This window comes from Streptomyces sp. NPDC102490, from assembly GCF_044765285.1.
Classification (GTDB): Bacteria; Actinomycetota; Actinomycetes; order Streptomycetales; family Streptomycetaceae; genus Streptomyces.
On record NZ_JBIWJU010000014.1, the window covers coordinates 1 to 230,686 of the forward strand.

At 71.8% G+C, this 230,686-nt stretch carries 190 protein-coding genes, 5 tRNA genes, 2 pseudogenes and 1 riboswitch (1 of these 198 cut by a window edge); of the genes and pseudogenes, 59 read left to right on the top strand and 138 right to left on the bottom strand.

Features of this window, described 5'->3' with window-relative positions; all coding sequences use genetic code 11:
- Nucleotides 1-260: 260 nt before the first annotated feature.
- The 3 genes from ACIRGB_RS29300 to thyX form a co-directional block, all read right to left on the bottom strand.
- Complete coding sequence (locus tag ACIRGB_RS29300; protein ID WP_403871411.1) at nt 261-1,946, bottom strand: ribonuclease J; 1,686 nt, start codon at nt 1,944-1,946, stop codon at nt 261-263.
- Nucleotides 1,947-2,099: 153 nt separating this feature from the next.
- Nucleotides 2,100-2,999: a 4-hydroxy-tetrahydrodipicolinate synthase gene (gene dapA / locus ACIRGB_RS29305; RefSeq protein WP_403871414.1), complete on the bottom strand. Its 900-nt coding sequence runs from the start codon at nt 2,997-2,999 to the stop codon at nt 2,100-2,102.
- 219 nt (nt 3,000-3,218) lie between these two features.
- Nucleotides 3,219-3,959: an FAD-dependent thymidylate synthase gene (gene thyX, locus ACIRGB_RS29310; protein WP_403871417.1), complete on the bottom strand. Its 741-nt coding sequence runs from the start codon at nt 3,957-3,959 to the stop codon at nt 3,219-3,221.
- 190 nt (nt 3,960-4,149) lie between these two features.
- Here thyX and ACIRGB_RS29315 point away from each other — a divergent pair, with 190 nt between their 5' ends.
- Together ACIRGB_RS29315 and ACIRGB_RS29320 are read left to right on the top strand one after the other, a co-directional pair.
- The gene (locus ACIRGB_RS29315) at nt 4,150-4,389 is read left to right on the top strand and encodes a hypothetical protein (RefSeq protein WP_159330385.1); all 240 of its coding nucleotides are present in this window, start codon (nt 4,150-4,152) and stop codon (nt 4,387-4,389) included.
- A 116-nt stretch (nt 4,390-4,505) separates the two neighbouring features.
- The gene (locus ACIRGB_RS29320) at nt 4,506-5,057 is read left to right on the top strand and encodes a hypothetical protein (protein ID WP_403871420.1); all 552 of its coding nucleotides are present in this window, start codon (nt 4,506-4,508) and stop codon (nt 5,055-5,057) included.
- A gap of 74 nt (nt 5,058-5,131) precedes the next feature.
- On the opposite strand, the gene ACIRGB_RS29325 is transcribed toward ACIRGB_RS29320, so the two are convergent.
- The 5 genes from ACIRGB_RS29325 to rpsO form a co-directional block, all read right to left on the bottom strand.
- A complete protein-coding gene (locus tag ACIRGB_RS29325) occupies nt 5,132-5,587 on the bottom strand; it encodes a hypothetical protein (RefSeq protein ID WP_403871422.1) in 456 nt (151 codons plus the stop codon).
- Nucleotides 5,588-5,600: 13 nt separating this feature from the next.
- Nucleotides 5,601-6,353 (bottom strand): 4-hydroxy-tetrahydrodipicolinate reductase, encoded by a 753-nt coding sequence (gene dapB / locus ACIRGB_RS29330; protein ID WP_403871425.1) that lies wholly within the window; start codon nt 6,351-6,353, stop codon nt 5,601-5,603.
- 35 nt (nt 6,354-6,388) lie between these two features.
- The gene (locus tag ACIRGB_RS29335) at nt 6,389-7,768 is read right to left on the bottom strand and encodes a M16 family metallopeptidase (RefSeq protein WP_403871428.1); all 1,380 of its coding nucleotides are present in this window, start codon (nt 7,766-7,768) and stop codon (nt 6,389-6,391) included.
- A complete protein-coding gene (locus tag ACIRGB_RS29340) occupies nt 7,765-9,984 on the bottom strand; it encodes a polyribonucleotide nucleotidyltransferase (protein ID WP_403871431.1) in 2,220 nt (739 codons plus the stop codon). Before ACIRGB_RS29340 ends, ACIRGB_RS29335 begins: the two co-directional genes overlap by 4 nt.
- 282 nt (nt 9,985-10,266) lie before the next feature.
- Entirely contained in the window at nt 10,267-10,554 is a 288-nt protein-coding gene (gene rpsO / locus ACIRGB_RS29345) for a 30S ribosomal protein S15 (RefSeq protein WP_003973291.1), read from the bottom strand.
- A 284-nt stretch (nt 10,555-10,838) separates the two neighbouring features.
- On the opposite strand from rpsO, the gene ACIRGB_RS29350 reads away from it, so the two are divergent.
- A complete protein-coding gene (locus ACIRGB_RS29350; RefSeq protein ID WP_403871434.1) occupies nt 10,839-11,135 on the top strand; it encodes a DUF397 domain-containing protein in 297 nt (98 codons plus the stop codon).
- 14 nt (nt 11,136-11,149) lie between these two features.
- On the opposite strand, the gene ACIRGB_RS29355 is transcribed toward ACIRGB_RS29350, so the two are convergent.
- Entirely contained in the window at nt 11,150-12,727 is a 1,578-nt protein-coding gene (locus ACIRGB_RS29355; protein WP_403871437.1) for a PQQ-binding-like beta-propeller repeat protein, read from the bottom strand.
- A 342-nt stretch (nt 12,728-13,069) separates the two neighbouring features.
- Here ACIRGB_RS29355 and ACIRGB_RS29360 point away from each other — a divergent pair, with 342 nt between their 5' ends.
- From ACIRGB_RS29360 to ACIRGB_RS29385, 6 genes are all read left to right on the top strand, one after another.
- Complete coding sequence (locus tag ACIRGB_RS29360) at nt 13,070-16,138, top strand: SCO5717 family growth-regulating ATPase (protein WP_403871440.1); 3,069 nt, start codon at nt 13,070-13,072, stop codon at nt 16,136-16,138.
- A 303-nt stretch (nt 16,139-16,441) separates the two neighbouring features.
- On the top strand, nt 16,442-18,307 hold the full coding sequence (locus ACIRGB_RS29365; protein ID WP_403871443.1) for an ABC transporter substrate-binding protein: 1,866 nt from the start codon (nt 16,442-16,444) through the stop codon (nt 18,305-18,307).
- On the top strand, nt 18,300-19,352 hold the full coding sequence (locus tag ACIRGB_RS29370; protein ID WP_403871446.1) for an ABC transporter permease: 1,053 nt from the start codon (nt 18,300-18,302) through the stop codon (nt 19,350-19,352). Before ACIRGB_RS29365 ends, ACIRGB_RS29370 begins: the two co-directional genes overlap by 8 nt.
- The gene (locus tag ACIRGB_RS29375) at nt 19,349-20,281 is read left to right on the top strand and encodes an ABC transporter permease (protein ID WP_403871449.1); all 933 of its coding nucleotides are present in this window, start codon (nt 19,349-19,351) and stop codon (nt 20,279-20,281) included. The genes ACIRGB_RS29370 and ACIRGB_RS29375 overlap by 4 nt, the downstream gene beginning before the upstream one ends.
- Nucleotides 20,278-21,294: an ABC transporter ATP-binding protein gene (locus ACIRGB_RS29380; protein WP_403871452.1), complete on the top strand. Its 1,017-nt coding sequence runs from the start codon at nt 20,278-20,280 to the stop codon at nt 21,292-21,294. Before ACIRGB_RS29375 ends, ACIRGB_RS29380 begins: the two co-directional genes overlap by 4 nt.
- Nucleotides 21,291-22,346 carry an ABC transporter ATP-binding protein gene (locus ACIRGB_RS29385; RefSeq protein WP_403871455.1) on the top strand — a complete coding sequence of 352 codons (1,056 nt, stop codon included), beginning with the start codon at nt 21,291-21,293 and terminating at the stop codon, nt 22,344-22,346. Before ACIRGB_RS29380 ends, ACIRGB_RS29385 begins: the two co-directional genes overlap by 4 nt.
- 445 nt (nt 22,347-22,791) lie before the next feature.
- On the opposite strand, the gene ACIRGB_RS29390 is transcribed toward ACIRGB_RS29385, so the two are convergent.
- The 9 genes from ACIRGB_RS29390 to rimP form a co-directional block, all read right to left on the bottom strand.
- The gene (locus tag ACIRGB_RS29390; protein ID WP_403871458.1) at nt 22,792-23,748 is read right to left on the bottom strand and encodes a bifunctional riboflavin kinase/FAD synthetase; all 957 of its coding nucleotides are present in this window, start codon (nt 23,746-23,748) and stop codon (nt 22,792-22,794) included.
- A 142-nt stretch (nt 23,749-23,890) separates the two neighbouring features.
- The gene (locus tag ACIRGB_RS29395; RefSeq protein WP_403871461.1) at nt 23,891-28,090 is read right to left on the bottom strand and encodes a trypsin-like peptidase domain-containing protein; all 4,200 of its coding nucleotides are present in this window, start codon (nt 28,088-28,090) and stop codon (nt 23,891-23,893) included.
- A gap of 255 nt (nt 28,091-28,345) precedes the next feature.
- A complete protein-coding gene (gene truB, locus ACIRGB_RS29400) occupies nt 28,346-29,251 on the bottom strand; it encodes a tRNA pseudouridine(55) synthase TruB (protein ID WP_403871464.1) in 906 nt (301 codons plus the stop codon).
- Nucleotides 29,248-29,712 carry a 30S ribosome-binding factor RbfA gene (rbfA, locus tag ACIRGB_RS29405; RefSeq protein ID WP_403871467.1) on the bottom strand — a complete coding sequence of 155 codons (465 nt, stop codon included), beginning with the start codon at nt 29,710-29,712 and terminating at the stop codon, nt 29,248-29,250. The genes truB and rbfA overlap by 4 nt, the downstream gene beginning before the upstream one ends.
- A gap of 56 nt (nt 29,713-29,768) precedes the next feature.
- Nucleotides 29,769-30,062 carry a DUF503 domain-containing protein gene (locus tag ACIRGB_RS29410; RefSeq protein ID WP_104636674.1) on the bottom strand — a complete coding sequence of 98 codons (294 nt, stop codon included), beginning with the start codon at nt 30,060-30,062 and terminating at the stop codon, nt 29,769-29,771.
- 152 nt (nt 30,063-30,214) lie between these two features.
- Nucleotides 30,215-33,319 carry a translation initiation factor IF-2 gene (gene infB, locus ACIRGB_RS29415; RefSeq protein ID WP_403871470.1) on the bottom strand — a complete coding sequence of 1,035 codons (3,105 nt, stop codon included), beginning with the start codon at nt 33,317-33,319 and terminating at the stop codon, nt 30,215-30,217.
- 161 nt (nt 33,320-33,480) lie between these two features.
- The gene (locus ACIRGB_RS29420; RefSeq protein ID WP_403871473.1) at nt 33,481-33,786 is read right to left on the bottom strand and encodes a YlxR family protein; all 306 of its coding nucleotides are present in this window, start codon (nt 33,784-33,786) and stop codon (nt 33,481-33,483) included.
- Nucleotides 33,787-33,888: 102 nt separating this feature from the next.
- Nucleotides 33,889-34,911 carry a transcription termination factor NusA gene (nusA, locus tag ACIRGB_RS29425; RefSeq protein WP_403871476.1) on the bottom strand — a complete coding sequence of 341 codons (1,023 nt, stop codon included), beginning with the start codon at nt 34,909-34,911 and terminating at the stop codon, nt 33,889-33,891.
- A gap of 2 nt (nt 34,912-34,913) precedes the next feature.
- On the bottom strand, nt 34,914-35,456 hold the full coding sequence (gene rimP / locus ACIRGB_RS29430; RefSeq protein ID WP_403871479.1) for a ribosome maturation factor RimP: 543 nt from the start codon (nt 35,454-35,456) through the stop codon (nt 34,914-34,916).
- A 284-nt stretch (nt 35,457-35,740) separates the two neighbouring features.
- Here rimP and ACIRGB_RS29435 point away from each other — a divergent pair, with 284 nt between their 5' ends.
- Genes ACIRGB_RS29435 through ACIRGB_RS29445 form a run of 3 tightly spaced genes read left to right on the top strand, consistent with a single transcriptional unit; the run spans nt 35,741 to nt 37,696 of the window.
- Nucleotides 35,741-36,301, top strand: a complete 561-nt coding sequence (locus tag ACIRGB_RS29435; RefSeq protein ID WP_403871482.1) for a hypothetical protein — start codon at nt 35,741-35,743, stop codon at nt 36,299-36,301.
- A 3-nt stretch (nt 36,302-36,304) separates the two neighbouring features.
- Complete coding sequence (locus ACIRGB_RS29440; RefSeq protein ID WP_403871485.1) at nt 36,305-36,757, top strand: ferritin-like domain-containing protein; 453 nt, start codon at nt 36,305-36,307, stop codon at nt 36,755-36,757.
- A gap of 39 nt (nt 36,758-36,796) precedes the next feature.
- Nucleotides 36,797-37,696: an aminoglycoside phosphotransferase family protein gene (locus ACIRGB_RS29445; protein WP_403871488.1), complete on the top strand. Its 900-nt coding sequence runs from the start codon at nt 36,797-36,799 to the stop codon at nt 37,694-37,696.
- A gap of 315 nt (nt 37,697-38,011) precedes the next feature.
- Here the strand turns inward: ACIRGB_RS29445 and ACIRGB_RS29450 are convergent, their stop codons facing one another.
- The 7 genes from ACIRGB_RS29450 to ACIRGB_RS29480 form a co-directional block, all read right to left on the bottom strand.
- Entirely contained in the window at nt 38,012-39,715 is a 1,704-nt protein-coding gene (locus ACIRGB_RS29450) for a proline--tRNA ligase (RefSeq protein WP_403871491.1), read from the bottom strand.
- 73 nt (nt 39,716-39,788) lie between these two features.
- Nucleotides 39,789-40,331 carry a GNAT family N-acetyltransferase gene (locus ACIRGB_RS29455; protein ID WP_403871494.1) on the bottom strand — a complete coding sequence of 181 codons (543 nt, stop codon included), beginning with the start codon at nt 40,329-40,331 and terminating at the stop codon, nt 39,789-39,791.
- Between the two features lie 52 nt (nt 40,332-40,383).
- Nucleotides 40,384-41,232, bottom strand: a complete 849-nt coding sequence (locus ACIRGB_RS29460) for a GNAT family N-acetyltransferase (protein ID WP_403871497.1) — start codon at nt 41,230-41,232, stop codon at nt 40,384-40,386.
- Nucleotides 41,233-41,332: 100 nt separating this feature from the next.
- On the bottom strand, nt 41,333-42,490 hold the full coding sequence (ispG, locus tag ACIRGB_RS29465) for a flavodoxin-dependent (E)-4-hydroxy-3-methylbut-2-enyl-diphosphate synthase (protein WP_226027564.1): 1,158 nt from the start codon (nt 42,488-42,490) through the stop codon (nt 41,333-41,335).
- Nucleotides 42,491-42,756: 266 nt separating this feature from the next.
- A complete protein-coding gene (locus tag ACIRGB_RS29470; protein WP_403871843.1) occupies nt 42,757-44,049 on the bottom strand; it encodes a M50 family metallopeptidase in 1,293 nt (430 codons plus the stop codon).
- Nucleotides 44,050-44,057: 8 nt separating this feature from the next.
- The gene (gene dxr, locus ACIRGB_RS29475) at nt 44,058-45,314 is read right to left on the bottom strand and encodes a 1-deoxy-D-xylulose-5-phosphate reductoisomerase (protein ID WP_403871500.1); all 1,257 of its coding nucleotides are present in this window, start codon (nt 45,312-45,314) and stop codon (nt 44,058-44,060) included.
- 98 nt (nt 45,315-45,412) lie between these two features.
- On the bottom strand, nt 45,413-47,404 hold the full coding sequence (locus ACIRGB_RS29480) for an acyl-CoA dehydrogenase family protein (RefSeq protein ID WP_403871503.1): 1,992 nt from the start codon (nt 47,402-47,404) through the stop codon (nt 45,413-45,415).
- Nucleotides 47,405-47,705: 301 nt separating this feature from the next.
- On the opposite strand from ACIRGB_RS29480, the gene ACIRGB_RS29485 reads away from it, so the two are divergent.
- Together ACIRGB_RS29485 and ACIRGB_RS29490 are read left to right on the top strand one after the other, a co-directional pair.
- Nucleotides 47,706-48,719, top strand: a complete 1,014-nt coding sequence (locus ACIRGB_RS29485) for a LacI family DNA-binding transcriptional regulator (protein ID WP_403871506.1) — start codon at nt 47,706-47,708, stop codon at nt 48,717-48,719.
- Nucleotides 48,720-48,776: 57 nt separating this feature from the next.
- Nucleotides 48,777-50,828, top strand: coding sequence for a TIM-barrel domain-containing protein (locus ACIRGB_RS29490; RefSeq protein WP_403871509.1), 2,052 nt, complete (start codon nt 48,777-48,779; stop codon nt 50,826-50,828).
- Nucleotides 50,829-50,883: 55 nt separating this feature from the next.
- Here ACIRGB_RS29490 and ACIRGB_RS29495 read toward each other — a convergent pair whose 3' ends face one another.
- From ACIRGB_RS29495 to ACIRGB_RS29520, 6 genes are read right to left on the bottom strand one after another with little or no spacing between them, the layout of a single operon-like run.
- Nucleotides 50,884-51,624, bottom strand: coding sequence for a hypothetical protein (locus ACIRGB_RS29495; RefSeq protein ID WP_403871512.1), 741 nt, complete (start codon nt 51,622-51,624; stop codon nt 50,884-50,886).
- A gap of 38 nt (nt 51,625-51,662) precedes the next feature.
- On the bottom strand, nt 51,663-53,930 hold the full coding sequence (locus tag ACIRGB_RS29500; protein WP_403871515.1) for a glycosyl hydrolase family 95 catalytic domain-containing protein: 2,268 nt from the start codon (nt 53,928-53,930) through the stop codon (nt 51,663-51,665).
- Nucleotides 53,927-55,909 (bottom strand): beta-galactosidase, encoded by a 1,983-nt coding sequence (locus tag ACIRGB_RS29505; RefSeq protein WP_403871518.1) that lies wholly within the window; start codon nt 55,907-55,909, stop codon nt 53,927-53,929. The genes ACIRGB_RS29500 and ACIRGB_RS29505 overlap by 4 nt, the downstream gene beginning before the upstream one ends.
- Nucleotides 55,909-56,880 (bottom strand): carbohydrate ABC transporter permease, encoded by a 972-nt coding sequence (locus ACIRGB_RS29510; protein WP_403871520.1) that lies wholly within the window; start codon nt 56,878-56,880, stop codon nt 55,909-55,911. Before ACIRGB_RS29510 ends, ACIRGB_RS29505 begins: the two co-directional genes overlap by 1 nt.
- On the bottom strand, nt 56,877-57,914 hold the full coding sequence (locus tag ACIRGB_RS29515) for an ABC transporter permease (protein WP_403871522.1): 1,038 nt from the start codon (nt 57,912-57,914) through the stop codon (nt 56,877-56,879). The genes ACIRGB_RS29510 and ACIRGB_RS29515 overlap by 4 nt, the downstream gene beginning before the upstream one ends.
- A 27-nt stretch (nt 57,915-57,941) precedes the next feature.
- Nucleotides 57,942-59,627, bottom strand: coding sequence for an extracellular solute-binding protein (locus ACIRGB_RS29520; RefSeq protein WP_403871524.1), 1,686 nt, complete (start codon nt 59,625-59,627; stop codon nt 57,942-57,944).
- 331 nt (nt 59,628-59,958) lie between these two features.
- Here ACIRGB_RS29520 and ACIRGB_RS29525 point away from each other — a divergent pair, with 331 nt between their 5' ends.
- Nucleotides 59,959-62,799, top strand: a complete 2,841-nt coding sequence (locus ACIRGB_RS29525; protein ID WP_403871526.1) for a glycoside hydrolase family 3 C-terminal domain-containing protein — start codon at nt 59,959-59,961, stop codon at nt 62,797-62,799.
- Nucleotides 62,800-62,869: 70 nt separating this feature from the next.
- Nucleotides 62,870-63,283 (top strand): cytidine deaminase family protein, encoded by a 414-nt coding sequence (locus ACIRGB_RS29530; protein WP_403871528.1) that lies wholly within the window; start codon nt 62,870-62,872, stop codon nt 63,281-63,283.
- Between the two features lie 9 nt (nt 63,284-63,292).
- On the opposite strand, the gene ACIRGB_RS29535 is transcribed toward ACIRGB_RS29530, so the two are convergent.
- The 3 genes from ACIRGB_RS29535 to ACIRGB_RS29545 all read right to left on the bottom strand — a co-directional run bounded on the left by ACIRGB_RS29535 (nt 63,293) and on the right by ACIRGB_RS29545 (nt 69,118).
- Nucleotides 63,293-64,738 carry an aldehyde dehydrogenase family protein gene (locus tag ACIRGB_RS29535; protein WP_403871530.1) on the bottom strand — a complete coding sequence of 482 codons (1,446 nt, stop codon included), beginning with the start codon at nt 64,736-64,738 and terminating at the stop codon, nt 63,293-63,295.
- Between the two features lie 146 nt (nt 64,739-64,884).
- Complete coding sequence (locus tag ACIRGB_RS29540) at nt 64,885-66,543, bottom strand: PucR family transcriptional regulator (protein ID WP_403871532.1); 1,659 nt, start codon at nt 66,541-66,543, stop codon at nt 64,885-64,887.
- A 151-nt stretch (nt 66,544-66,694) separates the two neighbouring features.
- Entirely contained in the window at nt 66,695-69,118 is a 2,424-nt protein-coding gene (locus ACIRGB_RS29545; protein WP_403871534.1) for an ATP/GTP-binding protein, read from the bottom strand.
- A 267-nt stretch (nt 69,119-69,385) separates the two neighbouring features.
- On the opposite strand from ACIRGB_RS29545, the gene gabT reads away from it, so the two are divergent.
- Nucleotides 69,386-70,720 (top strand): 4-aminobutyrate--2-oxoglutarate transaminase, encoded by a 1,335-nt coding sequence (gene gabT / locus ACIRGB_RS29550; RefSeq protein WP_403871536.1) that lies wholly within the window; start codon nt 69,386-69,388, stop codon nt 70,718-70,720.
- Nucleotides 70,721-70,865: 145 nt separating this feature from the next.
- A pseudogene (locus tag ACIRGB_RS29555) lies at nt 70,866-71,037 on the top strand (phosphoesterase); the annotation flags it as partial.
- An 81-nt stretch (nt 71,038-71,118) separates the two neighbouring features.
- Here the strand turns inward: ACIRGB_RS29555 and ACIRGB_RS29560 are convergent.
- Complete coding sequence (locus ACIRGB_RS29560; protein WP_403871538.1) at nt 71,119-71,937, bottom strand: hypothetical protein; 819 nt, start codon at nt 71,935-71,937, stop codon at nt 71,119-71,121.
- A 44-nt stretch (nt 71,938-71,981) separates the two neighbouring features.
- Here ACIRGB_RS29560 and ACIRGB_RS29565 point away from each other — a divergent pair, with 44 nt between their 5' ends.
- Nucleotides 71,982-72,671 (top strand): phosphatase PAP2 family protein, encoded by a 690-nt coding sequence (locus ACIRGB_RS29565; protein ID WP_403871540.1) that lies wholly within the window; start codon nt 71,982-71,984, stop codon nt 72,669-72,671.
- On the opposite strand, the gene ACIRGB_RS29570 is transcribed toward ACIRGB_RS29565, so the two are convergent.
- From ACIRGB_RS29570 to ACIRGB_RS29605, 8 genes are all read right to left on the bottom strand, one after another.
- Nucleotides 72,610-74,427, bottom strand: a complete 1,818-nt coding sequence (locus ACIRGB_RS29570) for a chitinase (RefSeq protein ID WP_403871542.1) — start codon at nt 74,425-74,427, stop codon at nt 72,610-72,612. The two genes, ACIRGB_RS29565 and ACIRGB_RS29570, sit on opposite strands and share 62 nt — an antisense overlap.
- Nucleotides 74,428-74,554: 127 nt before the next feature.
- Nucleotides 74,555-75,013, bottom strand: coding sequence for a hypothetical protein (locus ACIRGB_RS29575; protein ID WP_403871544.1), 459 nt, complete (start codon nt 75,011-75,013; stop codon nt 74,555-74,557).
- 120 nt (nt 75,014-75,133) lie between these two features.
- A complete protein-coding gene (locus ACIRGB_RS29580) occupies nt 75,134-76,561 on the bottom strand; it encodes an NAD(P)/FAD-dependent oxidoreductase (RefSeq protein WP_403871545.1) in 1,428 nt (475 codons plus the stop codon).
- A 34-nt stretch (nt 76,562-76,595) separates the two neighbouring features.
- Nucleotides 76,596-77,408 (bottom strand): ABC transporter permease, encoded by an 813-nt coding sequence (locus ACIRGB_RS29585; RefSeq protein WP_403871547.1) that lies wholly within the window; start codon nt 77,406-77,408, stop codon nt 76,596-76,598.
- On the bottom strand, nt 77,409-78,338 hold the full coding sequence (locus tag ACIRGB_RS29590) for an ABC transporter permease (RefSeq protein WP_403871549.1): 930 nt from the start codon (nt 78,336-78,338) through the stop codon (nt 77,409-77,411). It lies immediately after the preceding gene.
- The gene (locus ACIRGB_RS29595; protein WP_403871551.1) at nt 78,338-79,513 is read right to left on the bottom strand and encodes an ABC transporter ATP-binding protein; all 1,176 of its coding nucleotides are present in this window, start codon (nt 79,511-79,513) and stop codon (nt 78,338-78,340) included. Before ACIRGB_RS29595 ends, ACIRGB_RS29590 begins: the two co-directional genes overlap by 1 nt.
- Nucleotides 79,514-79,518: 5 nt before the next feature.
- The gene (locus ACIRGB_RS29600; protein WP_403871553.1) at nt 79,519-80,766 is read right to left on the bottom strand and encodes a spermidine/putrescine ABC transporter substrate-binding protein; all 1,248 of its coding nucleotides are present in this window, start codon (nt 80,764-80,766) and stop codon (nt 79,519-79,521) included.
- Nucleotides 80,767-80,830: 64 nt separating this feature from the next.
- Nucleotides 80,831-82,366 (bottom strand): gamma-aminobutyraldehyde dehydrogenase, encoded by a 1,536-nt coding sequence (locus ACIRGB_RS29605; protein WP_403871555.1) that lies wholly within the window; start codon nt 82,364-82,366, stop codon nt 80,831-80,833.
- A 202-nt stretch (nt 82,367-82,568) separates the two neighbouring features.
- Here ACIRGB_RS29605 and ACIRGB_RS29610 point away from each other — a divergent pair, with 202 nt between their 5' ends.
- Nucleotides 82,569-83,162, top strand: a complete 594-nt coding sequence (locus tag ACIRGB_RS29610) for an NADAR family protein (protein ID WP_403871557.1) — start codon at nt 82,569-82,571, stop codon at nt 83,160-83,162.
- Between the two features lie 89 nt (nt 83,163-83,251).
- Here ACIRGB_RS29610 and ACIRGB_RS29615 read toward each other — a convergent pair whose 3' ends face one another.
- Nucleotides 83,252-83,701, bottom strand: coding sequence for a DUF4190 domain-containing protein (locus tag ACIRGB_RS29615; protein WP_403871559.1), 450 nt, complete (start codon nt 83,699-83,701; stop codon nt 83,252-83,254).
- Between the two features lie 58 nt (nt 83,702-83,759).
- The gene (locus ACIRGB_RS29620; protein WP_403871561.1) at nt 83,760-84,416 is read right to left on the bottom strand and encodes a DUF4190 domain-containing protein; all 657 of its coding nucleotides are present in this window, start codon (nt 84,414-84,416) and stop codon (nt 83,760-83,762) included.
- 157 nt (nt 84,417-84,573) lie between these two features.
- Here ACIRGB_RS29620 and ACIRGB_RS29625 point away from each other — a divergent pair, with 157 nt between their 5' ends.
- The 3 genes from ACIRGB_RS29625 to ACIRGB_RS29635 all read left to right on the top strand — a co-directional run bounded on the left by ACIRGB_RS29625 (nt 84,574) and on the right by ACIRGB_RS29635 (nt 87,679).
- A complete protein-coding gene (locus tag ACIRGB_RS29625; protein ID WP_403871563.1) occupies nt 84,574-85,635 on the top strand; it encodes an adenosine deaminase in 1,062 nt (353 codons plus the stop codon).
- A 13-nt stretch (nt 85,636-85,648) separates the two neighbouring features.
- On the top strand, nt 85,649-86,365 hold the full coding sequence (locus tag ACIRGB_RS29630; protein ID WP_403871565.1) for a glycerophosphodiester phosphodiesterase: 717 nt from the start codon (nt 85,649-85,651) through the stop codon (nt 86,363-86,365).
- A 153-nt stretch (nt 86,366-86,518) separates the two neighbouring features.
- Nucleotides 86,519-87,679 (top strand): serine hydrolase domain-containing protein, encoded by a 1,161-nt coding sequence (locus ACIRGB_RS29635; protein ID WP_403871567.1) that lies wholly within the window; start codon nt 86,519-86,521, stop codon nt 87,677-87,679.
- Here the strand turns inward: ACIRGB_RS29635 and ACIRGB_RS29640 are convergent.
- The 3 genes from ACIRGB_RS29640 to ACIRGB_RS29650 form a co-directional block, all read right to left on the bottom strand.
- Entirely contained in the window at nt 87,657-88,232 is a 576-nt protein-coding gene (locus ACIRGB_RS29640; RefSeq protein WP_403871568.1) for an HXXEE domain-containing protein, read from the bottom strand. The genes ACIRGB_RS29635 and ACIRGB_RS29640 overlap by 23 nt on opposite strands.
- Before the next feature lie 12 nt (nt 88,233-88,244).
- Nucleotides 88,245-89,444 (bottom strand): extracellular solute-binding protein, encoded by a 1,200-nt coding sequence (locus ACIRGB_RS29645; protein WP_403871570.1) that lies wholly within the window; start codon nt 89,442-89,444, stop codon nt 88,245-88,247.
- 158 nt (nt 89,445-89,602) lie between these two features.
- Nucleotides 89,603-91,042 (bottom strand): gamma-aminobutyraldehyde dehydrogenase, encoded by a 1,440-nt coding sequence (locus tag ACIRGB_RS29650; RefSeq protein WP_403871572.1) that lies wholly within the window; start codon nt 91,040-91,042, stop codon nt 89,603-89,605.
- Between the two features lie 164 nt (nt 91,043-91,206).
- On the opposite strand from ACIRGB_RS29650, the gene ACIRGB_RS29655 reads away from it, so the two are divergent.
- The 7 genes from ACIRGB_RS29655 to ACIRGB_RS29685 all read left to right on the top strand — a co-directional run bounded on the left by ACIRGB_RS29655 (nt 91,207) and on the right by ACIRGB_RS29685 (nt 98,128).
- Entirely contained in the window at nt 91,207-91,722 is a 516-nt protein-coding gene (locus ACIRGB_RS29655) for an Lrp/AsnC family transcriptional regulator (RefSeq protein ID WP_403871574.1), read from the top strand.
- A gap of 2 nt (nt 91,723-91,724) precedes the next feature.
- Nucleotides 91,725-93,098: an aspartate aminotransferase family protein gene (locus ACIRGB_RS29660; RefSeq protein WP_403871576.1), complete on the top strand. Its 1,374-nt coding sequence runs from the start codon at nt 91,725-91,727 to the stop codon at nt 93,096-93,098.
- Between the two features lie 202 nt (nt 93,099-93,300).
- Nucleotides 93,301-94,077: an ABC transporter ATP-binding protein gene (locus ACIRGB_RS29665; RefSeq protein ID WP_403871578.1), complete on the top strand. Its 777-nt coding sequence runs from the start codon at nt 93,301-93,303 to the stop codon at nt 94,075-94,077.
- A complete protein-coding gene (locus ACIRGB_RS29670) occupies nt 94,059-95,531 on the top strand; it encodes a hypothetical protein (protein ID WP_403871580.1) in 1,473 nt (490 codons plus the stop codon). Before ACIRGB_RS29665 ends, ACIRGB_RS29670 begins: the two co-directional genes overlap by 19 nt.
- A gap of 130 nt (nt 95,532-95,661) precedes the next feature.
- Complete coding sequence (locus ACIRGB_RS29675) at nt 95,662-96,069, top strand: VOC family protein (RefSeq protein ID WP_403871582.1); 408 nt, start codon at nt 95,662-95,664, stop codon at nt 96,067-96,069.
- Nucleotides 96,070-96,148: 79 nt separating this feature from the next.
- Entirely contained in the window at nt 96,149-97,267 is a 1,119-nt protein-coding gene (locus tag ACIRGB_RS29680) for an LOG family protein (RefSeq protein ID WP_403871845.1), read from the top strand.
- A 153-nt stretch (nt 97,268-97,420) separates the two neighbouring features.
- A complete protein-coding gene (locus ACIRGB_RS29685) occupies nt 97,421-98,128 on the top strand; it encodes an LAETG motif-containing sortase-dependent surface protein (RefSeq protein WP_403871583.1) in 708 nt (235 codons plus the stop codon).
- 120 nt (nt 98,129-98,248) lie between these two features.
- On the opposite strand, the gene ACIRGB_RS29690 is transcribed toward ACIRGB_RS29685, so the two are convergent.
- The 5 genes from ACIRGB_RS29690 to ACIRGB_RS29710 all read right to left on the bottom strand — a co-directional run bounded on the left by ACIRGB_RS29690 (nt 98,249) and on the right by ACIRGB_RS29710 (nt 104,103).
- Entirely contained in the window at nt 98,249-99,277 is a 1,029-nt protein-coding gene (locus ACIRGB_RS29690; RefSeq protein WP_403871585.1) for an ABC transporter ATP-binding protein, read from the bottom strand.
- Between the two features lie 2 nt (nt 99,278-99,279).
- On the bottom strand, nt 99,280-100,974 hold the full coding sequence (locus ACIRGB_RS29695; protein WP_403871587.1) for an ABC transporter permease: 1,695 nt from the start codon (nt 100,972-100,974) through the stop codon (nt 99,280-99,282).
- The gene (locus ACIRGB_RS29700; protein WP_403871589.1) at nt 100,950-102,038 is read right to left on the bottom strand and encodes a thiamine ABC transporter substrate binding subunit; all 1,089 of its coding nucleotides are present in this window, start codon (nt 102,036-102,038) and stop codon (nt 100,950-100,952) included. Before ACIRGB_RS29700 ends, ACIRGB_RS29695 begins: the two co-directional genes overlap by 25 nt.
- 78 nt (nt 102,039-102,116) lie before the next feature.
- Nucleotides 102,117-102,222: riboswitch (TPP riboswitch) on the bottom strand.
- Nucleotides 102,223-102,260: 38 nt separating this feature from the next.
- Complete coding sequence (gene rlmN, locus ACIRGB_RS29705; protein ID WP_403871591.1) at nt 102,261-103,367, bottom strand: 23S rRNA (adenine(2503)-C(2))-methyltransferase RlmN; 1,107 nt, start codon at nt 103,365-103,367, stop codon at nt 102,261-102,263.
- 79 nt (nt 103,368-103,446) lie between these two features.
- Nucleotides 103,447-104,103 (bottom strand): hypothetical protein, encoded by a 657-nt coding sequence (locus ACIRGB_RS29710; protein WP_403871593.1) that lies wholly within the window; start codon nt 104,101-104,103, stop codon nt 103,447-103,449.
- A 261-nt stretch (nt 104,104-104,364) separates the two neighbouring features.
- Between ACIRGB_RS29710 and ACIRGB_RS29715 the strand changes: the two genes are divergently transcribed.
- Together ACIRGB_RS29715 and ACIRGB_RS29720 are read left to right on the top strand one after the other, a co-directional pair.
- Nucleotides 104,365-105,243: a nucleotidyltransferase domain-containing protein gene (locus ACIRGB_RS29715; protein WP_403871595.1), complete on the top strand. Its 879-nt coding sequence runs from the start codon at nt 104,365-104,367 to the stop codon at nt 105,241-105,243.
- Nucleotides 105,244-105,252: 9 nt separating this feature from the next.
- Nucleotides 105,253-106,146 (top strand): S-4TM family putative pore-forming effector, encoded by an 894-nt coding sequence (locus tag ACIRGB_RS29720; RefSeq protein WP_403871597.1) that lies wholly within the window; start codon nt 105,253-105,255, stop codon nt 106,144-106,146.
- A 1,280-nt stretch (nt 106,147-107,426) separates the two neighbouring features.
- On the opposite strand, the gene ACIRGB_RS29725 is transcribed toward ACIRGB_RS29720, so the two are convergent.
- The 6 genes from ACIRGB_RS29725 to rpsB all read right to left on the bottom strand — a co-directional run bounded on the left by ACIRGB_RS29725 (nt 107,427) and on the right by rpsB (nt 113,137).
- Nucleotides 107,427-108,017: a hypothetical protein gene (locus ACIRGB_RS29725; RefSeq protein ID WP_403871599.1), complete on the bottom strand. Its 591-nt coding sequence runs from the start codon at nt 108,015-108,017 to the stop codon at nt 107,427-107,429.
- A gap of 389 nt (nt 108,018-108,406) precedes the next feature.
- Nucleotides 108,407-109,582 (bottom strand): phosphatidate cytidylyltransferase, encoded by a 1,176-nt coding sequence (locus ACIRGB_RS29730; protein ID WP_403871601.1) that lies wholly within the window; start codon nt 109,580-109,582, stop codon nt 108,407-108,409.
- A complete protein-coding gene (frr, locus tag ACIRGB_RS29735; RefSeq protein WP_403871603.1) occupies nt 109,582-110,139 on the bottom strand; it encodes a ribosome recycling factor in 558 nt (185 codons plus the stop codon). The genes ACIRGB_RS29730 and frr overlap by 1 nt, the downstream gene beginning before the upstream one ends.
- A gap of 178 nt (nt 110,140-110,317) precedes the next feature.
- A complete protein-coding gene (gene pyrH / locus ACIRGB_RS29740) occupies nt 110,318-111,076 on the bottom strand; it encodes a UMP kinase (RefSeq protein ID WP_007444937.1) in 759 nt (252 codons plus the stop codon).
- Between the two features lie 206 nt (nt 111,077-111,282).
- Nucleotides 111,283-112,119: a translation elongation factor Ts gene (gene tsf, locus ACIRGB_RS29745; RefSeq protein ID WP_403871605.1), complete on the bottom strand. Its 837-nt coding sequence runs from the start codon at nt 112,117-112,119 to the stop codon at nt 111,283-111,285.
- A 94-nt stretch (nt 112,120-112,213) separates the two neighbouring features.
- On the bottom strand, nt 112,214-113,137 hold the full coding sequence (gene rpsB / locus ACIRGB_RS29750) for a 30S ribosomal protein S2 (RefSeq protein WP_403871607.1): 924 nt from the start codon (nt 113,135-113,137) through the stop codon (nt 112,214-112,216).
- 307 nt (nt 113,138-113,444) lie between these two features.
- On the opposite strand from rpsB, the gene ACIRGB_RS29755 reads away from it, so the two are divergent.
- Nucleotides 113,445-114,095, top strand: a complete 651-nt coding sequence (locus ACIRGB_RS29755; RefSeq protein WP_403871608.1) for a murein hydrolase activator EnvC family protein — start codon at nt 113,445-113,447, stop codon at nt 114,093-114,095.
- Here ACIRGB_RS29755 and ACIRGB_RS29760 read toward each other — a convergent pair.
- The 17 genes and pseudogenes from ACIRGB_RS29760 to ACIRGB_RS29840 all read right to left on the bottom strand — a co-directional run bounded on the left by ACIRGB_RS29760 (nt 114,049) and on the right by ACIRGB_RS29840 (nt 127,508).
- Nucleotides 114,049-114,606 carry a TetR/AcrR family transcriptional regulator gene (locus ACIRGB_RS29760; RefSeq protein ID WP_403871847.1) on the bottom strand — a complete coding sequence of 186 codons (558 nt, stop codon included), beginning with the start codon at nt 114,604-114,606 and terminating at the stop codon, nt 114,049-114,051. The two genes, ACIRGB_RS29755 and ACIRGB_RS29760, sit on opposite strands and share 47 nt — an antisense overlap.
- 128 nt (nt 114,607-114,734) lie before the next feature.
- Nucleotides 114,735-115,577, bottom strand: coding sequence for an RNA polymerase sigma factor WhiG (gene whiG / locus ACIRGB_RS29765; RefSeq protein ID WP_403871610.1), 843 nt, complete (start codon nt 115,575-115,577; stop codon nt 114,735-114,737).
- 283 nt (nt 115,578-115,860) lie between these two features.
- Entirely contained in the window at nt 115,861-117,048 is a 1,188-nt protein-coding gene (dprA, locus tag ACIRGB_RS29770) for a DNA-processing protein DprA (RefSeq protein WP_403871849.1), read from the bottom strand.
- Nucleotides 117,049-117,329: 281 nt separating this feature from the next.
- The gene (locus ACIRGB_RS29775; RefSeq protein WP_403871612.1) at nt 117,330-118,958 is read right to left on the bottom strand and encodes a YifB family Mg chelatase-like AAA ATPase; all 1,629 of its coding nucleotides are present in this window, start codon (nt 118,956-118,958) and stop codon (nt 117,330-117,332) included.
- Nucleotides 118,958-119,320, bottom strand: a complete 363-nt coding sequence (locus tag ACIRGB_RS29780) for a YraN family protein (RefSeq protein WP_403871614.1) — start codon at nt 119,318-119,320, stop codon at nt 118,958-118,960. The genes ACIRGB_RS29775 and ACIRGB_RS29780 overlap by 1 nt, the downstream gene beginning before the upstream one ends.
- Before the next feature lie 88 nt (nt 119,321-119,408).
- Nucleotides 119,409-119,717: a DUF2469 domain-containing protein gene (locus ACIRGB_RS29785; protein WP_003965949.1), complete on the bottom strand. Its 309-nt coding sequence runs from the start codon at nt 119,715-119,717 to the stop codon at nt 119,409-119,411.
- 56 nt (nt 119,718-119,773) lie between these two features.
- Nucleotides 119,774-120,304, bottom strand: coding sequence for an NUDIX hydrolase (locus ACIRGB_RS29790; RefSeq protein ID WP_403871616.1), 531 nt, complete (start codon nt 120,302-120,304; stop codon nt 119,774-119,776).
- A complete protein-coding gene (gene lepB, locus ACIRGB_RS29795; protein ID WP_403871617.1) occupies nt 120,294-121,070 on the bottom strand; it encodes a signal peptidase I in 777 nt (258 codons plus the stop codon). The genes ACIRGB_RS29790 and lepB (ACIRGB_RS29795) overlap by 11 nt, the downstream gene beginning before the upstream one ends.
- A gap of 132 nt (nt 121,071-121,202) precedes the next feature.
- Nucleotides 121,203-122,213, bottom strand: a complete 1,011-nt coding sequence (gene lepB, locus ACIRGB_RS29800; protein ID WP_403871619.1) for a signal peptidase I — start codon at nt 122,211-122,213, stop codon at nt 121,203-121,205.
- Nucleotides 122,104-123,186: pseudogene (gene lepB, locus ACIRGB_RS29805) on the bottom strand (signal peptidase I); the annotation flags it as partial. The pseudogene lepB (ACIRGB_RS29805) and the gene lepB (ACIRGB_RS29800), both read right to left, overlap by 110 nt.
- Nucleotides 123,179-123,940, bottom strand: coding sequence for a signal peptidase I (gene lepB, locus ACIRGB_RS29810; RefSeq protein WP_403871620.1), 762 nt, complete (start codon nt 123,938-123,940; stop codon nt 123,179-123,181). The pseudogene lepB (ACIRGB_RS29805) and the gene lepB (ACIRGB_RS29810), both read right to left, overlap by 8 nt.
- A gap of 45 nt (nt 123,941-123,985) precedes the next feature.
- Nucleotides 123,986-124,336, bottom strand: coding sequence for a 50S ribosomal protein L19 (gene rplS / locus ACIRGB_RS29815; RefSeq protein WP_003973398.1), 351 nt, complete (start codon nt 124,334-124,336; stop codon nt 123,986-123,988).
- A gap of 136 nt (nt 124,337-124,472) precedes the next feature.
- A complete protein-coding gene (gene trmD, locus ACIRGB_RS29820) occupies nt 124,473-125,306 on the bottom strand; it encodes a tRNA (guanosine(37)-N1)-methyltransferase TrmD (RefSeq protein ID WP_104632547.1) in 834 nt (277 codons plus the stop codon).
- Nucleotides 125,306-125,887 (bottom strand): ribosome maturation factor RimM, encoded by a 582-nt coding sequence (gene rimM / locus ACIRGB_RS29825; RefSeq protein WP_403871622.1) that lies wholly within the window; start codon nt 125,885-125,887, stop codon nt 125,306-125,308. The genes trmD and rimM overlap by 1 nt, the downstream gene beginning before the upstream one ends.
- A 109-nt stretch (nt 125,888-125,996) precedes the next feature.
- Nucleotides 125,997-126,236 (bottom strand): RNA-binding protein, encoded by a 240-nt coding sequence (locus ACIRGB_RS29830; RefSeq protein WP_003973401.1) that lies wholly within the window; start codon nt 126,234-126,236, stop codon nt 125,997-125,999.
- Nucleotides 126,237-126,238: 2 nt separating this feature from the next.
- Nucleotides 126,239-126,658 carry a 30S ribosomal protein S16 gene (rpsP, locus tag ACIRGB_RS29835; protein WP_007444852.1) on the bottom strand — a complete coding sequence of 140 codons (420 nt, stop codon included), beginning with the start codon at nt 126,656-126,658 and terminating at the stop codon, nt 126,239-126,241.
- 253 nt (nt 126,659-126,911) lie between these two features.
- Nucleotides 126,912-127,508: a hypothetical protein gene (locus ACIRGB_RS29840; protein ID WP_030188620.1), complete on the bottom strand. Its 597-nt coding sequence runs from the start codon at nt 127,506-127,508 to the stop codon at nt 126,912-126,914.
- A gap of 669 nt (nt 127,509-128,177) precedes the next feature.
- Here ACIRGB_RS29840 and ACIRGB_RS29845 point away from each other — a divergent pair.
- Nucleotides 128,178-129,083 (top strand): SAM-dependent methyltransferase, encoded by a 906-nt coding sequence (locus ACIRGB_RS29845; protein WP_403871624.1) that lies wholly within the window; start codon nt 128,178-128,180, stop codon nt 129,081-129,083.
- A 276-nt stretch (nt 129,084-129,359) separates the two neighbouring features.
- On the opposite strand, the gene ftsH is transcribed toward ACIRGB_RS29845, so the two are convergent.
- The 6 genes from ftsH to ACIRGB_RS29875 form a co-directional block, all read right to left on the bottom strand.
- The gene (gene ftsH, locus ACIRGB_RS29850; protein WP_403871626.1) at nt 129,360-131,306 is read right to left on the bottom strand and encodes an ATP-dependent zinc metalloprotease FtsH; all 1,947 of its coding nucleotides are present in this window, start codon (nt 131,304-131,306) and stop codon (nt 129,360-129,362) included.
- A 107-nt stretch (nt 131,307-131,413) separates the two neighbouring features.
- Nucleotides 131,414-132,964 (bottom strand): signal recognition particle protein, encoded by a 1,551-nt coding sequence (gene ffh, locus ACIRGB_RS29855; protein WP_403871628.1) that lies wholly within the window; start codon nt 132,962-132,964, stop codon nt 131,414-131,416.
- Between the two features lie 125 nt (nt 132,965-133,089).
- Nucleotides 133,090-135,555, bottom strand: coding sequence for a [protein-PII] uridylyltransferase (locus ACIRGB_RS29860; protein ID WP_403871630.1), 2,466 nt, complete (start codon nt 135,553-135,555; stop codon nt 133,090-133,092).
- A 26-nt stretch (nt 135,556-135,581) separates the two neighbouring features.
- Nucleotides 135,582-135,920, bottom strand: a complete 339-nt coding sequence (locus ACIRGB_RS29865) for a P-II family nitrogen regulator (RefSeq protein ID WP_003973409.1) — start codon at nt 135,918-135,920, stop codon at nt 135,582-135,584.
- Nucleotides 135,917-137,263, bottom strand: a complete 1,347-nt coding sequence (locus ACIRGB_RS29870) for an ammonium transporter (protein WP_403871631.1) — start codon at nt 137,261-137,263, stop codon at nt 135,917-135,919. Before ACIRGB_RS29870 ends, ACIRGB_RS29865 begins: the two co-directional genes overlap by 4 nt.
- 317 nt (nt 137,264-137,580) lie before the next feature.
- Entirely contained in the window at nt 137,581-139,080 is a 1,500-nt protein-coding gene (locus ACIRGB_RS29875) for a hypothetical protein (RefSeq protein WP_403871633.1), read from the bottom strand.
- A 445-nt stretch (nt 139,081-139,525) separates the two neighbouring features.
- Between ACIRGB_RS29875 and ACIRGB_RS29880 the strand changes: the two genes are divergently transcribed.
- Nucleotides 139,526-140,197 carry a bifunctional DNA primase/polymerase gene (locus ACIRGB_RS29880; protein ID WP_403871635.1) on the top strand — a complete coding sequence of 224 codons (672 nt, stop codon included), beginning with the start codon at nt 139,526-139,528 and terminating at the stop codon, nt 140,195-140,197.
- 449 nt (nt 140,198-140,646) lie between these two features.
- Here ACIRGB_RS29880 and ftsY read toward each other — a convergent pair whose 3' ends face one another.
- Nucleotides 140,647-141,855 carry a signal recognition particle-docking protein FtsY gene (gene ftsY, locus ACIRGB_RS29885; RefSeq protein WP_403871637.1) on the bottom strand — a complete coding sequence of 403 codons (1,209 nt, stop codon included), beginning with the start codon at nt 141,853-141,855 and terminating at the stop codon, nt 140,647-140,649.
- 185 nt (nt 141,856-142,040) lie between these two features.
- Here ftsY and ACIRGB_RS29890 point away from each other — a divergent pair, with 185 nt between their 5' ends.
- Complete coding sequence (locus ACIRGB_RS29890; RefSeq protein ID WP_403871639.1) at nt 142,041-143,492, top strand: cytosine permease; 1,452 nt, start codon at nt 142,041-142,043, stop codon at nt 143,490-143,492.
- 145 nt (nt 143,493-143,637) lie between these two features.
- On the opposite strand, the gene ACIRGB_RS29895 is transcribed toward ACIRGB_RS29890, so the two are convergent.
- The 4 genes from ACIRGB_RS29895 to ACIRGB_RS29910 all read right to left on the bottom strand — a co-directional run bounded on the left by ACIRGB_RS29895 (nt 143,638) and on the right by ACIRGB_RS29910 (nt 149,959).
- Entirely contained in the window at nt 143,638-145,056 is a 1,419-nt protein-coding gene (locus ACIRGB_RS29895; protein ID WP_403871640.1) for a sugar porter family MFS transporter, read from the bottom strand.
- A gap of 213 nt (nt 145,057-145,269) precedes the next feature.
- On the bottom strand, nt 145,270-148,824 hold the full coding sequence (gene smc, locus ACIRGB_RS29900; protein ID WP_403871642.1) for a chromosome segregation protein SMC: 3,555 nt from the start codon (nt 148,822-148,824) through the stop codon (nt 145,270-145,272).
- 261 nt (nt 148,825-149,085) lie between these two features.
- On the bottom strand, nt 149,086-149,298 hold the full coding sequence (locus ACIRGB_RS29905) for a hypothetical protein (protein ID WP_003973418.1): 213 nt from the start codon (nt 149,296-149,298) through the stop codon (nt 149,086-149,088).
- 379 nt (nt 149,299-149,677) lie between these two features.
- Nucleotides 149,678-149,959: an acylphosphatase gene (locus tag ACIRGB_RS29910; protein ID WP_403871644.1), complete on the bottom strand. Its 282-nt coding sequence runs from the start codon at nt 149,957-149,959 to the stop codon at nt 149,678-149,680.
- A 183-nt stretch (nt 149,960-150,142) separates the two neighbouring features.
- Here ACIRGB_RS29910 and ACIRGB_RS29915 point away from each other — a divergent pair, with 183 nt between their 5' ends.
- Both ACIRGB_RS29915 and ACIRGB_RS29920 read left to right on the top strand, forming a co-directional pair.
- Nucleotides 150,143-151,342, top strand: a complete 1,200-nt coding sequence (locus ACIRGB_RS29915) for a CAP domain-containing protein (RefSeq protein ID WP_403871646.1) — start codon at nt 150,143-150,145, stop codon at nt 151,340-151,342.
- Between the two features lie 92 nt (nt 151,343-151,434).
- On the top strand, nt 151,435-151,839 hold the full coding sequence (locus ACIRGB_RS29920) for a winged helix-turn-helix transcriptional regulator (RefSeq protein ID WP_403871648.1): 405 nt from the start codon (nt 151,435-151,437) through the stop codon (nt 151,837-151,839).
- On the opposite strand, the gene mutM is transcribed toward ACIRGB_RS29920, so the two are convergent.
- From mutM to ACIRGB_RS29965, 9 genes are all read right to left on the bottom strand, one after another.
- Nucleotides 151,829-152,689, bottom strand: coding sequence for a bifunctional DNA-formamidopyrimidine glycosylase/DNA-(apurinic or apyrimidinic site) lyase (gene mutM, locus ACIRGB_RS29925; RefSeq protein ID WP_403871650.1), 861 nt, complete (start codon nt 152,687-152,689; stop codon nt 151,829-151,831). The two genes, ACIRGB_RS29920 and mutM, sit on opposite strands and share 11 nt — an antisense overlap.
- A 90-nt stretch (nt 152,690-152,779) precedes the next feature.
- A complete protein-coding gene (rnc, locus tag ACIRGB_RS29930; protein WP_403871652.1) occupies nt 152,780-153,610 on the bottom strand; it encodes a ribonuclease III in 831 nt (276 codons plus the stop codon).
- 7 nt (nt 153,611-153,617) lie between these two features.
- Nucleotides 153,618-153,791, bottom strand: coding sequence for a 50S ribosomal protein L32 (rpmF, locus tag ACIRGB_RS29935; RefSeq protein WP_003951102.1), 174 nt, complete (start codon nt 153,789-153,791; stop codon nt 153,618-153,620).
- Between the two features lie 2 nt (nt 153,792-153,793).
- The gene (locus ACIRGB_RS29940) at nt 153,794-154,447 is read right to left on the bottom strand and encodes a DUF177 domain-containing protein (protein WP_059300789.1); all 654 of its coding nucleotides are present in this window, start codon (nt 154,445-154,447) and stop codon (nt 153,794-153,796) included.
- A gap of 142 nt (nt 154,448-154,589) precedes the next feature.
- A complete protein-coding gene (locus ACIRGB_RS29945; RefSeq protein ID WP_403871654.1) occupies nt 154,590-155,711 on the bottom strand; it encodes a cell division initiation protein in 1,122 nt (373 codons plus the stop codon).
- A gap of 133 nt (nt 155,712-155,844) precedes the next feature.
- On the bottom strand, nt 155,845-156,324 hold the full coding sequence (gene coaD / locus ACIRGB_RS29950; RefSeq protein WP_403871656.1) for a pantetheine-phosphate adenylyltransferase: 480 nt from the start codon (nt 156,322-156,324) through the stop codon (nt 155,845-155,847).
- A 26-nt stretch (nt 156,325-156,350) separates the two neighbouring features.
- Nucleotides 156,351-156,938 carry a 16S rRNA (guanine(966)-N(2))-methyltransferase RsmD gene (gene rsmD / locus ACIRGB_RS29955; RefSeq protein WP_403871658.1) on the bottom strand — a complete coding sequence of 196 codons (588 nt, stop codon included), beginning with the start codon at nt 156,936-156,938 and terminating at the stop codon, nt 156,351-156,353.
- Between the two features lie 55 nt (nt 156,939-156,993).
- Entirely contained in the window at nt 156,994-159,210 is a 2,217-nt protein-coding gene (gene recG, locus ACIRGB_RS29960) for an ATP-dependent DNA helicase RecG (protein ID WP_403871660.1), read from the bottom strand.
- A gap of 61 nt (nt 159,211-159,271) precedes the next feature.
- A complete protein-coding gene (locus ACIRGB_RS29965; protein ID WP_403871661.1) occupies nt 159,272-161,011 on the bottom strand; it encodes a DAK2 domain-containing protein in 1,740 nt (579 codons plus the stop codon).
- A gap of 266 nt (nt 161,012-161,277) precedes the next feature.
- On the opposite strand from ACIRGB_RS29965, the gene rpmB reads away from it, so the two are divergent.
- The 3 genes from rpmB to ACIRGB_RS29980 all read left to right on the top strand — a co-directional run bounded on the left by rpmB (nt 161,278) and on the right by ACIRGB_RS29980 (nt 166,398).
- A complete protein-coding gene (gene rpmB / locus ACIRGB_RS29970; RefSeq protein WP_003973430.1) occupies nt 161,278-161,463 on the top strand; it encodes a 50S ribosomal protein L28 in 186 nt (61 codons plus the stop codon).
- Nucleotides 161,464-161,557: 94 nt separating this feature from the next.
- Nucleotides 161,558-164,608, top strand: a complete 3,051-nt coding sequence (locus tag ACIRGB_RS29975; protein ID WP_403871663.1) for an ATP-binding protein — start codon at nt 161,558-161,560, stop codon at nt 164,606-164,608.
- 587 nt (nt 164,609-165,195) lie between these two features.
- The gene (locus tag ACIRGB_RS29980) at nt 165,196-166,398 is read left to right on the top strand and encodes an FAD-dependent monooxygenase (RefSeq protein ID WP_403871665.1); all 1,203 of its coding nucleotides are present in this window, start codon (nt 165,196-165,198) and stop codon (nt 166,396-166,398) included.
- On the opposite strand, the gene thiD is transcribed toward ACIRGB_RS29980, so the two are convergent.
- Both thiD and ACIRGB_RS29990 read right to left on the bottom strand, forming a co-directional pair.
- On the bottom strand, nt 166,379-167,179 hold the full coding sequence (thiD, locus tag ACIRGB_RS29985) for a bifunctional hydroxymethylpyrimidine kinase/phosphomethylpyrimidine kinase (protein WP_403871667.1): 801 nt from the start codon (nt 167,177-167,179) through the stop codon (nt 166,379-166,381). The genes ACIRGB_RS29980 and thiD overlap by 20 nt on opposite strands.
- Nucleotides 167,176-168,144, bottom strand: coding sequence for a thiamine-phosphate kinase (locus tag ACIRGB_RS29990; RefSeq protein ID WP_403871669.1), 969 nt, complete (start codon nt 168,142-168,144; stop codon nt 167,176-167,178). Before ACIRGB_RS29990 ends, thiD begins: the two co-directional genes overlap by 4 nt.
- Before the next feature lie 233 nt (nt 168,145-168,377).
- On the opposite strand from ACIRGB_RS29990, the gene ACIRGB_RS29995 reads away from it, so the two are divergent.
- The gene (locus ACIRGB_RS29995) at nt 168,378-168,611 is read left to right on the top strand and encodes an Lrp/AsnC family transcriptional regulator (RefSeq protein WP_003973433.1); all 234 of its coding nucleotides are present in this window, start codon (nt 168,378-168,380) and stop codon (nt 168,609-168,611) included.
- Between the two features lie 210 nt (nt 168,612-168,821).
- Here the strand turns inward: ACIRGB_RS29995 and ACIRGB_RS30000 are convergent, their stop codons facing one another.
- From ACIRGB_RS30000 to ACIRGB_RS30010, 3 genes are all read right to left on the bottom strand, one after another.
- Nucleotides 168,822-169,991: a D-alanine--D-alanine ligase family protein gene (locus ACIRGB_RS30000; protein ID WP_403871671.1), complete on the bottom strand. Its 1,170-nt coding sequence runs from the start codon at nt 169,989-169,991 to the stop codon at nt 168,822-168,824.
- Nucleotides 169,992-170,094: 103 nt separating this feature from the next.
- Entirely contained in the window at nt 170,095-171,105 is a 1,011-nt protein-coding gene (locus tag ACIRGB_RS30005; RefSeq protein WP_403871672.1) for an NAD(P)H-dependent glycerol-3-phosphate dehydrogenase, read from the bottom strand.
- Nucleotides 171,102-171,932 carry a lysophospholipid acyltransferase family protein gene (locus tag ACIRGB_RS30010; protein WP_403871673.1) on the bottom strand — a complete coding sequence of 277 codons (831 nt, stop codon included), beginning with the start codon at nt 171,930-171,932 and terminating at the stop codon, nt 171,102-171,104. Before ACIRGB_RS30010 ends, ACIRGB_RS30005 begins: the two co-directional genes overlap by 4 nt.
- Before the next feature lie 143 nt (nt 171,933-172,075).
- Between ACIRGB_RS30010 and cofC the strand changes: the two genes are divergently transcribed.
- Nucleotides 172,076-172,714 carry a 2-phospho-L-lactate guanylyltransferase gene (gene cofC / locus ACIRGB_RS30015; RefSeq protein ID WP_403871674.1) on the top strand — a complete coding sequence of 213 codons (639 nt, stop codon included), beginning with the start codon at nt 172,076-172,078 and terminating at the stop codon, nt 172,712-172,714.
- A 9-nt stretch (nt 172,715-172,723) separates the two neighbouring features.
- Nucleotides 172,724-172,954, top strand: coding sequence for a hypothetical protein (locus tag ACIRGB_RS30020; RefSeq protein ID WP_403871676.1), 231 nt, complete (start codon nt 172,724-172,726; stop codon nt 172,952-172,954).
- A gap of 117 nt (nt 172,955-173,071) precedes the next feature.
- Here ACIRGB_RS30020 and ACIRGB_RS30025 read toward each other — a convergent pair whose 3' ends face one another.
- The 4 genes from ACIRGB_RS30025 to leuC all read right to left on the bottom strand — a co-directional run bounded on the left by ACIRGB_RS30025 (nt 173,072) and on the right by leuC (nt 176,412).
- Nucleotides 173,072-173,728: an HU family DNA-binding protein gene (locus ACIRGB_RS30025; RefSeq protein ID WP_403871678.1), complete on the bottom strand. Its 657-nt coding sequence runs from the start codon at nt 173,726-173,728 to the stop codon at nt 173,072-173,074.
- Between the two features lie 137 nt (nt 173,729-173,865).
- On the bottom strand, nt 173,866-174,096 hold the full coding sequence (locus ACIRGB_RS30030) for a hypothetical protein (protein WP_052838413.1): 231 nt from the start codon (nt 174,094-174,096) through the stop codon (nt 173,866-173,868).
- 286 nt (nt 174,097-174,382) lie between these two features.
- Complete coding sequence (leuD, locus tag ACIRGB_RS30035) at nt 174,383-174,976, bottom strand: 3-isopropylmalate dehydratase small subunit (protein ID WP_403871680.1); 594 nt, start codon at nt 174,974-174,976, stop codon at nt 174,383-174,385.
- Nucleotides 174,977-174,981: 5 nt separating this feature from the next.
- The gene (leuC, locus tag ACIRGB_RS30040) at nt 174,982-176,412 is read right to left on the bottom strand and encodes a 3-isopropylmalate dehydratase large subunit (RefSeq protein WP_403871681.1); all 1,431 of its coding nucleotides are present in this window, start codon (nt 176,410-176,412) and stop codon (nt 174,982-174,984) included.
- 195 nt (nt 176,413-176,607) lie between these two features.
- Here leuC and ndgR point away from each other — a divergent pair, with 195 nt between their 5' ends.
- Entirely contained in the window at nt 176,608-177,324 is a 717-nt protein-coding gene (gene ndgR, locus ACIRGB_RS30045) for an IclR family transcriptional regulator NdgR (protein WP_403871683.1), read from the top strand.
- A gap of 176 nt (nt 177,325-177,500) precedes the next feature.
- Here the strand turns inward: ndgR and ACIRGB_RS30050 are convergent.
- The 9 genes from ACIRGB_RS30050 to ACIRGB_RS30090 all read right to left on the bottom strand — a co-directional run bounded on the left by ACIRGB_RS30050 (nt 177,501) and on the right by ACIRGB_RS30090 (nt 181,694).
- Nucleotides 177,501-177,573, bottom strand: a tRNA-Glu gene (locus ACIRGB_RS30050).
- Between the two features lie 44 nt (nt 177,574-177,617).
- Nucleotides 177,618-177,689 (bottom strand) — tRNA-Gln (locus ACIRGB_RS30055).
- A 20-nt stretch (nt 177,690-177,709) separates the two neighbouring features.
- Nucleotides 177,710-177,782 (bottom strand) — tRNA-Glu (locus ACIRGB_RS30060).
- A gap of 62 nt (nt 177,783-177,844) precedes the next feature.
- A tRNA-Glu gene (locus tag ACIRGB_RS30065) sits at nt 177,845-177,917 on the bottom strand.
- 39 nt (nt 177,918-177,956) lie between these two features.
- Nucleotides 177,957-178,028, bottom strand: a tRNA-Gln gene (locus ACIRGB_RS30070).
- A gap of 92 nt (nt 178,029-178,120) precedes the next feature.
- Entirely contained in the window at nt 178,121-178,855 is a 735-nt protein-coding gene (locus tag ACIRGB_RS30075) for an HAD family hydrolase (RefSeq protein ID WP_403871685.1), read from the bottom strand.
- A gap of 98 nt (nt 178,856-178,953) precedes the next feature.
- Nucleotides 178,954-180,438, bottom strand: a complete 1,485-nt coding sequence (gltX, locus tag ACIRGB_RS30080; protein ID WP_403871686.1) for a glutamate--tRNA ligase — start codon at nt 180,436-180,438, stop codon at nt 178,954-178,956.
- Nucleotides 180,431-181,216 (bottom strand): fumarylacetoacetate hydrolase family protein, encoded by a 786-nt coding sequence (locus ACIRGB_RS30085; RefSeq protein ID WP_403871688.1) that lies wholly within the window; start codon nt 181,214-181,216, stop codon nt 180,431-180,433. The genes gltX and ACIRGB_RS30085 overlap by 8 nt, the downstream gene beginning before the upstream one ends.
- A 289-nt stretch (nt 181,217-181,505) precedes the next feature.
- Entirely contained in the window at nt 181,506-181,694 is a 189-nt protein-coding gene (locus tag ACIRGB_RS30090; RefSeq protein ID WP_403871690.1) for a hypothetical protein, read from the bottom strand.
- Nucleotides 181,695-182,297: 603 nt separating this feature from the next.
- On the opposite strand from ACIRGB_RS30090, the gene ACIRGB_RS30095 reads away from it, so the two are divergent.
- From ACIRGB_RS30095 to ACIRGB_RS30130, 8 genes are all read left to right on the top strand, one after another.
- Nucleotides 182,298-186,305, top strand: coding sequence for a nitrate- and nitrite sensing domain-containing protein (locus tag ACIRGB_RS30095; RefSeq protein WP_403871692.1), 4,008 nt, complete (start codon nt 182,298-182,300; stop codon nt 186,303-186,305).
- Between the two features lie 9 nt (nt 186,306-186,314).
- A complete protein-coding gene (locus ACIRGB_RS30100; RefSeq protein ID WP_003973453.1) occupies nt 186,315-186,728 on the top strand; it encodes a roadblock/LC7 domain-containing protein in 414 nt (137 codons plus the stop codon).
- A 111-nt stretch (nt 186,729-186,839) separates the two neighbouring features.
- Complete coding sequence (locus ACIRGB_RS30105) at nt 186,840-187,238, top strand: DUF742 domain-containing protein (RefSeq protein ID WP_003973454.1); 399 nt, start codon at nt 186,840-186,842, stop codon at nt 187,236-187,238.
- Nucleotides 187,219-187,794: an ATP/GTP-binding protein gene (locus ACIRGB_RS30110; RefSeq protein ID WP_003973455.1), complete on the top strand. Its 576-nt coding sequence runs from the start codon at nt 187,219-187,221 to the stop codon at nt 187,792-187,794. Before ACIRGB_RS30105 ends, ACIRGB_RS30110 begins: the two co-directional genes overlap by 20 nt.
- A 406-nt stretch (nt 187,795-188,200) precedes the next feature.
- The gene (locus ACIRGB_RS30115; protein ID WP_403871694.1) at nt 188,201-191,446 is read left to right on the top strand and encodes a nitrate- and nitrite sensing domain-containing protein; all 3,246 of its coding nucleotides are present in this window, start codon (nt 188,201-188,203) and stop codon (nt 191,444-191,446) included.
- A 10-nt stretch (nt 191,447-191,456) separates the two neighbouring features.
- Nucleotides 191,457-191,870 (top strand): roadblock/LC7 domain-containing protein, encoded by a 414-nt coding sequence (locus ACIRGB_RS30120; RefSeq protein ID WP_004983065.1) that lies wholly within the window; start codon nt 191,457-191,459, stop codon nt 191,868-191,870.
- A 94-nt stretch (nt 191,871-191,964) separates the two neighbouring features.
- Nucleotides 191,965-192,537: a DUF742 domain-containing protein gene (locus ACIRGB_RS30125; protein WP_030188513.1), complete on the top strand. Its 573-nt coding sequence runs from the start codon at nt 191,965-191,967 to the stop codon at nt 192,535-192,537.
- Nucleotides 192,518-193,099, top strand: coding sequence for an ATP/GTP-binding protein (locus tag ACIRGB_RS30130; RefSeq protein WP_009314218.1), 582 nt, complete (start codon nt 192,518-192,520; stop codon nt 193,097-193,099). Before ACIRGB_RS30125 ends, ACIRGB_RS30130 begins: the two co-directional genes overlap by 20 nt.
- A 166-nt stretch (nt 193,100-193,265) precedes the next feature.
- Here the strand turns inward: ACIRGB_RS30130 and ACIRGB_RS30135 are convergent, their stop codons facing one another.
- The 3 genes from ACIRGB_RS30135 to ACIRGB_RS30145 all read right to left on the bottom strand — a co-directional run bounded on the left by ACIRGB_RS30135 (nt 193,266) and on the right by ACIRGB_RS30145 (nt 197,549).
- Entirely contained in the window at nt 193,266-193,463 is a 198-nt protein-coding gene (locus ACIRGB_RS30135; protein WP_403871696.1) for an acyl-CoA carboxylase subunit epsilon, read from the bottom strand.
- A 17-nt stretch (nt 193,464-193,480) separates the two neighbouring features.
- Nucleotides 193,481-195,064, bottom strand: coding sequence for an acyl-CoA carboxylase subunit beta (locus ACIRGB_RS30140; protein ID WP_403871698.1), 1,584 nt, complete (start codon nt 195,062-195,064; stop codon nt 193,481-193,483).
- A 154-nt stretch (nt 195,065-195,218) separates the two neighbouring features.
- A complete protein-coding gene (locus ACIRGB_RS30145) occupies nt 195,219-197,549 on the bottom strand; it encodes a polysaccharide lyase 8 family protein (RefSeq protein ID WP_403871851.1) in 2,331 nt (776 codons plus the stop codon).
- A 151-nt stretch (nt 197,550-197,700) separates the two neighbouring features.
- Between ACIRGB_RS30145 and ACIRGB_RS30150 the strand changes: the two genes are divergently transcribed.
- Nucleotides 197,701-198,258: a YceI family protein gene (locus ACIRGB_RS30150; protein WP_403871699.1), complete on the top strand. Its 558-nt coding sequence runs from the start codon at nt 197,701-197,703 to the stop codon at nt 198,256-198,258.
- Here ACIRGB_RS30150 and ACIRGB_RS30155 read toward each other — a convergent pair.
- On the bottom strand, nt 198,245-198,820 hold the full coding sequence (locus ACIRGB_RS30155) for a cysteine hydrolase family protein (RefSeq protein ID WP_403871701.1): 576 nt from the start codon (nt 198,818-198,820) through the stop codon (nt 198,245-198,247). The genes ACIRGB_RS30150 and ACIRGB_RS30155 overlap by 14 nt on opposite strands.
- A gap of 42 nt (nt 198,821-198,862) precedes the next feature.
- The gene (locus ACIRGB_RS30160) at nt 198,863-199,462 is read right to left on the bottom strand and encodes a TetR/AcrR family transcriptional regulator (protein WP_403871703.1); all 600 of its coding nucleotides are present in this window, start codon (nt 199,460-199,462) and stop codon (nt 198,863-198,865) included.
- Between the two features lie 76 nt (nt 199,463-199,538).
- Between ACIRGB_RS30160 and ACIRGB_RS30165 the strand changes: the two genes are divergently transcribed.
- The gene (locus tag ACIRGB_RS30165) at nt 199,539-200,480 is read left to right on the top strand and encodes a DMT family transporter (RefSeq protein ID WP_403871705.1); all 942 of its coding nucleotides are present in this window, start codon (nt 199,539-199,541) and stop codon (nt 200,478-200,480) included.
- Nucleotides 200,481-200,495: 15 nt separating this feature from the next.
- On the opposite strand, the gene ACIRGB_RS30170 is transcribed toward ACIRGB_RS30165, so the two are convergent.
- From ACIRGB_RS30170 to ureA, 6 genes are all read right to left on the bottom strand, one after another.
- Entirely contained in the window at nt 200,496-201,854 is a 1,359-nt protein-coding gene (locus tag ACIRGB_RS30170; protein WP_403871707.1) for a hypothetical protein, read from the bottom strand.
- A gap of 49 nt (nt 201,855-201,903) precedes the next feature.
- Nucleotides 201,904-203,508 (bottom strand): citramalate synthase, encoded by a 1,605-nt coding sequence (gene cimA, locus ACIRGB_RS30175; protein ID WP_403871709.1) that lies wholly within the window; start codon nt 203,506-203,508, stop codon nt 201,904-201,906.
- Nucleotides 203,509-203,818: 310 nt separating this feature from the next.
- Nucleotides 203,819-204,421, bottom strand: coding sequence for a TetR/AcrR family transcriptional regulator (locus ACIRGB_RS30180; RefSeq protein ID WP_403871711.1), 603 nt, complete (start codon nt 204,419-204,421; stop codon nt 203,819-203,821).
- A gap of 9 nt (nt 204,422-204,430) precedes the next feature.
- Entirely contained in the window at nt 204,431-205,450 is a 1,020-nt protein-coding gene (locus ACIRGB_RS30185; RefSeq protein ID WP_403871713.1) for an agmatine/peptidylarginine deiminase, read from the bottom strand.
- A gap of 28 nt (nt 205,451-205,478) precedes the next feature.
- Entirely contained in the window at nt 205,479-207,155 is a 1,677-nt protein-coding gene (locus tag ACIRGB_RS30190) for an urease subunit alpha (RefSeq protein WP_403871714.1), read from the bottom strand.
- Nucleotides 207,152-207,835: an urease subunit gamma gene (gene ureA / locus ACIRGB_RS30195; protein WP_403871716.1), complete on the bottom strand. Its 684-nt coding sequence runs from the start codon at nt 207,833-207,835 to the stop codon at nt 207,152-207,154. The genes ACIRGB_RS30190 and ureA overlap by 4 nt, the downstream gene beginning before the upstream one ends.
- 162 nt (nt 207,836-207,997) lie before the next feature.
- On the opposite strand from ureA, the gene ACIRGB_RS30200 reads away from it, so the two are divergent.
- Entirely contained in the window at nt 207,998-209,446 is a 1,449-nt protein-coding gene (locus tag ACIRGB_RS30200) for a cytosine permease (protein ID WP_403871718.1), read from the top strand.
- A 75-nt stretch (nt 209,447-209,521) separates the two neighbouring features.
- On the opposite strand, the gene ACIRGB_RS30205 is transcribed toward ACIRGB_RS30200, so the two are convergent.
- The 5 genes from ACIRGB_RS30205 to ACIRGB_RS30225 all read right to left on the bottom strand — a co-directional run bounded on the left by ACIRGB_RS30205 (nt 209,522) and on the right by ACIRGB_RS30225 (nt 215,051).
- On the bottom strand, nt 209,522-210,610 hold the full coding sequence (locus ACIRGB_RS30205; RefSeq protein WP_403871720.1) for a branched-chain amino acid aminotransferase: 1,089 nt from the start codon (nt 210,608-210,610) through the stop codon (nt 209,522-209,524).
- Nucleotides 210,611-210,871: 261 nt separating this feature from the next.
- The gene (locus ACIRGB_RS30210; RefSeq protein ID WP_403871722.1) at nt 210,872-211,915 is read right to left on the bottom strand and encodes a 3-isopropylmalate dehydrogenase; all 1,044 of its coding nucleotides are present in this window, start codon (nt 211,913-211,915) and stop codon (nt 210,872-210,874) included.
- A gap of 75 nt (nt 211,916-211,990) precedes the next feature.
- Nucleotides 211,991-212,122, bottom strand: coding sequence for a hypothetical protein (locus ACIRGB_RS30215; RefSeq protein WP_011030289.1), 132 nt, complete (start codon nt 212,120-212,122; stop codon nt 211,991-211,993).
- Nucleotides 212,123-212,434: 312 nt separating this feature from the next.
- Entirely contained in the window at nt 212,435-214,075 is a 1,641-nt protein-coding gene (gene pruA / locus ACIRGB_RS30220; protein WP_403871723.1) for an L-glutamate gamma-semialdehyde dehydrogenase, read from the bottom strand.
- Nucleotides 214,076-214,124: 49 nt separating this feature from the next.
- Nucleotides 214,125-215,051: a proline dehydrogenase family protein gene (locus tag ACIRGB_RS30225; protein WP_403871725.1), complete on the bottom strand. Its 927-nt coding sequence runs from the start codon at nt 215,049-215,051 to the stop codon at nt 214,125-214,127.
- Between the two features lie 144 nt (nt 215,052-215,195).
- Here ACIRGB_RS30225 and ACIRGB_RS30230 point away from each other — a divergent pair, with 144 nt between their 5' ends.
- Entirely contained in the window at nt 215,196-216,455 is a 1,260-nt protein-coding gene (locus ACIRGB_RS30230) for a PucR family transcriptional regulator (protein ID WP_403871727.1), read from the top strand.
- A gap of 129 nt (nt 216,456-216,584) precedes the next feature.
- Here ACIRGB_RS30230 and serA read toward each other — a convergent pair whose 3' ends face one another.
- From serA to ACIRGB_RS30260, 6 genes are all read right to left on the bottom strand, one after another.
- Nucleotides 216,585-218,174 carry a phosphoglycerate dehydrogenase gene (serA, locus tag ACIRGB_RS30235; protein ID WP_375908741.1) on the bottom strand — a complete coding sequence of 530 codons (1,590 nt, stop codon included), beginning with the start codon at nt 218,172-218,174 and terminating at the stop codon, nt 216,585-216,587.
- A gap of 267 nt (nt 218,175-218,441) precedes the next feature.
- Nucleotides 218,442-219,440 (bottom strand): ketol-acid reductoisomerase, encoded by a 999-nt coding sequence (ilvC, locus tag ACIRGB_RS30240; RefSeq protein ID WP_007444763.1) that lies wholly within the window; start codon nt 219,438-219,440, stop codon nt 218,442-218,444.
- A gap of 118 nt (nt 219,441-219,558) precedes the next feature.
- Nucleotides 219,559-220,083, bottom strand: coding sequence for an acetolactate synthase small subunit (gene ilvN, locus ACIRGB_RS30245; RefSeq protein WP_403871729.1), 525 nt, complete (start codon nt 220,081-220,083; stop codon nt 219,559-219,561).
- Between the two features lie 21 nt (nt 220,084-220,104).
- Complete coding sequence (locus tag ACIRGB_RS30250; protein WP_403871731.1) at nt 220,105-221,946, bottom strand: acetolactate synthase large subunit; 1,842 nt, start codon at nt 221,944-221,946, stop codon at nt 220,105-220,107.
- 242 nt (nt 221,947-222,188) lie between these two features.
- Nucleotides 222,189-225,320: a putative bifunctional diguanylate cyclase/phosphodiesterase gene (locus ACIRGB_RS30255; protein WP_403871733.1), complete on the bottom strand. Its 3,132-nt coding sequence runs from the start codon at nt 225,318-225,320 to the stop codon at nt 222,189-222,191.
- A gap of 401 nt (nt 225,321-225,721) precedes the next feature.
- Nucleotides 225,722-226,663: a 2-hydroxyacid dehydrogenase gene (locus tag ACIRGB_RS30260; protein ID WP_403871735.1), complete on the bottom strand. Its 942-nt coding sequence runs from the start codon at nt 226,661-226,663 to the stop codon at nt 225,722-225,724.
- A 74-nt stretch (nt 226,664-226,737) separates the two neighbouring features.
- Here ACIRGB_RS30260 and ACIRGB_RS30265 point away from each other — a divergent pair, with 74 nt between their 5' ends.
- Together ACIRGB_RS30265 and ACIRGB_RS30270 are read left to right on the top strand one after the other, a co-directional pair.
- Complete coding sequence (locus ACIRGB_RS30265; protein ID WP_403871737.1) at nt 226,738-227,736, top strand: aldo/keto reductase; 999 nt, start codon at nt 226,738-226,740, stop codon at nt 227,734-227,736.
- 128 nt (nt 227,737-227,864) lie between these two features.
- Nucleotides 227,865-229,034 carry a PQQ-dependent sugar dehydrogenase gene (locus ACIRGB_RS30270; RefSeq protein WP_403871738.1) on the top strand — a complete coding sequence of 390 codons (1,170 nt, stop codon included), beginning with the start codon at nt 227,865-227,867 and terminating at the stop codon, nt 229,032-229,034.
- Nucleotides 229,035-229,042: 8 nt separating this feature from the next.
- Here the strand turns inward: ACIRGB_RS30270 and ACIRGB_RS30275 are convergent, their stop codons facing one another.
- Together ACIRGB_RS30275 and ACIRGB_RS30280 are read right to left on the bottom strand one after the other, a co-directional pair.
- Entirely contained in the window at nt 229,043-229,249 is a 207-nt protein-coding gene (locus tag ACIRGB_RS30275; protein WP_403871739.1) for a DUF6191 domain-containing protein, read from the bottom strand.
- Between the two features lie 37 nt (nt 229,250-229,286).
- Nucleotides 229,287-230,686, bottom strand: partial view of an AAA family ATPase gene (locus ACIRGB_RS30280; RefSeq protein ID WP_403871740.1) — the 3' end only. Its footprint extends 1,708 nt past the window's final position; 1,400 of the gene's 3,108 nt are visible here — the last part of the coding sequence; the start codon falls outside the window, past its right edge; its stop codon occupies nt 229,287-229,289.

The following is a 230,686-nucleotide window of genomic DNA, read 5'->3' on the forward strand; positions in this document are numbered from 1 at the left end:
CTTGCGTTTCCGACTCTATCAGATCTTTCCGATCCGATTTCCTCGGTGCTTTCCAGGTTCCCGCTTTCGCGTTTCCCTTTCCGGCGGTTCCGACTTTATCAGAGATTCTGAGCCGGATTTCCGCCCTCCGGGGCGGCTCCGAACCACGAAGTGATCGGGTGCCCGTCCGAGCGGAGATGTAAACGTACTGGAGCGGGGCGCCCCGATGCAAATCGGGGCGCCCCGCTCCTGGTTGGCGCTGTCGGTGGTCCGACGGTCCGTCAGACCTCCACGACGACAGGCAGGATCATCGGCCGGCGCCGGTAGGTGTCCGAGACCCACTTGCCGAGGGTCCTGCGGATCAGTTGCTGCATCTGGTGCGGTTCGACGACACCGTCCTGGGCCGAGCGCTCCAGTGTTTCGGTGATCTTGGGGAGCACCGCGGCGAAGGCCGAGTCCTCGATGCCCGAGCCGCGGGCCTGGACGTGCGGCCCACCGGTGATCTTGCCGGTGGAGGAGTCCATCACCACGAAGACCGAGATGATGCCCTCGTCGCCGAGGATCTTGCGGTCCTTGAGGGCCGGCTCGCGGACGTCCCCGACCGAGAGCCCGTCGACGTAGACGTACCCCGCCTGGACCTTGCCGGAGATCTTCGCCTTGCCCTCGACGAGGTCGACGACCACGCCGTCCTCGGCGATGACGATGCGGTCGTGCGGGACGCCGGTGAGGGCGCCCAGTTCGGCGTTGGCCCGGAGGTGGCGCCATTCGCCGTGCACCGGCATCAGGTTCTTCGGGCGGCAGATGTTGTAGAAGTACAGCAGCTCACCGGCCGAGGCGTGGCCCGAGACGTGGACCTTGGCGTTGCCCTTGTGGACGACGTTGGCGCCCCAGCGGGTGAGGCCGTTGATCACCCGGTACACCGCGTTCTCGTTGCCCGGGATGAGGGACGAGGCCAGGATCACCGTGTCGCCGTTGACGATGCGGATCTGGTGGTCGCGGTTGGCCATGCGGGACAGGGCGGCCATCGGTTCGCCCTGGGAGCCCGTGCAGACCAGGACCACCTCGCTGTCGGGCAGGTCGTCGAGCGTCTTGACGTCGACCACCAGGCCCGGCGGGACCTTGAGGTAGCCGAGGTCTCTCGCGATGCCCATGTTGCGGACCATGGAGCGGCCGACGAAGGCGACCCGGCGCCCGTACTCGTGCGCGGCGTCCAGGATCTGCTGGATGCGGTGGACGTGGCTGGCGAAGCTCGCCACGATGATGCGCTTGCGGGCGCCGGCGAAGACCTGGCGCAGGACGTTGGAGATGTCCCGCTCGGGCGGGACGAAGCCCGGCACCTCGGCGTTGGTCGAGTCGGCGAGGAGCAGGTCGATGCCCTCCTCGCTGAGACGCGCGAAGGCGTGCAGGTCGGTGAGGCGCCCGTCCAGCGGAAGCTGGTCCATCTTGAAGTCGCCGGTGTGGACGACCATGCCCGCGGGGGTGCGGATGGCGACGGCCAGCGCGTCCGGGATGGAGTGGTTGACCGCGACGAACTCGCAGTCGAAGGGGCCGACGCGTTCGCGGTGCCCCTCCGCCACCTCGAGGGTGTACGGACGGATGCGGTGCTCCTGGAGCTTGGCCTCGATGAGCGCGAGGGTCAGCTTGGAGCCGATCAGCGGGATGTCCGGCTTCTCGCGGAGGAGGAAGGGTACGCCGCCGATGTGGTCCTCGTGGCCGTGGGTCAGGACGATGCCCTCGATGTCGTCGAGGCGGTCCCGGATGGACGAGAAGTCCGGCAGGATCAGGTCGATGCCGGGCTGCTCCTCCTCGGGGAAGAGCACGCCGCAGTCGACGATCAACAGACGGCCGCCGTATTCGAAGACCGTCATGTTGCGGCCGATTTCGCCGAGGCCGCCCAGGGGCGTGACCCGGAGGCCACCCTTGGGGAGCGCCGGGGGACGGCCCAGTTCAGGATGCGGATGACTCAAAAGACTCTCCTCACCACGCGCGCCACGTACCGGGGGGCACGTGGCGCGCGTGACGTTCGTGCAGAAGCAGTTGTCGTATGGGGTGCGGGCACCGGTGGCCCGCCTATTCAGTTGTGAAGTCCGTCCGGTCGTGCGGTGGTGCGAAGTCTGGTGTCAGAGCTGTACCCCGCCGGCGGCAAGATCGATCTTGAGCTGCTCGGTTTCCTCGGGCGTGAGGCCGACCATGGGGGCGCGCAGCGGTCCGGCGGGCAGCCCCTGGAGGGCGAGCGCGGCCTTGGTGGTCATGACGCCCTGGGTGCGGAACATGCCGGTGAAGACGGGGAGCAGCTTCTGGTGGATCTCCAGTGCCTTCTGTACGTCACCGGCGACGTGCGCGTCCACCATGGCGCGCAGTTCGGGGGTGACGACGTGGCCGACGACGGAGACGAAACCGACCGCGCCCACGGAGAGCAGCGGCAGGTTCAGCATGTCGTCGCCGGAGTACCAGGCGAGGCCGGAGCGCGCGATGGCCCAGCTGGCCCGGCCGAGGTCGCCCTTGGCGTCCTTGTTGGCGACGATCCGCGGGTGCTCCGCGAGGCGGACCAGGGTCTCGGTGTTGATCGGGACGCCGCTGCGGCCGGGGATGTCGTAGAGCATGACCGGGAGCCGGCTGGCGTCGGCGATGGCCGTGAAGTGCTGGTACAGGCCCTCTTGCGGGGGCTTGTTGTAGTACGGCGTGACGAGCAGCAGGCCGTGGGCGCCGACGCGCTCGGCGGCGCGGGCCAGCTCGATGCTGTGCTGGGTGTTGTTGGTGCCGACTCCGGCGACGACGTGCGCCCGGTCGCCGACGGCCTCCAGGACGGCTCGTACGAGGTCCGCCTTCTCCGCGTCGCTGGTGGTGGGGGACTCGCCGGTGGTGCCATTGATGATCAGGCCGTCGTTGCCTGCGTCCACCAGGTGGGCGGCGAGCCGCTGGGCGCCGTCGAGGTCGAGTGCGCCGTCCGCCGCGAAGGGCGTGACCATGGCGGTGAGGACCCGCCCGAAGGGGGTCTGCGGAGTGGAGGTCGGAGCCATGGGTTACACGCTACTCGTTGCTCAGGGCGGGGTCTGCCCTCGGGGGAGGTGGCAGGTCGGAACGGAAGTGGAGCCCGGCACTGCCTGCTCGGGGGTTCAAGCAGTGCCGGGTCCCTTTGATCAGGCTAGATGAACTTCTCCAAACGCCGCAATCCGGACACTTCGCATGGTTGATGCGTACATCAGTGCCCAGCCCGGCCGGCCCGGAGGTCGCGCTCGTTACGGCGCCACGCGGCCGTTGGCGTTGAAGGCCGCGTGGGTGAGCGGCATGAGGCGGGCCCACTCCTCCTCCATCTTCTCGCCGACCATCTCGATCTCCCGCTGCGGGAAGGAGGGCACCTTCGCCAGCTCGTGCTGGGTGCGCAGGCCCAGGAAGTGCATCAGCGAGCGGGCGTTGCAGGTCGCGTACATCGACGAGTAGAGGCCGACCGGGAGCACCGCGCGGGCCACCTCGCGGGCGACGCCGGCGGCGAGCATCTTCTGGTACGTGGCGTAGGCCTGGCGGTAGGAGTCCTCCATGGCGCCGCCGACCAGCTCGTGCTGCTCCGGGGTGCCCTCGACGAAGACGTACTTGCCGGGGCGGCCCTGCTGCACCAGCTTGCGGTCGGCGTCCGGCACGTAGAAGACCGGCTGGAGCTCCCGGTAGCGGCCCGATTCCTCGTTGTAGGACCAGCCGACGCGGTGCCGCATGAACTCCCGGAAGACGAAGATCGGGGCGCTGATGAAGAAGGTCATCGAGTTGTGCTCGAACGGGCTGCCGTGCCGGTCCCGCATCAGGTAGTTGATCAGGCCCTTGGAGCGCTCGGGGTCCTTCTTCAGCTCGTCCAGGGACTGTTCCCCGGCGGTCGAGACGCGGGCCGCGAACAGCACGTCGGAGTCGGTCGCGGCGCTCTTGACCAGCTCGACGGTGATGTCACCGCGGAGTTCGATCTTGACATCGTCGGCGGGTGTGTCGGTCACGGTGTGGTGGGCCTTCCCATCTCGTCACTTGGCGGGGCCACTCTACGGCCGCCGGGTCGCGGCCCGCCGAATCGGGCGATCGCTGCCGTGCCGCAATGAAGTCGGTGAAACAGGGCACCTGGAGGGCCGTTCGTTCGTCTGTATGAGTAACAGCACTTCATTCCAGTCCCTGAAGGGAGACGCAGTCCCTATGATCCGCCGGCGTGAACCCGTGCCGTTCGCCTTCGTCGCCGAGGCCGACAGGTTCCGCAGCAATGTCACACCCCCGCCGCGTGAGCGGGCGTCCTTCGGCCAGCTGGCCGGACGCTGGCTCCTCGGCGTGACCGTCGTCGCCGGTCTCGTGGGCTCCCTGGTGATAGGGATGCCCGCGCTCTCGGCCGACCAGCCCTCCTCGCACAAGCAGCCGTCGCAGGCGTCCGAGGGGCGCTAGGGACGCCGGGCGCGGTCGGCCCGACTCCGTCCGGCCCCCCGAGGGTGGTGACCGGAGACACAGGTCGGTAGCCTCACCGGGCACAACACTTGCCTTGGAACGAGTGAGGACCAGCCGTGCCCCTGCCCTTCCTGACGGCCGACCGCGCCTTTGACACGGCCGACGACGTCGCGCTGCCGTACGACGACCGCGACCTCTGGCGCCGGCCCTACCGGCCGGGGCCGTGGCGGGTGGGGGTGGCGGCGCTGATGCTGCTGCTCGCCTCGTTCGTCCTGTTCGCGGCGGTCATCATCGCGGCGACGGGCGGGCCGTCCTCCGCCGCGGTGGTCTTCGGCCTCGCGGTCGTCGTCATCCTGTGCGCCCTGCGGATGCTGCGCATGGGCGCGTGGGTGAGCGCGCACGGAGTGCGTCAGGTGGGTTTCTTCACCACGCGCACGGTGGCCTGGCAGCAGGTCGCCAGCCTGCGCACGGTGCAGCAGCCGGTGCGCTGGCTCGGACTGCCGCGCACGGTGCAGGGTCAGGCGCTGCTGCTCGTGCGGCAGGGCCGGTCGACGGAGCCCACCCCGCTGCTGACCACGCACAACTGCGACTTCCTCGCCCGCGACGGCGCCTTCAACCGGGCGGCCGACGCCGTGGAGGCGTGGGCCGACGAGTACCGGCGGGGCTGACCCGCCCGGCCGTCGAAACGCCGGGGCCCGGACCGCACAGCTGCGGTCCGGGCCCCGGCGTTTCGGTCGTCCGCTCAGGCGGCCTCGACGTGCTTGCCGTCGTGCAGGGCGATCGCCCGTTGCATCGCCTTGCGGGCGCGCGGGGTGTCGCGGGCGTCGTGGTAGGCGACCGCCAGGCGGAACCAGGTGCGCCAGTCGCCGGGGCTGTCCTCCGTCTCGGCCTTGCGCCGGGCGAAGACCGCGTCGGCCGACTCCCGGTCGACGCGGCCGCTCGGGGTGCGTGTCAGCTCGTCGACGGGCAGTCCGCCCTCGGCGTCGAGTTCGGCGGCGAGCCGGTTGGCCCGGCGGACGAACTGGGTGTTCTTCCAGAGGAACCACAGGCCGATCACCGGCAGGATCAGCACCGCGACGCCGAAGGTGACGGTGAGGAGGGTGCCGGTCTTGATGAGCAGCACGCCGCGGCTGCCGACCAGGAGGAAGTAGAAGACCAGGACGGCGGCCGTGACGAGGTAGGTGATCTTCGCGCGCATCAGGGTGAGGGTCTCAGTTCAGGTCCAGGAAGTGTTCCAGGCCGAAGGTGAGGCCCGGGGTGCCGACCACCCGGCGGGCGCCCAGCAGGATGCCCGGCATGAAGCTGCTGTGGTGCAGGGAGTCGTGCCGGACGGTGAGGGTCTCGCCCTCGCCGCCGAGCAGGACTTCCTGGTGGGCGAGGAGGCCGCGCAGCCGGATCGCGTGCACCGGGACCCCGTCCACGTTCGCGCCGCGGGCGCCGTCCAGGGCGGTGGCAGTGGCGTCGGGCGCCGGTGCGGAGCCTGCCTTCTGCCGGGCCTGGGCGATCAGCTGTGCGGTACGGGTGGCGGTGCCGCTGGGGGCGTCCACCTTGTTCGGGTGGTGCAGCTCGACGACCTCGACGGACTCGAAGTACGGGGCGGCGAGCTGCGCGAACTTCATGGTGAGCACGGCGCCGATGGAGAAGTTCGGCGCGATGAGCACGCCGGTCTGCGGGGAGGCGTCGAGCCACGTGTTCAGCTGCGCGAGACGCTCGTCGGTCCAGCCGGTGGTGCCGACGACGGCGTGGATGCCGTGGCGTACGCAGTAGTCGAGGTTGTCCATCACCGAGGCGGGGGTGGTCAGCTCGACGGCGACCTGGGCGCCGGACTCGGCCAGCGCCTCCAGGCTGTCGCCCCGGCCGAGGGCGGCGACCAGCTCCATGTCCTCGGCGGCCTCGACCGCCCGTACCGCCTCGGAGCCGATCCGGCCCTTGGCACCGAGGACGGCCACGCGCAGCTTGCTCATCTTGTGTTCGCTTCCTTACCGAGAGACCGGGAGTGTCAGGCGACGGCGTCGTGCAGCCGGGATGCCTGCTTGTCCTTGAGCGGGCCGATGACCGACAGGGACGGCCGACGGCCCAGGACGTCACGGGCGACGGCGCGGACGTCGTCCGGCGTGACCGAGGCTATCCGGGCCAGCATGTCGTCGACCGACATCTGCTCGCCCCAGCACAGCTCGCTCTTGCCGATGCGGTTCATCAGCGCGCCCGTGTCCTCCAGGCCCAGGACCGTGGAGCCCTGGAGCTGGCCGACGGCACGGCCGATCTCGTCGTCCGTGAGGCCGTGCTCGGCGACGTGGTCCAGCTCGTCGCGGCAGATCCTGAGCACGTCGTGCACCTGGGAGGGCCGGCAGCCCGCGTACACGCCGAAGAGGCCGCAGTCGGCGAAGCCCGAGGTGTACGAGTACACGCTGTAGGCCAGTCCGCGCTTCTCCCGGACCTCCTGGAAGAGGCGGGAGGACATGCCGCCGCCGAGGGCGGTGTTGAGGACGCCCATGGCCCACCGGCGCTCGTCGGTGCGGGCCAGGCCCGGCATGCCGAGGATGACGTGGGCCTGCTCGGTCTTGCGGCCGATCAGCTCGACGCGGCCGGCGGTGCGGATGGTGCGCCGGCCGTCGCGCGGGGCGAGCGGCTGGGCCACCGGGTCCTTGAGGGCGCCGGCCTTCTCGAAGGCGGCACGGACCTGGCGTACGACCTTGTTGTGGTCGACGTTGCCGGCCGCGGCGACCACCAGGTGGGTGGGGTCGTAGTGCTTCCGGTAGAAGCGGCGGATGCGGTCGGCGGTGAGGGCGTTGACCGTGTCGACGGTGCCGAGGACGGGGCGGCCCAGGGCGTTGTCACCGAACATGGTGTGCGCGAACAGGTCGTGCACGCAGTCGCCCGGGTCGTCCTCGGTCATCGCGATCTCTTCGAGGATGGCGCCGCGCTCGACGTCGACGTCCTCCTCCTGGATCAGCGAGCCGGTCAGCATGTCGCAGACCACGTCGATGGCGAGCGGCAGGTCGGTGTCGAGCACGCGCGCGTAGTAGCACGTGTACTCCTTCGCCGTGAACGCGTTCATCTCGCCGCCGACCGCGTCGATGGCGGAGGAGATGTCCAGGGCGCTGCGCTTGCGGGTGCCCTTGAAGAGCAGGTGCTCCAGGTAGTGGGTGGCGCCGTTCAGCGCGGGGGTCTCGTCGCGGGAGCCGACGTGGGCCCAGATGCCGAAGGTCGCCGAGCGGACCGAGGGGAGGGTCTCGGTGACGATGCGCAGGCCGCCGGGGAGGGTCGTCCTGCGGACCGTGCCGATGCCGTGCTCGCCCTTGATGAGGGTTTGGGTACGGGCGACGGCCCGCGCCTCCGAGGAGGTGCGGGCCGTCGCCTCGGCGTTGCGGGACGTCACTGGTCGGCGTCGTCCTTCTTGTCGTCGTCGCCCTCTTCGCCCTCGATCACGGGGATCAGGGAGAGCTTGCCGCGGGAGTCGATCTCGGCGATCTCGACCTGGACCTTGGCGCCCACGCCGAGCACGTCCTCGACGTTCTCCACCCGCTTGCCGCCGGCGAGCTTGCGGATCTGCGAGATGTGCAGCAGACCGTCCTTGCCGGGAAGCAGGGAGACGAACGCGCCGAAGGTGGTCGTCTTGACGACCGTGCCCAGGTAGCGCTCGCCGACCTCGGGCATGGTCGGGTTGGCGATGCCGTTGATCGTGGCGCGCGCGGCCTCGGCCTGCGAGCCCTGGGCGGCACCGATGTAGATGGTGCCGTCGTCCTCGATCGTGATGTCGGCGCCCGTGTCCTCCTGGATCTGGTTGATCATCTTGCCCTTGGGGCCGATGACCTCACCGATCTTGTCGACCGGGATCTTCACCGTGATGATCCGCGGCGCGTTCGGGGACATCTCGTCCGGCGTGTCGATCGCTTCCATCATCACGTCGAGGATGTGGAGGCGGGCGTCACGGGCCTGCTTGAGGGCGGCGGCCAGGACGGAGGCGGGGATGCCGTCCAGCTTGGTGTCGAGCTGGAGGGCGGTCACGAACTCCTTGGTGCCGGCGACCTTGAAGTCCATGTCGCCGAAGGCGTCCTCCGCACCGAGGATGTCGGTGAGGGCGACGTAGTGCGTCTCGCCGTTGATCTCCTGGGAGATCAGGCCCATGGCGATACCGGCGACGGGGGCCTTCAGCGGCACACCGGCGTTCAGCAGCGACATGGTGGAGGCGCAGACCGAGCCCATGGACGTCGAGCCGTTGGAGCCGAGGGCCTCGGACACCTGGCGGATCGCGTAGGGGAACTCCTCGCGCGTCGGCAGCACCGGCACGATCGCGCGCTCGGCGAGGGCGCCGTGGCCGATCTCGCGGCGCTTCGGGGAGCCGACGCGGCCGGTCTCGCCGACGGAGTACGGCGGGAAGTTGTAGTTGTGCATGTAGCGCTTGCGGGTCACCGGGGAGAGGGTGTCCAGCTGCTGCTCCATGCGGAGCATGTTCAGGGTGGTGACGCCCAGGATCTGGGTCTCGCCACGCTCGAACAGGGCGGAGCCGTGCACGCGCGGGATGGCCTCGACCTCGGCGGCCAGGGTGCGGATGTCGGTGACACCGCGGCCGTCGATGCGCTTCTTCTCCTTGATGACGCGCTCACGGACCAGGGACTTGGTCAGCGAGCGGTACGCGGCGGAGATCTCCTTCTCGCGGCCCTCGAACTCCGGCAGGAGCTTCTCGGCGGCGAGCCCCTTGACGCGGTCCAGCTCGGCTTCGCGCTCCTGCTTGCCGGCGATGGTGAGCGCCTGCGTCAGCTCGGGCTTGACGGCGGCGGTCAGCGCCTCGAGGACGTCGTCCTGGTAGTCCAGGAAGATCGGGAACTCGCCGGTCGGCTTGGCGGCCTTGGCGGCGAGGTCGGCCTGGGCGCGGCAGAGCACCTTGATGAAGGGCTTCGCGGCGTCGAGGCCGGCGGCGACGACCTCCTCGGTGGGCGCCTCGGCGCCGCCCTCGACCAGCTTGATGGTCTTCTCGGTGGCCTCGGCCTCGACCATCATGATCGCGACGTCGCCGTCCTCCAGGACGCGGCCCGCGACGACCATGTCGAAGACGGCGTCCTCGAGCTCGGTGTGCGTCGGGAAGGCCACCCACTGGCCGCGGATCAGCGCGACGCGGACGCCGCCGATCGGGCCGGAGAAGGGCAGGCCGGCCAGCTGCGTCGACGCGGAGGCGGCGTTGATCGCCACGACGTCGTACAGGTGGTCGGGGTTGAGGGCCATGACCGTGGCCACGACCTGGATCTCGTTGCGCAGGCCCTTCTTGAAGGACGGACGCAGCGGGCGGTCGATCAGGCGGCAGGTGAGGACGGCGTCCTCGGAGGGCCGGCCCTCACGACGGAAGAAGCTGCCGGGGATCTTGCCGGCGGCGTACATCCGCTCCTCGACGTCCACCGTGAGCGGGAAGAAGTCGAGCTGGTCCTTCGGGTTCTTGGAGGCGCTGGTGGCCGACAGCACCATGGTGTCGTCGTCCAGGTACGCCACGGCGGAACCGGCGGCCTGACGGGCCAGGCGGCCCGTCTCGAAGCGGATGGTGCGGGTGCCGAAGGTGCCGTTGTCGATCACGGCTTCGGCGTAGTGGGTCTCGTTCTCCACTAGTGATTTCTCCGATGCTTGTCGTCTTTTGTCCGCTCCACCCGTGTGGCGGAGGGGACGGTGCCGGAGAAGCGTTCCGTGCAATGCGGGCCGGTCTTCGATCGAAGCTCCCGGGGATCTGCCCCCGGGGGCCACTACCGAGGACCGGCGGCGGCGGCGAGGTCCGCTTCTCCTCGTGCGTCTTGTTGTTCTGTTACCACACTACAAAGGGGCGGCGACAGCGCGCACGTACAGCAAAGGGAGCGGCCCCCTTACGATGGGAACCGCTCCCTTCACGGCGTGCTAGCGGGCGCCCGCCGCACCGCGGCGGATGCCGAGGCGCTCGACCAGCGCACGGAAGCGCTGGATGTCCTTCTTGGCGAGGTACTGGAGCAGCCGGCGGCGCTGGCCGACCAGGATGAGCAGACCACGACGGGAGTGGTGGTCGTGCTTGTGGGTCTTGAGGTGCTCGGTCAGGTCGGAGATCCGACGGGACAGCAGAGCGACCTGGACCTCGGGGGAGCCGGTGTCGCCCTCCTTGGTACCGAACTCGGTGATGATCTGCTTCTTCACTGCGGCGTCGAGCGACACGCGTACTCCTCTTGGTCCGTGACTTGCCACCGAGTGCCCCCGGTCTACATCTCGGGGGATCTTCCGTGACTCGGAAGGCGGGGATCCGCTGGGCGCGACCTCCAGGGCTCACAGCTCCGGGGGCGCGTACACAAACGGCCGTCACACAGCTTACCAGCCCGTAGGGACGCCTCCGCCCGTCCCCCGTACCGGTGCCTCCATCGGTGAACCGCTGACCTCGGGGAACGGGGGCAAGTATGGTGACCGGACCGTTCGTTGACACAGCAGGAAGGACCCACGCCGCGATGGCCGAGGCCGAGGACAGGGAACTCCGAGCACGCAAGGACCGGGAGCGGGACGAGCTCTACGCCCTCGACATCTCCGGCGTCGAATGGCACAGCGCGCCCGGCACCGAGTCCCACGAGGAACGGGTCGAGATCGCCTACCTGCCGGGAGGCGCCGTCGCCATGCGGTCGTCGCTCGACCACGACACCGTGCTGCGGTACACGGAGGCGGAGTGGCGGGCCTTCGTGCTCGGCGCGCGGGACGGGGAATTCGACCTGGAGCCGGCCGCGGAGCGCTCCGGGGGCGACGTCGAGTAGCGGAGGCGGGGCGGTCAGGACTTCGGCGGGGTGCCGCCGCCGATGCCGAGCACGAGGTAGCTCCACTGCTTGGTCTTGGCCTCGGCGGGACCGTCCGCGGCCTTGACGCCGAAGAAGAGGCGCCCGTTCTGGACGACGATGTCGTTCTCGTCCGGCAGTGTCATCATCTGCGCCTCGCTGGGCAGCCCGAAGTAGAGGTACGGCACCTCCTCGTCCGTCCGCGGGTCCAGGGCGACCAGCGCGTTCGGTGTGATGTGGTCGTTGCTCAGGCGCAGGGCGAGCAGCCGGTCGCCGCTCATGCGCACCGGGGAGAGCAGTGCGCCCGGGCCGGAGTCGAATTTCTTGGTGGTGTTCCCGGTGGCGAGGTCGAAGCCGATGATCCAGTTGGACGTCTGCTTCTCGAGCTGGTCCTTGCTGCGGATGAAGACCTGGTCCTTCCCCACGGCGATGGTCGGGCAGTCGTCGATCAGCAGATAGTCGGAGAGGGCGCAGTCGGCGACGTAGGCGCCGTTGCGGAGACTGATGGTGGCGCGGTTGCGGCCCCGGTCGTCGAGCGAGATCAGCTCGGTGATCTCGGAGTCCCCGGCGGAGACGGCGATGACGGCCGGTTCGGTGGAGGGCACGTCGAGGCTCCGGATGCCCTCGGCCGCGGTGTAGGTCCACACGGGTTCGCCGGTGGCGGGGTCCAGCTTGCGCAGTTTGTAGGTGACGTTCTTCCAGGATTCGGCCGGGAGGTCGTCGCCGCCGCTCCAGCACTTCTCCCGGACGATCAGTCCGCGGCCGCCGGCGGCGCCCATGTCCTGGCAGGGGGCGGCGGTCGCCGTGGTCCAGCGGGTGGTGCCCTTCTCCATGTCGTACCCGACGGTGCCGCCGCCCCAGGTGACGGCGACGGTGCCGTGCGCGAGGGTCACACTGGGCCGGTCCTTGGCGGGGTCCGCGCCCTCGCCGGACTCGGGGCCGGACTCGGAGACGGGGAACCGTCCCTCCCAGACCAGCTTGCCGTCGTCGAGGTCGACGAAGGCCACTTGGTTGCAGTACGCCTCCTCCGCCCAGTCGTTCGCCCGGAAGAGGACGGCGGTGCGGTGGTCGCCGGTGACGTGGCGGGTGTAGCCGCAGATCGGGCCGTCGAGCCCCAGCCGCCACTTCTCGTCGCCGGGCGCGGCGTCGGTGCCGATGCTCAGGCCGACGAGCGTCTTGTTGATGCCCTTGGCGAGGATGCGGTCCGTGGCCCACATTCCGGGCATCTCCACGTGCTCCCCGGGCTTCATGTCGTCCACGGAGAAGCGGAAGGCCATCTCGCCGTTGGTACTGGCGGGCCGCTTCTCGACCGTCTCGCGGACGTCGAGCGGACCTTGTCCGACCGCGGTTGCCGACGTGCCGGACGCCTTCGGGTCCGCGCCGTCGCGCCCCCACAGCAACCAGCCGCCGGTGCCCAACGCCCCGGCGAGGACCACCGCGAGGAGCCCGAGGAGCAGCTTCCGGGGACCCTTGCGCCCCGGGCCTCCGCCGCCTTCGGGACCGTGCCGGACCTCGGGCGGTCCCACGGGGGCCGCGGGGCCCGGGGGCATGGACGGGGGCGGGCCGAAACTCACTCGGGGCCTCTTCCTGTTCCTCGGAATCCCTGTGGCGCTCAAGGAATTCCTGCGACGGACGACGGAGATCGCCGCCAACTATGCCGGGCACGCGATCACTCGACGGAAGTGGGTGGTGGGAGCGCCCTCGTCCTCCGTGCGAGGACGGGGGCTGACGGTACGGGGCTCGTGATGATTAGGCTGGTGTGGGGCGTGGCACCAGAACCCGTGGAGGGGGCGTCGGCGTCTCAGGGGGAAAGCCGGTGGATCGGACGACCTCGAACGGCCTCGGACCATTTAGACATGACAAGCAAGGGTCGCCCCAGCACGGCTTGTGGGTGCTCGACCACACCAGGAGGAACTGTGAGCAGCGACCGGGACGGCATCCGCGGGGGCTGGGCTACACCCGGCGATGACCAACCCGACGCGGAGTCCTCCGTCGAGACGACCGGCGAGTTCACCATCGACTACGCGCCGCCCGCCTGGTACACGCAGAACGCGTCCGACGACAGCGGCCAGGGGGAGGATGAGAGCGAGGGAGCCGGGTCGTCGTCCTCCGGTTCGTCCACTCCGCCGGCCGCCTCCGGTTCGCCCGCTTCTTCCGCCCCTTCCGGTCCGGCCGCTCCGCCTGCTCCTCGGGGGCCCGTGCCGCCGCTGCCGGGGTTGACTCCGCCGCCGCACGCCACACCCCACGGGGCTTCCTCCGTTCCCGCGCCCGCTCCGGGGGCTCCCTTCACGCCTCCGCCTCCGGCGCCCGCCCCGGGTGCCGCGTTCACGCCGCCCCCGCCGCCGGGACCGGGTGCGCCGTTCACTCCGCCCGCGCCGCCGAGCGGGGGGCCGGCCGGGGTGCCCAAGTTGCCGGTGGGAAGCGGGTTTGAGCCGTCGCCGCCGCTGTCTCCGTCTCCGTCGCAGCAGTCGGCGCCGCCGGAGCCCGAACCCGAGCCGGAACCGCGGGTGCAGACACCGGAGCCCGAGCCGGAGCCCGAGGCCGACCCGGCACCCGCCGCGGACCTCGCCTCGCCCACGGCTCTGCCGACGTTCCCTGTCGGTGGGTTCCACCTCCAGGCTCCCGCTCCGTCGGCCGCCGAGGAACCCGAGGCAGACCCCGAGCCCGACAGCAAGCCCGAACCCGACAGCAAGCCCGACATCGCCGATTTCGACAACGGCGACCTGGAGAGCGGCGCGACCATGCGCTTCTCCGCCGTCGCCCTCAAGCGGGAGATCGCCGAGCGCGCCGCCGCGGAGGACACCGCCGAGGAGTCCCCGGCGGCCGGTGAGACGCCGGAAGAGGACCACCCGAGCGCGGACGTCACCGAGGACGAGGCCGACGTCGACTCCGACGCTGACTCCGACTCTGAGGAAGTCTCTGAGGAAGTCTCTGGGGACGTCTCCGACGCGGGGCCGGTTCGGGACGCCGAGTCGGCGCCGGCCGCCCTGACCGCCGTACCCGACCCCGACCCCGAGGACGAGGACGAGCCCCAGGACAGCGTCCCGGCCGAGGACGAGCCCGAGGACGCCGTGCCCGCCGACGCCGCGCCGCCGGCCGACAGCGTGCCGCAGGACGCGCCGCCGCCTCCGGCGCCGGACGGAATGCCGCCGCTGCCCCCGTCGTACCCGCCGGCCGCGCCCGCGCCCGCCCACCAGTGGCCTGCACAGCCGCAGCCCGCCCCCGCGCCTCCCGAGCAGCCGGGCGTACCGGCCCCGCAGCCGCCCTTCCAGCCGCAGGCTCCGCAGCCGGCGCCCGCGGCGTGGAACCCGGCGCCCCCGACCCCGCAGCCCGGTTACGGCTTCCCGCAGCCCGGTGCGCAGGCTCCCCAGCCCCAGCCGCCCGCCCCCGGCCAGCCCGGCGGATACGGCTTCCCGCAGGCGCCGCACGGGCCGTCGGCGCAGCAGCCGTACCCCGGAGTTCCGCCGCAGGGGCAGCCGCCGCAGGCCGACGATCAGGCTCCGCCCGCCCAGCCCGGCCCGCCGGTTCAGCCGGTCCAGGCCCTCCACGTACCGCAGCAGGCAGCGCCCCAGGCGCCTCAGGCGCCTCAGCCGGTGCAGCAGCCCGCACCCCCGGCGCAGCAGCCGGGACAGCCGTACCCGCCGCAGCCGCAGGCACCGCAGCAGCCGCACCCGTACCCGCAGCCGCCCGCCGACCCCCGGCTCGGTGCCGCCTGGCCGCAGCCCATGCAGCACGACCAGCGGCAGCCCACCAATCCGGGGGCCGCGCCGCTCGGTTACACGGCTGCCGTGGAACTGTCCTCCGACCGGCTGCTCAACAACAAGCGGCAGAAGGCGAAGAGCAGCCGTCCGGCGGCCGGCGGTTCCCGGTTCAAGCTGGGCGGGAAGAAGGAAGAGGCCGAGCGGCAGCGGAAGTTGGACCTCATCCGCACCCCGGTGCTGTCCTGCTACCGCATCGCGGTGATCAGCCTCAAGGGCGGCGTCGGCAAGACGACCACCACGACCGCGCTCGGCTCCACGCTGGCCACCGAGCGGCAGGACAAGATCCTCGCGATCGACGCCAACCCGGACGCCGGTACGCTCGGCCGCCGGGTGCGCCGGGAGACCGGGGCCACCATCCGGGACCTCGTCCAGGCCATCCCGTACCTCAACTCGTACATGGACATCAGGCGGTTCACCTCTCAGGCCTCCTCCGGCCTGGAGATCATCGCCAACGACGTCGACCCGGCGGTGTCCACGACCTTCAACGACGAGGACTACCGGCGCGCGATCGACGTGCTCGGCCAGCAGTACCCGATCATCCTCACCGACTCGGGCACCGGCCTCCTCTACAGCGCCATGCGCGGCGTGCTCGACCTCGCCGACCAGCTCATCATCATCTCGACGCCGTCCGTGGACGGCGCGAGCAGTGCCAGTACGACGCTGGACTGGCTCTCCGCACACGGGTACGCCGACCTCGTCTCCCGGTCGCTCACGGTCATCTCCGGGGTCCGCGAGACCGGCAAGATGATCAAGGTCGACGACATCGTCGGGCACTTCCAGACCCGGTGCCGGGGTGTCGTCGTGGTCCCCTTCGACGAGCACCTGGCCGCCGGCGCCGAGGTCGACCTCGACATGATGCGGCCGAAGGTGCGGGAGGCGTACTTCAACCTCGCGGCGCTGGTCGCCGAGGACTTCGTCCGCCACCAGCAGGCGCACGGCCTGTGGACGTCCGACGGCAACCCGCCGCCGGTCGCCGCCCCGCCCCTGCCGGGCCAGCAGATGCCCGGACAGCAGATGCCGCCGCAGCAGCAGCCCGGACAGCCGATGCCGGGGCAGCCGTACCCGCCGCAGCCCGGGCCCGGACAGCCGCAGCCGCAGCCGCATCCCCAGCCCGGTTACGGTCAGCCCTACCCCCAGCCCGGGTACGGATATCCGCAACCGGGACAGCAGGGACAGCAGGGACAGCAGGGGCAGACTCCCCCTCCTCCCCCGCCCCAGCAGTAGCTCCACCCACCCCCGAAGGCCCGCGCCGTCCCCGACGGCGCGGGCCTTCGGGCGTGTGCGAACAGCAACGTCCGCCCCAACCGCCACGCTCTCACCAGGCAAGCGCCAGTGGTCTGCGCCAATGAGGGTGACGTATCGGTCAACTCGCCGTTTCCGCAGGCCACATGGGGTTTGACATACCGTTGACGCGCGCAGACTGCCGCTGGTAGACACACACTTCATTCCGCGTTCACCACCGTTCAAGCCCGCCTCACGCGAGGACGCCCGGCGTCTGCGCGTGCGATGACGCGAGGTCAGGTAGTCATGAACACACACGATCAGCACGGCAGCGGCCGTACCGCCCACCGGCCGTGGAGAACCCGCATCCTCGCGGCGGCAGGCGCCGGCGCGCTGCTCCTCGCGTCGGGGGCGATCGCCCCCTCGGCCGCGGCGAAGGACGGTGACGGGGGCGACGGCGGCGACAAGGTGCTCACCGTCGCCGTGGCGCAGAGCGTCGACTCGCTCAGCCCGTTCCTGGCGGTACGGCTGCTCAGCACGAGCATCCACCGGCTGACGTACGAGTACCTGACCAACTACGACGCCAAGGACAACCACGTCATACCCGGGCTCGCCACCGAGTGGAAGTCCTCGCCGGACAAGCTGACCTGGACGTACACGATCCGCTCCGACTCCACGTGGTCGGACGGCGAGCGGGCCACCGCCGAGGACGCGGCGTGGACGTTCAACACGATGATGACCGACCCGGGCGCCGCCACCGCCAACGGCAGCTTCGTCGGCAACTTCGCGAAGGTCACCGCGCCCAGCCCGACCCAGCTGGTGATCCGGCTGAAGAAGCCGCAGGCCACGATGACCGCGCTGGACGTGCCGATCGTGCCCAAGCACGTCTGGGAGAAGGTCGACGACTTCTCGAAGTTCAACAACGACAAGGACTTCCCGGTCGTCGGCAACGGTCCGTTCGTGCTCACCGACTACAAGCCGGACAGCTATGTGCGGCTGAAGGCCAACAAGGACTTCTGGCGCGGCGCCCCGAAGTTCGACGAGCTGGTCTTCCGGTACTACAAGGACCAGGATGCCGCCGTCGCCGCCCTGCGCAAGGGCGAGGTGTCCTTCGTCGCCGGGTCGCCCTCGCTGACCCCGGCCCAGGCCGACTCGCTCAAGGGCCAGGAGGACATCCGGGTCAACGACGCCCCCGGCCGCCGCTTCTACGCCCTCGCCACCAACCCGGGCGCGCGGGCGAAGGACGGGACGAAGTTCGGCGACGGCGACCCCTCGCTGCTGGACCAGCGGGTGCGCAACGCGCTGTTCATGGCGGTGGACCGCAAGGCGATCGTCGACAAGGTGTTCCAGGGCCACGCGGTCGAGGGGGCGGGCTACATCCCGCCGCGCTTCTCCTCGTACTTCTTCGAGCCGTCGGCCGGGCAGGAGCTGGCCTACGATCCCGAGAAGGCGGCGCGGTTGCTCAACCAGGCGGGCTACCGCACGAACGCCGACGGCAAGCGCGTCGGCAAGGACGGCAAGCCGCTGGACTACCGCATCCTGTGCCACGCCACCGACCCGAACGACAAGGCGGTCGGCAAGTACCTCCAGGAGTGGTGGGGCGAGCTGGGCATCTCGGTCACCCTCGACTGCCTGGACAACGTGACCGACCCGTGGCTGGCCGGCAAGTACGACCTCGCCTTCGACGGCTGGTCCGTCAACCCCGACCCGGACTTCGTGCTCTCCATCCACACCTGCGCGGCGCTCCCGGCGACGCCGAAGGACACCGGGGCCACCGACAACTTCATCTGCGACAAGAAGTACGACGAGCTGTACGCGCGGCAGTTGGCCGAGTACGACCCCGGCAAGCGGGCTCAGCTCGTCAAGCAGCTCCAGTCCCGGCTGTACGACACCGGGTACATGAACGTCATGGCCTACCCGAACGCGGTCGAGGCCTACCGCACGGACCAGATCGAGTCGATCACCACGATGCCGTCCGCCGCGGGCAACATCTACGGGCAGGACGGCTACTGGAGCTGGTGGTCGGCCGTGCCCGCCGACTCCGGTGACTCCTCCGGGGGTTCGTCGTCGACCGGCACCGTGATCGGGATCGCCGCGGGCGTCGTCGTCCTCGTCGGGCTCGGGGTGCTCTTCGCCCTCCGCCGCCGGGCGTCGGCCGACGACCGTGAGTAGCGCGACCGGCTCCGCGAGCGTCTCCGCGCTCGGCAAGCGGCCGACGGAGGCGCCGCGGGGGCGCACCCGCAGCGCGTATCCGCGGTACGTGGCGGGGAAGCTGGCGGGCGCGGTGGTCTCCCTGTTCGCCGTCCTCGTCACGAGCTTCTTCCTCTTCCGGCTGATCCCCGGCGATCCGGTGAAGTTCATGACCGGCGGCCGCCCGGTCTCGGCCGAGCAGCTCGCGGTGTACAAGGAGGAGTTCGGGCTCGACCTGCCGATGTGGGAGCAGTTCACGGACTACTGCCTCAAGGCGCTGACCGGGGACCTGGGCACGTCGTACCAGTTCCACGCGCCCGTCGTGGACAAGATCACCGAGGCGCTGCCGAACACCCTGCTGCTCACCGGTACGGCCTTCGTGCTCTACACCGCGCTGGGTGCCTTCCTCGGCACCCGCTCGGCGTGGCGGCACGGGGGCCTCGGCGACCGGCTCAACACCGGTCTGGCGCTGACGCTGTACTCCATCCCGTCCTTCTGGCTGGGGCTGCTGCTCATCATCGTGCTGTCGGTGGGTGTGGACCCGATCCCGGGGATGTTCCCGACCGGGGGCATGGAGTCGGGCCGCGAGGAGGGCTTCGCCCATGTGCTCGACGTGGCGCACCATCTCGTGCTGCCGGTGGTGACGCTGGTCGCGGTGGAGTACGGGCAGACGCTGCTGGTCACCCGGTCGGCGCTGCTGGACGAGATGGGCGGCGACTATCTGACGACCGCCCGCGCCAAGGGGCTCAGGGACGACCTCGTGCGGCGCCGGCACGCCGTGCCCAACGCGCTGCTGCCGACGGTGACGCTGGTCTTCGTCAATCTGGGGCGGACCGTGGCGGGGGTCATCCTGGTCGAGACGGTCTTCTCCTGGCCGGGGCTGGGCGGGCTGTTCTACCAGGCGCTCAGCGTGCCCGATCTGCCGCTGGTGCAGGGGCTGTTCTTCGTCTTCGCCGCCGCGGTGATCCTGATGAACACCCTGGCCGACCTGTTGTATCCGATGCTCGATCCGAGGGTGGGCCGATGACCGCCGAGACCACCGAGCCTCCTGTGAAACCGGGCGGACCCGGTCCGCGCGCGCTCGCCCGGCGGCGGCGCCGTGCCTCCGTCGCCCGCTTCTGGAGGGAGTACCGCAAGCACCGTGCGGGGGTGTTCGGGCTGGCGGCGCTGGTGCTGTTCGTGCTCGTGGCGCTGACCGCGCCGCTGACCGTCGGGTCGGACGTGGACAGCGTGACCGACGCGCCCGGGCAGCCGCTGGAGAGCCCGAGCGGGCAATTCCCGCTGGGCACCGACCAGTTCGGGCGGAGCCTGCTGGGCCTGCTGATCTGGGGCTCGCGCGTCTCGCTCCTGGTCGGGCTGCTCGCCGCGGCGCTGTCGGTGCTCATCGGCGCGCTCATCGGGATCACGGCCGGGCACTTCCGCGGCTGGTACGCCACGGTGATGATGCGGATCACGGACTGGTTCCTGGTGATGCCGACGCTGGTGCTGGCGATCGTGCTGGCGACGGTGCTGTCCCGGTCGCTCGGCACGATCGTGCTCGCGATCGGCGTGACCACCTGGCCCACCACGGCGCGGCTGGTGCGGGCGCAGACGCTGGCGGTGGAGTCGCGGCCGTACATCGAACGCGCGAAGGCGCTCGGGGGCGGGCACTGGCACATCATGTCCCGGCACGTGCTGCCCAACGTGATGCCGCTGATCCTGGCGCAGACGACGCTGATCATCTCCTCCGCGATCCTGGCCGAGGCGACGCTGGCCTTCCTCGGGCTCGGGGACCCGGCGGTCGTGTCCTGGGGCGGGCTGTTGCAGGACGCGCGGGAGGCGGGTTCGGTGAGTTCCGGTGACTGGTGGTACCTGGTGCCGCCGGGCGTCGGGATCGCGGCCGTGGCGCTGGCGTTCACGCTGTGCGGGCGTGCGGTGGAGGCCGTTCTCAATCCCAGGCTGGGGGTGTCCCGTTGAGTCTGCTCGAGGTGCGGGACCTGAAGGTGACGTATCCCGGCGGTGCGGCCGCCGTGCGCGGGGTCGACCTGACCCTGGAGGCGGGCGAGAAGCTCGGTGTGGCGGGCGAGTCCGGCTGCGGCAAGTCCACCCTGGCCCTGGCGCTGCTGCGGCTGCTGCCGCCCGGTGCCCGGGTCGGCGGGGAGGTGCTGCTGGACGGCGAGGACGTGCTCACGATGAATTGGGGCCGGGTACGGGCGGTCCGCTGGGCCGGCGCGTCGATCGTCTTCCAGGGCGCGATGCACTCCCTGAACGCCGTCCACCGCATCGGTGACCAGATCGCCGAGCCGATCGTGCTGCACCGCCGGGCCACCCCGGCCGGGGCGCGCAAGCGGGCCGGGGAACTGCTGGAGCAGGTCGGTCTGCCTGCGGCCCGGGCGAACGCCTACCCGCACGAGCTGTCCGGCGGGCAGCGGCAGCGGGTGATGATCGCGATGGCGCTGGCGTGCGACCCCCGGCTGATCGTCGCCGACGAGCCGACCACGGCGCTCGACGTGATGATCCAGGCGCAGATCCTGCGGCTGATCGAGGGCCTGGTGGGTGAGCAGGACGTCGGCCTGATCATGATCAGCCACGATCTCGCGGTGCTGGCCGACACCTGCGACCGGCTCGCGGTGATGTACGCGGGCCAGGTGGTCGAGGAGGGGCCGGCCCGGGAGGTCTACGAGGACGCCCGGCATCCCTACGGCCGGGCGCTGTCGGAGGCGTTCCCCACGATCGGGGACCCGGCCTCACGGTTCGCGCCGCGCGGGCTGCCGGGCGACCCGCCCGACCCGGCGGCGGTGCCGTCCGGGTGCGCGTTCCATCCCCGCTGCCCGGTCGCACTGGACCGCTGTGCCACCCAGGACCAGACCCTGCGGGAGGCGGGCACGCGACGCCTCGCGGCATGCGTGCACGTGGGCCCGGACGGCACGGGAACAGCGGGCGGGGGCGCCGCGGAGCAGGACGACGGAGTGAGGAGCAGTGCGCCATGACCAGCACCGCGTCCAGCGGCACACCCACCGGCACCCCCGGTGAGACCCCTGATGACACGCCTCCGCTGCTGAGTGTCCAGGGGCTGCACGTCACGTTTCCCGGCAGGCGCGGGGCGGCCGCCGCGCGGGCCGTGGACGGGGTCGACCTCGACATCCGGCGGGGTGAGATCGTCGCGCTGGTCGGCGAGTCGGGCTGCGGCAAGACGACCCTGGCCCGTTCGCTGCTCGGCCTGGTGCGGCCGACCGGCGGGCACGTCACCTTCGACGGCGCGCCCCTCACGTGCTCCGGCCGGGCCCTCAAGGCGTACCGCAGGCGGGCCCAGCTCGTCCTCCAGGACCCGAGCGGTTCGCTGAACCCGCGGCACACGGTGTACGACATCGTCGCCGAGGGTCTGCGCATCCACGGCCACGCCGGGGACGAGCGGACGGCGGTCGCCGAGGCGCTGGCGCGGGCCGGGCTGCGCCCGCCGGAGCGGTTCTTCCTGCGCTACCCGCACGAGCTGTCCGGGGGCCAGCGCCAGCGGGTCGTCATCGCGGGCGCGCTGGTCCTGCGACCCGAGCTGCTCGTCGCCGACGAACCGGTGGCCTCCCTCGACGCGTCGGTGCGCGGCGAGATCCTCGCGCTGCTGCTGCGGCTGCGTACCGAGCTGGGCCTGTCCGCGCTGGTGGTGACCCACGATCTCGGGCTGGCCTGGAACATCGCCGACCGGGTCGCGGTGATGTACCTGGGCCGGATCGTCGAGACCGGCCCGGTGGAGCAGGTGCTGACGGCACCCCGGCACCCCTACACCCAGGCCCTGCTGTCCGTGCTGCCGGAGGCCCCCGGCACGCCGGTCGTGCTCACCGGGGAGCCTCCGGACCCGTCGTACATCCCCGGCGGCTGCCGCTTCCACGTGCGCTGCCCGGTCCTGGCGGGCGGCGAGGCCGAACGGGCCGGTGTCGCGGACGCCTGCCGGAGCCGGGGGCTGGAGATCCTGCGCGGCGGCGCCGAATCCCAGGTCGCCTGCCACTGGGCGCGGGCGAAGCAGCCCGCGGCGGGACCGCCGGGCTGACGGCTGACGGCTGACGGCTGACGGGGCAAGGGGGCCATGGGTCGGCTACGGGCGACGGCCCCGGCGCGGGCGCGTGCCCGCCCGGGCTGCCGTCATGGACCGCGTCGGGGCCCCGTCCTCGTCGGCCGTCAGGCCCAGGGCGGGAGGTCGTCGGCTGTCAGACCCGGCGTGGCCTCGATCGTCAGCCCCGGATGCGCCCTCGACCGCTGGAACGGGGCAAGGGAACCGTGGGACGTCTACGGGCGACTGCCCCGGGCCGGGCGCGTGCGCCGCCCGAGCTGCCGTCATGGACTGTGTCAGGGCCCCGTCCTCGTCGGCCGTCAGGCCCAGGGCGGGAGGTCGTCGGCTGTCCGGTGCGGCGTGGCCTCGATCGTCAACCTCGGATTCGACCTCGACCGCCGGACCGTAAGCGTCCCCGGCCTCAAGCCCCGAGGGCGTTCCCGCGTCAGGCCCCGGGGGCGTCCGTCGCGGTGATCTCGCGGCATCGGTCCACGTCCTCGGCCATCTGCTCCAGGAGCGCGTCCAGCGTCTCGAACTTCGCCTGCCCGCGGACGAAGGCCACGAAGTCCACGGCGACGTGCAGGCCGTACAGCTCCAGGCCCACCCGATCGATGGCGTACGCCTCGACCGTGCGCTCGGTGCCCTCGAACTGCGGGTTGGTGCCGACGGAGATCGCGGCCGGCATCGCCTCGCCCTGGGCGTGCAGCCAGCCGGCGTAGACGCCGTCGGCCGGGATCGCGGTGTGCGGGAGGGTCTCGACGTTGGCCGTGGGGAAGCCCATCTCTCGGCCGCGCTGGGCGCCCCGCACGACCACGCCCTCGACGCGGTGTGGGCGGCCCAGGATCTCCGCGGCGCCGGACACGTCGCCCTCGGCGACCAGGCGGCGGGTCAGGGTGGAGGAGAACGGCTCGCCGCCGCCCGCCTCGCCGGTGACGTACAGGTCGACGACCTCGACCTCGAAGCCGTAGACCTTGCCCTGCTCGGTGAGGAAGTCCACGTTCCCGGCGGCCTTGTGGCCGAAGCGGAAGTTGGGGCCCTCGACGACCGCCTTGGCGCGCAGCCGGTCGACCAGGACCTTGACCACGAAGTCGGCCGCGGAGAGCTTCGAGAACTCCTTGGTGAAGGGGAGGATCAGCACCGCGTCCACGCCCAGGTCCGCCATCAGTTCGGCCCGGCGGTGGTGCGGGGCGAGCAGCGGCGGGTGGCTGCCGGGGCGGACAACCTCGCTGGGGTGCGGGTCGAAGGTGACGACGACGGCCGGAACGCCCAGCTCACGGGCGCGGTCCACGGCGTGCCGGATGATCAGCTGGTGCCCGCGGTGAACGCCGTCGTAGGAGCCGATGGTGACGACGCTGCGTCCCCAGTCCTCGGGGATGTCCTCCAAGCCACGCCAGCGTTGCACTGTGTCCGCTCCTCGGTGCTTCCGTGGTTTCCATGGTTCCGTGGTGACCCTTACGCAGGTCTAAGGGTGCCATGCCGCCCGGCTCCGGCCCGCATCGGCATCGGCATCGCCTCCGCACCGGCGCTGTGACCGGAGGCCGGGGTCAGGCGGGGACGCGGGCGCCCGCCAGGTGCTCGATCGTGCGGCGGGTGCTGGGGCCCACCAGCGCGGCCCAGTCCTGGGGCGCGTCGCTGAGCCAGCCGGTCAGTCGGCGGGCGAAGCCCGGGAGGTGGCGGGCCAGGTCGACGAGGCCGCGGTCGAAGCGGGTGGCGCCCTCGGGGGTGCGGACGAGGAGCAGCCCGGTGCGCTGGACGAGGGCGCGCAGCTCCGCGCCGTCGCACCGGGCGGCCGCGTGCAGCAGCGCGTCCAGGACGGCGGGTTCGTGTTCGCGGGCGAACAGGCGCTCGCGCAGTTCGCGGCGGAGCGGGGCGCCGGCCGTCGCCCCGTCGGCGGCGAGAACTCCGGCGAGCGCGGCCCGCGCCGGCTCGGGACCGTCGTCCAGGAGCCGGGTGACCAGGGGCAGCAGCACGGCGCGCGGTGCGGGGTCCCGGTCGAGGCGCCAGTCGACGTACGCGGCCAGGTGCCCAGCGGTCTCGGGGCGCTCGGCGACCGCCTGCCCGAGGAGGGCGGCCACCCGGTCGGCCAGCGCGGGCGGGGTGGCGTCGGCGAGCCCGCGCAGCGCCTCACCGGCGTCCGGGCCGAGCAGGCGGGCCCGGAACGCTTCGAGCACGGGCCCGGGATGGGTCGGCAGGGCGGCGGCCACCGCGCTCGGCGGGAGGTGCGGGTCACCGGCGGTGAAATGGTCGAGGGCCCTGGGGAGGTGTCGGTCGCGGCAGTCGGGGTCCTGGACGAGCAGGGCGAGGGCGCCGCCGCGCAGCGGGCTGTCGGAGGGTCCGGCGAGCAGGACCAGGGCGGCGTGCCGGAGCAGGGTGCGGTCGGCGCCGGTACGTGCGTGCGGGGCGGTCCGCAGGCCGTGGGTGACCGCCGCGGTCTGCCGCGCGGGGCGCTCGTCGCGCGCCCACCGCTCCACCGCGCGGCAGAGCGCCGACGGCTCCTCCTCGGCCAGGACGGCGAGCAGTTCGTCCGCGCGTCGGTGCGCGCTGTCGACGAGTACCTCGGTGAGGCCGTCCAGGCCGCGGTGGCGGTGGGTGTGCAGCAGGGCCTGCGCGGCCGTCGCCACGGTGGCGTGCGGGGTGGCGGGCAGCGGTCGTTCGTCCTCGAACCAGCGGACGAGGAGCGGTTGTACGGCCACGGGGTCGGCGACGAGCAGCCCGGCCACGGTGTCGAGGTGGCGGGGGCCGGGCTGGTGCGGCGGTCCGTCGGCGAGAACGAGGTGGCGCAGCAGGTCCAGGCGGGTGGTCTCCGGCACCCGCAGGGCCGTCCAGAATCCGGGCCCGAACACCCGGGGCGCCGGACGCCCTTCGCCGCCCCGCTCCGCGATGCCGTCGGCGAGCAGCCGCAGCACCTCCGTGTACGGCGTCGCGTCGGGCACCCGGGTCAGCACCTCGGCGAGCAGCCGGGCAGCCCACCAGGAGTGCGGGTCGCGGTCCAGGGCGTGCACCAGCTCTTCGAGGGTCAGGGCGAGTTGGGGCACGCCGTGCTGACGGGCGAGGAGCAGGACCGCCTCGACGACGGAACCGACGCGGTGGTGCGGGACGGGGAGGGTGGGGGTGCCGTGCGGGGTGGCGCGACGGTGGACGAGGGCGCGCAGGGCCTCCGCCAGGTCGAGGTGGGTGCCCTGGATCCAGTCGGCCAGCTCCTCGTGCGCGAAGCGGTAGCCGCTGCCCGCGGGTGCGAAGAGGCCCTCGGCGAGCACGGCCGGTGCCCAGCCGGTGCCGCCGCCCAGCCGGGCCGGGGCCGGTCCCCATGGGAACAGCGCCTCGAAGGACTCCCGGTCCAGTCCGCCCTGTCCGGGCCCGAGGCTGCGCCGGGCCGCCTCGTGGACCTGCCCGGAGACCTTCGCCGCGAGTCGGCGCACGGCGGTGCCGTGCAGTCCGTTCTCCCCGGCCAGGCGGGTGGCGACGCGCAGGCACATCAGGTCCAGGTAGGCGGCGAAGACCTCGTCCCGGGTGACGGGTACGGGGTCCGGTGTGCCGGGGAGGGCGGCGCGGACCTCCGAGAGCAGGCGGAGGGTGAGGGGGTGACGGGCGTCCGGGTCCGCCAGGGCGCCTTCCGGTACGCCGTGACGTGCGCGGGCCGTGCGCGCCTCCTCGTCGCTCAGATCACCCAGGCGAACACAGGGCGGCAGCCCGACGACCCCGCTCCCCCGGAAGCCCGCGGCCACCGGCCCGGGTGACACCGGTCCAGGTGACACCGGTCCAGGTGACACCGGTCCGGGTGACGCCGGTCCGGGTGACGCCGGTCCGGGTGACGCCGGTCCGGGTCCGGCGGCGTCCGTCCCGCCGGAGGGTCCTGCGGCGGCCCACCCCGGTCGCGGTCCCACGGTGCCGTCGGTGCGACGCGGCCACGGCTCCGCGCCGGACGCCCGGGGTGCCGGCGCTCCTTCGGCAGCCCCCGACCGCGGCTCCCGCAGGCTCCCCCGGGTGCCCGCGGACACCGGCTCGGGTCCGGCGGCGTCCATCCCGCCGGAGGGTCCTGCGGCGGCCCACCCCGGTCGCGGACCCACAGTGCCGTCGGTACCACGCGGCCACGGCGCCACGCCGGACGCCCGGGGCGCCGGCGCTCCTTCGGCAGCCCCCGACCGCGGCTCCCGCAGGCCGGTCCCGGACCAGTGCACGCCACCGGCCGCACTCGGTTTCGCTCCCGGCCCCGGCAAGGCGAGCGCCGCGCCGGACGGCGGCGCCCCACCCGCCGCCCGCACCGCACCGCCCGGTCCGGGCCACGGTGCCGGTGCGGCGGCCGCCCCCGCGGACGCCCGCACCACAGCCGCCCCCGCACCCGCCGAAGCGGGCAACGGCACTCCCGCCCCCGGCCCGTACAGAAGCTCGCCCGGGAATTCCGCCCCCGCGTGCTCCCAGTACTCCGCGCGGCAGGCCACCACGAGGCGGGTGTCCGTCTCCCGCAGCCAGGTGGCCGTGCCCTCGGTCCACTCGGGGAGGCGGTGCGCCAGGACGGGCGGCATCTCCTCGGGGCCGTCGAGGAGGACCAGGAGGGGCCGTCCGGCGGCGCGGGCCAGGTGGGCGAGGCGCTCCGGGGCGATGTCACCGAGGTCGCCGAGGTCACCGGGGCCGGGACGGCCCGAGGCGGCGACGATGCGGGCGGCCCGGGTCAGCGTCCGGCGAGCCGCGTCCGCCAGCGACATGTCGTCGTCGTGGAGATCGGCTCCGCGCAGCCAGAGCGTGGGCGCCGCGTCCGGACCCCTGGAACGACGGGCGGCGAGGGCGGCCAGCTCGGTCGTCCGGCCGCTGCCCGGCGCCCCGACCAGGCCGAGCACCCGGGCGCGGCCGGCGGTGAAGGCGGCGAACTCCCGCGTCACCGCCGCCCGTTCGACCGGTTCCCCCGCGCCGGTTCCGCCGCCCGGCGCGGCAGTGGGCCCCCCGTCCGTGACCGACGTCGCGGTGAGGGCGAGCACCCCGGCCAGGTTGAGATCGGCACCGTATGCCGGGACCGTCGCCGCGTTCTCGGCGAGGAGCCCGGCGAGCGGGCCCGCGGTGGCGCTGCGCAGCGGCACGGCGAAGCCGACGTCGCTGTGCCCGGAGCTGAGGGCGGTGCCGAGGACGCCGAGGACGGCGCCGGTCGCCACGTCGAGCACGGGACCGCCGGCCGCGCCGCCGCCCAGCCGCAGGGCGTCCCGCCCACAGGTGCCGACGGCCAGTTCGAGGGCGTCACCGAGGAGGTGGAAGCGGTCGGTGGCCGTGTAGGTGACGTCGGTGGTGCCCAGGACCCGGGCCTCGCGCCAGCCGCCGGCGGCGATCCGGACGTACGTCCCGGCCTCGACGCGGTCCCGCGCGGTGAGGGGCAGCGGGTCGACGCCGAGCCCCTCGGTGCGCACCAGGGCGAGGCCGAGCTCGGGCAGTGGGGTCACGTCGGCGGCGGCCACGACGCGCCGTCGGTCCCCGGCGGTGCTCAGGACCAGCCGGGTCAGGCCGTCGACCGCTTCGTGGCTGGTGAGCACCGTGCCGTGGTGGTCGGCGACGAATCCCGTGCCGCGGGGGCGGCCGGCGAGGTCGTGGAAGCGGATCAGGGCGGCGTCGGACGCGCACGCGGCCGGATCGGACGCGGACCCCGCCGGATCTGCCTCGTGGAGGGTCGGAGGCCCGACTCGTGCTGCCAGGGAGCCGTCCCCGGGCCGCTCCCCCGCCCTGCCGCCCGTTGCCTCCCGGGACCGGTTCCGCGACGCCATCGTCGAGCCTCCCCGCCGTACACCCGTGCCGTGGGTTCGACGGTAGGCGCGAGATGATCAGCGGGACAGATCCCCTGGCGAACGCGCCCCCTTCCACTCCCCCGGTTCACTCCGAGCGCCCGCCCGGACGGGTGAACAGAAGGGGTGGGTTGGATACACCCTAGGGGTGGGGGGAACCGAGGGGGGACCGTGGAGCGGCGACAGTGGCAGTCCCCGTGATCGCCGCTCCACGGGCGGACCTGACGGTGTGTGGGCTCAGCCGAAGACGGCCAGGCTCTTCGCCTTGCCCTTGTGCTCCTCCACGAGGGCGAGGAGCCGCCCCTGGGGATCGAAGACGGCGACGGCACCGGCGCCCGTGTACACCTCGGGCATCTCCAGCCGTACGCCGTTGGTGAGGAGCCGGGCCCGCTTCGCGTCCACGTCCCAGCGGGGGAAGGCGGCACCGGCCGCTTCCGCGACGGGCATGACGGTGAGCTCCTGCTGGAGCTGGTCCAGGGTCCGGGCGCCGTCCAGCTTGTACGGCCCGACGCGGGTGCGCCGCAGTGCCGTGAGGTGACCGCCGACGCCGAGACCGGCGCCCAGGTCGCGGGCCAGGGCCCGGATGTAGGTCCCGGAGGAGCAGGTCACCGAGACCACCAGGTCGAGCACCGGGGTGCCGTCGTCGGCGACGGCGTCCCGGACGTCGTACACCGCGAAGGAGGAGACGGTGACGGGGCGGGCGGGGATCTCGAAGTCCTCGCCCTCGCGCGCCCGCTTGTAGGAGCGCACACCCTTGATCTTGATGGCGCTGACCTTGGACGGCACCTGCATGATGGCGCCGCTCAGCTCGGCGATGCCGGCGTCGATCGCCTCCCGGGTGACCTTCGAGGCGTCCCGCGACCCCGTGATCTCGCCCTCGGCGTCGTCGGTGAGCGTCGTCTGCCCGAGCCTGATGGTGCCCAGGTACTCCTTCTCGGTGAGGGCGAGGTGCCCGAGGAGCTTGGTCGCCCGCTCCACACCGAGGACCAGGACGCCCGTCGCCATCGGGTCGAGCGTGCCGGCGTGCCCGACGCGCCGGGTGCGGGCGATGCCCCGCATCTTGGCGACGACGTCGTGCGAAGTGAAGCCCGACGGCTTGTCGACGATGACAAGGCCGTCGGGCGTGGTGTGCTTGTCGGTCATTTAGCGGTGTCGTCCGTCTCGTCGGCCTCGGTCTCGTCCTCGTCCGGCTTGCGGTACGGGTCCGCCCCGCCCGCGTACTCGGCGCCCGCGGACGCCTCGCGCACCTTCTCGTCGGACTGCCGCGCCTTGTCGAGGAGGTCCTCGATGTTGCGGGCGGTGTCCGGCAGGGCGTCCATGACGAAGGTCAGGGTCGGCGTGAACTTCACGCCCGCCGCCTTGCCGACCTCGGAGCGCAGGATGCCCTTGGCGCTCTCCAGGCCCGCCGAGGCGGCCTTGCGCTCCTCGTCGTCCCCGTAGACCGTGTAGAAGACGGTCGCCTCCCGCAGGTCACCGGTGACCCGGGTGTCCGTGATGGTGACGTGCGAGCCGAGCCGCGGGTCCTTGATCCCGCGCTGGAGCTTCTGGGCCACCACCTCTCGGATGAGGTCCGCCAGCCTTTTCGCCCGCGCGTTGTCGGCCACTGGTCCGTCTCCCGTTCTTTCTTCTCTTGCCTGATCTGGTCTTCTGCCCGATCTGGTCAGTCGTCGTCGCCGTGGAAGCGCCGCCTGACGGACAGCAGTTCCACCTCGGGGCGGCCGGCCACCAGCCGTTCGCACCGGTCGAGCACGTCGCTGAGGTGACCCGCGTCGCCGGACACCATGGCCAGGCCGACGACCGCCCGGCGGTGGAGGTTCATGTGCTCCACCTCCGCCGCGCTCACCGCGTACTTCCGTTGCAGCTCGGCGACGATCGGGCGGATGACGGAGCGCTTCTCCTTCAGCGAATGTACGTCGCCGAGGAGGAGGTCGAAGGACAGCGTCCCCACATACATGTGCAGCCGGTTCACCCGCCGGTCCGGGATCGATGGCCCCGCCGCGAACGGGCGGGATCACCAGAACCGTACAACGAACGGCCGGGGCCGATCGACGGATATTGTGCTCCGCCGACCGGCCCCGGACCGGTCACTCCCGGAAGTCGCGGTACTTACACCCGCGGCTTCTCGCGCATCTCGTACGTCGCGATGACGTCGTCGACCTTGATGTCGTTGAAGTTTCCGAGGTTGATACCGCCCTCGAAGCCTTCGCGGATCTCGGTGACGTCGTCCTTGAAGCGACGCAGACCCTCGATGTTGAGGTTCTCCGCGATGACCTTGCCATCGCGCAGGAGGCGCGCCTTGGTGTTGCGCTTGACCTCGCCGGAGCGGATGAGAACACCCGCGATGTTGCCCAGCTTGGAGGAGCGGAAGACCTCGCGGATCTCCGCCGTGCCCAGCTCGACCTCTTCGTACTCCGGCTTGAGCATGCCCTTGAGGGCCGCCTCGATCTCCTCGATCGCCTGGTAGATGACCGAGTAGTACCGGACGTCCACACCCTCGCGCTCGGCCATCTGCGCGGCACGCCCGGCGGCGCGCACGTTGAAGCCGATCACGATGGCGTCGGAGCCCATCGCCAGGTCGATGTCGGACTCCGTGACCGCACCGACGCCGCGGTGCAGGACGCGGATGTCGACCTCTTCGCCGACGTCCAGCTGGAGCAGGGAGGATTCCAGCGCCTCGACCGATCCGGACGCGTCGCCCTTGATGATCAGGTTGAGCTGCTGGACCTCGCCGGCCTTCAGCACCTTGTCCAGGTCCTCCAGGGACACGCGGCGCGTGCGCTTGGCGAACGCGGCGTTGCGCTCGCGGGCGGCGCGCTTCTCCGCGATCTGGCGGGCCGTACGGTCCTCCTCGACCACGATGAAGTTGTCACCGGCGCCCGGGACGTTGGTCAGACCCAGCACCTGGACCGGCGTGGACGGACCCGCCTCGGCGACGTTGTTACCGTTGTCGTCGAGCATGGCGCGGACGCGGCCGTAGGCGTCGCCCACCACCATCGTGTCGCCGACCCGCAGGGTGCCTCGCTGCACGAGGACCGTCGCCACGGCACCGCGGCCGCGGTCGAGACGGGACTCGATCGAGATGCCCTGCGCGTCCTGGACCGGGTTGGCCCGCAGGTCGAGCGAGGCGTCCGCGGTGAGGACCACGGCCTCCAGCAGGGAGTCGATGTGCAGACCCTGCTTGGCGGAGATGTCGACGAACATGGTGTCGCCGCCGTACTCCTCGGCCACCAGGCCGTACTCGGTCAGCTGACCGCGCACCTTGGTCGGGTCGGCACCCTCGACGTCGATCTTGTTGACCGCGACGACGATCGGGACGTCGGCCGCCTTGGCGTGGTTGAGCGCCTCGACCGTCTGCGGCATGACGCCGTCGTTGGCCGCGACGACCAGGATCGCGATGTCGGTCGACCGGGCACCACGGGCACGCATGGCGGTGAACGCCTCGTGACCCGGGGTGTCGATGAAGGTGATCTTGCGCTCTTCGTCGTTGACCTCGGTCGCGACCTGGTAGGCACCGATGTGCTGGGTGATGCCGCCGGCCTCGCCCGCGATGACGTTCGTCTTGCGGATGGCGTCGAGCAGTCGGGTCTTTCCGTGGTCGACGTGACCCATGACGGTCACCACCGGCGGACGGACGACCAGGTCCTCCTCGGAGCCCTCGTCCTCGCCGAACTCCAGGTCGAAGGACTCGAGCAGCTCGCGGTCCTCCTCCTCCGGGCTGACGATCTGAACCGTGTAGTTCATCTCGTCGGCGAGGAGCTGGAGCGTCTCGTCGGAGACGGACTGCGTGGCGGTGACCATCTCGCCGAGGTTCATCATGACCGCGACGAGCGACGCCGGGTTGGCGTTGATCTTCTCCGCGAAGTCGGTGAGCGACGCGCCGCGGGAGAGGCGGATGGCCTCGCCGTTGCCGCGCGGCAGCATCACGCCGCCGACGCTCGGGGCCTGCATGGCCTCGTACTCCTGGCGCCTCTGCCGCTTCGACTTGCGACCGCGACGCGCGGGACCGCCGGGGCGACCGAAGGCGCCCTGCGTGCCACCACGGCCACCGGGACCACCGGGACGACCGCCGAAGCCGGGACGGCCACCGCCGCCGCCGAAGCCGCCGCCACCGCCGGGACGACCGGCGAAACCGCCGCCGCCACCCGGACGGCCGCCGCCGCCACCGCCGCCGGGACGGCCGGCGAAGCCGCCGCCACCGGGACGACCGGCGCCGCCGCCGGGACGACCGGCACCGCCGGGACCGCGACCGCCGCCACCGGGGCCGGGACGCGGGCCGGCCGCGGGACGCTGCGGCATCATGCCGGGGTTCGGACGCGGGCCGCCGCCGGGACGGGGACCGGCGCCGCCGCCCTGCGGACGCGGCATCGAGCCCGGGCTCGGACGGTTGCCGCCCGGAGCCTGGGGACGGGGACCGCCGCCCTGGCCGCCGGGACCCTGCGGACGGGGACCGGCGCCGGGGGCACCGGGACCGCCCGGACGGGGGCCGCCCTGCGGACGGGGCGCCTGCGGGCGCGCCATTCCGGCGTTGCCGCCGGAGGTGAAGGGGTTGTTGCCCGGACGCGGACCGCCGGGGCGGCCGCCGGGACGCTGTGCCGGGGCACCGGGACGCTGGCCGCCGGGACGGCCCTGGCCGCCCTGCTGACCGCGGTCCTGACCCGGACCGGACGGACGGGCACCACCGGGCTTGGGGGCACCGGGACGCGCACCGCCGGGCTTCGGACCGGACGCAGCCGGGGCCGGAGTGGACGGAGCGGCCGGGGCCGCCGGCGGAGCGGTGAACTCCGGCGCGGCCGGGGCCGGACGCGGCGCGGGCTTGGGGCCCGGCGTCGGGCGCGGACCCTGGGACGGAGCCGGCGCGGGGGCCGACGGAGCCGCGGGCTGCTCGGCAGCCGCGGGCTTGGGTGCGGCCGGCGGCCGCGGGGCAGCCGGACGGTCCCCCGCTGCCGGAACGGCACGGGAGGGGCCGCCGGACTGCGCCGGGGACGGCGCGGACGGCCTGGGGGCGGCCTTCTTCGGGGCCGCGGGGCGGCCGGTGGACCGGCCGTTGCCGCCACCCTGCTGGAAGGCGTCTGTCAGTTTGCGTACGACGGGCGCTTCGATCGTCGAAGACGCCGAACGGACGAATTCACCGAGTTCCTGGAGCTTGGCCATGACGACCTTGCTCTCGACACCGAACTCCTTGGCGAGTTCGTAGACCCGGACCTTAGCCACTTCGCTCCTCTGAGGTCCGGGTTGCGTCCGGACCGTCGCTAGTTCATGGGCGTACTCATCGCGTACTCATCGAGTGCTCATCGCAATCTCGACCTGCTTTCGACTCGCGAGGTACCAAGCCGCGCGGGGTTCCGCGCGGCATGTCTTCCTTACCACGTTGCTCACCTGCTGCTTTCAGCAACCGTGTGGCAACCTTCTGCCTGCTCGACGTAGTGGCGCAACGCCTTTACGTCGAGCGGACCCGGGACGCGGAGCGCCCGCGGAAACGCCTTGCGGCGCACCGCCTGGTCCACACAGACCGGCACGGGGTGGACGTACGCACCCCGGCCGGGCAGCGTACCGCGTGGATCGGGGGTGCAATCACCCTCGATCGCCACGGTGCGCAACAGCTCGCTCTTGACCGCTCGCTCCCGGCACCCCACGCAGGTGCGCTCGGGGCATGCTCGGGTACGTGTCCGGCCAGACACTCCTAAGTCTACCTCCCCGGACCGACCTCACCCCTTCGGGGCAAGAATCGAACACATGCCGCACGCAAAGCTGTCGTGATCTCAGCGCCGTGCGGCTTGGATCTATTCCCCGCGGCCGTCGGACGACTGGTCCGACGACGCCTCGGAGGGCTGCTCGGTGTCCGGGCGGATGTCGATCCGCCAGCCGGTCAGCCGGGCCGCGAGCCGGGCGTTCTGGCCTTCCTTGCCGATGGCCAGCGAGAGCTGGTAGTCGGGCACGATCACGCGCGCGGAGCGGGCCGCCAGGTCCACGACCTCCACCTTGGAGACACGGGCCGGGGAGAGCGCGTTCGCCACCATCTCGGCCGGGTCGTCCGACCAGTCGACGATGTCGATCTTCTCACCGTTCAGCTCGCCCATGACGCTGCGCACCCGGCCGCCCATGGGGCCGATGCAGGCGCCCTTGGCGTTCAGGCCCGAGCGGGTGGAGCGTACGGCGATCTTGGTGCGGTGGCCGGCCTCGCGGGCGATCGCGGAGATCTCGACGGACCCGTCGGCGATCTCCGGTACCTCGAGGGCGAACAGCTTCTTCACCAGGTTGGGATGCGTGCGGGAGAGCGTCACGGAGGGGCCGCGTACGCCCTTGGCCACCCGGACGACGTACGAGCGCAGGCGCGTGCCGTGCGGGTAGGTCTCGCCGGGCACCTGCTCCTGCACCGGCAGGATGGCCTCCAGCTTGCCGATGTCGACCAGCACGTTCTTCGGGTCGCGGCCCTGCTGGACCACGCCGGTGACGATGTCGCCCTCACGGCCGGCGTACTCGCCGAGCGTCGCGTCGTCCTCGGCGTCGCGCAGCCGTTGCAGGATGACCTGCTTGGCGGTGGTGGCGGCGATGCGGCCGAAGTCGGACGGGGTGTCGTCGAACTCGCGGGCCGCCTGGCCCTCCTCGAGGTCGTCCGGGTCCTCCTTCGCCCACACGGTCACATGGCCGGTGTTCCGGTCGAGCTCCACGCGCGCGTGCCGGCGGCTTCCCTCGGTGCGGTGATAGGCGATGAGGAGGGCCGACTCGATCGCCTCGACCAGCAGGTCGAAGGAGATCTCCTTCTCCCGGACCAAGCCCCGCAGGGCGCTCATGTCGATGTCCACGGCTACGCCTCCTCCTCTTCCGTCTCGTTGTCGCTCTTGTTGTCGATCTCGTTGTCGCTGTCTTTTACGTTCTTGCGGTTGAACTCGACCTGGACGCGTGCCTTGTCGATGTCGCCGAAGGGCAGTCTGCGGGTGGTGGGCTTGCGGCCCTTCACCCCCGGTACTTCCAAGTCGAGTCCGTCCTCGTCCACGGCGAGGATGCGGGCGACCAGTTCACCGCCCTCGTGCAGCTGGAACCGGACCAGGCGGTCCGTGGCGCGCACGTAGTGGCGGTGCTGAGTCAGGGAGCGCTCCGCGCCGGGGGTGCCGACCTCGAGGGTGTACTCCCCCTCGCCCATCGCGTCGGTCTCGTCGAGCTTCGCCGAGAGCGCGCGGCTCACATCGGCGATCCGGTCCAGGTCCGCTCCGGTGTCGGAGTCGACGACCACGCTCAGCACACGCCTGCGACCGACCGAGTCCACCGCGATCTCTTCGAGGTCCAGTCCCTGGGAGGCGACGAGCGGCTCCAGCAGCTTTCGCAGCCTCTCGCTCTGGGTGGTGCTCATCCGGGTGACTCCTCGGCCGCGTGTGCTGTTGTGGGACGGTGCGCGTGTCTGGTCAAAGGGTATCCGGTCGCGGGGGGTGTTGCCGTCCACCCGGGTCCGGCGGTGCCGATGAGTGGTGGTCGGGCGGGGCACGGGTACCGTGATCACGGGCGGGCGGGATCGCGGGGTATCGCGGGGTTCCGTCGTGTTGATCGTCGTGGTGCTGTCTGTTTTGCCGTCGTTTGTCGTCGCTTCTGTCGTCGCTTTGTCGTCGTTTCCGTACGAGCCTGTCGAGGACTTCTGCCGTGTCCCTTTCCCCATCGCCGCGCCCGCCCCTGGGGCCGGGCAGAAGGAGCCTGCTCGCGTCGGCCGCCGGGGCCGCCCTGCTCGTCGGCTGTAGCGGCGGGTCGGGCTCCGGGGGGCCGGGGGCCGACCCGTCGGCCGTCGAGCGGGCCCGCGCGCGTGCGGCCCGGGACAGCGAGGAACTTGCCGCGCGGTACGCGGCGGTGATCGCGGTCCATCCCGGGCTGGCGGAGCGGCTGGGGCCGCTGCGGGCGGAGGTCGTGCGGCACGTGGCGGCGTTCGGTGGGGTGCGGGCGGGGTCGCCGTCCGCGTCGGCGTCCGCGTCGGGGACGGCATCGGGCGCGGCGCCTTCGGTCTCCGCTCGGGCCGCCGGGCCGGCGGACGACTCCGGTGCCGTGCCCGCGGACGAGAAGGGTGCCCTGGCGCTGCTCGTCCGTGCGGAACGGAAGCTCGCCGACCGGCGGGCCCGGGCGTTGCTCGATGTGCCGGGTGAGTTGGCGCGGTTGCTGGCCTCCGTCGCGGCGGCCGGGGCGGCGCACGTGTTCGTGCTGACGGAGGGCTGACGGGTGGGCAAGGCGGAGGACGGGCGGCTGGACGCCCTCCAGGCGGCGCTGGCGGCGGAGCACGCGGCGGTGTACGGCTACGGGGTCGTCGGCGGGCGGATCGTCGAGGAGCGGCGTGCCGAGGCGCGGACGGCGTACGACGCCCACCGGGCGCGACGGGACGCGCTGGCGCGCGAGGTGCGGGGCCTGGGCGGGGAACCGGTGGCCGCGGCGGCGGGGTACGCACTGCCCTTCTCGGTGCCGGACTCCGCGGCGGCGGTGCGGCTCGCAGCCGAGCTGGAGGACCGGGTGGCCGGGGTGTACTCCGACCTGGTGCGTGCGGTCGAGGGCGAGGCGCGGGCCTCGGCGGCCTCGGCGCTGCGCGAGGCGGCGGTCCGTGCGGTGCGCTGGCGGGGCGGGAGCGTAGCCTTCCCTGGGCTCGCCGAGCGGGCCGCGACGGCATCACCGACTGCGTAACGCGTACGGCATTCCGTACGGGAAGGGAACGGCTCGCGCATGGCTTTCGAACCGCCGCGGCGTTTGGTCAGGGCGCTCGGCGAGACGGCACCGGACGGTGACGACTGGTTGGCGACGCTGCCCGAAGTGGCGGAGCGGGCCGTGGCGCGGCGCGAGTTGACGGTCGAGCGGGTGCAGGTGCCCGGCGGGCGCAGCAGCCTGGTCGTCCTGGTGCGGACGGCCGAGGGGGTGCCGGCGGTGCTGAAGCTCGCGCCGCGCCGGGCGCGTCCGGAGAGCGAGCGGGCCGCGCTCGTGCACTGGGGTGGGCTGGGTGCCGTGCAGGTGCGCGAGGAACGTGCCGAGGAGGGTGTGCTGCTGCTGGAGCGGCTGCATCCGGATGTGTCGGTGCGGTCGTTGCCGGAGGCGAAGGCGTTGCTGGAGGCCGCGGGGACGTTGCGGCGGCTGTGGGTGGAGCCGCCGGACTCTCATCCCTTCGAGACCGTGGCCGAGCGGACCGGGCGGCAGGCCGAGGCGATGCGGGCGGGCGCGGCGGCGGACGCCGAGGTGGCGCCGCTGGTCGACGCGGCGCTGGGGGTGCGAGCGGAGTTGCTGGCCTCGCCGCCGGAGCGGCGGTTGCTGCACGGGACGTTCCGGCAGAGCAAGGTGCTGGCCGGGGATCGGATGCCGTGGCTCGCGGTGGGGCCGGATCCGGTGGTCGGGGAGAGTGCGTTCGATCTGGCGCGGTTGGTGCGGGACCGGGTGGAGGATCTGATCGCGCAGCCGTCGGGGGCGTCGACGACTCGGCGGCGGATCAAGCGGCTCGCGGAGTCGTTGGAGGTCGATCAGGAGCGGCTGCGCGGGTGGACGTTGTTCCGGGCGGTGGAGTCGGGGGTGCGGGCCCGGCGGGTGGGGCGGGAGCAGGACGCGGAGCTGTTGTTGGAGTTCGCGGGCTGGTTGTGAGGGTGCCTGCGGCGCCTGTGCGGGGTGGGTGGGGGTGCGCGGTGCGCGGTGCGTCCGGTGGGTGGGTCGGGGCCGCGCCGGGGGGTGTCCGTCCTCGGAACGGCGCGGAATCGGTCACTCACAGAGGCTCGGGGCGTTGACGCGCCAACCGCTGCGGGCGGACACCCCCCGACCCGACCCCTTCTCGCCGTACGCGGCTCTCCCGCCGCATGCGCGTAGCTGCGGGCAGTCGTGCCGCTGGGGCGGCACGGGTGGGCGCAGCGGCACCCCGGCAGCGCCGGGCCCGCGACCCACCCCCGCTCGGCCCGGAGGGCGTCAGCTGGTGAGGCGGGTGAGGGCCTCCTCGACCGTTACTTCCTCGCGCTCGCCCGTGCGGCGGTCCTTCAGTTCGACCACACCCTCGGCGGAGCGGCGGCCGGCCACCAGGATCTGCGGGACGCCGATGAGTTCGGCGTCGGTGAACTTCACGCCCGGGGACACTCCCGCGCGGTCGTCCACCAGGACGCGGACGCCGGCCGCGGCCAGCTTGTCGGAGACCTCCAGGGCCAGCTCGGTCTGGAGGGCCTTGCCGGCGGCGACGACGTGGACGTCGGCCGGGGCGACCTCCTTGGACCAGACGAGGCCCTTGTCGTCGGCGTGCTGCTCGGCGAGGGCGGCCACCGCGCGGGAGACACCGATGCCGTAGGAGCCCATGGTGACGCGGGCCGGCTTGCCGTTCTGGCCGAGGACGTCGAGCTTGAGGGCGTCGGCGTACTTGCGGCCCAGCTGGAAGATGTGGCCGATCTCGATGGCGCGGTCCAGCCTGAGGCCGGTGCCGCAGTGGGGGCAGGGGTCGCCCTCGCGGACGACGACGACGTCGACGTAGGTGTCGACCTCGAAGTCGCGGCCCGCCACGACGTTCTTGGCGTGGGTGTCGGGCTTGTTCGCGCCGGTGATCCAGGCGGTGCCGGGTGCGACGCGGGGGTCCGCGATGTACGTGACCTTCTCGCCCAGGCCCTGCGGGCCGACGTAGCCGCGGACCAGGTCGGTGCGGCCGACGAAGTCCTCGGCGGTGACCAGTTCGACGGCGGCCGGGGCGAAGTGCGCCTCGACCTTGTCCATGTCGACCTCGCGGTCGCCGGGGACGCCCACGGCGACGATCTCGCCGTCCACCTTGACGAGGAGGTTCTTGAGGGTGGCGGAGGCCGGGACGCCGAGGGACGCGGCGAGGGTCTCGATGGTGGGGGTGTCGGGGGTGGGGATGTCCTCGGCCGCGGGGACGCCGCTGGCGTCCGTGGGCGTGAGCTTGTAGGTGATCGCCTCGGTGTTGGCGGCGTAGTCGCAGTTAGGGCAGTCCGCGAAGGTGTCCTCGCCGGCCTCGGCGGGGGCCAGGAACTCCTCGGACTTGGAGCCGCCCATGGCGCCGGCGGTGGCCGCGACGATGCGGTAGTCGAGGCCCAGGCGCTCGAAGATGCGCTGGTAGGCGGCGCGGTGCAGGGCGTAGGACTCGGCGAGGCCCTCGTCGGCGACGTCGAAGGAGTAGGAGTCCTTCATGAGGAACTCGCGGCCGCGCAGGATGCCGGCCCGGGGGCGGGCCTCGTCGCGGTACTTGTTCTGGATCTGGTAGAGGATGACCGGCAGGTCCTTGTAGGACGACGCCTGGTCCTTGACCAGGAGGGTGAAGATCTCCTCGTGGGTGGGGCCCAGGAGGTAGTCGCCGCCCTTGCGGTCCTGGAGGCGGAAGAGTTCGGGGCCGTACTCGTCCCAGCGGCCCGTCGCCTCGTACGGCTCGCGCGGCAGGAGGGCGGGGAGCTGGACCTCCTGGGCGCCGATGGCGTCCATCTCCTCGCGGACGATGCGCTCGATGTTGCCGAGGACCTTCTTGCCGAGCGGCAGCCAGCTCCACAGGCCGGCGGCGGTGCGGCGCACGTAGCCGGCGCGGACCAGCAGCTTGTGGCTGAGGACCTCGGCGTCCGCCGGGTCGTCGCGCAGCGTCTTCGCCATCAACTTCGACATGCGCTGGACCGGTGCGTTGGCCATGGTTCTCGTGTCTCCTGCTGCGTAAGGGTGGTGCTAGGAGGTTAGCCGGGGGGTCCGGTGCGGTGGAAATCGGTTATCGACCGGCCGGTGGCCTGTGCAGGGGCAGCGGGGCGCCCATCACCGCGTACGGCTTGGGGGCGCTGGGGAAGAGGACCCGGCGGGCCAGGTCCTGGTAGCCGAGGGAGCGGTAGAGGCCGCGGGCGGGGCTCTCGGTGTCGATCGCGGAGAGGATCGAGCGGGGCTCGGTGGCGGCGTCGGTGATCGTGGTGATCAGGGCGCGGCCCACGCCGCGGTTCTGGTACGCCGGGTGGACGTGGAGTTCCGTGATGACGAAGGAGTCGTCGAGCCAGTCGTCGGTGCCCTGGGCGCGGAGGTAGGGCTCGACGACGGTGGACCACCAGTGGGTGCGGTCGTTGGGCATGCCGTAGACGAAGCCGACGAGGCGGCCCCGGACGGTGGCGCCGAGGGCTCTGGCGCCCGGGTGGGTCATGTGGCGCAGGACGATCTGACGGCGGACGGCCACCTCGTCGGGGCCGAGGCCGAAGGCGGCGGCTTGGACGGCCAGGGCCTCGTCCACGTGCGCGGAGAGGTCCAGTGGGCCGATCACGTGGTCCATGCCGGGGAGCCTACAGGGGGGTTGTGGTCGGGGTGCCGGGGCTGCCGCGGGTTCAGAACAGGACGCTCATGAACGCGCCCACTTCCCGGAAGCCGACCCGGAGATACGTCCGACGTGCCGCCGTGTTGAAGTCGTTGACGTAAAGGCTCGCCACCGGGGCGACGTCCGCGAGGGCGTAGCGCAGGACCGCCGCCATGCCGGGTGCCGCCAGGCCCTTGCCGCGGTACTCGGGGGCCACCCAGACGCCCTGGATCTGGCAGGCGCGGTCGGTGGCGGCGCCGATCTCGGCCTTGAAGACGACCTTGCCGTCGGCGTCGAAGCGGGCGAAGGAGCGGCCGGAGCCGACGAGTTCGGCGACCCGGGCCTGGTAGAGCAGGCCGCCGTCGCCGGCCATCGGGGAGATGCCGACCTCCTCGGTGAACATCGCCACGCAGGCCGGCATGATCCGTTCCATCTCGTCCTTGCGGACGCGGCGGACGTAGGGGTCCGGGGCGATGTCGTCGGGCAGGCGGTCGGTGACCATGAGGGGCTGGCGGGTGCGGACCTCGCGGGCCGGGCCCCAGCCGGGTTCGAGCAGCCGCCACAGCTGGGCGGTCGGGCCGGCGGGGCCGACGATCGAGGAGCAGCGGCGGCCGGCCCGGCGGGCGCGGTCGGCGAAGGCACGGACGGCGCGGGGGGTGGCGCAGATGGGCACGAGGTTGGCGCCCGCGTAGCACAGGGAGGTGAGCATGCCGTGCTCGTACCAGCCCCACATCTCGCCGCCGAGACGCCACGGGTCGAGTCCGGCGATCTGGACGCGGGCGGCCACGAAGGCGTTCGCGACCGGGTCGCGGTTGAGAATGGCGAGCGCGGCGTCCAGGTCGCTCGGTTCGAGCACGCGGGAGGTGGTCTGCGTCAACACGTGCGGGGGCCTCACCCTGAGATCTGCTGGTCCCCGCACTGTACCTGCCGCAAATATGCCGCGCCGCCCCCCTGGGGCGACGCGGCAGCGGTGGGAGGGATCAGCCCGCCACGGCGACGGAGGGCTCGCCGGAGGCCACGCCGTCCTTCTCCATCTGCTCGGCGATCTTCATGGCTTCCTCGATGAGGGTCTCCACGATCTTGGACTCGGGGACGGTCTTGATGACCTCGCCCTTGACGAAGATCTGGCCCTTGCCGTTGCCGGAGGCGACGCCGAGGTCGGCCTCGCGGGCCTCGCCGGGGCCGTTGACGACACAGCCCATGACGGCCACGCGGAGTGGGACCTCCATGCCCTCCAGGCCGGCGGTGACCTCCTCGGCCAGCTTGTACACGTCGACCTGGGCGCGGCCGCAGGACGGGCAGGAGACGATCTCCAGGCCGCGCTGGCGCAGGTTCAGGGACTCCAGGATCTGGATGCCGACCTTGATCTCCTCGACCGGCGGGGCGGAGAGGGAGACCCGGATGGTGTCGCCGATGCCCTGGGAGAGCAGGGCGCCGAAGGCGACGGCCGACTTGATGGTGCCCTGGAAGGCGGGGCCCGCCTCGGTGACGCCGAGGTGGAGGGGGTAGTCGCACTGGGCGGCGAGCTGGCGGTAGGCCTCGACCATGACGACCGGGTCGTTGTGCTTGACCGAGATCTTGATGTCCCGGAAGTCGTGCTCCTCGAAGAGCGACGCCTCCCAGAGGGCGGACTCGGCGAGCGCCTCGGGGGTCGCCTTGCCGTACTTCTGGAGCAGGCGGCGGTCCAGGGAGCCGGCGTTGACGCCGATGCGGATCGGGGTGCCGTGGTCCTTGGCGGCCTTGGCGATTTCCTTGACCTTGTCGTCGAACTGCTTGATGTTGCCCGGGTTCACCCGGACCGCCGCGCAGCCGGCCTCGATCGCGGCGAAGACGTACTTGGGCTGGAAGTGGATGTCCGCGATGACCGGGATCTGCGACTTCTTCGCGATGACGGGCAGCGCGTCGGCGTCGTCCTGGGTGGGGCAGGCCACGCGGACGATCTGGCAGCCCGACGCCGTCAGCTCGGCGATCTGCTGGAGGGTGGCGCCGATGTCGGAGGTGCGGGTGGTGGTCATGGACTGCACCGACACGGGGGCGTCGCCGCCCACCGCCACGGGCCCGACCTGGATCTGCCGGCTCTTGCGGCGCTCCGCGAGCCTGGTCGGAACGTCCGGCATGCCGAGAGAAATCGCAGTCATCTGCTGTGCAACCCCAAGTCGTGGATCAAGGTCCGGTCCCGTTCAGCGGCGGGCTCCGGCAATCGAGATTACGGCACCGACGCGAACGCCGGGCACGCGGCGTACGGGGCTGCACCCTTTGGCGTCCATCTGCCGGGCGTATGGAGTGAAGCCCGGTCCGGAGGGACATGCTCTCCGGATCGGGCTTCTCATCGGATCGGTCGGACGGTCCTCGGACGGTCCGTGGATCGGGTGATCACGCCGGTGCCGCGCGGACGGTCCGGTCGTCAGGTGAGGCGCACCGGGTTGACGACGTCCGCCACCAGCACGAGCAGCGTGAAGCAGACGAAGACGCCCGCCACCACGTAGGCCACCGGCATCAGCTTCGCCACGTCGAAGGGCCCGGGGTCGGGCCTGCGCAGCACCTTGGCGGTGGCGCGGCGCAGCGACTCCCACAGCGCGCCCGCGATGTGGCCGCCGTCGAGCGGCAGCAGCGGGAGCATGTTGAAGAGGAACAGGGAGAGGTTGAAGCCTGCCACCAGCATGACGAACAGGGCGAGCTGCTGGGTGGGCGGGATGTCCAGGGTGGCGATCTCGCCGCCGACGCGGGCGGCACCGACGACGCCCATCGGGGAGTCCGCCTCCCGGGGTCCGTCGCCGAAGGCCGCGTCCCACAGGGCGGGGATCTTGGCGGGCAGCGCGGCGAGGGAGTCGACGGCGTCGCCGATCCGGTCGCCCATCCAGGTCACGGACTGGCCGAAGTCCTGCTTCACCACGCCGGTGGCGGCGCTGAAGCCGAGGAAGCCGGCGGTCACGTACTCGCCCTGGACGATCTGTCCGTGGGAGTCCTTCTTCGCGACCTTGTTGGTGGCGATGGTCGCGTGGAGGGTGATCTCCTCGCCCTTGCGCTCGACGACGACCGGCACCTTCTCGCCGGGGTTGGCGCGGATCAGGTTGGACAGCCGGTCCCAGTCGTCGGTCCGTACGCCGTCGAAGGAGACGATCTTGTCCCCGGCCCGGAGGCCCGCCGCGGCGGCCGGGGAGGCCGGGTCGGTCTTGGTGCAGTCGTCGCGGTTCTCGCTCTGCGAGATGACGCACTGCGAGACGGAGCTGACGGTGGTGGTCTGCTGCGAGATGCCGAAGCCCATCAGCACGGTGAGGAAGAGCACCACGGCGAGAATGAGGTTCATGAACGGGCCGGCGAACATCACGATGACGCGCTTCCACGGCTTGCGCGTGTAGAAGAGGCGCTTCTCGTCACCGGGTTGCAGTTCCTCGAAGGCGGCCGAGCGGGCGTCCTCTATCATCCCGCGCCAGGGCGAGGTGGAGCGTGCCTCCATGCGGCCGTCGGGGCCGGGCGGGAACATGCCGATCATGCGGATGTAGCCGCCGAACGGGATGGCCTTGACCCCGTACTCGGTGTCGCCCTTCTTCTTCGAGAAGAGCGTCGGTCCGAAGCCCACCATGTACTGCGGCACCCGGATGCCGAACATCTTGGCCGTGGACAGGTGGCCCAGCTCGTGCCAGGCGATGGAGAACAGCAGGCCGACGGCGAAGAGGACTATGCCGAGGATGAACATCAGGGTCGTCATGCACGGGCCTCCGCCGTCTGTGCCGCCAGTTGCCGGGCCCGGGCGCGTGCCCAGGTCTCCGCTTCGAGGACGTCCGCGACGGTGAGCGAGGTTCCCGTACGGGGGGTGCCGTGCTCCTCGACCACCCGCGTGACGGTCTCCATGATCCCGAGAAACGGCAGCGCGCCGGAGCGGAACGCCTCGACGCACTCCTCATTGGCGGCATTGAACACCGCCGGGGCCGTGCCCGCGAGCTGTCCGACGTGCCGGGCCAGGTTCACCGAGGGGAAGGCCTCGTTGTCGAGCGGGAAGAACTCCCAGGTCGAGGCCGTGCTCCAGTCGAAGGCGGGGGCGGCGTCGGGGACGCGTTCGGGCCAGCCCAGGCCGACGGCGATGGGCCCGCCCATGTCGGGGGGCGTGGCGTGGGCCAGGGTCGATCCGTCGGTGTACTCAACCATCGAGTGGACATACGACTGCGGGTGCACGACCACCTCAATGCGATCGAAGGGAATGTCGTAGAGCAGGTGGGCCTCGATCACCTCCAGGCCCTTGTTGACCAGGGTCGCGGAGTTGATCGTGATCACCGGGCCCATGGCCCAGGTGGGGTGGGCGAGGGCGTCCTCGACGGTGACGGCCGCCAGCTGGTCTTTCGTCCGGCCGCGGAAGGGGCCGCCGGACGCGGTGACGACCAGCTTGCGCACATCGGCGCGGGTGCCGGCGGCCAGCGCCTGGAAGAGGGCGGCGTGCTCGGAGTCGACCGGGATGATCTGGCCCGGCTTGGCCAGCGCCTTGACCAGCGGGCCGCCGACGATGAGCGACTCCTTGTTGGCCAGCGCGAGGGTGCGGCCCGCCTCCAGGGCGGCGAGGGTGGGCGCGAGTCCGATGGAGCCGGTGATGCCGTTGAGCACCGTGTGGCAGTCGGAGGCGGCGACCTGGGTGGCCGCCTCCGGCCCGGCGAGGATCTCCGGGAGCGGCTCCCGAGCGCCGTACCGCGCGGTGAGCGCCTCCCGCAGCGCCGGTACGACGTCCTCGCGGGCGACGGCGACGGTCCGCGCCTTGAGCCGGTACGCCTGCTCGGCGAGGAGGGCGACCCGGCCGCCGTTGGCGGACAGGGCGGTGACCCGGAAGCGGTCCGGGTTGCGCAGCACGAGGTCGATGGCCTGGGTCCCGATCGACCCGGTGGACCCGAGGATCACCACGTCCTTCGGGCCGTCGTCCACCACCGGGTCGTAGACGAGGTGGGGGTCGGCGAGTGGGGCTGGACTGTCGCTCATCCCCCCATTGTGGCCGCAACGGCCCTCCGGGAGGACAGCGCGTCCCTCGTGCGGGTGTCCCGCACCCGCACGAGGGATCGCCGTGGCCCGGCCCCGGGTCAGCCGACGGCCCGGCGGACGTTCTCCCGCTGGGAGGGGCCCGGTGTCGCGTCCGCGATCCAGGGGCCGTCGCCCGAGGGGTCGACGACGCCCTGCTCCAGCCACGCGTAGGCGCCGCCCAGCACCCCCTTGACGACCTTGCGGTCCAGGTCGTCGGTGTTGCTCCACAGGCGGCCGAAGAGTTCCTCGACGCGCAGGCGGGACTGGCGGCAGAAGGCGTCGGCGAGCTGGTAGGCCTCGCGGCCGTGGTCGTCCCTGCTGCGCAGGTGCTCGGCGCGTACGCAGGCGGCGCTCATCGCGAACAGCTCCGCGCCGATGTCGACGATCCGGCCCAGGAAGCCCTGCTTGGTCTCCATCCGGCCCTGCCAGCGGGACATGGCGTAGAAGGTGGAGCGGGCGAGCTTGCGGGCGGTGCGTTCGACGTAGCGCAGGTGACCGGACAGGTCGGGGTGGCCGGACGGGTGGAAGTCGGCGTACGCGCGCGGGAGTTGGCCGGGTCCGGCGACGAGCTTCGGCAGCCACTTGGCGTAGAAGACGCCGGCCTGCGCGCCCGCCCTCGCCTTGTCGGACAGGGTCTTGTCGGGGTCGATCAGGTCCCCCGCGACCGAGAGGTGGGCGTCGACGGCCTCGCGCGCGATCAGCAGGTGCATGATCTCGGTGGAACCCTCGAAGATGCGGTTGATGCGCAGGTCCCGCAGGAGCTGCTCGGCGGGGACCGCGCGCTCGCCGCGGGCTTCGAGGGAGGCCGCGGTCTCGAAGCCCCGGCCGCCGCGGATCTGGACCAGTTCGTCGGCCATCAGGCAGGCCATCTCGGAGCCGTAGAGCTTGGCGAGGGCGGCCTCGATGCGGATGTCGTTGCGGTCCTCGTCGGCCATCTGGGAGGAGAGGTCCACGACGGCCTCCAGCGCGAAGGTCGTCGCCGCGATGAAGGAGATCTTGGCGCCGACCGCCTCGTGCAGCGCGACCGGCTTGCCCCACTGCTCGCGCACCGCCGACCACTCGCGGGCGATCTTCAGGCACCACTTGCCGGCGCCGACGCACATGGCGGGCAGCGAGAGGCGGCCGGTGTTGAGGGTGGTGAGGGCGATCTTCAGCCCGGCGCCCTCGGGGCCGATGCGGTGGGCGGCCGGGACGCGGACGCGGTGGAAGCGGGTGACGCCGTTCTCCAGGCCGCGCAAGCCCATGAAGGCGTTGCGGTTCTCGACGGTGATGCCCTTGGAGGCGGCCTCGACCACGAAGGCGGTGATGCCTCCCTTGCCTCCCTTGCCTCCCTCGCCGTCCTTACCGTCCTTGCCGCCCTCGCCCTTCTCCGGCTCGGGGACGCGGGCCATGACCACGAGGAGGTCGGCGACGACTCCGTTGGTGGTCCACAGTTTCACGCCGTCGAGGACGTAGTCGTCGCCGTCCCGGACGGCGGTGGTCGCCAGGCGGGCCGGGTCGGAGCCGACGTCCGGCTCGGTGAGCAGGAACGCCGAGATGTCGGTGCGGGCGCAGCGCGGCAGGAACGTGTCCTTCTGCTCCTGGGTGCCGAACATCTTCAGCGGCTGCGGCACGCCGATCGACTGGTGGGCGGAGAGCAGCGCGCCGATCGCCGGGCTCGCGGAGCCGACCAGGGCGAGGGCCTTGTTGTAGTAGACCTGGGTCAGGCCGAGGCCGCCGTACTTGGTGTCGATCTTCATGCCGAAGGCGCCCAGTTCCTTCAGCCCGGCGATCACGTCGTCGGGGATCCGCGCGTCGCGCTCGATCACCGCGCCGTTGATCTTCGTCTCGCAGAAGTCGCGCAGCTTGGCGAGGAACTCCTCGCCCCGCTGGACGTCCTCGTCGGCCGGGAGCGGGTGGGGGTGGAGGAGGTCGAGACGGAAGCGGCCGAGGAACAGCTCCTTGGCGAAGCTGGGCTTGCGCCAGTCCTGTTCCCGGGCCGCCTCCGCGACCCGTCGGGCCTCACGTTCGGTGACGGTGGGACGGGAGGAGGGGGTGGGTGGTGCGGACATGAGGCTCACCTCGCCACGAATCGCCCTGCACGGACGTGCGGGCGTACGTTACTGGTCGGTGCTGCTCGCTCGTATGTACCCGATCCGGGGCGGCCCAGCCACCCTTCGTGCGGCCGTTCGGCCGATACTGCGGGAGAGACTGGACGGGAGACTGGAGGAGGGGAACGCGGAGGAGTGGCAGTCGAAGCGCTTCGACGGACTATGGACACCCATCCTCGCTGCGGTTACTGTCGAACCACCCTCGCCCGCCCCTGTTGGCCCCGCGCGCAGTCGAAGCGCTTCACAAAGCTTGGAGAGCTGGATGGTCACCCTCGCCGAGGTCGCCCAGCACGCCGGAGTCTCGGCGAGCACGGTGAGCTATGTCCTCAGCGGCAAGCGGTCCATCTCCACCACCACCCGGCAGCGGGTCGAGGAGAGCATCCGGAAGCTCGGCTACCACCCGAACGCGGGCGCCCGCGCCCTGGCCAGCAGCCGGTCGAACATCATCGCCCTGATGATCCCGCTGCGCACCGACATGTACGTGCCGGTGATGATGGAGATCGCCATCGCGGTCGCGGCCGGCGCGCGCACCCACGGGTACGACATCCTGCTGCTCACCGGCGAGGAGGGCCCCGACGCGGTGCGCCGCGTCACCGGCAGCGGGCTCGCCGACGCGATGATCCTCATGGACGTCGAACTCGACGACGAGCGGCTCCCGCTGCTGCGCGGCACCCACCAGCCGTCCGTACTGATCGGGCTCCCCGCCGACACCGAGGGCCTCACCTGCGTCGACTTGGACTTCCGGGCGACCGGCGCGCTCTGTGTGGAGCACCTGGCACAGCTGGGCCACCGCGACATCGCGGTCATCGGCGAGGCCGCCGCGGTCTACGAGCGGCACACCGGCTTCGCCGAGCGCACCCTCGACGGTCTGCGCACCCGCGCGCGGGAGCTGGGGCTGCGGCTGCTGCACCGGCCCTGCGACGGCGGGTACGACGCGATGGCCGCGACGCTGGCCCGGATCTTCGACGAACGCCCGGACACCACGGGGTTCGTCGTCCAGAACGAGGCGGCGGTCGAGCCGCTGCTCGCCCTGCTGCGCCAGCAGGGCCGGGCCGTGCCGGAGGACGTGTCGGTGGTCGCGGTCTGCCCCGAGCAGGTCGCCACCCAGGCCTCGGTGCGGCTCACCTCGGTCGCGGTGCCCGCGCAGGAGATGGGGCGGCGGGCCGTGGAACAACTGGTCGCCAAGCTCGACGGCCGCGGCAGCGACGAGGTCGTGCTGCTCGCGCCGGAGCTGACGGTCCGGGCCAGCTCGGGACCGGCGCCCGTCCGGCCGTAGGACGCCTCCGCCCCGCCGCCCTCCGAACCCCGCAGGACTCTCCCAGGAGCGTGCCTCGTGACCCAGCCCGCGCAGTCGCCGTCCCCGGTCGGCCTCGCCCAGTCCTCCCCCACCGTCGGCACGTTCCGGGAGCGGGACGGCGCCCTGGAGTGGAGCGGCCGTCAGGAGACCGTCCGGATCGAGCCGTGGGGCCCGGACGCCGTCCGGGTACGGGCCCGGCTCGGCGGTCCGGTCCTCGAGGACCTGCCGGGGGCGCTGCTGCCCGGGCCCCCGGGGACCCGGAGCACCGTCCGGATCGAGGACGGGCACGGCACGCTCACCGTCGGCGCGCTGACCGTGGAGGTCGGTGCCGAGGGGCTGGTGCGCTTCGTGCGGACGGCGGACGGCGGTGAGCTGCTGGCCGAGGAGCGGGCCCACTTCTGGTGGCCCGGGCCGCGCCTGTACACGGCGGTCGGAGGCGGCCACCACCGCCTGGAGCAGCGCTTCGCCGCCTACGAGGACGAGAAGCTGTACGGCCTCGGTCAGCACCAGCACGGCAGGCTCGACCAGAAGGGCCTGGTCGTGGACCTGGTCCAGCGCAACGCCGAGGTCTCCATACCGGTGCTCACCTCCAGCCGCGGCTACACGCTGCTGTGGAACAACCCGGCGATCGGCCGGGTGGAGCTGGCCCTGGGCGGCACCCGCTGGGTCGCCGACTCGGCCCGCCAGATCGACTACTGGATCACCGCGGGCGCCCCGGCCGACACCCAGCGCCGCTACAGCGCGGTGACCGGCCGCACTCCGATGCTGCCGGCCTGGGCGGCGGGCTTCTGGCAGTGCAAGCTGCGCTACCGCACCCAGGACGAACTCCTCGCCGTGGCCCGCGAGTACAAGCGGCGCGGACTGCCCCTCGACGCGATCGTCTGCGACTTCTTCCACTGGACGCACCTGGGCGAGTGGAAGTTCGACCCGGCCGAGTGGCCCGACCCGGCGGCGATGGTCCGGGAGCTGGACGAGCTGGGCGTCAAGCTGGTCGTCAGCGTCTGGCCGTCGGTGTCGCCGCTGTCCGAGAACCACCCGGTGATGGAGCAGCGCGGCCACTTCATCGGCACCCAGTACGGGCCGATGGCGCACGCCGACTGGCCGGACAAGGGGGTGGCGTCGACGGTCCAGGTGGCCTTCTACGACGCCACCAACCCCGAGGCCCGCGCGTTCGTGTGGTCGAAGATCAAGGAGAACTACCTCGACCCGTACGGCATCACGGCCTTCTGGCTGGACGCCTGCGAGCCGGAGCTGAAGCCGGGCTTCCCGGCGAACCTGCGCTACTGGGCGGGCCCGGGCCTGGAGGTCGGCAACCTCTACCCGGCCGAGAACTCCCGCGCCTTCGCCGAGGGCCTGCGCGCCTCGGGCGTGGACGAGGTGATCACCCTCAACCGCTCGGCGTGGGCGGGCAGTCAGCGCCACGGCGCCGCCCTGTGGTCCGGCGACATCGGCACCGACTTCGCGACCCTGCGCCGTCAGGTCGCGGCCGGGCTCAACACCGCGCTCTCCGGCATCCCCTGGTGGAACACGGACATCGGCGGCTTCCACGGCGGCGACCCGGACGACCCGGCCTACCGCGAGGTGCTGGTCCGCTGGTTCCAGTTCGGCGCGCTGTCCCCGCTGATGCGGCTGCACGGCTTCCGCGACCCGGGCATGCCGCTGGGCCCGGACATGACCGGCGGCCCGAACGAGGTGTGGTCGTACGGCGATGCGGCGTATCCGATCCTGGAGAAGTACCTGCGGCTGCGCGAGCGGCTCAAGCCGTACGTGCTGGGCGTGATGCGCGAGGCGCACCAGGAGGGGCTGCCCGTGATGCGGCCGCTGTTCCTGGAGTTCCCCGCGGACCCGGCGGCCTGGGCGGTGGACGACGCCTACCTGTTCGGCCCGGACCTGCTGGTCGCGCCGGTGCTGACGGCGGGCGCCACGGTCCGGACCGCCTACCTTCCGGCGGGCGCGCGCTGGACGGACGCGTGGACGGGCGCGACGTACGAGGGCGGCGCCGCCGTGACGGTGGACGCGCCGCTGGACCGGATCCCGCTCTTCCTCCGGGACGGCGCGCGGTTGCCGGTGGTCGCGGACGCGCAGTGAGCGCAGGGGCCGGTCCCGGGACCGGCCCCTGTGCCGTGGTGCGCGGGTGCCGTGGTCAGCCGCCGCTGACCGTCAGGTTGTTGGTGCGGAAGTCCAGGCCGCCGGCGGACGAGGTGATCTCGTAGCCGAACTGCACGTCACCGATGGTCTCGTTGCCCATCCAGCCCTTGGTGTCCTTGATCCACTTCAGGATCGGGAGGATGTTCACCGTGCCGGAGTTCGAGTCCGAGGTGCGCAGGAACGAGAAGACCTCGTTGACGCCGTTGCTCCCCTTGTAGACGTTCCAGGTGTGGCCGCCGAGGCTGACGGTCCCCTGCGCGGTGCCGAGGGGGCCGACGGCGCCGTTGTAGTTGACCCAGAGCATGATCTCGTAGTCGTAGTCCGTGTCCCAGATGTCGTACGAGGTGTTGTACGCGCCGGACGTCGGGACGGTGACGTTGTAGCTGCTGGTGAGCGAGCCGAGGGAGGCGATCGGCTTGTTGATCACTTTCTTGGCGTTCGGGTAGGACTTGATGCCGCCGGTGTCGGGGTGGTTCGCCCAGACGCCCCAGTTGGTGCCGGAGTTGGCCCAGACGCACTGGCTTCCGGCGCCGGAGCCCCAGATGTTGTTGTAGAGGGTGTAGCCGTTCAGGCTCGTGTTGCCCCACTGGTCGCAGGAGTTCCAGACAGCGGCCTGGGCGGGGGCGGCGGCGAGGCCGACGGTGGCGCCGAGCGCGAGGGCCGGGGCCAGGAGGGCGGTCAGGGTGCGCGTGCGAGCGCGGGTGCGGGTGGAGGTGGGGCGCGTGCGTGGTGCCATGGCGTTTCCTTCCATGGGTGGGGGGACGTGCGCTGGTGTTACCGCGCCTTGACGCTGATGACGCGGTCCTCCCCGGCGACGAGGTCGAGCGGTTCGGCGCCGGAGGGAGTCCTGAGTTCGATGCGGCGGGTGCGGTCCGGGCGCACGACGGCCCTCGCGCTGCCGTCGGGCGTCCAGGTGAGGTCGACGGTGGCCCCGAACCGGGTGCGTACGCCCCTGAGTCCGCCCCGCGGGCAGGAGGCGGGCAGGGCGGGCAGCAGGACCAGCCGGCCGGGGGTGGACTGCACGAGCATCTCGATGAGCACGGCGGGCAGGGCGTGCGCGGCGTCCGCGTTGTAGACGTCGCGGTGGGGGTAGTGCGCGCTCATCAGGGACGCGTGGAAGTAGTCGCCGTCCAGCACCCGGCCGAGCGCGTGGGCGACCCGGTCGGCGTCGCGGAGTCTGGCCGCGACCAGGGCGTGGTGGAGGTGGCCGTGGGCGGAGTCGTTCTCGGCGCCGCGCAGTTCGAGGGCGCGGTGGGCGGCCTCGGCGAGGTCCGGGGTGTCGTACGGGTTGATCTCCTCCAGGGGCCAGACGCCGTAGAGGTGGCTGAGGTGGCGGTGGTCGTAGGTGTCTGCCAGGCCGGGCCACGCCCACTCGGCGAGCGCCCCGTCGGCGTTGACCCGGTGCGCGGGGATGCGGTCGGCGAGCGCGCGCCAGCGGCCGGCGTGCCCGGGGTGGCGGTCGGCGGCGGTGAGCAGGGCGTGCCGGGCGGCGGAGAGGTCCATCGCCGCGTTCAGGGTGCCCCAGCTCGCGTTCGCGGGACGGTTCTCGGGCGAGTAGGAGGGGACGACGGCCAGGTGGCCGTGCTCGTCGGTGCGGTGGAGGAAGTCCTCGTAGAAGAGGGCGACTTCGGCCAGGGCGGCGGTGGTGCGGGGGTCGTCGGTGCCGTAAGTCTCGTCGTGGTCGGCGAGGGGCTTGAGCAGCCAGTCGGCGCCCGCGGTCCACAGGTGCAGCGGGTACGCGCGGCTGAAGTGGTACGTGTGGCCGCACTCGCCGTCGGTGTGCGAGGGCGCGACCACGCCCCGGGTGCCGAAGATCGCGCGGGCGTTGTCCCGCCAGTCGGGCAGGTGCCGGTGGACCAGGGCGGCGTGCGCCTCGGTGACCTCGGGGAGGGCGGCGGCCGCGGCGGAGGCGGTCTGGAGGTTGAGGTTGGCGTTGGTGGTGAAGGCGCCGGACCAGGCGGTGTTCCAGTCGCCGGTCCACAGGCCGGTGAGGCGGGGCGGGAGCAGGCCGCTCGCCGACAGCAGGTGGTAGCGGCCGGCGGCGAAGAGCCGTTCGAGGAGCGCGGGGCGGCCGCCGGGCCCGGCGAGCAGGACCGAGCCCGGCAGGGCGCGTTCGGCGGGGTCGGCGGCGAGGTCGAGGGTGACGCGGTCGTAGGCGGTGCGGTGGTGGGCCAGGTGCCGGACGAGCAGGTCGTCGTACGAGGAGGCGTGCCGGTCGTCGTACGAGGAGGCGTGCCGGTCGTCGTACGGGGAGGCGTGCCGATCTCCGGTCGGCAGGGCGCGCAGGGCGCGGCTCTCGGCGACCGCGTCCAGCTCGCCGGTGTGGCGGTGCACCCGGGTCAGCAGCAGCACCTCGGTGGCGCCCTCGATGTGGACGCCCGGCGGTACGAGCTTCGTGGTGCCGCCGGTGACGGTGGCGAGGGTGACGCCGGTGTAGGCGAGGTCGCTGCCGGGATAGCGGGCGCGCAGGACGAGCAGGGCGCCCTCGGGGGTGAGGACGGCGCCGTGGCCGATGCCGAGCCCGGTGGGGGCGCCGGGGAGACGGGGGTCGAGGGACAGGTCGAGGGTGAGGTGCGGGGCGGTGACGCGCTGGACGATCACGTCGTCGGCGCGGGAGACGAAGACACGGCTGGTCCAGGCGCCGCGGGTGGCCGTGGTCACGCCGGTGGCGAAGTCGACGGCGCGGCGGTAGGGGGCGTGGCTGTCGTCGGCCGGTGGGCGGTCCAGGCGCACTTGGAAGGCCGGGTGGAAGGGGCGTACCCAGTGCAGCGGGCGGCCGTCGGTGAAGTCCTCGGCGGCGGCGGTGTCCCCGGCGAGCAGGCGGTCCTGGAGGGCGGGCAGTGCGGCGGCGAGCGCGGGCGGGCGGCGGTGTGCGTCGTCGCCGTCCGGGCGGACCAGGGTGTGGTGGGTGACGATCACCCGGTCGGCGTCCGGATCGCCGAACACCAGGGCGCCGTGGTGGCCGTTGCCGCTCAGGAAGGCGTCCTCCCAGCGGGCGGCGGGGTCCGGCTCCCAGGTGCCGTGCACGGGCGTGTCGCTCATGACGCCGGCTCCGGGTGGCCCAGTACGGCCACGCCGTAGCGGCCGAGGGTGACGCGGTCGGTGACGACGGCGTCGGTCAGCAGGTCGCGGTGGGTGCCGGGGACGTCGACGGTGACCGGGTCGCGGCCGTGGTGGAGGAGGAACAGCAGGTCGCCCCGGCGTACCGCCTCGACGTCGGCCGGGAGGGCGTCGAGCACCGGGCGGACGCCCGCGTCGGCCGCGGCGCGGGCGAGGAGGTCGCGCAGCGCGTCCGGCTCGGGGAGGGTGGAGAGGTACCAGGCGCGGCCCTTGCGCAGGACGGCCGGGAGTCCGTCCAGCTCCCCGCCCCGGTACGGGACCGTCTCGGACGCGGTGCCGTCGGGTTCGATCTCCTCCGACCACAGGGTGCCGCGGAAGCCGTCGCAGTCGGCGCTCTCACCGTCGTCCAGGGGCCACCACTCGTGCAGGGTGCGGATGCCGAACAGCTCACGCAGCCGGGCGTCCATGCCGCCGGGCCTGATCCGGTCGTCCGGGTCGGCGACGCCGGTGAGGAAGCCGCAGACGAGGGTGCCGCCGCCGCGGACGTGGGCGAGGAGGTTCTCGATCGCCGCGTCGGTGAGGGCGTAGAGCTGGGGCGCGACGACGACCCGGTACGGGGTGAGGTCGTCCTCGGGGCGGGCGAAGTCGGTGGTGAGGTGGGCCCGCCACAGCGCGCGGTGCCAGGTGCGCAGGACGTCCGCGTGGTCGACGCGGGCGGAGGGGCGGGCCTCCTGGTCGGCGGCCCACCAGGACTGCCAGTCGTGCAGGACGGCGATGTCGGCGCCGACCGTGCCACCGGCCGCGTACGGGCCGAGTCGCGCGAGGTCGGCGCCGAGCCGCATCACCTCCTGGTAGGTACGGCCCCGCTCCCCCGCGTGGGACACCATGCCGGAGTGGAACTTCTCGGCGCCCTGCCGTGACTGGCGCCACTGGAAGTAGCAGACGGCGTCGGCGCCGCGCGCCACCGCCTGGAGCGACCAGAGGCGGTTGAGGCCGCGCGGCTTGGGGTGGTTCACGCCGCGCCAGTTGACGGGTCCGGCCGCCTGCTCCATGAGCATCCACGGGCCGCGCGCCTGCGAGCGGGTCAGATCCTGGACCAGGGCGCCCTCCTGGGCGCCGAACGGGTCGCGCGGGTCGGGGTAGAGGTCGACGGAGACGACGTCCTCCTCCTCGGCCCAGCGCCAGCCGTCCTGGCCGGACCACAGCGGCATGAAGTTGGTGGTGACCGGGAGGTGCGGGGTGTGGCGGCGGACGATGTCGCGCTCGGCGGTGTAGCACTCCAGGAGCATGTCGGAGGTGAAGCGCCGGAAGTCCAGGACCTGGGTGGGGTTCCTCAGGTAGTGGGCGTGGCGGGGCGGGGCGACCTCGGCCCAGTCGCCGTAGCCCTGGCTCCAGAAGGCGGTGCCCCAGGCGGTGTTGAGGGCGTCGAGGGTGCCGTAGCGGTCCTGGAGCCAGCGGCGGAAGCGGGTGGCGGCCTCGTCGCCGTAGTCGTAGGTGCAGTACTCGTTGTTGATGTGCCACAGGGTCAGGGCCGGGTGGCTCGCGTACCGCGCGGCGAGGGCCTCGGTGACGGCGGCGGCGTGGCGGCGGTAGGTGGTGCTGGAGTGCGAGAAGTGCTGCCGGCCGCCCCACCACTCGGTGCGGCCGTCCGCGTCGCGGGGCAGGGTGTCGGGGTGGAGGTTGCCCAGCCAGGGCGGGGGCGAGGCGGTGGGGGTGGCGAGGACGACGCCGATGCCGCCCTCGTGCATCAGGTCCATGAGCCGGTCCAGCCAGCCGAAGTCGTGGACGCCGGGGCGTGGTTCGAGCCTGGACCAAGAGAAGACGCCGAGGGTGACGGAATTGACGCCGGCGGCCTTCATCAGGCGGACGTCCTCCGGCCAGGTCTCCTCGGGCCACTGCTCGGGGTTGTAGTCGCCGCCGTAGAGGATGCGCCGGCCGGTGGCGTCCGACAGGTTCGGCATCAGCCCTTCACCGCCCCGGTGAGCATGCCCTTCTTGAAGTGGCGCTGGACGAAGGGCGACAGCACGGCGACCGGCAGCAGGGCCATCACCATGACGGCCATCTGGACGGCGAGGCCGGAGAGTTCACCGGTCTTGATGGCCTGGCCGAGGCCGACCGGCGCCTCCTGCTTCTGCACCAGCTGGATCATGATGTTCTGCAGGGGCAGCATGTCCTGGTCGTTCAGGTAGAGGGAGGCGTTGAACCAGGCGCTCCAGTAGCCGACGGCGTAGAACAGGGTGATGACCGCGACGACCGCGCGGGACAGCGGAAGGACGATCTGCCACAGGATGCGCAAGTCGCCGGCGCCGTCGATGCGGGCGCTGTCGGTCAGCTCCTGGGAGATGCCCATGAAGAAGCCGCGCAGCACCAGGATGTTGAAGACGCTGATCGCGCTCGGCAGGATCAGCGCGAGGTAGCTGTCGGTCAGGCCGAGGGACTGCACCAGCAGGTAGGTGGGGATGAGACCGGCGCTGAAGAACATCGTGGCGAGCAGCAGCAGGAGGATCCAGCGGTGGCCCAGCGAGCCGCTGCGGGAGAGCCCGTAGGCGCACAGCACGGACACCGCCATGGAGAACAGGGTGCCGACGAGTGTGACGCCGATGCTGACGAGGGCGGCGCGGGTGACCTGGCCGCCGCTGAGCAGTTCCTGGTAGGCGACGAAGGTGATGTCCTTGGGGATCATCACCAGGCCGCCGGCCTCGTCGATGGTCCTGCGGCTGGACAGGCTGGTGACGACGACGATCCACAGCGGGAACAGGATGCCCAGGCAGGCCAGGAGCAGCACGAGCCCCTTGCCGGCGATTCCGGCCCGGCTGGGTTTCTCCTCCCACGCGGGGCGGGGCGGGGCGGCCCACGGGCGGGGCCGGCGCGCGGGCCTGTCGCCGACGGCGGTCGTGTCCCGTACGGCCGTCGCTTCGGGTACGGCGGTCACTTCTTGTACACCCCCTGCTCGCCCATGAGGTGGGCCACCTTGTTGGCCACCAGCACCAGGCCGAGGCTGATGACGCCCTTGACGAGCCCCGCGGCGGCCGCGTAGCCGAAGTCCTGGTTGCGCACGCCGTTCCACCACACGAAGGTGTCGAGGACCTCGGCCGCGCCGGGTCCGACGGCGTCGCGTTGCAGCAGGATCTGTTCGAAGCCCACCGTCAGGGCGTCGCCGACGCGCAGCACCAGCAGCAGCGCGATCACCGGGCGCAGCGCGGGCAGCGTGACGTGCCACATGCGGCGCCAGCGGTTCGCGCCGTCCATCGCGGCGGCCTCGTACAGGTCGGGGCTGACCGAGGCGAGGGCGGCGAGGAAGACGATGATCCCCCAGCCGGCGTCCTTCCACACGCTCTGCGCGGTGACCAGGAACTTGAAGGTGTCCGGGTCGGTCATGACGCCGAGCCCGTCGTACCCGTGGTCGCGCAGCAGCTGGGACAGCAGCCCGGCCCCGCCGAGCAGCTGCTGGAAGACGGCGATGACCAGCACCCACGAGAAGAAGTGCGGCAGGTAGAGGATGGCCTGCGAGATCGCCCGCACCCGGGGCCGGACCACGCTGTTGATGAGCAGCGCGAGCCCGATGGGGATCGGGAAGTACAGCAGGAGCTGGAGCAGGAAGAGCACGAGCGTATTGCGCACCGAGTTCCAGAACGCGGAGTCCTGGAAGATCCGCTGGAAGTTCTCCAGCCCCACCCAGGGGCTGTGCAGGATGGAGACGATCCCGTTGTCGCTGAGGTACGGGTCGTACTCCTGGAAGGCGACGACGTTGCCGAGGATCGGCAGGTAGTTGAAGAGCAGTACCAGCAGCACGGCCGGCAGGGTCATCAGCAGCAGTACGCGGTCGCGCCGGAACCGCAGCCGCAGGCTCAGCTTGCCGGGGTCGCGCTTTCCGCGGCGGGGGCCGGTGGCGTCGCCGGACGCCACCGGGGTCTTCTTCGTCGCATCGGCCTCGGTCCTGGTCCGAGGCACCGTGCTGTGGGACACGGTGGTTCTCCTTGCCTCGGTACCTGGTCAGCCGGCCGCCGGTCCGTTCTCGTCGAGGATCTTCCGGTACCAGTCGCGCAGTTCGTCCCCGCCCTTGCTCTTCCAGTCGGAGACGGCCTGCTGCATGTCGCCGATCTTCTTGCGGCCGCGGACGATGTCGTCCTCCAGCTGCTCGAAGTCGTTGGAGAGGTTGGTGTAGCGGGCGGGCTCGGTGATCTGCATGCCGTAGAAGGCGGGCTTCTTGGTGAAGGCGCCCATCCGCTGCTGCCACTCGACCTGTCCCCTGGCGACCTCGGGGAAGTCGGGGTGGGCGATGGTCGCGGCGGGGCTCGCCACCATCACGTAGGCGTTCATCACGTCGATGTTGCCCTGCTCGGTCTTGGTGGGCACCCCGTCCTTGACGGTGTAGTGGGTGCCCTCCACGCCGTAGTTGGTGGCCATGTACTCCTTGGTGCCGTACGGCGCGGCGGTGACGTTGGCGACGGCCAGCACGTCGCGGATCACGGACTTGGACGCCTTCTTGTTGACGAAGGCGAAGATGCTCGCCGGGTTCTGGGCCCACAGCGTGGGATCGCCGCCGTCGTGCCCGAAGAAGTCCATGCCCCAGATCTTGAACCCGGGGTTCTGGGTGGCCTGTTCCGCGGTGCGGCTCCACCACTGGGACATGTCCTGGTTGTAGATGAGGAACTCGCCGGCGGCGAACTTGGGCCCGGGGTCGGTGGCGTTGCTCTTGCCGAGCCTGGCGTCGGGGTGCACGACTCCCGCGGCGAACAGCTTGCGGGTCCACTCCAGGGCCTCGAGGTACTCCTCGGTCTCGATGCGGTACAGCAGCTTGCCGTCGACCTCGTTCCAGCCGAGCGACTTCTCGTTGCCCGAGAGCACGCCGAAGGCGTTGAAGGCGGTCCACTTCATGTCCAGGCAGCCCCAGCGCTTGGCCCTGGCGTTGGTGGCGTCCTTGGCCAGCGCCAGGAACTCGTCGCAGGACCGGGGGACTTCGTACCCCTCCTTCTCGAAGATGTCCTGGCGGTACAGCGGCACGATGGCGGACACGTACGAGGAGGGCAGCGGCAGGCCGCGCAGCTTGCCGCCGAAGATCGACCGCCGCCAGGCGTCGGTGGGGATCGCGGCGAGGTTCGGGTACTCCTTCACCGCGTCGCCGGACAGATAGGGGCCCAGATCGGCGAACTTGCCGATGATGGCGCTGGGTATCTTGCCGGTCATGTTCCAGCCGGGCACGACCACCACGTCGGGCACCTCGCTGGAGGCGAGGACCGCGCCGAGCTTCTGGTCGTAGGTGTTGCCGTCCTGGTTCTGCCAGGCCACGTCGACGCCGATGAGGTCGTTCATCGCCCGGTAGTAGGCGTTGTCCTCCTTGGGCGGGGACCCCCAGAACGGCGACATGATGGTGAGCCGGCCGCCCTTGCCGAGCTTCTCGGGCACCGAGGTCTTCAGGTCTCCGAGGTCGAGCTTGCTCGTGAAGCCGACCGCGGAGCCGTTCTTGCTGGGGATGTCGGGCGTGACGACGCTGCCCGCCACGTACGCCGGCAGCAACTTCTCGGCGTCCTTGCCCGACGTGGTGCCGTCGCGCGAGCCTCCGTCGGATCCGCCGCAGGCGGAGAGCAGCGGCACCCCTCCCGCCACCGCCGCGGTGGCGACCGCGGTGGAGGCGAGGAAACTTCTCCGGCTGGGACCGGAGGCGGCGTTCGGCGTCATGTGCGTCAACCCTTCGTGCCTTCGTGGCGCACCGCGAGAGACCCGACGGGGCGTCGGCCGCGGTGTGGTGAGGGAACTGAGACAAGCCTGTGTCGAAGCGCTTCGATGTTGCAGCGAGGTTAAGTTAACCCCTCGGGGGGCACAAGAGTCGTCCCCAAGATTCCTGTCCGGCGCCGCCGGCAACGGACTTGGCCGAACACCTCCTTCCCACGTTGCAATGCGGCGCGGGCAGAGCCGCGATCCAGCGCAGTGTCTTGACACCCACCCGGGGCTGCACAGAGCATCGAAGCGCTTCGACGTCCTACCCGCACCATCGCAAGGGGACCTCCACGTGACCGCACCCACGCCGCCGTTCCGTGATCCGGGGCTGCCGTTCGCGAAGCGCGTCGACGACCTGCTGTCGCGGCTCACCCTCGACGAGAAGACCGCCTTCCTGCACCAGTTCGCGCCCGCGGTCGAACGGCTCGGCATCGCCGCCTTCCGCACCGGCCAGGAAGCCCTGCACGGCGTGGCCTGGATGGGCCCGGCGACGGTGTTCCCGCAGGCCGTGGGCCTCGGCGCCACCTGGAACGAGGAGCTGGTGCGGCGGGTCGGAGAGGCGGTCTCCCGGGAGGCCCGGGCGATGCGCGCCCGCGACGAACGCGTCGGCCTCAACGTCTGGTCCCCGACCGTGAACCTGCTGCGCCACCCGCTGTGGGGCCGCAACGAGGAGGGCTACTCCGAGGACCCGAGGCTCACCTCGGCCATCGCCACCGCCTACACCCGGGGCCTGCGCGGCGACCACCCGGCGTACTGGCGCACCGCGCCCGTCCTCAAGCACTGGCTCGCCCACAACAACGAGACCGACCGGGACACCTCCTCGTCCTCCGTGCGCCCGCGCGTCCTCAACGAGTACGACCTGCGGGCCTTCCGCGCGACGGTCGAGGCGGGCGCGGTGGCCGGGGTGATGCCGGCCTACAACCTGGTCAACGGCCGCCCCAACCACCTCTCCCCGTACCTCGCCGGGCACCTGCGCACCTGGACGCGGGACGAGCTGCTGGTCTGCTCGGACGCGGGCGCGCCCTCCAACCTGGTCGACTCGGAGCACTACTTCGACACCCACGAGGAGGCGACCGCCGCCGCGCTGCGGGCCGGGGTGGACAGCTTCACGGACCACGGCACCGACTCCTCGCGGATCGTCGCGCGTCTGAGGGGCGCCCTGGACCAGGGCCTGCTGACGGAGGCGGACGTGGACAGGGCCGTACGCCGTCAGCTGTCGGTCCGCTTCCGGCTCGGCGAGTTCGACCCGGAGCACGACCCGTACGCGGGGGTCGACGACTTCGACACGCCGGAACACCGGGCGCTCGCGCGGGAGGCGGCCGAGCAGGCGGTGGTCCTGCTCAAGAACGACGGCGTCCTGCCGCTGGCCCCCGACACCCGCGTCGCCGTCGTCGGACTGCTCGCCGACGAGTGCAAGCTCGACTGGTACAGCGGCACGCTCCTCCACCGCTCCACCCCGCTGGAGGGCCTGTACGAGCGGTTCGGCGCCGAGCGCGTGAGCTTCGCGGAGGGCGTGGACCGCGTCCGGCTGCGCACCGCCGACGGCACCTTCCTGCACGTCCTGCCGTCGGACGACTCCCCCGCCGAGGCGCTCGGCACGGAGGGCGCCCTGGACCCGGCCCTGCTGGCCGGCCGCACCGACCTGCCGCCCCTGACCACCGACGCGGTGGGCACCGAACTGGCGCTCGTCGACTGGGGCGAGGGCCTGCTCACCCTGCGCGCGCCCGACGGCCGGTACCTGTCCGTCGCCGGGGACGGCTTCGTGCGCGCCTCCGCCGACCAGCCCGGCGGCTGGGTCGTGCAGGAGACGTTCCGGCTGGAAGCCCATGCGAGCGGTCACCTCCTGAGGCACACGGGAACGGGTCGCCCCGTCCAGGTCGCCGCCGACGGTGTGAAGGTTGCCGCGGACGACGCGGACGCCGGCGTCTTCGAACTCGTCGTCGCCGGGCGCGGCGAGGACGCGGTGACGCGGGCGGCGGCGGGCGCGGACGTGGTCGTCGTGGTCGCGGGCAACGACCCGCACCTCAACGGCCGCGAGGCCGAGGACCGTACGACGCTGCGGTTGCCCGCCCACCAGGAACGGCTGCTGCGTGCGGCCCGCGCCGCGAACCCGCGCACGGTGCTGGCGCTGGTCTCCGCCTACCCGTACGCGGTCGACGCGCGGACCCTGCCGGCGGTGCTGTGGACCGCGCACGGCGGCCAGGCGGCCGGCACCGCGCTGGCCCGGGTCCTCGCGGGCGACGTCTCCCCCGCCGGGCGCCTCCCGCAGACCTGGTACGCCGACGACTCGGACCTGCCCGGCCTGCTCGACTACGACGTGATCGGCGGCCGCCAGACCTACCTGTACTTCGAGGGGACGCCGCTGTTCCCGTTCGGCCACGGCCTGTCCTACGCGTCCTTCTCGTACGGGGACCTGACGGCGCGGGTGCGGGACGGGGCCGGGTCGGTGTCCGTGTCCTTCACGGTCACCAACACCGGGGAGGTGTCCGCCGACGAGGTGGCCCAGCTCTACGTCCGCGCCGAGGCCCCCTCGGTCCCGCGTCCGCGCCGCGAGCTGCTGGCCCACCGCCGGCTCACCCTCGCGCCGGGGGCGTCGGACCGGGTCTCCTTCGAGGTCCCGCGGTCCGCCCTCGCGTTCTGGGACGTCGCGCACGGCCGGTGGCGGCTGGAGCCGGGCCCGTACGCCCTGCTGGTGGGCGCCTCCAGCGAGGACGTGCGCCTGTCGACGACCGTCACCCTCGACGGCGAACCCGCCGCACCGCGCCCGGTCGGCGCACGCGGTCTGGAGGCGGCCGACTTCGACGAGCAGAGCGGCACGGAGATCGTCGACCGGACGAAGACCGCGGGCGACGCGGTGACGGCGGTCACCGGACGGACGGGCGAACTGCTCTACCGCGCCTGCGACTTCGGCACCGGCGTGACCCGGGTGACCGTGTCGGTCGCGGGCGCCGGCTCGGTCGGCATCGCCCTGGACGGCGGCCCGGCGGTGACGACCCTGTCACCGGACCCGCCGACTGCGGGGCCGTACGACTACGTGGACCTGGAGAGCACCTTCACCGCGAAGGACGTCCACGACCTCCGCATCAGCCTGCACGGCACCCTGCGACTCGCACACGTCGGCTTCTCCGGTTGAGGTCCTGCGCTGCGGGAGCTACCTTGCCTCCCCGGCCAGGAGGCCGGGGCACCCACGGAGGCGAGCATCGATGACCGAGCGGACGGACCCCGTCGACCACGAACTCGTCGAGGCCGCGGCGCGTGTGGCCCGCAGCCGTTGCCGGGGGGACAACCACACCATGGCCGCCGCGGCGCGCGGCCGGGACGGGCGGATCGTCACGGGGGTCAACGCCTACCACTTCACCGGCGGCCCCTGCGCCGAGCTGGTCGTCGTCGGTGCGGCGGCGGCCCAGGGCGTGTACGAGCTGGAGACGATCGTCGCCGTCGGCGACCGCGGGCGCGGGGTCGTCCCGCCGTGCGGCCGGTGCCGCCAGGTCCTGCTCGACTACTTCCCCGGGCTCAGGGTGATCGTCGGGGACGGGGACCGCGTGCGCGAGGTCCCCGTCGCCGACCTGCTGCCCGAGACGTACGTCTGGGCGGACCACCAGCTCGACGCCGGGTGAGGCCAGGCGTCAGAGCGCGAGTCCGGTGAGGACCAGCACCCGCTCGTAGGTGTAGTCGTCCATCGCGAACTTCACGCCCTCGCGGCCGATGCCGGACTGCTTGGCGCCGCCGTACGGCATCTGGTCGGCGCGGTAGGAGGGGACGTCGCCGATGACCACGCCGCCGACCTCCAGGGCGCGGTGGGCGCGGAACGCGGCCTGGAGGTCGTGGGTGAACACGCCTGCCTGGAGGCCGTACTTGGAGTCGTTGACGGCGGCGAACGCCTCGGCCTCGCCGGTCACCTTCTGGACGCTGAGGACCGGGCCGAAGACCTCCTCGCGGGCGAGGGTGGTGTCGGCGGGGAGGTCGGCGAGGACGGTCGGGGCGTAGGAGGCGCCGTCGCGCTTGCCGCCGGTGAGGAGCTTCGCGCCGGCGGTGACGGCCTCCTCGACCCACGCCGCCACGCGCTCGGCGGCGGCCTCGCTGACCAGCGGGCCGACGTCCGTCGCGTCGTCGTTCGGGTCGCCGGTGACCTGGGCCTCGACGGCGGCGACGATGCGCGGCAGCAGGCGGTCGTAGACGGCGGCGTCGGCGATCACGCGCTGCACGGAGATGCAGGACTGGCCGCCCTGGTAGTTGGAGAAGGTGGCGATGCGCGCCGCGGCCCGGTCCAGGTCCTCGTCGCTCGCCCAGTCGGCGAGGACGACGGCCGCGCCGTTGCCGCCCAGCTCCAGCGTGCAGTGCTTGCGGGGCACCGAGTCCATGATGGCGTAGCCGACGGTCTCGGAGCCGGTGAAGGAGATGACCGGGAGGCGCTCGTCCTGGACGAGGGCGGGCATCTTGTCGTTCGGGACCGGGAGGATGCTCCAGGAGCCGGCCGGCAGTTCGGTCTCGGCGAGCAGGTCGCCGAGGATCAGGCCGGAGAGCGGGGTGGCGGGGGCCGGCTTGAGGATGATGGGCGCGCCGGCGGCGATCGCGGGGGCGATCTTGTGGGCGCACAGGTTGAGGGGGAAGTTGAAGGGCGCGATGCCGAGGACGACGCCCTTGGGGAAGCGGCGGGTGAGGGCGAGGCGGCCCTGGCCGCCGGCGTCGGTGTCCAGGCGCTGGGCCTCGCCGCCGTTGAAGCGGCGGGCCTCCTCGGCGGCGAAGCGGAACACGGAGACGGCGCGGCCGACCTCGCCGCGGGCCCACTTGACCGGCTTGCCGTTCTCGGCGGAGATCAGGCGGGCGATCTCCTCGGTGCGCTCGGCCAGGCGGCGGCTGACGTGGTCGAGGGCGGCGGCGCGGACGTGGGCGGGGGTCGCGGCGAACTCGTCCCGTACGGCGTACGCGGCGGCCACGGCCTCTTCGACCTGGGCGTCGGTGGGGAGGCTCACGGTGCCGACGGTGGTGCCGTCCCAGGGGGAGGTGACGTCGAAGTCGGTCTCGCCGGTGGCCTGGCGGCCGGCGAGCCAGAAGGCGTGGGTGGAAGTCATTGTCGAGTCCCGGCCCTTCCGCGTTGGGGGTGGTGGTGGTGATTGCGGGTGCGGGTCCACGGTAGGGCGGGGCGGGGTGGCGCGTGTTTGTCCGGGGTGTCGTGGTGAGGGTGGGTTCTTCGACGTGGCGGCCAGGTGGGGGGGCGTTATTCGGGTGCCGTCGCCTTCAGGGCCAGCCACAGCTCCATGCGGACGTCCGGGTCGTCCAGGGAGCGGCCGAGGATCTCCTCCACCCGGCGCATCCGGTAGCGCAGGGTGTGGCGGTGGACGCCGAGGTCGGCGGCGGCCGCGTCCCACTGGCCGTGGCGGGAGAGCCAGGCGCGCACGGAGGCGACGAGGTCTCCCCGGCCGGTGGCGTCGTGGTCGCGCAGGGCCCGCAGGAGGCCGTCGGCGAAGGCGCGCACCGCGTCGTCGGCGAGGAGCGGCAGGACGGAGCCGGCCGCCACGTGCTCGTGCTCCACGCAGACGCGGCCACGTCGGCGGGCCACCGACAGGGCCTGCCGGGCCTGCTGGTAGGCGGCGGACGCGGCGATGGGCCCGGACGGGGCCGAGAGGCCGACGACCAGGCCGTCCTCGTCGCCGCCCGCGCGGGACTCGGACACCGGGCGGGCGGCCTCCAGCGCCGACGCGTGCTCGACGACGGCGGCGACGGCCGCGCCGCCGTCGGTGGCCAGCACCACCAGGCGTTCGCCCTCGGGGACGACCAGCACCGCCTCGCCGGAGCGGGCCGCCGCGGATTCCGCCGCCTCGGCGAGCGCGCCGAGGGCGCCGGGCGGGTCGCCGCCGGTGTCGCCGCCCGGGTCACCGGTGGACGGTGCGGCGGTGGACGCCCTGGCCCTGGCCGCCGACGACTCGGCGACGATCATCCGGAACGGCGCGTCCAGCAGCCCACCGTACAGGTCCCCGGCGACCGTGCGCGCGTGGTCGGGTTCGCCGGCCAGCAGCATGCGCAGCACGGCCGCGTCGATGCGGAGCCCGGCCTCGTGCAGGGAGCGGGAGCGTTCCGTGGTGAGGGTCAGCAGGGCGATGGCGGAGTGGACGGCGTACCGCTCGGCGGTGCCGAGGGCGGCGGCCGTGCCGACGGCGAGCGCGGAGCGGGGCCTGCGAGAGGTGCCCAGGGAGTGCAGTTCGACCCGGTCGGCGTTCTCGGGGTGCTCGGGGTTCCCGGCTCCGCCGACCACCGACGAGGCCGGGGCCGGGCGCTCGCGCAGGCGCTGCACGTCCGCCGTGAGCCGCGCCGCCCTGCGGCCCGCCCACTCCGGCGCGGCGGCGACGACGGCGCCGGAGGCGTCGTACAGCGCGGCCCAGCCGTCGACCTGGGCGGCGAGCGCGGCCAGCAGGCCCTCCGGGCCGTCGGTCAGGGTCCGCCGGGTCAGCTCCCGCTGGGCGGCGAAGCCCGCGGTGACCGCGCGGTACTGGTCGGCGGCGATCGCGGCGGAGACGGCCTTGCTGATGGCGAGGAAGGGGGTGCGGCGCGGCACCTCCAGGAGCGGCAGCCCTTCGTGCCGGGCCGCGTCCACCAGGGCCTCGGGGACGTGGTCGTAGTTGACCCCGACGGCGAAGCCGAGGCCCACCACTCCGGCGTCCGCCAGCCGTTTCACGTACCGGCGCATCGCCTCGGGGTCCTCGGCGTCCAGCTTGAGGGCGGTCATCAGCAGCAGTTCGCCGCCCTCCATGTAGGGCACGGGGTCGGCGAGTTCGCTGACGTGGGCCCAGCGCACCGGTACGTCGAGGCGGTCCTCGCCGGCGCGCACGGTCAGCTTCAGCGCCGAGTGGTGGACGAGCGAGGCGAGCGTGGGGGGCATGGGGCCTGGGCCTTCGGGTCTGCGTCGGGGGGTGAGGCTGACTGCGGGGTCGGTGTGGAGTCCGTGTGATCTTTTGGCCGCCGCGTATGAACGACCTGTGTCGATTCTGCCTCACTGTACGGTCCCGGGGCCCACCCGGAGACCGTACGGCTCACCCGCGCAGGTCCACCAGCAGGGGCGGCGCGTGCTCCCCCTTGACGCTGGTCAGCGACAGCACCGCGTGCCCGGCCGGTACGGCGTGCGCCAGCTCGGAGGCCGACCAGCGTTCCCGCTCGACCTGGCGGACGGTCACGGCGTCCGTGGTCACCGCCTTGCCCGTCACCAGCTTCCGGACGGCGTGGAAGAAGCGGGTCATCGGCTGGTCGGCGAAGACCGTGTGCTTGGCGACCTCGGTCGTCTCCACCCACTCGGTGCCCCAGGACTGCGCGAACCGGCTGCCGTCCCAGGTGGAGACGCCGCAGAAGGCCATGCGGCAGCCGACGGCTCCGTACAGCGGGCCGTGCAGCGCCTCCGGTACGTCGCCGACGGTGCGCAGGGCGAGCAGCACCCCCGCGTTCTGCGAGCGCAGTCCCTGGATGCGGCGCACGGACTGCGGCGTGACCGCGCCCGTCGCGTCGTCCAGGACCAGGCAGACGAAGTGCTCCCGGCGGCCTTCCCTGACGACGGCGTGGAACTGCGCGAGGACCAGCCGGGTGATCAGCCGGGCGGCCTCGTCGTGTCCGCGCTCGGGGACGTCGATCCGGACCCGCAGCGGATGGTGGGCGATCGCCCGCAGGGAGAACGGCCGGGCCGTTCCGCGGCCGCCGAAGAAGTCGGCGAACACCGGGCGGTTCAGCAACGCCAGCCGGTCCGCCAGGGCCCGGCCCGCGTCACCCGGCGCGCCGGTCTGCCGCAGGCGCGCGTCGAGTTCGCGGCGCATGACGTCGTTCCCGCTCGCCGCGAGCGCTTCCCCGAGCCGGGACAGCGCCGTCTCCTCCCCCTCCAGCAGCGCGTGCAGTTCCGGCAGGGAGGGGAATCGGCCGTGCACCGCCCGGAACGGGCCCAGCAACTGGGCCAGTGTGGTGACGGCGCCCTGTGCTCCGACCGTGTCGAGGTCGCCCACCAGGGCTTCGGCGAGGATCGCGGCCGCGTCGTCCGGGTCGCCGGACTCGGCGTACAGGTCCAGGTCGTGCGCCGAGGACGGGTCACCGATGCGGATGATCACGTCGAAGGTCTCGTCGTCGCACACCGGGGCCCCGGGGGCGGACACCACCACCACCGCGCAGCCCCCGGTGAGCGCGCGCAGCGCGAGCGCCTCGGTCACCGGCTGGACGAGGGAGCGGGTCTTGCCGGACCCGGGAGGGCCCACGGCCAGCAGCGAGGTGCCGAGCACCTCCGGGTCGAGGGCCGCCCCGGCGTCCCGGTAGGGCAGCGGGGTCTGCTCGGCGGCCGACCAGCGGCCGATGCGCACCTGCCCGGTCAGCAGGTCGTGGCGGGCGGTGCGGCGCCGCAGGTCCCGGGCACCGGACGGGTGGGACCAGGCGGCGCCGCCCTGGCGCAGCACGGTGTCGCGGAACGCGTCCAGTGTGGCGCCGCGCCGAGCGGCGGCGAAGGCGTGCTCGACGCGCGTGCAGTCGACGTCGTTCATGCTGCCGCGAACGACCTCACCGGTGAGCAGGTCGGCGGCCTCGTACTGGCCGGCGTCCCGCAGCGCGGGCCACTGCGAGCGGGGCCGGGCCTGCGGGGCGGCGACGGTGGGGACGGCCCGGCGGGCGGCGAGCAGGGTCCGCGCGTACGGCAGCCAGCCTCCGAGGCGGGCGAACGGCCACAGCACGAGCAGGGTGACGACCGCGTACAGCGTGTCCGTGTAGAGGCGGGACGCCATCAGGTCGTAGCCGTCCGAGACGAGCACGGTGAAGGAGAGCAGCGGATCGACGACGGGCACCGGGGACCATCCGACCACCGGGAAGGCGTCGGGGAAGACGAAGCTCAGGACCAGGAGGGCCAGAAGTGCCGCGATCAGGGCGCGCGCGGGCTGGGGCCTGCGGGCCACGTAGTGGCTGACGACGGCGCGCCAGCTGCCGAGCACGGCCACGAGGAGAACGAGCGCGGCGAAGGCGAGACCCTCGTAGATCACCAGGGCTTCGGCCCCCGGAGAGGGTACGTTCCGCCCCTCGAACACCTTGGGCGAGGCGAGCGTGCCGCCCCACCACCAGTCGTCCGGCGTGAACAGGCGCAGGAGGGCGTACTGGTAGGAGGTGACACCGCGCCGCCACAGCGACCAGACCAGCATCGCCAGGCCGAGCGGAACCAGCATGCCGACGACCGTCACGGGGGCGACCCGCTGCGGAGTCTCCTTGGGGGGCCGGTAACCGAACCGCCAGATCCCGGTACGGGCGGCCGGCCTCTCGGTGTCGAGCCAGGCGGCGACGGCGGACGCGGGCCGGGGAGCGTGCTCGGGCACGGCGGGCACGCCCGGCACACCCGGCGCGCCCACCGGCCGGGGAGGCACCGCGGGTACCTCCGGAGGTCCCGCCGGGCGCGGTACCGGATTCGCATGCGTGCCCCGCGCGTCCCGGGTCCCGTCGCCGTCCATCGCCCTTGCCCCCTGACCAGCCGCTCCGTCCACCATCAGCGAGCCAATCTAACGCCCTCCCAAGGGGAGTTCACCGCTTACGCGGCCGGGCCCGCGTCGACGTGTCCCGATGTCGCCGTTCCCGGCACCTGTCCATGTCGGACAACCGGCCGGGCGGACAACGCCCACATGGAGCATGCCCACCCCACCGTGCCGGTCCTAGCCTGCGAGAAAAGAAGGCAAGCGTTCACAAGATCCCGCAGATCGCGCAAGACCCCAGGAGCCCTCATGACCGCACTTCCGCAGGAGCGCCGCGTCGTCACCGCCATTCCCGGCCCGAAGTCGCAGGAGTTGCAGGCCCGGCGTACGGCCGTGGTCGCGCAGGGTGTGGGCTCCACGCTGCCCGTGTTCGTCGCGCGCGCCGGCGGCGGTGTGATCGAGGACGTCGACGGCAACCGTCTGATCGACTTCGGTTCCGGCATCGCGGTGACCTCGGTCGGCGCCTCCGCCGAGGCCGTCGTCCGCAAGGCGTCCGCGCAGCTCGCCGACTTCACCCACACCTGTTTCATGGTCACGCCGTACGAGGGCTACGTCGCCGTCGCCGAGGCGCTGGCCGAGCTGACGCCGGGCGACCACGCCAAGAAGTCGGCCCTGTTCAACAGCGGCGCCGAGGCCGTGGAGAACGCCGTCAAGATCGCGCGTGCGTACACCAAGCGGCAGGCCGTGGTGGTCTTCGACCACGGCTACCACGGCCGGACCAACCTGACCATGGCGCTGACCGCGAAGAACATGCCGTACAAGCACGGCTTCGGTCCGTTCGCGCCCGAGGTGTACCGCGTGCCGGTCGCCTACGGCTACCGCTGGCCGACCGGTGCGCAGAACGCCGGTCCGGAGGCCGCCGCCCAGGCGATCGACCAGATCACCAAGCAGGTCGGCGCCGAGAACGTGGCCGCGATCATCATCGAGCCGGTGCTCGGCGAGGGCGGCTTCATCGAGCCGGCCAAGGGCTTCCTGCCCGCGATCAGCCGGTTCGCCCGGGACAACGGCATCGTCTTCGTCGCGGACGAGATCCAGTCCGGCTTCTGCCGCACCGGTCAGTGGTTCGCCTGCGAGGACGAGGGCATCGTCCCGGACCTGATCACCACGGCCAAGGGCATCGCGGGCGGTCTGCCGCTGTCCGCCGTCACCGGCCGCGCCGAGATCATGGACGCCGCGCACTCCGGCGGCCTCGGCGGCACCTACGGCGGCAACCCGGTGGCGTGCGCGGGCGCGCTCGGCGCCATCGAGACGATGAAGGAGCTGGACCTCAACACCCGGGCGAAGGACATCGAGGCGGTCATGAAGTCCCGCCTGTCCGCCATGGCCGAGAAGTTCGACATCATCGGCGACGTCCGGGGCCGCGGCGCGATGATCGCGATCGAGCTGGTCAAGGACCGCGACACCAAGGAGCCGAACCCGGAGGCGACCGCCGCGCTCGCCAAGGCCTGCCACCAGGAGGGCCTGCTGGTCCTGACCTGTGGCACCTACGGCAACGTGCTGCGTTTCCTGCCCCCGCTGGTCATCGGGGAGGACCTGCTGAACGAGGGCCTCGACATCATCGAGCAGGCCTTCGCCCGCGTCTGAGTACGCGCGTCGAACGCGCATCTGAGCTGCCCTTCGCACGCCTGGCGGGGCGACCGGCAGAGCGTGTGAAGAAGGTGTGCGGGGTGGATGTCAGGACGCCGATGACCCTGTCCTGAGCGCACCCCCTGCCGTAGGTTCTACGCAGATGAGAGATACACCCGCCCACAGGGGACTGTGGGCGGTTCATCAGGACGAGGCCTCCCCAGCTTCGACCTGGTCGTGCCTCGCGCACACCACCGGAGCCCACGGGTTCCGGCTTCCTCACCGATCGGACGGTCGCCCGCCCCAGACCCCCCGGGGCGCGCGACGTTCCGGTCAGGACGACCGTCTCGGCACTCGGGACGGTGGTTCACCGAAGGGCCGGCACACTCCCCCCCTTGTGCCGGCCCTTCGGTGTGTCACTCCCCCGGTTCCTCCGCTTCCTCCCCGGTGATGCGGGCGAGCAGGGCGCGCGCCTCGCCGGTACGCGGGTGGGCCGGGTGCAGCCGCCGTTCGCAGTCGGTCAGCGCACACCGTACGGCGGTCTCCGCCTCGGCGCGGCATCCCAGCCCGTGCAGGGCCTCGGCGGTGACCAGGTCCAGGTACCCGGCGGCGTAGCGGGGCGGCCGCGGCAGGCTCCGGCGGACCTCGGCCAGCGCCTCCTCGTGGCGGCCCTGTCCGTTCAGGCTGCGCGCCAGCGTCGCGTGCAGGACGGCGACGGCGGGTCCGTCCGCCCGGGGCAGGTTGCCGCGGGCGACGGCCTCCGCCTCCTCGTGGCGGGCCAGCCCGCACAGCACGGCGGCCAGGTGCCCCAGGGTGCTCACCTCCAGCGCCGCCACCGGGGCGCGGTGGGCGATCCGGGTCAGCTCCCGCAGGATGCCCTTCGCCTCGGTCTCCGCCTCCGCGTACCGCCGCAGGCCGGACAGGGCGGCCACGCGGTTGCCGCGCGCGATCAGCCGCAGCATCTGCGCGTTGAGGCCGACCGGCTCCAGTTCCGCGATCAGCGTGTCCAGCTCGTCCAGCGCCTCGGCCACCCGGCCGTGCAGGACGGCCGTTCCGGTAGCCAGTACCCGCGCCTCCCAGTGCGGCGGACGCCTGCGCCAGGGCCGCCGCCCGAGCGCGGCCAGGGCCCGTGCCTCGGCCTCGACCTCCTCGTACCGGCCCTCCCCGGTCATGGCCTTCAGCCGGGCGAAGGTCTCTGCCCACCGGCTGTCCCGTGCCGTTCGTATGCTGGTCACGGGCGGTGAGACTACGCGACGGCGGGCCTGCGAAGCTGGGCGTCATGCCGGTCTCCGTCCCGCCCCGCGCCCTGTCCGCCCTCCTCGGGCTTCCCGTGCTGCTCTTCGCGCTGATCACCTGGCAGGTCGTCGCCGACGGCCCGTTGGTCGGGGTGGACGAGCGGCTGAGCGGGGCGCTCGTCCACCCGGACCGGCTCTCCGAACTGCTGGCCGACCTCGGCAACGTGCAGGTCGCCGTGCCCGTCCTCGTCGTGGCGCTGGCGTACGCGGCCTGGCACAGGCGCGCCACGGGTGCGGACCACTGGTGGCTGGGGCCCCTCGCGGCGGCCCTGGCGATGGTGCTGGTGCCGGCGCTGGTCGTCCCGCTGAAGGAGTGGACCGACCGGCCCGGCACCCCGGCGGTGCCCCCGGCGACCGGCTACTACCCCTCGGGCCACACCGCCACCGCGGTCGTCGCGTACGGCGCGGCGACGCTGCTGTTGGTCCCGCTCCTGCGCTCACCCGCCGTGCGCCGGGCGCTGGTCGTGCTGTGTGCCGTACTGGTCCTCGGCACCTCCTACGGGCTGGTGCGGCGGGGCTACCACTGGCCGCTGGACGTGGTGGCCAGCTGGTGCCTGGGGGTGGTGCTGCTGGCCGGGGTCCGGCCGGTGGTCCGCCGGACCCCGCCGGGCGTCAGCCGAAGTACGCGTCGAAGTTCTTCTGGAACTCCCAGTTCGCGTAGCGGTCCCAGTTGATCGACCAGGTCATCAGGCCGCGCAGGGCGGGCCAGGTGCCGTGGGTGGCGTACGAGCCGCAGTCGGTCTTCCTGGTCAGGCAGTTCAGCGTCTTGGTGACCTCGGCCGGGGAGACGTGGCCGTTGCCCGCGTTGGTGGAGGCGGGCATGCCGATCGCGACCTGGTCCGGGCGCAGCGGCGGGAAGACGTTGCCGGCGTCGCCCGCGACCGGGAAGCCGGTGAGCAGCATGTCGGTCATCGCGATGTGGAAGTCGGCGCCGCCCATGGAGTGGTACTGGTTGTCGAGGCCCATGATCGGGCCCGAGTTGTAGTCCTGGACGTGCAGCAGGGTCAGGTCGTCGCACAGGGCGTGGATCACCGGCAGGTAGGCCCCGGCCCGGGGGTCCTGGCCGCCCCACTTGCCGGTGCCGTAGTACTGGTAGCCGAGCTGGACGAAGAAGGTCTCCGGGGCCATGGTCAGCACGAAGTCCTCGCCGTACTTGGCCTTGAGGGTCTTCACGGCCGAGATGAGGTTGACGACGACGGGGGTCTTGGGGTTCTTGAAGTCGGTGTCGTCGGCGTTCAGGGAGAGCGAGTGGCCCTCGAAGTCGATGTCGAGGCCGTCCAGGCCGTACTCGTCGATGATCGCGGAGACGGAGGAGACGAATGTGTCGCGGGCGGCGGCGGTGGTGAGCTGCACCTGGCCGTTCTGGCCGCCGATGGAGATCAGCACCTTCTTGCCGGCCGCCTGCTTGGCCTTGATGGCGGCCTTGAACTCGGCGTCGCTCTCCACGTTCGGGCACTCGGTGACCGGACAGCGCTCGAAGCGGATGTCCCCGGAGGTGACCGAGGTGGGCTCGCCGAAGGCCAGGTCGATGACGTCCCAGCTGTCGGGCACGTCGGCCATGCGGGTGTAGCCGGAGCCGTTGGCGAAGCTCGCGTGGAGGTAGCCGACCAGGGCGTGGGCCGGGAGGTCGGAGGAGCCGCCGCCGTCGTCCGGGCGCCGGGCGGTGGTCGCCGTGACCGTGGCCGAACGCGCCGACTCGCCCGCGTCGTTGACCGCGGTGACCTGGAAGGAGTACGCCGTCGAGGGGCTGAGGCCGGAGACGGTCGTGGAGGTGCCGGTGACCGTGCCAGCCTTGGTGCCGTCGCGGTAGACGGCGTAGCCCGTCGCGCCCGGGACCGGTGACCAGGACAGGGCGACGCTGGAGGCGGTCACCGAGCCGGTCTTCAGGCCGCCGGGTGCCGCCGGCGGCTGGCCCGTCTCGCCGCCCGGGCCGGTGAGGGAGATGTCGTCGGCGTGGTAGGCGCCGGTGCCGTACCAGCCGTGGGTGTAGATCGTGACCTTGGTGGTCGACGGGCCGGTGCGGAAGCTGGTCGTCAGCTGCTGCCAGCCGGGGGCCGACTGGGCCCAGGTGGAGACGTCGGTGGTGCCGGTGCCGCTCGCGCCGAGGTAGACGTAGGTGCCCTGGACGTAGCCGGAGAGCGTGTACGAGGAGTCCGGCCTGACGGACACCGTCTGGGCGCAGCGGGCGTTGTCGGCTCCGGCCGGGGTGGCCTTCAGGGCCTTCGTGCCGCCGTGGACGGGCGAGGTCACGGTCGTGCCCGCGGTACAGGTCCAGCCGTCGAGCGCGGACTCGAAGCCGCCGTTGCGGGCGAGGTCCGCGTCGGCCGCACGGGCGGCCGACGTGAGCGCGGTCAGGCCGGACGCGGCGAGGGCCGCGGCCGTGAACAGGGTGACGAGGGGGCGACGGGCGAGCGGTCTGCCGCGTTCCACGGCTACGTGTTCCACACGTGCGCGTTCCACAAGTGCCTCCGGACATGGGGGAGATGGGGAGGGTGGAGCGCGCCCAACTTGGTCCAGACCAATTCTGTTGTCAACCCCTTGCACACCGCACCGCCCGTTACCCCTCGCCCCCCTCCACCGCGAGGGCCGCCGCCGCCTCGTGCATCGCCAGCTCCAGGAGCGAGGGGTCGGTGAGGGTGCCGGTCCCGTCCGGCGGGATCAGCCAGCGGGTGCCTCCGGACGACAGCCCGCCGGGGTACGGCACCACGATCCAGGTGCCGAGCCCGGCGGTCCGGATGCCGGTGCCGACCCACCGGGACGCCGTGCCGGCCGGCACGAAGAAGCCCGTGCGCGCGTCGCCGAAGTCGGCGAGCACCGGCCCCGGCTGGTCCAGGACGCGGGAGAGCACGTCCAGGGTGGGATAGCCGAGCCTGCTCGGCAGGATGAGCACGTCCCAGGCCTTGCCCGCGGGCAGCAGCGCGACGCCCGAAGGGTCGCGCTCCCAGTCCCGGCGGCAGGACTCGGGATCCGGTGCGACGGATGCCAGCCACGCGACCGCCGTCTTCGCACCAGGCATGTGAGACCTCCCTTTCACTCGTCGACGCGGGGTGCGTCACGAGGGAGAGGGAGGTCTCCCGGCGGCATTACGCGGGTTGTCGTGCCTCGTTGGGGTGAACCGGGTCACATGCGGGCGGCGCTAGCTGTCGAAGCCCAGTCCCAGCCTGTCCATCGTCCGCAGCCACAGGTTGCGCCGGCCGCCCTGCGCGTCCGCGCGGGCCAGCGACCACTTGGTGAGCGCGATGCCGGTCCAGGCGAAGGGCTCGGGCGGGAACGGCAGCGGCTTCCTGCGCACCATCTCCAGCTCGGTGCGCTCGGTGCGCTCCCCCGCCAGCAGGTCGAGCATCACCTCGGCGCCGAACCGGGTGGCGCCCACACCGAGGCCGGTGTACCCGGCCGCGTACGCCACCTTGCCCTGGTGCGCGGTGCCGAAGAACGCCGAGAAGCGCGAGCAGGTGTCGATGGCGCCGCCCCAGGCGTGGGTGAAGCGGACGCCCTCCAGCTGCGGGAAGCAGGTGAAGAAGTGCCCCGCGAGCTTGGCGTAGGTCTCGGGGCGGTCGTCGTACTCGGCGCGCACCCGGCCGCCGTACGGGTAGACGGCGTCGTAGCCGCCCCACAGGATCCGCTGGTCGGCGGAGAGGCGGAAGTAGTGGAACTGGTTGGCGCTGTCCCCGAGGCCCTGCCGGTTCTGCCAGCCGACGGAGGCGAGCTGCGCGTCGGTGAGCGGCTCGGTCATCAGGGCGTAGTCGTAGACCGGGACGGTGTACGAGCGGGCCCGGCGGACCAGGTTCGGGAAGACGTTGGTGCCGAGCGCGACCGTGCGGGCGCGGACCCCGCCGTACGGGGTGCGTACGGCCATGCCGGCGCCGTACGGCTTGAGGGTGAGCGCCGGGGTGTGCTCGTAGACGCGCACCCCGAGGGCGAGGCAGGCGCGCTTGAGGCCCCAGACCAGCTTGGCGGGGTTGACCATCGCCACGCCGCGCCGGTCCCACAGGCCGGCCCGGAAGGTCGGGGAGTCGACCTGCTCCCGTACGGCCTCGCTGTCCAGGTACTCGATGCCCCCGGCGAGGCCCTTGGCGCGCAGCTCCTCGTACCACTGCTCGAGTTCGCGGGCCTGGTAGGGCTCGGTGGCGACGTCGATCTCGCCGGTGCGTTCGAAGTCGCAGTCGAGGCCGTGGCGGGCGACCGCCTCCTCGATGGCGTCGAGGTTGCGGGCACCCAGCCGCTCCAGCCGGTGGATCTCGTCCGGCCATCGGGTGAGGCCGTTGGACAGCCCGTGGGTGAGGGAGGCGGCGCAGAAGCCGCCGTTGCGGCCGGAGGCGGCCCAGCCCACCTCGCGGCCCTCCAGCAGCACCACGTCCCGCCCCGGATCGCGCTCCTTGGCGATCAGCGCGGTCCACAGTCCGCTGTAGCCGCCGCCGACGACCAGCAGGTCGCAGGTCTCGGCGCCGGTGAGGGCGGCCTCGGGACGGGGGCGGCCGGGGTCGTCCAGCCAGTACGGGACCGGCTGGGCGTCGGAGAGGGATTTCGTCCAGTCGTTGCTGCGGCTCATGGCGCTAGGGGCCATGATTTCAACTCCCTACGAAGACAGCTGATGTGCGTTATGCCTTGCGGCGATTGCGGCGATTGCCGATGACCATGGAGACCAGGACGAACAGTACGGCGACGACGAACATGGCCGTACCGATGACATTGATCTGCACGGGTGTTCCGCGCTGGGCCGATCCCCAGACGAACATCGGGAAGGTGACGGTCGAGCCCGCGTTGAAATTGGTGATGATGAAATCGTCGAAGGACAGCGCGAAGGCGAGCAGCGCGCCGGCCGCGATGCCGGGGGCGGCGATCGGCAGCGTGACCCGGACGAAGGTCTGGAAGGGACCGGCGTACAGGTCCTGCGCCGCCTGCTCCAGCCTCGGGTCCATCGACATCACGCGCGCCTTGACGGCCGTCACGACGAAGCTGAGGCAGAACATGATGTGGGCGATCAGGATCGTCCAGAAGCCCAGCTGAGCACCCATGTTGAGGAAGAGGGTGAGCAGCGAGGCGGCCATCACGACCTCGGGCATCGCCATCGGCAGGAAGATCAGCGAGTTGATCGCGCCGCGCGCGCGGAAGCGGTAGCGGACCAGCGCGAAGGCGATCGCGGTGCCGAGCGCGGTGGCGCCCAGCGTCGCCCAGAGGGCGATCTGGAGGCTGAGCGAGAGGGAACCGCACAGCCCGGCGACACCGCACGGATCTTTCCAGGCGTCCGTGGAGAACTGCTGCCACTCGTAATTGAAGCGCCCGTTCGGTTTGTTGAACGAGAACACCGTGACGACGACATTGGGCAGCAGCAGATAGGCGAGTGTCAGCAGTCCGGCGATCACGACGAGATGACGCTTGAGCCAGTTCTTGGAGGAGGTGAAGAAGGCCATTTAAACCAGATCCTCCGTCCCGGACCTGCGGATGTAGAAGGTGACCATGGCGAGAATCGCGGCCATGAGGACGAACGAGAGCGCGGCCGCCGTCGGATAGTCCAGCACCCTGAGGAACTGGGACTGGATGACGTTGCCGATCATTCCGGTGTCGGCCGAGCCCAGCAGGGAGGCGTTGACGTAGTCGCCGGTGGCCGGGATGAAGGTCAGCAGGGTGCCGGAGACGACGCCCGGCATCGACAGCGGGAAGGTGACCTTGCGGAAGACCGTGGAGGGCTTCGCGTACAGGTCCCCGGCCGCCTCGTGCAGCCGGCCGTCGATGCGCTCCAGGGAGGTGTAGAGCGGCAGGATCATGAAGGGCAGGAAGTTGTACGTCAGACCGCAGACCACCGCGAGCGGGGTGGCCAGCACGCGGTCGCCGGAGGTCCAGCCCAGCCAGCCGGTCACGTCCAGGACGTGCAGCGTGTTCAGGGCGCCGACCACCGGCCCGCCGTCCGCGAGGATCGTCTTCCAGGCCAGGGTGCGGATCAGGAAGCTGGTGAAGAACGGCGCGATCACCAGGATCATGATCAGGTTCCGCCAGCGTCCCGCGCGGAAGGCGATGAGGTACGCGAGCGGGTAGCCGAGCAGCAGGCACAGCACGGTCGCGGAGGCGGCGTAGGCGACCGAGCGCAGGAACTGCGGCCAGTACTCGGACACCGCCTCCCAGTAGGTCACGAAGTGCCAGGTGACCTTGTAGCCCTCCTCCAGCGAACCCGTCTGCACGGAGGTGGAGGCCTGGTAGACCATCGGCGCCGCGAAGAAGACGACCAGCCAGAGGATGCCGGGCAGCAGCAGCCAGTACGGCGTCCAGCGGCCCCTCTTGCGCGGCGGCTTCTGCTCGGGCGCGGCCGGGGTGAGCGGCGGTGGCGCCTCGGTGAGGGTGGACATCAGGCGGCCTCGCCCTCGGCCACACCGGCGTCGATGTCCTGGGCCGCGTCGAGGCCGAAGGTGTGCGCCGGGTTCCAGTGCAGGACGACCTCGGCGCCGGGCGCGAGGCGGGCGTCGCGGTCGATGTTCTGGGCGTAGACCTCGAACTCGGGGCAGGCGGCGCAGTCCACGACGTACTGGGTGGAGACGCCGATGAAACTGGTGCTGCCGATCCTGCCGGTGATGCGGTTGCGGCCCTCGGGGACGGAGCCCGCGTCGTCGGCGTGGGTGAGGCTGATCTTCTCGGGGCGGACCCCGACCAGGATCTTGTCGCCCGTCTTCGCCGGCGCGGAACACCGGGCGCCGGGCAGCACCAGCTTGTCTCCGGCCGCCTTCACGACGACGTCGTCGCCGCTGCGGGTGTCGACCTCGGCCTCGATGAGATTGGAGGTGCCCAGGAAGTTGGCGACGAAGGTGGTCCGCGGGTTCTCGTACAGGTCGGCGGGGGCGCCCAGTTGTTCGACGCGGCCCGCGTTCATCACGGCGACCTGGTCGGCCATGGTCATGGCCTCCTCCTGGTCGTGGGTGACGTGCACGAAGGTGATGCCGACCTCGGTCTGGATGCGCTTGAGCTCCAGCTGCATCTGGCGGCGCAGCTTGAGGTCGAGGGCGCCGAGGGGTTCGTCCAGGAGCAGCACCTTGGGGTGGTTGATCAGGGCGCGGGCGACCGCGACGCGCTGCTGCTGGCCGCCGGAGAGCTGGTGCGGCTTCTTGCGCGCCTGCTCGCCGAGCTGCACCAGGTCGAGCATCTCCCCGACCTGCTTCTTCACGCTCTTGATGCCGCGCCGGCGCAGCCCGAAGGCGACGTTCTCGTAGATGTCGAGGTGCGGGAAGAGGGCGTAGGACTGGAAGACCGTGTTGACCGGCCGTTTGTAGGGCGGCAGCGCGGTCACGTCCTGGTCGCCGAGGTGGACGGTGCCGCCGCTCGGCTCCTCCAGTCCGGCGATCATGCGCAGGGTGGTGGTCTTGCCGCAGCCGGAGGCGCCGAGCAGGGCGAAGAAGGAGCCCTGGGGCACGGTCAGGTCGAGCGGGTGCACGGCGGTGAAGGAGCCGTAGGTCTTGGTGATGCCGGCGAGGCGGACGTCGCCGCCGCCGTCCGTCGCGGCTGTCTGGTTCTTCGTCGTATGCGTCGTCATCGTCGTCACGCCCCGGTGAGCTTCGCGAACTTCTCTTCGTATGCCGTCTCTTCCTTCGAACTCAGGGAGCGGAAGGAGTGCGACTTGGCCTGCATGGCCTGGTCGGGAATGATCAGCGGGTTGTTCGCCGCGTCCTCGTCGATCTTCGCCAGGTCGTCCTTGACGCCGTCGACCGGGCAGACGAAGTTGATGTAGGCGGCGAGTTCCGCGGCCGGTCCCGGCTCGTAGTAGTAGTCGATGAGCCGTTCGGCGTTCGTCTTGTGCCGTGCCTTGTTGGGGATCAGCATGTTGTCGCTCGACGTGACGTAGCCGCTGTCCGGGATGACGAAGTCGATCTCCGGGTTGTCCGCCTTGAGCTGGACCACGTCGCCGGCCCAGGCGAGACAGGCCGCGAAGTCGCCCTTGCTGAGGTCGGAGGTGTAGTCGTTGCCGGTGAAGCGGCGTATCTGGCCGCGGTCGACGCCCTTCTGGAGCCGGGCGATCGCGGCGTCGTAGTCGTCGTCGGTGAAGCGGGCCGGGTCCTTGCCCATGTCGAGCAGCGTCATGCCCATGGTGTCGCGCATCTCGGTGAGGAAGCCGACCCGGCCCTTGAGCTTCGGGTTGTCGAGCAGGTCGGAGACCGACGTCACCTCGATGCCGTCCAGGGCCTTCTTGTTGTAGGCGATGACGGCGGAGATGCCCTGCCACGGGTAGGAGTAGGCCCGGCCGGGGTCCCAGTCGGGGCTGCGGAACTGGGGCGACAGGTTGGCGAAGGCGTGCGGCAGGTTGGCCGGGTCCAGTTTCTGGACCCAGCCCAGCCGGATCAGGCGGGCGGCCAGCCAGTCGGTGAGGACGATGATGTCGCGGCCGGTCTCCTGGCCCGCGGCGAGCTGCGGCTGGATCTTGCCGAAGAACTCGCTGTTGTCGTTGATGTCCTCGGTGTAGGTGACCTTGACGCCGGTGCGCCGGGTGAACGCCTCCAGCGTGGGGTGCCGGCGGCCGCTCTCGTCCACGTCCATGTACTCGGTCCAGTTGGAGAAGCGGACCTGCTTCTCCTTCGTGGAGTGGTCCTCGGCGGAGACACCGCCCTCGCTCTTGCCGGCCGCCGGGATGCCGCAGCCGCTCAGCAGGCCGAGGCCGCCGACGGCGAGCGCGCCGCCCGTGGAGGCGCGCAGCAGCGAACGGCGGGTGAGGGCCGCCCTGCCGCTCCTGAGACTGCGCCGCATGGCGGCCGCTTGGGCCGGGGACAGGCGGTCTGGCTCGTACTGCTCCATGCGCGTGGTTGCCCTTTCGGGTGGGTCGGCCGTGGTCGGCGGCCTGGCGTGATGGCTGTCGGTCCTACCGGTCCCCGAAGACGGTGCGGTGCCAGTCCTTGGCCGCCACCGCGGTGTTGTCGAACATGACGTGCTTGACCTGCGTGTACTCCTCGAAGGAGTAGGCGGACATGTCCTTGCCGAAGCCGGACGACTTGTACCCGCCGTGCGGCATCTCGCTGATGATCGGGATGTGGTCGTTGATCCACACGCAGCCCGCCTTGATCTCGCGGGTGGCGCGGTTCGCGCGGTACACGTCCCGGCTCCAGGCGGAGGCGGCGAGCCCGTACGGCGTGTCGTTGGCCAGCCGGATGCCCTCGTCGTCGGTGTCGAAGGGCAGCACGACCAGGACGGGACCGAAGATCTCGTCCTGGACGACCTCACTGTCCTGGGCGGCGTCCGCGATCAGGGTGGGCCGGTAGTAGGCGCCTTCCTTCAGACCGCCCTGCGGTGCCTCGCCGCCGCACACCACGCGCGCGTAGGAGCGGGCCCGGTCGACGAAGGCGGCGACGCGGTCGCGCTGGACGTGGCTGACCAGCGGGCCGAGGTCGGTGCCGGGGGCGAAGGGGTCGCCGACGCGGACGGTGTCCATGAGGGCCGCGGTCCGCTCGACGAACGCCTCGTACAGAGACCGCTGCACATACGCGCGCGTGGCGGCCGTGCAGTCCTGGCCGGTGTTGATGAGCGCGCCCGCGACCGCGCCGTGCACGGCGGCGTCCAGGTCGGCGTCGTCGAAGACGAGGAAGGGTGCCTTGCCGCCCAGCTCCAGGTGGAGGCGCTTGACGGTGGCGGTGGCGACCTCGGCGACGCGCTTGCCGACGGCGGTGGACCCGGTGAAGGAGGTCATGGCGACGTCGGGGTGGGCGACGAGGTGCTCGCCCGCCTCCCGTCCGGTGCCGCTGACGATGTTGATCACGCCGTCGGGGAGGCCGGCCTCGGTCGCCGCCTGGGCGAACATCAGGGAGGTCAGCGGGGTGATCTCGGCGGGCTTGAGCACGATGGTGTTGCCCGCGGCGATCGCCGGGAGGATCTTCCAGGCGGCCATCTGGAGCGGGTAGTTCCAGGGCGCGATGGACCCGACGACGCCGATCGGCTCGCGCCGCACGTACGAGGTGTGGTCGCCGGAGTACTCCCCCGCCGACTGGCCCTGGAGGAGGCGGGCGGCGCCGGCGAAGAAGGCCGCGTTGTCGACCGTGCCCGGCACGTCGAACTCACGGGTCAGCTTCAGCGGCTTGCCGCACTGCAGCGACTCCGCGCGGGCGAAGTCCTCGGCGCGGTCGGCGAGGACGGCGGCGAACCGGTGCAGGGCGTCGGAGCGCTCGCCGGGGGTGGCGCCGGCCCAGCCGGGGAACGCCTCCCGCGCGGCGGCGACGGCCGCGTCGACGTCGTCGGGACCGGCCAGCTCGTAGGTCAGGACGTCGGCGCCGGTCGCCGGGTCGACGACGGTGTGCGTCCGTCCGGAGGTGCCCTTGGTCAGACGGCCCGCGATGTACTGGGCCCCGTCCGCGAAGCGGTCCTGGGCCGGGAATCGGTCCGGGGTGGCGTTGCCCGGGTTGTGCATGTCGGCTCTCCTCGGTCTCCCCGTGGTGGGGGCCGGCGTGGCTCAGGCTCGATGTGAGTGCCGATCCTGACAGAGCACTAGACCTCCAACAAGTGATTCCGTTGTTGCCATTTGGTTACGCGACGGAATCTGTCGACCAGGTGTCGAGTCGCCACGGAAAAGGACGGACGGAGTGTCAGTGGCGCGTGCCACACTCGCATGCATGGACAAGATCACGGGGGCGGACCACAGGGCAGTGGAGGGCATCGGCAGCCGGGAAGCGCTGGTGGCGCGGGTCCGGGCGGGCGCGCGGATCACGTATCTGTGCTTCTGGGGGCACCGGCCGCTCCCGGACGGCGGGCTCGGGCCGGGCTGTCTGAGCCAGTGGTGGCCGTCGCCGTTCGCCGTGGCCGGGGTGGAGTACGCGACGGCCGAGCACTGGATGATGGCGGGCAAGGCCCGGCTCTTCGAGGACGCGGAGGCCGAACGGCGGGTGCTGGCGGCCACTCACCCCGCCGGGGCGAAGAAGGCGGGCCGGCTCGTGCGCGGTTTCGACGAGGCGGTGTGGGAGCGGGAGCGCTTCCGGATCGTGGTGGAGGGCAGCGTCCACAAGTTCGCCTCGGACCCGGCGCTGCGGGCGTTCCTGCTGAACACGGGCGAGAGGGTGCTGGTGGAGGCGAGCCCCGTGGACCGGGTGTGGGGCATCGGCCTGGCCCCGGACGACGAGGCGGCGCGGGACCCGGAGCGCTGGCGGGGACCGAACCTGCTGGGCTTCGCACTGATGGCGGCCCGGGAGCGGCTGCGCGCGGACGGCTGAGGACGCGGACGCGGGACCGGAAGGGGCAACGGCTGAGGGGGCAGCGGCTGAGGGGGCGGCCGTGGGGCCGCCCCCTGCCGGCGCCTGGCTCAGGCCACGCTCATCAGGCTCGCGAAGGCGAGGAAGCCGAGCAGCGGCAGGATCACGGTGGCCGTGATGCCGAGCACGAGACCGGCGGTCGCCGCCCCCTTGTTGGTGGCCTCGCCCCGGGTGGCCTTGCCCCGGCCGATCGCGCCGAAGATGATCCCGAGGATGCCCAGGATCACACCGAAGAACCAGAGGAAGAAGGTCAGGCTGCACACCACGCCGATGATGCCCAGGACCAGTCCCGTGGTCCCCATGCCGTTGCTCGGCTGCATCGGCATGCCGTAGCCGGGCCCCTGCGGATAGCCCACCGGCGGCGCGGCCGGGTAGGAAGGCCCCTGGTTCGGGTAGCCGTACCCGGGCGCGGACTGCGGGTACGCGTAACCCCCCGCGGGCGGTTGCCCCGGCTGCGGCGGCGGCCCGTAGTCCCCGGGTCCGGGATTGGAGTACGACATGGAACTGCTCTCCCCTCGTTGGCGCTTGACATCGTAGAGGCAACCAGCGGGGATGAGCTCAGCTTTCCGCGGTGACGGAGACCGGCACGGAGCGCGAGGAGCCGTAGTAGGGGTCGTCGTAGCCCGAGTCCTCGTTGATCGCGGCGGTGATGCCGATGGCGATCAGCACGATCACGGCGACACCGAGCACGATGCCGATGATGCCCATGACGAATCCGGCCTGCGCCTGCCCGTGGTTGGTGGCCAGACCGCTCTCCGCCCGCCGGCGGCCCTTGATCCCGAAGACCACGGCGAGGATGCCGAGCACCAGGGAGACCACGCCGTACAGGCAGAACAGCGCGCAGGCGAGGATGCCCAACACCATCGACGCGGTACCGAGCCCGTTCTGCGGGGGCGGCTGCATGCCGGGCCAGCCGTAGCCCTGGCCGTAGCCGGGGTAGCCGTAGCCGCCCGGGACGCCGGCCCCACCGGGCGCGAGGGGCGGCGGGGGCACCGCGCCGTCCGGGCCGGGGAAGCCGGCGCCGGGCATCGACGTGACCGTGGCCTGGTCGTGCACGCCCGGCGGCGGCTGCCAGGGGGGCGGCGCGTCGGAGGCGGGCGGCTGGGGCGGCTGCCCGGCGCCGGCGCCCTTGTCCAGGGACGGCCCGCTCTCCGGGGGCGCCCAGGGGTCGTGGCCGCCGGAGGCTTCCCCGTCCGGCCGTATCGCGTCCGTCATGATCCTGTCCCCCCGGGTCGTTCGTGCCCGCCATGCTACGGTCCCGGGCCGCCGGGCGTGAGACCGGCCTACGATGATCCCCGAACGACCGATCAGCCGATCACCCGCGCCCCGCCGCCGCCCCGCGGCCCGGGGGCGCCGCCCTGGGGAGGAACCCTTGACCGAGCACCTCGTCGACCCCGACGTCCCGCGCGACCTGCACGCCTTCATCGCCGGACTGCCGAAGGCCGAACTGCACGTCCACCACGTCGGTTCCGCCTCCCCGCGCATCGTCTCCGAACTGGCCGCGCGCCACCCCGACTCGAAGGTCCCCACCGACCCCGAGGCACTGGTCGACTACTTCACGTTCACGGACTTCGCGCACTTCATCGACGTGTACCTGTCCGTCGTCGACCTGATCCGGACCCCGGAGGACGTGCGGCTGCTGACGTACGAGGTGGCCCGGGAGATGGCCCGCCAGCAGGTGCGCTACGCCGAGCTGACCATCACGCCCTTCTCCTCCACCCGGCGCGGCATCGACGAGGGTGCCTTCATGGAGGCGATCGAGGACGCCCGCAAGGCGGCCGAGGCCGAGTTCGGGACCGTGCTGCGCTGGTGCTTCGACATCCCGGGGGAGGCCGGTCTGGAGTCCGCCGAGGAGACGACGCGGCTCGCCACCGACGACCGGCTGCGCCCGGAGGGCCTGGTCTCCTTCGGGCTCGGCGGGCCCGAGATCGGGGTGGCCCGCCCGCAGTTCAAGCCGTACTTCGACCGGGCGATCGCCGCGGGACTGCACTCGGTGCCGCACGCGGGCGAGACGACCGGCCCGCAGACCGTGTGGGACGCCCTGACCGACCTGCGCGCCGAACGCATCGGACACGGCACCAGCTCCGCCGAGGACCCGAAGCTGCTGGCCCACCTCGCCGAGCGGCGCATCCCGCTAGAGGTGTGCCCGACCTCGAACATCGCCACCCGCGCGGTGCGCACCCTGGACGAGCACCCGATCAAGGAGTTCACCCGCGCCGGCGTCCTGGTGACGATCAACTCCGACGACCCGCCGATGTTCGGCACCGACCTCAACAACGAGTACGCGGTCGCCGCCCGGCTCCTCGGCCTCGACGAGCGCGGCCTCGCCGACCTGGCGAAGAACGGGGTCGAGGCCTCCTTCCTCGACGCGCCGGGCAAGGCCCGCATCGCCGCCGAGATCGACACGTACACCGCCGACTGGCTCGCCTCCTGAGAGTTGCCGCCCCATGGACACCCCGCGCCCCCTGACCGCCGTCGCCCACCGCGGTGACCCCTACCGGCACCGCGAGAACACGATCGGCTCGCTGCGGTCCGCCCTCGACCGCGGCGCGGACGCGGTCGAGACCGACGTACGCCTCACCCGGGACGGCGTGCCGGTGCTGCTGCACGACGAGACGCTGAAGCGGCTGTGGCGGCACGACCGGCCGCTGCGCTCCCTGTCGGCCGAGGAGGTGCGCGGGCTGACGGCGGGCGGGGTGCCGACGCTCGCCGAGGCGCTGGCCGCGACCGGGGACGGCCGGCTGATGCTCGACCTGCCGGGGGCGCCGGGCGAGCGGGCGGTGCGGCGCATCGTGGACGTGGTCCGCGCGTGCGGGGCGCGGGAGCGGGTGTACTACACCGCGGGCGCCGCCGCCATGCTCGCCGTGCGGGCCGCCGACCCCGCCGCCGAGATCGCCATGACCTGGACCACGGCCGCCCCGCCCCGGCCCGCGCTGCTGGCGGCGGTGCGGCCGCGGTGGCTCAACTATCGCTTCGGCCTGGTGACCCGGGCGCTGGCCGACCGCGTCCACGCCGACGGGCTCCTGCTGTCCGTGTGGACCCCCGACACCCGCCGCACCATGCGCCGGCTGCGCGCCCTGGGCGTCGACTCGATCACCACCAACCGCATCGACGTGCTGTGCGCGCTGCGCGACACCGACGGCGCCCGCGCCTCGGCCCCTTAGGGGACGTCCCGTACAACTCCCGCTCCCTGTGAGGGAGTTCCCCGAGCCCGACTACGGGACGGGCACCCTCCTCACCGACGATCCGCCCCGGGGCGAGGCGCACGAGGATGATCACGGTCCCTCCGCCGCAACCGCCTTCACCTGGAGCAGTCGATGCGTGCCCGTACCCATACCGTTCTCGCCGCCTCGGTCGTCCTCGCCCTGGCCGCCGGCCCGCTGGCGGCCCCCGCCCTCGCCGCGCCGCCCGCCCCGGCGTCCGGCTCCGCCGATCGGCAGGGACCGGCCGGGGAGGCGCTGCGCGCCGCCCTCGCGGGACTGCCGAACCAGTACGCCACCGCCGCACTCGTGCGGGTCGGCACCCCCGGCGGCGACTGGCACGGCAGCGCGGGGGTGCGCGACCTGGCCGGCGGCCGGCCGGCCCACCCCGAGGCCCGCTTCCGGGCCGGTTCGATCACGAAGGTGGTCACCGCTGCCATCGTCCTGCGCCTCGCCGCGCAGGACGAGATCGACCTGGACGCACCCGTCCAGGGCTACCTCCCCGACCTGTTCACGCCCGACTTCGAGCGCCCGATCAGCGTGCGCCACCTGCTGAACCACACCAGCGGCATCAAACCGGGCGACGGTTTCGGCGACGACTTCGCGGAGGTGTACTCGCACCGCTACGAGACCCTCACGCCGCGGCAGGTCGCGGCGTCGGCGATCGCCAAGGGGCCGGAGGACTTCGTCCCGGGGACCCGGCAGCAGTACCTCAACATCAACTACACGATCCTCGGCCTGCTGATCGAGAAGGTCACGGGAGGCTCGTACGCCTCGGAGGCCACGCGTCTCGTCCTGCGCCCGGCCGGCATGCACCACACGTACTTCCCGGGCACCGATCCCCGTATCCGAGGCCCGCACAACCGGGGTTACCAGGCGGTGGAGCGGCCGGACGGCACGACGCGGCTGGTCGACGTGACGGAGTGGAACCAGGCGGACCGCTGGGCGGCGGGCGACATGATCTCCACCACCGCGGACCTGGAGAGACTGCTCACGAAGCTGTTCCGGGGGAAGATCGTGCCGCGGCCCGAACTGGAGGAGATGTTCACGCCCCCGGTAGGCGTCCCGGGCGCCAGCCGCAGCGCGGGCCTGGAGTACAAGAAGGTGGGTGACCAGGTCTTCTGGGGCAAGTCGGGCTCACGCTACGGCTACAGCGCCTTCATCGGCGGCACCCGCGACCTGAGTCGCACCCTCGTCTACTCGGTCAACTCCACGGACGCCAAGAGCGCGGAGTCCAACCCGGTGATCGACGCGATCACCGCGGCCGCGCTGAAGTAGCCGCCGGCCGGCGGGAGTCGCTCGTCAGCCGCCGCGCCACCCCGTGCGCCGCGACCGTCGCCGCCCCCGCGAGGCCCAGGCCCACGGCGAGGTCGCGCGGGCGGGTGGCGCGCAGGACACCGGCGCGGCGCAGCCGGCGGCGGGCCCAGAGGGTGAAGGGGACGACGATCAGCGGCGAGGTCGCCGACCCGGGCGTGTAGCCGCGCACCAGCCCGGCCTGCGCGAGGTGGACGAGGCCGTGCAGGCCGAAGGCGCCCAGCGCGGTCTGGTAGGCGGCCGAGCGGCCGCCGGTCAGCGCTCCCGCGACGGACGCGGAGGCCACGACCGCGGCCATCGCGCCGACCGCCACCGCGAACTCCCGCCCGTCGACCGCCCCGGCCCGCCGCCACACGGCCTCCGGAACGGCCGGGTACCGCTCGCGCAGGGCCGGGAGGTTGCGCCGCCACCAGCCCGGCACGGTCGCCAGCTCCTCGAGGTCGTGCAGGGCCCAGGCGGCCAGCAGTCCCAGCGTGACCGCGCCCTCGACCCTTTCATCGCCCGATGAATTCTTCACCTGATCAGTCTGCTACACGCCCACGATGCCGTTCCACCGCTTCGCGAACTCCGCCCGGTCTCCCGCCGGGATGTCCCGCGCGATGGCGAGCCGTTTCCGCATCGCCGCGTCCGGGAAGATCAGCGGGTCCTCGGCCAGGGCGGCGGTCTCCTCGTCGGCGGAGGAGGCGAGCACGTCCCGGGCGGCGGGGACCGGGCAGACGTAGTTGACCCAGGCGGCCAGCTCGGCGGCGACCTCGGGCCGGTAGTAGTAGTCGATCAGCCGCTCGGCGTTGGCCTTGTGGCGGGCCAGGTTGGGGATCATCAGGGACTCGGACCACAGTTCGGCGCCCTCCTCCGGGACGACGAACTCGATGTCCGGGTCGTCCGCCTGGAGCTGGATCACGTCGCCGGAGTAGGCCTGGCAGGCGAGGACGTCGCCGCTGGAGAGGTCCTTGATGTAGTCGTTGCCGGTGAAGCGGCGGATCTGCCCCTTGCCGACCTGCCGCTCCACCTGGTCGCAGATCCGGTGGAAGTCGTCCGCCGTCCAGTCGGTGATGTCCACGCCGTTGCCCTGCATCAGCAGCGCGAAGGCCTCGTCCATGCCCGACAGCAGGGTGACGCGGCCCTTGAGGTCGGCCGCCCACAGGTCGGACACGTGCCGGATCTCCCGGCCGAGCCTGCGCCGGTTGTACGCGATGCCGGTGATGCCCGACTGCCAGGGCACGGTGAACTTCCGGCCGGGGTCGAAGGCGGGCGAACGCAGCAGCGGGTCCAGGTACTCGGTGACGTTCGGCTGGCGGGAGCGGTCCATCTCCTGCACCCAGCCCAGCCGCACGAACCGCCCGCACATCCAGTCGCTGATGACGATCAGGTCGCGGTCGGTGGGCTGGTGGTTCATCAGGGACGGGCTGATCTTGCCGAAGAACTCGTCGTTGTCGTTGATCTCCTCGATGTAGTCGACGGAGATGCCCGTCGCCCTCTCGAAGGCGTCGAGCGTGGGCCGCCGGCCGGGGTGCTCGTCGTCGGTGTCGATGTACAGCGGCCAGTTGGCCCAGGTCAGCCGCCGTTCACCGGCGGACCGGTCGGTCGCGGCCCGGTCGCCCGGCGCGACGTACGCGGCGGGCACACCGCAGCCGGCCAGGGTGCCGAGCGCACCGAGCGCGGCGGAACCGCCCAGGCCGCGCAGCAGGGTACGGCGGGAGAGCGGGGGCGTCTTCGGGAGCAGGGGCATGGCACGAGGATCCCGTCCGCCGCCCACCGGGACAATCGACGCTGCGTCGAGCGCACCCGGCGAGGCCCGACACCCTGTCGAGCGGGGCGAGTTGACGGTCCACGCGGTGCGGCCCCGGACGGCGGTTGCCGTCCGGGGCCGCACACGGGCCGGTGGCGTCAGGCGTCCAGCGACGTCATCACGTGCTTGATCCGCGTGTAGTCCTCGAAGCCGTAGCCCGACAGGTCCTTGCCGTAGCCGGACTTCTTGAAGCCGCCGTGCGGCATCTCGGCGACCAGCGGGATGTGGGTGTTGATCCACACGCAGCCGAAGTCCAGCCGCTTGGACATCCGCATCGCGCGGCCGTGGTCCTTGGTCCACACCGAGGAGGCCAGCGCGTACTCCACGCCGTTGGCCCACTCGACGGCCTGGTCCTCGTCGCGGAAGGACTGGACGGTGATGACCGGGCCGAAGACCTCCTGCTGGATGATCTCGTCGTCCTGCTTGAGGCCGGAGACGACGGTCGGGGCGTAGAAGTAGCCCTTGTCGCCGACCCGGTGGCCGCCCGCCTCGACCTTGGCGTGCGCGGGCAGCCGCTCGATGAACCCGGAGACCTGCTTGAGCTGGTTGGGGTTGTTGAGCGGGCCGTAGAGCACGTCCTCGTCGTCCGGCTGCCCGGTCTTGATCTCGGACGCGGCCTTGGCGAGCGCGCTCACGAACTCGTCGTGGACCGACTCGTGGACCAGCACCCGGGTGGCCGCCGTACAGTCCTGCCCGGCGTTGAAGTAGCCCGCCTCCGAGATGCCCGCGACGGCCTTGGGGATGTCGGTGTCCTCGAAGACCACGACCGGGGCCTTGCCGCCCAGCTCCAGGTGGACGCGCTTGAGGTCCTTGGCGGCCGACTCGGCGACCGACATGCCGGCCCGCACGGAACCGGTGATGGAGGCCATGGCCGGGGTCTCGTGCTCGACCATCAGGCGGCCGGTGCCGCGGTCACCGCAGACGACGTTGAAGACGCCCTTGGGCACGATCGAGCCGATGATGTCGGCCATCAGGGCCGTGGAGGCGGGGGTGGTGTCCGAGGGCTTGAGGACGACCGTGTTGCCCGCGGCGAGCGCCGGGGCGAACTTCCACACGGCCATCATCATCGGGTAGTTCCACGGCGCGACCTGCGCGCAGACACCGATCGGCTCGCGGCGCACGAAGGAGGTCAGACCCTCCATGTACTCGCCGGCGCCGCGGCCTTCCAGCATCCGCGCCGCGCCCGCGAAGAAGCGGATCTGGTCGACCATCGGCGGGATCTCCTCGGAGCGGGTCAGCCCGATCGGCTTGCCCGTGTTCTCCACCTCGGCCGCGATCAGTTCCTCGGCCCGCTCCTCGAACGCGTCCGCGATCTTCAGCAGGGCCTTCTGCCGCTCGGCCGGGGTCGTGTCGCGCCAGGCCGGGAAGGCCGCCGCGGCGGCCGCCATGGCGGCGTCCACGTCCGCCTGCCCGGACAGGGGGGCGGTCGCGTACGCCTCGCCCGTGGCGGGGTTGACCACCTCCGTGGTCCGTCCGTCGGCGGCGTCCCGGAACTCACCGTCGATGTAATTGCGCAGACGACGCAGCTCGGTGCTCACTGCCGGCCCTCCAAGTTCGCTGTCCAGTGACTGAGACACCCACCCTAGACGGAGTCCCGACGTTTTCAACACCCCCACCGCCCTCAGCGTTGCGATATCCGCAGATTGGAGCGATCCAAACAACGAATTTCATCGATCCGGCCTTGCGAAACTGTCGATACGTCGTGCACAGTGAAGCCGTGGCCAGTCGAAGCGCAGACCAGAAGGACTCCCGCGAGTCCAGGAACGGCGGTCCCCAGTTGGACGCCGTCTCCCTCGCCATCATCGAGCAGCTCCAGGAGGACGGCCGCCGGCCGTACGCCGCCATCGGCAAGGCCGTGGGCCTGTCCGAGGCGGCCGTGCGCCAGCGCGTCCAGAAGCTGCTCGACCAGGGCGTGATGCAGATCGTCGCCGTCACGGACCCGCTCACCGTGGGCTTCCGGCGCCAGGCGATGGTCGGCGTCAACGTCGAGGGCGACGTGGAGTCGGTGGCCGACGCGCTGGCGGCCATGTCCGAGTGCGAGTACGTGGTGATGACCGCGGGCTCCTTCGACCTGATGGTGGAGGTCGTCTGCGAGGACGACGACCACCTCCTGGAGGTCATCAACCGACGCATCCGGGCCGTGCCCGGCGTGCGCTCCACCGAGAGCTTCGTCTACCTCAAGCTCAAGAAGCAGACCTATATGTGGGGAACCCGATAATCGTGAGCACCGACAGCCCCAAGGACCTCAGCCGGACCGCGTACGACCACCTGTGGATGCACTTCACCCGCATGTCGTCGTACGAGAACGCCCCCGTCCCCACCATCGTCCGCGGTGAGGGCACCCACATCTACGACGACAAGGGCAAGCGCTACCTCGACGGGCTCGCCGGCCTGTTCGTGGTCCAGGCCGGACACGGCCGCACGGAGCTGGCCGAGGCCGCCGCCAAGCAGGCGCAGGAGCTCGCCTTCTTCCCGGTGTGGTCCTACGCCCACCCCAAGGCCGTCGAGCTGGCCGAGCGGCTGGCGAACGAGGCCCCCGGCGACCTCAACAAGGTCTTCTTCACCACCGGCGGCGGCGAGGCGGTCGAGACCGCCTGGAAGCTCGCCAAGCAGTACTTCAAGCTGACCGGCAAGCCCACCAAGTACAAGGTGATCTCCCGCGCGGTGGCCTACCACGGCACCCCGCAGGGCGCCCTGTCCATCACCGGCCTGCCCGCCCTGAAGGCCCCCTTCGAGCCGCTGGTCCCCGGCGCGCACAAGGTGCCGAACACCAACATCTACCGCGCCCCGATCCACGGCGACGACCCCGAGGCGTACGGCCGCTGGGCCGCCGACCAGATCGAGCAGCAGATCCTCTTCGAGGGCCCGGAGACGGTCGCGGCCGTCTTCCTGGAGCCCGTGCAGAACGCCGGCGGCTGCTTCCCGCCCCCGCCCGGCTACTTCCAGCGGGTCCGCGAGATCTGCGACCAGTACGACGTGCTGCTCGTCTCGGACGAGGTCATCTGCGCCTTCGGCCGCCTGGGCACGACCTTCGCCTGCGACAAGTTCGGCTACGTCCCGGACATGATCACCTGCGCCAAGGGCATGACCTCGGGCTACTCCCCGATCGGCGCGTGCGTCATCTCCGACCGCCTGGCGGAGCCGTTCTACAAGGGCGACAACACCTTCCTGCACGGCTACACCTTCGGCGGCCACCCGGTCTCCGCCGCGGTGGGCCTCGCCAACCTCGACCTGTTCGAGCGCGAGGGCCTCAACCAGCACGTGCTCGACAACGAGGGCACCTTCCGCGCGACCCTGGAGAAGCTGCACGACCTGCCGATCGTCGGCGACGTCCGCGGCAACGGCTTCTTCTACGGCATCGAGCTGGTCAAGGACAAGGCCACCAAGGAGTCCTTCAACGACGAGGAGACCGAGCGGGTCCTGTACGGCTTCCTCTCCAAGAAGCTCTTCGAGAACGGCCTGTACTGCCGTGCCGACGACCGCGGCGACCCGGTCATCCAGCTCGCCCCGCCGCTGATCTCCAACCAGGAGACCTTCGACGAGATCGAGCAGATCCTGCGGGCCACGCTGACGGAGGCGTGGACGAAGCTCTGATCGTTCCGATCATCCGCTGAGACGATCATCACCGGCCCCGGTGCGGTCCGTTCGAGTGAGAACGGCGGCCCGGGGCCGCGTGCTGTCCGGCTTCCTCCGCGGCGACTCCTTACGGTGCCCAGTGACCGATCGGCCCCGCCTTCGTTCCCCCGGAAGAGGGACAGGACCGGGGAAATACGGATCAGAACCGAGGTGTACGCCCATGGAGGCTCCGCCGGACAACGACGTGCTCTGGGCCCGTGCCCTGCACTTCCAGCACCACGACGGCTCCCCCGCGCTGCAAGGTGTGTCGCTCGGTGTGCGCGAGGGCGAGATCCTCGCCGTGAGCGGCCCGCGCGGCAGCGGCAAGACCACGCTGCTGCGGTGCCTGTCCGGACTGGTCAAGCCGCAGGAGGGCGAGGTCTGGTTCAACAGCGTGCCGGTGCACACCATGGGTCCGCTCAGCCGGGAGCGGCTGCGCCGTGACCGCTTCGGCTGGATCGACCCCACTCCGGCGCTCGTCCCGGAGCTGAACGCCTGGGAGAACGCCGCGCTCCCGCTCATGCTGCGCGGCACCGGCCGGCGCCGGGCCAAGACCGCCGCCCTGGAGTGGCTGGACCGTCTGGACGTGGGCGGCAAGGCGCGCAGGCGCCCGCACGAACTGCGGCAAGCCGAGCGGCAGCGGGTCTGCATCGCCCGCGCCCTCGCCGTCGCCCCGGCGGTCCTGTTCGCCGACGAGCCGACGGCCCCCCTGCACTGCGCGGACCGCGCCCACGTCCTGCGGACGCTCACCACGGCGGCCCGCTCGCACGGCATCACCGTCCTGCTCGCCACGCACGACGCGCAGACCGCCGCCCTGGCGGACCGCTCGGTGGCGCTCCTCGACGGACGGCGGGTACGGACCGTGCACCTGCCGCCGCTCGCCGAGACCACGGTGGCCACGGGTGCCGCCGGGACTCCCGGAACGGAAGGCCGGGCGGCGTGCTCGCTCTCCGCCTGACCCGCACCGCCCACCTCGCCGTGCAGCTGCGCCGCCTGCTGGTCGCGGCGGCCTCGGCGGGCACGGGCTTCCTGCTGCTGTGCGCCCTCGGCCACGCGCTGAGCCACCCCGACGCGCCCGGCGCCTCCGCCCTGCGCCTGGCCTGGTGCGCGGCGCCGCTGGCCGCCGCGGTGTACCTAGCGGTGGCCGTGGCCCGCACCGATCCCGGGACCCGGCCCCGCTCGGGGCTGTCGGCGATCGGTCTGGGTCCCGGCCGGCTGATGGCCGTCTCGGCGACGACCACCGCCCTGTCCGCGGCCCTCGGTTCGGTGGTGGCCCTGCTCGCCTTCCTGTATCTGCGCGGCAGCCTGACCGGCCGCCCGCCCTCCGACCGCGTGGCGGCCGACGCCCTGGCGGTCGGCCAGTCCCTCCCCGCCCCGGCCGTCCTGACCCTGCTGGTCCTCGTACCGGCCCTCGCGTCGGCCGCGGTGGCCCACACGCTGCGGCCCCGCGATCCCCGGCCCGCCGCGGCCGCCGCGCCCCGCGGTTACGGCCGCTTCGGCGCGTACGGCTGGGGGAAGGCCCGCGAGACCTTCGGCGCCTACGGCCGCTTCGGCGCCCGCACCGCCGCCGCTGCCCCTGCGGACAGCCGCGCCGCTGCCGCCGCTCCTGCGGGCAGTCGTGCCGCTGGGGCGATGGGGGTCCCCCCGCTCGAGCGAAGCCGAGAGTGGGGGAGGGTGCGCGCAGGCGGCGCCCTGCAAACGCAGGCGAGTGACCCCCACCCCCCGGCCCCGACGAACGTCACCACGCAGACGCTGGACGCCGCTCCCCCGCCCCCGGTGGACACCACCCCCGACACCCCGGCCGAGCCGGCCCCCCGCCCCCAGAACACCACCGCCCTCCCCTGGGGCATCGCCGTCCTCACCGCGGGCCTCACCGTCGAGACCTACACCGGCAACGCGGCCGGCGCCCCCACCCCCGGCACCGCTCCCTCCGCCGGCGTGCTGATCGGCTGGGCCCTCACCGCCCTGGGCCTCGCGCTGGCCGGACCGGGCCTCACCCACCTGTGCGGCCGCCTGCTCCAGGCCGCCCGGCCCGGCGCCCTGCGCCTCCTGGCCGGCCGCGTCCTCATGGAGGAGTCGCAGCGCGTCGGCCGCCCGCTCGGCGTCGTGGCCGCCGTCGCCGCCGCGGCCTACGTGACCGCGACCGTGTACGACGGGGACGGGCCCGCCTTCGGCCCGCTCAGCACCCTGGGCGCCCTCCTCGTGGCGGGCTGCACGGTGGCCACCCTGCTCACCGCGGCCGTCGAGGCCCGGCACGCCCGTGCGGACACCACGGACGCCCTGCGGCGACTCGGCGCGCCCCCGGCCACCCTGCGCGCCGCCGCCGCCGTACGCGCCGCCGCCCTGCTCGCCCTGTTCGTTCCGCTGGTCCTGATCGTCGCGGTGCTGGCGGCGCTGCCGCTGGACCACTGACCGTCAAAAACTTTTTCGAGAAAGTCCGCGCACCGGCGATGAGTTCCGGTGCCGCCGCCCGTCTACTACTTCGAACGGCACGCCATACGAACCGCACCGCAAGAGCGGCGCACCGACGGGAGAGGCCCCCATGTCCAAGCAGATGATCTTCCTGAACCTGGCCACCAACGACCTCGACGCCTCGAAGAAGTTCTTCAACGGGCTCGGGTACGAGATCAACGCCCAGTTCAGCGACGACAGCACCGCCTCGATCCCGCTGAGCGACACCATCGTCGTGATGGTGCACACGCCGCAGAAGTACCGCCAGTTCACCCAGAAGGAGATCGTGGACTCGACGAAGTCCAGCGAGGTGCTGATCGCGCTGAGCGCCGAGAGCCGCGAGAAGGTCGACGAGCTGGTGGAGAAGGCGGTCGCGGCCGGCGGCTCGGTCTCCGGCGAGACCCAGGACCACGGCTTCATGTACGGGCGGGCCTTCGACGACATCGACGGCCACACCTTCGAGGTCGTGTGGATGGACCCGGCGGCCGTCCAGGGCTGAACCGGCGCATGCCTAGCATGGGCGGGTGGATCAGACACCCGCCCAGCGCAAGGCCCGGTCACCGCACGGGTCACCGTCACTGTCACAGTTCCAGTCCCACCACGCCTCCCACGACCGGGAGATAGAGAGCCTCGCCGAGTTCGACCGGGTCGTCTCGGCGCCCGGCGGCCTCGCCCACCACCGCGTCCAGGCCGTCGACCTGACGGACCGTACGGACGCCCTGCTCCACGCCGACTCGACGGGCGCCGTCTTCCTCGGCTGCCCGATGGACCCCCGCGCCGCCGCCCGGGTGCGCGCCGCCGGGGCCCTGGTCTTCCCGCCGATACCGGGCCTCCCCTTCGACCCCTACCGGGGACACGTCTACTCCCCCGACGAGTTGTACGACGGCCTCGACGAGGGGTACGCGGCGACACCGGACGCCCTGGCCTACGACTGGTTCCAGCAGACCAAGGCCGACGGGGACGTCTTCGCCTCCATGCTGCGCGCGGTCCACGACGACGCCGTCTCGGACGCGCTGGACGAACTCGTCGCGGGCAGCCGGGTGGTGGGCGTCATGGGCGGCCACGCCATGGCCCGCGGCACCGCGGAGTACGCGGGCGCCGCCCGCCTGGGCCGGGAGCTGGCCCGCGCCGGTCTCACGGTGGCCACGGGCGGCGGTCCGGGCGCGATGGAGGCGGCGAACCTCGGCGCGTACGCCGCCCCGTTCGACGACGGCATGCTGGACGACGCCCTGGTGCTGCTCGCCAAGGTCCCGTCGTTCACCCGGTCGATCGCCGACTGGGCGCGGTCCGCGTTCGAGGTGCGCGAGCGCTGGCCCGGGGGCGGTGCCTCGATCGGCATCCCGACCTGGTTCTACGGCCACGAGCCGCCCAACGCCTTCGCCGCGCACATCGCCAAGTACTTCGCCAACGCCACGCGCGAGGACGGCCTGCTGGCCCGCTCCACCGCGGGCGTGGTGTTCCTGCCGGGCGCGGCCGGCACCTTGCAGGAGATCTTCGACAACGCGACGCCCAACTACTACGAGTCGCGCGGCGAGCCCACGCCGATGGTGCTCGTCGACCGGGAGCACTGGACCCGGACGCTGCCGGCGTGGCCGCTGCTGCGGTCGCTCGCGAAGGGGCGGGCGATGGAGTCCCGCATCACACTGGTCGACCGAATCGAGGAAGCTCCCAACGCACTGAAACGTGTCGGCGGTTAATAAGAAGGTAAAGTCAACGGCCAGGACGGGCATATGCGTTGACACTTCTTACGCCCCGCTTATAGACCAGTGAGGCTCATGGGTGTGCTGACGCGTCATCAAGCGTCGGCACCCTCTTCACCCCCCGCATCCGCGCTCCCGTAAAGGACAAACGTGGCAGTCCTGTCCATAATCAGCCGCACGGCGTCACGCCGTAGCGTCCGCGCCCTCGGCGTCGTCGCCGCCTCCGCGGCCCTGGCGCTCAGCGCCTCAGGCAACGCCCTCGCCTGCAACATCAGCGAGTTCTCCGCCGTAGCCAAGTGCGACGGCGACAACGGTGTCATCAGCGTCACCGACGTGGACCCCTCCGGCGTCCCGGCCACCGTCACCGTCACCCTGAAGAGCACCGGCGAACAGGTCGGCCAGGAGACGGTCAAGGGCTCCAAGCAGGGCACCACCGTCGACTTCGCCGTGGACTGGCAGCCGAACACGGAGTACCGCGTCCACGTCAAGGCCGACAGGTACGTCGACGAGTTCATCAAGCCGGACGTCACGACCCCGTCGACCCCGTGCAAGACCGAGGACACGCCGTCCCCGAGCCCGTCGGTGAGCTCCTCGACCCCGTCCGACGAGACGGAGTCCCCGGCGCCCGAGCAGCCGTCCACGTCGGCCCCCGCGCCGGCGCAGTCGGAGAGCACCGCCCCGGCGGCCGTGCCGAACGACAACGCCCCGTCCCCGGCGGCCGGTGACTCCAACCTCGCCGAGACCGGTGCCAACTCCAACACCGGCATGATCGCCGGTATCGCGGCGGCCCTGGTCGTCGTCGGTGGCGGCGCCGTCTTCTTCGGCCTGCGCCGTCGCGGAGCGAACAGCGACAGCTGACGCCCGCTGCCCCGCGCAGATGCGTTCACCGCGGTGGCCCGTCCCGGTCCGGGGCGGGCCACCGTTGTGTTTTGGCCGAACGTCGCCTTCTCCTCGCCGCGCGGCCCGCGGAGCGCCTGTTCAGCCGAGCACGACGACTTCCGCCGCGTCGAACTCCACGCCCACCGCGGCCCCGACCTCCGGCGCCGCCCGCAGCGCGCAGGCCGCCTCCAGACGGGGCGCGTCCTCGGGCTGGAGGTGCACGGCGACGTGCGTGCCGCGGAAGGTGCGGGCGGTGACCGTGCAGCGCAGGCCCTCGTCGGCGGGGACGACACGGACCCCGGCCGGCCGCACGAGCACCGTCCGCGTGCCCTGCGGTGCGTCCTCGGGGACCGGCACCTTGCCCCACGGGGTGTCCGCGGCCTGTCCGGCGACGCACGCCTCGGTCACGTTGTCGAAGCCGAGGAAGCGGGCCACGAACGCGTCCGCCGGCCGCTGCCACACCTCCAGCGGCGTCCCCGACTGGGCGATCCGCCCGTCCCGCATCACCACGACCCGGTCGGCGAGCGCGAACGCCTCGCCCTGGTCGTGCGTCACGGCGAGCACCGTGGTCCCCAACCGCCCGAACAGCTCCCGCAGTTCGACCACGAGGCGCTCCCGCAGCGAGCGGTCCAGCTGGCCGAGCGGCTCGTCCAGCATCAGCAGTCGGGGGCGGGGCGCGAGGGCGCGGGCCAGTGCCACTCGCTGCTGCTCCCCGCCGGAGAGCGCGGCGACGGACCGGCGGGCGGCGCCCGGCAGTCCGACCAGCTCCAGCAACTCCGCCACCCGGGCCTGCTGCGCGGCCCGGGACGCGCCGCGCATCCGCGGCCCGAAGGCGATGTTTCCGGCCACGTCCCGCTGCGGGAACAGCTGGTGGTCCTGGAACATCAGCCCGACCTCGCGCTTGTGCGCGGGCACGGCGGACTGGTCCCGCCCGTCCAGCGTCACCCGCCCGGCGTCCAGCGGCTGGAGCCCGGCGACCGCCCGCAGCAGCGTCGACTTGCCGCTGCCGCTGGGCCCGAGCACGCACACCACCTCGTGCTCGGCGACCCCCAGGTCGACGGCGTCGAGCACGGGCCGCCCGCCGAAGCGGACGGTTGCTCCCTCGAGGCTCAGCAGGCTGGGCGGCATGGTCAGAACTCCCCGCTCCGGTCGGTCCGCAGCCGCTCCAGCACCACCAGGGCCACCGCGCACACCAGCATCAGAATCGTCGAAAGGGCCATCGCCTGGCCGTAGTTCATCTCCCCGGGCCGCCCCAGCAGCCGTGCCACGGCGACCGGCAGCGTCGGGTTGTCGGGCCGTGCGATGAACACGGTCGCGCCGAACTCCCCCAGCGACACCGCGAACGCGAACCCGGCCGCGACCAGCAGCGCCCGCCGCACCATCGGCAGATCCACCTCGCGCCAGACCCGCCACGGCGACGCGCCCAGCACCGCCGCCGCCTCCCGCAGCCGCCCGTCCACCGCCCGCAGCACCGGCAGCATGGTCCGTACGACGAAGGGGACGCCCACCAGCGCCTGCGCGAGCGGCACCAGGACCCAGGAGGACCTGAGGTCCAGCGGGGGTTCGTCCAGCGCGATCAGGAACCCGAACCCGACCGTCACGGCCGACACTCCGAGCGGCAGCATCAGCAGCGCGTCGAACCCGCGCACGAAGCGGCCCGCGTCGCGCCGGGTGAGCGCGGTCGCGGCCAGCGCGCCGATCACCACGGCGATGCCGGTGGCGGCGACGGCGTACTGGAGGGAGTTGCCGATCGCCTCGATCGGCGGGACGAGGAAGGCGCCGCCGTCCTCGCGGGTCAGTGCCCGGTAGTAGCCGAAGCCGGGGGCGCCCAGCGACCGCTGGACCAGTACCGCGAGCGGCAGCACCAGCAGGACGACGATGACGCCCAGGACCCCGGCGAGCAGCGCCCACTGCCCGGCTCCCCGCGGCCGGCGCGCGGTCGTGGCCGCGTCCACGAGCCGTAGCGCCGTCTCGCGCCGCCGCACCGTCCAGGCGTGCACGGCGAGGACGGCGGCGACGGCCGCGAACTGGATCAGCGTCAGCACGGCGGCCGTGGACAGGTCGAAGACCTGGGAGGTCTGCCGGTAGATCTCCACTTCCAGGGTGGAGAAGGCGGGCCCGCCGAGGATCTGGACGACGCCGAAGGAGGTGAAGGTGAACAGGAAGACCATCAGCGCGGCGGCGGCCACGGCGGGCGCGAGCGCGGGCAGCGTGACCTGCCGCCAGGCCCGCAGCCGCGAGGCGCCGAGCATCCGCGCGGCCTCCTCCTGCCGCGGGTCGAGCTGCGCCCAGAGACCGCCGACGGTGCGGACGACGACGGCGTAGTTGAAGAAGACGTGCGCGAGCAGGATCGCCCACACCGTGGTGTCCAGGCGCACGCCCCACAACTCGTCCAGCAGCCCGCCGCGCCCCACCAGTGCCAGGAACGCCGTACCGACGACGACCGTCGGCAGCACGAAGGGCACGGTCACCGCGGCCCGCAGGACCTGCTTGCCGGGGAAGTCGAAGCGGGCGAAGACGTACGCGCCGGGCAGCGCGATCAGCAGGGTGAGCGCGGTGGACGCCAGTGCCTGCCAGGTGGTGAACCACAGCACGTGCCGCACGTCGGACTGCGCGAGCACGTCCCCGATCCGCCCGAGCCGCCAGACCCCGTCGACCTCCAGGCCGCGCGCGACGATGGCGGCAACGGGGTAGGCGAAGAACACCGCGAAGAACGCGACGGGCACGGCCATGAGGCCGAGCCGGGCAGCGCTCCCCCGCACGGTCCGCGCCCGCGCCGCCGCCCGCTTGCCTCCGTGACTCACTTCAGTACGAGCGAGGTCCACGACTTGACCCACTGGTCGCGGTGGTCGGCGATCTTCGCCGGGTCGAGGGTCTGCGGGTCCTTCGCCTGCGGCCCGGACTTCGAGAACACCTCGGGAACCCGCGCGCCCTCCCGCACCGGGTAGACGAACATGTTGAGCGGCATGTCCTCCTGAAAGGTCTTGCTCAGCAGGAAGTCGAGGAGCGCCTTGCCGCCCTCGGTGTTCTTCGCGTTGCTGAGCAGGCCCGCGTACTCGACCTGCCGGAAGCAGGTGCCCTCGGCGACGCCCGTGGGGGCGGTGGCCGGCTGCGGGTCGGCGTAGACGACCTCGGCGGGCGGGGAGGAGGCGTAGGACACGACGAGCGGACGGTCGCCCTTGGCCTTCTTGCCGCCGGCCGAGCCGGAGAACTCCTCGTTGTACGCCTGCTCCCAGCTGTCGACGACCTTGACGCCGTTCGCCTTGAGCTTCTTCCAGTAACCCTCCCAGCCATCGTCGCCGTACTTGGCGGCGGTACCGAGCAGGAAGCCGAGGCCCGGCGAGGAACTGCCCGCGTTCTCGGTGACGAGGAGGTCCTTGTACGCGGGCTCGGCCAGGTCGTCGAAGGACGTGGGCGGGGTCAGCCCGTGCCGGTCGAAGTACGCCTTGTCGTAGTTGACGCAGATGTCGCCGGTGTCGACCGGAGTGACCCGGTGCTTGTCCTGGTCGGCGCGGTACTCGGGCCGGACCCGGTCCGAGCCCTTGGCCTCGTACGGCTGGAACAGGCCGTTGTCGAGGGCGCGGGACAGCAGGGTGTTGTCGACGCCGAAGAAGACATCGCCCTGCGGGTTGTCCTTGGTGAGGATGGCCTTGTTGACGGCCTGCCCGGCGTCGCCGTCCTCCAGGACCCTGACCTTGTAGCCCGACTCCTTCTCGAAGGCGGCGACGACGTCCTTGGACGCGGCCCACGAGTCGTGGCTGACCAGGGTCACGGTCTTGCCGCCGGAGCCGCTGCCGCCGGTGTCGTCGGACGACGATCCGCAGGCGGCCAGGGTGCCGACCATGCCGAGGCCGACGGCCAGGACGCTGACCTTCTTGGTGATGCTCACTGGATTCCTCCTGGGTGACCAGGAGAAGACGCGGCCCCGCCCGGAACCCTGGCGAGGGCCCCGGGCAGGGCGCAACAGCTCGAGTGGTGACCGATCTCCCTACCCAGAATGACCTGGGCCAGGTTCGGAGGGTCTGCGGCCGGTGCCGCACTCTCAGCGCTGTGGCGCTCCCCTGTCGGAATATGAAGATGTGACTGTGCTGACGGACTTCCGCCGGTCAGGTTACCGCTCGCTCGCGGCGAGCTGACCACACGCCCCGTCGATCTCCTGCCCACGGGTGTCCCGGATCGTCACCGGCACACCGTGCGCCGCGATCGCCTCGACGAACGCCTTCTCGTCCTCGGGCCGGGACGCGGTCCACTTGGAGCCGGGCGTGGGGTTGAGCGGAATGAGGTTGACGTGCACGGGCCTGCCCTTGAGCAGCCGCCCGAGCCGGTCACCGCGCCACGCCTGGTCGTTGATGTCCCGGATCAGCGCGTACTCGATGGACAGCCGGCGCCCGGACTTCGCCGCGTACTCGAACCCGGCGTCCAGCACCTCGCGCACCTTCCACCGCGTGTTGACGGGGACGAGGGTGTCGCGCAGCTCGTCGTCGGGGGCGTGCAGCGAGATGGCGAGACGGCACTTGAAGCCCTCACCGGTGAAGCGGTGGATCGCGGGGACGAGACCGACCGTGGAGAGCGTGATCCCGCGCTGCGAGAGCCCCAGTCCGTCGGGCTCGGGGTCGGTGAGCCGGCGGATGGCGCCCACGACCCGGTTGTAGTTGGCGAGGGGCTCGCCCATGCCCATGAACACGATGTTGCTGAGCCGCGCGGGGCCGCCGGGGACCTCGCCGTCCCTGAGCGCCCGCATGCCGTCCACGATCTGGTGCACGATCTCGGCGGTCGACAGGTTCCGGTCCAGGCCGGCCTGGCCGGTGGCGCAGAACGGGCAGTTCATGCCGCAGCCGGCCTGGGAGCTGATGCACATGGTCACCCGGTCCGGGTAGCGCATGAGCACGGACTCGACCAGCGTCCCGTCGAACAGCTTCCACAGCGTCTTGCGCGTGGTCCCCTGGTCGGTCGACAGGTGCCGCACGACCGTCATCAGCTCGGGCAGCAACGCCTCCCGCAGCCCCTCGCGCGAACCGGCGGGGATGTCGGTCCACTGCTCGGGGGCGTGCGCGTACCGCGCGAAGTAGTGCTGCGAGAGCTGCTTCGCACGGAACGGCTTCTCACCGATCGCGGCGACCGCCTCCTTGCGCTCGGCAGGCGTGAGATCGGCAAGGTGCCGCGGCGGCTTCTTGACTCCGCGCGGCACGACGAATGTGAGTTCTCCGGGATTTGGCATGGCTGTACCAGTGTCGCAGATCGACTCCGGGGGCCCAGGCCGGTGCGGGGTGGGGGTGGTCACCCGTGGGTGCCGACTATCAGCGTTGGCGGGCCTCGGACGGCCCGGGGACGGCCCAGAACTCAGTCAGCCAAGGCCACCGTTCCCTGTAGGGCCACGTAAAGGTGCGGTCTGGTTCGAGGTGGGCGTCTCCCCAGTGGATGGCATGGATGCCGTTTTCGACGTCGGCCGTGAAGAACACGCAGACCAGCCTGGTGGAAGCTCCCAGATCCTCGAACGCCTCGTGTAGCCCCAGGTACTCCTCGGTCGCCAGGCCCTCATCTACGTCGAACAGGCCTTCTGGAGGCTGCGGCCAGTGTGCCCGGAACAGCCGGTGCCGGGTGGGCGAAGCGTTGGCCGGCAGGCGAACTCGATCCAGGGGCCTCGGCCTGTCCGCGTACCGGAACGGAAAGAGCGCGTAATCGTTGATGACCGCATACTCGTACCCGCGCACGTCTCGTACGGCCTCTCCCAGCTGCCGCGCCGTCTCCGCCAGGTTCTCGCGCACCACCCCTGCAAGGGTGAGACCGTACGGACTGCGCTTCTTCAGACCCGCTGCGAGGTGCGCGGCATGAGCCTTCCCGTGAGCGTTGGCGAGTTGCACCGGAACCGCAGCAGCAAGCGCACCGGCCTGTTGCCCAAACCGCTCGACGGCCCAGGCCGACGGCCGCACCGGAAAGCCACCCAACGCCGACATGCAGTGCTCCCCTCCCCCACGTCACGCCTCTGAACTGTGTGACAGGTACACGAAGAACGCACAAGGGGGCAATCTAGCCAGGGTGGGGGACGGAAACCCCTTCGACCGGGCAGCACACGCTGCTTGACACTTACCGCAGGGCCTGCCAGGTATCCGCGTAGACCGCAGGCGAGTTGTGGAACGTCTTTCAGTTCTGCCACTGAGTAGGCCCACATCCAGTATCGTTATCTCGACCGTGAGCCAGGGGGAAACGAGTCAGACATGGACATCCAAATCGGTTTGACTTTCTGCCGCTTCTACGAATCAATCACACCCCCCGACTCATATTTACAGTTCGCAATGAGTCGCGTGCGCGAATTCGCCACACACATGTCCCAGTCTTCTCGCGCAAACACACCGAAATACACATTCTCGGGTTACCGTCTGATGGGCTCATACGCAAGAGGGACGGCAATTCGGCAAGGCAGCGATGTCGACGTAATATTTGAATTCACAGACCCGGATTCACCAAGCGCCGATGACTCACTGTCGCTTTTGATCCATCTGGAAGAGCGCCTCCGCGAGTTTCCAGGAGGTGCTGTACGGTTTTCGAGGTTGCGCGAGGTCGTAAGCGTTTCTTTTCCGGGAGAAGTGCCTGTTGATATTCTCCCCTGCATCAAGAACGAGAAGAACGGCTACTTTTTTCCCGGGGGATCCGGACGCTGGGCAACGACTTACCCCGATACACAGAATTCATACTTTAACGACCGCCGTGATGCAGCCGAGATCGATCTCTCGAAGTTCACGCGAGGAATCAAGCAATGGAATTTCGAAAATGGAGGGACACTTCGCTCCTACCATCTTGAGGTAATGGTAGCCGAAGTAGCAGATAAGCTAGGCGACGACTATTCCGTTGCGACCATCAGATTCTACGAGATATACGCTAGCGGATTGAGCGTACAAGATCCAGCCGGCCAACAGGGTGACCTATCAGATTACCTCACAGCCAGGCAGCGGGAAACTGTCTCAACTCTGATGAAAAACTGCAGAAGAACGGCACACCTTGCGATTTCCGCGCAGAATGACGGCCGCTACGCTCAAGCTGTAGACGCTTGGACTGAAGTATACGGATCCAGTTTCTCAAGCCTGGATAAGCAGTAGAGGGAGACAATGGGAATCAATGACAGACAAAGAGACGAGCGCGGCCTACTGTTACACACTGCCGTCATTGCCGCACATCGCGCAGCGCAGAAGATCGAGTGGCTCCGCTACACCCCTTCGCTGCTCATAGCCGTCGCGGGCGCGGCGTTTTCATGTCTACAGCGGACGAATACCGGTTTACTCGTCATCAGCTTCGCGTGGGCAATTCTTTCGACCCTCCTTCTGGCTCCACTTGTCAAGCAAAGGTCTTCAGAAGCGGCCAGGTTGCAGGAGCACTTCGACACTTACGTCTTCGACATGGAATGGAGCGAGAGGGGGGACAAGGTTGACCCTGAAAGAATCAGGGAATTTTCGGCACGCTTCAAAGGGAATCCCAACAAGCTCACCGACTACTACGCCGACGTGTCGGACTTCTCGCCCTCTGTTGCAGTTCTGCTATGCCAACGATCGAATGTAACGTGGGACATGCGCTTGAGGCAACGCTGGAAGAACATAGTCACCACCAGCCTTATTATCTGGCTGTGCCTCGGCATACTGTATGGGCTGCTCGCCAATGCGAGCACATCGAACTTGATCCTGCGCTGGTATGTCCCGTCGCTGGCGATCATTTCGCTCGCGTGGGAAATTATCAACTCACAGAGACAGACTATTGCCGACAGATCCGCAGTTAAGGCTCGCATCTCCAGCGAGCTAGAGTGGGCTGGGCGTCAGCTGTCTACCTCGCAACAAAGGGCCCTGGCTAAGGCCTGCCGAAACATCCAGGACGACATCTTCACAGTGCGAAGCAAGGCAACAAGAGTGCCGAAATTCCTGTACGAACGATACCGCAAATCGGACGATGGTCGAATGAAAGCAGCTATCGCTGACATGAAGCAGGATCTTGGAGCACTTCAGCGCCCGTAGTGCAGAAACCGAAGGTCGGCGGAGGGGCTTTGGGCTGGAGCTGCTTTGGGGCGAGTGCTCTTGGCCCCGTAAGCTTCCGGCGAGTCGGGCAGGCTGTGGACCTGCCCGTTAAGCACAACGTTGGGGCCAAGACCCTAGAGGCTCGCCCCAATGTGGCTGCCTAAAGCCGTGGAGCCGACCGCGCGCCTGCGTGCCTTGGAGAAAGACCCGGCTGTGAGCGGCGGATACGCACGGACCATTTACGGTGATGTGCGGGCCGTATTCAGTGCGGCGGTTGATGACGGGCTAATCCTCCGCAACCCGTGCTTGGCGCCGTCCGCCCGGCCGGCCGACCGAGCAACGTCGTGTTGTGCCGTGGCTGCCCGAACAGGTTCATGCGGCCCGCGAAGCACTCCCCCAGCGTTACCGGCCCATGGTCGACATGAGTGCCGGGTGCGGGCTTCGTCAAGGCGAGATCATGGGCCTGGCCGAGGACGCCGTCGACTTCGCGAGCGGCATAGTCCGCGTGGACCGGGCAGGTGCAGCTCATTCGGGACAAGCCATTGAGGCCCTGCGGGCTCGCATCGGCGCTTCGAACCGGGGGAGATCACGCTGCCCTGGCGCAAGCCGGACGGCCCGAAGGTGGTGTCTGCCTGCCTGCTGTTCACGAACACCGCGGGCTGCCTCGTCTGGCGCAGCGACTTCAACGTCACGGACCGAAAGCCCGCTCCCGCGGCGGCCGGGCTGATCTCAGAGATGGGGCGGACGGCAAGTACGAGTCCCCTCGGGAGCACGGCAGCACGCTCTGAGGCACCTCGACGCCTCGGTGCTCAGGGATGCCGACGAGAGCACCAAGGCCGTAAGTGAGTACCTGGGGCACGCCGACCCTGGGCTGACGGTGCGCGTATACGCGCGCCTGATGTCATCGAGCCAGGAGCGCACGAGGAAGGCCATAGACCGGGTATTCCTGCCTGTGGAGCCGGGCACACGCAAGGAATGACCCCCTATTACGCGGCATCGGTTCAACTGGCAGAGCGCTGGGACGGCCCTCCGTGGTTCAAGTGGGCCTTCTTGGGCGCGTGGGTGCTCTGTGGAGTGTTCGTGCTCTACAAGCTGCGCCAGAACGGTTGGAAGTTCCCCCGACACCGTTGAGGCGGCCCGACCGCGCAGACGTATTGCGTGTCCCGTCCCACCTGAGCCTTGACCGATCTCACTGAAGTTTGACCGCTCATCGCTGAGGAGATGGCTGCACGTCAGGTCGGCAGACCAGGCACCCACTGCGCGCCCGGTGGGCCCCTTGATCACCTGTGGGCGACATCGAAGAGGGGATCGAGTGGCTCGCCCCCGTGTCCTACGACGAGACAGGCCTCGGCCACCGGCCCACGGGAGAGCTCCAATAGCCGGGCCAGGACGGTCGCCTCGGAAGGCAGTCCGACCGGGTCGATACCGAGGGCCTGGGCCGCACGGTCGCGTCGCTGGTCGAGGTCGGGCACGTCCTCCCGGTACTCGTCCACGATCCTCTGGAGTTCGCCAGCCGTCCGTCCGGGAGCATCCCGCCACCACGGTGCCACCAGACACAACCGCACCAGTTCCGGCAGACCAAGAGCGAACAGTCCGGCCTCGCCGTCGAGGCTGACGTACACCACCGGGCGTTCCTCGCCACCCTCGCCGACGAAGCAGAACGCGTCCCCTGAACCCGCCCGCGCGAACTGCTCCAGCCGGGCGCCGGAGGCAAGCCGGACCCCGTCTTCCAACAGGCAGTCGGCCAGGTTCGTCGCATCGAGGTCCGCGACCCCGGCAAAGAAGGCGACGACCGCCGCGTCGGTACCCAGGAGAGGCAGCAACGCGCCGGGGCGGGCAGGTACGCCATCTGACGCTTCTGATCCATTCACCCGGCAACGGTAACCGGGGCCTCTGACACGGCTGCGGCAAACCGTCACGGGCCGGGTTGAGGCGCAGCTGCGGGTGCGCACCTGACTCACAAGGTGCTGGTCAAGCTTCGACCTCGGTGAGACCAGGCAAGGTTCGATGAGACAGAACCTTGCGGCTCTGTGAGTCCGCAGCCCGAGGACGGCCCAGCACCACGAAATAGGCCCCCTACCCCGCGCTGAAAACGCAAGTAGGGGGCCCGTTCTCGTCTCTTGCCTGCCAGTTTCCCCGGTTAGGCATGCCCCTAGCGGTCTCCCAGACATACGCAGAGGGACCCGCCGTCCTGTGGACAACGGGCCCCTCTCCGGAGAACCAGCAGGTCAGACCCGCCCTGAAGGGGGCATCGACCGGTTCAGCCCGACCCCACGAAGATCACCAGCAGTAGCCACACCACCGGGGCCGTCGGCAGCAGGGAGTCCAGGCGGTCCATGATGCCGCCGTGGCCCGGCAGGAGGGTGCCCATGTCCTTGATGCCGAGGTCCCGTTTGATCATGGACTCGCCGAGGTCGCCCAGGGTGGCGCTGACCGCGACCACGAGGCCGAGGAGCAGGCCCTGCCACCAGGTGCCGTCGTCGATCAGGAACTGCATGCACAGCGCGCCCGCCGCCATCGCGAACGCCACCGCTCCCAGCAGGCCCTCGCGGGTCTTGCCTGGGCTGATGCGCGGGGCGAGCTTCTTCCGGCCGAAGCGCCAGCCGACGGCGTAGGCCCCGGTGTCGCTGACGACCGTCAGTATCAGGAAGACCAGCACCCGCCAGGCGCCGTCGTCGGCCGCCAGCATCATGGCGACGAACGTGGCCAGGAACGGCACGTAGAACGCGGCGAACAGACCCGCCGTGACGTCCTTGAGGTACCCCTCGGGCGGCTCCGTCATGCGCCACACCAGGACCGCGAGCGCCGTGAGCGCCATGGCGACCCAGGCTCCCTCGGCGCCGCGCGCGTAGCCGGCGACCACCATCGCGGCGCCGCCGATCGCGAGCGGCACCAGGGGCGCCTTGATGCCCTTGCGCTCCTCCAGCCGCTTGGTCAGCTCCCACAGGCCCACCACGACCGCGACCGCGATGACGCCGACGAAGACCGCCTTGACGACGAACAACGACGCGATGATCACCACGCCGAGCCCGACGCCGACCCCTATCGCGGCACCCAGGTCGCGCCCCGCGCTCTTCTTCTGCGGCGGCTGGGACGGCGCCGGCTGGGGGGCGTCGGGCATGGGCTCCGGATTCCGCGGCACCGCCGCATACGGCTGCGCCGACGTGCTCGGGTCGCGATACGGCTCGTCGCGAACGGACTGGTCGTGGAACGGCTCGTCCCGGAACAAGGGACCGCTCAGCCGAGCGGTCCCCTGGTCGTCGTCCTGGTCTCCGCCGTGTTCGGGTACGTCGGGCACGATGGGCATGGGGCGAGTCTGCTGCGCGTAGTGCGCATCGTACGCGGGACCCGCCGGGCCGGCGCCCTGGACGGGTCCCTGGTCGGACGGCCCCCAGTACCCGGCTTGTGGCGGCGCTCCCCAGGAAGAGTCGTTCATCAGACCTCGAGCAGCTCCGCTTCCTTGTGCTTCAGGAGCTCGTCCACCTGCGCGACGTACTTGGCGGTGGTGTCGTCGAGCTCCTTCTCCGCACGGCGGCCCTCGTCCTCGCCGACCTCGCCGTCCTTGACCATCTTGTCGATGGCGTCCTTGGCCTTGCGGCGCACGGAGCGGATCGAGACCTTGGCGTCCTCGCCCTTGCTCTTGGCCACCTTGATGTACTCCCGGCGGCGCTCCTCGGTCAGCTCGGGGAACACCACCCGGATGATGTTGCCGTCGTTGCTCGGGTTGACGCCCAGGTCGGAGTCGCGGATCGCCTGCTCGATGTTGCGCAGGGCCGTCTTGTCGAAGGGCGTCACCACGGCCATGCGCGGCTCGGGCACGGAGAACGAGGCCAGCTGGTTGATCGGCGTCGGCGCGCCGTAGTACTCCGCCACGATCTTGTTGAACATCGCCGGGTGCGCACGGCCGGTGCGGATCGCGGCGAAGTCCTCCTTGGCGACCACGACGGCCTTCTCCATCTTCTCCTCGGCCTCGAGGAGGGTCTCTTCGATCACCACTTGCTCCTGCGTGTCTTGAGTAGGCCCGGCTGCGGTTCCCCTGCGGGCAGCGGCCGGCTGCGTCGCGTTCTTCCTGCACGGTTCCCGACCGGCGGGACATTGTCCATCCCCCGGCCCGGTCCCGCCCCGTCCGTCCCCCGGACAGGTGGTGTCCGCGGACGGGGGTGTTCTCCGGTCAGTCCCGGCTGCCCTGGTCACCCACGAGCGTGCCGATCTTCTCACCCTTGACGGCGCGGGCGATATTGCCCTCCTTCAACAGCTCGAAGACCACGATCGGGAGGCTGTTGTCGCGGCAGAGCGTGACGGCGGTGGCGTCGGCGACCTTGAGGTCCCGGGTGATGACCTCGCCGTAGCCGAGCGCGTCGAACTTCACGGCGTCCGGGTTGGTCTTCGGGTCGGAGTCGTAGACCCCGTCCACGCCGTTCTTGCCCATGAGCAGGGCCTCGGCGTCGATCTCGAGGGCGCGCTGGGCGGCGGTGGTGTCGGTGGAGAAGTACGGCATGCCCATACCGGCGCCGAAGATGACCACGCGGCCCTTCTCCAGGTGGCGCACGGCGCGCAGCGGGATGTAGGGCTCGGCGACCTGGCCCATGGTGATGGCGGTCTGCACGCGGCAGTCGACGCCCTCCTTCTCCAGGAAGTCCTGGAGGGCCAGGCAGTTCATCACGGTGCCGAGCATGCCCATGTAGTCGGAGCGGGCGCGGTCCATGCCGCGCACCTGCAGTTCGGCGCCGCGGAAGAAGTTGCCGCCGCCGATGACGATCGCGATCTGCGCGCCGTCCCGGACGACGGCCGCGATCTCGCGGGCGATGGCGTGCACCACGTCGGGGTCGACGCCCAGGCCCCCACCGCCGGAGAAGGCCTCTCCGGACAGCTTCAGCATGAAGCGGCCGCGTACTTTGCCGTCGTCGCTCTTCTCGGCCTTGGTGGTCATGGAGATCTCGCCTCTTTTACGTGGGTCACACACACGAAGAAGGCCACTGCCGGTGGGGGCGTGTTTCGCATCCCATACGCGGCAATGGCCTCCTCGTCAGATCTGCTGTCGTCGGCCGCCACGCGCGCGTACGCAACGGCATACGCGAACGGCGCCGACGACTGCTGTCGACCCTACCGGGGTCGCACGTCCGTCGCGGTACGGACTCAGATGCCGACCTTGATGCGCGAGAAGCGCTTCAGGCTGACACCGGCCTCTTCCAGCACCTTCTGGACGGACTTCTTGTTGTCCAGGGCGTAGGGCTGGCCGAGCAGGGTGGCGTCCTTGAAGAAGCCGTTGAGGCGACCCTCGACGATCTTCGGCAGGGCGGCCTCGGGCTTGCCCTCGGCGCGGGTGGTCTCCTCGGCGACGCGGCGCTCGGACTCGACGACCTCGGCCGGGACGTCCTCCTTGGAGAGGTACTTCGGCGCGAAGGCGGCGATGTGCTGGGCGACGCCCTTGGCGATCTCGGCGTTGGGCTTGTCCAGCTCGACGAGGACACCGATCTGCGGGGGCAGGTCGGGCATCGTGCGGTGCATGTACGCGGTCACGAAGCCGCCGGAGAACTGCGCGAAGCGGTCCAGGACGATCTTCTCGCCGAGGTTGGCGTTGGCCTCGTCCACGTACGCCTGGACGGTCTTGCCGGGCTCGATCTCGGAGGCCAGCAGGGCCTCGAGGTCGGCCGGGGCGGCCTTGGCGACGTGCGCGGCGATGGTCTTGGCGACGGTCTGGAACTTCTCGCCCTTGGCGACGAAGTCCGTCTCGCACTTCAGCTCGACGAGGACACCCGAGGTGTTGTCGTCGGCGATGATCGAGACGACGGCGCCGTTCTCGGCAGAGCGGCCCTCGCGCTTGGCGACGCCCTTCTGGCCCTTGATGCGGAGCGCCTCGACGGCCTTCTCGACGTTGCCCTCGGCCTCGTCCAGCGCCTTCTTGCAGTCCATCATGCCGGCGCCGGTGAGCTCGCGGAGCTTCTTGACGTCGGCGGCGGTGTAGTTCGCCATGATCTCGGAATCTCTCTCGAAGTCTGAAGATCTACGGGCCGGACGGCGGGGGCTGTGCGGCCCCCGCCGTCCGGCACCCGAAGGTGGTGAGGGGTCAGGCCTGCTCGGCGTCCGCGGCCGGGGCGGCCGGGGTCTCGGCAGGCGTCTCCTCGGCGGCGGGGGCCTCGGCCTCGGCGGGCGCCTCCTCGGCAGCCGGAGCCTCGGCGGGCTTCTCGGCGGCCTCGGCGTCGTCCTTCTTCTCGGCCTTCTCGCCCTCGAGCAGGTCGCGCTCCCACTCGGCGAGCGGCTCGCCGGCGGCCTTCTCGCCCTTGGCACCGCCGGCGGCACCGGAGCGGGCGATGAGGCCCTCGGCGACGGCGTCGGCGATCACGCGGGTGAGCAGGGTGACGGAGCGGATCGCGTCGTCGTTGCCCGGGATCTTGTAGTCGACCTCGTCGGGGTCGCAGTTGGTGTCGAGGATGGCGACGACCGGGATGTTGAGCTTCCGGGCCTCGCCGACCGCGATGTGCTCCTTCTTGGTGTCCACGATCCAGACGGCGCTGGGCACCTTGGACATCTCGCGGATACCGCCGAGGGTCTTCTCCAGCTTGGCCTTCTCGCGGGAGAGGACCAGCAGCTCCTTCTTGGTGAGGCCGGAGGCGGCCACGTCCTCGAAGTCGATCTGCTCGAGCTCCTTGAGGCGCTGCAGGCGCTTGTAGACGGTCGAGAAGTTGGTGAGCATGCCGCCCAGCCAGCGCTGGTTGACGTAGGGCATGCCGACGCGGGTGGCCTGCTCGGCGATGGCCTCCTGCGCCTGCTTCTTCGTGCCGACGAACATGACCGTGCCGCCGTGGGCGACGGTCTCCTTGACGAACTCGTAGGCGCGGTCGATGTACGACAGCGACTGGAGCAGGTCGATGATGTAGATGCCGTTGCGCTCGGTGAAGATGAAGCGCTTCATCTTCGGGTTCCAACGGCGGGTCTGGTGACCGAAGTGGACGCCGCTTTCCAGCAGCTCCCGCATCGTGACGACGGCCATGGCCGTATCTCCTTGAGTTTCTCGGTTGTGCCGCGCGAGCCGGACGGCTCCCGCGCCTGACGCCCGCGATGCGCCTGCCACTAGGGACCGAGGGGCGCTGACACGAGCCTTTGCGGGCTTCGTGTCGGGGCGTGCGAAGTCGACCCGGTGACCCGGATCGCCACCAGAAGTGTACGGGACCCGCGGGGCACCGGGTGACGCGGCTGTCCACAACCGGGGCGCGGTCCACAGGGCCGGGCGGCGACGGGTCCCGGTGCGGGACGGTGCTCGCATGCGAACGAGGCGATGGGTGGGTGCGTGTGCCCGGGTGGCAGTGCTGTCGGTCGTCCTGACCGTCCTGGCCGGGCCGGGCGCGGGGCGGCCGCGCCCGGCCCCGGCGACGGCGGTACGGGCCCTGCCGGACCCAGCGGAGGCGGCGGGGGAAGCGGGGGCGGTGGACCCGATGGTGCCGGCCGTGGCCCGGGGCTGGCCGGTCGGCACGCGGCCCGTGGTCCTGCGGGGCTGGGAGCCCCCGGCGACCCCGTACGGTCCGGGGCACCGCGGCGTGGACCTCGCCGCGGACGGCGGGGCGCCGGTGCGGGCGGTGGCCGCGGGGCGGGTGTCGTTCGCGGGGCCGGTCGCGGGCCGGGGTGTGGTCTCGGTGGAGTTGACGGGGACGGGCGAACCACCCCTGCGGACGACGTACGCCCCCGTCGAGGCGGCCGTGCGCAAGGGTGACGAGGTCACCGCCGGGGAGCTGCTCGGCACGGTGGAGCAGACGGGCCCGCACTGCACGGCCTGTCTGCACTGGGGTCTGCTGCGGGGCGAGGTCTATCTGAACCCGCTGTCCCTGCTCCCGCCGTGGCTGCTGAACGCGGGTCCGTCGAGGCTGCTGCCGGTCCTGGGGGTGCCATTGCCCGGCCGTGCGGAGATCAGCCCCGCACGCCGCGCAGCGCCATGGAGACCGCCGCCTCCGTGATCGCGGTCGGTTCCTCCGCCGCGCCCAGTTCGATCCGTCGTACGGCCGCGTCGACGACGCCCTGGAGGAGCATCGCCGCCAGCCGCGGCTGGGTGTGCCCCATCTCGCCGAGCGCCTCGACGATCATCGCGACCAGTCCGCCGTGCGCCGCGCGGATCTTCTCCCGGGCGCCGGCGTCCAGCTCGCTCGCGGAAATGGCCACGACCGCGCGGTGCCGCCGGTCCCCGACCAGGTCGAGCTGGGTGCGCACATACGCCTCGACCTTGGCCTCGGGGGCCGTCTCGCGCTCCATCGCGGTCTCGACCTCCGCCGCCCAGACGGGGAAGTCGACGGCGCACAGCTCCTCGACCACCGCGGCCCGCGACCGGAAGTACTCGTAGACGGACGACCGGGCAAGGCCCGTCCGTTCGGCGAGGGCGGGGAAGGTCAGCGCCTCCGTGCCGCCGTCGGACAGCAGGGAGCGTGCCGCGTCCAGCAGGGCGGCACGCTGCATCGACCGGTGCTCGGCCACGGAGGCCGCTCGAATCCTTGGCACGTCACCACTTTACGGACGCGGCATCCCGTACGGGAGTCGTCCGCCCGGCCGCACGTCCTCCGACCGGGTCACCGGCGACGTCGTTTCCCTGCCTCGGGCCCAGGTCAGCGGCCGAAACCCGCCAGCTTGGCGCGCAGTTGCAGCACCGACTTGGTGTGGATCTGACTGACCCTGCTCTCGGTCACACCCAGCACGTTCCCGATCTCGGCGAGCGTGAGGCCCTCGTAGTAGTACAGCGTGACCACGGTCTTCTCCCGCTCCGGCAGGGTGTTGATCGCCCGGGCCAGGAGCCGTCGCAGCTCCCGGTCCTCGGCGACCTCCACCGGGTTGTCGGCGGCGGTGTCCTCCAGCGTGTCCATCAGACTCAGCCGGCCGCCGCCCTCGCCGCCCGCGTGCAGCAGCTCCTCCAGGGCCACCACGTTGGCCAGCGACAGCTGACTGAAGACCGCGTGGAGGTCCTCCACCGCGATCCCCATCTCCACGGCGACCTCGCTCTCCGAGGGGGTGCGGCGCAGGCGTGCCTCCAGCGTCGCGTAGGCACGCTCGACGTTGCGCGCCTTCTGCCGCACCGAGCGCGGGATCCAGTCCAGGGCGCGCAGTTCGTCGATCATCGCGCCCCGGATCCGGGTGATCGCGTACGTCTCGAACTTGATCTCCCGGTCGACGTCGAACTTCTCGATGGCGTCGATCAGCCCGAACACCCCGGAGGAGACGAAGTCGGCCTGCTCGACGTTGGACGGCAGCCCCACGCTGACGCGGCCCGCCACGTACTTCACCAGGGGCGAGTAGTGCAGGATCAGCTGTTCCCGCAGCCGCTCGTCGCCGGTCGCCTTGTACGACCGCCACAGCTCGTCGAGCGTCGAGGGGGCGGACGGTCGCACGCTGCCACCGTCGCGGGCGGCTGGGGGGCTCGCCGCCCGGTCGGACCCGGAGGTGTGCTGGGGCATTCGTCGCCTAGTGCCGTTCTGCCGTGATGTGGATCTGCCTGAGGCCGCCGGTCTGCCTTCTGGTTGTCGCCTGCTGTCGGCCGTCTGCGTGGGGGGTCATCGTGAGCGTAGCGTGACTGGACCGTCGCGGTGTGCGAAGGAGGGGGCGGTGACCCTACGCAGATACGTTCCGCCGAACGCTCTACAGGGGGGACGATGATCGCTCTGGGTGATCACTCGAATACCTCAACTGCCAGAATCCCCACGGGCGTCGGGGTTCCCCCGGACGGCCGAACACGGTGCGTCAGCACGGGCTGCGACCGCCGCGAACCGAGATCATCGCCTGGCGTGTCAACTTCCAGCCGTCGCCGTGTCGTTCGACGTAACCGAGTGCTCGAAGCTCGTACAGCCTCGCGATCGCGTCGTCCTCGGTGGTCTGGGCGCGGCGTGCCACCTCCGCCGCCGTCGCCGTTCCCCGCCCGGGGAGACCGGACAGCACATGACGGGTCCGGGGCTCCAGGAGATCGGTGGGCAGGACGGGTCCGCGCCGCTCCGGAGGCAGCTCACCCATGTCGCCCACCAGTTCGACCACCTCCGCGGCGTCGCCGACGAGCACCGCGTCCCCGCGCAGCAGCTCGTGCACCCCTGCGGAGAGGGCGCTGGTCGCCGGTCCGGGCACGCCCATCACGTGCCGGCCCAGCCGCCGGGCCGCTCGGGCGGTCACCAGCGAACCGCTGCGATAGGCGGCCTCGACGACCACGGTGCCCCGGGTGAGCGCGGCGATGACCCGGTTGCGCAGGATGAATCTGCTCGGCGTCGGATGGTCGCCCGGCGGCAGCTCGCCGACGACCAGGCCCTGCTCGGCGATCCTGGTGATCAGCGCGGTGTGCCCCGGAGGGTAGGGGCGGTCGACCCCGCAGGCGAGGACCGCCGCGGTGGCGCCGCCGGCCCCGAGGGCACCGCGGTGGGCGGCGCCGTCGATCCCGTAGGCGCCGCCGGACACCACGACCCAGCCCCGCTCGGCCAGGCCGGCGGCGAGGGTGGTGGCCATGTGGGCGCCGTACTCGGTGCAGGCGCGGGCGCCGACGACGGCGACCGACCTGAGCGCCCACATGCGCAGGCTGGGCCCGCCCCGCACCCAGAGCCCCAGCGGCCGGGCGTCGCCGAGGTCGTCGAGCTGACCCGGCCACTCCGCGGTCCCGGGGATCACGAACCGCGCCCCCGCGGACCGGGCGACGGCCAGGTCGCGGCGGGGGTCGGCCCGGTCCGCGCGAGCGCACAGCCCGGCCCACCGCTTCTCGCTCACCCCCGGCAGGGCTCGCCCGCCCTCCCGCAGGCGCCGCACCACCTCCAGGACTCCGCGCTCCCGCACCCACCGACCGCCCGTCTCGTCCCCGGGCTCGAGCACCCGGGCAAGGAAGACCCGCCCGAGCAACTCACCGTCCACCGGTCGGTCACCCGGCGCCCATCCCCCGCCGGCACCCGCGCCCACGGCGTCCCGCGCCACGACGACACCGCCGCCGGCAGCGATCCCGTCCACGACACCGGAACCGTCCCCGGCCACAGCACGCGTCCCCGCCTCCCTTTCGGACGGCCCGCCGTGACCGAGGGACGCTCCCTCGGACGGCCCGACGTGACCGAGGAACACGGCGTCGTCGTGGAAGAGGGCCTCGTCCGTCGGCGGCGGCGCCGCGTTCCCACTTTTGGCGGCGTTCTCCGGGGTCGCGGTCTCCCCACCCACAGCGGCGTCCTCGTTCCGCGGCGTCTCCCCGTTCACGTCAGTGCTCCCAAGGCCATCGGCACGCCCCGTGGGACTCCCGTGCGCAATTGCAGTGCCAGGGCGACGTCCCGTGCGTCGGGGCGGTCGTGGCCGACGAGGTCCGCGACGGTCCAGGCGACGCGCAGGACCCGGTCGAGTCCGCGGGCGGTGAGCACACCGCGTTCCAGGCTGCGCTCCGCCTCCTCCAGGGCACCGGACGCGGCGCGCCAGCGACTGCGCAGCTCCCGGCCGGGCACCTCGCTGTTCGACCGCCACGGGGAACCCGCGAGGCGTGCGGCCGCCCGCTCCCCGGCCGCGCGCACCCGGTCGGCGACGGTCGCCGTGGCGTCGCCCCGGGGGCCGTCCCCGGCCAGCTGGCTGCGCGTGACGCGGTCCACCTCGACCCGCAGGTCGACCCGGTCGAGCAACGGCCCGGACAGCCTGGCCTGGTAGCGGCGGATCGCCGAGGGCGGACACTCGCACAACTCGTCGGTCTGGGAGAACCGCCCGCAGGGGCAGGGGTTGGCGGCCAGCACCATCAGGAACCGCGCCGGGAAGCGCACCACACCCGCGCTGCGTGCGATGACGACGTGCCCGGCCTCCAGCGGCTGGCGCAGGGCGTCCAGCGCGTGGCTGCTGAACTCGGGGGTCTCGTCCAGGAAGAGGACGCCTCGGTGTGCCAGCGACACCGCTCCCGGCCGGGCGACGCCGGGGCCGCCCCCGACGAGGGCCTGCATCGTGGCGGAGTGGTGCGGGGCGCAGTAGGGAGCCACGTCGATCAGGGGCTTGCCCGGCGGCAGCAGTCCCGCCACCGAGTGCACGGCGGTGACCTCAAGGGACTCCGTCCGGCAGAGCTGGGGCAGGATGGCGGGCAGCCGTTCGGCGAGCATGGTCTTGCCCGCGCCGGGCGGTCCCTCCAGGAACAGGTGGTGGCGGCCGGCCGCGGCGACCTCCACGGCCGTGCGCGCCGACTCCTGGCCGACGACGTCGGCGAGGTCGTGGCCGTGGTCGTACTGGGCCGCTCCCATGCTGTGCATGCCGGTGGCCGCGCCCGTGCCGGGCATGCGCAGACCGGCCAGGAGCGGGTCGGGGCGGCCCTGCTGGTCCTCCTGCTCCTCCTCCGGCACGGGTTCGTCGGCGAGGACGGCGATCAACTGCCGCAGGCTGCGGACGCCGAGCACCGACACGCCCGGCACCAGCGACGCCTCGGCCGCGGCGCACTCCGGCACGACCACCTGTTCGTATCCGGCGTCGGCCGCGGCCAGTACCGCGGGCAGGATGCCGCGCACCGGCCGCACCCGCCCGTCCAGGCCCAGCTCCCCGATCATCACGATGTCGGCGAGCACCCGCGGGTCGATCCGCTCGGCCGCGCCCAGGACGCTCGCCGCGACGGCCAGGTCGAAGCCGCTGCCGCTCTTGGGCACCGAGGCCGGGCTGAGGCCCACCGTCAGCTTCTTCTGGGGCCACTCCGCGCCCGAGTTCACCACCGCGGCCCGTACCCGGTCCCGGCTCTCCGTGAGGCTCTTGTCCGGCAGCCCCACCAGCGTGAACGCCGCCACGCCCGGTTCCAGGTCGGCCTGGACCTCGACCACCACGCCCTCGACGCCGACGAGCGCTACCGAACACGTACGCGCGAACCCCATCACGCCACCCCCCGGGCGTGCTCGACCACGGGGGCGCCGCGCTGCGGGAGGAGCACGCCGACCAGGTCGATGCGGACCCCACCGGGCGGAGCTCCTCCGTGGGTCTGGATCCAGCGCTCCGCGAGGCGCCGCAGCCGGTCGGCCTTGTCCGGGGTCACGGCGGCCATCGGGTGCTGGAAGGAGCCGCCCCGGCGCGTCTTGACCTCGCAGACGACCAGGACGTCTCCGTCCCTGGCCACGATGTCGATCTCGCCGGTCCTGCCACAGCGCCAGTTGCGCTCCAGGACGGTCAGCCCGGCCCCGGTCAGCCGGCGGACGGCGAGTGTCTCGCCGTACTTGCCCATCGCACCTCGTGCGTTCATGTCGGCACCACCTCCGGCACCAACGATCACGCAGACGGAGCGAGTCCGTCACTCACGGTGAACTACTCACCGGTTGTGGAAAACTCCGTCACCCGCCGGGCAGCTCCAGGTCGCTCTTGTTCAGCTCCTCGATGTTCACGTCCTTGAACGTCAACACCCTCACCTGCTTGACGAACCGGGCCGGCCGGTACATGTCCCACACCCAGGCATCGGCCATGGAGACCTCGAAGAACACCTCGCCCTGCACCGAGTGCACCTGCATCTCGTAGTCGTTGGTGAGGTAGAAACGCCGCTCGGTCTCGATCACGTATTTGAACAGACCGACGACATCGCGGTACTCCCGGTAGAGCTTGAGCTCCATCTCGGTCTCGTACTTCTCGAGGTCCTCGGCGCTCATGGCATGTTCCCCTTCAGCCGTACGGTCCCCCCATTGTGCGCCAGCCCTGCGCGCCCCTAGACGATTTCCGTGTCCAGGGTCACCGGCCCGGCCGGGGGACCTTCGTCGAGCAGCGTGCGCAGCAGCTCGGCGAGTCTGGTCGGATACACCGTCTCACGTGCCCGGGTCAGTTCCTCACACGTCCACCAGCGCGCTCCGGCGACGCTGCGCCGCTCCAGTTCGGTGAGGCCGGGGCCGACCGCCTCGGTCGCGGTCCGGTCGGTGCGGGCCAGGTAGTACCACTCGTCCTGGTCCCAGCGGCGGCCCGCGAAGGGGAAGGAGCACCTGCGCCGCCACAGCACCGGGCCGAGTGCGACGTCGGCGATGCCGGTCTCCTCCAGCAGCTCGCGCCGGGCGGCCTGCGCACGCGTCTCGTCGCCCTCCACACCGCCACCGGGGGTGAACCACCAGTCGTCGGCCGGATCGTCCGGTTCGTGGCCGTGCAGCAGCAGGATGCGGTCCTCGGGGTCGAGCAGCACGACCCGGGCGACCCGGCGCAGTCCGCCCTCGTAGGTGTCCCGCCCCGCCGGGGTCGCCTCAGCGGCCACCGGTCGGCTCCGCTCCCTTTCGGGCCCGGGACGCCCCGGCCCGCTTGGCGAGCGGACCGTAGGCCGCGCCGCCCAGGATCAGCACGGCTCCGGCGATCACCACCGCGACGACGGTCCGCAGCGGCCCCGGCGAGGAGAGGTCGCCCAGCGCCTCGAAGCCGGTGGGCCGCTCCAGCATGCCGTTCAGCGGCCAGGCCACGGCGTCCACGCGGGCGTCCACCGCGCCGCGCGAGACGGTGCCGCGGGCCGTGTCGGTGAGGTGGGCGGTGGAGTCCACGGAGTTGTCGCGCTCGTCGCCCAGCAGGAACAGGCGGCCCTCCGGGACGGTCACGGTCTGGAAGTCGCTGATCTCGGCCGGCGTCCCGGCGGGCAGGTACGGCTCGTCGATCACCTTGCCGTTGACCGTCAGCTTGCCCTTCTGGCAGCAGGAGACGGTGTCCCCGCCGACGGCGACGACCCGCTTGACCATCGGGGCGTTGGCCCAGGTCGCGTCCTTGAACACGACGACGTCACCGCGGCGGACGTCGGCGCCGTCGATGCGCTGCGCCAGGACCCGGTCGCCGGCGTCGATCGTCGGCGTCATGGAACTGGTCGGCACGGTGTAGGGCCGGTAGACCACCGCTCCCCAGCCGAATCCGCCGAGGAACAGCACCAGGCCCAGCGCCACCGCGATGCCGGACAGCCGCTGCCCGGTCCGGCTGCCCCTCGGACTCCTGGTCGTTCCGCCGCCGCGCGGGACCGTACGTGTCGTGCTCTCGCCACCCATGGAGCGGCACCTTACCCGGCGGTACGCCAACGGGGCAGCCCCCTCCCGGGGGCCGGAAGGGGGCTCTTGGAGCCTCGGCGGGATCCGGCTCGACCCAGCGTGACCGGCGGGATCGGGCGGGATCCAGCAGGCTCAGCGCGTCTCGGCCGGAGCGGAGCGGCGACGGCGCCACCAGACGACCGGGACCACACCGGCCACGGCCAGGCCCTGCGGCGCGACCGACAGCGCGGCGGCGGCCGAGGGCTGGTCCTGCAAGCCGTCCTGGCCGAAGGTGTCGGGGACCGGCAGGGTGCTCCAGCGGTTCATCGGCCAGGCGACCACGATGGCGCGGCCGACGACCTGGTCCACCGGGACCATGCCGCCGTTCTTGTCCGACTGGTTGTAGCGGGAGTCCCGGGAGTTCTGCCGGTGGTCGCCCATGACCCAGATCTTGCCGTCGGGCACCGTGACCTTGAACCGTCCGCCCTGGTCGTCGTCCGAGCACGGCGTGTTGCCCGGGTAGACGTACGGCTCGTTCAGCGCCTTGCCGTTGACCTTGAGCGGGCCCGTCTTGTTGCACTCGACCGTGTCGCCGGCGACGCCGATGACCCGCTTGATCAGGTCCTTCTCGTCGGCGGACGGCATCAGGCCGATCCAGCTGAGGACCGTTTGCAGGGCGTTCGGGTCGGGTGTCGGCTCGCCCGCCAGCCAGTCGTCCGGGTCGTGGAAGACGACGACCTCGCCGCGCTCGGGCTCGGAGCCGAACCAGGGGGTCAGCTTGTCGACCAGGACGCGGTCACCGATCTGAAGGGTGTTCTCCATCGAGGACGAGGGGATGGAGAACGCCTGTACCAGGAACGTCTTGATCAGCAGGGCGAGGACCAGCGCGATGCCGATCAGGATCGGCAGTTCCTTCCAGAAGGAGCGCTGCTTCTTGGCCGCGGGAGGTGTCGCGGGCGGCGTCCCGCCGACCCCCTCGTCCTCCGTCCCGCCGTTGTGTCCGCCCTGGCCGTGCTGTCCGTTCGTCACCCTGCCGTCCTCGGTCCCGGAGCCGTACCCGGAGGCCGGGGCGCCGACCGCGGCCGGACCGGAGCTCTCCTCGGGGCGTCCGCGGTTCTCCTCGCCGTCGTGACCGGACCGTGCGCCAACCGCCACATCCCCCACGCCAACTCCTTACTCTCTGCCGCCGCCTGCCCCGGAAACGGCGCAGGCCCACCACTCCCATAACGAGCGGGAGTTCCGCAGGGGTCGGGAGTTCAATCATCGCGTTCGGATCGTAGGGGGCAACCCTATGCGACAGCTCGGGAGCGGCGGTCGAACCGGAGGCCGCGTCGGCCACGGACGCGTACGTTTCCGGTTCGTCCAGGGTGGTCCAGTGACCGAACGGCCACGCGATCACCATGGCCCGTCCCACCACCTCGTCCTGGGACACCGTGCCGAAGTCGGTCTCCTGGTGGGCGCGGGAGTCGGCGGAGTTGGACCGGTGGTCGCCCATCACCCACAGCCGCCCCTCGGGAACGGTGACGTCGAACGGCGTCCGGGAGGGGACGTCGCCGGGGTACAGGTAGTCCTCGTCCAGGGGAACGCCGTTGACGGTGACGCGTCCCTGTTTGTCGCAGCACTTGACGTGGTCACCGCCCACGCCGACGACCCGCTTGATGAGGTCCTTCTCGTCGTCGGACGGCAGCAGTCCGATGAAGGCGAGACCTTCCTTGACCTGTTTGACGACGACGGGGTCGTCCTTCTTCGTGGTCTGCTCGCCCTGGAGCCAGCCGCCCGGGTCGCGGAAGACGACGACGTCGCCGCGCTGCGGCTCGGAGCCGAACCACGGGGTGAGCTTGTCCACCAGGACCCGGTCCCCGATCCGGATGGTCTGCTCCATGGAGCCCGAGGGGATCACGAAGGCCTGCACGAGAAAGGTCTTGAGCACCAGCGCTATGAGGACCGCGACGCCGATGAGGAGCGGGATCTCCTTGACGGCGCCGCGTCTGCGCCGTCGTTTGACCTTGCGCTGGAGCTTGCGGCGTTCGGCGCGGGAGCGGCCGCCGGACGGTGCGGCGGTGCGCCGCGAGCCGGTCGGCAGCAGGTTCTCCGTGGGGCTGCTGGGCGCTCCTCGCGGCTTGCCCCGGCTACCCATCGGCGTCCTCGTCGCGCGCGGCCCCGGCCCCGGATGCGGCCCCGGCGTCGGCCTCCGCGTCCGGCACGCGCGCGTAGGCGTCGGGACGCTCCAGCCGGGTGGCGTGGCCGAAGGGCCAGACGATCCAGTCGGCGCGGCCGATCACGTCGTCCAGCGGGACCATCCCGCCCCCCGGGGAGCCCAGGTGGTCGCGGGAGTCGCTGGAGTCGGCCCGGTGGTCGCCGAGGACGAAGAGGGTGCCGTCGGGGACGACGACGTCGAAGGGGACCGTGGACGGGCGGTCGCCGGGGTACAGGAACGCCGACTCGTCGACCGACTGCCCGTTCACCCGGACCCTCCCCTCCTCGTCGCAGCACACCACGTGGTCCCCGCCCACACCCACCACGCGTTTGATGTAGTCGCCGCGCCCGAAGCTCCCGGTGCCGTCGAAGACGACGATGTCGCCCCGCTGCGGCCGACGGTCGAAACGGTACGCCAACTTGTTTACGAGAACCCGGTCGCCGATCCTCAATCCGCGCTCCATCGATCCGCTGGGGATCTGGAACGGTTGCAGCACGAAGGTGCTGACCAGCAGCAGGATCAGCAGGAGGGCCAGCAGGACCACGGTGATCCGGCCGCCCGGCACCCAGTCCCTGATCCGCCCCGCCAACGCGGAACGCGACCGTCCCTCCGGGCCCTCCGGGTCCGAGGGCTGCTCGGAGTCGGAAGGGCGGGAGGAGCGGTCGCGCTCCGTGTGCTGTGTTTCGATGTCCATCGGGGCCAGATGCTATCCGGCCCCGGCGCGGACCTCGGAGGGCGCTCAGCTGTCGCGCTTCTCCTTGATCTTCGCGGCCTTGCCGCGCAGCTCGCGCAGGTAGTACAGCTTGGCGCGGCGGACGTCACCGCGGGTGACGAGCTCGATCTTCTCCACGATCGGGGTGTGCACCGGGAAGGTGCGCTCGACGCCGACGGAGAAGGAGACCTTGCGGACCGTGAAGGTCTCGCGCACGCCGGCGCCCTGGCGGCGGATGACTACGCCCTTGAACTGCTGCACACGGGAGCGGTTGCCCTCGATGACGCGCACGTGGACGTTGACGGTGTCGCCGGGGCGGAAGGCCGGGACGTCGCTGCGCAGCGACGCGGCGTCGACGGAGTCGAGCAGGTGAGACATTTCGTCTGCTTTCTTCGCTGATGCCACAGGTCATCAACGGAAACTAGGTGTTTCGGAATCAGGGTCGTGCGGGTCGGGACGGACGTCGTCTCCCCCTGTGGCAGGGGCGCGCTCCGGACGGACGCACAACAGCCGCCTATTCTTCCATGCCCGGGGTCCTGCGCCAAAATCGGCCGTACGGTTCCCCGTCCGGGTCGGGCTGCCAGCCCAGGATGGAGAGCATCTCGCGGTCCTTCTTGTCGAAGGCGGCGGGATCGCACCGTTCGATCAGGTCGGGCCGGTTGGCCGTGGTGCGGCGCAGGGCCTCGTCGCGGCGCCAGCGGGCGATCTTCCCGTGGTGGCCGCTGAGCAGCACGTCCGGGATGCCGCGTCCGCGCCACAGCGGCGGCTTGGTGTGGACGGGGCCTTCCAGGAGGCCGGCCATGGCGCCGGGGGCGAAGGAGTCGTCCCGGTGGGACTCGGCGTTGCCGAGCACGCCGGGCAGCAGCCGGGCCACGGCCTCGGTGACGACGAGTACGGCGGCCTCGCCGCCGGCCAGGACGTAGTCGCCGATGGACACCTCGTACACGGGCATCCGGGTCGCGTACTCGTCGACGACGCGGCGGTCGATGCCCTCGTAGCGGGCGGGGGTGAAGATCAGCCAGGGCCGCTCGGAGAGGTGGACGGCGAGTTCCTGGGTGAAGGGCCGGCCGCTGGGCGTGGGCACGATCAGGGCGGGCTCGCCGGACCCCGTCTCGTAGCCGTCGGCCAGTACGGAGTCCAGCGCGTCGCCCCACGGCTCGGTCTTCATGACCATGCCGGGGCCGCCGCCGTAGGGGGTGTCGTCGACCGTGTTGTGGCGGTCGTACGTCCACTCGCGCAGGTCGTGCACGTGGACGCCGAGCTGTCCGCGCGCGCGTGCCTTGCCGACGAGGGAGACGTTCAGCGGTTCCAGGTACTCGGGGAAGATCGTGACGACGTCGAGCCGCATCACGCATCGTCTCCGGCGGTGTCCTCGGCGTCCGCGTCCCCGGCGGCGTCGCGCGCGGAGGCGATCTCGGCCCGGTCGTCGATCAGCCCGGGCGGCGGGTCGATGACCGCGCGCTGCTCGTCCAGGTCGATCGCGGTGACGATCTCGGAGACGAACGGCACGTAGACCTCGCTGCCGTCGGGGCGCTCCACCACGAAGAGGTCCTGCGTGGGCAGGTGGGAGATCTCGGAGATGCGGCCCACCTCGGTGCCGTCGGCGGTCACCACGTCGAGGTCGATCAGCTGGTGGTCGTAGTACTCGTCCTCGTCCTCGGGCCGCTCGTCCGGGTCCACGTCGGCGATCAGGAGGGTGTTGCGCAGCGCCTCGGCGCCGGTGCGGTCGTGGACGCCGGCGAAACGCAGCAGGAGGCGGCCGCTGTGCACCCGGCCGGTCTCGATGGTGAGCGGCCCGGCGGAGGCGGGATCGGTGGCCAGTACGGCACCGGGTCCGAGCCTCAGCTCCGGCTCGTCCGTGCGGACCTCGACGGTCACCTCGCCCTTGATTCCGTGGGCGCGGCCGATGCGCGCGACTACCAGCTGCACTGTGCTTGATCTCCTGTCGGTACTGCGACGAGCCGGTCGGGCTCATACGACTGCGGGCCGGGGACGGCCCAGTGGCCTTCCCCGGCCCGAGCCGGTGCTGCGATTGCCGTCAGCGGACGTGATCCACGTCGACGAGGTCGACACGGACACCGCGTCCGCCGATGGCGCCCACGACGGTGCGCAGGGCGCGGGCGGTGCGGCCGTTGCGGCCGATCACCTTGCCGAGGTCGTCGGGGTGGACCCGGACCTCGAGCACCCGGCCGCGGCGCAGGTTGCGCGAGGCGACCTGCACATCGTCAGGGTTGTCGACGATGCCCTTCACGAGGTGCTCGAGAGCCTCCTCGAGCATGCTCAGGCCTCGGACGCGGAGGACTCGGCGGCGGCCTCGTCCTTCTTGTCGGCCTTCTTCTTCTGGGTGATGGCCTCACCCTTGCCCTCGTCCTCGCCACCGATCGCCTCGAAGGACGGGCGGGCCGCCTTCTCGGCCGGCTGCAGCAGCGGAGCCGGGGCGGGCTCGCCCTTGAACTTCTGCCAGTCGCCGGTCTTCTTCAGGATGGCGAGCACGGGCTCGGTCGGCTGAGCACCGACACCGAGCCAGTACGCGACACGCTCGGCGTCGACCTCCATCACCGACGGGTTGTACGTCGGGTGGTACTTGCCGATCTCCTCGATGGCCCGGCCGTCACGGCGGGTACGGGAGTCGGCGACGACGATGCGGTAGTGAGGCGAACGGATCTTGCCCAGACGCTTCAGCTTGATCTTGACTGCCACGGGAGTGGGTTCTCCTGGTTTTGACGTGATTGGGCACGGCGAGAGAGCCGCGTGGGGTTGCGGTACCCGAGTGCCCGATGGACGCGTCAGCCGGAGGAGAGAGGGGTCCTGTGCGACTGTCGAGTACAGCTAGCCATTGTGCCACACGCGGGCAGGCCCGTCGGACCGAGGGCACCGGGCCCGCCCGTGGGGCGGACCGCTCGGCTCCCGACGGAACCCGGCCCCGGTCCGGCTGCCACGAGCAGCCGGACCGTCAGCTCACGCCCGCGCCGACCACCTCCGGGATCCGGAACGGCTTGCCGCAGCCGCCGCACATGATCGGGGCCTGGGCCAGCACCGACGGGACCACGCGGACGTTGCGCCCGCAGTCGCAGACCGCCTTCACGCGCACCCCTCCCCCGGAGGAGCCGTGGCGGGCGGCCGGACCGCGGAAGCTGCGGGCCGTGTCGGTCGCGGTGGCGGCGGTGTGGGCCTTCAGCGCGCGCTGGAGGCGTTCGATCGTCGGGCGGTAGCGGCGCTTCGCCTCGGGGGTGAGCGTGACCAGCGAGAAGCCGCTGCTGGGATGCGGCTCCTCGGGATGGTCCAGGCCCAGCTCCTCGGCGATCGCGAGGAACCGACGGTTGTGATAGCGCCCCGCGCGGGAGGTGTCGCGTACTCCGCGCGCGGCGGCGATGCCGTGGACTGCCTCGTGAAGCAGTCGTTCGAAGGAGAGTTCGTGTCCGCAGGCGGACGACGACTCTCCGATCAGGGACTCGGGCGCGGCAAGATCGGGCAGCTCGGTGTGGTGCCGCTGAATGTCGGCCCACGCCTGCGCCAGCTCTGCGGCGAGAACAGGTGGTGTCGTGCTCACGTAATGACAACGAGCCGGGGTGCCGCTGTGTTCCTATTCCGGGGCATCCCAAATAATTTGCACGTACCAGTCAGTTGCCGCTGATGCGTCCTGACGAGGGCGGGTGCGCTGATCTGCGGAGAAGCCGCACAGCTCGTACCAAGCTGGTGCGTAGTCCGACGTACGCGCCGGCGCGTAGCCGCCGTCCACGCGCCGGAGTGCGGGACCCGCGCGGGCGCAAGGGCCGTTTCGGCCGCTGTCGCGTCGGAGGGACACCGTCCGAGTGGACGGGCCCACGGACGCGACGTTACCGGGTGCGCCGCCGGCGTGCGGCACCGCCCCGCCTCCCGCGGCATCCGACCCCCGCGCGGGCACCGCAGGCCCGGCCGACCTTGGCCGGAACCGTACCGTCCGTGCGGCGGCCACCCACGGTCATCGCCCAGCGACACGATCCGGCCAACCCCTCCAGGCGGCGCGACGGGATCGCCCCGGGTACCGCGCGGGCAGACCCATGTTGCCGGGAAGTGAAATCTCGCCACGCTGCCGGGGATCGGGCAAAACGGGCCCCGCTACCACTGGACGCCGGGGCGAGCCCGGAGTTACCTGGCATACGGGGGGAGTGCGAGCGCACTGCACGGGGGCCATGGAATCGGGCACGGCGGCAACACTCGGCGATTGGGGCACTTTCCTATGACACCTACGCTCGTGCGGCAGCACCCATCTCACGCGAGGGCGACGCCTCACGTGGACCTGCGGGCACGCGCGCGTGACTGGTCCGAGATACAGGAGCGGATGCTCGTACCGCTCTACGAGGCCGTCTACGAGCGACTGGACGTGGGCGGCGACACCCGGATGCTGGGCCTGGGCTGCGGTTCCGGTCTCGCGCTGCTGATGGCCGCCTCGCGCGGTGCCACGGTGACCGGGGTCGACTCCCGCTCCCCGGACCTGCTGGCGCTGGCCCGCCGACGCCTGCTGTCCGGGACGTCCGAGGAGCCCGGGACGCCCGCGGGACCCGGGACGGGCGGCGCGGTGGGCACGCGCACGCGTGCCGACGCGCCACGGATCGTCGAGGGCGCGCCCGAGGACGCGGCGGACCCCACGGCACCGGCGTACACGCTGGTGACCGCCTTCGAACCCACCGGGTGCCGCGCGGGCGACGCGGAGGAGCTCGGCGAACTGCTCGCCCGGGCGACGCCGCTCGCCGCACGCGGGGCGGCCGTGGTGCTGGCAGGCTGGGGCCCGCCCGAGCGGTGCGCCACGACCTCGGTGCTGCGGGTGGCCGCCAAGCTCACCGACCCGACGCGCGGCACGGGCGGCTGGCGCCCCGCCCTGCGCGACGACCTGGAGGAGGTCGCCCAGCGGGCCGGGCTCAGGCCGGACGGCTCGGGGCGGGTGGCCTGCCCGTTCGGCTACGCCGACCCGGGCAGCGCGGTACGCGGGCTGCTGTCGACCGGGCTGTTCGACGCGGCGGTCGCGGCGACCGACCGGGAACAGGTCGACAAGGAGCTGACGGAGGCCCTGCACCCGCACCAGCGGCCGGACGGCACCGTGTGGATGCCGAACGTGTTCCGCTACCTGGTCGCACGAGTCCCCTGACGATCGGTACCGGTGTCGACTGGTTCCGGCCGTTTCCGGCCGCGTGTGTGCGACGCCTGACGGGCTTCTTCCGATGCGGGTGTGAACGGTGTGAAGAAGCCGGTCCGGGGCTCCGGCGGTTTCCCCTGATGGATCATGCCGCAAGACCGTCCTGCGCCCCCTGCGGGGGCGGGGACGGGGCGGAGCGACCGCCGAGGCGGCCTCGCCGTCGCCTTCCCAGGCCCCCTGGGGCGACATGGCGCAGGGCGAGAGCCATGTCAGGCCCGCGAAGGGTGCTCACACCTCCGGGTCGTCCTTCGTCAGCCGGGTGATCCCGGCGATGCGGTACGCCTCCGCCTCGTCCAGCGTCTCGCTCGCCAGCAGCGACTCGGCGAGCGCGTCGAGCTGCCCCCGGTGCTCGCGCAGCTTGCGCACGGCCTCCTCGTAGCAGGAGTCCACGACCCGCCGCATCTCGCCGTCGATCGCGTCGAGCGTCTGCGGCGCGGCGGCGAGCCCGTACGCCTGCTGGGCGTCGCCGGGGAGGGCGGAGAGCCGTCCGACCCGCTCGCTCATGCCCCACCGGGCGACCATGCCGCGGGCGATGTTGGTGACCTGTTCGAGGTCGCTCTCCGAACCGGTCGTGATCATCCCGTACACGACGTGCTCGGCCGCCATGCCGCCGAGCGCGCCGATGATCCGCCCGCGCAGGTACTCCTCCGTGTACGCGTACTTGTCCGCGTCCGGCGTCGACAGCGTCACCCCGAGCGCCCGTCCGCGCGGCACGATGGTGATCTTGCGAACCGGGTCGGCGCCCGGCTGCAGCATGCCCAGCAGGGCGTGCCCGCTCTCGTGGTAGGCGGTGCGCCGGCGCTCCTCCTCGGGCATCACCAGGGGGCGCTCGGCGCCCAGCTGGACCTTCTCCAGCGCCTCGGAGAGGTTCGCCTGCGTCACCCGGTCCTGCTTCCGCTTGACCGCGAGCAGCGCCGCCTCGTTGGCGAGGTTGGCGAGTTCGGCGCCCGTCATGCCCGGCGTCGTACGGGCGACCTGGGCGAGGTCGACGTCCGGGGCGAGCGGGATCTCGCGGGTGTGGATCTCCAGGATCGCCTTCCGGCCACTTCTGTCCGGCGGCGAGACGCTGACCACCCGGTCGAAGCGGCCCGGGCGGGTCAGGGCGGCGTCCAGGATGTCGGCGCGGTTGGTGGCGGCGATGACGATCACGCCCTCCGAGCCGGAGAAGCCGTCCATCTCGGTGAGGATCTGGTTCAGGGTCTGCTCGCGCTCGTCGTGGCCGCCCATGCCGGAGCCGCCGCCGCGGGCGCGGCCGATGGTGTCGATCTCGTCGATGAAGATGATCGACGGCGCCACCTTGCGGGCCTCGGCGAACAGCTCCCGCACCCGGGAGGCGCCCACACCCACGATCATCTCGATGAACTCGGACGCCGACGCGGAGAAGAACGGCACGCCCGCCTCTCCGGCCACCGCGCGCGCGAGGAGCGTCTTCCCGGTGCCGGGCGGGCCGGTCAGCAGGACACCCCGGGGCATCTTGGCGCCCATGCGGCGATAGGCGTCCGGGTTCTTCAGGAAGTCGACGACGTCGCTCAGCTCGCCCTCCACCTCGTCGATCCCGGCGACGTCGGCGAAGGTGGTGCGCGGCTTGCCGGCCTCCAGCTCGACCGGCTTGGGCGGCGCCTTGCGCCCGAGCATGCCGCCCGCCCCACCGCCCAGGGCGCCCCGCATGCGCCGCGCGACGAAGATCCACAGCACCACCAGGAGCAGCATCGGGGCCAGCGCGATCAGCAGGTTGGCCAGGAAGCTGCGGTGCTGCACGACGGGCTCGGCGGTGACCGTGACCTTGTTCTTCGTCAGGTCGGCCCAGAGCCGGTCGTCCGCGAAGGTCGGCCGCTCGGTCGTGAACTTGGTGTACGTCCCGTCGCCCTCGGGATTGCCCCGGGCCTTCCTCAGCTGGCCCTGGATCGCGTCGCCCTTGGCGTAGATCTTGCTGACGTTGCCCTCGTCGACCTGCTTGCTGAACTCCGTGTAGGAGATGGTCGGCTCGTCGCCCTCGTTGAAGAAGGACAGCACGAGGTTGGCGATGAGGTAGACGATCAGCGCGGCCAGGACCAGGTTCCACCAGCCGCCGCGCATCCTCCGGCCGCCGGGCGGCGGCTTGGGCGGCTCGTCGGGCGTGCCCTCGGTCCGCCAGGGCGGCTCGGGTGCCGTACGCGGCGGGGACGGATTGGTCATATCCGGACGCTACGACAGGAAAGCCGCGCGGGCATGTGGGTGTACGTCGCCGGGGCGCCCCCTGCGACAGGAGGCGCCCCGGCGACGTACTGCGTCCGGACCGGCGGTCAGCCCATGAACTTCTTGAACTCGTCCGGCAGCTCGAAGTCCTGCCCGCCCTGCTGCGGCAGTCCCAGCGCACCCCCGCTCTGCGCGGCGGCGGCACGACGGGCGGCCTCCTCCTGCTCCTGCTGCTTGCGCTTCATCGGGTTGCCCGAGCGCTGCTTACCCTTGGCCTTCTTCTGCTGCTTCTTCTGCCGGCCGGGGCCGCCACCCATGCCGGGCATCCCCGGCATCCCGGGCATGCCGCCGCCCTGGGCCATGCGGGACATCATCTTGCGGGCCTCGAAGAACCGCTCCACGAGCGACTTGACCGCACTCACGTCGACACCGGAACCCTTGGCGATACGGGCCCGGCGCGAGCCGTTGATGATCGTCGGCTCCTGGCGCTCGGCCGGGGTCATCGACTTGATGATGGCGGCCGTGCGGTCGACGTCGCGCTCGTCGAGGTTGTTGATCTGGTCCTTCATCTGGCCCATGCCGGGCAGCATGCCGAGCAGCTTGCTGATGCTGCCCATCTTCCTGACCTGCTCCATCTGGGCCAGGAAGTCGTCCAGGGTGAAGTCCTGGCCCTTCTTGGACGCCAGCTTGGAGGCCATCTTCTCGGCCTCTTCCTGGCTGAACGTCTTCTCCGCCTGCTCGATCAGGGTGAGCAGGTCACCCATGTCGAGGATGCGGGAGGCCATCCGGTCAGGGTGGAAGGCGTCGAAGTCCTCCAGCTTCTCGCCGTTCGAGGCGAACATGATCGGCTTGCCGGTCACCGAGGCGATCGACAGGGCCGCGCCACCGCGGGCGTCGCCGTCGAGCTTGGAGAGCACCACACCGTCGAAGCCGACGCCGTCGCGGAAGGCCTCGGCGGTGTTGACCGCGTCCTGACCGATCATCGCGTCGACGACGAAAAGGATCTCGTCGGGGCTGACGGCGTCCCTGATGTCCGCGGCCTGCTGCATCAGCTCCTGGTCGATGCCCAGACGGCCGGCGGTGTCGACGATGACCAGGTCGTGGACCTTGGACTTGGCGAACTCGATGGAGTCCTTGGCGACCTTGACCGGGTCACCCACGCCGTTGCCCGGCTCGGGGGCGTAGATCGCGACACCGGCGCGCTCGGCGACGACGCTCAGCTGGTTGACGGCGTTGGGGCGCTGGAGGTCACAGGCCACGAGCAGCGGAGAGTGCCCCTGCTCCTTGAGCCAGTGGCCGAGCTTGCCCGCGAGGGTGGTCTTACCGGCACCCTGGAGACCGGCCAGCATGATCACGGTCGGCGGCTGCTTGGCGAAGCGCAGGCGACGGGTCTCGCCGCCGAGGATGCCGACCAGTTCCTCGTTGACGATCTTGAGGACCTGCTGGGCCGGGTTCAGCGCCTTGGAGACCTCGGCGCCCAGGGAGCGCTCCTTGACCTTCTTGATGAAGGCGCGCACGACGGGGAGCGCCACGTCGGCCTCGAGCAGCGCGATGCGGATCTCGCGGGCCGTGGCGTCGATGTCCGCCTCGGACAGCCGGCCCTTGCCCCGGAGGGATTTGAAGGTGGCTGACAGGCGGTCGGAGAGAGTATCGAACACGGCGGCGTAGGTCCTCGCGTCGGCGTTGGTGTGGGTCGCCCTCCAGGGTATCCGGCCCGGCAAGCAATTCGTCCCTGCCCGCCGCACCCGCCCGCGGCAGCGAGCGGTATGACGCGCCCCCGAGGTCACGCCCGCAGCGACTCCTCCAGCTCCCGGGCCACCGACGCCGCCTCGTCACCCGGCAGCGGCGCGCCCTTGCCGCGCGTGACGTAGAAGGCGTCCACCGCGTTCGACCCCAGCGTCGACACGTGCGCGCTGCGGACCCGCACGCCCGCCGCCTCCAGCGCCCGCCCGAGCCGGAACAGCAGCCCCGGCGCGTCCTGGGCGCGCACCTCGATCACCGTGGCCAGCCGGGACGCGGCCGGCGCGACGGTGACGCGGGGCGGGGGCGGCTCCACGCCGCGGCGCCTGGGGTGGGCGGCGTCCCGTTCGGCGAGCCGTCCGGCGATGTCCAGGGTGCCGTCCAGGGCCCTGACCAGGTCGGCGCGGAGCCGGGCGGCCTGGGGCAGGGAGCCGTACTGGGCGGCGACCCGCCAGTCGAGGAGCAGGACGGAGCCGTCGACGCCGTCCGGCAGCGGCAGGGACCGCAGCTCGGCGGTGCGGACGGTCAGCCGGTGCAGGGCCAGGACCCCGGCCACCGCGGGCAGCACGCCCGTCTGGTCGGGTACGGCGATCAGCAGCTCGACGCCGAGCGGCTCGGGCCCGTCGGCCGCCGCCGTGTCGGGCGTCGCGGAACCGGTGGCCGGGGCCTCGGTCTGGGCCCGCAGCGCCAGTACCGGACCGCCGGTGCGGAAGGCCTCGACCGCGAGCCGCTCCTGCTCCGCGGTGGGCGCGGCGGCCGCGGGTTCGGCCTGCGGTTCGCCGGCCAGCACTCCGGCGACCCGTTTCACCAGGTCCGCGACGAGGGAACCGCGCCAGGACGACCAGGCGGCGGGCCCGGTGGCCAGCGCGTCCGCCTCGGTCAGGGCGTGCAGCAGCTCCAGGGTGTGTTCCGTGCCGACCGCCTCCGCGACCGCGCGCACGGTGGCCGGGTCGTCCAGGTCGCGGCGGGTGGCGGTCTCCACGAGCAGGAGGTGGTGGCGTACGAGGGTGGCCAGGACGGCCGCGTCCGCGCGGTCGAAGCCGATGCGCATGGCGACGTCCCGGGCGATGGTCTCGCCGGCCACGGAGTGGTCGCCGGGCCAGCCCTTGCCGATGTCGTGCAGCAGCGCGGCGACCAGCAGCAGGTCGGGGCGGTGCACCCGGCGGGTGAACCCGGCGGCGCGGACGGCGGTCTCGATCAGGTGCCGGTCGACGGTCCACAGGTGCACGGCGTTGCGCTGCGGGCGGCAGCGGACCCGTTCCCAGTCGGGCAGCAGCCGGGTGACCAGGCCCTCGGCCTCCAGCGCCTCCCAGACCTGCACCGTGGGCCGGCCCGAACCGAGCAGGGTCACCAGTTGTTCGCGGGCCTCGGCGGGCCAGGGCGTGGGCAGGGGGCGCGCGGTGGCCGCCAGGCGCCGTACGGCGTGCAGGGAGAGCGGGAGTCCGGCCTGTGCGGCGGCGGCCGCGGCACGCAGCGGGAGCACGGGATCGCGTTCGGGGCGCGCGGTGCGGGCGAGCACCACCTCACCGTCCTGCTCCACGACGCCCTCGGCGAGCGGGGAGCGCTCGGCGACCGGTTTCCCGCCGTTCATCATGGCGCGCAGCCGCGGCCGCACGGAGCGCGAGCGCAGGACGCGCCCCACTTCGCGCCAGGTGACGTCGCCCGCGTAGGAGATGACGCGGGCCGCCTCGTAGACCTGCCGCAGCAGGACGTCGGCGTCCAGGAGGCCCAGCTCGGCCGCCACCTGGTCCTGTTCTTGCAGCGCCAGCCGGTCGGTCGCCCGGCCGGTGGCCAGGTGGAGGGCGTCACGGACGTCGAGCAGGCGGCGCCGGGCGTCGGCGAGTCCCTCGCGCGGGGCGTCGGCGAGCCAGGAGGCGGCGACGGCGCGCAGGGCGGTGGCGTCGCGCAGGCCGCCCCGGGCCTCCTTGAGGTCGGGTTCGAGCAGGAACCGCAGCTCGCCCTGGCGTTCGGCGCGTTCGGCGCACAGGTCGCGGAGTTCGGGGAGGCGTTTGGGGGCCTGGTTGCGCCAGTCGGCGAGGACGGCGGTGCGCAGGGAGGCGGTCAGGCCGAGGTCTCCGGCGAGGTGGCGGGCGTCCAGGAGGCCGAGTTGGACTTTCAGATCCTCGCCGGCGGTCTTCCGGGCCTGCTGCGGGGTGCGTACGGAGTGGTCGAGGTCGAGGCCCAGGTCCCAGACCGGGTACCAGAGGCGGTCGGCGAGTGCGGCGACGGCCTTGTCGTCGCGGCCGTCGTGCAGCAGGAGCAGGTCCAGGTCGCTGCGCGGGGACAGCTCGCCGCGCCCGTAGCCGCCGACCGCGACGAGCGAGACCCCGGTCTGTCCCCCGGCGCCCGCGGCGAAGAGGCCCGCCAGCCAGTCGTCGGTCAGTTCGGCGAGCGCCCTGCGGCGCGGCGGCCCGGACCGCGCCCCCTCGGTGAGGAGGCGCAGCCGGGCCGCCGCGTAGCCGCCGGGTCCCGAGTCCTCTGCTTCGTGCGTCACGTCCGTACTCGTCACCCGGCGACTCCTGTTCGTCCGTCGTGTCAGAGCGCGTCGGGTCCGCGCTCGCCGGTCCTGACCCGTACGGCCGTGTCGACCGGGACCGCCCAGACCTTGCCGTCGCCGATCTTGCCGGTGCGGGCCGCCTTGACCACGACGTCGATCAGCTGCTCGGCGTCGTCGTCCTCGACCAGGACCTCGATACGGATCTTGGGCACCAGGTCGACGGTGTACTCGGCACCACGGTAGACCTCGGTGTGTCCGCGCTGGCGGCCGTAGCCGCTGGCCTCGGTGACGGTCAGGCCGTGGACCCCGAAGGCCTGGAGGGCCTCCTTGATCTCGTCCAGCCGGTGCGGCTTGACGACGGCGGTGATGAGCTTCATGCGTCCACCTTCTTGCTCGGGGCCGACGCCGCCGCGGAGGCGGCCGGCGTGGCGGTCGTCCGGGCGGCACCGCCGCCGGCGCCGCTGAAGTCGTATGCGGTCTCGGCGTGCTCGGCCTGGTCGATGCCGGCCACCTCGACGTCCTCCGATACCCGCATGCCGATGGTCTTGTCCAGCAGGAAGGCGAGGACCGCGGAGACGACCAGGGAGTAGGCGAGGACGCCGAAGACGCCCGCGCACTGCTTCCAGAACTGGTCGAGGCCGCCGCCGTAGAAGAGGCCCTCGACGTCGGACTGGCCCTTGCCGCTGGCGAAGAAGCCGATGAGCAGCGAGCCGAGGATGCCGCCGACGAGGTGGACGCCGACCACGTCGAGGGAGTCGTCGTAGCCGAACTTGTACTTCAGGCCGACGGCCATGGCGCACACCACTCCGGCGATGAGGCCGACGGCGATCGCGCCGAGCGGGGAGACGGCGCCGCCCGCCGGGGTGATGGCGACCAGGCCGGAGACGGCGCCGGAGGCCGCGCCCAGGGTGGTGAAGGCGCCGTGCCGGATCTTCTCGTAGGCGAGCCAGCCGAGGACGGCGGCGCCGGTGGCGACCTGGGTGTTGACGAACATCAGCGCGCCGACGCCGTCGTCGTTGCCGAGCCACGAGCCGGCGTTGAAGCCGAACCAGCCGAACCAGAGCAGGCCGGCACCGAGCATGACCAGCGGCAGGCTGTGCGGGCGCATCGGGTCCTTCTTGAAGCCGACCCGCTTGCCGATGACGAGGATCACGCCGAGCGCCGCGGCACCGGCGTTGATGTGCACGGCCGTGCCGCCGGCGAAGTCGATCACGCCCAGTTCGAAGGCCCAGCCGCCCGCGCCCCAGACCCAGTGGGCGACGGGGAAGTAGACGATCGTCGCCCACAGGGCGATGAACAGCGCCCAGGCCGTGAACTTCACCCGGTCCGCGAGGGCGCCGCTGATCAGGGCGGGGGTGATGACGGCGAACATCAGCTGGAAGACCAGGAACACGAAGACGGGGATGGTGTAGCCGTCCCACAGCTCGGTCAGACCGATGTTGCTGAGGCCCACCCAGTCGGAGTTCCAGCCGACGACGCTGCCGGAGTCGGTGCCGAACGCCATGGAGAAGCCGTACAGCACCCACAGGACGGTGACGATGCCGAGGCTGATGAAGCTCATCATCAGCATGTTCAGGGTGCTCTTGACCCGGACCATGCCTCCGTAGAAGAAGGCCAGGGCCGGCGTCATGAGCATCACCAGGGCGGAGCAGATGAGCATGAAGCCCGTGTTGGCGGCGGAGAGCTGTGTCTCCGCGGCGAGCGTGATGGCTGGAGCCATCGGCGTCTCCTCGTCGTTGGTACGGCCCCGTGCGGGCGAAGCCTGGGCGGGCGGGTGAGGGGTGGGCCGGTTATGCGCCATGAGATTGGCGCAGCGCGGTTTCGTGGGGTGCCCCTCGTTGTTTCGCCGCCGTGACGAAGGCGCGGTGCGTGTTACGCGTGGGTGAACGGCCGGTGCGGGCCCGCTCGGCCGTGGTCGGGGCGGGGCCGTCCGCACCGGGACGACCAACCGGCCGCGGCGGCCTCCGAGTGACCTGGCATGGGGGAGCCGAGTCGGGCAGTTCGGGAGGGCCGGCCGCGGCCGGGGCTGGTGGGGGTTCAGACCGCTTCGGCGGTCTCCGGCAACTCGACGGCGAGCCGTTGGGTGAGGTCGACGACCTCACCGAGGTCGCCGAAATCGCGTACGGCCGTGTCGACGGTCTTGCGGATGCGGGTGTTGACGCGTTCGGAGCGGACCTTCTTGGCGATGCCCATGGCCTCGACGGCCAGGACGGCGCTCTCCTCCGGTTCGCGGCGCAGCAGGTGGACGGTGGCCATGCCGATCAGGTTCAGCGCGTAGGAGCGCTGGTGTTCCTCGTCCTTGGCGAAGAGCTCCACGGCCCGGCGCATCAGGGGGTCGGCGAGGGAGGCGTAGGCGGGGCTGCGGCCGGCCACGTAGGCGAGGTCGCGGAAGGAGTGGCTGTTCTCCCCGTACAGCTCGGCCTCGGAGAAGAAGCGGATCCAGTCGGGGTCCGGCTCGTCCCATTCGTCGGCCTCGGCGAAGATGTCCTCGGCCATGCGCACGGCGCGTTTGCAGCGGCCGGGCTGTCCCATGTTGGCGTAGGCGCGGGCCTCCATGGCGTACAGCATCGACTGGGTGCGGGGGCTGGCGCAGTCCCGGCTGCCGTACTGCGCGAGGTGGATCAGCTCCAGGGCGTCGTCGGGCCGGCCGAGGTGGATCATCTGGCGGCTCATGCTGGAGAGGATGTAGGAGCCGAGCGGCCGGTCCCCCGCCTCCTTGGCGGCGTGCAGGGCGAGCACGAAGTACTTCTGGGCGGTGGGCTGGAGCCCCACGTCGTACGACATCCAGCCGGCCAGCTCGGCCAGCTCGGCGGCGACCTTGAAGAGCTTGGCGCGGGTGGTCTCCGACTGGGGTTCCTGGAGCAGGTCGGTGACCTCGTGCAGCTGGCCGACCACGGCCTTGCGGCGCAGACCGCCGCCGCACTGGGCGTCCCAGCGGCGGAACATCACGGCGGTGGACTCCAGCAGGTCCAGCTCCGGCTTGGACAGCCGCCCGCGCGCGCGGGTGGTGGGCGCCGCGGGCTCGCGTCCGGCGGGCGGGGTGGCGGAGGGGGTGGGGACGAGCCAGCGCTGCATGGGTTCGATGAGGGACGGGCCCGCGGAGAGGGCCAGCGAGCTCCCGAGGAAGCCGCGCCGCGCCAGCATGAGGTCGCTGCGCGAGAACTCGCTGAGCAGGGCCACGGTCTGCGGGCCCGTCCAGGGCAGGTCGACGCCGGTCGCGGAGGGCGTGGGGCGGGTGGAGCGCAGACCCAGGTCCTCGACGGAGACGACGACGCCGAAACGCTCGGAGAACAGCTCGGACAGGATCCGCGGGATCGGCTCGCGGGGGTTCTCCCCGTCGAGCCAGCGGCGCACGCGTGAGGTGTCGGTGGAGATGTGGTTGGCGCCCAACTGGCGGGCCCGGCGGTTGACCTGGCGGGCCAGCTCGCCCTTGGACCAGCCGCTGCGGGCGAACCAGGAGGTGAGCAGCTCGTTCGGGCGCTTGTCAGCGTGCGACGCGCTCGCCGCGCTCGTACCGCTTCCGCCGTTGCCACTCACTGGAACGCCCCCATCCCTGAGACCATCTGTCGCCGAGTGCGCCAAGCCCTATCAGAATGCCGGTGGTTGCGGCTCTCCGTCCGGCGGTTGGCGCCCTTCGAACGGAAAGCCGGGTTGCCTCCGGCATACCCACGAGTGCATGTGCCCCAAGGCTCCATGCACACAAAGTAGTCCTACGATCACTCGCCCAGCCATGGCGATTGCGGAATCGCCACCATTCGCCACCCCTTCGAATGAACTCGCGGTTGCCGGGACGCGATTCACTTGACACAGGCCAGCCGGGAGTCGATGCAAGGGTGCACACCGGGGCGTGCGCCGTGGGACGCACCACCCGGAGTGCTTCCGGACGCTGTCTGAACCGCGCCGGACTGGGGAGTGGGAAACAGAGAGTCACGCGTTACGTCCGCTGCGTAACCGCCGCTGTGTCGGACCCGTTGGAGGGGGCATGGGCTTCACGATCGGCATCGGCAGCAGTCGGGGCATGCGCGAGATCCGGTCCGGCGCGCGCCGCCGCGGCCGCCCCTCGGAGTGCACCGTCGTGGCCGAGTTCACGGGGCTGTGGGGCTGGGACGTGGTGCCGGGGGCCAGGACCGCCGGCGGCGCCTGCTCGTGCGGGCTGTCCGACTGTCCGGCGCCGGGCGCGCACCCCCTGGACTTCGCGCCCCGGGTGCCCGCCGGGGCGACCCTGGACGAGGCGACCGAGGCCTGGTCCCGGTTCCCCGGCGCGGCGGTGATGCTGGCGGTCGGGCGGACCTTCGACGTGATCGAGGTGGCCGAGTCCGCAGGGCTGCGGGCGCTGGCCCGGCTGGAGCGCATGGGCCTCCCGCTCGGTCCGGTCGCGGCCACCCCGCAGGGCCGCGCCCACTTCTTCGTCGCCCCGGGCGCCGCCGCCGAGCTGCCCCGGCTGCTGTACCGCATGGGCTGGGACGATCCGTCGGCCCTCGACCTCGGCGGCCTCGGCCCCGGTACGTACATCACGGCCCCGCCCTCCGACCGCGGCGGCCGGGGCCCGGTGCGCTGGCTGCGGCCCCCCGCCCTCGACTCGGCCACCAGGCCACCGGCGGCACGGCTCCTCCTGGGCACCCTGGCATACGTGGCCCACCGGTCCCGGGCGTAGCACCCACGCGGACGCCGCGCCCGTACGCCGGAGCGGGCCCGATTCCGGCCGAGGGCACCGGCCCTGCCCGCACGACCACCACGCGTCACCGCGCGTCCTGGCGCCCGCCACTCGGCGGGCACGGACGGCGGCACGATCCGCCGCACCTCGGCACGCGCACAGGCCCCGGCGCTCGTACGCGCCCAGCCCCCGTCGCTCCCCCGGACGGCGCCCCGCGCCCGTCCGGGCCGCGCGCACCGCGCAGCGGCGGGCGTCACGGCCCGCCTTCCGCACACCCGTGGGAACCCTGCGCGTCCGCGCCCCGGCGCGTGCGCCGGGCCGACACCGTCACCCCCACACCCGGGGCCCACCCGGCACCCACCCCCTCCGCACGGCGAAGCGCCCGTCTCCCGGTTCGGGAGGCGGGCGCTTCTCGCCTGGGTGCGGGCGCGGGGCGCCGGCAGGCGGCGTCACTCGCCGATGAGGGCATCCACGAAGGCCGCCGGCTCGAACGGCGCGAGGTCGTCCGCGCCCTCGCCGAGTCCGATCAGCTTGACCGGCACACCCAGCTCGCGCTGGACGGCGACCACGATGCCGCCCTTGGCCGTGCCGTCCAGCTTGGTGAGCACGATGCCGGTGATGTTCACGACCTCGGCGAAGACCCGGGCCTGGATCAGACCGTTCTGGCCGGTGGTGGCGTCGAGCACGAGGAGCACCTCGTCCAGCGGCGCGTGCTTCTCCACGACGCGCTTGACCTTGCCCAGCTCGTCCATCAGGCCGGTCTTGGTGTGCAGGCGGCCGGCGGTGTCGATGAGCACGACGTCCGAGCCCATCTCCTTGCCCTCCTTGACCGCGTCGAAGGCGACGGAGGCCGGGTCGCCGCCCTCGGGCCCGCGCACCGTGTGGGCCCCGACGCGCTCGCCCCAGGTCTGGAGCTGGTCCGCGGCGGCGGCGCGGAAGGTGTCGGCGGCGCCGAGGACGACGCTGCGGCCGTCGGCCACCAGGACGCGGGCGAGCTTGCCGGTGGTGGTGGTCTTGCCGGTGCCGTTCACGCCGACGACCATCACGATGCCGGGCTTGCTCGTGGCGGGCTCGGTCTTGACCTCGCGGTCCATGTCGGGGCCGACGAGGGTGATCAGCTCCTCGCGCAGCAGGGTGCGCAGCTCCTCGGGCGTGCGGGTGCCGAGGACCTTCACCCGCTCACGGAGCCGCTCGACCAGCTCCTGGGTGGGCTGCACGCCGACGTCGGCGGTGAGCAGCGTGTCCTCGATCTCCTCCCAGGTGTCCTCGTCGAGGTGCTCCCGGGACAGCAGGGTCAGCAGGCCCTTGCCGAGGGCGTTCTGCGAGCGGGAGAGGCGGGCACGGAGCCGGACCAGTCGGCCGGCGGTGGGCTCGGGAACCTCGATCTGCGGGATCTCGAGCTCTTCGACGACGGGCGGCTCCTCGACGGTGGCGGTGCCGCCGTCCGGGAGGTCGACCTCCTCTATCGTCCGGCGCGGTTCGTCGCGCGGCGTCTCGGCCTCGTCGCCGACGTGCGGCTCGGCCGGAGGGGCGGTGATGTCGGGCGTGGCGGGGGGCGGCTCGGGCAGCTGCTTCTTGCGGCGGCTGCCGACGACCAGCCCGCCGAGCGCGCCGATCACGACCACGGCGATGACTACAGCAAGGATGACGATTTCCATAACGGGACCAGTATGCGCGACCCGCGCCACGGCCCCCTGCTGATGGCCACTCGTGGTTTCCGCCAAAGGACAAAGGCCCCTGGAGGGCACGAGTCGGAGCAAAGTACGATGGAGAAGGCCGCATCAACGCGCGTAGAGTCCCGACCGCCCCCCTCTTCCCCACGATCGAGGCACGGACCCCCCATATGAGCAAGACCGCCGAGAACGAAGGCGCCCTGGAGACTCGCGGCATCGAGCAGGTGCCCGACCACGAGCGCACCGCCCGGACCCGCGAGCTGTTCCCGACCTGGGTCGGCGCCAACATCAGCGTGCTGCTGCTCACGATGGGTGCGAGCCTCGTCGTGGCGTACCGGCTCAACTTCTGGCAGGCCCTGGTCGTCGCGGCGGCGGCGCCCGTCGTGTCGTACGGCCTGGTGGGTCTGATCGGCATCGCCGGCAAGCGGGGCGGCGCCCCCGGGATGGCGCTGTCCCGGGCCGTGTTCGGGCAGCGGGGCAATCTGCTGCCGGGTTCGCTGATCTGGGTGGCCCGCTGGGGCTGGGAGACGATCAACGCGGTGACCGGTGCCTATGCCGTGCTCACCGTCCTGGACATCGTGTTCGGCATACGCGCCAACAGCGTGCTGGACCTGGTGACGCTGCTCGCCTTCGTGGTGGCGACGTTCGCGATCTCCGGGCTGGGCATCAACGCCGTACAGAAGTGCAACAAGTACGCGGCGTACCTCTTCGGCGCCTTCTCGGTACTGGTGCTGGGCTACCTGGTCGTGGACACCGACTGGTCCGCGGTGTTCGACCGGTCCGCCGGTTCGGTGGCCGCGATGATCACCGGCGTCGGCCTGATCGCGGCCGGCGGCGTCAGCTGGATCCCGTCCGCGCCGGACTTCACGCGGTACCTGCCGCGCACGGCCTCCTCGAAGGGGATCGTCGGCGTCACGGTCGGCGGTGCGGGGATCGTCGTACTGCCGATGGTGCTGATGGGCGCGGTCATGGCGGTCGCCACGCCGGACCTGGCCTCGGCCGCCGACCCGGTCTCCTTCCTGGGCGAGATCCTGCCGACCTGGATCGCCGTGCCGTACCTGCTGATCGCGCTGATCGGCATGCTGCTGATCAACTCGATGTCGATGTACTCGGCGGGCTTCACCGCGCAGACCCTGGGCTTCAAGGTCCCGCGGCACTGGGCGGTCTCGGTGAACGCGGTGATCTCGCTGGTCTTCGGCGGCGTGCTGATGCTGGTGGCGACCAGCTTCATGGGCTCGTTCATCGCCTTCCTGTCGCTGCTCGCGGTGGCCTTCTCCGCCTGGGTCGGCGTGTTCGGCGCGGACATGCTGCGCCGCCGGGAGTACGACGGCGAGGCCCTGGCCGACACCGGCCGCACCAGCGCCTACTGGTACCGCGGCGGCTTCTCCCCCGCGGCCGTCGCCGCCTGGGCGGTGGGCCTGGTCGCCGGTCTGCTGTTCACCACGTCCGACTGGTTCACCGGCCCGCTCGCGACGAACAACGTGATCGGCGAGTACGGACTCGGCTGGGTGGCCACCGTGGTGATCTCCGGTCTGCTGTACGTCGTCCTGCCGAAGCCCGCGGTGGCCGTCCCGGCGGCGCCCGTGGAGCGGGCCGCGGAGCCCGAGGCCGTGCGCGTCTGACCGCAGGTTCCGCGGCGGCTTCGGCCGCGCGGACGCCCGACGACACCGCCGCCCCGCCCGGGAAGTGACCGGGCGGGGCGGCGGACGGTACGGGGAGAGGGGCAGCGGGGACTTGGCCCTCCTCCCCGGGCTCGGGGCGGGCGGGTCAGCCCATTTCCTCCAGGGCCTTGCCCTTGGTCTCCTTCACGAACTTGAGCACGAAGGGGATGGAGAGGGCGGCGAAGATCGTGTAGATCACGTAGGTGCCGGAGAGGTTCCAGTCGGCCAGCGACGGGAAGCTCGCGGTGATGGCCCAGTTGGCGATCCACTGCGCGGAGGCGGCCACGCCCAGGGCGGCGGCGCGGATCCGGTTGGGGAACATCTCGCCGAGGAAGACCCAGACGACGACACCCCAGGACAGGGCGAAGAAGAGGACGAAGATGTGGGCGGCGATCAGGGCGACCCAGCCCTGGGTGACCGGGAGCTTGCCGTCGACCAGGTCGAAGGAGAAGGCCCAGGCCTCCAGCGCCAGTCCGATCACCATGCCGACGGAGCCGATCAGGGCGAGCGGCTTGCGGCCGACGCGGTCCACGAAGATCATCGCGATCACGGTGCCGATGATGTTGATGATCGACGTCGTGAACGAGTAGAAGAAGGAGTCCGTCGGGTCGACGCCGACCGACTGCCACAGCGTCGAGGAGTAGTAGAACGCGACGTTGATGCCGACGAACTGCTGGAAGACCGACAGGCCGATACCGATCCAGACGATCGGCTTGAAGAAGAAGCTGCCGCCGAGAAGGTCCTTGAAGGAGGACTTCTCCTCGCGGTGCATGGCGTGTTCGATCTCGGTGACGCGGGCGTCGAAGTCCACGTCCTTGCCCTCGACCTCTTCGAGGATCTTCTTGGCGCGCTCGCGCTTGCCGACCGAGATCAGGAAGCGGGGGGACTCGGGGATGGCGAAGGACAGCAGGCCGTACAGGATGGCCGGGATCACCATGACGCCGAGCATGACCTGCCAGGCCTCCAGGCCCATCAGCTCGCCGCGCTGGTCACCGCCGGCGGCGTTCAGCAGCCCCCAGTTGACCAGCTGGGAGACGGCGATGCCGATGACGATCGCGGCCTGCTGGAAGGAGCCGAGCCGGCCGCGGTAGGCGGGCGGGGAGACCTCGGCGATGTAGGCGGGGCCGATCACCGAGGCCATGCCGATGGCGAATCCGCCGATGACGCGCCACATGGCCAGGTCCCACAGCGCGAAGGGCAGCGCGGAGCCGACGGCGCTGACGGTGAACAGGACCGCCGCGATCTGCATGCAGCGGATGCGGCCGATGCGGTCCGCGATCCGGCCGGCGGTCGCGGCGCCGATGGCGCAGCCGATCAGCGCGACGGCGATGACCTGGGCCAGCAGCGCGGAGCCGACGTCGTAGCGGTCCCGGATGGCCTCGACGGCGCCGTTGATCACGGAACTGTCGTAACCGAACAGGAAACCGCCCATCGCGGCCGCCGCCGCGATGAAGATGACGTGCCCGAGATGATCGGGATGAGCCGTCCTGGCTCCTGAACTGGGCGCCTGCGATGTGCTGGCCACGTGTACTCCTCGGGCTACCGGCAACGCTGCCGGGGCGGTTCTCTCTTCGAGGTACCGATCAAGGGACCTGAAGGTAAAAGCAACGTTGCAGAGACTATGCCTTCAAGTTTCGAAGTCAATAGGGCAAGAGGTGTGAGTTTGGAGATGTGGAGCGGGGTTACTCATTCAAGAGTTGAAGATAACTGTCGGGACTGTTGGGGGAACTAACCGCAGCTACCGCAGCCGCTGGCTGATGACCTTCGACACACCGTCGCCCTGCATGGACACGCCGTAGAGCGCGTCGGCGACCTCCATCGTGCGCTTCTGGTGCGTGATGACGATCAGCTGCGAGGCCTCCTGAAGCTCCTGCATGATCCGGATCAGCCGCTGCAGGTTGGTGTCGTCGAGCGCCGCCTCGACCTCGTCCATCACGTAGAACGGACTCGGCCGGGCCTTGAAGATCGACACCAGCATCGCCACCGCGGTCAGCGAACGTTCCCCGCCGGAGAGCAACGAGAGTCGCTTGACCTTCTTGCCCGGCGGCCGGGCCTCGACGTCCACGCCCGTGGTGAGCATGTTGTCGGGGTCGGTGAGGATCAGTCGCCCCTCCCCGCCCGGGAAGAGCCGGCCGAAGACCCCCTCGAACTCCCGGGCCGTGTCCCGGAAGGCCTCGGTGAAGACCTGCTCGACGCGCTCGTCGACCTCCTTGACGACCTGGAGCAGGTCGGCGCGGGTCTTCTTCAGGTCCTCCAGCTGCTCGCTGAGGAACTGGTGCCGCTCCTCCAGCGCCGCGAACTCCTCCAGGGCCAGCGGGTTGACCTTGCCGAGCTGCTGGTAGGCGCGCTCGGCGGCCTTCAGCCGCTTCTCCTGCTCGGAGCGGACGAACGGACGCGGGCGGTTGCGCGGGTGCTCCGGGTCCTCGGGGAGCACTTCGCCCTCGGCGGGGGGCGAGGGCGGCACCTCTTGATGGGGGCCGTACTCGGCCGCGAGTCCCGCCGGTTCCACACCGAGTTCCTCCAGCGCCTTGGTCTCCAGCTGCTCGATGCGCAGCCGCTTCTCGGCGCCGAGTACCTCGCCCCGGTGAACTGAATCCGTCAACTTGTCCAGCTCCGCCTTGAGGTCGCGCCCGGCGGTGCGCGCGGCGGTCAGTTCCTGCTCGCGGCGGGCCTTGGCCGCCTCGGCGAGGGTGCGCTCCTGGTCGGCGCGGGTCAGCGAGACCTCGACGTGGGCGAGCAGCTGCCGGGCGCCGGTGGCGACCGCCTCGGCGACGGCCGCCTCGTGCCGCAGCCTGGCCCGCCGCTGCTCGGCACGCGCGCGTGCCTCGCGTTCGGCACGGGCGGCCCGGTCCAGGGAGTCGGCCCGTCCGGCGAGCCCCTTGACCCGCTCCTCGTGGGTACGGACCCGGAGGCGGGCCTCCATCTCGGTCTGCCGGGCGTTGGCGCCGTCGGCGGCGAGCCGGTCGCGCGCCGAGGTGTCGGGCTCCTCCTCGACCGGCATCTCCTCGGCCACCGCAAGCCGCTCGGCCAGCTCCTCGACCTCCATGAGCGCCTTGTCCAGCGCCTCCTGCGCCCGCTCGGCCGCGGCGGCGGACCGTTCCGCCTCCCCGGCGGCGCCGCGTGCCTGTCCCGCGAGCCGGCCCAGCTGCTGGGCTACGGACGACTTCTCCCGGTCGGCGGCCCGGCGCCGCTCCCCCAGCTCCTCGACGAGCGCCGCGCACTCCCGGCGCCGCACGACGGCGGCGTCCTGCGCCGCGGCCAGCTCCTCGCACCGCACGCCCAGCTCGGCCAGCTCGGCGGCGGCCTGGTCCACGGACGCCTGCACCTCCAGGAGGCTGGGCGCCCCGGCGGAGCCGCCCTGTGCGAAGTGAGCGCCCAGCAGGTCGCCCTCGGCCGTGACGGCGGTCAGCCCGGGACGGGCGTAGACGAGGTCCTCCGCGTCCTCCAGGGTGGCCACGACGACGATCCCCCGCAGCAGCCGCCGTACGGCGGGCATGAGGTCCGCCGGTCCGCGGACCAGATCGGCGGCGTACGGCGGTCCGTCGCCGCGCGTCTCGTGCGGTACGTCGTCGGGGGCGCCGGCGAGCAGCAGGGCGGCCCGGCCCGCGTCCTGCTTGCGCAGCAGCCGGATGGCGTCGGCGGCGGCCGCCGGGGAGGTCACCGCGAGGGCGTCGGCGGCGGCGCCGAAGGCGGTGGCCAGGGCGGCTTCATGGCCCGGCGTCACGGTGAGGAGTCCGGCGGCGGGGCCGAGCAGGCCGGTGAGCCGGTCCTTGGCGGCCAGCAGTGCGCCGGTGCCGTCCTTGCGGCGCAGGCCCAGGGCGAGGGCCTCGTGCCGGGCCTGGGTCGCGGCGCGCTCGCGTTCGGCGGCGGTGGCCGACTCGCGGGCGGCGCCGAGGGCGGTCTCCGCCTCGGTCAGCTGCCGTTTGGCGGTCTCGTGCCGCTCGGCGAGTTCCTGGTCGTCGGCGTCGAGTCCGTCGACCTCGGCCTGGAGGGTCTCGTACTCCTCCTGGGCGGCGGCGGCCCGCTCCCGCGCCTCGTCGCGGGCTTCGGCCAGCCGCTCGATCTCGGCCTGGGCGGAGGCCACGCGGGACCGGGCGGCATTGACCTGGCCGCTCAGCCGGGCCAGGCCCTCGCGACGGTCGGCGAGGGCGCGGGCCGCGTCCTTGAGGCGGCGCTCCTCCACGGCCAGTTCGCGTTCGAGGTCGGCGCGGTGGGCGACCGTGTCCTCCAGGGCGTGTTCGGCCGCCTCCAGGGCCGCTTCCAGTTCGGCCTCCTGCTCGCGGACGCGGGCGGCCTCGCGCTCCAGTTCCTCCGGGTCGCGGCCCCGGCGCTCCTCGGGCGGCGCGGAGGTGGCGCTCTTCACGCGCGCGTCGGCCAGCGAGATCGTGCCGCGTACGCGTTCGGCGAGCTGGGACAGCTCGTACCAGGTCTGCTGGGCACGCTGGAGGCGCGGGGTGAGCCGGCGCACCTCGTCCTCCAGGTCCGCCTCACGGCGCAGCGCCCGGCCCAGCTCCTGCTCGGCGGCCTCCTTGCGTTCCTTGAGCGCGGCCTCGTCGGCGATCTCGGCCTGGAGCGCCTCGCGCATCCGCACCAGGTCGTCGGCGAGGAGCCGGAGCCGGGCGTCGCGGAGGTCGGCCTGGATGACGGCGGCCCTGCGGGCGACGGCGGCCTGCCGTCCGAGGGGTTTGAGCTGGCGCCGCAGCTCGTCGGTGAGGTCCTGGACGCGGGCGAGGTTGGCCTGCATCGCGTCCAGTTTCCTGAGCGCCTTCTCCTTGCGCTTGCGGTGCTTGAGGACACCGGCGGCCTCTTCGATGAAGGCCCGGCGGCCCATCGGGTCGGCGTGCAGGACGGAGTCGAGCTGGCCCTGCCCGACGATGACGTGCATCTCGCGGCCGATGCCGGAGTCGGAGAGGAGTTCCTGGATGTCGAGGAGACGGCAGGTGTCGCCGTTGATCTGGTACTCGCTGCCGCCGTTGCGGAACATGATCCGCGTGATGGTGACCTCGGCGTACTCGATGGGCAGGGCGCCGTCGGAGTTGTCGATGGTCAGCGACACCTCGGCCCGGCCCAGCGGCGGGCGGCCGGTGGTGCCGGCGAAGATGACGTCCTCCATCTTGCCGCCGCGCAGCGACTTGGCGCCCTGTTCTCCCATGACCCAGCTGAGCGCGTCCACGACGTTGGACTTGCCCGAGCCGTTCGGGCCGACGACACAGGTGATGCCCGGCTCGAACCGGAGCGTGGTCGCCGAGGCGAACGACTTGAACCCGCGGAGGGTCAGGGCCTTCAGGTGCACGCCGTCGGACTTTACCTCTCGGGTCTGTCTCACTCCACGAACCAGTGAACCGTCGCGGTTTCACCGGTGAACGCGCAGGGCACATCAGACGTTGAAGAGGGTGAAAGGTTGCACGGGGACAGACACGGGCGGGCGGGACGGCGAGACGGGGGGCCGGGAAAGAAAGAAGGGACGCCGAAGCGTCCCTTGCAGACTCTGACACCTGAGCGGTTGTACGGGCGAGCCCGACCACTGCCGTGCCGTGATGGAGCGATGCAGTGATCAGGTGAGCGCAGGCTCCGCCTGGTGTGCGTCAACGCTCTCCATGCTCTCCATGATCCTGTCGTGAGAAGCGGCAGCCGCGAGCGCGTCGTTCTCCGCCTGGATTCGTCCGAGCTCGGATTCCAGGTCCTGGACGCGCTGCTGGAGCCGTCGCATCTCGGCGAGGAGTCGAGGGTCGGAGCCGCCGACGTAACCGAGAAGCGCCTTTGCCATGATGGATGGTCCTCCACAATGAGTGACCGACCGAAGCGGTGTGGGTCGTAGGGGAATCGCACCCGCGGTGCTTGGCACTATGGAGTTTTTGCTGCCGTTCAACCATGCCAAACAGCTAAGGTGCGTGGGGCTTTCAGCGTCTCACCAAAAAGTTTGACGGTCAACACGATCACGCCCCGTATTGGCGGGCGCCCGGGGGCATGCGGCCGGGGAACGGCGACGCTGCGACTCCTGCGGGCCCCTCGGGGCGTGGCGATCATTCTGCGTGCGGAGCCTGCCACGGGCGGCCGTTCTTGGCAACCACCTGCCCGTTTTCGCCCGGGCCACCGCTGCGGGGCGGATCGTTCCCGGCGCCCGCGGACCCTCGCGCCGCGCGCCGTCACCGGATGGCGAAGCTGTCGTAGCCCCCGCGGGGTGTGTCCCAGATCTCGGTGACACCGTCCACGCGTCCGGGCGTGTCGTCACCGCGCAGCCACTCGAGCAGACCCTCGCAGCGCTCGCGGGGGCCCTCCGCGACGACCTGGACGCGGCCGTCGCCCAAATTGAGAGCAAAACCACTCATCCCGCCGAGCTCCAGCGCCCTGGCCCGCGTGAACCAGCGGAAACCCACGCCCTGGACCCGTCCGCGCACCCACGCGACCAGCCGTACATCCTCGCTCATGACTGCAACCTAACCAGTCAATGTCTCGCGGGACACTTCACCCCCTGGCGCCATGCGGTACCGTCCCGATCCAGTGAATCTGACTTGAAACTCACTCGAACGTGTGAGTTCCGTGTTGATCGTGAGCACAGTCGACCGCGAGGGCATGCCCGGCGCGAGGACGAGGACGAGGAAGGCCAGGACATGGGACGCCACCGACGCTCCGCCGCCGGCCGCGCCGCCACGGGCCGCGCCGCGGAGGGCCAGCAGCCGGACGGTACGGCGGGACGGGGCCACGAACCGTCGGCGCCGGGCGCGGGCGAGGCCCCCACGATGGGGATCGCCCCCTACCTGAACCCCGAGGCCTACGCCGAGGTCCGGGCCAGGAGCGACGCCTACCTCTTCGCGGACGGCCCGGAGGGCGAGGGCCCGCAGGCCGGCCGCACCGTCCCCTTCCCCAGCGACGGGTACACGCCCGACGCCGGCCCGGCGTCCGGTGGAGGACGCCGACGCCGTCGGAAGAGGGTGGCCACTCCGGTCCGTACCGGTCTGCTCGGCGTGTCCGCCGCGGTCGCCATCGGCACGGTGGCGGTGGCCACGGGTGTGGTGCCCGGCCTCGACAACTACCGGCTCGGCGGCGGCAGCGGCGGGGGCGACCGGGTGCACGCCCAGGACGTCCCGACGAACAGTCCGTCGCAGCAGGGCGGCACCTCGGGCAGCGCCGACACCGGCCGGGGCGACGACGCCGCCACGAGCCGCGGCACCGACCGCTCCTCCTCGCCCTCCCGGTCCACCCTGTCGCCGTCGAAGAAGAAAGAGGAGTCCGCCGAGGACTCCCCGTCCTCCTCGCCGTCCTCGGCCTCCCCCTCCACCTCGGCACCGGCCTCCAAGCCCGCCGCCCCGGCCGGGACCCCGTCGAAGACCAGGAAGCCGAAGACGACTCCCAGCGCGAAGCCCGAGCCCACGCCCTCGCGCCCGGCCACCCGGGAACCCGCGAAGCCCAGCGCGCCCGCCGCCGTCTCCGAGCAGGCCGTCGCCGAGGCGCAGGTGCTCAAGCTGGTCAACGACGAACGCGCCACGGTGGGTTGCAGCCCGGTGGCCGCGAACAGCGCCCTGCGCGACCTGGCCGAGGACTTCAGCGACGCCATGGCGACCCAGGGCTTCTTCGACCACACCGACCCCAGCGGCGCCACCCCCTGGGACCGTGCGGCGGCAGCGGGCATATCCGGACTCGGCGGCGAGAACATAGCCCGCGGCCAGGCCGACGCCCAGGCCGTGATGGACGCCTGGATGAACAGCCCCGACCACCGCGCCAACATCCTGAACTGCGACTTCAAAACCCTGGGAGTCGGCGTCCACTTCGGCCCCGGCGGCCCTTGGTGGACACAGGACTTCGGCTACTGACCACCCCCGACGACCGTCCTGGCTCTGCCCCGGCGCTGTCCCTCGCTCAGCGCGACCTGCGGGGCAGCGCTGTGCTCGCGTACGCTGGGGGTATGTCGACCACGCAGGAGCGCACGGCGGAGCAGGAGCTGCCGTATGACGTGTTCTCGCGGGCCTGTCCCTCGCGCGGCACCCTGGAGCATGTCACCGGGCGGTGGGGCGCGCTGACGCTCGGCGCGCTGTACGAGGGGTCCTTCCGGTTCAACGAGCTGCGGCGCCGGGTGGACGGCGTCAGTGAGAAGATGCTGGCCCAGACCCTGCACGCGCTGGAGCGCGACGGGCTGGTGCACCGCGAGGCGCAGCCGACCAACCCGCCCCGGGTGGACTACGAGCTGACACCGCTCGGGCGCGAGGTGGCCGGGCAGCTGCTCGCGCTCATCGAGTGCGTCGAGGGGCGGATGGACGAGGTGCTGGCGTCGCGCGAGCGGTACGACGCGCAGCGGACGCCTACGGCGTGACCCTCGGCGCCCGCTGGCACTTCGGGCAGAAGTAGCTGGAGCGGTTCATCCACGGACGGCGGCGCATCGGTGTGGCGCAGCGACGGCAGGGCAGGCCCTCGCGGCCGTACGCGTCGAGCGAGCGGTCGAAGTAGCCGGACTCGCCGTTGACGTTGACGTACAGGCTGTCGAAGCTGGTGCCGCCGACGACGAGGGCGGCGTTCATCACGTCCCGGACGTGGCCGAGGAGTTCGGTGGTGCGGGGGCGGGTGAGGGTCGCCGTGGGGCGTTCGTAGTGCAGGCGGGCGCGCCACAGGGCTTCGTCCGCGTAGATGTTGCCGACGCCGCTGATCAGGGACTGGTCGAGCAGGGCCCGTTTGATCGTGGTGCGCTTGCGGCGCAGGGCGAGGTGGAACGCCTCGTCGTCGAAGAGGGGGTCCAACGGATCGCGGGCGATGTGCGCGATGACGTCGGGCAGTCCTTCGGGGCTGGTCTCGTGCAGGGAGAGGCCGCCGAAGGTGCGCTGGTCGACGAAGCGGAGCTCCGTGCCGAGGGCGTCGGCGAAGCGGACGCGGATGCGCAGGTGCTTCTCGGCGGGCGTCTCGTGCGGCTGGACCAGGAGCTGGCCGCTCATGCCGAGGTGGGCGAGGACCGCCTGGTCGGTGTCCTCCAGGGGCAGCCACAGGTATTTGCCGCGTCGGCTGGGTGTGCCGACGCGGTGGCCCGCCAGGCGGTGGGCGAAGTCGTCGGGTCCCGCGAGGTGCCGGCGTACCGCGCGCGGGTGGAGCACCTCGGCGTCGGCGACGGTCCGGTGCGCGACCCAGCGCTCCAGGCCGCGCCGTACGACCTCAACCTCGGGCAACTCGGGCATGGCTTCCCCTCGGGTGGGCCGGTGGACGGGAGCCGAGCCGAACGCCCGCCCCTCGGGCGGGGCGGGCGCTCGGGCCGTGCGGTGGACGGATCAGGCGGAGGCGGACGCCTCGTCGGGGTTCACGTCGACGGCGTCGGCCGTCGCCTTGGCGCGCTCGTCCGCCGCGGCCCGGATGGACCGCCACGCGGATTCCGCGGCCTGCTGCTCCGCCTCCTTCTTGCTGCGGCCGGTGCCGGTGCCGTACGAGACGCCTCCGACGCGGGCGGCAGCAGTGAAGGTCTTCTCGTGGTCGGGGCCGGTCTCCGTGACCAGGTACTCGGGGACGCCGAGCCCTTCGGTCGCGGTCAGCTCCTGGAGGCTGGTCTTCCAGTCCAGGCCGGCACCGAGGTTCGAGGACTTCTCGATCAGCGGGTCGAACAGGCGGTGCACCAGTTCGGAGGCCGCGTCGAGGCCCTGGTCGAGATAGACCGCGCCGATCACCGCTTCGAGGGTGTCGGCGAGGATGGACGCCTTGTCCCGGCCCCCCGTGCCCTCTTCACCCCGGCCGAGCCGGATGAAGGAGCCGAGTTCGAGCCCGCGGCCCACCTCCGCCAGCGCACGCGAGTTGACCACCGCGGCCCGCAACTTGGCCAGCTGGCCTTCGGGCAGGTCGGGGTGGGTGCGGTACAGCGTGTCCGTGACGACGAGGCCGAGCACGGAGTCCCCGAGGAACTCCAGCCGCTCGTTCGTCGGCAGACCGCCGTTCTCGTACGCGTAGGAACGGTGGGTCAGTGCACGCACCAGAAGGGCGGACTCGAGCTGATAGCCGAGCCGCCCTTCCAGAAGCGTGTGGGACGAGGCCTGGGTGTCCGCCTTCTTCTTGGCGGGTGGGTCCGCCTTGGCGTCTTCCGCCTTCTTGGGGACTGACACAGTGCCTCTCACCAGCCGCTCAGACCTCGAGGACCTGGCGCTTGTTGTAAGTGCCGCAAGACGGGCACGCGATGTGCTGCTGCTTGGGCTCGTGGCAGCGCTCGCACGCAACCAGGGTGGGGACCGCAGCCTTCCACTGCGACCGGCGGTGGCGCGTGTTGCTGCGCGACATCTTCCGCTTCGGAACAGCCACGGCTACTTCTCCTGCTTCTCGGCGGCGTCCGCGGAGTCTGCCCCGTCGCCGCTCATCTCGTCCTTCTCGCCGTCTCCGAGTGAACCGGCGAGTCCCTGCAATGCCGCCCAACGGATGTCGACGGCGTCGTGGTGGTGGTCCGGGTCGTCCGACAGGCGCACTCCGCACTCGGAGCACAGACCCTGGCAGTCTTCCTGGCACACCGGCTGCATCGGCAGTGCGAGCACCACCGCGTCGCGCAGCACGGGTTCGAGGCCGATCAGTCCGTCCTCGACGAAGAACCTGTCCTCGTCGTCCTCGGCGTCGTCGCCCGGTTCCGCCACGGGGCGGCCACGGTCGTCGGCGTCAGGGTACGAGAACAGCTCCTGGAAGTCCGCTTCGAGCTGCTGCTCCAGCGGCTCCAGACACCTTACGCACTCCCCCTCGGCCCTGGCACGGGCGGTGCCTGTGACGAGCACCCCTTCCATGACCGACTCGAGCCGGAGATCGAGCTCCACGGGAGCCCCTTCCGGCACTCCGATGACGCCCTGGAGACCGAAGTCCTTGGGAGCGTCGACCGTGCGGGTCAGGCGCTGGAGCGCACCGGGCCGCCGCCCCAGCTCGTGCGTGTCGAACACGAGGGGGTCGCGGTGGTCGAGGCGCGCGTTCAGAACCATTCCTGCTTTCGGTCTTCGTGGGTGGGGGTGCCGCCCTTCGGTGTTCCCGGGCAGCGGCGATCGCGGACGTACACGCGACCGAAGAGCCAGGATACTGGACCATGCGCTCTCGTCCCAATCCGGGCCGGGGCGTCCCCTGCCGCTAGAGTCCGCGGCCCTGTTCGTACGCCCGCAGCTGCTCGGCGCTGATCATGCCGGTGTCGAAGAGGCTGGTCTCGTCGAGCGCCTGCGGCTGGGTCTGCGGGGGGTGCGGAGGCTGCTGCGGGGGCTGGGGCTGGGCGTAGCCCTGCTGCCCGTCGTACCCGTGCTGCCCGTCGCCGTACGGGTAGGCGTACGGGTCGGCGCCCTGCTGCTGGTAGCCGTACGGGTCCTGACCGGCGTCGTAGGTCTGCTGGTAGGCCGGGTACGGATCGGGCTGCTGCGGGGCGTAGCCGTACGCCGGGTCGTGGGCCGGCATCTCGGGCACGGCCTGCGCCGGCACCTGGGCGGCGGCGGGCTGCCGCTCGCCGTACCGGGGCGCTACGGGCTGCTCGGCGACGGCCGGGGCGGGGGTGTCGGAGAGGCCCGCGAGGTAGTCGGCGTCGCTGGAGTGCTGGACGGTGGTCATGTCGTCCGCGAGGACGCCGAGGTCGTCGGTGGCGATCCGGCCGTGCAGCTTCTGGCGGCCCTTGCCGACCGCTTCCAGCGTCTTGGCCAGCACGGCCTCGAAGGCGCCGAGCTTGGTGTCGACGTAGGCGTCGGCGTCGCGGCGCAGGGTCTCGGGGTCGTGGCTGCGCTCGGGGGCGTCCTCGTCCTCGTAGCCGTTCTCGTCGAGGCCGGGCCCGGTGCCGAGCAGCTTCTCGCGGCCGCGGCCGACGGAGCCGAGGGTCTTGGTGAGGACGACTTCGAAGTTGGCGAGCTTGGAGTCGACGTAGTCGTCGGCCTCGGCGCGGACCTCCTCGGCCTCCTGGCGGGCCTCGGCGAGGATCCGGTCGGCCTCGGCCTGGGAGCGGCGGGCGACCTCGGTGTCGGCGATCAGGGAGCCGCGCTCGGCGTGCGCGCTCTCGATGATCCGGTCGGCCTCCCGGCGGGCCTCGGCGACCAGCTGCTCGCGGTCGCCGATCAGCTCCTGCGCCTGGGCGAGGGAACCGGGCAGCTGCGCGCGCAGCTCTTCCAGCATCGAGAGCAGTTCGGCGCGGTTGACCACGCACGAGGCCGACATGGGCATGGCGCGGGCGCCGGAGACCATCGCGGTGATCTCGTCGAGCTTGTTCTGCACGTCCACCGTGTGCTCGCCACTCTCTACAGCTGTGTTGGAGACGGACGGGACGACTGTACGACCCTGGGGTGTCCCGGGGACACCGGGTGACGGGTTGTCAGTCTCCGTGCGCGGTGAGGGTGGCTGCGCGGCGGGGCGGTCAGCGGTTGCGCAGACGCTCCGTGAGGGCTTCGAGGACCAGCGGCGGCACCAGGTGGGAGACGTCGCCGCCCCAGGTGGCGACCTCCTTGACCAGGGAGGACGACAGGAAGCTGTAGGTGGGGTTGGTGGGGATGAAGAGGGTCTCCACGCCGGAGAGGCCGTTGTTCATCTGGGCCATCTGCAACTCGTAGTCGAAGTCGCTGACCGCGCGCAGGCCCTTGACGATGGCCGGGATCTCGCGCTGCTTGCAGAAGTCGACGAGCAGGCCGTGGAAGGACTCGACGCGGACGTTCCCGTACTCGGCGGTGACCTGGCGGATGAGGTCGATCCGCTCCTCGATCTCGAACAGGCCCTTCTTCGCCTGGTTGATCATCACGGCGACGTAGACCTCGTCATAGAGGCTGGAGGCCCGGCCGATGATGTCGAGGTGTCCGTTGGTGATCGGGTCGAACGACCCGGGACAGACGGCACGGCGCACTTGTGTTCCCTCGCTCTCCGGTCCGGTCATCGTGCGTCTTCGCACGTAGAGGCGGCGCGACCGTACCAAAACGTTCCCTCGCCGTAGCGACGGGCCCGGATCGCTTCGAAGCCGTGCGGCCAGCGGAATTCGCCGCCCCTGGTGCTGCGCTCCACGGTGACGAGCGCTTCGGTCCCGAGCCACCCCTCCGCACGGAGTGTGAGCAGGATCTCCCGAAGATCGTCGTCCGAAACGGCGTACGGCGGGTCCAGGAAGACGACGTCGTACGGCTCGTCCGGGGCCGGGGTGCGGATGATCTGTTCCGCTTTGCCCGCCCTGACCTCGGCGCCGGGCAGACCGAGGGACGTGACGTTCTGCCGGACCGTGCGGACGGCACGGGCGTCGGCCTCGACGAGCAGGACGTGCCCCGCGCCGCGCGAGAGCGCCTCCAGGCCGACGGCGCCGGACCCCGCGTACAGGTCGAGGACCCGCTCGCCGTCCAGCGGACCGCCGAGCAGGGACTGCCAGGTGGAGAACAGGCCCTCGCGCGCGCGGTCGGAGGTGGGGCGGGTACCGGTCCCCGGCGGGACGGCGAGGCGACGTCCGCCGGCCTTGCCGGCGATCACGCGGGTCATTTCTGCGTCCTTGTCGGTGTGCTCGGGTGGACGGACGGTGTCCGCTGCCAGTCTGTCAGCCCTTCTCCAGGTACTGCTCCCGGTCCTCGTCCAGCAGCGCCTCCAGGGCCGTGCGCAGGCCCGGCAGGCCGGTCAGCTCCGGGTCGGCGGCGACGACGGCCGCGGCCTCCTGTCTGGCCTCCGCGATGATCTCCTCGTCCTCGATCACGGCGAGGACGCGCAGGGAGGTGCGGGCGCCGGACTGGGCCTGGCCGAGGACGTCGCCCTCGCGGCGCTGTTCGAGGTCGATGCGGGACAGCTCGAAGCCGTCGAGGGTGCTCGCGACGGCGTTCAGCCGCTGTCGGGCCGCGCTCGCCTCGGGCATCTCGCTGACCAGCAGGCACAGGCCGGGGGCGGAACCGCGGCCGACCCGGCCGCGCAGCTGGTGCAGCTGGGAGACGCCGAAACGGTCGGCGTCCATGATCACCATCGCGGTGGCGTTGGGGACGTTCACGCCGACCTCGATGACGGTGGTGGCGACCAGGACATCGGTCTCCCCGGCGGCGAAGCGGCGCATCACCGCGTCCTTGTCGTCGGGCTGCATCCGGCCGTGCAGGACCTCCACCTTGAGGCCCCGCAGCGGCCCCTCGGCCAGCTGCTCGGCGATGTCGAGGACGGCGAGCGGGGGCCGTTTCTCGGCGTCGCCCTCGGGCGAGGCGCGCTGCGCGGCCTTCTTCTTCGGGTCGTCGTCCTCGTCGCCGATGCGGGGGCAGACGACGTACGCCTGGTGGCCGCCCGAGACCTCCTCGCGGACCCGCTCCCAGGCGCGGGCGAGGAAGTGGGGTTTGTCGGCGGCCGGGACGACATGGCTGGCGATCGGGGACCGGCCGGCCGGGAGCTGGTCCAGGACGGAGGTCTCCAGGTCGCCGAAGACCGTCATCGCGACGGTGCGCGGGATGGGCGTGGCGGTCATCACGAGCAGGTGCGGGGGCTGCTTGCCCTTGCCGCGCAGGGCGTCGCGCTGCTCGACGCCGAAGCGGTGCTGCTCGTCGACGACGACCAGGCCGAGGTCGTGGAACTGGACCTTGTCCTCGATCAGGGCGTGGGTGCCGATGACGATGCCCGCCTCGCCGGTGGCCAGGTCGAGCAGGGCGTGCCGGCGGGCGGCGGCGCCCATGGAGCCGGTGAGCAGCACCACCTTGGTGGCGTGCTCGGCGCCGCCCAGCATCCCGCCCTCGGCCAGCTCGCCCATCATCTCGACGACCGACCGGTGGTGCTGCTGGGCGAGCACCTCGGTGGGCGCCAGCATCACGGCCTGCCCGCCCGCGTCGACGACGGCGAGCATGGCGCGCAGGGCGACCATGGTCTTGCCGCTGCCCACCTCGCCCTGGAGCAGCCGGTGCATCGGGTGGTCGGTGGCGAGGTCGTCGAAGATCTCCCGGGAGACCCGCTGCTGGCCGTCGGTGAGGGTGAAGGGGAGGCGGTCGTCGAAGGCGCTGAGCAGGCCGTCCGGGCCGGGCTTCCTGGGGACGGCGGGGAGTTGGGTCTCGGCGTGGCGGCGGCGGGCGAGGGCGACCTGGAGGACGAAGGCCTCGTCCCACTTCAGGCGGGCCCGGGCGTCCTCGATGTCGGCCTTGGTGTGCGGGCGGTGGATCTTGAGGAGTGCCTCGGGCAGGGAGACCAGGCCCCGGCCCTCGCGCAGGGAGTCCGGCAGGGGGTCGACGGCTTCCCGGGCGCTGGGCAGCACCGTCTGGATCGCCTTGGCGAGCTTCCAGGACTCCAGCTTGGCGGTGGCCGGGTAGAGGGGGATGAGGGCGCCCGCCCAGGACTCGACGGACTCCTCGCCCTCGGTGTCACCGCGCAGCAACTCGTACGCCGGATGGGCCAGTTGCAGTCGGCGGTTGAAGACGGAGACCTTGCCGGCGAACATCGCGCGGGTGCCCGGCAGGAGTTCCTTGTGGGGCTTGTGCACGCCGTTGCCGAAGAAGACCAGTTGGAGGCGGCCGCTGCCGTCGGTGATGGTCACTTCGAGGCGCTGCCCCTTGCCGCGCGGGGCCTTCGAGGAGGCGAAGGTGTGCAGCCGGGCGTCGGCGACCTGGGCGACCACGGTGACGTGCTCGTCCATGGGCAGGTCGGCGAGGTGGGTGAGCTGACCGCGCTCCTCGTATCTCCTGGGGTAGTGGTGGAGGAGGTCGCCGACGGTGTGCAGGCCGAGGTGCTCGGCCATCACCTTCGCGGTGGCGGGGCCGAGCACCTTCTTCAAGGGTTCTTGCAGTGCGGGCACGAGATCCATTGCACACCACGCCACTGACAACAGCCCAGGGGAGCGCCGTACCGGCCTTCCGCTGTTCCGCCTACTCCACGCCGACGAGCAGCAGGGCGCCCTGCCGGCCGCCCCGGTAGACCACCGTGTCGACGGCGAGGTAGGCGTCCCGGACGCGGGCCTCCAGGTGGTCGGCGACGGCCGGGGGCGCCTCGTCGCCGAGGACCAGGGTGACCAGCTCGCCGCCGGCCGACAGCATGCGGTCCAGGACGGTCGCGGCGACCTGTGAGACGTCCGCGCCGATCACGGCCACGTCGCCGTCGATGAGGCCGAGCACGTCACCGGCCTGGCAGATGCCGGCCGTGGTCCAGGACTGGCGTTCGGCGACGGTGACCTCGGCGTGGCGGGTGGCGCCGGCCGCCGAGGTCATCGCCACCACGTCCTCGTCGAAGCGGCGCTCGGGCTCGTGCACGGCGAGCGCGGCGATGCCCTGGACCGCGGAGCGGGTCGGGATGAGGGCGACGCGGATGCCCTCGGTGCGGGCCTGCTCGGCCGCCGCGGCGGCGGTGTGGCGCAGCTCGGCGTCGTTGGGCAGCAGCACCACCTCGCGCGCGTGGGCCCGCCGCACGGCCTGGACCAGCTCACCGCTCGCGGGCGGCTCCCCGGGGCGGGCGAGGAGGGTGGTCGCGCCGGCCTCGGCGTACAGCGCCGCCAGCCCCTCCCCCGGTACGACGGCCACCACGGCGCGCTGGGCGCGCTCCCGGGGCGGGCGCTCGGTGCCGGCGGTGTGCGCGTCGCCGTGCCCGAAGTGGGTGATGCGGATCCGGTACGGCCGCCCGGCCTCGACGCCCGCCTCCACGGCGGCGCCGGCGTCGTCGACGTGCACGTGGACGTTCCACAGTCCGTCGCCGCCGACCACGACGAGGGAGTCCCCGAGGGCGTCGAGGCGCCGGCGCAGGCGGGCCACGGCCGCGTCCTCGGCCTCCAGGAGGTAGATCACCTCGAACGCGGGACCGCTCTCGTCCCCGTTCTCGTCGCCGTTATCGTCCCCGTCGGTGGCGGGCTCCTCCCGCCTGGCGTGCTCCACGCGCGCGTGCGGTGCCCCGACCGGACCCGGCGCCCGGCCCGTGAACGTCTCCACCAGGGCCGCGAGGACCGTCACCAGTCCGTGCCCGCCCGCGTCGACCACTCCGGCGCGCTCCAGGACGGGCAGCTGGCCCGGGGTGGCGGCGAGCGCCGCGCGGGCGCCCTCGTAGGCGGCCCGGGCCACCTCGGCGCAGTCCCCCTCGACGTCTTCGGCCGCGTCCGCGGCGGCCGAGGCGACGGTCAGGACGGTGCCCTCGACCGGGTGGGCCACGGCCTGCCGGGCGGAGGCGGCCGCGTGCCGCAGGGCCCGCCGCAGTCCGGGGCCTTCGGTGTGGGCGGAGTCACCCCGCGCGGCGAGCACCTGGGCCATGCCGCGCAGCAGCTGCGCGAGGATCGTGCCGGAGTTGCCCCGCGCCCCGATCAGCGCGCCGTGCGCCATGGCGCCCACGGCGTCGCCCAGCGAGGGCCCGCCGACCGGGTCCAGGGGCGCCTCGTCCGCGTCCCGGGGTCCCTCGTTCGCGTCCCGGGGCCCCTCGGCCGCCTCGTGCGCCGCGAAGACTGCCTCCACGGCGGCGGCGGCGGACTCGACGGTCAGGTAGAGGTTCGTGCCGGTGTCCCCGTCGGCGACGGGATAGACGTTGATCGCGTCGATCTCCTCGCGCGCCCGTCCCAGCGCGCGCAGCGACAGACCGCACCAGGTACGCACCGCCAGAGCGTCGAAGAACCTCTGCGGTACCTGCGCCACCTGCGCCTCCCTGAACTGCGGACGTGGCTGGCAGCGTAGACCTTGGGGGCCCGGCCCAGCGGAAGAGGGCCGGGACGGGCCCCTGAGCTGCCGTGGTAGTTTCGCTGTACGGGAGCAGCCGTTGTATGCTGCTCCGGTTGCCCGATCCCGATCGGGCTCTCCCCCTGGCACCGCCACTCAGATCCCGGACCGTTCGCGACTCCGAGACCTTGATCCCGGCATGCCGGGTTCAACCGTAAGTGCATCTGAAGTCTTTGGAGTGACCCGTGGCTGCCAACTGCGACGTCTGCGGCAAGGGGCCGGGCTTCGGCAACAACATCTCGCACTCGCACCGCCGTACGTCCCGTCGCTGGAACCCGAACATCCAGCGTGTGCGTACCGTGGTGAGCGGGACGCCGAAGCGCGTGAACGCTTGCACCTCGTGCATCAAGGCCGGCAAGGTCTCGCGCTGACGCATCAGCTGAGCGCGCGGCCACTGCCTGGTCCGCTGCATGGAGCCGGTCCACCTCGTGTGGGCCGGCTTTTTGCCGTGCCAGAATCCCGGGAATGCGCTTCGGGATTCTCGGCCCCCTGGACATCCGCACCGACGACGGCACCCCCGTCGACCCCGGCGGCCCCCGGCCCCGAGCGCTGCTGACGCTCCTGCTCCTCGACGCCGGCCGCACGGTCCCCGCGGCCCGGCTGATCGACGGCCTGTACGGCAGCGAGCCGCCCGCCGGTGCCGCGAACGCCCTCCAGTCGCAGATCTCGCGCCTTCGCGCGCGGCTGGCCCCGCACACACCCGTCGAGGGCGGCGGCGCGGGATACCGCATCGTCACGCCGCCCACGTCCGTCGACAGTCATATATTCGAACGCCTGTGCAGTGCGGGGCGTGCCGCTCTCGCCGCCGGTGACCACGCGCGCGCGGCGGCTGAATTGCGTGAGGCGCTCGCGCTGTGGCGCGGTCCCGCGCTGCCCGACCTGCCGGAGGAGCCCGGCGAGGCGGCCCGGCTCACGGAGCTGCGGCTGACCGCCGTACAGGACCGGGTCGAGGCGGATCTGGCGCTCGGGGGCGGTGCCGAGCTGGTGCCCGAGCTGCGGGGACTGCTGTCCGCGCATCCCTTGAGCGAGCGGCTGTACGGGCAGCTGATGCGGGCCCTGCACGCGGGCGGGCGGCCCGCCGAGGCACTGACGGTGTACGAGGAGGCGCGACGCACGCTGGCCGAGCAGCTCGGCGCCGATCCCTCGCCCGAGCTGTCCGCCCTCCACGCTGAACTGCTGCGGGCCCAGACCGCCACCGCCCCGCGCCGCCCCCGGCTGCCCGCCCAGCTGACCCGCTGTGTCGGCCGGGACGCGGAGCTGGCCCGCATCACCGCCCTGTTCGCCGACGCGCGCCTGGTCACGCTCACCGGTCCCGGCGGCACCGGCAAGACCCGGCTCGCGATCGAGGCGGCGAGCCGGTGCGCATCCTCGGCCTCCCCCGCGGACGTCTGCTTCGTCGAGCTGGCGCCCCTGACCGACGGCGGGCAGATCCCGTACGCCGTCCTCACCGCGCTCGGTGTCCGCGAGGGTTTCCGCACCGCGGGCGTGGACGCCACCGAGCGGCTGCTGACCGCCCTGGAGGACCGCGAGGCGCTGCTCGTGCTCGACAACTGCGAGCACCTGGTCGACGCCGCCGCCGCGCTGACGGCACTGCTGCTGGGCACCTGCCGGGGCGTACGGATCCTCGCCACCAGCCGGGAGAGCCTCGGGATCACCGGCGAGGCCCTGGTGCCGGTTCCGCCGCTGTCGCCGCGCCCGTCGGCCGAGCTGTTCCTGGAACGCGCCCGCGCGGTGCGCCCCGGTTTCGACGGCCACGCGCGCGTGCCGGAGATCTGCGCGGCCCTGGACGGGCTCCCCCTCGCCATCGAGCTGGCGGCGGCCCGGTTGCGCACCCTCGGCCCGGACGAGCTGGCCGACCGCCTGGACGACCGCTTCCGTCTGCTCAGCCGGGGCGACCGTTCCAAGGCGCCCCGCCACCGCACGCTGCGCGCCGTCGTCGAGTGGAGCTGGGAGCTGCTGGACGAGGAGGAGCGGGAGCTGGCCCGGCGGTTCACGGTCTTCACCGGGGGCGCCACGCTGGAGGCCGTGGAGGCGGTGTGCGGGGTGCCGCACCCGGAGGACCTGCTGGCCTCGCTGGTGGAGAAGTCGCTCCTGGAGCACCTGCCCGAGGGCCGCTACCGGATGCTGGAGACCCTCCGCGCGTTCGCGGCCGAGGGCCTGACCGGCCGCGCCGGGCTGCGCGACGCGCACGCGGCGTACTTCCTGGACCTGGCCGAGCGGGCGGAGCCGCACCTGCGCACCGGCGGCCAACTGCCCTGGCTGGCCCGGCTCGCCGCCGAGCTGGGCAATCTGGACGCGGCCCAGCGGCACCTCACGGAGACCGACCCGCGCGAGGCCCTGCGGCTCATGGCCGCGCTGACCTGGTTCCACCGGCTGCGCGGGCTGCACGGCGAGCTGGTGCCGCGGGCCCGCGCGCTGCTGGCGGCGGTCGGCGAGGAGCCGCCCGAGGGACTGGCCGAGGAGTACGCCCTGTGCGTCATGAACACGATCTCCGGGGACGGGGACGGGGACGGGGGCGGGGACGGCGTTCCGGCCGGGGCTGGGCGGGTCGCGCGGGTGTCGGCGCTGATGGAGTCGCTGGACCGGCCGCTGCGGCTGCCGTTCGCGGTCGTCCTGCACTCCCTCACCTGCGGGCCCCTGCTCGTGGCGGACTCCGTGCCGAGGGTCCAGGTCGGAAAGGCTCCCTGGGGGCTGGCCCTGCTCGACCTGGGTATCGGCTACCAGGAGCTGTTCGCCGGCCGGGCGGCCGAGGCGGAGGCCGCATTCACCCGCTCCCTCGAGGGGTTCCGCGCCACCGGTGACCGTTGGGGCATGGCCAACTGCCTCGACCCGCTGGGCGGTTTCGCCAACCGGCGCGGCGCGTACGACCGGGCCCTCGAACTGCTCGACGAGGGCCTGGCGCACGTCCAGGAGTTGGAGGCGCCCGAGGAGACCGCCGACCTGCTGCGCTCGCGCGCGCTCGTGCTGCTGCACCGGGGCGAGACCGAGGAGGCCGCCGCGCACTTCACGCGCTCCGCGGCCCTCGCCCGCACGGCCGGGGCCAGTGACAAGGTGGCGAGCGCCCGGCGGGGCCTGGGCGATGTGGCCCGGCTCTCCGGCGACACGGCACGCGCGCGCGTGGAGTACGAGGACGCGCTGCGGTTGTGCGCCGACAACTGGTTCAGCACCGGCGAGTCGGTGCGCATCCTGGTGGGCCTGGGCCGCACGGCCGCCGCGGAGGGCGACGCGGAGAGCGCCGCCGACTGGCTGGAGCAGGCCCGGGTGCTGGCCCTCGACTCCCCCGACGTGCTCGCCCTGGCGGAGGTCGCCGAGTCCCTGGCCGTCGTCGCCCCGGCCCCGGAGCGCGCCGCCGAACTCCTAGGCGCCGCCACGGGTCTGCGCGGCGCCCCGGCCCCCGGCGACCCGGACGCCGCCCGCGCCGAACACCACGTCCGCGCCCGTCTCACCCCCGAGGCGTACGACCGCGCCTTCGAGCGAGGACGCGCACTGCGGGTGGCGGCAATCGACGAACGGTAGACGGCAGAAGCCGGGCGGCAACGACCGCCCCCGGCACACACCCGAGGCGGACAACCCGGCCTTCCAGCAGCGACAGGCATCGCAAGCGACCGCGATCGACGAACGGTAGGCAGCGACTGCCAGACGGCAGTGACCGCCCCCGGCACACACCCGAGGCGGACAACCGCACCTTCCAGCAGCCGCAGGCACCGCACGCGACCACGATCGACGAACGGTAGACGGCGACTGGCAGACAGCAGCGACCGCCCCCGGCACACACCCGAGGCGGACAACCGCACCTTCCAGCAGCGGCAGGCACCGCACGCGTCCACGATCAACGGCGAGCGCCAGCCCGCTGCGACCGCCCCCGGGACGCCCCCCAGGCCCTCGCGCGGACCCCGTGCCGACGCCGACGGCCCGCCACGCGCACCGGGGAAACCGCACGCAGCCTCGGTGACGACCGCCACCGCGCACGCCTCCGGCCGCCCTGCGCGGCACCTCGCGAGCGCTGCGGCGCGCCCCCGTAAGCCCCCCGCCCCCCCGGGCGGTCAGCCCGCGGTCAGCGGACGGTGGGTGAACGGTCAGCGGTGGCGTCGAGGCTCTGTGCCATGACGCACACACACCGCCTCGGCCACCTCACCGTCCTCGTCTCCGGCGCCGGCGTCGCCGGGCCCGCCCTCGCCCTCTGCCTCGCCCGGTACGGTGCCCGGGTCACCGTCGTCGAGAAGGCACCCGCGCTGCGCGACGACGGCTTCGCCGTCGACTTCCGGGGCCGGGTGCACCGGAGGGTGCTCACCGCCATGGGCGTCTGGGACGAGATCCACGCCCGCCAGACCCACATGGGCCGCCAGACCGTCGTGAACGCCGACGGCACGCCGCGCGTGGACCTGCCGGCCGAGATGATGAGCGGGGACGTCGAGATCTTCCGCGGCGAACTGGCGAGGATCCTCCACGAGCGCACCGAGGACACCGTCGAGTACGTCTTCGGCGACTCGGTCGACACGCTCACCGACACCGGGGACGGAGTGGACGTCACCTTCGAGCACGCCGCGCCCCGCCGCTTCGACCTCGTCGTCGGCGCCGACGGACTGCACTCGCGCACCCGCCGCCTGGTCTTCGGCGACGAGTCCCGGTACCTGCGCTTCCAGGACCACTACGTGGCCGGTTTCGGCATCCCCAACCACCTGGGCCTCGACCGCACCGGCCGCCTGTACAGCGAGCCCGGCCGCGCGGTCTGCGTCGGCAACTACGACGGGGACCCGGAGCGCGCGGGCGCCCTCCTGGTGTTCCGCTCGGAGCTGTTGGCGTACGACCGCGGGGACGTGGCCGCGCAGAAGCGGATCCTGCGGGAGCGGTTCGCGGGGATGGGCTGGGAGGCGCCGAGCGTGCTGGAGGCGCTGGAGGAGGCCGACGACCTGTACTTCGACGCGATCGCGCAGATCCACGTCGACCGGCTCACCAAGGGGCGCGTCGCGCTGCTCGGCGACGCCGGGTACGGCGCCACCATGGGCGGCATGGGCACGGGCGTCGCCATCGTCGGCGCCCACGTCCTCGCCGGGGAACTCGCCCTGGCCGGCGGCGACCACCGCACCGCGTTCGCCGAGTACGAGACGCGGATCCGGGACTTCGCCAAGGGCTGCCAGAAGATCTCCGGCAACGCGGGCCCGTTCTTCGCCCCGCCCACCGAGCGCCGTATCCGCAGCCGCGACCGCATGTACCGGCTGCTCAGCCACCGCCTGATGGCGGGCTTCTTCAAGCGGCTGACGGAGAAGGCGGCCACCGGCATCGAACTCAGGGAGTATCCCGCCTGAGCGCCCAGCCGTGGTCCACCGGCCCGATGCCGCCGCCGAGCGGGAACCCGGCCGCGATCGCCCCGGTGACGTACTCCTTCGCCGCGCGCACCGCCTCCGGCACCGACTGCCCCTTCGCCAGCCCGCAGGCCACGGCCGAGGCGAGGGTGCAGCCCGTGCCGTGCGTGTGCCGGTTGTCGAGGCGGGGTGCGCGCAGCCAGTGCTCCTCGGAGCCGTCGGTGAGCAGGTCGACAGCGTCACCGGCCAGGTGGCCGCCCTTGATCAGCACCCAACGCGGCCCGTACTCCAGGACGGCGGCCGCGGCCCGGCGCAGGTCGGTGTCGGACTCGACGCGTACGCCGGTGAGTTGGGCGACCTCGTCGAGGTTGGGCGTGGCGACGGTGGCGGCCGGGAGGAGCCTGGTGCGGACCGACTCCAGGGCCGAGGCGGCGAGCAGCGCGTCCCCGTGCTTGGAGACGCCGACCGGGTCGACGACGGCGGGCGCGTCGGTCCCGGCGATCAACTCGGCGACGGTCTCGACCAGTTCGGCGGAGGAGAGCATGCCGGTCTTGACCGCCTGCACGCCGATGTCGTCCACGACGCTGCGGTACTGGGCGCGCACCGCGTCCACGGGCAGTTCCCAGGCGCCCTGCACGCCGCGGGAGTTCTGCGCGGTGACCGCGGTGAGGACGCTCATGCCGTGGGTGCCGAGGGCGAGCATCGTCTTCAGGTCGGCCTGGATGCCGGCGCCGCCGCCGGAGTCGGAGCCCGCCACGGTGAGGACCAGGGGCGGTGCGGTCACGACTCCACGTCCCCGCCGAAGTGGTCCCAGCCGCCCTTGCTGGTCCACGGCGCCCCGTCCACGGTCACCTGGGGCAGCGCGGACGGGTTGAGAACCTCGCCGATGACCTTCCAGCGGGCGGGCAGCTTCACGTCCGGCGGGAAGGTCGCCACGATCGCGTGGTCCTCGCCCCCGGTGAGCACCCACTGCATGGGGTCGACGCCGACGGCCTGCCCGATGTCGTTCATCTGGGAGGGGATGTCGATCTGCCCGGAGCGCACGTCGATCCTGACCTTGCTGGCCTCGGCGATGTGCCCCAGGTCGGCGATCAGCCCGTCGCTCACGTCGCACATGGCGGTGGCGCCCAGCCCCGCGGCGGCCGGACCCGCGTGGTACGGCGGCTCGGGGCGGCGGTGGGCCTCGACGAAGGCGCGCGGCGAGCGGAAGCCCCGGGACAGGACGGCGAACCCGGCGGCGGACCAGCCCAGCCAGCCGGTCACCGCGACGAGGTCGCCGGGCTGGGCGCCGCCCCGGGTGACGGGCTCCTGGTTGCGCAGGTCGCCGAGGGCGGTGATGGAGACGGTGATGGTGTCACCGCGCACCACGTCGCCGCCGACCACGGAGGCGCCCGCGACCTGGCACTCGTCGCGCAGCCCGTCCATCAGCTCGGTCGCCCAGGTCACCGGCAGTTCGGCGGGCACCACCAGGCCGAGCAGCAGCGCGGTCGGCACGGCGCCCATGGCGGCGATGTCGGCGAGGTTCTGCGCCGCCGCCTTGCGGCCCACGTCGTACGCGGTGGACCAGTCCCGGCGGAAGTGCCGCCCCTCGACGAGGATGTCGGTGCTGGCCACCACCCTGCGGTCGGGCGCGGCCACCACCGCGGCGTCGTCGCCGGGACCCACCCGGACCGCGGGGGTGGTGGTGAGACGGGAGGTGAGCTCCCTGATGAGCCCGAACTCCCCCAGCTCACCGACAGTGCCCTTCATCGCCTTGGCTCCCCTTCCGTCCCTGTCCGTGTCCGTGCCCGGTCGCGCGTCATCTCTGTCCTCGTTACGGTCGAAAGGACCGTCGCCACGGTCGGCGTGATCGTCAACTCGTGTTCCTCAGGCACCCCGACGCGCGAGGTCCGGGGCCCGCGGGTCTCCCCGCGGAGAGCGGCTACGCGATACCGTGGCGTTCCTTTTCCCCACATGATCCTCGTGGCCGCTCTGGAGGTTCCGTGGTACAGGCGTACATCCTGATCCAGACGGAGGTCGGCAAGGCGTCGACCGTCGCCGAGACGATCAGCAAGCTTCCTGGGGTGATCCAGGCCGAGGACGTGACAGGACCTTACGACGTCATCGTCCGCGCCCAGTCCGACACCGTCGACGAACTGGGTCGCATGGTGGTCGCCAAGGTCCAGCAAGTGGACGGCATCACCCGCACCCTGACCTGTCCGGTCGTCCATCTCTAGCCCCTCTCCGCCCACGCTCCGCCTGCTGCGCGGTCCGCACGCTCTCGCCCTGTTGATCGCCACAGCGGGCTGCTCCTCAGCAGACGACAGCGAGTCGGCGGCGGTTCCCGGACCGGACGGGAAACCCGCTGATCATACTGCGAGAAGGCGACCCCCGAGGGGATCGCCTTCTCGGCCGCGCACGGGGCGGGTGTGGCGGGGAGGGAGGCGTCAGCGCAGTCCCGTGGGCCGCCGCAGCGCGGCCTGGACCAGCCGGTCCACCAGCTCCGGGTAGCTCACGCCGCTGGCCTGCCACATCTGCGGGTACATGGAGATCGGTGTGAAGCCGGGCATGGTGTTGATCTCGTTGATCACGAACTCGTCGTCCTCGGTGAGGAAGAAGTCCGCGCGCACCAGCCCCTCGCAGGAGGCCGCGTCGAACGCCGCCACGGCGAGGCGCTGGACCTCGGCGGTCTCCTCGGCCGTGAGCGGGGCCGGCACGATACCGGGGGTCGAGTCGATGTACTTGGCCTCGAAGTCGTAGTACGCGTGCTGCGAGGGCGGCGGGATCTCGGCGGGGACGGAGGCCCGGGGGCCGTCCTCGAACTCCAGCACCCCGCACTCGATCTCCCGGCCCCGCAGCGCCGCCTCGACCAGGATCTTCGGGTCGTGGAGCCGGGCCTCGTCGATCGCCTCGTCGAGCCCCGCGAGGCCGTCGACCTTGGTGATGCCGATCGAGGAACCCGCGCGCGCGGGCTTCACGAACAGCGGCCAGCCGTGCTCGCCGGCGAAGTCGACGATCTTCTTGCGGGCGGCGGAACGGTCCTGCTCCCACTCGCGGGGCCGGATCACCACGTAAGGGCCGACCTTCAGCCCGTAGGAGGTGAAGACCGCCTTCATGTACTCCTTGTCCTGGCCGACGGCGGAGGCGAGCACGCCCGCGCCGACGTAGGGCACCCCGGACAGCTCCAGCAGGCCCTGGAGAGTGCCGTCCTCGCCGTAGGGGCCGTGCAGCACGGGGAAGACGACGTCGACCTCGCCCAGCGCCTTGGGCACCGAGCCCGGTTCGCTGTAGACGACCTCACGGCTCGCGGGGTCGACGGGCAGCAGCACGCCGCCCTCGGTCGACTCGGCCAGTTCCTCGACGTCGGGCGTACGGCGTTCGGTGATCGCCATGCGTTCCGGTTCGTCGGCGGTGAGGGCCCAGCGGCCGTCCCTGGTGATGCCGATCGGCAGGACGTCGTAGCGCGTCCGGTCGATGGCCGCGAGGACGGCGCCGGCGGTGACCACGGAGATCCCGTGTTCGGAGCTGCGCCCGCCGAACACGACGGCCACACGCGGCTTGCGGGGCGGCCGCTGAGGGCTCTGCTCGGGGCTCTGGGGGAGGTTCTCGGTGCTCATATCGCGTCGAGAGTACCCGCCCGCGGTGCGGTGAGACAGCGTCGGCGGGCCGCGTGGCGCGCGGGTTCCGCTCCGTCCCCCGAGGGGCTTCGCCCGGCGTCGCTCAGCGTCGTTCGGGCTTCGCGCTGCGCGACATCAGTTCCTTCACGGCGACCACCGGGGACTTGCCCTCGTGCACGATGGCGACGACCGTCTCGGTGATCGGCATGTCGACGCCGTGCCTGCGGGCCAGGTCCAGCACCGACTCGCAGGACTTGACGCCCTCGGCGGTCTGCTTGGTGACCGCGATGGTCTCCTCCAGGGTCATGCCCTTGCCGAGGTTGGTGCCGAAGGTGTGGTTGCGGGACAGCGGCGAGGAGCAGGTCGCGACCAGGTCGCCGAGTCCGGCCAGGCCGGAGAAGGTCAGCGGGTCGGCGCCGAGGGCGACACCGAGGCGGGTGGTCTCGGCGAGGCCGCGGGTGATGAGGGAGCCCTTGGCGTTGTCGCCGAGGCCCATGCCGTCCGCGATGCCGACGGCGAGGCCGATCACGTTCTTCACGGCGCCGCCCAGTTCGCAGCCGACGACGTCGGTGTTGGTGTAGGGGCGGAAGTACGGCGTGTGGCAGGCGGCCTGGAGGCGCTGGGCGACGGACTCGTCGGGGCAGGCGACAACGGCGGCGGCCGGCATGCGGGCGGCGATCTCGCGGGCCAGGTTGGGTCCGGTGACCACGGCGATGCGTTCGGCGCCGACCTTGGCGACGTCCCCGATCACCTCGCTCATCCGCATCGCGGAGCCGAGTTCGACGCCCTTCATCAGCGAGACCAGGACGGTGCCGGGCGCCAGCAGCGGCGTCCAGTCCGCGAGGCCCGCGCGCAGCGTCTGGGAGGGCACGGCGAGGACGGTGAAGTCGGCGTCCCGCGCGGCCTCGGCGGCGTCGGTGGTGGCGCGCAGGTTCTCGGGCAGCTCCACGCCGGGCAGGTAGTCCGGGTTGGTGCGGGTGGAGTTGACGGCGTCGGCGAGCGCGGCGCGGCGTCCCCACAGGGTGACCTCGCAGCCCGCGTCGGCGAGGACGGTGCCGAAGGCGGTGCCCCAGGATCCGGTGCCGAATACGGCCGCCTTGACCGGCTTGCTCACGTGCTCTGCCCTTCTGCCTGCTGTCCCTGGGCCCGTGACCGGGTCGGCTGCGACTGCGACTGTGCCTGCGCCTGTGCCGCCCGCGCCCGTGCCTGCGCCTGGGTGCGGCGCCGCTGCTCGATCCGCTCGCGGCGCGGGTCGTAGGGGGTGTCGGGCGCCTTCTCGCCGCGGATCTCCTCCAGCTGATGGGTGACGGCGGCCATGATGACCTCGGTCGCCTCCTTCAGCAGTTCCGTGGTCATCTCCTTGCCGTAGAACCGCGTCAGGTCGACCGGCGGACCGGCCAGCACCCGGTGGGTCTTGCGCGGCAGGAGGTTCGGCTTCTTGGCGTACGGCGGCAGCAGTTCGTTGCAGCCCCACTGGGCGACCGGGATCACCGGGCACCTGGTCTGGAGGGCGACGCGCGCGGCACCGGTCTTGGCGGTCATCGGCCAGCCGTCCGGGTCGCGGGTGAGGGTGCCCTCGGGGTAGAACGCGACGCACTCGCCGCGCTCCACGGCGTCGATCGCGGCGCGGAAGGCGCTCAGCGCGTCGGTGCTCTCGCGGTAGACGGGGATCTGTCCGGTCCCCCGCATCGCGGCGCCGACGAAGCCCTTCTTGAAAAGGCCGCTCTTCGCCAGGAATCGCGGGACGCGTCCGGTGTTGTACTGGTAGTGCGCGTACGCGAAGGGGTCGACGTGCGAATTGTGGTTCACGGCGGTGATAAATCCGCCCTCGGCCGGAATGTTCTCCATTCCCCGCCAGTCCCGCTTGATCAGTACCACCAGCGGCGGTTTGCAGATCACCGCGGCCAAGCGGTACCAGAAGCCGATTCTGCGGCGGGGCACGCGGACACCTTTCCTCCAGGGCCTGGGGCCGGACAAGTGTCGCCCCGGGCCGCCCGTCTGTCGAGAACACCGTACGCCCCGAAGAGTGAACCGCCAGGTCTCGCAGGTGACAATGACGGCGACGAGAGAAGGACGGAACGCTCGTGCAGTGGACCTTGGTCGTACCCGTGAAGCCCCTTGCCCGGGCCAAGAGCAGGCTGTCGGACACCGCGGACGACGGGGTGCGGCCGGGACTCGCGCTGGCGTTCGCACAGGACACCGTGGCAGCCGCGCTGGCCTGCCCGGCGGTCGCGGATGTGGCAGTCGTCACGGACGACGCGCGGGCCGGACGGGAGCTGGCGGCGCTCGGCGCGGGCATCGTCGCGGACGAGCCGGGCGGCGGTCTGAACGCCGCGCTGGCGCACGGCGCCGCCGTGGTACGGGCGGCCCGGCCCAAAAGCCCGGTGGCCGCGCTCAACGCCGATCTCCCCGCCCTGCGGCCGGCCGAATTGGCGCGGGTACTGGCCGCGGCCGCGCAATTCCCGCGGGCTTTTCTCCCGGACGCGGCCGGAATCGGCACCACCTTGCTGACCGCGGCACCGGGCCGGGAATTGGCCCCCGCATTCGGTACGGATTCACGGGCCCGCCACCGGGCGTCCGGCGCGGTGGAACTGCGTCCCGGCGCGGTGGATTCCGTACGGCAGGACGTCGACACCGGCGGTGATCTCCGCACCGCGCTGGCGCTCGGAGTGGGGCCCCATACGGCCGCGGTGGCGGCGCGGCTGCTGATCGCCGGGCAGTAGGCTGCCGGCATGCAGGCGACCGCGTACACGTACGACCCCGAAAGCCGCAGCGGGCAGGTGCTGCTCGACGACGGCACGCCCGTGCCCTTCGACGCCGCGGCCTTCGACGCGGGGGGCCTGCGGCTGCTGCGGCCCGGGCAGCGGGTGCGCATCGAGACCGAGGACACGGGAACCGAGGACACGGAGACGGGTTCGGGCGCGGGCCGCCGGATCACGCTGGTGACGTTGCAGACGTTCTGATCCGCGGGGCCTCCCGCCGGGTCCCGGACACGCCGCGGGCCGGACTCCCGAGGGAGTCCGGCCCGGCGCGTGAGTGCCCTGTGCCCGTTCGCCCGCTGTCGCGGGTCCCGCCTGCCGCTACTTCTTGCGGGCGGTGGCCTTCTTGGCGGTGGTCTTGCGAGCCGTCGACTTCTTGGCCGGGGCCTTCTTGGCGGTCGCCTTTTTCGCGGGGGCCTTCTTGGCGGCGGTCTTCTTCGCGGCCGCCGTGGTGGTCTTGGCCGCGGACTTCTTGGCGGTGGTCTTCTTCGCCGTCGTCTGCGCCGCTCCGGTGGTCTTCTTCGCGGTGGTCTTCTTCGCCGCCGCGGACGTCTTCTTGGCCGCGCCCGTGGTCTTCTTCGCGGCGCCCGTGGCCTTCTTCGCGGCGGCCTTCTTGCCTGCGGCCTTGGAGATGGTGGGCGCCGGGCCGGACAGGCTGCCCTTGGGGGCCTTCTTGACCGCGATGTCGTTCTTCGGAAGCTTCTTCGAGCCGCTCACCAGGTCCTTGAAGCCCTGGCCCGCGCGGAAGCGCGGCACGGAGGTCTTCTTGACCCGAACCCGCTCGCCCGTCTGAGGGTTGCGGGCGTACCGGGCGGGGCGGTCGACCTTCTCGAAGGAACCGAAGCCGGTGACCGAGACCCGGTCGCCCGCGACGACGGCACGGACGAGGGCGTCCAGGACCGCGTCGACCGCGTCGGCGGCCTGCTGCCGACCACCCAGCTTGTCGGCAATCGCTTCTACGAGCTGCGCCTTGTTCACGTCTTCCCCTTCGGAGACATCGCCAGAACGAATGTGTTCAAGCTTTTTCGCACGTTAGGCAGATATATACCGCAAATCAAACACGAAACGGGCTAATCACCCTTGTGCCGCAACGGACTCGGGCCGTCCTGGCCGGTTCAGCCTTCCTCTTCGGGGAATCGACCCGCGTCGAGGTCGGCGGTGAACCGATCCAGGCGTCTTGCCGCACCGGCGAGATCGTGTTTGGCCGCGGCCGTAATGACCAGCAGCTTCCGGGTCAGCGCCATCCGTACGCCCTCCGGGACTTGCAGTGCGCGCACTCTTGTGTGCGCTTCCTTGAGCCGGACCGCGACCGCCGTATAGAGCTCGAGTTGGCCGTCGTGTTCCATGCACAGATTGTGCCATCTGGGGCGAGTTGTCGCCTGCGCAGGGGGCAACTGCCGCCTCGAACGGCCTTCCCGGCGCACTCGCAAGCCGCTTCTCCACCCCCTGCGTACCCCGGCAACCACGCCTCTAACGTGGGAAGTTGCGCGTCACATCGGTCTCGGGCGGGGGCGGGCGGAAGCAAAAACGGCCGTACCCCCGATCGGGCTGATCGGGGGTACGGCGGGGATGTCGGGTGGCCGAAACTCGACCTTGCGGAGCCCCGGGGAGGCTCGCGCGGGCTCCGGGTGATCAGACCTGGACGGTCTGCGGCTTGAACGACGGGCGCTTCGCCTCGTACGCGGCGATCTCCGCCTCGTTCTGGAGGGTGATCGAGATGTCGTCCAGCCCGTTCAGCAGCCGCCAGCGGGAGTTCTCGTCCAGCTCGAAGGAGGCGGTGATGCCCTCGGCGCGGACCTCGCGGGCCTCCAGGTCGACGGTGACCTCGGCCTGCGGGTCCCGCTCCACCAGCTCCCACAGCGCGTCCACGATCTTCTGGTCGAGGACCACCGTGAGCAGGCCGTTCTTCAGCGAGTTGCCGCGGAAGATGTCGGCGAAGCGGGAGGAGATGACGGCCTTGAAGCCGTAGTTCTGCAAGGCCCAGACGGCGTGCTCGCGGGAGGAGCCGGTGCCGAAGTCGGGGCCGGCGACCAGGACGGTGGCGCCAGCGCGCTCGGGCCGGTTGAGCACGAACTCCGGGTCCTTGCGCCAGGCCTCGAAGAGCCCGTCCTCGAACCCGTCCCGGGTCACCTTCTTGAGCCAGTGGGCGGGGATGATCTGGTCGGTGTCGACGTTGCTGCGGCGCAGCGGGACGGCCCGGCCGGTGTGCTTGGTGAACGCTTCCATGGCTCTCAGACTCCAGCGGGCGTGGGGACGTCGGCGGCGGACAGGTCGGCCGGGGAGGCCAGGTGGCCCAGGACCGCCGTCGCGGCCGCGACCTGCGGCGACACCAGGTGGGTGCGGCCGCCCTTGCCCTGGCGCCCCTCGAAGTTGCGGTTGGAGGTGGACGCGGAGCGCTCACCCGGGGCCAGCTGGTCCGGGTTCATGCCCAGGCACATCGAGCAGCCCGCGTGCCGCCATTCGGCGCCGGCCTCCTTGAAGACCACGTCCAGTCCCTCGGAGACGGCCTGGAGTCCGACCCGCGCGGAGCCCGGGACGACCAGCATGCGTACGCCGTCGGCGACTTTGCGGTCCCGGACGATCTCGGCGGCGGCGCGCAGGTCCTCGATGCGGCCGTTGGTGCAGGAACCTACGAAGACGGTGTCCACCGCGATGGAGCGCAGCGGCTGCCCCGCCTCCAAGCCCATGTACTCCAGGGCCTTTTCGGCGGCGAAGCGCTCCGAGGCGTCCTCGTACGAGGCCGGGTCGGGGACGGCGGCGGAAAGCGGCGCGCCCTGGCCGGGGTTGGTGCCCCAGGTGACGAACGGCGCCAGCTCGGCGGCCTCGATGACCACCTCGGCGTCGAACTCGGCGTCGTCGTCCGTACGCAGCGTCTTCCAGTACTCGACCGCCGCGTCCCAGTCGGCGCCCTCGGGGGCGTGCGGGCGGCCCTGGAGGTAGGCGAAGGTGGTCTCGTCGGGTGCGATCATGCCCGCGCGGGCGCCGGCCTCGATCGACATGTTGCAGATGGTCATGCGGGCCTCCATCGAGAGCTTCTCGATGGCCTCGCCGCGGTACTCCAGGATGTAGCCCTGGCCGCCGCCGGTGCCGATCCTCGCGATGATCGCCAGGATCAGGTCCTTGGCCGTGACGCCGTCGGGCAGTTCGCCGTTGACGGTGATCGCCATGGTCTTCGGGCGGGCCATGGGCAGCGTCTGGGTGGCCAGCACGTGCTCGACCTGGGAGGTGCCGATGCCGAACGCCAGCGCGCCGAAGGCGCCGTGCGTCGAGGTGTGCGAGTCGCCGCAGACCACGGTGGTGCCCGGCTGGGTCAGGCCCAGCTGGGGGCCGACGACGTGCACGACGCCCTGCTCCACGTCGCCCAGCGGGTGCAGCCGGACGCCGAAGTCCGCGCAGTTCTTGCGCAGCGTCTCCAGCTGGACCCGGGAGACCGGGTCCGCGATGGGCTTGTCGATGTCGAGCGTGGGGGTGTTGTGATCCTCGGTGGCGATGGTCAGGTCGAGCCGGCGCACCGGGCGGCCGCTCTTGCGGAGGCCGTCGAAGGCCTGCGGGCTGGTCACCTCGTGCAGCAGGTGCAGATCGATGAAGAGGAGGTCGGGCTCGCCCTCGGCGCGCCGGACGACGTGGTCGTCCCAGACCTTCTCCGCGAGTGTCCTACCCATCGCTTTCCCTCCGGCCGGCGACAACGCGCCGACCCAACTAGAGATCTTGGGGAAGCGGTGCCCGCACCCCTGTTTCCGGGCAACCGCCACCAGGCCCTTTCGTCACGGGCCGCTGTGACTTCCTGCCATCAAGAGTGGCGGGTTCCACGGAAAATTGAACTTGCGTTTCACAGAGTGAGACGGGAGTATCGTTTCATGGACAACAGTAGCGGCGTCGGCGTTCTGGACAAGGCGGCCCTCGTCCTGAGCGCTCTGGAGTCCGGTCCGGCCACCCTCGCGGGGTTGGTCGCTGCGACCGGACTGGCACGACCCACGGCCCACCGCCTGGCCGTGGCGCTGGAACACCACCGTATGGTGGCGCGCGACATGCAGGGCCGTTTCATTCTCGGCCCGCGCCTGGCCGAACTGGCCGCGGCGGCCGGCGAGGACCGCCTGCTCGCCACGGCGGGCCCGGTGCTCACGCACCTGCGCGACGTCACGGGCGAGAGCGCCCAGCTCTACCGCCGCCAAGGCGACATGCGTATCTGCGTGGCCGCGGCCGAGCGTCTGTCCGGCCTGCGGGACACGGTCCCGGTCGGCTCCACGCTCACCATGAAGGCCGGTTCCTCGGCGCAGATCCTGATGGCCTGGGAGGAGCCGGAGCGCCTCCACCGCGGCCTCCAGGGCGCCCGCTTCACGGCGACGGCGCTGTCCGGAGTGCGCCGCCGGGGCTGGGCCCAGTCCATCGGCGAGCGGGAGCCCGGCGTCGCGTCCGTCTCCGCGCCGGTGCGCGGCCCCTCCAACCGCGTGGTGGCCGCCGTGTCCGTCTCCGGGCCCATCGAGCGCCTCACCCGCCACCCCGGCCGCATGCACGCGCAGGCGATCATCGACGCCGCCGGCCGCCTCTCCGAGGCGCTGCGCCGCAACGGCTGACCACCGCAGGACACCTCTGACCGGTCAACGGGCCCGCCTCAACGCCGCGGCGGGCCCCGCGCCGTCTCAGACCCCGTCCCCGCCCGGGACGCTCTCCAGCGCCGTGCGACGCGGAACTGATGGCATGCATGCCGAAGGGGGCTCCCGCTTCAGCGGGAGCCCCCTTGGGACTCGCGTACCCCCGACCGGATTCGAACCGGCGCTACCGCCTTGAGAGGGCGGCGTGCTAGGCCGCTACACAACGGGGGCGTGGATCTCGCAGGCGTTCGATGTCGCATCGCCGCAGATCCGAGCTGGTCTACCAGGACTCGAACCTAGACTAACTGAACCAGAATCAGTCGTGCTGCCAATTACACCATAGACCAATGTGGTTTAGACCAGTTCGTACCCCCGACCGGATTCGAACCGGCGCTACCGCCTTGAGAGGGCGGCGTGCTAGGCCGCTACACAACGGGGGCCCTAGCGATCCTGCATCGAGAACAGTGGGAGCGACCCGAACTGTCCTCGCGGGAAGGATCTGTACCCCCGACCGGATTCGAACCGGCGCTACCGCCTTGAGAGGGCGGCGTGCTAGGCCGCTACACAACGGGGGCTTTGCGGATGTGCTCCGCGGCGCAGATAAGCTCTGCGAGCTGGCCTACCAGGACTCGAACCTAGACTAACTGAACCAGAATCAGTCGTGCTGCCAATTACACCATAGGCCACTGGAACGCAAGCCCCGGAGGGGTTCTTGTTCTAGCGTTGCGCTTCCGGTTCCCGGCCCTTCGGCCCGCTCTCCGGCGGCGCAGGAAGAACATTACCCGAAGGTGGACGGGGCTCCAAAACGGGTATCGCCGCCGAGGAGCGCGGGAAGTTCGGAGAGCGAGGCGATGCGGCGCGGTCCGGCCGGCGGGTCGACGGTGGCGTACATCCCGCCGCGGTCGATCCACACGGAGAGCAGCCCGGCGTCGGCGGCACCGCGTCCGTCGATCTCCGGGTGGTCGCCGACGTAGGCGACTTCGTCCGGACCGAGGGCGAGGGCGTCGCAGGCGGCGAGGAAGGCCCCGGCCTCCGGCTTGGAGACGCCCAGCTCGGCGGCGCACAGGATGGCCTCGAAGCGGTCGTGCACACCGAGGACGCGCAGCTTGCGGTCCTGGACGGTGAGACTGGAGTTGGAGAGCACGGCGTGCCGGTGGCTGTCGGCGAGGGCGTCCAGGACGGGCATCACGTCCGGGAAGAGGGACCAGGCGGCCTCGTAGTGCGTGACGTACCGCTGGAACCAGTCGTCGGCCTCGGCGTCCGTCAGCTCCGGCCGGCCCAGGAAGACCCGGGTGCGGTCGCGCCGCTGTGTGACGAAGTCCACCTCGCCCGCCGAGAAGCGCGCCCACTGCTGGTCGGTGATCTCCCGCCAGCGCACGAGGGCCTCGTCGGCCGATCCGTATCCGGCGAGCAGCCCCTCGGCGACCAGATGGGCGCGCATGCCCTCGCGGTCGGCGGTGGTGTAGTCGAAGAGGGTGTCGTCGACGTCCCAGACCACGGCGCGAATGCTCATGATCCGACGGTAACGCCGGGACACCGGCCGTGTCCGCCGTACGCCCGAGGGGCGGCCCCGGGGAGTCCGGGAGCCGCCCCTCGGGCGCGCGCGTGTGGTTACGCGGCCAGCCGTGCCAGCGCCGCGTCGATGCGGGTCAGTGCCTTCTCCTTGCCCAGAACCTCCAGGGACTCGAAGAGGGGCAGGCCGACGGTGCGGCCGGTGACGGCGACCCGGACGGGCGCCTGGGCCTTGCCGAGCTTGAGGCCGTGGGCCTCGCCGGCGGCCAGGACGGCCTCCTTGAGGGACTCGGGCGACGTCCAGTCGGCGGCGTCCAGCTTCTCGCGGGCCGTGCGCAGCAGGGCGTCCGAGCCCTCCTTCATCGCCTTCGTCCAGCTCGCCTCGTCGAAGACCGGCTCCGGCAGGAAGAGGAAGTCGACGTTGTCGGTGATCTCGGAGAGGACCTTCAGGCGGGTCTGCGCGTGCGGCGCGATCGCCTGCCACTTGGCCTCGTCGAAGTCCTCGGGCGCCCAGGGGGCGGCGGGGGCCTTCAGCCAGGGGCGGCAGCGCTCGGTGAAGTCCTTGACCTCGAGGAGCCGGATGTGGTCGGCGTTGATCGCCTCGCACTTCTTCAGGTCGAAGCGCGCCGGGTTCGGGTTCACGGCGGAGATGTCGAAGGCGGCGACCATCTCGTCGATCGTGAAGATGTCCTGGTCGGCGGAGAGCGACCAGCCGAGCAGGGAGAGGTAGTTGAGCAGTCCCTCGGGGAGGAACCCGCGCTCGCGGTAGAGGTTGAGGCTCGACTGCGGGTCGCGCTTGGAGAGCTTCTTGTTGCCCTCGCCCATGACGTACGGGAGGTGGCCGAAGGCGGGGATCTCCTTGGCGACGCCCAGCTCGATCAGCGCCTTGTACAGGGCGATCTGCCGCGGGGTGGAGGAGAGCAGGTCCTCGCCGCGCAGGACGTGGGTGATCTCCATCAGGGCGTCGTCGACCGGGTTGACCAGCGTGTAGAGGGGCGCCCCGTTGGCGCGGACGATGCCGTAGTCCGGGACGTTCTCCGGGAGGTAGGTGATCTCGCCGCGGACCAGGTCCGTGAAGGTGATCGCCTCGTCGGGCATCCGGAAGCGGACGATCGGCTCGCGGCCCTGGGCCTGGTACTCCTCGACCTGCGCGGCGCTCAACTCGCGGCAGTGGCCGTCGTAGCCGGAGGGCTTGCCGGCGGCGCGGGCGGCCTCGCGGCGGGTGTCCAGCTCCTCCTGGGAGCAGTAGCAGCGGTAGGCGTGGCCGGCGTCGAGGAGCTTGGTGGCGACGTCCCGGTAGATGTCCATGCGCTGCGACTGCCGGTACGGCGCGTGCGGGCCGCCGACCTCGGGGCCCTCGTCCCAGTCGAAGCCCAGCCAGCGCATCGAGTCGAGCAGCTGGTCGTACGACTCCTCGGAGTCGCGGGCCGCGTCGGTGTCCTCGATGCGGAAGACCAGCGTGCCCTGGTGGTGACGCGCGAAGGCCCAGTTGAACAGGGCGGTGCGGACCAGGCCCACGTGGGGGTTGCCGGTGGGGGACGGACAGAAACGGACGCGTACGGGGGAGCCGGGTGCGCTAGCCACGCTTGACAACCTTGTTGGTGAGAGTGCCGATGCCTTCGATGGTGACGGCGACCTCGTCGCCGACGTTGAGGGGGCCGACGCCGGCCGGGGTGCCCGTGAGAATCACGTCGCCGGGGAGCAGCGTCATCGCCTCGGAGATGTTGACGATCAGATCCGCGATGGAGTGGATCATCTCGCTGGTGCGGCCGAGCTGCCGCTGGCCGCCGTTGACCGTGAGCTGGATGGTCAGGTCGCCCGCGGTCGCGAGGTCGAGGTCCGTCTCCACCCAGGGGCCGAGCGGGCAGGAGGAGTCGAAGCCCTTGGCCCTGGCCCACTGCTTCTCGCGGCGCTGCACGTCGCGGGCGGTGACGTCGTTGGCGCAGGTGTAGCCGAAGATCACGTCCTGGACGCGCTCGCGCGGGACCTCGCGGCACATGCGGCCGATGACGACGGCCAGTTCGGCCTCGTGGTGCAGTTCCTCGCTGAAGGAGGGGTACTGGATGGCGTCGCCGGGGCCGATCACGGAGGTGGACGGCTTGAAGAAGGCGAACGGGGCGTCGGGCGCCTCGTTGTCGAGTTCCCGGGCGTGCTCGGCGTAGTTGCGGCCGAAGGCGACGACCTTGTTGGGGAGTACCGGCGGCAGGAGCCGCACCTTGCTCAGGGGCACCTTGGTGCCGGAGAGCTCGTAGTCCGCGAACGGGATGCCCTTGATGATGTCGAGGACGAGCTGGTCCGGCTGGTCGCCCTCGACCGCGCCGAAGGCGACGTTCCCGTCGATGGAGAACCTGGCGATGCGCACGGGTTGCTTGGCCCCTTGACTGAGCTGGCTGGAGTCTGACGCTCCAGGCTAACGCGGCGGGCCTGCCCGGCGGATCAGGCCGGAGAAAAGACGCGGTGCCTCACCAGTGCAGGTGAGCGGGGTGTGGCGCGTGCAGATGCAAGGCGGAGAAGGGCGACAGGGCGGAGCCCTGGCAACCGACGACAACGCCGCAGATGTGCGTGCCACACCCCGCGTCTCCGGCATGATCCGCCGGGCAGGCCCTCAAGGGCGCGGGTAGCCGTTGAACGGGCTCCGGGTCGGGGCCGTACTACTCTGCGACCGACGCGGTGACCGGGGCCTCCATCAGGATGGTGCGGCGGGGGTTGGCGGTCTGGGCGGGGAGCTCGACGGCGTGCTCCGGCTGTTCCGGCGTGTGCAGGTCGTCGGCGCCCTCGAGGTGCGCCAGCGTCGTGCGTCGCGGGTTGGCGATCTTGTGGAACATCATCGTCGTCTTCACGGTTGTACGAGGCCCTGTCGTGTCCGGGCGCCCGAGGGGCGGCGAAAGCCCCTGCAAGGGCGCGGGTTGTCGGTTTTGCCTTCTCTGTAAAGCGTCAGGCTAGACACGCCATTCCCCGCCAACCGTGGGGGAGCCCACGATCTGGGTGTGAGTTTGCTCACTTATCAAGGGGCATACCGGTCAATTGCGACGCCGACCTCACTCGGACCAAACAGACATTGCACATCTGAAGCCATCATTCCGCTGCTGATCATGGCGACTGGGACACCCGCCACGCCTCACCGACTCGCGTGCATACGTCCGCTTTACGGGTGATGATCTTCTACGGCTGGTGACCCGCCCCTCACGTGGTGTCACGTATCTCACGGCCTGCCCCACGGGCCTTGTTGGAGATCCTGCACTGTGCTGGAATTCCACGGACCGCCGCGGGATCGAGCCGGCGCACAGGGGGCGCACACCAGCGCCGAGCGGCGGCGAGAAGGGGGAACCAGCGCCGGTCACTCACGACCAACACAGGGGCGAAATTCAGGGCGCCCCTTTGACGCCGACACCGTGCCCAGCCGTTCACGCGGACGGGCGCCTGGTCCAGAGGTTGCGACGCTAGTGCAGGGACGTTTCAAGAGGGATGGCAGCGCTTCGGCGGAGCCGGAGCCGCAGGGCGGGACTGGCCCCAAGGCCGTCAGCTCCTCGCCCCAGCACGCCCAGAACCCGGGCCAGACCCCGCCCGGTGACGGCAAAGAGCGCGCCGGTCAGGCGGGCCCGTCCGCTCCCGGCCAGCAGCCACCCACCAAGTCGGCCAAGGGCGCGACCGGCCCCGGCCCGCGAATAGCCCTGCGCAACTGGCGGATCTCCACCCGTCTGGTCTCGCTGCTGGCGCTTCCGGTGGTCGCGGCGACCTCGCTGGGCGCGCTGCGCATCAACCAGTCGATGGACGACATCCAGCAGCTCGAGAACATGAAGCTGCTGACCGAGATGACCAAGCAGGCCACGGAGCTGGCCGCCGCGCTCCAGGAGGAGCGCGACCAGTCCGCCGGCCCGCTGGCCCACGGCTCGAAGTCCAGCGCGATCGCCGTCAAGGGCGACCGCGAGCAGACCGACCGGGCCCTGAAGAACTTCCTCGACAAGTCCGAGCAGATCGACGCGGCGAGCAAGGACGGCAAGCTCGTCGGCGTCCGGGACAGCCTCGTCGGCATCGCGAGCGACCTGAACGACCTGACCAAGATCCGCAGCACGGCGTACACGGCCGACGACAACTCGACCCAGACCGTCGAGGCCTACCACCGCCTGATCACCCACCTGCTCGACCTCTCGCAGGACATGGCCGAGGCGACCAGCAACCCGGACATGATCCAGCGCACGCGCGCCCTGTCGGCCTTCTCCTCGGCCAAGGAGTACGCGTCGATCCAGCGCGCGGTCCTCGCCGCGGCGCTCCCGGCGAACAACACGGACAAGGGCGACCTCGCCGAGAACGACCGGCTGTACGCCCAGTCCGCGCTCCAGAGCCAGACCTCCGAGCTCCGCAGCTTCACCAGCATCTACGGCGAGGGCGCCGAGGACCTGCTCAAGCCGATCTCCGAGGGCAACCCGGTGATCGAGGCGTCCGACCAGTACGCCGGCCGGGCCCTGAGCAAGACCGACGGCCTGGCGGGCCTGAGGTCCCGGTCCTACCAGGACTGGCTGGACGACAGCTCCACCAAGATCCAGCAGATGAAGAACATCGAGCTGAAGCTGCTGGAGGACATGGAGCAGCAGGCCCGGGAGCTGCGCAACGAGTCCGAGCAAGAGGCCATCATCTCCGGTGTCCTCATCCTGCTGGTGCTCGGCGTCTCCCTGGTCGGCGCGTTCGTCGTGGCCCGGTCCATGATCCGCTCGCTGCGCCGCCTGGAGGACACCGCGACCAAGGTCGCCCAGGACCGCCTGCCCGAGCTGGTCAAGCAGCTCTCGGAGACCGACCCGCAGGACGTCGACACCTCGGTGGAGTCCGTCGGTGTGCACTCCCGGGACGAGATCGGCCGCGTGGCCGCGGCCTTCGACGACGTGCACCGCGAGGCGGTCCGCCTCGCCGCCGAGCAGGCCCTGCTGCGGGGCAACGTCAACGCGATGTTCACCAACCTCTCGCGCCGCTCCCAGGGCCTCATCCAGCGCCAGCTCTCGCTCATCTCCGAACTGGAGTCCCGCGAGGCCGACCCGGACCAGCTGTCCTCGCTGTTCAAGCTCGACCACCTCGCGACGCGCATGCGCCGTAACGGTGAGAACCTCCTCGTCCTCGCCGGTGAGGAGCCGGGCCGGCGCTGGACCCGCCCGGTCCCGCTGGTCGACGTGCTCCGTGCCGCCGCCTCCGAGGTGGAGCAGTACGAGCGCATCGAGCTGGCCTCGGTGCCGACCACCGAGGTCGCCGGCCGCGTGGTCAACGACCTCGTGCACCTGCTCGCCGAGCTGCTGGAGAACGCGACCTCGTTCTCCTCCCCGCAGACCAAGGTCAAGGTCACCGGTCACGCGCTGCCCGACGGCCGCGTGCTGATCGAGATCCACGACACCGGCATCGGTCTCTCGCCGGAGGACCTGGCCGCGATCAACGAGCGGCTCGCCTCGCCGCCCACCGTGGACGTCTCCGTCTCCCGCCGCATGGGTCTGTTCGTGGTCGGCCGCCTCTCGCAGCGCCACGGCATCCGCATCCAGCTCCGCCCGTCCGACTCCGGCGGTACGACCGCGCTGGTCATGCTGCCCGTCGACGTCGCCCAGGGCGGTCGCAAGCCGCAGCCCAAGCAGGGTCAGCCCGGCGCGGGCAACGGCGGTCCGGCCGCCGCGCAGGCCGCCGCCGGTGTCGCGGCTGCCCGCCGCGGCGGACCGGGCGGTGGTGCCCTCGCGGGCGGCGGCGCCTTCGGCGGTGGCGGTGGCGGCGGTGCCCTCGGCACCGGTGCGCCGGGCGGCCGGCTCAGCGCCGGCCAGGGCCCGCGGGCCGCACTGCCCGGACGCGACGCGGGCGGCCGCCCGGGTGCGCCGGGTGGCCCGCGCGGGCCCCAGGCCCCGGGAGCCCCGACGGCTCCGGCGGCTCCGGGCCGGCAGAACCGTCCGGCCCCGGCCGGCGCGGGAGCCGGTGCCGGTCAGGCGCCGGGCGCCCCGCAGGGCCTGCAAGCCGCGGGTATGAACGCGCCGCAGCGCAACGCGCCGGCCAACAACGCCTCGCAGGACCAGGACATGTTCGGCGGCGGCACCCGCACGCCCGCGGCGCCCCCGCAGCGCGCCAAGCGGGGCGGCGGTGACGCCGAGCAGGGCCGTCGTCCCCAGCTGCCGCCGCGCGGCGGTCCGCGGGCCGAGCTGCCCGGCGGCAACCCGCAGCCGCGGGTGCCCAGCTGGAGCGAGGAGAACGCGCAGCCGCCCGTGCCGCGCGCCTCGCTGGACGCCCCGCGCGGCCACGACGAGCCGGACAGCTCCCGCACCGACCGGACGCCGCGCCTCGACGAGCGGCAGGGCCCCGGATCGACCGCGGAGATGCCGGTCGTGCCCCGCTTCGGCGAGCCCCAGTCCCCCGCCGCCACGGCGGAGTTCGCCCGCCCCGACTTCGACGCTCCGGCGCCCCGTCGGGACGAGTCGCAGGACACGGGCCAGTTCGCCCAGCCCGGCCAGAACCAGTACGACGGCCGGAACCAGTACGAGGGCCAGTACGGCCAGGACCAGTACGGGCAGGGTCAGTACGACCAGGGCCAGTACGGCCAGGGCCGGCCGGACCAGGACCAGGGCCAGGACCAGTACGGCCAGGGCCGGTTCGGTCAGGACGCCTCGCAGAACGACCAGTTCGCACGGCCCGAGCCGGCCGCCCCGCAGCAGGGCGGCGGCCCCTTCGTCCGCTCGGACGTCTTCGGCGGGCAGCCCGCCCAGGCGGCCCCGAACGGTGCGGCCCCGGCCGACCGGTTCGCCGGCGCCCAGGGCTACGACAACGGCTCGACCGGGCAGCACGACCTGCCGGGCCGTCAGAACCCGGCGGCCACCGGCCAGTTCGAGCGCCCCCAGGTGGGCGGCACGCAGGGCGGGAACGACTTCGGCGCCCCGCGTCCGCCGGCCCCGCAGCGGCCGGTCGCACCGGAACCCGTGGGCCAGAACACCAACGGCACTCCCCCGCAGCGGCCCGGTGACGGATGGGCGCTGCCCCCGGCCACCGGTCCCGGTGACGGACGTACGCCGCTGTACGACACGCTGGAGACCAACTGGTTCCACGGGGACCGCGAGGCGGAGGCGCCGCAGGCCGCCCCGGCCGCGTCCCCGGAGCCGCAGGCCGCCCAGCCCCAGACCCCGGCGGCCCCCCAGCGGCCGGCCACCTCGGCCTGGCGCAGCTCGCCGAACGACGACCTCGTCCGGCAGGCGGAGCGCGTCAGGCAGCCGGCCGCGGGTGGGGTCACCACCTCCGGCCTCCCGCGCCGGGTCCCCCGGGCCAACCTCGTCCCGGGGACGGCTCAGCAGCAGTCGCACCAGAGCGGTCCGGCGGTTTCGCGCGCGCCCGACGACGTGCGCGGCCGGCTGACCAATCTCCGTCGGGGAATCGCACAGGGCCGTCAGGCCGGTACCAACCAGACCGGCAGCTACCCGCGGCCCACTCACCAGCAGGAGCGTTAGTTGAGCCCGATGAGCCAGGCGGCACAGAACCTCAACTGGTTGATCACGAATTTCGTGGACAACACCCCAGGGGTGTCCCACACCGTCGTCGTGTCCGCCGACGGACTCCTCCTGGCGATGTCGGAGGGCTTCCCTCGCGACCGCGCCGACCAGCTCGCGGCCGTCGCCTCGGGGCTGACCTCACTGACGGCCGGGGCCTCCCGGATCTTCGAGGGCGGCAACGTGGCGCAGACGGTCGTGGAGATGGAGCGGGGGTTCCTGTTCCTCATGTCCGTCTCGGACGGCTCGTCCCTGGCCGTCCTCGCGCACCCGGAGTGCGACATCGGCCTCGTCGGCTACGAGATGGCGCTCCTGGTCGACCGCGCGGGCGCGGTCCTCACACCCGACCTGCGCGCCGAACTACAAGGCAGTCTGCTCCACTGATCGGCCCCGGCACCACCCGTGTTACCAAATCACCGTCCGGCCGCCACAATCCCCCCACCGGCCTCGTCAGACGGCTTGACTGACCGACTTGCTGTCCCGCCCGGAGGATTCATGACCCCGCCCACCGCCTCTCATGATCCGTACGCGGAGCCGTACGAGGACGAGGGCGACCAGCCGCTGGTACGTCCCTACGCGATGACCGGTGGCCGGACCAGGCCGCGCTACCAGCTCGCCATCGAGGCGCTGATCAGTACGACGGCCGACCCGGCAGCGCTCATGGGGCTGCTCCCCGAGCACCAGCGCATCTGCCACCTGTGCCGCGAGGTGAAATCGGTGGCCGAGGTGTCGGCCCTGCTGGCGATGCCGCTCGGTGTGGCGCGGATCCTGGTCGCGGACCTCGCGGAGGCCGGGCTCGTCGCGATCCACCAGCCGGGCGGCGACGAGAACAACGGCGGTGCGCCGGACGTGACACTGCTCGAAAGGGTGCTCAGTGGACTTCGAAAGCTCTGACGGAGGGCGGGCGACCACCTCCGCGAAGATCGTGGTGGCCGGCGGCTTCGGCGTCGGCAAGACCACGTTCGTGGGCGCCGTCTCCGAGATCAACCCCCTGCGCACCGAGGCCGTGATGACCTCGGCCAGCGCCGGGATCGACGACCTCACCCACGCCGGGGACAAGACGACCACGACGGTCGCCATGGACTTCGGCCGCATCACGCTCGACCAGGACCTGATCCTGTACCTGTTCGGCACGCCCGGCCAGGACCGGTTCTGGTTCATGTGGGACGACCTGGTGCGCGGCGCGATCGGCGCGGTCGTGCTGTGCGACACCCGCCGGCTGGCCGACTGCTTCCCGGCCGTCGACTACTTCGAGAACAGCGGTCTGCCGTTCGTCGTCGCGCTCAACGGCTTCGACGGGCAGCAGCCCTACTCCCCGGACGAGGTGCGTGAGGCGCTCCAGATCGGCCCGGACACCCCGATCATCACGACGGACGCGCGGCATCGGGCCGACGCGAAGTCGGCACTGATCACGCTGGTCGAGCACGCGCTGATGGCCCGCCTGCGGTAGGTCCGTCCACCGCCGCAGCCAAGTCGGCAGGCTTCTACGGCACTTGTCGTAGACGAGTCGGAGCCGGCTGTGTCCTTTGACACGGTCGGCTCCGCTGTTCATAACGTTTCGGCAGAGGAATCGGGTGGTACCGACACGCGACGCGGTCAACTGGTCTCGCTGCGCGCACGAACGCCCCGTCTTTTGACGGGCCTCGCTCTTTATGACCGTTTTACGCGGGGCTTACATCACGTGTAACCCCCGCGTTCCACTGTTTGGAAGAGCGCTGGTCGCCGTGCTGGAATGCCAGAACTGCCCCATGGTCGAAGACGTACTCAGCAGTAGCGCGTACTCGATGACTGACGGAGTGGGTTCTGAGACACAGCGGCACGACACAGGTGCCGACCGCCGAGAGGTTGTTGGTCGAGTGAGGCGAAGCAAGAACAGTCCCGAGCCATCGGCCCGGGGCAACTTCACCCCGCCGCCGCGCACAGCGGCGCCCGCCCCCGCCGCCGCGGAACCCAAGGCCGAGCCCGCGCCGAGCGGTGGCCGTTTCACGCCGCGCAACTGGCGGGTGACCACCCGGCTGAACGCGATCCTGCTCATACCCGTGCTGGTCGGCCTCGTCATGGGCGGCTTCCAGGTGAAGAGCTCGATCGACACCTGGCAGGACGCCGAGGACGCCGAGAGCACCGCGCGTCTGGTGCGCGCCTCCCTCGGCTACGCCAACGCCCTCTACAACGAGCGCGACCTCACGGCGGCGCCGCTGCTCCAGGGCAAGGGCGAGAAGGACGCCACCGTCAGCAAGGCCCGCGAGGCCACCGACGACGCGGCCGACGCCTTCGACGAGGCGGCTCAGGGCATGCCCGCCAAGCCGGGTCTGGAGCGCCGGCTGAAGGTCTTCCGCGAGCAGGAGCCCAAGCTCCAGACGCTGCGGGCGGCCGCGTACACCTCCAAGCTCAAGGGTGTGGAGACCGAGGAGGGCTACACCGGCGTCGCTCACCCGCTGATGGAGTTCGCCAACGAGCTGGGCCTGGGCACCGGCAACATCACCTCCTACGGCCGTACCGTCTACGCGATCTCGCTGACGAAGGCGGCGCTCTCGCTGGAGCGTTCCATCGGCATGCACATGCTGGTCAAGCCCGGCCCGGAGCCCAGCCACCTCGCCAGCCAGCGCGTCGCGCTCTCCTCGTACGCCTACCTGGAGCGCATCGCGATCGAGGAGTACATCGGCGGCGGCACCGAGGCGGACGCGCAGAAGCTCGAGGACGCCGAGGCGAAGCTCAAGGAGGACGGCGCGGCCATGGCCAAGGAGGCCAAGGCCAAGGACCCGGACTACGTGCCGCCGCCCTCCGACCCGACGACGATGATCTCGGAGCTGGCCGGACTCGCGTCCACGGACACCAGCGCTCGGGCGGACCTGGCCCAGCAGGGCATCACGCCGGAGAACTGGTGGGCGGTCAACACCCTCAAGTTCGACGCGTACCAGAAGATCGAGTCCGACCTGGCCGACAAGGCGGTGTCCGAGGCGTCCGCGATCGCCGACGACGCCGAGCGCGACGCGTACATCACGGGTGCCGCGGTCGTGATCGCGCTGCTCGCCGCGTTCGTCCTGGCCGGCATGGTGGCCCGCGGGATGAGCCGCTCCATGCGCCAGCTGCGCAACGCCGCCTTCGGCATCGCGGAGCAGCGCCTGCCGATGCTGGTCGACCAGCTCTCCCGCACCGACCCCGGCCGGGTCGACACCCGGGTGCAGCCGATCCCGATCACCTCGACCGACGAGATCGGCGAAGTCGCCCGCGCCTTCGACCAGGTGCACCGCGAGGCGGTCCGGCTCGCCTCCGAGCAGGCGCTGCTGCGGGGCAACATCAACGCGATCTTCACCAACCTGTCGCGCCGCAACCAGTCGCTGATCGAGGGCCAGCTGAGCCTGATCACCGAACTGGAGAACAACGAGGCCGACCCCGACCAGCTGGAGAACCTCTTCCGGCTGGACCACCTCGCCACCCGTATGCGCCGCAACGGCGAGAACCTCCTGGTCCTCGCCGGCGAGGAGCCCGGCCGCCGCTGGGACCAGCCGGTCCCGCTGGTCGACGTGCTGCGCGCCGCCTCCTCCGAGGTGGAGCAGTACGAGCGCATCGAGCTGTCCGGGGTGCCGGAGGCGGAGATCCACGGCCGCGCCGTGACCGACCTCGTGCACCTGCTCGCCGAGCTGCTGGAGAACGCCACCACGTTCTCCTCGCCGCAGACCAAGGTCCGCGTCACCGCGACCCGGCTGCCCGACGGCCGCGTGATGGTGGAGATCCACGACAAGGGCATCGGCCTGACCGCCGAGGACTTCGCGGACATCAACCACAAGCTGGCCAACCCGCCGACCGTGGACGCCGCGATCTCGCAGCGCATGGGCCTGTTCGTGGTCGGCCGGCTGTCCGACCGGCACGGCATCCGCGTCCAGTTGCGCCCCTCCGGCGAGCAGGCGGGCACCACCTCGCTGGTCATGCTGCCGGACGCCATCACCCACGGTGGCGGCGGCGAGCAGCAGCCGCGCGACGAGTTCACCGTCTCGCAGATCATCCCGGAGCAGAACGTCCGGGGCGAGAGCTTCGCGCAGGTCGGCCAGCCCATGCGGACCGCCGCCGAGCTGGGCTTCGACGACAGCCGGTACTCCGAGATCCCGGACGACATACGCGAGCTGGACCCGGTCGGCCGCTCGCTGATGCGCGAGGAGCGCCGCGCGGCCCTGGAGGCCCAGTCGCAGCCGGAGCTGCCGGGCCCGGCGGACCAGGGCGACGGCGGAAACCGCGAGGCCACCGGCTTCCAGGACCAGTTCACCGGTCAGCAGCCCGGGTACGACCAGACCCTCGACGGCTACCGGCAGCAGTCGAACGACGGTTACCAGCAACAGTCCAACGGCGCGTACCAGGAGCAGCCGAACGGCGGGTACCAGGAGCAGCCGAGCGGCGGGTACGACCCGCAGTCGGCGTACGCCGACCAGCAGCAGGGCTACCAGGAACCGCAGCAGGCGGCGTACGGCGAGCAGTACTACGCGCCGAACGACGGTCTGCCGGAGTCCGGGAACTACGCGCCCTTCGAGCAGCGGCGCCACCAGGACGACTGGCCGCAGCAGGACGGATACCAGAACGGGTATCCGGACCAGTACTCCGCGGGTGCTCCTCAGGCGCAATCCGCCCAGGCCGCTGACGTGACCGAGGCGGACCGCGTAGGCTTCGACCGTCCTGGGCCGGCCCCCTCCGCCGCCCACGAGCTGACCGACGCCGGTCTTCCCCGCCGCGGTTCCACCGCGGGCGATGCGGGGCACGTGGGCCAGGAGACGCCGGCCGCCGCACCGGGGGCGGGCGGCGAGGACACCTGGCGGTCGGCCAACGACGACCGCTGGCAGCAGGCCTCGGCGCTGCGCAAACCCAAGGCGGGCGGGGTGACCTCCTCGGGTCTGCCGCGGCGGGTGCCCAAGGCCAACCTGGTCGAGGGCGCGGCCGAGACCACTCCCCAGGGAGGTCCCCAGATCTCCCGCGCTCCGGAGGACGTCCGGGGCAGGCTGAGCAACCTGCGGCGCGGCGTCGAGCGAGGCCGCAACGCAGGCAGTGAAACAAACGGCCAGGACACAAGGAATGAACACCGTGGTCCTGACAGCACCTACAACCAGGAGCGTTAGTGTGAGCCCGATGAGCCAGGCGGCGCAGAACCTGAACTGGTTGATCACCAACTTCGTGGACAACACCCCGGGGGTGTCCCACACGGTGGTGGTCTCCGCCGACGGACTCCTTCTGGCGATGTCCGAAGGGTTCCCTCGCGACCGAGCCGATCAGCTCGCGGCCGTCGCCTCCGGCCTGACCTCGCTGACCGCCGGTGCCTCGCGCATCTTCGAGGGCGGCAGCGTGAACCAGACGGTTGTGGAGATGGAGCGCGGATTCCTCTTCATCATGTCCATCTCCGACGGCTCGTCGCTCGCGGTTCTCGCACACCCCGAGGCGGACATCGGTCTCATTGGGTATGAGATGGCCCTTCTGGTGGACCGTGCGGGCACGGTTTTGACCCCTGATCTGCGGGCCGAGCTCCAAGGGAGCCTTCTCAACTAAAGGACAGACGGTGCGTTTTGGCGTCCCGTGGCCGTAAAGTTTCGGGACGCGGCTCCACAGCGATGGGTGCCAGGCACAGTCGGAGGAGGAAGAAGTGGCAACACCCCCAGGTGGTCCGTCATCGGGCAACTGGTCGTACGGCCCTGGTCAGGGCCAAGGCGACGGCTCGGCGAACGGGTACGGCTACCCCTCCGTGCCGAGTCACCGGCAGCCGTACGCGCCGCAGGGCCCCGGCCCTTCGCCGTACGACCAGCCGCACGCTCCGCGCATCCAGCCCGTGCAGCCGCAGCGCCGCACCCCTGAGCCGGCGCCCGCCGGGGCGTCGAACAACCCCCTGGTGCGCCCGTACGCCATGACGGGCGGCCGCACCAGGCCCCGCTACCAGCTCGCCATCGAGGCGCTGGTGCACACCACCGCGCAGCCGCACCAGATGCAGGGCCAGCTGCCCGAGCATCAGCGGATCTGCAACCTCTGCCGGGAGATCAAGTCGGTGGCCGAGGTCTCGGCCCTCCTGACGATCCCTCTCGGCGTGGCCAGGATCCTCGTCGCCGACTTGGCGGAGGCGGGACTGGTCGCCATCCATCAGCCCGGCGGCGACGAGAGCGCCGGCGGCCAGCCAGACGTGACACTGCTCGAAAGGGTGCTCAGTGGACTTCGCAAGCTCTAGCGGCGGTCCTTCCCGCTCCACCACGTCCGCGAAGATCGTGGTGGCGGGCGGCTTCGGCGTGGGCAAGACCACGTTCGTCGGCGCTGTCTCGGAGATCAATCCGCTGCGCACCGAGGCCGTGATGACATCCGCGTCCGCGGGTATCGACGACCTCACCCACACGGGGGACAAGACGACCACGACGGTCGCCATGGACTTCGGACGCATCACGCTCGACCAGGACCTGATCCTGTACCTCTTCGGTACGCCCGGCCAGGACCGGTTCTGGTTCATGTGGGACGACCTGGTGCGCGGCGCCATCGGGGCGATCGTCCTGGTCGACACGAGGCGGCTCGCCGACTGCTTCCCCGCGGTCGACTACTTCGAGAACTCCGGCCTGCCGTTCGTCATCGCGCTCAACGGCTTCGACGGGCAGCAGCCGTACAACCCGGACGAGGTCCGGGAGGCGCTCCAGATCGGCCCGGACACGCCGATCATCACGACGGACGCGCGGCACCGCGCCGACGCGAAGTCGGCGCTCATCACTCTCGTGGAGCACGCGCTGATGGCCCGCCTGCGCTGAGGGAGCGCCCCGCTCCGCCGGGCTGCGACACGCCCCCTGCGGCCACTGGGCTGCCGGGGGCGGTTTCGTTGCCGGGTGCGGGTAGTACGTGGCTGGTCGCGCAGTTCCCCGCGCCCCTATACGAGCGAGGCCCCTCCTGTCGGAGGGGCCTCGCTCGTATCTCGGGTCAGCGCCAGCTGTGCGGGGCGCGGAAGCCCGGCTCGCGTTCCAGGCGGCGCCAGCCCGCTCGGGCTCGGCCGCCGCCGGGGGTCGGGGCGATCTCGGCGGGGCGGGCGGCGGCACGGGCCATGAGGAGGGCCGTGATGGCGGCGACTTCCTCGGGCTCGGCGTGGCCCTTCTCGACGCGGATGTCGGAAGTGGACATGGAAGTGGCTCCTCGGATCACTGCGGCGGGTTGCCGTGTTTGCGGGAGGGCAGGTCGGCGTGCTTGGTGTGGAGCATCGCCAGGGACTTGATCAGCACCTCGCGGGTTTCGGCGGGGTCGATCACGTCGTCGACCAGACCGCGTTCGGCCGCGTAGTAGGGGTGCATCAGCTCGGACTTGTACTCCTTGACCATGCGGGCCCGCATGGCCTCGGGGTCCTCGGCCCCCGCGATCTGCCGGCGGAAGATCACGCCCGCGGCACCCTCCGCGCCCATCACGGCGATCTCGTTGGTCGGCCACGCATAGGTGAGGTCGGCACCGATGGACTGACTGTCCATGACGATGTAAGCACCCCCGTACGCCTTGCGCAGGATGAGCGAGATCCGCGGCACCGTCGCGTTGCAGTACGCGTACAGCAGCTTCGCCCCGTGCCGGATGATCCCGCCGTGCTCCTGGTCGACACCGGGCAGGAACCCCGGCACGTCCAAAAGAGTGACGATCGGGATGTTGAAGGCGTCGCACAGCTGCACGAACCGCGCGGCCTTCTCCGACGCCTCGATGTCCAGCACCCCCGCCAGGGCCTGCGGCTGGTTGGCGACGATGCCCACGACCTGCCCGTCCAGACGGGCCAGGGCGCAGATGATGTTGCGGGCCCAGCGCTCGTGGACCTCCAGGTACTCGCCCTCGTCGACGAGTTCCTCGATGACCTTGGTCATGTCGTAGGGGCGGTTGCCGTCCGCGGGGACCAGATCGAGCAGCACGTCCGAGCGGCGGTCCGCGGGGTCGGAGGACTCGTGGCGGGGCGGGTTCTCCCGGTTGTTCTGCGGGAGGAGGGAGAGGAGGTAGCGGACTTCGGCGAGGCAGGTCTCCTCGTCGTCGTAGGCGAAGTGGCACACGCCCGACGTCTCGGCGTGCACGTCCGCGCCGCCCAGGCCGTTCTGGGTGATCTCCTCGCCGGTGACCGCCTTGACCACGTCCGGGCCCGTGATGAACATCTGCGAGGTCTCACGGACCATGAACACGAAATCGGTCAGAGCGGGACTGTAGGCGGCGCCGCCCGCACACGGGCCGAGCATCACACTGATCTGCGGGATCACCCCCGACGCCCGGGTATTGCGCTGGAAGATACCCCCGTACCCGGCCAGCGCCGACACGCCCTCCTGGATACGGGCCCCGGCACCGTCGTTCAGCGACACCAGCGGAGCACCCGCCGCGATCGCCATGTCCATGATCTTGTGGATCTTCGTGGCATGCGCCTCACCCAGCGCACCGCCGAAGATCCGGAAATCATGCGCGTAGACGAAGACCGTCCGGCCCTCCACCGTGCCCCACCCGGTGATCACACCATCCGTGTACGGCTTCTTCGCCTCCAGACCGAACCCCGTCGCCCGGTGCCGGCGCAACTGCTCGACCTCACAGAACGAACCCGCGTCCAGCAGCAACTCGATCCGCTCACGCGCCGTCAGCTTCCCCTTGGCGTGCTGCGCCGCCGTCGCCTTCTCGCTCGGTCCGGCCAGCGCCTGCGCACGGATCTCGTGCAGCTCGGCCACTCGCCCGCGTGCGTCCGTCGGCTCACCCGGCGCCTCATCCAAAACGGTCATGTAGCGACTCTACGAACCCGACCAAGGATTGCGAGCCGTCGACTCCGTACAGTCTCCGGCCCGTTTTCCTGGTAGCACTGAACAGAACCCCCACCGCATGCAGCCTTTTCGACTGCTCAGGGGGCCTCCAGCTTGTAGAGGTCGCACAAAGCCGTCAGCTGAGAGTCACCTCACATTCATGGGTGGCGCATACCATCCCTGGAGTGACCCGGAGGTGCAGCCGGCGGCCCGTCGCGAGGATCTCGACCGTCTCGTCGGCCCGCGGCACCGCTCGCACCGGGTGGTCCCAGATGATCTCCAGGGGCTCTCCCGTGCGCGGCGGTTCGCTCACGCAGAGCGTAGCGGTACGGCCCCGGCGGCGGACCAGCACACTCGCCCCGGCCGTGGTGGTGAGCGGGCCCGCGGTGCCGGCCTGCCAGAAGGTGGCGGCCGTGAGACCGAGGGAGGGGACGGTGACCGCCTGGCGGCGGGCGTCGTTGGCGAGGACCGTGAGCCAACGGCGGTCGGCTGCGCGGCGGGCGACGGCCGCTCGGGAGGCGCCCGGCATGACGGTGTAGACGTAGCCGGCGTCGGCCGGGTCGGTGCCGTGGTCGAGCCAGAGGGTCTGCCAGCGGCGGGTGCGGCGCTCGGTCGTGCTGGTGGTGTTGATGTCGGACCAGGCGCCGGTGCGGTCCTCGCGCAGGGTCCGCAGGCCGCCCTGGGGCACGATCCAGCCGCCGTGGCCCTCCAGGTGGGCCCAGTTCCGGCCGCGTGCGAGGGTCGGGTCGCCGCCCTCCCCCAGGTTGCGGTTGTCCACGACCGTCTCGACCGGGACGCCGTCCGCGCAGGTGATGCCGGCGCCCAGGCAGACCACGGCGTCGTCGAGGAAGAACCAGGACTTGCGGGCCTCCAGGGTCGAGCCCAGGCCCTTGAGGTGCTGCCCCACGGCCGCGTAGTCGCCGTCGGTGGTGCCGCCGACCCAGCGCACGTCCGGTTTGGGGGCGCCCCATTCGCCGCCCGCGCGATCCGGCAGGCGCTTGGTGGAGACGGTGGTGCCGGGCAGCCGGTACCAGTCGACGGTGGGCCAGAACCAGTCGGTGTACTGGTCGGCGGCCCTCCCGTTCGCCCACCAGGTGAGCATGCCCGCGCCGGTGTGCCAGCCGCGCGGGTTCTCGCCGTTGCCGCACTCGTAGTGGGCGATGCGGTCACTGGCCATGGCGAGGCCCGCGGTGAAGGCGGGGCGGCGGTGGACGGCGCGGTCCATGGCCGCGAAGAGGTGGTGCCCGGCGGGTTCCGGGGCGGCCTCGCCGGGCGCGTCGGCGATCGCGTGCAGCCGGGCCAGGTCGGCGACCGGGAACTGGGGCGCGGTGAGGAGCGGGGTGACGGTGTCCCGTTCGATCCAGCCCTTGATCCGGGCGTACCAGCGCTCGCGCTCGGCCTCGCTCGCGCCGCCCGCGAGGACCGCCATGGCGGCGATGATCTGCTGGCCGTGGAAGTGGTCGCCGCGCATGACGTGCAGGTCGTCGCTCTTGAGGTACCCCCGGCTGATGGCCCGTCCGTTGACGGTGTCCATCACAAGTCCGTCGTGGATCAGGGGCGCGTAGGCGTGCTCCACGCTGTCCAGGACGATCTGCCGGCCCGGGTCGGTCACCTGCCACTCGGAGCCGGCCAGCAGTGTGAACAGCCGGCCGAGGCCGTCCAGCATGACCTGGCCGTACGTCCCCGAGTAGGCGACCCAGGTGTGCTGGACGAAGGAGCCGTCGGCGTAGAGCCCGTCGCCCTCGGTGACGTACGGGAAGACCGGCGAGAGGGCGTCGCGGGCCAGGGCGAGCTTGGCGGGGGCCCGGCCCAGCACGCCGCGCAGGGCGACGGAGCGGCACAGGTCGACGCGGTTGGCGCCGGTGGAGGTGCCGGTGTAGTCGCCGAGCAGCGCGTCGGGGACGAAGTGGTCGACGGCGGCGCAGGCGGCGGCCACGCGGTCGGTGCCGAGGTGGTCGTACAGGGCGGCCGTGATGTCCATCAGGAGCCGGGGGCTGCCGATCTGCCATTCCCACCAGTTGCCGTAGCGGGTGGTGGCGGGGTGGTAGACGGTGGCCGAGAGGTGGTCGAGGCCGCGCAGGATGTCGGCGAGGAGGGCCGGGTCGCCGGTGGAGCCGGTGCCCTCCTGCACGTATCCCTCGGTCATCGTCCACAGGCGGCCGTAGGCGAAGGTGATGCCGGCGGGCGGGTCGAAGGGGTGGCCGGGCCACAGGGAGGTGGCGGTGGGGGCCATGGTGGCGCGGTGCTCGCGGGCGCGGGCGCCGGTCTCGGCGAGGCGGGAGGCGTACGGCTCGGCGGCCGGGTCGTAGCCGGTGCCGAGGGCGATCTCGAGCCAGCGCCGGCGGAGGGCGTCGTAGGGGTCGGCCGCGGCGGCCGCGGCGCGGGGGACGGCGGTGAGGGCGGCGGCCGCGGCCGCCGCGAGCAGGACCGCGCGGCGGGTGGGGGCGAAGGGACGCTGTGGGGTCATGCTCATGCCGTCTATCACGCCGGGGGCGCGAGGGGAACGGTGCCGCAACTCGTGCGGCGCGGGTGGTTGATGGCGGCGCGGAATAGCTCTAGAGTCGAAGCCGTTGGACTGGTTGAACATTCAACTTCAAGGGCCTTCCCCGGAGGACACCATGACCGCCACCCCCGACCTCGCCACGCTGACCGGCGACTACACCGTCGACCCCGCCCACACGACGATCGGCTTCACGGCGCGCCACGCGATGGTCACCAACGTCAAGGGCAAGTTCCTCGACTTCACCGGCACGCTGCACCTGGACGGCACCGACCCGTCCCGCTCCACGGCGTCCCTGGACATCCGGATGGACAGCATCGACACGGGTTCCGCCGACCGTGACGGCCACCTGAAGGGGTCGGACTTCTTCAACACCGACGAGTACCCGACGATGACCTTCCGCTCCACCAAGGCGGAGTCCCTGGGCGGCGACGACTACCGCATCACCGGCGACCTGTCGATCCTCGGCACGACCAAGCCGCTCACCATCGACCTGGAGTTCAACGGCGCCGCCAAGGACCCGTTCGGCAACGAGCGCGTCGGCTTCGAGGGCAAGGCGGAGATCAAGCGCTCGGAGTGGGGGCTCACCTGGAACGCGGCCCTGGAGACGGGCGGCGTGCTGGTCTCCGACAAGATCAAGCTGAACTTCGACATCTCGGCGATCAGGCAGGCCTGACGTCCCGCGCCCCCTCGGGGGCACTGAAGTCCACGTCGGCGGCGGCCCGGACCCGGATACGGCGGCCGGGCCAGCCGATCATGCGGTAGATCGCGTTGTACTGCGCGATCGAGCGGTCCGCCGGCACCAGGTCGGTGTCCTCCTCGGTCCGCACCGAGGTGGTGTGCCCGTCGGCGACGAAGACCAGGTCGTAGCCCCGGCTCAGCGCCTGCCGCGCCGTGGTGTCCACGCAGACCTCCGTGGCGAACCCGGTCACGATCACCTCGGCGACCCCGAGCGCCGTCAGGATCGCGTCGAGGCCGGTGTCCAGGAAGCTGTCCGGGGTCGTCTTGTCGACCACCGGCTCCCCCTCCCGCGGGGCCAGCTCGGGCACCACCCGCCAGCCCTCGGTCCCGGGGACCATGCCCGCGTCCCGCTGCCGCACGGTCACCACCGGGACCCCGGCCGCCCGGGCCCGCTCGCCGAGTCCCGCGATCGCGGCGACCGTCTCGGTGGCCCGGTGCGCCATGGCGACCGTGGCGTTCTGCATGTCGATGACGAGGAGCGCGGTGGTGGGCGGCATGCGCTCACCGTAGCCGGGCGCCCCGCCCGTGCGCCGCCCGTTTCACCTGCCCAGCAGCTCCCGCGCCTGGTCGAGGGCGGTGCCGAAGGGGTCGGGGAGGACCCCCATGCCGTGGGCGACCAGCGCCCCCTCGTGCAGCAGCATCAGCGTCCGCGCCAGCCGGTCCGCACCGGCCGCGTCGGTCTCCCGGGCCAGGCCGGTGAACAGGTCGAGCATCCACCGCTTCTGGCCGGTGATGACCGGGTACGCCGGGTGGTCCGGGTCGCTGATCTCCGCAAACGCGTTGATCATGCTGCACCCCTTGGCGCCGTACCGCGCCGACCACACGCGCGAGGCCTCGAAGACCGCCTCGACCCGGTCGGCCGCCCCCGGGCCCGCCCCCTCCAGCCGCCCGGCGAGCAGCTCCCGCCACCGCTCGTCGCGCCCGGCCAGGTACTCCACGACGATCTGCTCCTTCGAGCCGAACCGGTCGTACAGCGTCTTCTTAGTCACCCCGGCCTCGGCGGCGATGAGATCCACGCCCACGGCGTGGATGCCGTGCTCGTAGAACAACCGCTCGGCGGCCTCCAGCACCCGTCGCGCGCCGGGCGTCATCCGGACGCGGCGCGGTGTGTCTTGCGGACCCGCGACTCCTGTACCCATGGCTCCGAGTATACCGGTCTGTATAGTGGGCACCCGAGACTACTAAACCGATCTGTCTACTCGGGACGGAGCCGACATGAACGTCCTGCTCCCGGCCGCCTTCGTGCTCTGCTGGAGCTCCGGCTTCATCGGCGCCAAGCTCGGCGCGGAGACCGCGGCCACCCCCACCCTCCTGATGTGGCGCTTCCTGCCGCTCGCCGTGGCCCTGGTCGCCGCCGCGGCGGTCTCCCGGACGGCCTGGCGGGGCCTGACGCTCCGCGGCGCCGGCCGGCAGATCGCCATCGGCGCCCTGTCGCAGAGCGGCTATCTGCTCAGCGTCTACTACGCCATCGAGCTGGGTGTCTCCAGCGGCACCACCGCCCTGATCGACGGCGTCCAGCCACTCGTCGCCGGCGCGCTCGCCGGTCCCCTGCTGCGGCAGTACGTCTCCCGCGGGCAGTGGCTCGGACTGTGGCTCGGACTGTCGGGGGTGGCCACGGTGACCCTCGCGGACGCCGCGGCGGCGGGGACGGGGGTGGCCTGGTGGGCGTATCTCGTCCCGTTCCTCGGGATGCTGTCGCTGGTGGCGGCCACCTTCCTGGAGGGCCGCACGCGGGAGCCGGTCGCGCCCCGCGTCGCCCTGACGATCCACTGCGCGACCAGCGCCGTCCTCTTTACCGGCCTGGCCCTGGGCGTCGGGGCGGCGACACCGCCCGCCGGGTCCTCGTTCTGGCTGGCGACCGCCTGGCTGGTGGTGCTGCCGACCTTCGGCGGCTACGGGCTGTACTGGCTGATCCTGCGCCGGTCCGGCATCACCGAGGTCAACACCCTGATGTTCCTCATGGCCCCGGTCACGGCCGTGTGGGGTGCCCTGATGTTCGGTGAGCCCTTCGGCCTCCAGACCGCCCTCGGCCTGGCGGTCGGCCTCGCGGCCGTGGTCGTCGTCCGGCACGGGGGCGGCGCGAACCGGAGGCGGCGGCCCGTGCGGTCCGGCGCGGACCGGCCGGCGGCCGGGAAGCCGACGGCGGCCAGGCGCTGACCCCCGCCGCGCGCCTCAGAAGCCGCCGCCGAAGTCCCCTCCGCCACCGAAGTCACCGCCACCGCCGAAGTCGCCGCCGCCGAAGCCGCCCCCGAAGTCGCCGGAGTCGAAGTCGCCGCCCGAGACGTCGCCGCCCTCGTAGCCGCCGAAGTCGCCGTACCCGGTGCCGTACCCGGCTCCGTAGGCGGGGCCCGCCATCATGCTGCCGAGCATGGTGCCGACCAGCAGTCCGGGCAGGATGCCGCCGCCGAAGTAGCCGCCCGCCCAGGGGCCGTATGCCGGGCCCGCGTCCCAGTAGGGGCGGCGGCCGTCGTCGGTGTCCACCTCGCGGATCATCGGGTCCCGGCCGTCGGACAGCCGGGCCCGGTCGGCGGCGCACACCGGGACCTGCCGGGTGGTGCCGCCCGGCGGGGTCCAGGTGGCGTCCGCGACCGACGGGCCGTGGCGCGGGTCGAAGAAGCAGGGCGGCCGGCGTTCGGGCAGCGGCCTGCCCTCGCGGCGGGCGGCGAGCTGGGCGAGCGAGAAGCGACCGTCCTCCACGGCCTGGGTGACGGCCCGCACGTCCTCCGGTTTGCGGGCGTCGGCCATGTACGTCTTCGCCTGTTCGTAGGCGTCGAGGGCGCGTTCGTAGTCCGCCCGCATCGCGTCGTCGGCACCCGGTTCCGCCGGGTGGAAGTCCAGCCGGTCCAGCTCCTCGCCGAACGCCGTGATGTCCTCGTCGACCACCACCCGCAGCCGCTCCAGCGCCGCCCGCTGCTCCTGCTCGCGGCGGTGGCGGCTGCGCCGGGAGAGCGCGTAGACGCCCGCGCCGCCGGCCACCACCACCGCGCCCGCGGTGATCAGGGCGCCGGTGGGCGCGGAGCCGCCGCCGGAGTCCCAGGACGAGGGTGCGGAGCCGCGCACGCTGCGCAGCGCGTCGTCCACGAAGTCGTTCAGCTGGGCCTTGGGGTCGCCCGCGCCCTGCACGGCGGTGACCAGGTTGTGCACGCCCTGGCGGCTCAGCACACTGCTGTCGGCGCGGGCGTCGAAGCGGTCGCCCAGGCGGACGCCGTACAGGCCGGTGATGCCGGTCTCGGTGCGGAGGTTCTGGAAGAGGTTCTCGGTCGGGTAACCGGCCGGGAGGACCGCCACGAAGACGGGTTCGCCCGCGTCCTCGATCTTGTCGGCCAGCGCGTCCGCGTCCGACGCGGACAGCAGGCCGGAGGCGGCCGGGTCCACGTACACCGGACTCTCGCGCAGGGCCGCGCCGATCTCCGAGACGTCTGTCTGCGCCTGCGCGCCGGACGCACCGGACGCACCGGCCAGCAGCACCGCCAGCACTGCGACGACCGGCACGACCAGGAAGCGGATGAGGACCTGCGCACGAACGGTCATACGTTCGAACTTACCCGAATGGACCTCAATCAGACATAAATGGCCCGGTTCACTCGGCGGGCGCGACCCCCGCCCGCAGCAGCCCGTACGTGTACGCGTCCTCCAGGGCCTGCCAGGAGGCGGCGATGACGTTCTCCCCGACGCCCACCGTGGCCCACTCCCCCGTGCCGTCCGAGGTGGAGATGAGGACCCTGGTCGTGGACTGGGTGCCGTGCACGCCCTCCAGGATGCGGACCTTGTAGTCGACCAGGTCGAGCTTGGCCAGCTCCGGGTAGATCTTCTCCAGGGCGACCCGCAGCGACCGGTCCAGGGCGTTGACCGGGCCGTTGCCCTCGGCGGTGGCGACGATGCGCTCACCCTTGGCCCAGAGCTTGACCGTGGCCTCGTTGGCGTGGGTGCCGTCGGGGCGGTCCTCGGTGATCGCGCGCCAGGACTCGACGTCGAAGTACGTGAGCGGCCTGCCCTCGGCCTCGGCGCGCAGCAGCAGCTCGAAGCTGGCGTCGGCGGCCTCGTAGGTGTAGCCCGCCAGCTCGCGCTCCTTGACCCGCTCGACGACCCGGCCGACCAGTTCGCGGTCGCCGCCGAGGTCGATGCCGAGTTCCTTGCCCTTCAGCTCGATGGAGGCGCGGCCGGCCATGTCGGAGACCAGCATCCGCATGGTGTTGCCGACCAGCTCGGGGTCGATGTGCTGGTAGAGGTCCGGGTCGACCTTGATCGCGGAGGCGTGCAGGCCGGCCTTGTGCGCGAAGGCGGAGACGCCCACGTAGGGCTGGTGGGTGGAGGGGGTGAGGTTGACGACCTCGGCGATGGCATGGGAGATGCGGGTCATCTCGCGCAGCCGGCCCTCCGGCAGCACCTGCTTGCCGTACTTCAGCTCCAGGGCGGCCACGACCGGGAACAGGTTGGCGTTGCCGACGCGCTCGCCGTAGCCGTTGGCCGTGCACTGGACGTGGGTCGCGCCCGCGTCGACGGCGGCGAGGGTGTTGGCGACGGCGCAGCCGGTGTCGTCCTGGGCGTGGATCCCGAGCCGGGCGCCGGTGTCGGCCAGCACCGTGGCGACCACGGCCTGGATCTGCGCCGGGAGCATGCCGCCGTTGGTGTCGCACAGGACCACGACGTCGGCACCGGCCTCGGAGGCGGTGCGCACGACCGACTTCGCGTACTCGGGGTTGGCGCGGTAGCCGTCGAAGAAGTGCTCGCAGTCGACGAAGACCCGGCGGCCTTGCGCCGTGAGGTGGGAGACCGTGTCGGCCACCATCGCCAGGTTCTCGTCCAGCGTGGTGCGCAGGGCCAGTTCGACGTGCCGGTCGTGCGACTTGGCGACCAGGGTGATCACCTCGGCGCCGGAGTCGAGCAGCGCCTTGACCTGGTGGTCCTCGGCGGCGCTGGCGCCCGCGCGGCGGGTGGCGCCGAAGGCGACCAGCTGGGCGTGCCGGAAGTCGATCTCCTCCCGGGCGCGGGCGAAGAACTCGGTGTCCCGCGGGTTGGCGCCGGGCCAGCCGCCCTCGATGAAGCCCACCCCGAAGTCGTCCAGGTGCCGTGCGATGGCCAGCTTGTCCGCGACCGTGAGGTTGATGCCCTCGCGCTGCGCGCCGTCCCGCAGGGTGGTGTCGAAGACGTGGAACGAATCGTCGAGTTCGCTGGTTGCGGTCATGATCTGAAGGCTCCTGTTGGGGATCTCGGTCTACCGGAATGACCGGTTCCGCCGTCCGCCTATGATCCCTCGCGCTCTCTTCCCGGCTCGGGGTGGGGCCAGGAAAGCGAAAAACCTCTCGCGGGTGCGAGAGGTCTGCGCGCGGGTCGAGGACGACGGTGTCCACCCGTACCTGGTCGTACGTGGTGGTCACTGCGGACCGGCGCGCCTGCTGCCAATAATCATGGCGAACGAGAGCACGGGGGCAGTCTGGCACACTCCGCCCCCCTGTCCACCGCCCGTCTCAGGATGCGAGCGACGGACGTCCGGATCAGGACCGTGCCAGGAGCCCCTCGGCGAGGAACTCCCGGGCGTGGCCCAGCACCTGTGCCCGGTCCGTCCCCCGCAGGCCGATCGCCACGTGGATCGCGAACCCGTCGAGGAGGGCCCGCAGCCGGGACGCGAAGCGGTCGGGGTCCACGGGGCGGAACTCGCCGCGGGAGATGCCCTCGGCGAGCAGGGCGACCAGGTCGCGGTGCCAGGCGCCCTCGATGGCGGCCTGCCGGTCGCGGGCCTCGTCGGGGGCGTTCTGCGAGCGGTTCCACACCTCCAGCCACAGCGTCCAGTGCGGGTCGCGGTGGCCGTCGGGGACGTACAGGTCGACGTAGGCGTCGAGGCGTTCGCGGGCGGTGCCGGCCCGGGTGAGCAGGCGGCCGCGCTCGGCGCCGAGGCGGCCCTCGCTCCACTCCAGGGTGCGCAGCAGCAGCTCGTCCTTGGACCGGAAGTAGTACAGGAGGTGGCCGCTGCTCATGCCGACCTCGCGGCCGAGCGCCGCCATGGTGAGCTTCTCCAGGCCGCGCTCGGCGATCATCTCCATGGCGGCGGCGAGCACGTCCTCGCGCGGCGGGGCCTGCCTGCGCCCACCACCGGCCATGTCCACTCCCTAGATCTTCGGCTGCTGCTGCGTGATGCAGTGGATGCCCCCGCCACCCGCGAAGATCGTACGCGCGTCCACCAGGGTCACCGTCCGCCCGGGGAACAGGCGGCGGAAGACGCCCGCGGCGAGTTCGTCGTTCGGGTCGCCGAAGGCGCACAGGACGACGCCGCCGTTGCACACGTAGTGGTTGATGTACGAGTAGTCGACCCAGTCGCCCTCCTCGTCCTTCAGCACCGTCGGGGCGGGCACCTCGACGACCTCCAGGCGCCGGCCCCTGGCGTCGGTCTGGCCGCGGAGAATCTCCAGGTACAGCCGGGAGCGCTCGTGGTCGGGGTGGCGGGGGTCGCGTTGGCTGTGCACCACGACGGTGCCCGGCCGGGCGAAGGCGGCGACGATGTCGACGTGGCCCTGGGTGCCGTACCTGCCGTAGTCGCCGCTCAGCCCGTGCGGGAGCCAGATCGCCTTGGTGGTGCCGAGCTTGGCGTGGATCTCCGCCTCGACCTGCTCGCGGGTCCAGCCGGGGTTGCGGCCGGAGCCGAGCTGGACGGTGTCGGTCAGCAGGACCGTGCCCTCGCCGTCGACGTGGATCGCGCCGCCCTCGTTGACGAGCGCGCTGCTCAGCACGGGGGCCGCGGCGAGGTCCGCCACATGGCGGGCGATCTTGGCGTCGTGCTCCCAGCGGGCCCAGTCCTGGGCGCCCCAGCCGTTGAACACCCAGTCCACGGCGGCCAGCCCGCCCTGTCCGTCGGTCACGAAGGTCGGGCCGATGTCCCGCATCCAGGCGTCGTCCAGCTCGCGCTCCACCAGGTCGACGTCCGGGCCGAGCAGTTCGCGCGCGGTGTCGCCCTGGCCGGGTCCGTGCACCATCGTCACCGGCTCGAAGCGGCGCACCGCGCGGGCGACGGAGGCCCAGGCCGCACGGGCCCGGGCCAGCTCCTCGTCGTCGGTGAACGTCGCGTTGGGGCCGGGCCAGGCCATCCAGGTGCGTTCGTGCGGGGCCCACTCGGGGGGCATGCGGAAGGTCATGGAGGTGTCCCAGGAGGTCGCAGGAGCGTCAGAGGAAGTAGAGGCGGTTGAGCGAGACGGACTCGGCCGGTTCGGATCGCAGCGGGTCGCCGTCGAGGGTGACCAGGCCGGTGCGCTGGTCGACGTCGACCGCGCCGGTACGGGAGTTCAGGCGAAGGTCGGCGGGGCCGATGCCGCGGGTGCCGCGCACGGCGACCCGACGGCGCCGGGTCGGCATGGTGTCGTGCCCCTGGTCGAGGGCGGCCTGCGCGACGAAGGCCACCGATATCTCGGCGGGTGTGGCGCCGTGCGCGCCGAACTGGGGACCGAGGACGAGCGGTTCGCAGGTGTCGGTGGCCGCGTTCGGGTCGCCGACCACCCCGTACGCCGGGAAGCCCGACTTGAGGACCAGCTGCGGCTTGGCGCCGAAGTACTCCGGGCGCCACAGCACGATGTCGGCGAGCTTGCCGACCTCGATGGAGCCGACCTCGTGGGCGAGGCCGTGGGCGATGGCGGGGTTGATGGTCAGCTTGGCCATGTAGCGCAGGACGCGGGCGTTGTCGTCGTCCCCGTCGGCGCCGAACTGGGCCTTCATCTTCCCCGCCATGGCGAAGGTGCGGCGGACGGTCTCGCCGGCCCGGCCCATGCCCTGCGCGTCGGAGGAGGTGATGCCGATGGCGCCCAGGTCGTGCAGCACGTCCTCGGCGCCCATGGTCCCGGCGCGGATGCGGTCGCGGGCCATGGCGGCGTCGCCGGGCAGGTCGGTCTTGAGGTCGTGGACGGAGACGATCATGCCGTAGTGCTCGGCGACCGCGTCCCGGCCGAAGGGCAGGGTGGGGTTGGTCGAGGAGCCGATGACGTTGGGGACGCCGGCCATCTTCAGCACGTTGGGGACGTGTCCGCCGCCGCAGCCCTCGATGTGGAAGGCGTGGATGGTGCGGCCCTCCAGGACGCGGAGGGTGTCCTCCACGGAGAGGCATTCGTTGAGCCCGTCGCTGTGCAGGGCGACCTGGACGTCGTACTCCTCGGCGACGCGCAGCGCGGTGTCCAGGGCGCGGGTGTGGGCGCCCATGTCCTCGTGCACCTTGAAGCCGGACGCCCCGCCCTCGGCCAGCGCCTCGATCAGCGGGGCGTCGTGGGACGAGGAACCCCGGCCGAGGAAGCCGATGTTGACCGGCCAGGCGTCGAAGGCGCCGAAGGCGTGCTTCAGGGCCCAGGGCGAGTTGACGCCGACGCCCCAGACCGGGCCGAACTCCTGGCCGATGATCGTCGTCACGCCGGACGCGAGCGACGCCTCCATGATGCGCGGGGAGAGCAGGTGGACGTGGGTGTCCACGGCCCCGGCGGTGGCGACGAGGCCCTCGCCGGACACGATCGAGGTGCCGGTGCCGACCACGACGTCGACGCCGTCCAGGGTGTCCGGGTTCCCGGCCCGGCCGATGGCGTGGATGCGCCCCTCGCGGATGCCGATCGACACCTTCCGGATGCCCTGCGCCGCGTCGATCACCACCACGTTGCTGATCACGACGTCGCAGGTCTCCCGAACGGCGGCGGCCTTGAGGTGCAGTCCGTCGCGGGCGGTCTTGCCGAAACCGGCGAGGAACTCGTCGCCGTACCGCTGGGCGTCTGACTCGACCCGGATCACCAGCCCCGAGTCGCCGAGGCGGAGCCGGTCGCCGGCGCGCGGGCCGTGGGTGGCGGCGTAGGCGTAGGGGTCGATGCTCATCGCTGTGCTCCCAGATATCCGCAGGCGGCGGCCCGGCGCAGGGCCTCTTCCCGGGCGCCCGGCGCGTCCAGCGGGCCGTCGACGAGACCGGCGAACCCGATGGCGACGCGCGCGCCGCCGATGGGCACCAGCCCCACCTCGACGCGCTCGCCGGGGCCGAAGCGGACCGAGGACCCGGCGGGCACGGCGAGGCGCATGCCGTAGGCCCGCTCCCGGTCGAAGTCCAGGCGCGGGTTGGCCTCGAAGAAGTGGAAGTGGGAGGTCACGGAGACCGGCACGGTCGCGGTGTTGGTGACCGGGAGCCGCAGCGCCGCCTCGGGTTCGGGGTGTCCGGGTCCCGGCAGCAGGCCGCCGGGGGCGTCCGCGCCGAGCCCGCCGCCCGCGACCGGGTCGGTGACGACGGCGAGACGGGAGCCGTCGTCGAAGACGGCCTCCACGTGCACCTCGGTGACCACGTCCGCGACGCCGGGCAGGACGTCGTCCGGGCCGAGCACCGACCGGGCCCGCTCGATGGCCTCCGCGAGGCGCGCTCCGTCGCGGGCGGCCTCGCACACGGTGTCCGCGATCAGCGCGGTCGCCTCCGGCACGTTCAGCCTGAGCCCGCGGGCCCGGCGGGCGCGGGCCAGCTCGGCCGCCCCGAACAGCAGCAGCCGGTCCCGCTCCGTGGGGGTCAGTCTCACGCCGCGACACCTCCTCACCTAACCAAGATTTGAACATCACTCTAACTGCGACCATCACCCTAAACGCGAAACACATGGAGCGGAACCGTTGACGAGCAGCAAGGGCAGACGTCACATTGAACGTCGCTCTAAACATCTGGCGGCCGTCGAAGGAGACCAGCCATGCCGATAGAACAGCGCGGAGTCGACACCATCCCCGAGGCGGAACGCACCAGCGGGCCCCGGGACCTGGTCTCGATCCTGCTGGGGTCCAACCTCTGCCTGGGCGTGATCGTCTTCGGCTGGCTGCCGCCGTCCTTCGGCCTCGGCTGGTGGGCGTCGGTGAGTTCGGTGGTCGCGGGGACGGTCGTCGGCACGGTGTTCACGGCCCCGCTGGCCCTGATCTCGCTGCGCACCGCCACCAACCTGTCCACGTCCTCCGGCGCCCAGTTCGGCGTGCGCGGGCGGCTGGTCGGCTCGGTGGTCGGACTGCTGCTGGCCCTCGGCTACACCGCGCTGACCGTGTGGATCGGCGGGGACGTGATGGCGGGCGTGCTCGGACGGCTCTTCGGCCTGCCGCAGGGCGGTGCGACGTACGCCGTCGTCTACGGGCTGCTGGCCGCCGCGACCGTCGCGGGCGCGATCTACGGCTACCGGGTGCTGCTCGCCATGTCCCGGGTGCTGGCCTACGGCATGACGGCGCTGCTGGTGCTGGGCGTGATCGCCTACGCGCCCGACTTCACGACCGCCGCGCTGCCGGAGGCGGGCGGGTATCTGCTGGGCGGGTTCTGGCCGACGTGGCTGCTGGCCGTCGTGGCCGCGGGACTGTCCGGGCCGATCGCCTTCATCACGCTGCTCGGCGACTACACCCGCTACATCTCGCCGGCCCGCTTCCCCTCCCGCCGGGTGCTGCACGCCACCTGGCTGGGGCTGATGCTGGGCCTGCTGGTCCCGCAGCTCTTCGGCACCTTCACGGCGTACGCCGCCCGTGCCGCCCTGGACTACGCGGGCCCGCTGGTGGACGCCGCCCCCGCCTGGTACCTGGTCCCGCTGCTGCTGGCCGCCTCAGCCGGCTCGGTCGGCAACGCGGGGCTGATGCTGTACTCGATGGGCCTGGACCTGGACGCCATCCTGCCCCGCGCCTCCCGCGCCCGCGCCACCTGCGCCGTCGCCGTCGTCGCCACGGCCTGCGTCTTCGCCGGGCACTACGCCTGGCAGGCGCAGTCGGCGATGACGTCCTTCGTGCTGCTGCTGACCGCGATCGGCACCCCGTGGGCGGTCATCACGATGATCGGCGCGGTGCGCTGCCGCGGCGTCTACGACGCGGACGCCCTCCAGGTCTTCAACCGCCGGGCGCGGGGCGGGATCTACTGGTACAGCTCCGGCTGGAACGTCCCCGCGACGGCCGCCTGGGCGGTGGGCGCGGCGACCGGCGTGCTGGCGGTGTCCCTGCCCTCGTACGAGGGCCCGCTGCTGTCCCTCACCGGAGGAGTGGACTGCAGCTTCCTGCTGTCGGGGCTGGTGGGCGGGGTGGTGTACGTGCTGTTGCCGCAGCCCCGGACCAATGCTTCGGACGAGCCCGGGGTCGACAGTCTCAGCCTGTTTGGGGGTGCCCCCTCTGGGGGAGTTTGAGGACGAGGCCGTTCAGGCCGAAACGGGGGTCCGGGGGCGGAGCCCCCGGCGAGGCCCGCCCCCACGCCGGGGCCGTCAGGCCAACGTGTGCATCCACCCGTGCACGTCCGCGACAGTCCCCCGCTGGATGTCGAGCAGCGCGTCCCGCAGCCGCTGCGTCACCTCGCCCGTCTCGCCCCCGCTCTGCCGCCACTCCGCGCCGGTCCGCTTGACCGTGCCGACGGGCGTGATCACGGCCGCGGTACCGCAGGCGAAGACCTCGGTGAGGCTGCCGTTCTCCGAGTCGCGCTGCCACTGGTCGACCGAGATGCGCCCCTCCTCGGCCTCGTAGCCGAGGTCGCGGGCGACGGTGAGCAGGGAGTCGCGGGTGACGCCCTCCAGGATGGAGCCGGTGAGAGTGGGCGTGATGATCTTGTTTCCGTACACGAAGTACAGGTTCATGCCGCCCAGTTCCTCGACCCACGTGCGCTCGATGGCGTCGAGGTAGCAGACCTGGTCGCAGCCCTTGGCGGCGGCTTCGGCCTGGGCGAGCAGGGAGGCCGCGTAGTTGCCGCCGGTCTTGGCGTCGCCCATACCGCCGGGGACGGCGCGGACCCGGTCCTCGGAGACCCAGATGGAGACCGGCTTGACGCCGCCCGGGAAGTAGGCGCCGGCCGGGGAGGCGATGACCAGGAAGAGGTACTCGTTGGCCGGCTTGACGCCCAGGCCGACCTCGGTGGCGATCATGAAGGGGCGCAGGTAGAGGGACTCCTCGCCGCCGTGCGCCGGGACCCACTTCTCGTCCTGCCTGACCAGCGCGTCGCAGGCCGCGATGAAGGTGTCCACCGGAAGCTCGGGCATGCCGAGGCGGCGCGCGGACGCCTGGAAGCGGGCGCCGTTCTTCTCCGGGCGGAAGGTGGCGACGGAGCCGTCGGGCCGCCGGTAGGCCTTGAGGCCCTCGAAGATCTCCTGCGCGTAGTGCAGGACCATGGTGGCCGGGTCGAGGGAGAGCGGGGCGTACGGCACGAGCTGGCCGTCGTGCCAGCCGCGGCCCTCGGTCCACTTGATCGTCACCATGTGGTCGGTGAAGTGGCGGCCGAACCCGGGGTTGGCCAGAATCGCCGCGCGCTCGGACTCCGAGAGCGGGTGGGCGGAGGGCTTGAGCTCGATCGTGGGCGTCGTCATGGGTGGCTGTCCTTCACCGGTTTGTATTGTGACGGGCCGCGGTCACGCCCGTACGGCCGGTGGCCGGTGCTAGGACGTCCGAGCATTCCCTCAGGTCGCGGCTTCGCGTTCGATTATCGCGCGCGGCCCGCGACGGGTGAAACGGGGTGAATGCGGCCCAGGTGTCGATGGTCGCACCTGGCGGACGCAGGAGAAAGCCGCCGGGTGCCTTGTTTTTCGGACCCGGCGGCTTCGAAAGGTTGGATTTCGAGTGCGCCTGGGTCAGCCGGCTACTCGTGCGGCGAGCGCGTCACCGATCGCGGAGGTGCTCCGGGCGGGCAGGTCACCGCGCTCGCCGAGGTCGGCGGAGACGGCGTCCTCGATCCGGGCCGCCTCGTCCTCGTACCCGAGGTGGCGCAGCAGCAGGGCGACGGACAGGACCGTGGCGGTGGGGTCGGCCTTGCCCTGGCCGGCGATGTCGGGCGCGGAGCCGTGCACCGGCTCGAACATCGAGGGGAAGTCGCCGGACGGGTTGATGTTCCCGCTGGCGGCGACGCCGATGCCGCCGGAGACGGCCGCGGCGAGGTCGGTGATGATGTCGCCGAAGAGGTTGTCGGTGACGATGACGTCGAAGCGGGCCGGGTCGGTGACCAGGTAGATGGTCGCGGCGTCGACGTGGATGTAGTCGGTGGTGACCTCGGGGAACTCCTCCGCCACCTGGTTGAAGATGTTGGTCCACAGGTGGCCCGCGAAGGTCAGCACGTTGTTCTTGTGGACCAGCGTGAGCTTCTTGCGGGGGCGGGCCTGGGCCCGGGCGAAGGCGTCGCGGACGACGCGCTCGACGCCGTAGGCCGTGTTGACGGAGACCTCGGTGGCGACCTCGTGCTCGGTGCTCTTGCGGATGGTGCCGCCGTTGCCCGTGTACGGACCCTCGGTGCCCTCGCGGACGACGACGAAGTCGATCTCGGGCTGGCCGGCGAGCGGGGTGGCGACGCCGGGCAGGAGCTTGCTCGGCCGCAGGTTGACGTGGTGGTCGAAGGCGAAGCGGAGCTTGAGCAGGAAGCCGCGCTCCAGCACGCCGGACGGCACCGACGGGTCGCCGATCGCGCCGAGCAGGATGGCGTCGTGCGCCTTGAGGGCGTCGAGGTCGGCGTCGGTGAGGGTCTCACCGGTGGCGTGGTAGCGCCGGGCGCCGAAGTCGAATTCCTTGGTCTCCAGCTTCACATCCTGCGGAAGGACGGCGGAGAGGACCTTGAGACCCTCGGCCACGACCTCCTGGCCGATGCCGTCACCGGGAATCACTGCGAGATTGAGGCTGCGAGACATGACGGCACCCTACCCCTCGTCCCACGGGATGACATGAGGCGTCCGCCATGCGGACGCCTCTGCCGTCCGACCGGCTCAGTGGCCGGTGGCGCCGCCGTTGTCCCGGCGGTCGAGGGAGCGCTGGAGGGCGGCCGCGGCGTTCTTGCGGTCGGAGTCGCTGGTACGGGAGAGGTGACGGACTCGGCGGCGGACGGTCGTCTCGGCCATGGGAATCGACTCCTTCGGCACAAAAGGGAGCGCGGAAAGCGAGCGGTACGGAGAGACGCCGGAAGGGCGGGGAGCGCGGTACCGCAGGGGTTGCCTGCACGGGCACGGGCTCACGACCGCCAGTCGCTCGATCGAGCGGGACGTTCGGCTTCTACAAAACTAAGGGAGCGCGCCGCGTCTGTCTCCACAATTACTCGGACTTCCTACTATCTGAGACGGTGGCCTCGCTCACACCGCTCCCACCTGCGAAAACGCCCCGGCGGGCCAGGTCGGTCGACCTGGCCCGCCGGGGCGTAGCGCCGCGCGCGGGTGTCAGCCCATGTGCGGGTAGGTGTAGTCGGTCGGCGGGACCAGCGTCTCCTTGATGGCGCGGGTCAGCGTCCAGCGCATCAGGTTCTGCGGGGCGCCGGCCTTGTCGTTGGTGCCGGAGGCACGGCCGCCGCCGAAGGGCTGCTGGCCGACGACGGCGCCGGTCGACTTGTCGTTGATGTAGAAGTTGCCGGCCGCGTAGCGCAGCTTCTCCATCGTGTACGCCGCCGCCGCGCGGTCGCCCGAGATGACCGAGCCGGTCAGCGCGTAGTCCGAGACCGCCTCCATCTGGGTCAGCATCACGTCGTACGCGTCGTCGGCGCTGTCGTCGTACACGTACACGGCGAGGAACGGGCCGAAGTACTCGGTGCGGAAGACCTCGTTCTCCGGGTCGGTGCACTCGACGACGGTCGGGCGGACGAAGTAGCCGACCGAGTCGTCGTAGGAGCCGCCCGCGACGATGGTGCAGGTCTCGTCCTCCTTGGCGCGGTCGATGGCGGCCTTGTTCTTGGCGAAGGACCGCTCGTCGATGACGGCGCCGAGGAAGTTCGACAGGTCGGTGACGTCACCCATGGTGAGGTAGTCGACCTCGGCGGCAAACTCCTCCTTGAACCCGTCGTTCCAGATGGACGCCGGGATGTACGCGCGCGAGGTGGCGCTGCACTTCTGGCCCTGGTACTCGAAGGCACCGCGGGTCAGCGCGGTCTTGAGCACCGCGCGGTCCGCGCTCGGGTGGGCGATCAGGAAGTCCTTGCCGCCGGTCTCGCCGACCAGGCGCGGGTAGGTGCGGTACTTCTCGATGTTGTTGCCGACCGTCTTCCACAGGTGCTGGAAGGTCTTGGTCGAGCCGGTGAAGTGGATGCCCGCGAGGTCGCGGTGCTCCAGGGCGACCTCGGAGACCGCGATGCCGTCGCCGGTGACCAGGTTGATGACGCCCTTGGGCAGCCCGGCCTCCTCCAGGAGCTGCATGAGCAGCACGGCGGCGTGGGTCTGCGTCGGGGACGGCTTCCACACCACGACGTTGCCCATCAGGGCGGGGGCGGTGGGCAGGTTGGCCGCGATCGCGCTGAAGTTGAACGGCGTGATCGCGTAGACGAAGCCCTCCAGCGGACGGTGGTCCATGCGGTTCCACACGCCCGGGGAGTTGGCCGGCGGCTGCTCGGCCAGGATGTTCCGCGCGTAGTGCACGTTGAAGCGCCAGAAGTCGACCAGCTCGCAGGGGCTGTCGATCTCGGCCTGCTGGACGGTCTTGGACTGGCCGAGCATGGTGGAGGCGGCGATGGTCTCGCGCCACGGACCCGACAGCAGCTCGGCGGCGCGCAGGATGATCGCCGCGCGGTCGTCGAAGGACATCGCGCGCCACGCGGGGGCGGCGGCCAGGGCGGCGTCGATCGCGTCCTGGGCGTCCTGCTGGGTGGCGTTGGCGTACGTGCCCAGGCGGGACTTGTGGTTGTGCGGCTGCACGACGTCGAAGCGCTCACCGCCGCCCATCCGCTTCACCCCGCCGATGGTGCAGGGCAGGTCGATCGGGTTGTCGGCCAGCTCCTTGAGCTTGGCCTCCAGACGGGCGCGCTCAGGGGAACCGGGCGCGTAGCCGTGCACCGGCTCGTTGACGGGGGTGGGGACCTGGGTCACAGCGTCCATGGGTTCCGTAACTCCTTGACTTGAGCGGGTTGTGCGAGCGGGTGCGGGCTCAGCCCTTGGTGACCATCGAGCGGGCGAAGAACCGGAGGTTGGCCGGCTTCTCCGCGAGACGGCGCATGAAGTAGCCGTACCAGTCGGTGCCGTAGGCGGTGTACACGCGCATGCGGTGGCCCTCGGCGGCGAGCCGCAGGTGCTCGTCGCCGCGGATGCCGTACAGCATCTGGAACTCGTACTCGTCGAGCTTGCGCCCGGCGGTGCGGGCCAGCTCCTGCGCGATGGAGATCAGGCGCGGGTCGTGCGACCCGATCATCGGGTAGCCCTCGCCCTCCATCAGCGTGCGCAGGATGCGGACGTACGCCTTGTCGATCTCGTGGCGCTGCTGGTACGCGACCTCTGCGGTCTCCTTGTAGGCGCCCTTCACCAACCGTACGCGAGAGCCGCTGTCGGCGAGCCGGCGCGCGTCGGCCTCGGTGCGGAAGAGGTAGGCCTGGATGACGCAGCCGGTCTGCGGGAAGTCCTTCCGCAGCTCGTCGTGGATGGCGAACATCGAGTCGAGGGTGGTGTGGTCCTCGGCGTCCAGGGTGACCGTGGTGCCGATCTCGGCGGCGGCCTCGACGACCGGGCGGACGTTCTTCAGGGCCAGCTCGTGGCCGCCGTCCAGCGCCTGGCCGAACATGGAGAGCTTCACGGACATCTCGGCGCGGGTGCCGAGGTCGAGCGGCTTGAGCCGGTCGATCAGCTCCAGGTAGGCGTCGCGGGCGGCCTCCGCCTGCGCCGGGGTGGTGATGTCCTCGCCGACGACGTCCATCGTCAGTTCCAGGCCCTGATCGGTGAGCTCCCGGATGATCGGCACGATCTGATCGACCGTCTCGCCGGGGATGAACCGGTCGACGACCGGCTTGGTCACGGGCGCGGCCGAGACCAGACGACGCATCCGGTCGCTGCGCGACGCGGCGAGAATCACGGGACCCAGCACGGGGCACCTCCACTTACCAAGTGACACAGGGGCCGCTGCCCGACGAACGGGGAACGGCACGGAGAACCACCGTGAAATCTAAGGATCCTCCCGATCGTCGGCCATCGACAGCTGTCACGCATCCGTGCCGCGGATCTCAGACAGATGTATGAAGGGCGCGCGTCTTTGCGGCAGAATGCCCGGGTGACGTCCGATTCCAGAGGTTCCGCAGGCACCGGTGGTACCCGTGGTGACTACCAGGAGCTGGTCGACGAGATCTCCGAGCTGCTGGGCGCGCCCGCGACCCTGGAGAACCGCGACTTCGAGCTGATCGCCTTCGGCGCCTACGACAGCGAGGGCGACCTCGACCCCTCCGTCCTGGACCCGGTGCGCACCCGCTCGATCCTCACCCGGCGCTCCACCGCGGCGGTCCGGGCGTGGTTCGAGAGCTTCGGCATCACCCGCGCGACCGGCCCGGTCCGCATCCCGCCCACCCCCGAGGCGGGGGTGTACCGGGGCCGCACCTGTCTGCCGGTACGCCATCGGGGTGTGGTCCTCGGCTACGTGTGGCTCCTGGACACCGACCCGGGCCCGACCGAGCGGCAGCTGACGGCGGCCATGGAGGTCACGGCGCGGATCGGCGCGCTGCTCGCCGACGAGGCGCAGCACGGCGCGGACCTGAGCCGGGAGCTGCGGGCGGTGCTGACCGCCGAGCGGGACTGGCAGCGGGACATGGCGGTGACGGAACTGCGCAGCGCGCTGGGCGCCCGCGCGGACACCCCGCACGCCGTGGTCTGCGTGGCGCCCTGGCCCTCGGCCGACCCGGACGAGGCGCCCTCGGTCCGTACGGTGCCGGGCGCGACGGCCCTGTGCACGGTGCCGTGGGGGGCCGCCGCCGTGTCGCTGGCGCTGCTGGTCCGGTTGCGCTCGGCGGACGTGCCGACCCCGGCGACCTCGGCGGCGGGGCGGCTGCTGGAGCGGGCGGGGGCCGGGGGCTCGGGGGCGCCGGGCGGCGTGGCTGCCGGTGTCTCCGCGCCGCGCACGGGTCTGGCCGACCTGGGGACGGCCTGGTCGGAGGCGTCGGCGGCGGCCCGGGCGGCCCGCGCGGAGGCGCGGTTCGGGCCGGTCGCGCAGTGGACGTCGATCGGGGCGTTCCGCCTGCTGACCTCGCTGCCCCCGCGCTCCGCCGACGATCCCGCCGTACGGGCGCTGCTGTCCCCCGCCCACCGCGAACTGGTCCGCACGGCGGAGGTGTACCTGGACTGCGCGGGCCAGGCCGGCCGCACCGCCGCCGAGCTGGGCGTCCACCGCCAGACGCTGTACTACCGCCTCTCGCGCGTCGAACAGCTCACCGGCCTGGACCTGGACGACGGCGAGGACCGGCTGCTGCTGCACATGGCGCTCAAGGCGCACCGCCTCCGGTAGCGGCCTCGATCACCCGGCGCAAAACGCCGGACGGGCCGAGTCACTCGGCCCGTCCGGCGGGTGCGGAAGAGGCCCGTTCCGGGCCGTGGGCGGGGGTCCCGGGGGCGGCGGCCCCCGGGCAGGGTCACCTCAGACGAGGTTGACGGACCGGGCGGACGTAGCGCCGATCTCCGCCGACACCTCCGCCAGCACCCCGGAGGGCACCGTGTCGTCGACGGTGAGCACGGCCAGCGCCTCGCCGCCCACCGTCGCGCGGGCCACCTGCATACCGGCGATGTTGATGCCGGCCTCGCCGATGACGCGGCCGACGGTGCCGACCACACCGGGACGGTCCTCGTAGCGCAGCACGACCATGTGGTCGGCGAGGGCGAGGTCGACGTCGTACTCGCCGACGGCGACGATCTTCTGGAGGTGCTTGGGGCCGGCCAGCGTGCCGGAGACCGACACCTCCTCGCCGTCCGAGAGGGTGCCGCGCACGGTGACCACGTTGCGGTGCTCCGGGGACTCCGAGCTGGTGGTCAGCCGGACCTCGACGCCGCGCTCCTGGGCGAACAGAGGGGCGTTGACGTAGGAGACCGTCTCGTCCACGACGTCCTCGAAGACGCCCTTGAGGGCGGACAGTTCCAGCACCTTCACGTCGTGCTGGGTGATCTCGCCGTACACCTCGACGTCCAGGCGGACGGCGACCTCACCGGCGAGCGCGGTGAAGATGCGGCCGAGGCGCTCGGCGAGCGGCAGGCCCGGCTTGACGTCCTCGGCGATGACGCCGCCCTGGACGTTGACCGCGTCGGGGACCAGCTCGCCGGCGAGGGCGAGGCGGACCGACTTGGCGACGGCGATGCCGGCCTTCTCCTGGGCCTCGTCGGTGGAGGCGCCGAGGTGCGGGGTGGCGACGACCTGGTCGAACTCGAACAGCGGGGAGTCGGTGCAGGGCTCCTTCGCGTACACGTCGAGTCCGGCGCCGGCGACGCGGCCCTCCTTGAGCGCCGAGTACAGCGCCTCCTCGTCGACGATGCCGCCGCGCGCGGCGTTGACGATGCGCACGCTCGGCTTGACCTTGCGCAGCGCCTCGTCGCCGATCAGGCCGAGGGTCTCGGGGGTCTTGGGCAGGTGGACGGTGATGAAGTCGGAGACCTCGAGCAGCTCGTCCAGCGACAGCACCTTGACGCCCATCTGCGCGGCCCGCGCGGGCTGCACGTAGGGGTCGTAGGCGACGACCTTCATGCCGAAGGCCGACATGCGCTGCGCGACGAGGGCGCCGATGCGGCCGAGGCCGACCACGCCGAGGGTCTTCTCGGCCAGCTCGACGCCGGTGTACTTGCTGCGCTTCCACTCGCCGTTCTTCAGCGCGGCGTTGGCCTGCGGGATGTTGCGGGCGGTGGCGACGATCAGGCCGCAGGCCAGCTCGGCGGCGGTGACGATGTTGGAGGTCGGGGCGTTGACCACCATCACGCCGGCCTTGGTGGCGGCGGAGACGTCCACGTTGTCCAGGCCGACACCGGCGCGGGCGACGACCTTGAGCTTCTTGGCGGCGGCGATGGCCTCGGCGTCGACCTTGGTGGCGGAGCGGACCAGGATCGCGTCCACGTCGGCGATGGCGGGGAGCAGTTCGGCCCGGTCCGCGCCGTTGCACTGGCGGATCTCGAAGTCGGGGCCGAGCGCGTCCACGGTCGCGGGCGACAGCTCTTCAGCGATGAGTACGACGGGTTTCGAGCTCACGTGAGTCCTCACAAGTCCAATGCGGACGGCCGTCCCGACGGCCGCATGCGGTGGAGGTTTGCTAGCCGCGTGGAAGACGCACGACGCTGTGGGCCTGACGCGTATGTTGGGCAGCAGTCTAGTGGCGTGACGCGGGTCGTTCTGCGCCTCAGCGGAAGGATCACCCGTCCGTGGCCGGACGGGATGGACAACGCCGCGCCTACGACGTTACCCGGGGTTCGCCGAAGGGGCCGGAGCGGGATGCTCCGGCCCCTTCGGACCCGAGGCTTACGCCTCCTCGTCGACCCAGCTCATGAGCTTGCGCAGCTCCTTGCCGGTGGTCTCCAGCAGGTGCTCGGAGTCCTGCTTCTTGTACTCGTTGTACTTCTTCAGACCGCCGTGGTACTCGTCCATCCAGTTCTTGGCGAAGGTGCCGTCCTGGATCTCGGCGAGGACCTTCTTCATCTCGGCCTTGGTGGCGTCGGTGATGATCCGCGGGCCGGTGACGTAGTCGCCCCACTCGGCGGTCTCGGAGATCGACCAGCGCATCTTCTCCAGGCCGCCCTCGTACATGAGGTCCACGATCAGCTTCAGCTCGTGCAGGCACTCGAAGTAGGCGATCTCCGGCTGGTAACCGGCCTCGGTCAGCGTCTCGAAGCCCGCCTTCACCAGCGCCGCGGTGCCACCGCACAGCACGGCCTGCTCACCGAACAGGTCGGTCTCGGTCTCCTCGGTGAAGGTCGTCTTGATGACGCCGGCGCGGGTGCCGCCGATGCCCTTCGCGTACGACAGGGCCAGCGCGAAGCCGTTGCCCGTGGCGTCCTGCTCGACGGCGGCGATGCAGGGAACGCCGCGGCCCTCCTCGTACTGACGGCGCACCAGGTGGCCCGGGCCCTTGGGGGCGACCATGCAGACGTCCACGCCGGCCGGGGGCTTGATGAAGCCGTAGCGGATGTTCAGGCCGTGACCGAAGAACAGCGCGTCGCCGTCCTTCAGGTTGTCCTTGATGTCCTTCTCGTAGACCTCGGCCTGGATCGGGTCCGGGACGAGGATCATGATGACGTCGGCCTCGGCGGCGGCCTCGGACGGGCTCACCACGCGCAGGCCCTGCTCCTCGGCCTTGGCCTTGGACTTGGAGCCCTCGTGCAGACCGACGCGCACGTCGACACCGGAGTCGCGCAGCGACAGGGCGTGGGCGTGGCCCTGGCTGCCGTACCCGATGACCGCGACCTTGCGGCCCTGGATGATGGACAGGTCGGCGTCGGCGTCGTAGAACAGCTCGGCCACTGGGTTCTCTCCTTGGGTGCAGGTGTTGCGTCCCACCGTATGCCGGTGGGGGGAAGGGAAGTTTCGGGGTCTCGGAATACGGGCGGCCGACGGTGTCCGCGACCGCCCGTTTCCGTCGTCAGGCGGACCGGTCGAGTGCGCGCAGCGAGCGGTCCGTGATGGAACGGGCGCCGCGGCCGATGGCGATCGTGCCGGACTGCACGAGTTCCTTGATGCCGTACGGTTCCAGCATCCTGAGCATCGCGGACAGCTTGTCGCCGCTGCCGGTGGCCTCGATGGTGACGGCCTCCGGGGAGACGTCGACGGTCTTGGCGCGGAACAACTGGACGATCTCGACGATCTGGGAGCGCGTCTCGTTGTCGGAGCGCACCTTCACCAGAACGAGTTCGCGCTGGACGGCCTGGGTGGGGTCCAGCTCGACGATCTTGAGCACGTTGACGAGCTTGTTGAGCTGCTTGGTCACCTGCTCCAGCGGGAAGTCCTCGACGCTCACCACGATGGTGATGCGGGAGATGTCGGGGTGCTCGGTGACACCGACGGCGAGCGAGTCGATGTTGAAGCCGCGGCGGGAGAAGAGGGCGGTGATCCGCGCCAGGACGCCGGGGGTGTTCTCCACCAGGACGGAGAGCGTGTGCTTGGACATGGTCTCTTCGGTCTCTCTCGCTCAGTCGTCTTCGTTGTCGCCGAAGTCGGGGCGGACGTCCCGGGCGGCCATGATCTCGTCGTTGGAGGTGCCGGCGGCGACCATCGGCCAGACCATCGCGTCCTCGTGGACGATGAAGTCCACGACGACCGGGCGGTCGTTGATGGAGTTGGCCTCCTCGATGACCTTGTCGAGGTCGGCGGGGTCCTCGCAGCGGATGGCGTAGCAGCCCATGGCCTCCGACAGCTTCACGAAGTCGGGGACCCGGGTGCCGCGGGCTTCCGGGTTGACGTCGTCCGGGCCGGAGTGCAGCACCGTGTTGGAGTACCGCTGGTTGTAGAACAGGGTCTGCCACTGGCGGACCATCCCGAGGGCGCCGTTGTTGATGACGGCGACCTTGATCGGGATGTTGTTCAGGGCGCAGGTGGTCAGTTCCTGGTTGGTCATCTGGAAGCAGCCGTCGCCGTCGATCGCCCAGACGGTGCGCTCGGGCATGCCGGCCTGGGCGCCCATGGCGGCCGGGACCGCGTAGCCCATCGTTCCCGCGCCGCCGGAGTTCAGCCAGGTGGCGGGCTTTTCGTACTGGACGAAATGCGCGGCCCACATCTGGTGCTGGCCGACACCGGCCGCGAAGATCGTGCCCTCGGGCGCCAGCTGCCCGATCCGCTCGATGACCTGCTGCGGGGAGAGCGAGCCGTCCTCGGGCTGGTCGTAGCCGAGGGGGTAGGTGTCGCGCCAGCGGGTCAGGTCCTTCCACCAGGCGGTGTAGTCGCCCCGGTTGCCCTCGTCGTGCTCCTTCTGCACCGCCTGCACCAGGTCGGCGATGACCTCGCGGGCGTCGCCGACGATCGGGACGTCGGCGGCGCGGTTCTTGCCGATCTCGGCCGGGTCGATGTCGGCGTGGACGATCTTGGCGTACGGGGCGAAGCTGTCCAGCTTGCCGGTGACGCGGTCGTCGAAGCGGGCTCCGAGGGCGACGATCAGGTCGGCCTTCTGGAGCGCGGTGACGGCGGTGACCGCACCGTGCATGCCCGGCATTCCCACGTGCAGCGGGTGGCTGTCGGGGAACGCGCCGAGCGCCATCAGGGTGGTGGTGACGGGCGCTCCGGTGAGTTCGGCGAGGACCTTCAGCTCGGCGGTGGCGCGGGCCTTGAGGACGCCGCCGCCGACGTAGAGCACGGGGCGCTTCGCCGCGGAGATCAGCTTGGCCGCCTCGCGGATCTGCTTGGCGTGCGGCTTGGTGACCGGGCGGTAGCCGGGCAGGTCCATGACCGGCGGCCAGGAGAAGGTGGTCTTCTTCTGGAGGATGTCCTTGGGGATGTCGACCAGCACCGGGCCCGGGCGGCCGGTGGAGGCGATGTGGAACGCCTGCGCGATCACCTTGGGGATGTCCTCGGCCTGGGTGACCAGGAAGCTGTGCTTGGTGATCGGCATGGTGATGCCGACGATGTCCGCCTCCTGGAAGGCGTCCGTGCCGATCGCGGAGGAGACCACCTGCCCGGTGATCGCGACCAGCGGCACGGAGTCCAGGTTGGCGTCGGCGATCGGGGTGACCAGGTTGGTGGCGCCGGGTCCCGAGGTCGCCATGCAGACGCCCACCTTGCCGGTGGCCTGCGCGTAGCCGGTGGCGGCGTGGCCGGCGCCCTGCTCGTGACGGACCAGGACGTGGCGCACCTTGGTGGAGTCCATCAGCGGGTCGTAGGCCGGAAGGATCGTGCCACCGGGGATGCCGAATACGGTGTCGGCGCCGACCTCCTCGAGAGAGCGAATGAGGGACTGCGCACCCGTGACGTGCTCGGGGGCGGACTGTCCTCCGGATCGGGGCCGGGGCTGCGGGTGTGCCCCGGTGGCCTGCTCGGTCATCGGCGTTCTCTTCTCGATGCTGAGGGTTTTTGCGAGGTTCGTGCGGTCTGCGGCTGCTGCTGGGCAGGTGCCTGTGCAACAAAAAACCCCTCGTGCCGTAGGGCAAGCGAGGGGAGCGCGCCGGGTGTGGGTCGCGGGAGTCCGGATCGGTCCGGACGTCACCAGCTTCAGCCGACGCGCTTTCCAAGTACGAGAATTCGGGTGCGCATGGCACTGACCTTCCCTCCGGCGCACACTCACTGTCAAGTGGGTGGGACGGGAGTCTCATTATGTGAGCGCAGGGCCGTGCCACCGCTCAGGACGGCCGGCAGCCCGGCGGCGACACCGCCGACGACCTGGCCGGGGGCGGGGCCGCCGACACCCTTGGTGTACACCCCGGCGCCGCCGCCCGCGAAGGCCGGTTCGGCCGGTCCGTGCGGCACCGGGTAGTGGCCGGTGCCCAGCGCTCTGCGCAGCCGGTACTCGTCCAGGGCCCCGGAGAACGCCATGCCCTGTCCGTGCGTGCAGCCCATCGCGCGCAGGGCGACGATCTGCTCGGGCAGGTCGACGCCGTCGGCGACGGACTTCAGCCCGAGGTCGGTGGCGATGCGCAGCAGACCGCTGGTGATCTTGTGCAGTCGCGCGGACTCCACGACGCCGTCGACCAGGCCCCGGTCGAGCTTGAGGACGTCCACGGGCAGCCGCCGCAGCGCGGTGATCGCCGCGTAGCCGCTGCCGAAGCCGTCCAGGGCGATGCGGACGCCGACCCGGCGCAGGGCGTTCAGCCGGCGGTCCAGCTCGTCGAGGCCGACCCGTGGGTCGATGTCCGACAGCTCGATCACCAGGGAGCCGGGCGGCAGTCCGTGCCGGGTCAGCAGGGCCTCCACGGAGCCCAGCGGCATGGAGCGGTCCAGCAGGCGGCGGGCGCCGATGCGTATGGCCACGGTCACCGACAGCCCGGTCGCCGCGCGCTCGGCGGCCTGCTCGACGGCCTCGCGGAGCACCCAGCGGTCGAGTTCGGCGGTCCGGTCGCCCTCCTCGGTCACCCGCAGGAACTCGGCGGGGGTGAACAGCACGCCCTGTGAGGAGCGCCAGCGCGGCTGGGCGCAGACCGAGGTGATCCGGCCGTCGGTGAGGGAGACCACCGGCTGGTGCAGCAGCGCGAACTCCCCGTCGTGCAGCGCGGCGCGCAGCCGGGTGGCCAGCTCGGCCTTGCGTACGACGTCCTGCTGCATCTGCGGCCGGTACAGCTCGACGCGGCCCTTGCCGCCCGCCTTGGCCCGGTACATGGCGAGGTCGGCGTTGCGCAGCAACTCGCCCGCGCCCAGGCCCGGTTCGGCGAAGGCGACACCGATGGAGGCGTTGACCCGGACCTCGTTGCCGTCGATGAGGTAGGGCTGGGAAAGCGTGAGCCTGAGCCGGTCGGCCAGCTCCCGGATGTGGCCCTCGCGGGCGGCCCGGTCCCGGGCGCCGTCCCCGACGATCAGGGCCGCGAACTCGTCGCCGCCCAGTCTGGAGGCGGTGTCCCCCTTGCGGACCGCCTCGTGGAGCCTGCGGGCCGCCTGGACGAGCAGCTCGTCGCCGGCCTGGTGCCCGATGGTGTCGTTGACGCCCTTGAAGCCGTCGAGGTCGATGAAGAGCACCGCCGTGCCGCGCAGGCCGGCGCCCCGGTCGGAGGCGCGGCGCCCGGAGAGGGCCTGCTGGACGCGCCGGGTGAACAGGGCGCGGTTGGGCAGGTCGGTGAGCGGGTCGTGTTCGGCGTTGTGCTGGAGCTGTGCCTGGAGGCGCACCCTCTCGGTGACGTCCCGGCTGTTGAAGATGAGGCCGCCGTGGTGCCGGTTGACGGTCGACTCGACGTTGAGCCAGCCTCCCCCGCTCTCGGCTCCGCCCGAGCGGGAGGTGCCCCCGCCTCCGGAGCGGAAGCGGCACTCGATGCGCGTGGTGGGTTCCTCGACCGGGCTGGCGGCCAGGAACCGGCGTACCTCGTGCACCACGCAGCCGAGGTCCTCGGGGTGGATGAGTTCGGCCAGTTCGGTGCCCACCAGCTCCTCCGCGGGCCGTCCGTAGACCCCGGCGGCGGCCGGGGAGACGTAGCGGAGGATGCCGTTGGGCGCGGCGATCATGATGACGTCGCTGGAACCCTGGACCAGGGAGCGGAAGTGGTTCTCCTTCTGGGCCAGTTCCTGGGTGAGGACCATGTTGTCGAGCAGCATGATGCCCTGCCGGACGACGAGCGCGAGCACGACGGTGCCGCCGGTCAGCAGCACCACGCGGTCGACGCTGCGGCCGTTGAGCACGTTGTAGAGGATGCCCAGGGTGCAGACGGCGGCCGCGAGGTAGGGCGTGAGCGCGGCCAGGGACCCGGCGATGGGGCGGGCGGCCGGGAAGCGGCCCCGCTCGCCGCTCTGTCCCGGCCCGGGCAGGGCGCTGGGCGGGACGGACGGTGCGGCGGGGGGCGTGGGCTGGTGACCGGCGCCGCGCTGTCCGGGCACGTGCTCGTGCACCACGCGGGTGTGGCCGCCGGACTCCCGCTCGTCCGGCGCCGGCCGCCCGCGCCGGGACGCTGCCCAGGGGGCGTACGCGAGCAGCAGGGAGCCGGCGAACCAGCCCGCGTCGAGGAGCTGCCCGGAGCGGTAGCTGTTGTGCAGCAGTGGCGAGGTGAACAGGGCGTCGCACATCACCGTCAGGGCGAGCGCGCCGATGGCGGTGTTGACGGCGGATCTGCCGACCGGTGACCGTCTGAAGTGCAGTGCGAGCACCATGCTGACGAGAGCGATGTCGAGCAGCGGGTACGCCACCGACAGGGCGGAGCGCGCGACGCTGGACCCGCCCTCGGCCTTCGCCGCCTGGGCCAGCGCCAGGCTCCAGGCCAGGGTGAGCAGCGAACCGCCGATCAGCCAGGCGTCCAGGCCCAGGCAGATCCAGCCGGCCTTGGTCACCGGCCGCTTGGCCAGCACCAGCAGTCCCACGATGGCGGGCGGCGCGAAGCACAGGAAGAACAGGTCCGCGTAGCTGGGGCTGGGCACCGGCGCCCGCAGCACGACCTCGTACCACCCCCAGACCAGGTTGCCCAGGGACGCCATCGCCGAGGAGAGGGCGAAGAGCAGCCAGGCGGGTCGAAAGCGGACCCGGCGTCCGCGGGCGTAGAGGAAGCAGGAGACGGCGGCGGCGCCCGCGGCGGCGCTCAGGCCGAAGTCGCCCATGATCTTGGCGACGTACTGCGAACCCCAGCCGAGCGCGGCACCGACGGCGTAGGCCGCGCAGACCAGGGCGAGCACCAACTGGCGGACGAGGGGCGGTCCGTCGGCGGCGGCCGACGGCCGGGCCGGCAGCGGTCCGGCCGGGGCCGGGCCGCGCAGCGCTCCGTCCAGCGTGGGCACGGGGGGCGGACTCACCGCGGCCTCCCGGTCCGCACCGCGCCCGCGTCCCGCGCACAGCGGTGAGCCGGCCGGTCCTGCCTCCTGCGGTCGCCCGGCCGGCGCGGATGGGGGCAGCGCTGAGCGGGCCGGCCGCCGTGGGGGCCGTGCCGACCCCGTCGGTGCGCGGTCGTGCGCCAGGGTCGCCGGCGGCGGCTCCGCCGCGTCGGATCGTTGGTCCATAGGCCGTGCATCGCCCGTCGCCCCCCTCACAGTCTGAGATGTCCATCCCCGGCGCCGTACGGTGCGCGGCGCATCCCCTGTCGGACGATACACCAGTCTCGTCACTCAGGGACATAGGTTCTCTACGCTCCGTGACGACCAGCGGATATGCGCGCACCCACCGCATCCGGGGCGTCGCGGAGGGTGCCCGAAACCGATTACGCGCCCGTCGTCAGGATCACGTTGCGCAGCGGCTCCCGGTTCACGAACCGGGTCAACTGGCCCACCAGCAGCCGCTTGGCGCGCGGCAGGAAGGCGGAGGTCGGACCGCCCGCGTGCGGGCTGACGACTATGCCGGGAGCATGCCACAGGGGATGGCCCGGCGGCAGCGGTTCGGGGTCGGTCACGTCGAGGGCGGCGGTGAGGCGCCCGCTCTCCAGTTCGGCGAGCAACGCCTTCGTGTCCACGACCGGTCCGCGCGCCACGTTGACGAGCAGGGCACCGTCCTTCATCCGGGCCAGGAACTCGGCGTCGACCAGTCCCCGGGTGGCCTCGGTGAGCGGTGTGGACAGGATGACCACGTCGGCCCGCGGGAGCAGGGCGGGGAGTTCGGTGAGCGGGTGCACGGGGCCGCGCGCCGTGGTGCGGGCGGAGCGCGCGACGCGCACCACCGGCGCGACCTCGAACGGCACGAGCCGGTCCTCGATCGCGGCGCCGATCGACCCGTAGCCGACGATGAGGACCGTCCGGTCCGCGAGCGCGGGCCGGAACCCGCCGAGCCACTCGCCGCGGTCCTGCGCCCGCACGAAGTCCGGGATGCCGCGCAGCGACGCCAGCACCAGGGCCAGGGTCAGCTCCGCGGTGCTGGCCTCGTGCACGCCGCGCGCGTTGCACAGCCGTACGCCCGCGGGCAGGTGCTTCAGACCGGGTTCGACGTGGTCGATGCCCGCGGAGAGGGTCTGGACGACCTGCACGGAGCGCATCTCGGGCAGCGGGCGTACGCCGACCGTGGAGGGCTTCATGTAGGGGACGACGTAGAAGGCGCAGTCGGCCGGGTCGGCGGGGAAGGTCTCCTCGCCGTCCCAGTGGTGGTAGGCGGGGCCCTCGGGGAGGCCCTCGATCTCGTCCGGCGGGATGGGCAGCCACACGTCAGCAGTCATGGTCAGGAGGCTATGTCAGCAGGCCAAGAGGCAGAGGTTAGGTTGGGTGGCCTGACGAGGGAGGGTCACGACCGGTGGAGCGCAGGACGATCGGCGCGACGGCACTCGCGGTGGGGGCCGTCGGACTGGGGTGCATGCCGATGAACTGGGCGTACAGCGCCTCGCGGCAGCGGGGCGAGGAGTCGCTCAGGGCGGTGCACCGGGCCCTGGATGTGGGGTCCTCCCTGCTGGACACGGCGGACATGTACGGCCCGTTCACCAATGAGCTGCTGCTGGGCCGGGTGTTGAAGGAGCGGCGGTCCGACGCCTTCGTGTCCACCAAGGTCGGTCTGCTGGTGGGGGAACAGCACATCGTGGCCAACGGCCGCCCCGGCTACGTGCGGCGTGCCTGCGACGCGTCCCTGCGCCGGCTCCAGACGGACGTCATCGACCTGTACCAACTGCACCGCGCCGACCCCGAGATACCCGTCGAGGAGACCTGGGGCGCGATGGCGGAGCTGGTGCGGGCCGGGAAGGTACGGGCGCTCGGCCTGTGCGCGGTCGGCGCGCGCTCGGCCCGGCGGCCGGGGGCGCGGCTGCACGACGCGACGATCCGCCAACTGGAGCGGGTGCAGCAGGTGTTCCCGGTGAGCGCGGTCGAGGCCGAGCTGTCGGTGTGGTCGCCGGAGGCGCTGCGGACCCTGCTGCCGTGGTGCGTCTCGCGCGGCGTCGGCTTCCTGGCCGCGATGCCGCTGGGCAACGGCTACCTGACCGGCACGCTGACGCCCGGCCAGGGCTTCGAGCCGGAGGACCTGCGGGCCCGGCACCCCCGCTTCACCGCCGAGATGATGGCCGCCAACCAGCCGATCGTGGCCGCCCTGCGCCGGATCGCGGCCCGGCACGGGGAGGGGGTCACCGCGGCGCAGGTGGCGCTGGCCTGGGTGCTGGCGCAGGGGCGGCACGTGGTGCCGGTGCCGGGCACCAAGCAGGAGCGCTGGGTGACGCAGAACGCGGGGGCGGCCCGGCTGCGGCTGACCGAGCGGGACCTGGCGGAGGTGCGGGCGCTGCCGCCGGCGCAGGGTTCCTGGGAGTGACGCGCGCGGGCGCCCTCGTCGCCCGCCGCCGGACCCGGTCCCGGATTCGGGATGCGCCGATCGGGAACTCCTACGGCCCGTGCGGTGTATGACAGGGAGAACCCGCCGCGTCGAAGGGACCAAGGATCGTGCAACGTCGAGCCGTGCCGGCCGTGCTGGCCGCCGCTCTCCTGCTGACGGCCGGCTGCTCCTCCGGCTCCTCCGGCGGCGCGGACCCGTCCGGAGCGGACGGCAGTTCCTCCCCGGCCGGTACGGCGGCGCCGTCCTCGCCCGCCGGATCGCCCGCCGAGGAGACACCACCCGCGAAGGGCTCGGTCAAGGTGCTCCGTACGGTCGCCACGGGGCTGGACAGCCCCTGGGGTCTGGCCCCGCTGCCGGGCGGCGACCTGCTGGTCTCCTCCCGCGACGCGGCCACGATCACCCGGGTCGACGCCGAGTCGGGCAAGAAGACCGAGCTGGGCGAGGTGCCCGGGGTGTCCCCGTCCGGCGAGGGCGGCCTCCTGGGCATCGCGCTCTCCCCCGGCTTCGCCTCCGACCACCTGGTCTACGCGTACTTCACGTCGGCCTCGGACAACCGCGTCGTGCGCATGCTGTACGACGAGAAGAAGCCGGCCGGCGAGCAGCTGGGCGCCCCGGACACCGTCTTCCGGGGCATCCCGAAGGGCGTGATCCACAACGGCGGCCGGATCGCGTTCGGCCCCGACAAGATGCTCTACGCGGGCACGGGCGAGAGCGGCGACACGGGACTGTCGCAGGACGAGAAGTCCCTCGGCGGCAAGATCCTGCGGATGACCCCGGACGGCGAACCGGCGCCCGGCAACCCCTTCCCCGACTCCCCCGTGTACTCCTACGGCCACCGGAACGTGCAGGGGCTGGCCTGGGACGGCAGACAGCGGCTGTTCGCCTCGGAGTTCGGCCAGGACACCTGGGACGAGCTGAACGCGATCAAGCCGGGGGACAACTACGGCTGGCCCGAGGCGGAGGGCAAGGGCGGCGGCTCCGGGTTCCACGACCCGGTCGCGCAGTGGAAGACCGACGAGGCCTCCCCCAGCGGCATCGCCTACGCCGAGGGGTCCGTGTGGATGGCGGGGCTGCGCGGTGAGCGGCTGTGGCGGATCCCGCTGAAGGGGACGGAGGCCGCGGCCGACCCGCAGGCCTTCCTGGAGGGCGAGTACGGCCGACTGCGCACGGTGGCCCCGGCGGGCGGCGACAAGCTGTGGCTGGTGACCAGCAACACGGACGGCCGCGGCGACCCGAAGGGCGACGACGACCGCGTTCTGGAGCTGGAGGTGAAGTAGGCGACCGGCTATGCGTCCTTCTCGGCCCCCGGGTCCCGACTCTCCGCCTCGTCGGCCCGCGGCCGGTGGACGACGACCTTGCCCGACGTGAGGTCTATGGGGCCGTGACCGGGGTCGCCGTCGCCGACGTCCTCGCGGGTCAGTTCGAGGCGGTTCTGCTCGTCCTGGGTGTGTTTGCGGCCGGGCGAGAACAGTTCCTCGAACGCGTTGAACATCGTGCCTCCGTCGGTCGGCGTCCTTACAGCGTAAGCCTCACTCCGCCGAACGGGACGTGAGCGGTTCGGCGGGGAAGAGCGCCAGCCGGTGGGCCACCGCCGCCGCCTCGCCTCGGCCGGAGACGCCGAGCTTGGCCAGGATGTGGGAGACGTGGACGCTGGCCGTCTTGGGCGAGATGAAGAGTTCCTCCGCTATCTGCCGGTTGGTGCGGCCGGCGGAGACCAGCCGCAGCACGTCGCGCTCCCGGCCGGTGAGGCCGAGGGCCTCGGCGGGGTCGGCGGGCGGGGACGCGGACGCGGGGCCCGCTTCGGCGGCGCGGCCGAGGGTGAGGCGGGCGCGTCGGCCCAGTTCGGCCACGGCGTCGGACAGCGGGCGGGCGCCGAGGTGGTCGGCGACGGTGCGGGCCAGGCGCAGCAGCTCCGTGGCGCGGGCGCGCTCGTCCTCGCCGCCGGTCGCCAGGAGGGCGCCGGCCAGCCGGTGCCGGACGCGGGCGAGGTCGTAGGGCCGCTCCAGGCATTCGAAGGCGGTGACCGCCTCCGACCAGAGCCGCGGGGTGTCTTGGCCCCGGGCGCGGTGGAGTTCGGCGCGGACCCACCGCTCGTGGGCGACCCAGACCGGGGCGCCCGTCGTCAGGTGCTTCGCGGCCCCGGCGAGGCGTTCGAGGACGTCGGCGCGGCCCTCTTCGGCCGCCGGCAGGGTGCGCGCGTCGGCCTCCGCCTCGGCGGCGGACAGCAGCAGGGGCCAGCCGTAGCGCTGGGTGCCGGGCGGGAAGCCCGTGTCCAGGACGCGGGCGAGTTCGGCGCGGGCGTCCTCAAGGCGGCCCTCGGCCGCGGCGACGCCGACGGTGAGGGCCGCCAGCGGCAGGCGGTACTGCGGCATGGGGTCGTGGGAGCCGTAGGCGGCGCGGGCCTCGGCGAGCAGCCGGGCGGCCTCGGCCCGCTCGCCGCGGGCGAGGGCGACGGCGGCGCGCTTGAGTGCGGCGCCACCGCGCGGTGCGGGGCTGCGGCCCGGTGCTCCGGCCCGGTCCGCCGCTTCCAGGGCCTCGTCCCAGCGGCCCAGGGAGATCAGCGACTCGGCGAGGTTGCCCCAGACCCACGCCTCGGACTCCAGCAGGCCCGTCCGCCGGGTGAGTTCGATGCCCTCGCGCAGGATGCCGAGCGCGTCCCGCGAGCGGCCGACGCTCTCCAGGGCCGAGGGCAGGTTGACATGGCTGCGGGCCACCACGACGGACCGGTCCTTGGCCACCACCAGATCCCTGACCTGGAACATCTCAGCGAGTCCGGCGTCGATCTGCCCCGCGTCCACCATCAGGCCGCCCAGGGTGAGCCGGGCGTTGAGCTCGATCTCGTCGGCGCCCACCATGCGCGCGTACTCGACGGCCCGTTCGGCCGCCGTCATGGCGTCGGGGCCCGGGCAGTGGAGCATCGACCAGTTGG

Excerpts from the sequence above, each read along its gene's own strand:
- dapA (WP_403871414.1), bottom strand. The coding sequence starts at position 2,999 with ATGGCTCCGACCTCCACTCCGCAGACCCCCTTCGGGCGGGTCCTCACC.
- ACIRGB_RS29315 (WP_159330385.1), top strand. The coding sequence starts at position 4,150 with ATGATCCGCCGGCGTGAACCCGTGCCGTTCGCCTTCGTCGCCGAGGCC.
- ACIRGB_RS29325 (WP_403871422.1), bottom strand. The coding sequence starts at position 5,587 with ATGCGCGCGAAGATCACCTACCTCGTCACGGCCGCCGTCCTGGTCTTC.
- dapB (WP_403871425.1), bottom strand. The coding sequence starts at position 6,353 with ATGAGCAAGCTGCGCGTGGCCGTCCTCGGTGCCAAGGGCCGGATCGGC.
- ACIRGB_RS29350 (WP_403871434.1), top strand. The coding sequence starts at position 10,839 with ATGGCCGAGGCCGAGGACAGGGAACTCCGAGCACGCAAGGACCGGGAG.
- ACIRGB_RS29365 (WP_403871443.1), top strand. The coding sequence starts at position 16,442 with ATGAACACACACGATCAGCACGGCAGCGGCCGTACCGCCCACCGGCCG.
- ACIRGB_RS29375 (WP_403871449.1), top strand. The coding sequence starts at position 19,349 with ATGACCGCCGAGACCACCGAGCCTCCTGTGAAACCGGGCGGACCCGGT.
- ACIRGB_RS29385 (WP_403871455.1), top strand. The coding sequence starts at position 21,291 with ATGACCAGCACCGCGTCCAGCGGCACACCCACCGGCACCCCCGGTGAG.
- ACIRGB_RS29395 (WP_403871461.1), bottom strand. The coding sequence starts at position 28,090 with ATGGCGTCGCGGAACCGGTCCCGGGAGGCAACGGGCGGCAGGGCGGGG.
- truB (WP_403871464.1), bottom strand. The coding sequence starts at position 29,251 with ATGACCGACAAGCACACCACGCCCGACGGCCTTGTCATCGTCGACAAG.
- ACIRGB_RS29410 (WP_104636674.1), bottom strand. The coding sequence starts at position 30,062 with ATGTATGTGGGGACGCTGTCCTTCGACCTCCTCCTCGGCGACGTACAT.
- rimP (WP_403871479.1), bottom strand. The coding sequence starts at position 35,456 with ATGAGCACCACCCAGAGCGAGAGGCTGCGAAAGCTGCTGGAGCCGCTC.
- ACIRGB_RS29445 (WP_403871488.1), top strand. The coding sequence starts at position 36,797 with ATGGCTTTCGAACCGCCGCGGCGTTTGGTCAGGGCGCTCGGCGAGACG.
- ACIRGB_RS29450 (WP_403871491.1), bottom strand. The coding sequence starts at position 39,715 with ATGGCCAACGCACCGGTCCAGCGCATGTCGAAGTTGATGGCGAAGACG.
- ACIRGB_RS29455 (WP_403871494.1), bottom strand. The coding sequence starts at position 40,331 with ATGGACCACGTGATCGGCCCACTGGACCTCTCCGCGCACGTGGACGAG.
- ispG (WP_226027564.1), bottom strand. The coding sequence starts at position 42,490 with ATGACTGCGATTTCTCTCGGCATGCCGGACGTTCCGACCAGGCTCGCG.
- ACIRGB_RS29470 (WP_403871843.1), bottom strand. The coding sequence starts at position 44,049 with ATGTTCATCCTCGGCATAGTCCTCTTCGCCGTCGGCCTGCTGTTCTCC.
- dxr (WP_403871500.1), bottom strand. The coding sequence starts at position 45,314 with ATGAGCGACAGTCCAGCCCCACTCGCCGACCCCCACCTCGTCTACGAC.
- ACIRGB_RS29480 (WP_403871503.1), bottom strand. The coding sequence starts at position 47,404 with ATGTCCGCACCACCCACCCCCTCCTCCCGTCCCACCGTCACCGAACGT.
- ACIRGB_RS29485 (WP_403871506.1), top strand. The coding sequence starts at position 47,706 with ATGGTCACCCTCGCCGAGGTCGCCCAGCACGCCGGAGTCTCGGCGAGC.
- ACIRGB_RS29495 (WP_403871512.1), bottom strand. The coding sequence starts at position 51,624 with ATGGCACCACGCACGCGCCCCACCTCCACCCGCACCCGCGCTCGCACG.
- ACIRGB_RS29500 (WP_403871515.1), bottom strand. The coding sequence starts at position 53,930 with ATGAGCGACACGCCCGTGCACGGCACCTGGGAGCCGGACCCCGCCGCC.
- ACIRGB_RS29505 (WP_403871518.1), bottom strand. The coding sequence starts at position 55,909 with ATGCCGAACCTGTCGGACGCCACCGGCCGGCGCATCCTCTACGGCGGC.
- ACIRGB_RS29520 (WP_403871524.1), bottom strand. The coding sequence starts at position 59,627 with ATGACGCCGAACGCCGCCTCCGGTCCCAGCCGGAGAAGTTTCCTCGCC.
- ACIRGB_RS29530 (WP_403871528.1), top strand. The coding sequence starts at position 62,870 with ATGACCGAGCGGACGGACCCCGTCGACCACGAACTCGTCGAGGCCGCG.
- ACIRGB_RS29535 (WP_403871530.1), bottom strand. The coding sequence starts at position 64,738 with ATGACTTCCACCCACGCCTTCTGGCTCGCCGGCCGCCAGGCCACCGGC.
- ACIRGB_RS29540 (WP_403871532.1), bottom strand. The coding sequence starts at position 66,543 with ATGCCCCCCACGCTCGCCTCGCTCGTCCACCACTCGGCGCTGAAGCTG.
- ACIRGB_RS29545 (WP_403871534.1), bottom strand. The coding sequence starts at position 69,118 with ATGGACGGCGACGGGACCCGGGACGCGCGGGGCACGCATGCGAATCCG.
- gabT (WP_403871536.1), top strand. The coding sequence starts at position 69,386 with ATGACCGCACTTCCGCAGGAGCGCCGCGTCGTCACCGCCATTCCCGGC.
- ACIRGB_RS29565 (WP_403871540.1), top strand. The coding sequence starts at position 71,982 with ATGCCGGTCTCCGTCCCGCCCCGCGCCCTGTCCGCCCTCCTCGGGCTT.
- ACIRGB_RS29575 (WP_403871544.1), bottom strand. The coding sequence starts at position 75,013 with ATGCCTGGTGCGAAGACGGCGGTCGCGTGGCTGGCATCCGTCGCACCG.
- ACIRGB_RS29580 (WP_403871545.1), bottom strand. The coding sequence starts at position 76,561 with ATGGCCCCTAGCGCCATGAGCCGCAGCAACGACTGGACGAAATCCCTC.
- ACIRGB_RS29585 (WP_403871547.1), bottom strand. The coding sequence starts at position 77,408 with ATGGCCTTCTTCACCTCCTCCAAGAACTGGCTCAAGCGTCATCTCGTC.
- ACIRGB_RS29590 (WP_403871549.1), bottom strand. The coding sequence starts at position 78,338 with ATGTCCACCCTCACCGAGGCGCCACCGCCGCTCACCCCGGCCGCGCCC.
- ACIRGB_RS29595 (WP_403871551.1), bottom strand. The coding sequence starts at position 79,513 with ATGACGACGCATACGACGAAGAACCAGACAGCCGCGACGGACGGCGGC.
- ACIRGB_RS29600 (WP_403871553.1), bottom strand. The coding sequence starts at position 80,766 with ATGGAGCAGTACGAGCCAGACCGCCTGTCCCCGGCCCAAGCGGCCGCC.
- ACIRGB_RS29605 (WP_403871555.1), bottom strand. The coding sequence starts at position 82,366 with ATGCACAACCCGGGCAACGCCACCCCGGACCGATTCCCGGCCCAGGAC.
- ACIRGB_RS29610 (WP_403871557.1), top strand. The coding sequence starts at position 82,569 with ATGGACAAGATCACGGGGGCGGACCACAGGGCAGTGGAGGGCATCGGC.
- ACIRGB_RS29615 (WP_403871559.1), bottom strand. The coding sequence starts at position 83,701 with ATGTCGTACTCCAATCCCGGACCCGGGGACTACGGGCCGCCGCCGCAG.
- ACIRGB_RS29620 (WP_403871561.1), bottom strand. The coding sequence starts at position 84,416 with ATGACGGACGCGATACGGCCGGACGGGGAAGCCTCCGGCGGCCACGAC.
- ACIRGB_RS29630 (WP_403871565.1), top strand. The coding sequence starts at position 85,649 with ATGGACACCCCGCGCCCCCTGACCGCCGTCGCCCACCGCGGTGACCCC.
- ACIRGB_RS29635 (WP_403871567.1), top strand. The coding sequence starts at position 86,519 with ATGCGTGCCCGTACCCATACCGTTCTCGCCGCCTCGGTCGTCCTCGCC.
- ACIRGB_RS29645 (WP_403871570.1), bottom strand. The coding sequence starts at position 89,444 with ATGCCCCTGCTCCCGAAGACGCCCCCGCTCTCCCGCCGTACCCTGCTG.
- ACIRGB_RS29665 (WP_403871578.1), top strand. The coding sequence starts at position 93,301 with ATGGAGGCTCCGCCGGACAACGACGTGCTCTGGGCCCGTGCCCTGCAC.
- ACIRGB_RS29675 (WP_403871582.1), top strand. The coding sequence starts at position 95,662 with ATGTCCAAGCAGATGATCTTCCTGAACCTGGCCACCAACGACCTCGAC.
- ACIRGB_RS29690 (WP_403871585.1), bottom strand. The coding sequence starts at position 99,277 with ATGCCGCCCAGCCTGCTGAGCCTCGAGGGAGCAACCGTCCGCTTCGGC.
- rlmN (WP_403871591.1), bottom strand. The coding sequence starts at position 103,367 with ATGCCAAATCCCGGAGAACTCACATTCGTCGTGCCGCGCGGAGTCAAG.
- ACIRGB_RS29710 (WP_403871593.1), bottom strand. The coding sequence starts at position 104,103 with ATGTCGGCGTTGGGTGGCTTTCCGGTGCGGCCGTCGGCCTGGGCCGTC.
- ACIRGB_RS29715 (WP_403871595.1), top strand. The coding sequence starts at position 104,365 with ATGGACATCCAAATCGGTTTGACTTTCTGCCGCTTCTACGAATCAATC.
- ACIRGB_RS29720 (WP_403871597.1), top strand. The coding sequence starts at position 105,253 with ATGGGAATCAATGACAGACAAAGAGACGAGCGCGGCCTACTGTTACAC.
- ACIRGB_RS29730 (WP_403871601.1), bottom strand. The coding sequence starts at position 109,582 with ATGAACGACTCTTCCTGGGGAGCGCCGCCACAAGCCGGGTACTGGGGG.
- pyrH (WP_007444937.1), bottom strand. The coding sequence starts at position 111,076 with ATGACCACCAAGGCCGAGAAGAGCGACGACGGCAAAGTACGCGGCCGC.
- tsf (WP_403871605.1), bottom strand. The coding sequence starts at position 112,119 with ATGGCGAACTACACCGCCGCCGACGTCAAGAAGCTCCGCGAGCTCACC.
- rpsB (WP_403871607.1), bottom strand. The coding sequence starts at position 113,137 with ATGGCCGTCGTCACGATGCGGGAGCTGCTGGAAAGCGGCGTCCACTTC.
- whiG (WP_403871610.1), bottom strand. The coding sequence starts at position 115,577 with ATGCCCCAGCACACCTCCGGGTCCGACCGGGCGGCGAGCCCCCCAGCC.
- ACIRGB_RS29775 (WP_403871612.1), bottom strand. The coding sequence starts at position 118,958 with ATGGGGTTCGCGCGTACGTGTTCGGTAGCGCTCGTCGGCGTCGAGGGC.
- ACIRGB_RS29780 (WP_403871614.1), bottom strand. The coding sequence starts at position 119,320 with ATGAACGCACGAGGTGCGATGGGCAAGTACGGCGAGACACTCGCCGTC.
- ACIRGB_RS29785 (WP_003965949.1), bottom strand. The coding sequence starts at position 119,717 with ATGAGCGCCGAGGACCTCGAGAAGTACGAGACCGAGATGGAGCTCAAG.
- lepB (WP_403871617.1), bottom strand. The coding sequence starts at position 121,070 with ATGGGTGGCGAGAGCACGACACGTACGGTCCCGCGCGGCGGCGGAACG.
- lepB (WP_403871620.1), bottom strand. The coding sequence starts at position 123,940 with ATGGACATCGAAACACAGCACACGGAGCGCGACCGCTCCTCCCGCCCT.
- rplS (WP_003973398.1), bottom strand. The coding sequence starts at position 124,336 with ATGTCTCACCTGCTCGACTCCGTCGACGCCGCGTCGCTGCGCAGCGAC.
- trmD (WP_104632547.1), bottom strand. The coding sequence starts at position 125,306 with ATGCGGCTCGACGTCGTCACGATCTTCCCCGAGTACCTGGAACCGCTG.
- ACIRGB_RS29830 (WP_003973401.1), bottom strand. The coding sequence starts at position 126,236 with ATGCTCGAGGAGGCTCTCGAGCACCTCGTGAAGGGCATCGTCGACAAC.
- ACIRGB_RS29845 (WP_403871624.1), top strand. The coding sequence starts at position 128,178 with ATGACACCTACGCTCGTGCGGCAGCACCCATCTCACGCGAGGGCGACG.
- ftsH (WP_403871626.1), bottom strand. The coding sequence starts at position 131,306 with ATGACCAATCCGTCCCCGCCGCGTACGGCACCCGAGCCGCCCTGGCGG.
- ACIRGB_RS29865 (WP_003973409.1), bottom strand. The coding sequence starts at position 135,920 with ATGAAGCTCATCACCGCCGTCGTCAAGCCGCACCGGCTGGACGAGATC.
- ACIRGB_RS29870 (WP_403871631.1), bottom strand. The coding sequence starts at position 137,263 with ATGGCTCCAGCCATCACGCTCGCCGCGGAGACACAGCTCTCCGCCGCC.
- ACIRGB_RS29880 (WP_403871635.1), top strand. The coding sequence starts at position 139,526 with ATGGGCTTCACGATCGGCATCGGCAGCAGTCGGGGCATGCGCGAGATC.
- ftsY (WP_403871637.1), bottom strand. The coding sequence starts at position 141,855 with ATGGAAATCGTCATCCTTGCTGTAGTCATCGCCGTGGTCGTGATCGGC.
- ACIRGB_RS29890 (WP_403871639.1), top strand. The coding sequence starts at position 142,041 with ATGAGCAAGACCGCCGAGAACGAAGGCGCCCTGGAGACTCGCGGCATC.
- ACIRGB_RS29905 (WP_003973418.1), bottom strand. The coding sequence starts at position 149,298 with ATGGCAAAGGCGCTTCTCGGTTACGTCGGCGGCTCCGACCCTCGACTC.
- ACIRGB_RS29910 (WP_403871644.1), bottom strand. The coding sequence starts at position 149,959 with ATGAGCGAGGATGTACGGCTGGTCGCGTGGGTGCGCGGACGGGTCCAG.
- ACIRGB_RS29915 (WP_403871646.1), top strand. The coding sequence starts at position 150,143 with ATGGGACGCCACCGACGCTCCGCCGCCGGCCGCGCCGCCACGGGCCGC.
- ACIRGB_RS29920 (WP_403871648.1), top strand. The coding sequence starts at position 151,435 with ATGTCGACCACGCAGGAGCGCACGGCGGAGCAGGAGCTGCCGTATGAC.
- mutM (WP_403871650.1), bottom strand. The coding sequence starts at position 152,689 with ATGCCCGAGTTGCCCGAGGTTGAGGTCGTACGGCGCGGCCTGGAGCGC.
- ACIRGB_RS29940 (WP_059300789.1), bottom strand. The coding sequence starts at position 154,447 with ATGGTTCTGAACGCGCGCCTCGACCACCGCGACCCCCTCGTGTTCGAC.
- rsmD (WP_403871658.1), bottom strand. The coding sequence starts at position 156,938 with ATGACCCGCGTGATCGCCGGCAAGGCCGGCGGACGTCGCCTCGCCGTC.
- recG (WP_403871660.1), bottom strand. The coding sequence starts at position 159,210 with ATGGATCTCGTGCCCGCACTGCAAGAACCCTTGAAGAAGGTGCTCGGC.
- ACIRGB_RS29975 (WP_403871663.1), top strand. The coding sequence starts at position 161,558 with ATGCGCTTCGGGATTCTCGGCCCCCTGGACATCCGCACCGACGACGGC.
- ACIRGB_RS29980 (WP_403871665.1), top strand. The coding sequence starts at position 165,196 with ATGACGCACACACACCGCCTCGGCCACCTCACCGTCCTCGTCTCCGGC.
- ACIRGB_RS29990 (WP_403871669.1), bottom strand. The coding sequence starts at position 168,144 with ATGAAGGGCACTGTCGGTGAGCTGGGGGAGTTCGGGCTCATCAGGGAG.
- ACIRGB_RS30000 (WP_403871671.1), bottom strand. The coding sequence starts at position 169,991 with ATGAGCACCGAGAACCTCCCCCAGAGCCCCGAGCAGAGCCCTCAGCGG.
- ACIRGB_RS30020 (WP_403871676.1), top strand. The coding sequence starts at position 172,724 with ATGCAGGCGACCGCGTACACGTACGACCCCGAAAGCCGCAGCGGGCAG.
- ACIRGB_RS30030 (WP_052838413.1), bottom strand. The coding sequence starts at position 174,096 with ATGGAACACGACGGCCAACTCGAGCTCTATACGGCGGTCGCGGTCCGG.
- leuD (WP_403871680.1), bottom strand. The coding sequence starts at position 174,976 with ATGGAAGCGTTCACCAAGCACACCGGCCGGGCCGTCCCGCTGCGCCGC.
- leuC (WP_403871681.1), bottom strand. The coding sequence starts at position 176,412 with ATGGGTAGGACACTCGCGGAGAAGGTCTGGGACGACCACGTCGTCCGG.
- ndgR (WP_403871683.1), top strand. The coding sequence starts at position 176,608 with ATGGACAACAGTAGCGGCGTCGGCGTTCTGGACAAGGCGGCCCTCGTC.
- ACIRGB_RS30075 (WP_403871685.1), bottom strand. The coding sequence starts at position 178,855 with ATGAGCATTCGCGCCGTGGTCTGGGACGTCGACGACACCCTCTTCGAC.
- ACIRGB_RS30100 (WP_003973453.1), top strand. The coding sequence starts at position 186,315 with ATGAGCCAGGCGGCACAGAACCTCAACTGGTTGATCACGAATTTCGTG.
- ACIRGB_RS30105 (WP_003973454.1), top strand. The coding sequence starts at position 186,840 with ATGACCCCGCCCACCGCCTCTCATGATCCGTACGCGGAGCCGTACGAG.
- ACIRGB_RS30120 (WP_004983065.1), top strand. The coding sequence starts at position 191,457 with ATGAGCCAGGCGGCGCAGAACCTGAACTGGTTGATCACCAACTTCGTG.
- ACIRGB_RS30135 (WP_403871696.1), bottom strand. The coding sequence starts at position 193,463 with ATGTCCACTTCCGACATCCGCGTCGAGAAGGGCCACGCCGAGCCCGAG.
- ACIRGB_RS30140 (WP_403871698.1), bottom strand. The coding sequence starts at position 195,064 with ATGACCGTTTTGGATGAGGCGCCGGGTGAGCCGACGGACGCACGCGGG.
- ACIRGB_RS30145 (WP_403871851.1), bottom strand. The coding sequence starts at position 197,549 with ATGACCCCACAGCGTCCCTTCGCCCCCACCCGCCGCGCGGTCCTGCTC.
- ACIRGB_RS30150 (WP_403871699.1), top strand. The coding sequence starts at position 197,701 with ATGACCGCCACCCCCGACCTCGCCACGCTGACCGGCGACTACACCGTC.
- ACIRGB_RS30155 (WP_403871701.1), bottom strand. The coding sequence starts at position 198,820 with ATGCCGCCCACCACCGCGCTCCTCGTCATCGACATGCAGAACGCCACG.
- ACIRGB_RS30160 (WP_403871703.1), bottom strand. The coding sequence starts at position 199,462 with ATGGGTACAGGAGTCGCGGGTCCGCAAGACACACCGCGCCGCGTCCGG.
- ACIRGB_RS30165 (WP_403871705.1), top strand. The coding sequence starts at position 199,539 with ATGAACGTCCTGCTCCCGGCCGCCTTCGTGCTCTGCTGGAGCTCCGGC.
- ACIRGB_RS30170 (WP_403871707.1), bottom strand. The coding sequence starts at position 201,854 with ATGACCGTTCGTGCGCAGGTCCTCATCCGCTTCCTGGTCGTGCCGGTC.
- cimA (WP_403871709.1), bottom strand. The coding sequence starts at position 203,508 with ATGACCGCAACCAGCGAACTCGACGATTCGTTCCACGTCTTCGACACC.
- ACIRGB_RS30180 (WP_403871711.1), bottom strand. The coding sequence starts at position 204,421 with ATGGCCGGTGGTGGGCGCAGGCAGGCCCCGCCGCGCGAGGACGTGCTC.
- ACIRGB_RS30185 (WP_403871713.1), bottom strand. The coding sequence starts at position 205,450 with ATGACCTTCCGCATGCCCCCCGAGTGGGCCCCGCACGAACGCACCTGG.
- ACIRGB_RS30190 (WP_403871714.1), bottom strand. The coding sequence starts at position 207,155 with ATGAGCATCGACCCCTACGCCTACGCCGCCACCCACGGCCCGCGCGCC.
- ACIRGB_RS30200 (WP_403871718.1), top strand. The coding sequence starts at position 207,998 with ATGCCGATAGAACAGCGCGGAGTCGACACCATCCCCGAGGCGGAACGC.
- ACIRGB_RS30205 (WP_403871720.1), bottom strand. The coding sequence starts at position 210,610 with ATGACGACGCCCACGATCGAGCTCAAGCCCTCCGCCCACCCGCTCTCG.
- ACIRGB_RS30210 (WP_403871722.1), bottom strand. The coding sequence starts at position 211,915 with ATGTCTCGCAGCCTCAATCTCGCAGTGATTCCCGGTGACGGCATCGGC.
- ACIRGB_RS30215 (WP_011030289.1), bottom strand. The coding sequence starts at position 212,122 with ATGGCCGAGACGACCGTCCGCCGCCGAGTCCGTCACCTCTCCCGTACC.
- pruA (WP_403871723.1), bottom strand. The coding sequence starts at position 214,075 with ATGGACGCTGTGACCCAGGTCCCCACCCCCGTCAACGAGCCGGTGCAC.
- ACIRGB_RS30230 (WP_403871727.1), top strand. The coding sequence starts at position 215,196 with ATGTATGAAGGGCGCGCGTCTTTGCGGCAGAATGCCCGGGTGACGTCC.
- ilvN (WP_403871729.1), bottom strand. The coding sequence starts at position 220,083 with ATGTCCAAGCACACGCTCTCCGTCCTGGTGGAGAACACCCCCGGCGTC.
- ACIRGB_RS30250 (WP_403871731.1), bottom strand. The coding sequence starts at position 221,946 with ATGACCGAGCAGGCCACCGGGGCACACCCGCAGCCCCGGCCCCGATCC.
- ACIRGB_RS30260 (WP_403871735.1), bottom strand. The coding sequence starts at position 226,663 with ATGACTGCTGACGTGTGGCTGCCCATCCCGCCGGACGAGATCGAGGGC.
- ACIRGB_RS30275 (WP_403871739.1), bottom strand. The coding sequence starts at position 229,249 with ATGTTCAACGCGTTCGAGGAACTGTTCTCGCCCGGCCGCAAACACACC.